Source organism: Nonomuraea sp. NPDC003707, from assembly GCF_053587055.1.
Genome location: NZ_JBSFNK010000003.1, coordinates 1 through 227,802 on the forward strand (window position 1 = coordinate 1; position 227,802 = coordinate 227,802).

Annotated in this window: 200 protein-coding genes and 1 pseudogene (1 of these 201 only partly in view); 90 read left to right on the forward strand and 111 right to left on the reverse strand. The window is 71.6% G+C overall.

The window, feature by feature from the left end:
• Both vanY-N and ACWDRB_RS07715 read left to right on the forward strand, forming a co-directional pair.
• On the forward strand, positions 1–545 hold a 545-nt coding region (gene vanY-N, locus ACWDRB_RS07710; protein ID WP_449892315.1), incomplete at its 5' end, for a D,D-peptidase/D,D-carboxypeptidase VanY-N.
• A gap of 92 nt (positions 546–637) precedes the next feature.
• A complete protein-coding gene (locus ACWDRB_RS07715; protein WP_449892317.1) occupies positions 638–2,572 on the forward strand; it encodes an ATP-binding protein in 1,935 nt (644 codons plus the stop codon).
• Positions 2,573–2,635: 63 nt separating this feature from the next.
• Here the strand turns inward: ACWDRB_RS07715 and ACWDRB_RS07720 are convergent, their stop codons facing one another.
• From ACWDRB_RS07720 to ACWDRB_RS07730, 3 genes are read right to left on the reverse strand one after another with little or no spacing between them, the layout of a single operon-like run.
• Positions 2,636–3,328 (reverse strand): aspartate/glutamate racemase family protein, encoded by a 693-nt coding sequence (locus ACWDRB_RS07720; protein WP_449892318.1) that lies wholly within the window; start codon positions 3,326–3,328, stop codon positions 2,636–2,638.
• Positions 3,329–3,357: 29 nt separating this feature from the next.
• Entirely contained in the window at positions 3,358–4,734 is a 1,377-nt protein-coding gene (locus tag ACWDRB_RS07725) for a UDP-N-acetylmuramoyl-tripeptide--D-alanyl-D-alanine ligase (protein ID WP_449892853.1), read from the reverse strand.
• Between the two features lie 5 nt (positions 4,735–4,739).
• Entirely contained in the window at positions 4,740–5,696 is a 957-nt protein-coding gene (locus ACWDRB_RS07730) for a D-alanine--D-alanine ligase family protein (protein WP_449892319.1), read from the reverse strand.
• Positions 5,697–5,982: 286 nt separating this feature from the next.
• Between ACWDRB_RS07730 and ACWDRB_RS07735 the strand changes: the two genes are divergently transcribed.
• The 4 genes from ACWDRB_RS07735 to ACWDRB_RS07750 all read left to right on the forward strand — a co-directional run bounded on the left by ACWDRB_RS07735 (position 5,983) and on the right by ACWDRB_RS07750 (position 10,065).
• Positions 5,983–6,900 (forward strand): CPBP family intramembrane glutamic endopeptidase, encoded by a 918-nt coding sequence (locus ACWDRB_RS07735; protein WP_449892320.1) that lies wholly within the window; start codon positions 5,983–5,985, stop codon positions 6,898–6,900.
• Between the two features lie 92 nt (positions 6,901–6,992).
• A complete protein-coding gene (locus tag ACWDRB_RS07740) occupies positions 6,993–7,403 on the forward strand; it encodes a cupin domain-containing protein (protein ID WP_350742691.1) in 411 nt (136 codons plus the stop codon).
• A gap of 161 nt (positions 7,404–7,564) precedes the next feature.
• Positions 7,565–8,479: an alpha/beta hydrolase gene (locus ACWDRB_RS07745; protein ID WP_449892321.1), complete on the forward strand. Its 915-nt coding sequence runs from the start codon at positions 7,565–7,567 to the stop codon at positions 8,477–8,479.
• Entirely contained in the window at positions 8,476–10,065 is a 1,590-nt protein-coding gene (locus tag ACWDRB_RS07750) for a flavin-containing monooxygenase (protein WP_449892322.1), read from the forward strand. Before ACWDRB_RS07745 ends, ACWDRB_RS07750 begins: the two co-directional genes overlap by 4 nt.
• A gap of 20 nt (positions 10,066–10,085) precedes the next feature.
• Here the strand turns inward: ACWDRB_RS07750 and ACWDRB_RS07755 are convergent, their stop codons facing one another.
• Genes ACWDRB_RS07755 through ACWDRB_RS07775 form a run of 5 tightly spaced genes read right to left on the reverse strand, consistent with a single transcriptional unit; the run spans position 10,086 to position 15,810 of the window.
• Positions 10,086–10,997, reverse strand: coding sequence for a LysR family transcriptional regulator (locus ACWDRB_RS07755; protein WP_449892323.1), 912 nt, complete (start codon positions 10,995–10,997; stop codon positions 10,086–10,088).
• Positions 10,998–11,048: 51 nt separating this feature from the next.
• A complete protein-coding gene (locus ACWDRB_RS07760) occupies positions 11,049–11,429 on the reverse strand; it encodes a Zn-ribbon domain-containing OB-fold protein (RefSeq protein WP_449892324.1) in 381 nt (126 codons plus the stop codon).
• A gap of 10 nt (positions 11,430–11,439) precedes the next feature.
• The gene (locus tag ACWDRB_RS07765; protein WP_449892326.1) at positions 11,440–12,615 is read right to left on the reverse strand and encodes a thiolase family protein; all 1,176 of its coding nucleotides are present in this window, start codon (positions 12,613–12,615) and stop codon (positions 11,440–11,442) included.
• Positions 12,612–13,400: a crotonase/enoyl-CoA hydratase family protein gene (locus ACWDRB_RS07770; protein WP_449892327.1), complete on the reverse strand. Its 789-nt coding sequence runs from the start codon at positions 13,398–13,400 to the stop codon at positions 12,612–12,614. The genes ACWDRB_RS07765 and ACWDRB_RS07770 overlap by 4 nt, the downstream gene beginning before the upstream one ends.
• Positions 13,393–15,810: a CaiB/BaiF CoA transferase family protein gene (locus ACWDRB_RS07775; RefSeq protein ID WP_449892328.1), complete on the reverse strand. Its 2,418-nt coding sequence runs from the start codon at positions 15,808–15,810 to the stop codon at positions 13,393–13,395. Before ACWDRB_RS07775 ends, ACWDRB_RS07770 begins: the two co-directional genes overlap by 8 nt.
• Positions 15,811–16,015: 205 nt before the next feature.
• Between ACWDRB_RS07775 and ACWDRB_RS07780 the strand changes: the two genes are divergently transcribed.
• Positions 16,016–16,927, forward strand: a complete 912-nt coding sequence (locus ACWDRB_RS07780; RefSeq protein WP_449892330.1) for a LysR family transcriptional regulator — start codon at positions 16,016–16,018, stop codon at positions 16,925–16,927.
• Between the two features lie 169 nt (positions 16,928–17,096).
• Positions 17,097–18,473, forward strand: coding sequence for an MFS transporter (locus ACWDRB_RS07785; RefSeq protein WP_449892331.1), 1,377 nt, complete (start codon positions 17,097–17,099; stop codon positions 18,471–18,473).
• 138 nt (positions 18,474–18,611) lie between these two features.
• Here the strand turns inward: ACWDRB_RS07785 and ACWDRB_RS07790 are convergent, their stop codons facing one another.
• Complete coding sequence (locus tag ACWDRB_RS07790; RefSeq protein WP_449892332.1) at positions 18,612–18,821, reverse strand: heavy-metal-associated domain-containing protein; 210 nt, start codon at positions 18,819–18,821, stop codon at positions 18,612–18,614.
• 153 nt (positions 18,822–18,974) lie between these two features.
• Here ACWDRB_RS07790 and ACWDRB_RS07795 point away from each other — a divergent pair, with 153 nt between their 5' ends.
• The gene (locus ACWDRB_RS07795) at positions 18,975–20,126 is read left to right on the forward strand and encodes an NAD(P)/FAD-dependent oxidoreductase (RefSeq protein ID WP_449892334.1); all 1,152 of its coding nucleotides are present in this window, start codon (positions 18,975–18,977) and stop codon (positions 20,124–20,126) included.
• On the opposite strand, the gene ACWDRB_RS07800 is transcribed toward ACWDRB_RS07795, so the two are convergent.
• Positions 20,118–20,924, reverse strand: a complete 807-nt coding sequence (locus ACWDRB_RS07800) for a methyltransferase domain-containing protein (RefSeq protein WP_449892335.1) — start codon at positions 20,922–20,924, stop codon at positions 20,118–20,120. The two genes, ACWDRB_RS07795 and ACWDRB_RS07800, sit on opposite strands and share 9 nt — an antisense overlap.
• On the opposite strand from ACWDRB_RS07800, the gene ACWDRB_RS07805 reads away from it, so the two are divergent.
• Positions 20,923–21,315 carry a MerR family transcriptional regulator gene (locus tag ACWDRB_RS07805; protein ID WP_449892336.1) on the forward strand — a complete coding sequence of 131 codons (393 nt, stop codon included), beginning with the start codon at positions 20,923–20,925 and terminating at the stop codon, positions 21,313–21,315. The genes ACWDRB_RS07800 and ACWDRB_RS07805 overlap by 2 nt on opposite strands.
• An 84-nt stretch (positions 21,316–21,399) precedes the next feature.
• Positions 21,400–23,766 carry a heavy metal translocating P-type ATPase gene (locus ACWDRB_RS07810; protein ID WP_449892338.1) on the forward strand — a complete coding sequence of 789 codons (2,367 nt, stop codon included), beginning with the start codon at positions 21,400–21,402 and terminating at the stop codon, positions 23,764–23,766.
• Here the strand turns inward: ACWDRB_RS07810 and ACWDRB_RS07815 are convergent.
• Positions 23,723–24,238, reverse strand: coding sequence for a MerR family transcriptional regulator (locus ACWDRB_RS07815; RefSeq protein ID WP_449892339.1), 516 nt, complete (start codon positions 24,236–24,238; stop codon positions 23,723–23,725). The two genes, ACWDRB_RS07810 and ACWDRB_RS07815, sit on opposite strands and share 44 nt — an antisense overlap.
• A gap of 45 nt (positions 24,239–24,283) precedes the next feature.
• Between ACWDRB_RS07815 and ACWDRB_RS07820 the strand changes: the two genes are divergently transcribed.
• Entirely contained in the window at positions 24,284–24,898 is a 615-nt protein-coding gene (locus ACWDRB_RS07820) for a class I SAM-dependent methyltransferase (protein ID WP_449892340.1), read from the forward strand.
• A 40-nt stretch (positions 24,899–24,938) separates the two neighbouring features.
• On the opposite strand, the gene ACWDRB_RS07825 is transcribed toward ACWDRB_RS07820, so the two are convergent.
• A complete protein-coding gene (locus tag ACWDRB_RS07825) occupies positions 24,939–25,169 on the reverse strand; it encodes a hypothetical protein (protein ID WP_449892341.1) in 231 nt (76 codons plus the stop codon).
• A 77-nt stretch (positions 25,170–25,246) separates the two neighbouring features.
• Here ACWDRB_RS07825 and ACWDRB_RS07830 point away from each other — a divergent pair, with 77 nt between their 5' ends.
• Complete coding sequence (locus ACWDRB_RS07830) at positions 25,247–25,516, forward strand: hypothetical protein (protein ID WP_449892342.1); 270 nt, start codon at positions 25,247–25,249, stop codon at positions 25,514–25,516.
• 96 nt (positions 25,517–25,612) lie between these two features.
• On the opposite strand, the gene ACWDRB_RS07835 is transcribed toward ACWDRB_RS07830, so the two are convergent.
• Genes ACWDRB_RS07835 through ACWDRB_RS07850 form a run of 4 tightly spaced genes read right to left on the reverse strand, consistent with a single transcriptional unit; the run spans position 25,613 to position 29,323 of the window.
• Complete coding sequence (locus ACWDRB_RS07835) at positions 25,613–27,826, reverse strand: heavy metal translocating P-type ATPase (protein ID WP_449892343.1); 2,214 nt, start codon at positions 27,824–27,826, stop codon at positions 25,613–25,615.
• A gap of 27 nt (positions 27,827–27,853) precedes the next feature.
• Complete coding sequence (locus tag ACWDRB_RS07840; RefSeq protein ID WP_449892344.1) at positions 27,854–28,804, reverse strand: hypothetical protein; 951 nt, start codon at positions 28,802–28,804, stop codon at positions 27,854–27,856.
• Entirely contained in the window at positions 28,801–29,013 is a 213-nt protein-coding gene (locus tag ACWDRB_RS07845; RefSeq protein WP_449892345.1) for a heavy-metal-associated domain-containing protein, read from the reverse strand. The genes ACWDRB_RS07840 and ACWDRB_RS07845 overlap by 4 nt, the downstream gene beginning before the upstream one ends.
• A 28-nt stretch (positions 29,014–29,041) precedes the next feature.
• Entirely contained in the window at positions 29,042–29,323 is a 282-nt protein-coding gene (locus ACWDRB_RS07850) for a metal-sensitive transcriptional regulator (protein ID WP_449892347.1), read from the reverse strand.
• Positions 29,324–29,632: 309 nt separating this feature from the next.
• On the opposite strand from ACWDRB_RS07850, the gene ACWDRB_RS07855 reads away from it, so the two are divergent.
• From ACWDRB_RS07855 to ACWDRB_RS07875, 5 genes are all read left to right on the forward strand, one after another.
• Positions 29,633–31,243, forward strand: coding sequence for an ABC transporter substrate-binding protein (locus ACWDRB_RS07855; protein WP_449892348.1), 1,611 nt, complete (start codon positions 29,633–29,635; stop codon positions 31,241–31,243).
• Positions 31,240–32,238 carry an ABC transporter permease gene (locus ACWDRB_RS07860; protein WP_449892349.1) on the forward strand — a complete coding sequence of 333 codons (999 nt, stop codon included), beginning with the start codon at positions 31,240–31,242 and terminating at the stop codon, positions 32,236–32,238. Before ACWDRB_RS07855 ends, ACWDRB_RS07860 begins: the two co-directional genes overlap by 4 nt.
• Positions 32,235–33,086 carry an ABC transporter permease gene (locus tag ACWDRB_RS07865; RefSeq protein WP_350727960.1) on the forward strand — a complete coding sequence of 284 codons (852 nt, stop codon included), beginning with the start codon at positions 32,235–32,237 and terminating at the stop codon, positions 33,084–33,086. The genes ACWDRB_RS07860 and ACWDRB_RS07865 overlap by 4 nt, the downstream gene beginning before the upstream one ends.
• Entirely contained in the window at positions 33,083–34,780 is a 1,698-nt protein-coding gene (locus tag ACWDRB_RS07870; protein ID WP_449892350.1) for an ABC transporter ATP-binding protein, read from the forward strand. Before ACWDRB_RS07865 ends, ACWDRB_RS07870 begins: the two co-directional genes overlap by 4 nt.
• A gap of 124 nt (positions 34,781–34,904) precedes the next feature.
• Complete coding sequence (locus ACWDRB_RS07875) at positions 34,905–35,657, forward strand: (2Fe-2S)-binding protein (RefSeq protein ID WP_449892351.1); 753 nt, start codon at positions 34,905–34,907, stop codon at positions 35,655–35,657.
• 106 nt (positions 35,658–35,763) lie between these two features.
• Here ACWDRB_RS07875 and ACWDRB_RS07880 read toward each other — a convergent pair whose 3' ends face one another.
• From ACWDRB_RS07880 to ACWDRB_RS07895, 4 genes are all read right to left on the reverse strand, one after another.
• The gene (locus ACWDRB_RS07880) at positions 35,764–36,222 is read right to left on the reverse strand and encodes an N-acetyltransferase family protein (RefSeq protein ID WP_449892352.1); all 459 of its coding nucleotides are present in this window, start codon (positions 36,220–36,222) and stop codon (positions 35,764–35,766) included.
• 14 nt (positions 36,223–36,236) lie between these two features.
• Complete coding sequence (locus ACWDRB_RS07885; protein WP_449892353.1) at positions 36,237–37,766, reverse strand: MFS transporter; 1,530 nt, start codon at positions 37,764–37,766, stop codon at positions 36,237–36,239.
• A 183-nt stretch (positions 37,767–37,949) separates the two neighbouring features.
• Positions 37,950–40,682, reverse strand: a complete 2,733-nt coding sequence (locus ACWDRB_RS07890) for an ATP-binding protein (protein WP_449892354.1) — start codon at positions 40,680–40,682, stop codon at positions 37,950–37,952.
• Positions 40,683–40,750: 68 nt separating this feature from the next.
• Positions 40,751–41,776, reverse strand: coding sequence for an alcohol dehydrogenase catalytic domain-containing protein (locus ACWDRB_RS07895; RefSeq protein WP_449892355.1), 1,026 nt, complete (start codon positions 41,774–41,776; stop codon positions 40,751–40,753).
• 357 nt (positions 41,777–42,133) lie between these two features.
• On the opposite strand from ACWDRB_RS07895, the gene ACWDRB_RS07900 reads away from it, so the two are divergent.
• The gene (locus ACWDRB_RS07900; protein WP_350727953.1) at positions 42,134–42,478 is read left to right on the forward strand and encodes a hypothetical protein; all 345 of its coding nucleotides are present in this window, start codon (positions 42,134–42,136) and stop codon (positions 42,476–42,478) included.
• Between the two features lie 4 nt (positions 42,479–42,482).
• Here ACWDRB_RS07900 and ACWDRB_RS07905 read toward each other — a convergent pair whose 3' ends face one another.
• Positions 42,483–43,136: an Lrp/AsnC family transcriptional regulator gene (locus ACWDRB_RS07905; RefSeq protein WP_449892357.1), complete on the reverse strand. Its 654-nt coding sequence runs from the start codon at positions 43,134–43,136 to the stop codon at positions 42,483–42,485.
• A 109-nt stretch (positions 43,137–43,245) separates the two neighbouring features.
• Here ACWDRB_RS07905 and ACWDRB_RS07910 point away from each other — a divergent pair, with 109 nt between their 5' ends.
• The 6 genes from ACWDRB_RS07910 to ACWDRB_RS07935 all read left to right on the forward strand — a co-directional run bounded on the left by ACWDRB_RS07910 (position 43,246) and on the right by ACWDRB_RS07935 (position 49,532).
• Complete coding sequence (locus ACWDRB_RS07910; RefSeq protein WP_449892360.1) at positions 43,246–44,826, forward strand: ABC transporter substrate-binding protein; 1,581 nt, start codon at positions 43,246–43,248, stop codon at positions 44,824–44,826.
• Between the two features lie 13 nt (positions 44,827–44,839).
• Positions 44,840–45,910, forward strand: a complete 1,071-nt coding sequence (locus ACWDRB_RS07915) for an ABC transporter permease (protein ID WP_350727951.1) — start codon at positions 44,840–44,842, stop codon at positions 45,908–45,910.
• A complete protein-coding gene (locus ACWDRB_RS07920) occupies positions 45,907–46,785 on the forward strand; it encodes an ABC transporter permease (protein WP_449892362.1) in 879 nt (292 codons plus the stop codon). The genes ACWDRB_RS07915 and ACWDRB_RS07920 overlap by 4 nt, the downstream gene beginning before the upstream one ends.
• 64 nt (positions 46,786–46,849) lie before the next feature.
• A complete protein-coding gene (locus tag ACWDRB_RS07925) occupies positions 46,850–47,626 on the forward strand; it encodes an ABC transporter ATP-binding protein (RefSeq protein ID WP_449892365.1) in 777 nt (258 codons plus the stop codon).
• Positions 47,623–48,531 (forward strand): ABC transporter ATP-binding protein, encoded by a 909-nt coding sequence (locus ACWDRB_RS07930; protein ID WP_350727948.1) that lies wholly within the window; start codon positions 47,623–47,625, stop codon positions 48,529–48,531. The genes ACWDRB_RS07925 and ACWDRB_RS07930 overlap by 4 nt, the downstream gene beginning before the upstream one ends.
• Complete coding sequence (locus tag ACWDRB_RS07935; RefSeq protein ID WP_449892366.1) at positions 48,528–49,532, forward strand: M24 family metallopeptidase; 1,005 nt, start codon at positions 48,528–48,530, stop codon at positions 49,530–49,532. The genes ACWDRB_RS07930 and ACWDRB_RS07935 overlap by 4 nt, the downstream gene beginning before the upstream one ends.
• Here ACWDRB_RS07935 and ACWDRB_RS07940 read toward each other — a convergent pair.
• The gene (locus ACWDRB_RS07940) at positions 49,529–50,599 is read right to left on the reverse strand and encodes a hypothetical protein (RefSeq protein ID WP_449892368.1); all 1,071 of its coding nucleotides are present in this window, start codon (positions 50,597–50,599) and stop codon (positions 49,529–49,531) included. The two genes, ACWDRB_RS07935 and ACWDRB_RS07940, sit on opposite strands and share 4 nt — an antisense overlap.
• A 60-nt stretch (positions 50,600–50,659) precedes the next feature.
• Between ACWDRB_RS07940 and ACWDRB_RS07945 the strand changes: the two genes are divergently transcribed.
• The 4 genes from ACWDRB_RS07945 (at position 50,660) to ACWDRB_RS07960 (ending at position 53,864) form a co-directional block, all read left to right on the forward strand.
• A complete protein-coding gene (locus ACWDRB_RS07945) occupies positions 50,660–51,166 on the forward strand; it encodes an acyclic terpene utilization AtuA family protein (protein ID WP_449892369.1) in 507 nt (168 codons plus the stop codon).
• Between the two features lie 106 nt (positions 51,167–51,272).
• On the forward strand, positions 51,273–52,046 hold the full coding sequence (locus tag ACWDRB_RS07950) for a GNAT family N-acetyltransferase (RefSeq protein WP_449892370.1): 774 nt from the start codon (positions 51,273–51,275) through the stop codon (positions 52,044–52,046).
• Positions 52,043–53,143 carry an o-succinylbenzoate synthase gene (menC, locus tag ACWDRB_RS07955; RefSeq protein WP_350727943.1) on the forward strand — a complete coding sequence of 367 codons (1,101 nt, stop codon included), beginning with the start codon at positions 52,043–52,045 and terminating at the stop codon, positions 53,141–53,143. The genes ACWDRB_RS07950 and menC overlap by 4 nt, the downstream gene beginning before the upstream one ends.
• 127 nt (positions 53,144–53,270) lie before the next feature.
• On the forward strand, positions 53,271–53,864 hold the full coding sequence (locus ACWDRB_RS07960) for a hypothetical protein (RefSeq protein ID WP_449892371.1): 594 nt from the start codon (positions 53,271–53,273) through the stop codon (positions 53,862–53,864).
• Between the two features lie 130 nt (positions 53,865–53,994).
• On the opposite strand, the gene ACWDRB_RS07965 is transcribed toward ACWDRB_RS07960, so the two are convergent.
• Together ACWDRB_RS07965 and ACWDRB_RS07970 are read right to left on the reverse strand one after the other, a co-directional pair.
• A complete protein-coding gene (locus ACWDRB_RS07965; protein WP_449892372.1) occupies positions 53,995–54,384 on the reverse strand; it encodes a VOC family protein in 390 nt (129 codons plus the stop codon).
• A gap of 55 nt (positions 54,385–54,439) precedes the next feature.
• Positions 54,440–54,643: a hypothetical protein gene (locus tag ACWDRB_RS07970; protein ID WP_449892373.1), complete on the reverse strand. Its 204-nt coding sequence runs from the start codon at positions 54,641–54,643 to the stop codon at positions 54,440–54,442.
• A gap of 118 nt (positions 54,644–54,761) precedes the next feature.
• Here ACWDRB_RS07970 and ACWDRB_RS07975 point away from each other — a divergent pair, with 118 nt between their 5' ends.
• On the forward strand, positions 54,762–55,436 hold the full coding sequence (locus ACWDRB_RS07975; RefSeq protein ID WP_449892374.1) for a TetR/AcrR family transcriptional regulator: 675 nt from the start codon (positions 54,762–54,764) through the stop codon (positions 55,434–55,436).
• 21 nt (positions 55,437–55,457) lie between these two features.
• On the opposite strand, the gene ACWDRB_RS07980 is transcribed toward ACWDRB_RS07975, so the two are convergent.
• Together ACWDRB_RS07980 and ACWDRB_RS07985 are read right to left on the reverse strand one after the other, a co-directional pair.
• Positions 55,458–56,363, reverse strand: coding sequence for an alpha/beta fold hydrolase (locus ACWDRB_RS07980; protein ID WP_449892375.1), 906 nt, complete (start codon positions 56,361–56,363; stop codon positions 55,458–55,460).
• 89 nt (positions 56,364–56,452) lie between these two features.
• Complete coding sequence (locus tag ACWDRB_RS07985; protein WP_449892376.1) at positions 56,453–57,283, reverse strand: NAD(P)H-binding protein; 831 nt, start codon at positions 57,281–57,283, stop codon at positions 56,453–56,455.
• 74 nt (positions 57,284–57,357) lie between these two features.
• Here ACWDRB_RS07985 and ACWDRB_RS07990 point away from each other — a divergent pair, with 74 nt between their 5' ends.
• From ACWDRB_RS07990 to ACWDRB_RS08000, 3 genes are all read left to right on the forward strand, one after another.
• Positions 57,358–58,299 carry an AraC family transcriptional regulator gene (locus ACWDRB_RS07990; protein ID WP_449892377.1) on the forward strand — a complete coding sequence of 314 codons (942 nt, stop codon included), beginning with the start codon at positions 57,358–57,360 and terminating at the stop codon, positions 58,297–58,299.
• Positions 58,300–58,825: 526 nt separating this feature from the next.
• Positions 58,826–60,037, forward strand: a complete 1,212-nt coding sequence (locus ACWDRB_RS07995; protein WP_449892378.1) for a cytochrome P450 family protein — start codon at positions 58,826–58,828, stop codon at positions 60,035–60,037.
• A gap of 223 nt (positions 60,038–60,260) precedes the next feature.
• Entirely contained in the window at positions 60,261–60,602 is a 342-nt protein-coding gene (locus ACWDRB_RS08000; protein ID WP_355196072.1) for a VOC family protein, read from the forward strand.
• 47 nt (positions 60,603–60,649) lie between these two features.
• Here the strand turns inward: ACWDRB_RS08000 and ACWDRB_RS08005 are convergent, their stop codons facing one another.
• The 4 genes from ACWDRB_RS08005 to ACWDRB_RS08020 form a co-directional block, all read right to left on the reverse strand.
• Positions 60,650–60,802 (reverse strand): hypothetical protein, encoded by a 153-nt coding sequence (locus ACWDRB_RS08005; protein ID WP_449892379.1) that lies wholly within the window; start codon positions 60,800–60,802, stop codon positions 60,650–60,652.
• Positions 60,803–60,881: 79 nt separating this feature from the next.
• Positions 60,882–61,328: a hypothetical protein gene (locus tag ACWDRB_RS08010; RefSeq protein ID WP_449892380.1), complete on the reverse strand. Its 447-nt coding sequence runs from the start codon at positions 61,326–61,328 to the stop codon at positions 60,882–60,884.
• 293 nt (positions 61,329–61,621) lie between these two features.
• Complete coding sequence (locus ACWDRB_RS08015) at positions 61,622–62,128, reverse strand: DUF2690 domain-containing protein (RefSeq protein WP_449892381.1); 507 nt, start codon at positions 62,126–62,128, stop codon at positions 61,622–61,624.
• 474 nt (positions 62,129–62,602) lie between these two features.
• Positions 62,603–63,157 (reverse strand): SUKH-4 family immunity protein, encoded by a 555-nt coding sequence (locus ACWDRB_RS08020; RefSeq protein WP_449892382.1) that lies wholly within the window; start codon positions 63,155–63,157, stop codon positions 62,603–62,605.
• Positions 63,158–63,800: 643 nt separating this feature from the next.
• Here ACWDRB_RS08020 and ACWDRB_RS08025 point away from each other — a divergent pair.
• The 7 genes from ACWDRB_RS08025 (at position 63,801) to ACWDRB_RS08055 (ending at position 69,613) form a co-directional block, all read left to right on the forward strand.
• Positions 63,801–65,003: an MFS transporter gene (locus tag ACWDRB_RS08025; RefSeq protein WP_449892383.1), complete on the forward strand. Its 1,203-nt coding sequence runs from the start codon at positions 63,801–63,803 to the stop codon at positions 65,001–65,003.
• On the forward strand, positions 64,990–65,961 hold the full coding sequence (locus tag ACWDRB_RS08030; protein WP_449892384.1) for a serine hydrolase domain-containing protein: 972 nt from the start codon (positions 64,990–64,992) through the stop codon (positions 65,959–65,961). Before ACWDRB_RS08025 ends, ACWDRB_RS08030 begins: the two co-directional genes overlap by 14 nt.
• Before the next feature lie 61 nt (positions 65,962–66,022).
• Positions 66,023–66,508, forward strand: coding sequence for an N-acetyltransferase family protein (locus ACWDRB_RS08035; protein ID WP_449892385.1), 486 nt, complete (start codon positions 66,023–66,025; stop codon positions 66,506–66,508).
• 96 nt (positions 66,509–66,604) lie between these two features.
• Complete coding sequence (locus ACWDRB_RS08040; RefSeq protein WP_364249821.1) at positions 66,605–66,937, forward strand: YciI family protein; 333 nt, start codon at positions 66,605–66,607, stop codon at positions 66,935–66,937.
• Positions 66,930–68,165 carry an RNA polymerase sigma factor gene (locus ACWDRB_RS08045; protein ID WP_449892386.1) on the forward strand — a complete coding sequence of 412 codons (1,236 nt, stop codon included), beginning with the start codon at positions 66,930–66,932 and terminating at the stop codon, positions 68,163–68,165. Before ACWDRB_RS08040 ends, ACWDRB_RS08045 begins: the two co-directional genes overlap by 8 nt.
• 93 nt (positions 68,166–68,258) lie before the next feature.
• A complete protein-coding gene (locus tag ACWDRB_RS08050; RefSeq protein WP_449892387.1) occupies positions 68,259–68,912 on the forward strand; it encodes a DUF998 domain-containing protein in 654 nt (217 codons plus the stop codon).
• A gap of 137 nt (positions 68,913–69,049) precedes the next feature.
• Entirely contained in the window at positions 69,050–69,613 is a 564-nt protein-coding gene (locus ACWDRB_RS08055; RefSeq protein WP_449892388.1) for a GNAT family N-acetyltransferase, read from the forward strand.
• An 11-nt stretch (positions 69,614–69,624) separates the two neighbouring features.
• On the opposite strand, the pseudogene ACWDRB_RS08060 reads toward ACWDRB_RS08055, so the two are convergent.
• Positions 69,625–70,473: pseudogene (locus ACWDRB_RS08060) on the reverse strand (helix-turn-helix domain-containing protein); the annotation flags it as partial.
• Positions 70,474–70,669: 196 nt separating this feature from the next.
• Here ACWDRB_RS08060 and ACWDRB_RS08065 point away from each other — a divergent pair.
• Positions 70,670–71,050: a hypothetical protein gene (locus ACWDRB_RS08065; RefSeq protein ID WP_449892389.1), complete on the forward strand. Its 381-nt coding sequence runs from the start codon at positions 70,670–70,672 to the stop codon at positions 71,048–71,050.
• A 167-nt stretch (positions 71,051–71,217) separates the two neighbouring features.
• Here the strand turns inward: ACWDRB_RS08065 and ACWDRB_RS08070 are convergent, their stop codons facing one another.
• A complete protein-coding gene (locus ACWDRB_RS08070; protein WP_449892390.1) occupies positions 71,218–71,694 on the reverse strand; it encodes an NUDIX domain-containing protein in 477 nt (158 codons plus the stop codon).
• A gap of 30 nt (positions 71,695–71,724) precedes the next feature.
• Entirely contained in the window at positions 71,725–72,939 is a 1,215-nt protein-coding gene (locus tag ACWDRB_RS08075; RefSeq protein WP_449892391.1) for a helix-turn-helix domain-containing protein, read from the reverse strand.
• A gap of 124 nt (positions 72,940–73,063) precedes the next feature.
• On the opposite strand from ACWDRB_RS08075, the gene ACWDRB_RS08080 reads away from it, so the two are divergent.
• Entirely contained in the window at positions 73,064–73,411 is a 348-nt protein-coding gene (locus ACWDRB_RS08080; protein WP_449892392.1) for a hypothetical protein, read from the forward strand.
• Between the two features lie 995 nt (positions 73,412–74,406).
• Positions 74,407–75,582 carry an elongation factor Tu gene (gene tuf, locus ACWDRB_RS08085; RefSeq protein WP_449892393.1) on the forward strand — a complete coding sequence of 392 codons (1,176 nt, stop codon included), beginning with the start codon at positions 74,407–74,409 and terminating at the stop codon, positions 75,580–75,582.
• Between the two features lie 66 nt (positions 75,583–75,648).
• On the opposite strand, the gene ACWDRB_RS08090 is transcribed toward tuf, so the two are convergent.
• From ACWDRB_RS08090 to ACWDRB_RS08100, 3 genes are all read right to left on the reverse strand, one after another.
• On the reverse strand, positions 75,649–76,458 hold the full coding sequence (locus tag ACWDRB_RS08090) for a class I SAM-dependent methyltransferase (RefSeq protein ID WP_449892394.1): 810 nt from the start codon (positions 76,456–76,458) through the stop codon (positions 75,649–75,651).
• A gap of 87 nt (positions 76,459–76,545) precedes the next feature.
• Positions 76,546–79,350, reverse strand: a complete 2,805-nt coding sequence (locus tag ACWDRB_RS08095) for a glycoside hydrolase family 2 TIM barrel-domain containing protein (protein ID WP_449892395.1) — start codon at positions 79,348–79,350, stop codon at positions 76,546–76,548.
• Positions 79,351–79,430: 80 nt separating this feature from the next.
• Entirely contained in the window at positions 79,431–80,579 is a 1,149-nt protein-coding gene (locus tag ACWDRB_RS08100) for an amidohydrolase family protein (protein ID WP_449892397.1), read from the reverse strand.
• A gap of 176 nt (positions 80,580–80,755) precedes the next feature.
• On the opposite strand from ACWDRB_RS08100, the gene ACWDRB_RS08105 reads away from it, so the two are divergent.
• Genes ACWDRB_RS08105 through ACWDRB_RS08120 form a run of 4 tightly spaced genes read left to right on the forward strand, consistent with a single transcriptional unit; the run spans position 80,756 to position 85,257 of the window.
• Positions 80,756–81,760: an NAD-dependent epimerase/dehydratase family protein gene (locus ACWDRB_RS08105; RefSeq protein WP_449892399.1), complete on the forward strand. Its 1,005-nt coding sequence runs from the start codon at positions 80,756–80,758 to the stop codon at positions 81,758–81,760.
• Positions 81,747–82,436 carry a PIG-L deacetylase family protein gene (locus ACWDRB_RS08110; RefSeq protein WP_449892400.1) on the forward strand — a complete coding sequence of 230 codons (690 nt, stop codon included), beginning with the start codon at positions 81,747–81,749 and terminating at the stop codon, positions 82,434–82,436. Before ACWDRB_RS08105 ends, ACWDRB_RS08110 begins: the two co-directional genes overlap by 14 nt.
• Positions 82,433–83,380, forward strand: a complete 948-nt coding sequence (locus ACWDRB_RS08115; RefSeq protein WP_449892401.1) for a methionyl-tRNA formyltransferase — start codon at positions 82,433–82,435, stop codon at positions 83,378–83,380. Before ACWDRB_RS08110 ends, ACWDRB_RS08115 begins: the two co-directional genes overlap by 4 nt.
• Complete coding sequence (locus tag ACWDRB_RS08120; protein WP_449892402.1) at positions 83,365–85,257, forward strand: NAD-dependent epimerase/dehydratase family protein; 1,893 nt, start codon at positions 83,365–83,367, stop codon at positions 85,255–85,257. The genes ACWDRB_RS08115 and ACWDRB_RS08120 overlap by 16 nt, the downstream gene beginning before the upstream one ends.
• A gap of 138 nt (positions 85,258–85,395) precedes the next feature.
• Here the strand turns inward: ACWDRB_RS08120 and ACWDRB_RS08125 are convergent, their stop codons facing one another.
• A complete protein-coding gene (locus tag ACWDRB_RS08125) occupies positions 85,396–85,998 on the reverse strand; it encodes a TetR/AcrR family transcriptional regulator (RefSeq protein WP_449892403.1) in 603 nt (200 codons plus the stop codon).
• A gap of 60 nt (positions 85,999–86,058) precedes the next feature.
• Here ACWDRB_RS08125 and ACWDRB_RS08130 point away from each other — a divergent pair, with 60 nt between their 5' ends.
• Both ACWDRB_RS08130 and ACWDRB_RS08135 read left to right on the forward strand, forming a co-directional pair.
• Positions 86,059–86,619 carry an RBBP9/YdeN family alpha/beta hydrolase gene (locus ACWDRB_RS08130; protein ID WP_449892404.1) on the forward strand — a complete coding sequence of 187 codons (561 nt, stop codon included), beginning with the start codon at positions 86,059–86,061 and terminating at the stop codon, positions 86,617–86,619.
• Complete coding sequence (locus tag ACWDRB_RS08135) at positions 86,616–87,137, forward strand: antibiotic biosynthesis monooxygenase (protein WP_449892405.1); 522 nt, start codon at positions 86,616–86,618, stop codon at positions 87,135–87,137. The genes ACWDRB_RS08130 and ACWDRB_RS08135 overlap by 4 nt, the downstream gene beginning before the upstream one ends.
• A 168-nt stretch (positions 87,138–87,305) precedes the next feature.
• Here the strand turns inward: ACWDRB_RS08135 and ACWDRB_RS08140 are convergent, their stop codons facing one another.
• From ACWDRB_RS08140 to ACWDRB_RS08150, 3 genes are read right to left on the reverse strand one after another with little or no spacing between them, the layout of a single operon-like run.
• Positions 87,306–89,369 carry a N,N-dimethylformamidase beta subunit family domain-containing protein gene (locus ACWDRB_RS08140; protein WP_449892407.1) on the reverse strand — a complete coding sequence of 688 codons (2,064 nt, stop codon included), beginning with the start codon at positions 89,367–89,369 and terminating at the stop codon, positions 87,306–87,308.
• Entirely contained in the window at positions 89,366–90,712 is a 1,347-nt protein-coding gene (locus ACWDRB_RS08145; protein ID WP_449892408.1) for a hypothetical protein, read from the reverse strand. The genes ACWDRB_RS08140 and ACWDRB_RS08145 overlap by 4 nt, the downstream gene beginning before the upstream one ends.
• Positions 90,705–90,938 (reverse strand): acyl carrier protein, encoded by a 234-nt coding sequence (locus tag ACWDRB_RS08150; protein ID WP_355196023.1) that lies wholly within the window; start codon positions 90,936–90,938, stop codon positions 90,705–90,707. The genes ACWDRB_RS08145 and ACWDRB_RS08150 overlap by 8 nt, the downstream gene beginning before the upstream one ends.
• Positions 90,939–91,106: 168 nt before the next feature.
• On the opposite strand from ACWDRB_RS08150, the gene ACWDRB_RS08155 reads away from it, so the two are divergent.
• From ACWDRB_RS08155 to ACWDRB_RS08170, 4 genes are read left to right on the forward strand one after another with little or no spacing between them, the layout of a single operon-like run.
• Positions 91,107–92,558, forward strand: coding sequence for a class I adenylate-forming enzyme family protein (locus tag ACWDRB_RS08155; RefSeq protein WP_449892409.1), 1,452 nt, complete (start codon positions 91,107–91,109; stop codon positions 92,556–92,558).
• 2 nt (positions 92,559–92,560) lie between these two features.
• Positions 92,561–94,042, forward strand: coding sequence for a condensation domain-containing protein (locus ACWDRB_RS08160; protein ID WP_449892410.1), 1,482 nt, complete (start codon positions 92,561–92,563; stop codon positions 94,040–94,042).
• Entirely contained in the window at positions 94,039–100,068 is a 6,030-nt protein-coding gene (locus ACWDRB_RS08165) for an amino acid adenylation domain-containing protein (RefSeq protein WP_449892411.1), read from the forward strand. Before ACWDRB_RS08160 ends, ACWDRB_RS08165 begins: the two co-directional genes overlap by 4 nt.
• Entirely contained in the window at positions 100,065–105,440 is a 5,376-nt protein-coding gene (locus tag ACWDRB_RS08170) for a non-ribosomal peptide synthetase/MFS transporter (RefSeq protein ID WP_449892412.1), read from the forward strand. The genes ACWDRB_RS08165 and ACWDRB_RS08170 overlap by 4 nt, the downstream gene beginning before the upstream one ends.
• Here the strand turns inward: ACWDRB_RS08170 and ACWDRB_RS08175 are convergent.
• The 4 genes from ACWDRB_RS08175 to ACWDRB_RS08190 form a co-directional block, all read right to left on the reverse strand.
• The gene (locus tag ACWDRB_RS08175) at positions 105,411–106,793 is read right to left on the reverse strand and encodes a 2-oxo acid dehydrogenase subunit E2 (RefSeq protein ID WP_449892413.1); all 1,383 of its coding nucleotides are present in this window, start codon (positions 106,791–106,793) and stop codon (positions 105,411–105,413) included. The two genes, ACWDRB_RS08170 and ACWDRB_RS08175, sit on opposite strands and share 30 nt — an antisense overlap.
• Positions 106,786–107,838, reverse strand: coding sequence for an alpha-ketoacid dehydrogenase subunit beta (locus ACWDRB_RS08180; RefSeq protein ID WP_449892414.1), 1,053 nt, complete (start codon positions 107,836–107,838; stop codon positions 106,786–106,788). The genes ACWDRB_RS08175 and ACWDRB_RS08180 overlap by 8 nt, the downstream gene beginning before the upstream one ends.
• Entirely contained in the window at positions 107,835–108,716 is an 882-nt protein-coding gene (locus tag ACWDRB_RS08185; RefSeq protein WP_449892415.1) for a thiamine pyrophosphate-dependent dehydrogenase E1 component subunit alpha, read from the reverse strand. The genes ACWDRB_RS08180 and ACWDRB_RS08185 overlap by 4 nt, the downstream gene beginning before the upstream one ends.
• Positions 108,717–108,833: 117 nt before the next feature.
• Positions 108,834–110,063 (reverse strand): RNA-guided endonuclease InsQ/TnpB family protein, encoded by a 1,230-nt coding sequence (locus ACWDRB_RS08190; protein WP_449892417.1) that lies wholly within the window; start codon positions 110,061–110,063, stop codon positions 108,834–108,836.
• A gap of 51 nt (positions 110,064–110,114) precedes the next feature.
• Between ACWDRB_RS08190 and ACWDRB_RS08195 the strand changes: the two genes are divergently transcribed.
• The gene (locus ACWDRB_RS08195) at positions 110,115–110,915 is read left to right on the forward strand and encodes an SHOCT domain-containing protein (RefSeq protein WP_449892418.1); all 801 of its coding nucleotides are present in this window, start codon (positions 110,115–110,117) and stop codon (positions 110,913–110,915) included.
• Positions 110,916–110,921: 6 nt separating this feature from the next.
• On the opposite strand, the gene ACWDRB_RS08200 is transcribed toward ACWDRB_RS08195, so the two are convergent.
• The 4 genes from ACWDRB_RS08200 to ACWDRB_RS08215 form a co-directional block, all read right to left on the reverse strand.
• Positions 110,922–111,404, reverse strand: a complete 483-nt coding sequence (locus ACWDRB_RS08200; protein ID WP_449892419.1) for a hypothetical protein — start codon at positions 111,402–111,404, stop codon at positions 110,922–110,924.
• Between the two features lie 82 nt (positions 111,405–111,486).
• Positions 111,487–111,918, reverse strand: a complete 432-nt coding sequence (locus ACWDRB_RS08205) for a cupin domain-containing protein (protein WP_350727965.1) — start codon at positions 111,916–111,918, stop codon at positions 111,487–111,489.
• A 51-nt stretch (positions 111,919–111,969) separates the two neighbouring features.
• Positions 111,970–113,469, reverse strand: coding sequence for an FAD-dependent monooxygenase (locus ACWDRB_RS08210; protein ID WP_449892420.1), 1,500 nt, complete (start codon positions 113,467–113,469; stop codon positions 111,970–111,972).
• Between the two features lie 148 nt (positions 113,470–113,617).
• Positions 113,618–117,010 (reverse strand): phosphodiester glycosidase family protein, encoded by a 3,393-nt coding sequence (locus ACWDRB_RS08215; protein WP_449892422.1) that lies wholly within the window; start codon positions 117,008–117,010, stop codon positions 113,618–113,620.
• Between the two features lie 106 nt (positions 117,011–117,116).
• Here ACWDRB_RS08215 and ACWDRB_RS08220 point away from each other — a divergent pair, with 106 nt between their 5' ends.
• The gene (locus ACWDRB_RS08220) at positions 117,117–118,307 is read left to right on the forward strand and encodes a cytochrome P450 (protein ID WP_449892424.1); all 1,191 of its coding nucleotides are present in this window, start codon (positions 117,117–117,119) and stop codon (positions 118,305–118,307) included.
• Here the strand turns inward: ACWDRB_RS08220 and ACWDRB_RS08225 are convergent.
• The 5 genes from ACWDRB_RS08225 to pulA form a co-directional block, all read right to left on the reverse strand.
• Positions 118,227–120,410 carry a hypothetical protein gene (locus ACWDRB_RS08225; RefSeq protein WP_449892425.1) on the reverse strand — a complete coding sequence of 728 codons (2,184 nt, stop codon included), beginning with the start codon at positions 120,408–120,410 and terminating at the stop codon, positions 118,227–118,229. The genes ACWDRB_RS08220 and ACWDRB_RS08225 overlap by 81 nt on opposite strands.
• Before the next feature lie 46 nt (positions 120,411–120,456).
• Positions 120,457–122,697 (reverse strand): hypothetical protein, encoded by a 2,241-nt coding sequence (locus tag ACWDRB_RS08230; protein ID WP_449892426.1) that lies wholly within the window; start codon positions 122,695–122,697, stop codon positions 120,457–120,459.
• Positions 122,698–122,765: 68 nt separating this feature from the next.
• Positions 122,766–123,488, reverse strand: a complete 723-nt coding sequence (locus ACWDRB_RS08235) for a VIT1/CCC1 transporter family protein (protein ID WP_350727894.1) — start codon at positions 123,486–123,488, stop codon at positions 122,766–122,768.
• Positions 123,489–123,629: 141 nt separating this feature from the next.
• Positions 123,630–124,211, reverse strand: a complete 582-nt coding sequence (locus ACWDRB_RS08240) for a hypothetical protein (RefSeq protein ID WP_449892427.1) — start codon at positions 124,209–124,211, stop codon at positions 123,630–123,632.
• Between the two features lie 192 nt (positions 124,212–124,403).
• A complete protein-coding gene (pulA, locus tag ACWDRB_RS08245) occupies positions 124,404–126,953 on the reverse strand; it encodes a pullulanase-type alpha-1,6-glucosidase (RefSeq protein ID WP_449892428.1) in 2,550 nt (849 codons plus the stop codon).
• 263 nt (positions 126,954–127,216) lie between these two features.
• Here pulA and ACWDRB_RS08250 point away from each other — a divergent pair, with 263 nt between their 5' ends.
• The 4 genes from ACWDRB_RS08250 to ACWDRB_RS08265 all read left to right on the forward strand — a co-directional run bounded on the left by ACWDRB_RS08250 (position 127,217) and on the right by ACWDRB_RS08265 (position 131,722).
• Entirely contained in the window at positions 127,217–128,500 is a 1,284-nt protein-coding gene (locus ACWDRB_RS08250) for an extracellular solute-binding protein (protein WP_449892429.1), read from the forward strand.
• A gap of 3 nt (positions 128,501–128,503) precedes the next feature.
• A complete protein-coding gene (locus ACWDRB_RS08255; protein WP_449892431.1) occupies positions 128,504–129,490 on the forward strand; it encodes a carbohydrate ABC transporter permease in 987 nt (328 codons plus the stop codon).
• The gene (locus tag ACWDRB_RS08260) at positions 129,487–130,368 is read left to right on the forward strand and encodes a sugar ABC transporter permease (protein WP_449892433.1); all 882 of its coding nucleotides are present in this window, start codon (positions 129,487–129,489) and stop codon (positions 130,366–130,368) included. The genes ACWDRB_RS08255 and ACWDRB_RS08260 overlap by 4 nt, the downstream gene beginning before the upstream one ends.
• 115 nt (positions 130,369–130,483) lie before the next feature.
• Complete coding sequence (locus ACWDRB_RS08265) at positions 130,484–131,722, forward strand: MFS transporter (RefSeq protein WP_449892434.1); 1,239 nt, start codon at positions 130,484–130,486, stop codon at positions 131,720–131,722.
• A 140-nt stretch (positions 131,723–131,862) separates the two neighbouring features.
• Here ACWDRB_RS08265 and ACWDRB_RS08270 read toward each other — a convergent pair whose 3' ends face one another.
• From ACWDRB_RS08270 to ACWDRB_RS08290, 5 genes are all read right to left on the reverse strand, one after another.
• Positions 131,863–132,399 carry a hypothetical protein gene (locus ACWDRB_RS08270; protein ID WP_449892435.1) on the reverse strand — a complete coding sequence of 179 codons (537 nt, stop codon included), beginning with the start codon at positions 132,397–132,399 and terminating at the stop codon, positions 131,863–131,865.
• A gap of 1 nt (position 132,400) precedes the next feature.
• A complete protein-coding gene (locus tag ACWDRB_RS08275; protein WP_350727886.1) occupies positions 132,401–132,751 on the reverse strand; it encodes a spore germination protein GerW family protein in 351 nt (116 codons plus the stop codon).
• Between the two features lie 53 nt (positions 132,752–132,804).
• Positions 132,805–134,208 carry a glucose-6-phosphate dehydrogenase gene (gene zwf / locus ACWDRB_RS08280; RefSeq protein WP_449892436.1) on the reverse strand — a complete coding sequence of 468 codons (1,404 nt, stop codon included), beginning with the start codon at positions 134,206–134,208 and terminating at the stop codon, positions 132,805–132,807.
• Position 134,209: 1 nt separating this feature from the next.
• A complete protein-coding gene (gene pgi, locus ACWDRB_RS08285) occupies positions 134,210–135,841 on the reverse strand; it encodes a glucose-6-phosphate isomerase (protein WP_449892437.1) in 1,632 nt (543 codons plus the stop codon).
• Positions 135,842–136,028: 187 nt separating this feature from the next.
• A complete protein-coding gene (locus tag ACWDRB_RS08290; RefSeq protein WP_449892438.1) occupies positions 136,029–137,735 on the reverse strand; it encodes an IlvD/Edd family dehydratase in 1,707 nt (568 codons plus the stop codon).
• 61 nt (positions 137,736–137,796) lie between these two features.
• On the opposite strand from ACWDRB_RS08290, the gene ACWDRB_RS08295 reads away from it, so the two are divergent.
• Both ACWDRB_RS08295 and ACWDRB_RS08300 read left to right on the forward strand, forming a co-directional pair.
• The gene (locus ACWDRB_RS08295) at positions 137,797–140,100 is read left to right on the forward strand and encodes a phosphoketolase family protein (RefSeq protein WP_449892439.1); all 2,304 of its coding nucleotides are present in this window, start codon (positions 137,797–137,799) and stop codon (positions 140,098–140,100) included.
• Positions 140,076–141,260: an acetate/propionate family kinase gene (locus ACWDRB_RS08300; RefSeq protein WP_449892440.1), complete on the forward strand. Its 1,185-nt coding sequence runs from the start codon at positions 140,076–140,078 to the stop codon at positions 141,258–141,260. The genes ACWDRB_RS08295 and ACWDRB_RS08300 overlap by 25 nt, the downstream gene beginning before the upstream one ends.
• Here ACWDRB_RS08300 and ACWDRB_RS08305 read toward each other — a convergent pair.
• The 4 genes from ACWDRB_RS08305 to ACWDRB_RS08320 all read right to left on the reverse strand — a co-directional run bounded on the left by ACWDRB_RS08305 (position 141,255) and on the right by ACWDRB_RS08320 (position 144,338).
• Complete coding sequence (locus ACWDRB_RS08305) at positions 141,255–142,253, reverse strand: PAS domain-containing sensor histidine kinase (protein WP_449892441.1); 999 nt, start codon at positions 142,251–142,253, stop codon at positions 141,255–141,257. The genes ACWDRB_RS08300 and ACWDRB_RS08305 overlap by 6 nt on opposite strands.
• A gap of 80 nt (positions 142,254–142,333) precedes the next feature.
• Positions 142,334–142,762: an ATP-binding protein gene (locus ACWDRB_RS08310; protein WP_364249568.1), complete on the reverse strand. Its 429-nt coding sequence runs from the start codon at positions 142,760–142,762 to the stop codon at positions 142,334–142,336.
• A gap of 93 nt (positions 142,763–142,855) precedes the next feature.
• Positions 142,856–143,500 carry a response regulator transcription factor gene (locus ACWDRB_RS08315; protein ID WP_449892442.1) on the reverse strand — a complete coding sequence of 215 codons (645 nt, stop codon included), beginning with the start codon at positions 143,498–143,500 and terminating at the stop codon, positions 142,856–142,858.
• A gap of 112 nt (positions 143,501–143,612) precedes the next feature.
• Entirely contained in the window at positions 143,613–144,338 is a 726-nt protein-coding gene (locus tag ACWDRB_RS08320; RefSeq protein WP_449892443.1) for a hypothetical protein, read from the reverse strand.
• Positions 144,339–144,786: 448 nt separating this feature from the next.
• On the opposite strand from ACWDRB_RS08320, the gene ACWDRB_RS08325 reads away from it, so the two are divergent.
• The 3 genes from ACWDRB_RS08325 to ACWDRB_RS08335 all read left to right on the forward strand — a co-directional run bounded on the left by ACWDRB_RS08325 (position 144,787) and on the right by ACWDRB_RS08335 (position 146,990).
• Positions 144,787–145,323 (forward strand): hypothetical protein, encoded by a 537-nt coding sequence (locus ACWDRB_RS08325; protein WP_449892445.1) that lies wholly within the window; start codon positions 144,787–144,789, stop codon positions 145,321–145,323.
• A 97-nt stretch (positions 145,324–145,420) separates the two neighbouring features.
• Complete coding sequence (locus ACWDRB_RS08330; RefSeq protein WP_449892446.1) at positions 145,421–146,011, forward strand: copper resistance CopC family protein; 591 nt, start codon at positions 145,421–145,423, stop codon at positions 146,009–146,011.
• A complete protein-coding gene (locus ACWDRB_RS08335; protein ID WP_449892447.1) occupies positions 146,001–146,990 on the forward strand; it encodes a hypothetical protein in 990 nt (329 codons plus the stop codon). The genes ACWDRB_RS08330 and ACWDRB_RS08335 overlap by 11 nt, the downstream gene beginning before the upstream one ends.
• A gap of 4 nt (positions 146,991–146,994) precedes the next feature.
• Here the strand turns inward: ACWDRB_RS08335 and ACWDRB_RS08340 are convergent, their stop codons facing one another.
• Positions 146,995–147,579 (reverse strand): NADPH-dependent FMN reductase, encoded by a 585-nt coding sequence (locus tag ACWDRB_RS08340; protein ID WP_449892448.1) that lies wholly within the window; start codon positions 147,577–147,579, stop codon positions 146,995–146,997.
• Between the two features lie 113 nt (positions 147,580–147,692).
• On the opposite strand from ACWDRB_RS08340, the gene ACWDRB_RS08345 reads away from it, so the two are divergent.
• Positions 147,693–148,547 (forward strand): helix-turn-helix domain-containing protein, encoded by an 855-nt coding sequence (locus ACWDRB_RS08345; RefSeq protein WP_449892449.1) that lies wholly within the window; start codon positions 147,693–147,695, stop codon positions 148,545–148,547.
• Positions 148,548–148,553: 6 nt separating this feature from the next.
• On the opposite strand, the gene ACWDRB_RS08350 is transcribed toward ACWDRB_RS08345, so the two are convergent.
• The 10 genes from ACWDRB_RS08350 to ACWDRB_RS08395 form a co-directional block, all read right to left on the reverse strand.
• Positions 148,554–150,413 carry a hypothetical protein gene (locus ACWDRB_RS08350; RefSeq protein WP_449892450.1) on the reverse strand — a complete coding sequence of 620 codons (1,860 nt, stop codon included), beginning with the start codon at positions 150,411–150,413 and terminating at the stop codon, positions 148,554–148,556.
• A 52-nt stretch (positions 150,414–150,465) separates the two neighbouring features.
• The gene (locus ACWDRB_RS08355; protein ID WP_449892451.1) at positions 150,466–151,059 is read right to left on the reverse strand and encodes a pentapeptide repeat-containing protein; all 594 of its coding nucleotides are present in this window, start codon (positions 151,057–151,059) and stop codon (positions 150,466–150,468) included.
• Between the two features lie 17 nt (positions 151,060–151,076).
• The gene (locus ACWDRB_RS08360) at positions 151,077–152,237 is read right to left on the reverse strand and encodes a cation:proton antiporter (RefSeq protein WP_350727869.1); all 1,161 of its coding nucleotides are present in this window, start codon (positions 152,235–152,237) and stop codon (positions 151,077–151,079) included.
• 8 nt (positions 152,238–152,245) lie between these two features.
• The gene (locus ACWDRB_RS08365) at positions 152,246–152,728 is read right to left on the reverse strand and encodes a cation:proton antiporter regulatory subunit (RefSeq protein ID WP_319713832.1); all 483 of its coding nucleotides are present in this window, start codon (positions 152,726–152,728) and stop codon (positions 152,246–152,248) included.
• 169 nt (positions 152,729–152,897) lie between these two features.
• Complete coding sequence (locus ACWDRB_RS08370; RefSeq protein WP_449892452.1) at positions 152,898–153,959, reverse strand: fatty acid desaturase family protein; 1,062 nt, start codon at positions 153,957–153,959, stop codon at positions 152,898–152,900.
• A gap of 228 nt (positions 153,960–154,187) precedes the next feature.
• Entirely contained in the window at positions 154,188–155,309 is a 1,122-nt protein-coding gene (locus ACWDRB_RS08375; RefSeq protein ID WP_449892453.1) for an FAD-dependent monooxygenase, read from the reverse strand.
• 26 nt (positions 155,310–155,335) lie between these two features.
• Entirely contained in the window at positions 155,336–156,904 is a 1,569-nt protein-coding gene (locus tag ACWDRB_RS08380; RefSeq protein WP_350727866.1) for an MFS transporter, read from the reverse strand.
• Between the two features lie 79 nt (positions 156,905–156,983).
• On the reverse strand, positions 156,984–158,384 hold the full coding sequence (locus tag ACWDRB_RS08385) for an FAD-binding oxidoreductase (protein ID WP_449892454.1): 1,401 nt from the start codon (positions 158,382–158,384) through the stop codon (positions 156,984–156,986).
• 17 nt (positions 158,385–158,401) lie between these two features.
• Positions 158,402–158,647 carry a hypothetical protein gene (locus tag ACWDRB_RS08390; RefSeq protein WP_350727864.1) on the reverse strand — a complete coding sequence of 82 codons (246 nt, stop codon included), beginning with the start codon at positions 158,645–158,647 and terminating at the stop codon, positions 158,402–158,404.
• A 69-nt stretch (positions 158,648–158,716) separates the two neighbouring features.
• Entirely contained in the window at positions 158,717–159,499 is a 783-nt protein-coding gene (locus tag ACWDRB_RS08395) for a hypothetical protein (protein ID WP_350727863.1), read from the reverse strand.
• A 363-nt stretch (positions 159,500–159,862) separates the two neighbouring features.
• Here ACWDRB_RS08395 and ACWDRB_RS08400 point away from each other — a divergent pair, with 363 nt between their 5' ends.
• Positions 159,863–161,563 carry an exo-alpha-sialidase gene (locus tag ACWDRB_RS08400; RefSeq protein WP_350727862.1) on the forward strand — a complete coding sequence of 567 codons (1,701 nt, stop codon included), beginning with the start codon at positions 159,863–159,865 and terminating at the stop codon, positions 161,561–161,563.
• Here ACWDRB_RS08400 and ACWDRB_RS08405 read toward each other — a convergent pair.
• On the reverse strand, positions 161,551–162,174 hold the full coding sequence (locus ACWDRB_RS08405) for a DUF4142 domain-containing protein (protein ID WP_449892455.1): 624 nt from the start codon (positions 162,172–162,174) through the stop codon (positions 161,551–161,553). The genes ACWDRB_RS08400 and ACWDRB_RS08405 overlap by 13 nt on opposite strands.
• A gap of 148 nt (positions 162,175–162,322) precedes the next feature.
• Here ACWDRB_RS08405 and ACWDRB_RS08410 point away from each other — a divergent pair, with 148 nt between their 5' ends.
• The gene (locus ACWDRB_RS08410) at positions 162,323–162,781 is read left to right on the forward strand and encodes a pyridoxamine 5'-phosphate oxidase family protein (protein ID WP_449892456.1); all 459 of its coding nucleotides are present in this window, start codon (positions 162,323–162,325) and stop codon (positions 162,779–162,781) included.
• Here the strand turns inward: ACWDRB_RS08410 and fxlM are convergent.
• On the reverse strand, positions 162,774–163,943 hold the full coding sequence (gene fxlM, locus ACWDRB_RS08415; protein ID WP_449892457.1) for a methyltransferase, FxLD system: 1,170 nt from the start codon (positions 163,941–163,943) through the stop codon (positions 162,774–162,776). The genes ACWDRB_RS08410 and fxlM overlap by 8 nt on opposite strands.
• A gap of 123 nt (positions 163,944–164,066) precedes the next feature.
• Between fxlM and ACWDRB_RS08420 the strand changes: the two genes are divergently transcribed.
• The gene (locus ACWDRB_RS08420; protein ID WP_364249511.1) at positions 164,067–164,354 is read left to right on the forward strand and encodes a HesB/IscA family protein; all 288 of its coding nucleotides are present in this window, start codon (positions 164,067–164,069) and stop codon (positions 164,352–164,354) included.
• Positions 164,355–164,397: 43 nt separating this feature from the next.
• Here ACWDRB_RS08420 and ACWDRB_RS08425 read toward each other — a convergent pair whose 3' ends face one another.
• A complete protein-coding gene (locus ACWDRB_RS08425; RefSeq protein WP_449892458.1) occupies positions 164,398–165,378 on the reverse strand; it encodes an acetylxylan esterase in 981 nt (326 codons plus the stop codon).
• Positions 165,379–165,503: 125 nt separating this feature from the next.
• Between ACWDRB_RS08425 and ACWDRB_RS08430 the strand changes: the two genes are divergently transcribed.
• Positions 165,504–166,739 carry an alpha/beta hydrolase gene (locus ACWDRB_RS08430; RefSeq protein ID WP_449892459.1) on the forward strand — a complete coding sequence of 412 codons (1,236 nt, stop codon included), beginning with the start codon at positions 165,504–165,506 and terminating at the stop codon, positions 166,737–166,739.
• A 58-nt stretch (positions 166,740–166,797) separates the two neighbouring features.
• On the opposite strand, the gene ACWDRB_RS08435 is transcribed toward ACWDRB_RS08430, so the two are convergent.
• Positions 166,798–170,802 (reverse strand): hypothetical protein, encoded by a 4,005-nt coding sequence (locus tag ACWDRB_RS08435; RefSeq protein WP_449892460.1) that lies wholly within the window; start codon positions 170,800–170,802, stop codon positions 166,798–166,800.
• A gap of 168 nt (positions 170,803–170,970) precedes the next feature.
• On the opposite strand from ACWDRB_RS08435, the gene ACWDRB_RS08440 reads away from it, so the two are divergent.
• Positions 170,971–171,894: a MerR family transcriptional regulator gene (locus tag ACWDRB_RS08440; protein WP_449892461.1), complete on the forward strand. Its 924-nt coding sequence runs from the start codon at positions 170,971–170,973 to the stop codon at positions 171,892–171,894.
• A gap of 169 nt (positions 171,895–172,063) precedes the next feature.
• Here ACWDRB_RS08440 and ACWDRB_RS08445 read toward each other — a convergent pair whose 3' ends face one another.
• The 3 genes from ACWDRB_RS08445 to ACWDRB_RS08455 all read right to left on the reverse strand — a co-directional run bounded on the left by ACWDRB_RS08445 (position 172,064) and on the right by ACWDRB_RS08455 (position 174,081).
• Entirely contained in the window at positions 172,064–172,255 is a 192-nt protein-coding gene (locus tag ACWDRB_RS08445) for a DUF1918 domain-containing protein (RefSeq protein ID WP_350727853.1), read from the reverse strand.
• A gap of 152 nt (positions 172,256–172,407) precedes the next feature.
• A complete protein-coding gene (locus ACWDRB_RS08450) occupies positions 172,408–173,247 on the reverse strand; it encodes an aldo/keto reductase (protein WP_449892462.1) in 840 nt (279 codons plus the stop codon).
• 9 nt (positions 173,248–173,256) lie between these two features.
• On the reverse strand, positions 173,257–174,081 hold the full coding sequence (locus tag ACWDRB_RS08455) for a MurR/RpiR family transcriptional regulator (protein ID WP_449892463.1): 825 nt from the start codon (positions 174,079–174,081) through the stop codon (positions 173,257–173,259).
• Between the two features lie 49 nt (positions 174,082–174,130).
• On the opposite strand from ACWDRB_RS08455, the gene ACWDRB_RS08460 reads away from it, so the two are divergent.
• Genes ACWDRB_RS08460 through ACWDRB_RS08470 form a run of 3 tightly spaced genes read left to right on the forward strand, consistent with a single transcriptional unit; the run spans position 174,131 to position 176,315 of the window.
• Complete coding sequence (locus ACWDRB_RS08460) at positions 174,131–174,961, forward strand: SDR family NAD(P)-dependent oxidoreductase (protein WP_449892464.1); 831 nt, start codon at positions 174,131–174,133, stop codon at positions 174,959–174,961.
• Between the two features lie 9 nt (positions 174,962–174,970).
• Complete coding sequence (locus ACWDRB_RS08465) at positions 174,971–175,507, forward strand: GNAT family N-acetyltransferase (protein ID WP_449892465.1); 537 nt, start codon at positions 174,971–174,973, stop codon at positions 175,505–175,507.
• Between the two features lie 46 nt (positions 175,508–175,553).
• A complete protein-coding gene (locus ACWDRB_RS08470; protein ID WP_350727847.1) occupies positions 175,554–176,315 on the forward strand; it encodes an SDR family NAD(P)-dependent oxidoreductase in 762 nt (253 codons plus the stop codon).
• Between the two features lie 48 nt (positions 176,316–176,363).
• Here the strand turns inward: ACWDRB_RS08470 and ACWDRB_RS08475 are convergent, their stop codons facing one another.
• Genes ACWDRB_RS08475 through ACWDRB_RS08510 form a run of 8 tightly spaced genes read right to left on the reverse strand, consistent with a single transcriptional unit; the run spans position 176,364 to position 185,006 of the window.
• Positions 176,364–177,794, reverse strand: coding sequence for an aldehyde dehydrogenase family protein (locus ACWDRB_RS08475; protein WP_449892466.1), 1,431 nt, complete (start codon positions 177,792–177,794; stop codon positions 176,364–176,366).
• Positions 177,791–178,906, reverse strand: coding sequence for a P1 family peptidase (locus ACWDRB_RS08480; RefSeq protein WP_449892467.1), 1,116 nt, complete (start codon positions 178,904–178,906; stop codon positions 177,791–177,793). The genes ACWDRB_RS08475 and ACWDRB_RS08480 overlap by 4 nt, the downstream gene beginning before the upstream one ends.
• Complete coding sequence (locus tag ACWDRB_RS08485) at positions 178,906–180,078, reverse strand: M20 family metallopeptidase (protein WP_449892468.1); 1,173 nt, start codon at positions 180,076–180,078, stop codon at positions 178,906–178,908. The genes ACWDRB_RS08480 and ACWDRB_RS08485 overlap by 1 nt, the downstream gene beginning before the upstream one ends.
• Positions 180,075–180,875, reverse strand: a complete 801-nt coding sequence (locus ACWDRB_RS08490) for an ATP-binding cassette domain-containing protein (protein WP_449892469.1) — start codon at positions 180,873–180,875, stop codon at positions 180,075–180,077. The genes ACWDRB_RS08485 and ACWDRB_RS08490 overlap by 4 nt, the downstream gene beginning before the upstream one ends.
• Positions 180,844–181,758 carry an ABC transporter ATP-binding protein gene (locus ACWDRB_RS08495; RefSeq protein ID WP_449892470.1) on the reverse strand — a complete coding sequence of 305 codons (915 nt, stop codon included), beginning with the start codon at positions 181,756–181,758 and terminating at the stop codon, positions 180,844–180,846. Before ACWDRB_RS08495 ends, ACWDRB_RS08490 begins: the two co-directional genes overlap by 32 nt.
• On the reverse strand, positions 181,745–182,566 hold the full coding sequence (locus tag ACWDRB_RS08500; protein ID WP_364249474.1) for an ABC transporter permease: 822 nt from the start codon (positions 182,564–182,566) through the stop codon (positions 181,745–181,747). Before ACWDRB_RS08500 ends, ACWDRB_RS08495 begins: the two co-directional genes overlap by 14 nt.
• Before the next feature lie 8 nt (positions 182,567–182,574).
• A complete protein-coding gene (locus tag ACWDRB_RS08505) occupies positions 182,575–183,513 on the reverse strand; it encodes an ABC transporter permease (RefSeq protein WP_449892471.1) in 939 nt (312 codons plus the stop codon).
• The gene (locus ACWDRB_RS08510) at positions 183,510–185,006 is read right to left on the reverse strand and encodes an ABC transporter substrate-binding protein (RefSeq protein WP_449892472.1); all 1,497 of its coding nucleotides are present in this window, start codon (positions 185,004–185,006) and stop codon (positions 183,510–183,512) included. The genes ACWDRB_RS08505 and ACWDRB_RS08510 overlap by 4 nt, the downstream gene beginning before the upstream one ends.
• Before the next feature lie 88 nt (positions 185,007–185,094).
• Between ACWDRB_RS08510 and ACWDRB_RS08515 the strand changes: the two genes are divergently transcribed.
• The 3 genes from ACWDRB_RS08515 to ACWDRB_RS08525 all read left to right on the forward strand — a co-directional run bounded on the left by ACWDRB_RS08515 (position 185,095) and on the right by ACWDRB_RS08525 (position 190,714).
• Positions 185,095–185,847 carry a FadR/GntR family transcriptional regulator gene (locus ACWDRB_RS08515; protein WP_449892473.1) on the forward strand — a complete coding sequence of 251 codons (753 nt, stop codon included), beginning with the start codon at positions 185,095–185,097 and terminating at the stop codon, positions 185,845–185,847.
• 372 nt (positions 185,848–186,219) lie between these two features.
• Positions 186,220–187,392 carry a hypothetical protein gene (locus ACWDRB_RS08520; RefSeq protein ID WP_449892474.1) on the forward strand — a complete coding sequence of 391 codons (1,173 nt, stop codon included), beginning with the start codon at positions 186,220–186,222 and terminating at the stop codon, positions 187,390–187,392.
• Positions 187,393–187,918: 526 nt separating this feature from the next.
• A complete protein-coding gene (locus ACWDRB_RS08525) occupies positions 187,919–190,714 on the forward strand; it encodes a hypothetical protein (protein ID WP_449892475.1) in 2,796 nt (931 codons plus the stop codon).
• 95 nt (positions 190,715–190,809) lie between these two features.
• Here ACWDRB_RS08525 and ACWDRB_RS08530 read toward each other — a convergent pair whose 3' ends face one another.
• A complete protein-coding gene (locus ACWDRB_RS08530; RefSeq protein ID WP_449892476.1) occupies positions 190,810–192,117 on the reverse strand; it encodes a tetratricopeptide repeat protein in 1,308 nt (435 codons plus the stop codon).
• Positions 192,118–192,462: 345 nt separating this feature from the next.
• On the reverse strand, positions 192,463–192,945 hold the full coding sequence (locus ACWDRB_RS08535; RefSeq protein WP_449892477.1) for a cupin domain-containing protein: 483 nt from the start codon (positions 192,943–192,945) through the stop codon (positions 192,463–192,465).
• Between the two features lie 437 nt (positions 192,946–193,382).
• Between ACWDRB_RS08535 and ACWDRB_RS08540 the strand changes: the two genes are divergently transcribed.
• The gene (locus tag ACWDRB_RS08540) at positions 193,383–194,948 is read left to right on the forward strand and encodes a benzoate-CoA ligase family protein (protein WP_449892478.1); all 1,566 of its coding nucleotides are present in this window, start codon (positions 193,383–193,385) and stop codon (positions 194,946–194,948) included.
• On the opposite strand, the gene ACWDRB_RS08545 is transcribed toward ACWDRB_RS08540, so the two are convergent.
• The 9 genes from ACWDRB_RS08545 to ACWDRB_RS08585 form a co-directional block, all read right to left on the reverse strand.
• Positions 194,945–195,598 carry a class I SAM-dependent methyltransferase gene (locus ACWDRB_RS08545; protein ID WP_449892479.1) on the reverse strand — a complete coding sequence of 218 codons (654 nt, stop codon included), beginning with the start codon at positions 195,596–195,598 and terminating at the stop codon, positions 194,945–194,947. The genes ACWDRB_RS08540 and ACWDRB_RS08545 overlap by 4 nt on opposite strands.
• A 103-nt stretch (positions 195,599–195,701) precedes the next feature.
• Positions 195,702–197,219 (reverse strand): acyl-CoA synthetase, encoded by a 1,518-nt coding sequence (locus ACWDRB_RS08550; RefSeq protein WP_449892480.1) that lies wholly within the window; start codon positions 197,217–197,219, stop codon positions 195,702–195,704.
• A 56-nt stretch (positions 197,220–197,275) separates the two neighbouring features.
• The gene (locus ACWDRB_RS08555; protein ID WP_449892481.1) at positions 197,276–198,034 is read right to left on the reverse strand and encodes an aminotransferase class IV; all 759 of its coding nucleotides are present in this window, start codon (positions 198,032–198,034) and stop codon (positions 197,276–197,278) included.
• A 5-nt stretch (positions 198,035–198,039) separates the two neighbouring features.
• Positions 198,040–199,065 carry a hypothetical protein gene (locus ACWDRB_RS08560; protein WP_449892482.1) on the reverse strand — a complete coding sequence of 342 codons (1,026 nt, stop codon included), beginning with the start codon at positions 199,063–199,065 and terminating at the stop codon, positions 198,040–198,042.
• Complete coding sequence (locus tag ACWDRB_RS08565) at positions 199,062–199,541, reverse strand: SigE family RNA polymerase sigma factor (RefSeq protein ID WP_355195879.1); 480 nt, start codon at positions 199,539–199,541, stop codon at positions 199,062–199,064. Before ACWDRB_RS08565 ends, ACWDRB_RS08560 begins: the two co-directional genes overlap by 4 nt.
• A 216-nt stretch (positions 199,542–199,757) precedes the next feature.
• Complete coding sequence (locus ACWDRB_RS08570; RefSeq protein ID WP_350727830.1) at positions 199,758–200,723, reverse strand: adenylate/guanylate cyclase domain-containing protein; 966 nt, start codon at positions 200,721–200,723, stop codon at positions 199,758–199,760.
• Positions 200,724–200,793: 70 nt separating this feature from the next.
• Positions 200,794–202,203: a benzoyl-CoA 2,3-epoxidase subunit BoxB gene (gene boxB, locus ACWDRB_RS08575; RefSeq protein ID WP_449892484.1), complete on the reverse strand. Its 1,410-nt coding sequence runs from the start codon at positions 202,201–202,203 to the stop codon at positions 200,794–200,796.
• 145 nt (positions 202,204–202,348) lie between these two features.
• Positions 202,349–203,137, reverse strand: coding sequence for an NUDIX hydrolase (locus tag ACWDRB_RS08580; RefSeq protein WP_449892485.1), 789 nt, complete (start codon positions 203,135–203,137; stop codon positions 202,349–202,351).
• Between the two features lie 20 nt (positions 203,138–203,157).
• Positions 203,158–204,114 carry a LysR substrate-binding domain-containing protein gene (locus ACWDRB_RS08585; protein ID WP_449892486.1) on the reverse strand — a complete coding sequence of 319 codons (957 nt, stop codon included), beginning with the start codon at positions 204,112–204,114 and terminating at the stop codon, positions 203,158–203,160.
• A gap of 63 nt (positions 204,115–204,177) precedes the next feature.
• Between ACWDRB_RS08585 and ACWDRB_RS08590 the strand changes: the two genes are divergently transcribed.
• Positions 204,178–205,434, forward strand: coding sequence for an MFS transporter (locus ACWDRB_RS08590; protein WP_449892487.1), 1,257 nt, complete (start codon positions 204,178–204,180; stop codon positions 205,432–205,434).
• Between the two features lie 3 nt (positions 205,435–205,437).
• Here the strand turns inward: ACWDRB_RS08590 and ACWDRB_RS08595 are convergent, their stop codons facing one another.
• Positions 205,438–205,686, reverse strand: a complete 249-nt coding sequence (locus ACWDRB_RS08595; RefSeq protein WP_449892488.1) for a hypothetical protein — start codon at positions 205,684–205,686, stop codon at positions 205,438–205,440.
• Positions 205,687–205,848: 162 nt separating this feature from the next.
• Here ACWDRB_RS08595 and ACWDRB_RS08600 point away from each other — a divergent pair, with 162 nt between their 5' ends.
• Positions 205,849–206,172, forward strand: coding sequence for a hemerythrin domain-containing protein (locus tag ACWDRB_RS08600; protein ID WP_449892489.1), 324 nt, complete (start codon positions 205,849–205,851; stop codon positions 206,170–206,172).
• A gap of 227 nt (positions 206,173–206,399) precedes the next feature.
• Here ACWDRB_RS08600 and ACWDRB_RS08605 read toward each other — a convergent pair whose 3' ends face one another.
• On the reverse strand, positions 206,400–207,782 hold the full coding sequence (locus ACWDRB_RS08605) for an FAD-dependent monooxygenase (RefSeq protein ID WP_449892490.1): 1,383 nt from the start codon (positions 207,780–207,782) through the stop codon (positions 206,400–206,402).
• Between the two features lie 157 nt (positions 207,783–207,939).
• Between ACWDRB_RS08605 and ACWDRB_RS08610 the strand changes: the two genes are divergently transcribed.
• Together ACWDRB_RS08610 and ACWDRB_RS08615 are read left to right on the forward strand one after the other, a co-directional pair.
• Entirely contained in the window at positions 207,940–208,320 is a 381-nt protein-coding gene (locus tag ACWDRB_RS08610; RefSeq protein WP_449892491.1) for a nuclear transport factor 2 family protein, read from the forward strand.
• A 54-nt stretch (positions 208,321–208,374) separates the two neighbouring features.
• Positions 208,375–208,602 carry an XF1762 family protein gene (locus ACWDRB_RS08615; RefSeq protein ID WP_449892492.1) on the forward strand — a complete coding sequence of 76 codons (228 nt, stop codon included), beginning with the start codon at positions 208,375–208,377 and terminating at the stop codon, positions 208,600–208,602.
• Here ACWDRB_RS08615 and ACWDRB_RS08620 read toward each other — a convergent pair.
• A complete protein-coding gene (locus tag ACWDRB_RS08620) occupies positions 208,508–209,842 on the reverse strand; it encodes a hypothetical protein (RefSeq protein ID WP_449892493.1) in 1,335 nt (444 codons plus the stop codon). The two genes, ACWDRB_RS08615 and ACWDRB_RS08620, sit on opposite strands and share 95 nt — an antisense overlap.
• An 814-nt stretch (positions 209,843–210,656) precedes the next feature.
• Between ACWDRB_RS08620 and ACWDRB_RS08625 the strand changes: the two genes are divergently transcribed.
• Complete coding sequence (locus ACWDRB_RS08625; protein ID WP_449892854.1) at positions 210,657–211,316, forward strand: sulfotransferase family protein; 660 nt, start codon at positions 210,657–210,659, stop codon at positions 211,314–211,316.
• 22 nt (positions 211,317–211,338) lie between these two features.
• Here the strand turns inward: ACWDRB_RS08625 and ACWDRB_RS08630 are convergent, their stop codons facing one another.
• The 4 genes from ACWDRB_RS08630 to ACWDRB_RS08645 form a co-directional block, all read right to left on the reverse strand.
• Complete coding sequence (locus ACWDRB_RS08630; protein WP_449892494.1) at positions 211,339–211,983, reverse strand: response regulator transcription factor; 645 nt, start codon at positions 211,981–211,983, stop codon at positions 211,339–211,341.
• A complete protein-coding gene (locus ACWDRB_RS08635) occupies positions 211,974–213,284 on the reverse strand; it encodes a sensor histidine kinase (protein WP_449892495.1) in 1,311 nt (436 codons plus the stop codon). Before ACWDRB_RS08635 ends, ACWDRB_RS08630 begins: the two co-directional genes overlap by 10 nt.
• A 105-nt stretch (positions 213,285–213,389) precedes the next feature.
• Entirely contained in the window at positions 213,390–214,181 is a 792-nt protein-coding gene (locus tag ACWDRB_RS08640) for an ABC transporter permease (RefSeq protein ID WP_449892496.1), read from the reverse strand.
• Complete coding sequence (locus ACWDRB_RS08645) at positions 214,178–215,083, reverse strand: ATP-binding cassette domain-containing protein (RefSeq protein ID WP_363974459.1); 906 nt, start codon at positions 215,081–215,083, stop codon at positions 214,178–214,180. Before ACWDRB_RS08645 ends, ACWDRB_RS08640 begins: the two co-directional genes overlap by 4 nt.
• 222 nt (positions 215,084–215,305) lie before the next feature.
• On the opposite strand from ACWDRB_RS08645, the gene ACWDRB_RS08650 reads away from it, so the two are divergent.
• Positions 215,306–215,479, forward strand: a complete 174-nt coding sequence (locus ACWDRB_RS08650) for a hypothetical protein (RefSeq protein WP_449892497.1) — start codon at positions 215,306–215,308, stop codon at positions 215,477–215,479.
• Here the strand turns inward: ACWDRB_RS08650 and ACWDRB_RS08655 are convergent.
• The 4 genes from ACWDRB_RS08655 to ACWDRB_RS08670 are packed head-to-tail and all read right to left on the reverse strand — an operon-like array spanning position 215,457 to position 220,178.
• Positions 215,457–218,495: a BTAD domain-containing putative transcriptional regulator gene (locus tag ACWDRB_RS08655; RefSeq protein WP_449892856.1), complete on the reverse strand. Its 3,039-nt coding sequence runs from the start codon at positions 218,493–218,495 to the stop codon at positions 215,457–215,459. The two genes, ACWDRB_RS08650 and ACWDRB_RS08655, sit on opposite strands and share 23 nt — an antisense overlap.
• 56 nt (positions 218,496–218,551) lie before the next feature.
• The gene (locus ACWDRB_RS08660) at positions 218,552–218,860 is read right to left on the reverse strand and encodes a YbaB/EbfC family nucleoid-associated protein (protein ID WP_185074069.1); all 309 of its coding nucleotides are present in this window, start codon (positions 218,858–218,860) and stop codon (positions 218,552–218,554) included.
• Between the two features lie 17 nt (positions 218,861–218,877).
• Positions 218,878–219,756: a WXG100-like domain-containing protein gene (locus tag ACWDRB_RS08665; protein WP_449892498.1), complete on the reverse strand. Its 879-nt coding sequence runs from the start codon at positions 219,754–219,756 to the stop codon at positions 218,878–218,880.
• Positions 219,756–220,178 carry a hypothetical protein gene (locus tag ACWDRB_RS08670; protein WP_449892499.1) on the reverse strand — a complete coding sequence of 141 codons (423 nt, stop codon included), beginning with the start codon at positions 220,176–220,178 and terminating at the stop codon, positions 219,756–219,758. Before ACWDRB_RS08670 ends, ACWDRB_RS08665 begins: the two co-directional genes overlap by 1 nt.
• 7 nt (positions 220,179–220,185) lie before the next feature.
• On the opposite strand from ACWDRB_RS08670, the gene ACWDRB_RS08675 reads away from it, so the two are divergent.
• Positions 220,186–220,527 carry a hypothetical protein gene (locus ACWDRB_RS08675; RefSeq protein WP_449892500.1) on the forward strand — a complete coding sequence of 114 codons (342 nt, stop codon included), beginning with the start codon at positions 220,186–220,188 and terminating at the stop codon, positions 220,525–220,527.
• 49 nt (positions 220,528–220,576) lie between these two features.
• On the opposite strand, the gene ACWDRB_RS08680 is transcribed toward ACWDRB_RS08675, so the two are convergent.
• Positions 220,577–223,396, reverse strand: a complete 2,820-nt coding sequence (locus ACWDRB_RS08680) for a response regulator (RefSeq protein ID WP_449892501.1) — start codon at positions 223,394–223,396, stop codon at positions 220,577–220,579.
• 162 nt (positions 223,397–223,558) lie between these two features.
• On the opposite strand from ACWDRB_RS08680, the gene ACWDRB_RS08685 reads away from it, so the two are divergent.
• The 6 genes from ACWDRB_RS08685 to ACWDRB_RS08710 form a co-directional block, all read left to right on the forward strand.
• On the forward strand, positions 223,559–224,245 hold the full coding sequence (locus ACWDRB_RS08685) for a response regulator (protein WP_350727812.1): 687 nt from the start codon (positions 223,559–223,561) through the stop codon (positions 224,243–224,245).
• On the forward strand, positions 224,242–225,075 hold the full coding sequence (locus ACWDRB_RS08690; protein ID WP_449892502.1) for a glutamate ABC transporter substrate-binding protein: 834 nt from the start codon (positions 224,242–224,244) through the stop codon (positions 225,073–225,075). The genes ACWDRB_RS08685 and ACWDRB_RS08690 overlap by 4 nt, the downstream gene beginning before the upstream one ends.
• A gap of 107 nt (positions 225,076–225,182) precedes the next feature.
• On the forward strand, positions 225,183–225,926 hold the full coding sequence (locus tag ACWDRB_RS08695) for an amino acid ABC transporter ATP-binding protein (RefSeq protein WP_350727810.1): 744 nt from the start codon (positions 225,183–225,185) through the stop codon (positions 225,924–225,926).
• A gap of 11 nt (positions 225,927–225,937) precedes the next feature.
• Positions 225,938–226,774: a glutamate ABC transporter substrate-binding protein gene (locus tag ACWDRB_RS08700; protein ID WP_449892503.1), complete on the forward strand. Its 837-nt coding sequence runs from the start codon at positions 225,938–225,940 to the stop codon at positions 226,772–226,774.
• Between the two features lie 3 nt (positions 226,775–226,777).
• A complete protein-coding gene (locus ACWDRB_RS08705) occupies positions 226,778–227,446 on the forward strand; it encodes an amino acid ABC transporter permease (protein ID WP_363974477.1) in 669 nt (222 codons plus the stop codon).
• Positions 227,443–227,802: the start of an amino acid ABC transporter permease gene (locus tag ACWDRB_RS08710; protein WP_449892504.1), read on the forward strand. The gene runs 450 nt beyond the window's last position; 360 of the gene's 810 nt are visible here — the first part of the coding sequence; the start codon lies at positions 227,443–227,445; its stop codon lies beyond the right edge, outside the window. Before ACWDRB_RS08705 ends, ACWDRB_RS08710 begins: the two co-directional genes overlap by 4 nt.

Here is a 227,802-nt window from a genome sequence, read left to right on the forward strand (position 1 = left end):
TTCGGCCCCGAGACCGGCTGTATGCCGTGCTCACGCTGGTGCTGGCCGTGCTCCTGCTACCCGCGGCGTTCCTGCGCCGCCCCGGCCAGGCCCGCCAACAGGCCTGCCACTGGGCGCTACGGATGCGATTCCCCGCCGAAGACCTCACCGGGCTCACCGACGGCGCCAGGACCGCGTTCACCGCGGCCCGCACCGAGGCGCTATGGCGACACGGCCAGCTCCTCGGCCTCACCTCGGGCTACCGCGACCCCCTCGTCCAGCAACAGATGTTCGAGGACGAGGTACGCCGCCGCGGCTCCGCGACCTTGGCACGCATGCTCGTACTCCCACCGGCGGAATCCTCCCACGTCAAGGGCATCGCGCTGGACGTACGCCCCCACGAAGGCGCGCGCTGGCTCGAGGACCACGGCGCCCGCTACGACCTGTACCGCATGTACGACAACGAGTGGTGGCACTTCGAACACCGCCCCGACCGCCGCGGCAGGCCACCACGACGACGACCCCACCCCGGCGTGGGCTACGACATCGAGAACGGGAGCTCATGATCGACCGGGCGTTCGGAGAGGGCCAGGGTATGTCATCGGGGAGTGACAACAAGTCCGGCTTGCTGGGACGGCGTCTGCAAGCAGCGCGCGAGATGGCGTTCGTGGGGCGGGAGGAAGAGCTCGCGGTCTTCAACGCGGCGTTGTACGGCGGCGGCTGCAGCGTTCTGTACGTGCACGGTCCCGGCGGCATCGGCAAGTCGGCCCTGTTGCGGCGGTTCGCTCACGAGGCCGAGGTGGCGGGGCGGCCGGTGTCCATGGTGGACGGGCGCATGTTGGCCCCGGCGGCGTCCGAGGCCGGGCCGGTGCTTCGCGATGCGGACGCGGTGCTGCTGGTCGACGACTTCGAACGCATTCAGGGGTTGGAGGGATGGCTGCGCGAGCGGTTCCTGCCGCGGGTGCCCATGGGGGCGCTGGTGGTGATCGCAGGGCGGAACCCGCCGGACATGCGGTGGCAGGCGGATCCGGGATGGGCGGGGGCGCTGGAGGTGCTGCCGCTGCGCGACCTGCGGGCCGGGGACGCGCAGGCCCTGATGGACTCCTCCGGGGTGCCGGCCGAGTTGCGCGAGCCGCTGCTGGCCTTCGCCGGCGGTCATCCGCTGGCGCTGCTGCTGGGGGCGGCCGTGGCGGTGAAGGACGGCGGGGCCGGCCGGCGGTGGATGCCGCATCAGGACGTGGTGGCCACGTTGCTGGATCAGCTGGTGGGCGAGCTGCCTTCGGCGGCGCACCGGCATGCTCTGGAGATCTGCGCGCATGCTTACACGACGACGGAGGACCTGCTGCGGGCGGCCTTGCCGGACGACGCCGGGAGGTTGTTCCGGTGGTTGCGGCGGTTGCCGTTCGTGGAGTCGAGCCGCCGCGGGCTGTTTCCGCAGGACGTGGTGCGGGAGCTGCTGGAGGCGGACCTGCGGTGGCGGGATCCCGAGGGGTACGCGGCGATGCACGACCGCATCCACGCGCAGCTGGCGGAGCGGGTGCGCACGGCGAACGACGTGGACGTGCCCGGCGCGGTGGCGGCGCTGCTCTACCTGCATCGCGACAACGGGGCGCCGGCCGATTTCCGTGGCCGCCACGACGAGTTCCAGGAAGAGGTGTTGCGGGAGGAGGACTTCGGCACGTTGCTCCGGGTGGCGGCGGAGGGTGCGGGCCGTGCCGCCTTCTGGGCGGAACGTCAGCCGGAGGCGTTCCGGCTGTATCGGCGGACCGAAACCGGCGAGCCCGTGGCTTTCTCCGCGTGGTTGCGGTTGGCGGAACCGGATGAGGAGGAGCTTGCGGCCGATCCCATCGTGGCCAGGGCGTGGGCGCATGCGCGTGCCACCACGCCGTTGCGCGCCGGTGAACATCTGGCGGTCAGCCGGCTGTGGGCGCTGCCGCCGTATCGGGGGAACTCGCCGGTGATGGATCTGATCCAGTGGCGGGTGATCGGCAATTGTCTGCGGTCCGAGCGGATGGCATGGTCATATATCGAGATACGGCATCCGAAGCATTTACGGCGGCAGTACGGGATGCGTGACATCGCCGAGCAGCCACAACCGGGGGACGACGCGTACGGCCTGTTCGGTCATGACTGGCGCGCGGTGCCGCCGCAGGCGTGGCTGGAGCGGATGAACCGACCGCTCCACGCGGGCCCTGCCGCGACGTCGGAGCTGGCGGTGCTGTCCCAGGCGGAGTTCGCCGAAGCCGTTCGCAAGGCGTTGCGCCAGTTGTCTCGGCTGGACGCGCTGGCCGCTTCCCCGCTGACGCGCACCAGGCTGATCGCCGAGCAGGCCGGGCAGAGCCCGGCCACGGCACTGGGTGACCTGCTCCGCCAGGCGATCGACGACCTGCGCGAGGATCCGCGCTCGGTCAAGTCCCACCGGGCGCTGTCCGTCACGTTCCTGCGCGGCACGCCCACCCAGGAGCTGGCCGCAGAACGACTCGGCCTCCCTTTCACCACCTACCGCCGCCACCTGACGGCCGGCATCGAACGCGTCTGCGCCGACCTGTGGCACCTGGAGCTGTATGGCGCCGACGCACCGGCGTACACCTGAGCCGGTGCGCGGGCCTGCCACCGTGAACGAACGCGACCGTGAACGAACGCGACCGGGGGCGTGTCAGCCGGCAAGCGCGAGGCCGGCCGCCGCCTCCGCGTGCAGCCGAGCGCTCGGCAGCACCGGGATGGCGCTGTCCTTCTCGCTGATCAGCAGCTCGATCTCCGTGCAGCCGAGGATGACGCCTTCAGCGCCGTCGTCCGCGAAATCATCGATGATCCGGGCGTACGCGTCCCTGGACGATTCCCGGAGCGCCCCGCGCACCAGTTCATCAAATATCACGTCATGGACCAGTTCCCGCTGCTCACGCCGCGGGACGACCACGTCGAAGCCGTGGGAGGCCAGCCGGTCCCGGTAGAAGGGCTGCTCCATGGTGAAGCGAGTGCCCAGCAGACCGACCTTGCGCATGCCCCTGGCGCGGATCTCGGCGCCCACGACGTCGGCGATGTGCAGCACGGGCACGCTCACGGCCCGTTCCACGTCGTCGCTCACCCGGCTGAAGGTGTTGCTGCAGACGAGCAGGAGGCCGGCGCCGCTATCCTCCAGTTTCCTGCCCGCCTCGGTCAGCAACGTACTCACCTCGTCCCAGCGGTCGGCGAAGATGAGGTCTTCGACGGTCGTGTAGTCGACCGACCAGATGAGGCTGTTGGCGGAATGGCTGCCGCCGAGTCGCTCGCGTACCCGCTGGTTGATGATCTGGTAGTAGATCACCGTCGATTCCCAGCTCAACCCGCCGATGAGACCGATGGTGCGCATGGAACTCCGTTCATTCAGCAAAGGAGCGGTCAACAGGTCGGCGCTGCCAGCGCACGGGCGCAGGCACCGAGGCCGATCTCGCTGGACGCCTTGACGAACACCACGTCTCCCGGTTCGAGAAGCGCGGTGGCCAGCCTGAGGGCCCCGGCCACGTCCTCGGCGGTGTGGACGGCCACGCCCTGGTTCGAGGACTGCGCTGCCTCCGCCATCGCGAGCGGATCCCCTGCTCCGACCGCGATCAGCACGTCGAAGCGGAGGTCGGCGACGAGCCGGCCCATCTCCGCGTGCCGGGCGCGGGAGGCGTCCGCCTGCTGCCCCATCGCGCCGAGCACGGCGACGGTACGACGGGTGCCGGCCAGGGCCTTGGCCGCCCGCAGCCCGGCCCGCATGGATTCGGGGTTGGCGTTGTAGGCGTCGTCGACGACGGTGATGCCGTCGGGTCGTTCGACGATCTCCAGCCGGCCCGCGGAGCGCCGCCGTGCGCCGTTCAGCCCGTCGGCGATCTCGGCGACGCCCAGGCCGAGTGCGGTGGCGACGGCGGCTGCGGCCAGGGCGTTGCTCACCTGGTGCTCGCCTATGAGGTCGAGCTCGACCGGGGCGCGACCGGAGGGCGTCACCAGCTCGAACGCGGTTCGCGCGCGGTCGGTCATCCGCACGTCCTCGGCTCGCACCTGCGCCCGCGCCGACCTGCCGTACAACAGGATCCGGGCCCTGGTACGGCCGGCCATGCCCATGACGTACGGGTCGTCGGCGTTGAGCAGGGCGAACCCGTCCGCCGCAAGCGCCTCGACCAGCTCGCCCTTGGCCTCGGCCACGTCGGCCGGCCCGCCTCCCATGCGCTCCGCATGTGCGGTGCCGACATTGAGCACCAGCCCGATCTGGGGCGGTGCGAGCCCGGTCAGGTACCTCAGGTCGCCCTTCCGGCTCGCACCCATTTCCAGCACCAGGTATCGGGTGGTGGCATCGGCACGCAGCACGGTGAGCGGCAGCCCGAGCTCGTTGTTGAACGACCTGTCGGTGGCGACCGTCGCGGCGTGCCGTTCGAGGACCTGGGCCAGCAGGTCCTTGGTCGTCGTCTTGCCCACGGAGCCGGTCAGGCCGATCACGATCGGGCCGATGTGTTCGAGCACGTGCCTGGCCAGCAGGCCGAGCGCGAGCTGGACGTCCTCGACCACGAGGGCGGGCACGCCGACGGGCCTTGCGGCCAGCACGGCGACGGCGCCGCCCGCGACGGCGACGGCCGCGTAGTCGTGACCGTCGACGCGGGCGCCGACCGTCGCGGCGAACAGGCCGCCGGGCACCACCTCGCGGGAGTCGACCGCCGAGGGAGCCGTCACCAGCGCCTGCGGGTCGCGCACGTCATGCAGGCTCGCGCCGACGACCTGCGCGATCTCGTTCAGCGTCATGGGGATCACGAGCCGCTCCTGGCGAACGCGAGGTCGATGAGGCGGCGCAGCAGGTCCGGGTACGGAACACCGCTCGCGGCCCAGGCCCTGGCGTAGACGGAACGGGAGGTGAAGCCGGGCATGGTGTTGATCTCCAGCACGTACAGGCGTCCCGTGTCCTCCTCATAGAGGAAGTCGACACGGGACAGGCCATAGCCGCCGATCGCCCGGAAGGCGCGCAGGGACAGCTCGCGCACGTCCTCGGCCACCCGTTCCGGCAGCACGGTGGGAATGGCGGCTATCTCGGCCCGGCTGAGGTACTTGGCCTCGTAGTCGAGCCAGTCGCCGGGCACGATGAGCTCGCCGGGCACCGAGGCATCCGGGGTGTCATAGCCGCCGAGCACGCCGCAGATGACCTCGCGCGCGGTCACCCCCTGCTCGACGATGACCACCCGGTCGTAGGCCAGCGCCAGCTCCACGCCGGCGCGCAACTCCTCCATGGAGGTGACACGGGAGATGCCGATGGAGGAGCCCATGCTGGCCGGTTTGACGTACATCGGCCAGTCGAGCGACTTCACCAGCCCCCAGGGGTCGGTGGTGGTGCGCCATTCGTGCTCGGTGAACCACACATGTGGGGTGACCGGAATGTCCTCCGCCAGGAACATGCGCCGCATCGTGACCTTGTTCATGGCCACGGCGGAGGCCATGACGCCGCAGCCCACGTACGGGATGCCCAGCGTCTCCAGGTGACCCTGGAGGACGCCGTCCTCGCCGAACGGCCCGTGCAGCACGGGGAAGACCACGTCCGCCAGGTCGCGTCGCAGCTCGACCGGCCACCTGCCCTGCCGGTCGATGATGACGGCGACGGGCTCGTACAGATCCCTCGGCAGAGCGTCGAGCACGGCCTGCGCCGACTGCAGCGACACCTCATGCTCGGCGGACGGCCCACCCGCCAGCACAGCCACGCGTACGCGTTCAGTCACGATCGATCAGCCTTCCTCAGTGGCACGGTGTTCGTTGTCGCAGGACCAGCCCGCCGAGTGTCGGCCTTTGGCCTGACCGGTTCACAGGCCATTCGCTGTCCACTTCCTGACCGAAGCGCACTCCCGGTGTGCCGCGACCGGTCCGGCCACGCCGCCCCGGCCCCGACCGACTCCATCGCGTACCCCTGGCTATACCTCCATTGGGGCGTAGGCGGGAACGACCGGAGGGGCCTGCGGCTGATGTGCTGATCGCCGTCGGTCAAGCGCTCCTCTAAGGAAAATCGAAATGGCAGTCGACAGTCGGCCGGGGGCCGAGCAGCATCCGGGTCGGAGCGGACTTCGAGGCTTCATCCGCCGCCGTCCGCTGATCAGCTTCTTCGTCCTGGCCAACCTGATGAGCTGGCTCGCCTGGACGCCCTACATCCTCTCGGCGAACGGTCTGGGGATCTGGGATTTCAGCTTCCCCTCGCTGCTCGGGACCACGCAGTTCACCGGCGTCCTCCCCGGCGCCTACCTCGGCCCCATCTTCGGCGCGTTCATCGTGACCGCGGTCGCGGACGGCAGGGAAGGGGTCCGCCGGTGGATCGGGCGGATGACCAAGTGGCGGGTCAACTGGGTCTGGTACGTCGTCACCTCCCTCGGCGTTCCCGCCGCCATCATCGTCGCCGGAGTCGCGGTGTCCGACGAGGACATCCACCTGCCGCCGGTCGCCGTGCTGGCCGCCTACGTGCCCGGGCTGCTGCTCCAGATGGTCACCACGGGTCTGGCGGAAGAGCCCGGCTGGCGCGACTTCGCCCTCCCCCGCCTGCAGCGCAGGTTCGGCCCGCTGGGCGGCACCCTCGTCCTCGGCCCGCTGTGGGGCGTCTGGCACCTGCCGCTGTTCCTGAGTGAGTGGGGCGGGTGGCCGGACGTCACCTGGCTGAGAGTCGGCGAGTTCATCGCCTTCGCCTGCGTCTTCAGCGTGGTCGTCACCTGGGTGTTCAACCGGACCGGCCAGAGCCTGCCCCTGATCATGCTGCTGCACGTCAGCGTCAACAACTTCATGTCACTCGCCTACTCGGACATGTTCCCGTCGATCGCCACCGCCGAGCAGGCGAGTAAGGTCACCCTGCTCGCGGGCGCCACGGCAGCGATCCTGGTCCTCATCGCGACCCGCGGCCGCCTCGGTTACCGCCCGGCCGAGGAACCCGCACAGCAGAACTGAACGACCGCGGACACCGGCTGCGTGGGGCTGTCACAAACGGGGCGGCCGTCTTGTCCTCACTCTGAACAGTCCCCGTTCGGATGGAGGAAGACATGAGTGCTGAGCACGCCCACCTGCCCCCAGGCGTCGAGGTGATCACGACCCTGCCGGAGGCGGCGGCCCGGATCCCGGCCGGCGCCGAGGCCAGGACCGTCAGGGTCACCCTGCCGCCCGGTGACCCCGGCGCGCCGCCGCACCGCCACCCCGGGCCGCTCTTCGGCTACGTGACCCAGGGCGAGATCCTCTTCGAGCTGGAGGGGCAGCCGCCCCGGGTGCTCAAGGCCGGTGACGCCCTGTTCGAGCCCGGCGGCGACGTGATCCACCTCCAGGGCGGCAACAACCTTCCGGACGCGCAGTCGCAGCTGGTGGTGACCATGTTCGCGCCGCCCGGTGCCCCGATCCTGACCCTGGTCAGCGCGGAGGAGCTGGCCGAACGACGACACCTGCGGGTTGCCCGGCCGTGACGTGACGGCGGACAGGTCCACCGGCTCGACGCCCATGGTCCCGCCGGCCTCGTTCGGCTCGCGGCCACGCTGATCGGTGGCCGCGTGTGGACCTGGTGGCGTTGCGGTGCTTGAGTCGAAGTGATGCCGATCACTCCATGGCCCCGGTGAGGTGACCTTCCATGTCCCTTGACGACGCGACGGCCCAGTTCCTCAGGCAGATGAGCGAAGCAGGCGGCAAGCCGCTGCACGAGATGACACCCGAGGAGGCGCGCGCCATGGGCGGCGCGCTCGGCGACCTGTACGGCAAGGGCCCGGAGATGGCCCGTGTGGAGGAAGCGGTGATCCAGGCGGCGGACGGCGGATCGTTCGGCGCACGCGTGCTGGTCCCGGTGGAGGACCCGAGAGCGGTGATCGTGTACTACCACGGTGGCGGCTGGGTCATCGGCGCGCTCGACGAGTTCGACACCTTGGGACGGACGCTGGCGCACCGGACGGGCTGCGCCGTCGTCCTGGTCGACTACCGGCTCGCCCCCGAGCACCGGTATCCCGTGGCGGCCCGCGACGCCTACGACGCGCTGTGCTGGGCCGCCGCGAAGGAGCCGGACCTGCCGATCATCGTGGCCGGGGACAGCGCGGGCGGCAACCTGTCGGCCGTCGTGGCCCAGCGCAGCCGCGACGAGGGCGGCCCCGCCATCGCGCTGCAGGTCCTCGTCTACCCGGTGACCGACCACGACCTGGACAACGCCTCCTACACCGACCCGGCCAACCAGCTCATGCTGAGCCGCGACAGCATGATCTGGTTCTGGGACCACTACGCGCCCGACCCGGCCACGCGGGCGAACCCGGACGCCTCCCCGCTGCGGGCCCGGGACCTGTCGGGCCTGCCGCCGGCCGTCGTGCTGACCGCCGAGCACGACGTGCTGCGGGACGAGGGCGAGGCGTACGCGCGGCGGCTGCGCGAGGCCGGCGTCCCGGTGCTGTTCAAGCGGTTCGAGGGCCAGATGCATGTCTTCTTCACGATGGTGAACGTGCTGCCGGGCAGCGCCGCGGCGATCACCATGGTCGTCGAGGCGATCGACGGGAGCCTGCGATGAGGTACGACGCCGTCGTCGTGGGCGCGGGCTTCGCCGGCATGTACATGCTGCACAAGCTGCGCGGCCTGGGCCTGACCGTCCGCGTCTTCGAGACCGGCGACGGCGTCGGCGGCACCTGGTACTGGAACCGCTACCCGGGCGCCCGCTGCGACGTCGAGAGCATGCAGTACTCCTACTCCTTCGACGAGGAGCTCCAGCAGGAGTGGGAGTGGAGCGAGCGCTACCCGTCCCAGCCGGAGATCCTGCTCTACGCCAATCACGTCGCCGACCGCTTCGACCTGCGCAGGGACATCCGGTTCGAGACCCGGGTGACCCGCGCCGGCTACGACGAGAGCGCGAACCTGTGGCGCGTGGAGACCGACCGCGGCGAGCACGTGTCGGCGACGTACCTCATCACCGCCGTGGGCTGCCTGTCGGCGGCCCGGATACCCGACTTCCCCGGTGCCGGCTCCTTCCTGGGGCCCAGCCACCACACCGGGCGGTGGCCGCACGAGGGCGTGGACTTCACCGGGCAGCGGGTCGCCGTCATCGGCACCGGCTCCTCCGGCATCCAGGCCATCCCGGTGATCGCCGAGCCGGCGGAGCACGTGACGGTGTTCCAGCGCACCGCCAACTACAGCCTGCCGGCCTGGAACCGGCCCATGGAGCCGGAGTACGCGCAGTGGGTGAAGGCCAACTACGCCGACCTCCGCGCCGGCATGCGCACCTCCGCCTCCGGCGTCATGGGCACCTCCAACACCGCGTCGGCGCTGGAGGCGACGGAGGAGGATCGGCTGCGGGAGTTCGAGACCCGCTGGGCCAAGGGTGGCGTGGGCTTCCTCGGCGCCTACGGCGACACCGCGATCGATCCGGCGGCCAACGAGATCAGCGCCGAGTTCGTCCGTGAGAAGATCCGCGAGATCGTCACGGATCCGCGGGTGGCCGAGCTGCTGGCGCCCAAGGACCATCCCATCGGCACCAAGCGGATCTGCATCGACACCGGCTACTACGCCACCTACAACCGCCCCGACGTGACCCTGGTCGACGTGCGTGCCGCGCCGATCGAGGAGATCACCCCGACCGGCGTGCGCACCGCCGACGCCGAGTACGCCGCCGACATGATCGTGTACGCCACCGGCTACGACGCCATGACCGGTCCGCTGCTCGGCATCGACATCACCGGCAGGGGCGGCCTGTCGCTGCGGCGCAAGTGGGAGGCCGGGCCGCGTACGTACCTGGGGCTGATGACGGCGGGCTTCCCCAACATGTTCACCATCACCGGGCCCGGCAGCCCGTCCGTGCTCAGCAACATGATGGTCTCCATCGAGCAGCACGTCGACTGGATCGCCGACTGCGTGGAGCGGCTGCGGGCCGGCGGCATCGCCACCATCGACGCCGACCCGCCGGCCGAGGACGCCTGGGTCGACCACGTGAACGAGGTCGCCGCCCGCACGCTCTACATGCGGGCCAACTCCTGGTATCTGGGCGCCAACATCCCGGGCAAGCCCCGGGTGTTCATGCCGTACGTCGGCGGCGTCGGCGCGTACCGGCAGAAATGCGACCAGGTCACGGCGGACGGCTATCCGGGGTTCGTGCTCTCCGTCTGACCGGCGGGCGAGAGGCGTCCTCAGAGGATGACGAGGGGGTCGCCGTGACGCGCGCGCAGAGCGTCGAGGACTTTCGCGATCGGGCCGCCGCGCGCTTCCGCGTTCGCGGGCCAGACGACGCCGAGCCGGAAGTGGAGATCCGGATCGTGCAGCGGGACGAGGACGAGGCCCGCCTCGCCGAAGATGCGGCCCGAGAGGGTGCTGAGCGTGGTCAGCGACAGGGCTCTGGAATGAGTGACGTGTGCGGCGACCTGGACCGCGTCGTTGTGCGGCAGCTCACGGATCTGGGTGACGCCGCCCGCGCGCAGGTGGTCGCGGAGCCCGTTCATCACCAGCGGGTGCACCTTGTGCGAGGTGAGCAGCATCTGCCGGTCGGTGAGGTCGGCGAGGGTGAGCCTGGGACGGCCGGCGAGGGGGTCGTCGGCGCGCATGGCGACGGCGAAGCGGTACTCCGCGAGCGCGAGGCTGCCGAGGCCGCCGGCGTCCACGGGCAGGTGGACGACGGCGATGTCCAGCTTGCGCGCCGCCAGCAGGCCGAGCAGCCCCGCGGACGGCTCCAGGGTCACCGGGAGCTCGGTCCCCGGGCTGACCTCCGCGAACGTCTCCAGGACCAGGTCCAGGACCTGGGTGGGGGCGAGCGGCGTGGCCCCCACGCGCACGACCGCTGGCGGTGGGGCGGCCCCGGCGGCCAGCTCGGTCAGCGCGTCGAAGCGGGCCAGGACGTCGCGGGCGGGATCGAGGAACGTCCGCCCGAAGGAGGTCAGCTCGACCTGGTGGTAGCGCCGGTCGAACAGGTCGTGGCCGAGCTCCTTCTCCAGCTCGCGGATGCGCCGGCTGAGCGGGGAGGACGTCACGTGCAGCCGCTCGGCGGCGCGGCCGAAGTGGAGCTCTTCTGCCACGACCATGAAGTAGCGGAGCTGCTGGATGTCCACCCGGCCAGGGTATCGGCCCCGCGCGGGCCCCCGACGAGCCCCCGCGCAGGCTCACGCCGGGTGGAACACGGGGACCGCCTCTCCCCCTTCGGGGCGCTCGAAGGCGACGCGTACGCGCAGGCCGGCGTACACGTCCTCAGGGGCGACCTCGACGATCTGGCCCTGGATCCACGGCTCCTCGTCCAGCTCGACGATCCCGACCACGAACGGCGGCCCGCCCTTGGGGTGCACCACGGACCAGCTCACCACCACGCCCGTTCCGGCCGCGGCCGTCCAGGACGGCTCGGGTGAGGCGCACTGCGGGCACGTGCGCGCCTGCGGCGCGGAGTGGGCGCCGCAGGCGCCGCAGCGCCGGATCAGCAGTTCGCCACGGGCGGTGCCGTCGAAGAACGCGGCGGTGGCCGCGTCGCGGTGGACGATTCCCACAGGCATCGGCGTGCTCCTATCGGGCGTGCGGGCTGAGGATCAGGGTGGAGTGATGGTCGAGGATGCCGCCGTTGCCGCTGACCAGCACCATGTCGTTGCGCGGCGCCTGGCGGTCGCCGCCCTGGCCGCGGGCCTGGATGACGGCTTCGGACAGCGGGGTCATGCCCCACATGTAGGAGGAGGAGAGCTGGCCGCCGCCGGTGTTCACGGCCAGGCTCCCCTCCGGTCCGAGCACGCCGCTCGCCACGAAGGGCCCGCCCTCGCCCTTGGCGCAGAAGCCGTAGTCCTCCAGCGAGATGAGCGCGGTGTAGGTGTAGCAGTCGTACAGCTCGGCCACGTCGATGTCGGCGATCGTGATCCCGGCCATCTTCAGCGCCGTGGGACCCGACAGGGCCGCGCCGCTGACCAGGCCGAACTCGCTGTCCCTGCCCATGACGTACCCCGGGTGCGCCTGGCCCCAGCCGCGGAGGTGGACGGCGGGCTGCGCGAGCCCGGCGGCCCGGTCGGCGGAGGTGACGAGGACCGCCACGCCGCCGTTGCTGACCAGGCAGCAGTCGAGCAGGTGGAACGGCTCGGCGATCCACCTGGAGCTCTGGTGGTCCTCGATGGTGATCGGGTCGCGCAGCTGGGCCAGGGGGTTCCCGGCCGCCCAGGCGCGCTGGGCGACGGCGATGTGGCCGAGTTGCTCGCTGGTGGTGCCGTACGTCCGCATGTGCCTGCGGGCGGCCAGCGCGTACATGGTGTTGGCGCTGTAGATGCCCGAGGCGGCGGTCAGGCCCTGCCAGCCGGTCGGCCGCCGGCCCGCGGCTGCGTAGGCGGCGCCGCCCCCTGCCGACTTGTCCTTCAGCGGGGCGTCGGCGAAGACGCAGGCCACGATGTCGGCCATGCCGGACATCACGGCCATGGCGGCGTACTGGACCATGGCTCCGGCGGACGAGCCGTACGCCTGCACCTCCGACAGCAGGCGCAGGTGGCGCAGCCCGAGGTCGCGCTGAAGGCCCAGGCCGACGTCGCCGGTGATGCCGGTGTTGGTCAGCAGCCCGTCCACCTCGTGCAGGTCGATCCCGGCGTCGGCGGCGGCGAGCCGGACGGCCTCGGCGGCGAACTCGGGGGCGGTCCTGCCGTAGACCTTGCCCATCTCGGTGATGCCGAGACCGGCGATGACGGGCGCCCTGTTGATCGTCATGGTCATCGGCCCTCCCAGACGGGGGCGCGCTTCTCGGCGAAAGCGCGCGGCCCCTCCTGCGCGTCCGCCGAGCGCATGATCGCGGCGCCTTCGGCGGCGGTCCGCTCCCAGGCGGCCTGTTCCGAGGCGACCGTGCCGTCCGCGATGCCCCGCGCGATCCGCTTGCTGGCCTGTACGGCGAGCGGCGCGTTGGCGCTGATCATCTCGGCCAGGGCGAGCGCGGCGGGCACCACCTGGTCCTGCGGCACGACCCGGTTGACCAGGCCGAGCCGCAGGGCCTCGGCGGCGGTCACGGGCTCGCCGGTCAGCAGGATCTCCATGGCCACCTTGGCCGGCAGCTGCGCGGCCAGCCGGAACGCGCCGCCCGCGCCGGCGATGATGCCGCGCTTGACCTCGGGAAGACCGAACCGGGCGCTCTCCGCGGCCACCACCAGGTCGGCCCACAGGGCGATCTCGGTGCCGCCGCCGAGCGCGAACCCGTTGACGGCGGCGATGACGGGCTTGGCGATCGGATGCGTCACGCACCCGGCGAAGCCCCAGTGCGGTTTGAACCCTTCGGTGGAGAACTCTCCTCGAGCCACCTCCTTGAGGTCGGCACCGGCGCAGAACGCCTTGTCCCCGGCCCCGGTCAGCACCACGGCCCGGATCCCGGTGTCGGCGTCGGCCTCGTCCAGGGCCTCGCCGACGGCGCGGGTCAGGGCCCCGTTCACCGCGTTGCGCGCCTCGGGCCGGTTGAATGTGATCAACATCGTGTGGTCGCGGCGCTCGACGAGCGCGGCGGGCTCACCCATGGTCAACTCCTTCAGCTGGTTCTTCCAGTACGCCCGCCTCGATGAGCGCCTGGATCTCCGGTTCGGCCAGGCCGAGCAGCTTCGCGGCCACCGTCCGGGTGTGCTCCCCCGCCAGCGGCGCCGGGCGCGGCTCGGGGTCGGCCACCCCGCCGAAGGTCGCCGGGCCGTTCTCGGTCCGCATGGCGTGCCCGATGTGCGGGTGGCGCATCTCGCGCAGGAAGCCGCGGGCGGCGAGCTGGGGATCGTCGAGGTACTCGATCACCCGCTGCATCGCCCCGGCCGGCACGCCCGCCGCCTGCAGCCGTTCCATGACCTCGCGGGGCGGGGTGTCCGACGTCCACGCGGTCACGGCGGCGTCGACGAGCCCGCGGTGCGCGCGGCGGCCCGCGGCGGTGGCGAGCCGCGCGTCGGCGAGCAGGTCGGCGCGGCCGATGACGCCGCACAGGCTCCGCCACTGCTCGTCGCCCTCGACGCTCACCACGCACCACTCGTCGTCGCCCGCGCACGGGTAGAGGCCCTGGGGCGCGTCCCACTCGCCGCTGTTGCCGTGGGCGGTGAAGGAGCCGGGCTCCAGCGACTCGCGCAGCAGGCTCGTGGACAGCTGGGTGAGGATGGTCTCGGCCTGGGAGACGCTGACCGTGCCGCCCTTCCCGGTACGCCGCCGCCGGATCAGCATGGCCAGCACGGCGACGGCGCCGACCCGTGCGGCGAGATGGTCCGGATAAATGGTGATGCCGTCGCAGAACCCCGCCTCGACGCCGGTGTCACGCCAGAGCCCGGTCAGCCCGGTGGAGGCGCGTACGAGGGGGCCGTACCCCATGCGGCGGCTCCACGGCCCGGTCGGGCCGAGGGCGCTGCTGTCGGCCATGACGATCCGGGAGTTGAGCTCGCTGATGACGTCGTAGCCGAGCCCCAGCGACTCCAGCGTGCCGGGCTTGAAGTTGGACAGGATCACGTCGGAGGCGGCGGCGAGCCGTTTGAAGAGCTCCAGCCCTTCGGGCGAGCGGAGGTTGATCCCCGCGCTGAGCTTGTTGCGGTGGCCCCAGGCGAAGCCGGCGCTGATGGCCTCGCCGGTCAGCGACTGCCGGCTGCCGTCGGGGTAGGCCCGGCTCTCGATCTTGATGACTTCGGCGCCCTGGTCGGCGAGCAGCCGGCCGAGCTCCGCGCCGACCACGATGACGCCCAGGTCCAGCACGCGGAGCCCGTCGAGTGGCCGCCGCCGGGACATGCCCTCGGCCGGGGCCGGAGGAGTGGCCGGCGGCGTCTCGGCGAAGACCTCGTCGTCGTGCTCCCCGGCTTCGGGGGCTCGGCCGCGGAATCCGGCCCGTACGCCGTCCAGCTCGACGTACCCGGACGGCAGCCGGCCGGTCAGGCCGGGCGCGATCTCGGCGTCGACCAGTCCTCCTCGTGCGCGGAAGTGCGGGCCGGCGAGCACCTCCCCGGGGGCCAGCAGCGACGCGATCGGCACGCCGCGCTCCTGGCCCTGGGCGACGAGCTCGTCCCTGGTCCTGTCCTTGAACAGGTCGGCGATCAACGCGTGCAGCCGCTCGGTCGCGCCGTAGCGGCCCGCGAGGGTGTCGTACTTGGGGTCGGCGAACTCCTCGGGCTCCCCCAGCCAGCCGAACATCCCCCGCCACTGCCGCTTGGCCAGCACGCAGATCCGTACATATCCATCCGCGCACGGGAAGATCGGGTAGAGGCTGCCCGCGTCGGGGCGGCCACGCGGCAGTGCCGTGGCCGGCACGCCGCCGGTGGCCGAGCCGCCGATGCCGAAGCCCGGGTCCAGGATCTGCGCGGTCATCTCGTACACCGAGCAGTCGACGTGGTCGCCGCGTCCGGTCTCGAGCCTGTTCGTGTACGCCAGCAGGCCCGCCCACGCGGCCTGGACGGCGGCCGACTCGTACGCCAGCGGGCCCGGTGGCACGACCGGCTCGCGACCGGGGATGCCGGATCGCGACAGCACACCGCCGAGCGCCAGGTGCGTCCAGTCGGTGCCGGCCCAGTCCCGGTACGGGCCGCTCTGCCCGAAGTCGGTGATCGAGATGACAACGAGCGCGGGGTTGCGCGCGAGCAGCGCGTCCGCGCCGAGGCCGAGCCCGTCGAGGGTGCCGGGCCGTTCGGTCTCGATGAGGAAGCCGGCCCCGGCGGCCAGGCCGAGCAGCCGGTCGCGGCCGGCGGGGTCGTGCAGGTCCAGGGTGATGCCGCGTTTGCCGGCGTTGTGCGTGGCGAAGTAGAGGCTCACGCCGTCGTGGAGCGGCTCCCGCCGGCGGGTCGGCGCGCCTCCCGGAGGCTCGACGCGGATGACGTCGGCTCCGAGGTCGGCCAGGAACCGGCCGCACATCTCGGCCTTGCCGTCGGCCAGGTCGATAACACGGAGACCGGCGAGGGGAAGATCCCCGGTTGCGGGCATGGTGAATCACCCCACTGTGTGTGGCGGGCGGGTGCGGAGTACGCCGGACATGACCTGTCCCGCGGATCGTCGGGGACAGGTTCCTGAGGTGAGACTGCCACGGCGGTTCCGGGCTGAAAACGTCCGAATCGGCAACGTGGCACGCGTCCCAATCGGCAACGTGCGCGGTTGACGTGCGGCACCGACCATCACGAAACTCCAGGTCATGGACGTACAGCAGCTTCGGTGCTTCCTCGCGGTCGCCGAGGAGCTCCATTTCGGTCGCGCCGCGGAGCGGCTGCACCTGACGCCCTCGCCGGTCAGCCGCTCCGTCAAGGAGCTCGAACGGGAGCTGGGCGTCGACCTGTTCGTCCGCCGCTACCACCAGGTCGAGCTCACCGCCGACGGCGCGCTCCTGGCGGGCCGGGTACGCGACATCCTGGAGCAGCTGGACGGCCTGAAGGACGTGATCAAGGAGGCTGCCAGGAGACAGGTGGTGCGCGTGGGCGGCACCCACCTGTGCCCGCCGGCGGTGATGGATCGCTTCCTGGCCCTGGCCGGGCAGGCGCTCCCCTCCCACACGGTCGAAGCGACGATAGGGCCGTCCGCCGAGCTGCTGCCGGCCCTGGAGCGCGGTGAGCTCGACGCGGCCCTCGTCCACCTGCCGCTGGACCGGCCCCGGCTCGACAGCCTGGTGGTGGCCCGCTACCTGTTCTCCGTGGCGATGCGGGCCGACGACCCGCTGGCCACCGCCTCCGAGCTGACCTTGAAGGACCTCGCGCACCGCACCTTGACCGTCGGCCCGCCCACTCCTCAGCCGGTGGCGGTCAACCTGTTCCACGAGCGGTTGAAGAACGCCGGCATCACCTCGTTCCACCGGATGCCGGACAACGACGCGGTCATGCTGGCCAGCCGCATCCGCCGCGACGGCGGGATCACGCTGACGATCGACCCGCGCAACGGCGGCAGCGCCCGGGTCTACGACGACCCGGCCTTCGCGGTCGTCCCCCTCCGCGACGACCTGGACTTCCTGCTCGGCGTGGCCTGGAACCGGTCCCGGGCGCGGCAGGACGACGCCGTCCGGGAGCTCGTCCAGGTGGCACGCCAGGAGTGGGCCGGGCGCCGCCTCACCCTCTGACGGCGGGGCACGTTGCGGATTCGCGTACGTGCACGTGCGCGAAAGCGCAATGGTCACCGGTGGTGCGGCCTGCTTACGGTTCCACGCACACCGCTACGTGAGGCCTTTGTGAGGCGTTCGCCGCCCGTGGCCGCAGCGGTGCCTTCGCGCTATCCCCTAGGAGGCCACGATGTCTCAGACACCCCCCTCGCCCGTGTCCGTGTCGGCCGGCGACATCGACGCCCGCATCGACGCCATGGCGAAGGTCGGGCTCAGCCGCGCCGCATGGTTCGCGCTCATGCTCTGCTTCTTCTTCGCCAACTACGACATCTCCGTCCTCACCATCACGCTGCCCTCCATGCGGGACGAGCTCGGGCTGGCGGGAGCCGAGCTGGGGTACCCCGTCACGTGGAACCTCGTCGGCTACTGCGTCGGCGCGTACGCCTTCGGACACGTCGCCGACCGGCACGGCCGGCAGAAGGGCCTCGCGCTGACCATCGCCGCGCTCGGCCTCGGCGGATTCCTCACGGCGTTCTCGTGGGACGTGTGGTCGCTGACGTTCTTCCGGTTCCTGACCGGGTGCGGCATGGGTGCGGTGCTCGCGCTCTGCTCGGCCTACATCGGCGAGCTGGCGCCCAAGCACCAGCGCGGCGGCTACCTCTCACGCCTCTACATGGTGGGGACCGTGCTGCTCCTGGTGATCGGGTTCGCGTCGCTGCCGGTGCTGGCCGCCTCCTCCAGCGGGTGGCGGTACCTGCTGGCCTTCGGCGGCCTGGTGCTCCTGGTGCTGCCGCTGATCAACGACAAGGCGCTGGTGGAGTCGCCGCGCTGGCTGGTCGCTATGGGCCGTTCCGCCGAGGCCGACCGCATCGTCCGCCGGATGGAATCCCGCGTCGGCCTGCCCCCGGGCGGCACCGTCTCCGTCCCCGACGCCGCCGAGAACGCCGCCGCCGCTGACGACAGGCTGCCGGTCCGGGCCCTGTTCCGGCCCCCGTACCAGAGCCGGATGCTCATCGTGCTCGGCTTCTGGTTCGCCTTCTACGTCGCCATGTACGGCTACGCCAGCTACCTGCCGCTCATCCTCGAGGGCATCGGCATCTCGACCTCCGACGCGGTCCTGGTCAGCGTGCTCACCCGCGCCATGCCGCTGGTGTCCGGCCTGGCCGCCGTGCTGCTGGTGGAGCGGATGGAACGCCGCACCATGGTCATCATCGGCACGCTGGTGTTCGCGGCCTCGCTGCTGCTCATCACCCTCGACCTGGGCGAGACGGTCGCCACCGTCGGGGCGCTGTTCAGCTCGTTCGGCATCGCCTTCATGGCCACCCCCGCCTACACCTACACGGCGGAGGTGTTCCCCACCCGGGCCCGGGGCACGGCGTCGGCCATCGCGGACGGGGTCGGCCACCTGGGCGGCGCGGTCGCGCCCCTCGTGGTGCTGCCCGTCCTGACCACCTTCGGGGCCCGGCCGGCGTCGTTCGTGATGGTGGGCCTGCTCGTGATCGCGGCCGGCATCATCCGTCTCGGCGTCCGCACCCGGGACCGTTCGCTGACGGAGATCGCCGCCTGACGTCCGCCCGAGAGCGCCGACGGCGCCCGTGAGACGCTGACATTGATCGACCGCGCCCGAGCGGCGTCCATGCTCATCGATCCGCCTGGCGCCGCCGGGCGGGCTGCGCGACCCGCTCACCCGGCAGCACCTCGGCGTTCAGCCGGCGACCACTTCGTAACCGATCTCTTCGACGGCGTTCCTGATCTCCGCGTCGTCGAGCGGAGCGTCCGAGGCGACGGTGACCTGCCCGGTCGCCAGCTCGACATCCACCGAGGAGACCCCGGCAATCTTGCTGATCTCGGTCTTCACCTTGCCGGCACAACCGCCACACGTCATTCCCGACACCTTGTACGTGTTCGTGCTCATTGCGGCATCCCCTTCCATCCATACCCCTACCAGGTATATTTCACAGGAGACCGTACGCCGCGATCACCTTCGAGAACAAGCCATACGGGCTAGGGGTATGTGAGATCTATGTCACGTTGCGACCCATATACCCCCCATAGGTATGGTCATCGCATGAGCAGGCTTAACAAGATCACCGTTGTCGGTGCTTCGCTGGCAGGGCTGCGGGCCGTGCAGACCCTGCGCCAGGAGGGCTTCGCGGGCGAGGTCACGCTGGTCGGCGCCGAGACGCATGTGCCGTACAACCGCCCGCCCCTGTCGAAGAGCGTGCTGCACGGCGACGACGACATCACACTCCCGGGCGCGGAAGAGCTCGACGACCGGTGGCTGCGCGGGCGCACGGCCGTACACCTCGACACCCGGAACCGGACGGTCACCCTCGACGACGGCACCGAGCTCGGCCACGACGGGCTCGTCATCGCCAGCGGCGCGCGCCCGCGGCGGCTCGACGGGGTGCACACCCTGCGCACCATCGACGACGCGCTGGCGCTGCGCGCGAAGCTCGACTCGGGACACGAGCACGTGCTGGTCATCGGCGGCGGGTTCATCGGCGGCGAGGTGGCCTCGACGGCACGGCAGCTCGGCCGGAAGGTCACCCTGATCGACTCCGCGCCGTACCCCATGCACGCCGGGCTGGGCGAGGAGGCAGCGCGCTGGCTGGCCGCGCACCACGAGCGCAACGGCGTCGAGCTCATCACGAACGTCCGGGTCACCGCCGTGGACGGTGGCCGAGTCCGGCTCAGCGACGGCCGCACCGTCGCCGCGGACCTGGTCGTCGGCGGCATGGGCGTGCTGCCGAACACCGAATGGCTGGACGGCAGCGGCCTGGCCGTGGACGACGGCGTGCTGTGCGAGCCGACGCTGTTCGCGACCGGCTCGACAGACATCGTGGCCGCGGGGGATGTCGCACGCTGGCCGCACACCCACTTCGGCGGGGAGACGGTACGCATCGAGCACTGGTCCAACGCCAACGAGCAAGGCGCGGTCGCCGCCCGCAACCTGCTGGCCGGGGCGGAGAACGCTCAACCCTTCGTGGACGTGCCGAACTTCGCCACCCATGTGCATGGCGCCCGCATCCAGACCGCCGGACTGCCGCACCTCGCCGACTCGGCGAGCATCGCCACCGGCTCCCCAGAAGAAGACCGCTTCGCCGTGGCCTTCACGCGGGACGGCGTGCCGGTCGGCGCCGTCGCCGTCAACTCCCCCAGGGACCTGATCAAGCTCAAGCGGGCGATCACGGCACGCGAGATGCCTCCATCACCGTGATCGCGAAGCTGACGCCACGAAGATGGGCAGCGCCAGGAACATGCGTCCCACCTGGGCGCGCGTCCTCTGATCGCTCACCCACGCCGCTTCCTGCTCGCGGGTGACGGCTCCGGCGGCGCGCGCTCCCTCCGCGATGCCGGTGAGCATGGGCAGCATGGCCGTGTCGGTGAAGACGCCCAGGTGCGCCTCCACCTGGACGTCCTGGAAGCCCGCGTCGAGCAACAGGTTGCGGTAGCGGCGAGCCGCACGGGGATTCGGGACCAGGTCGGCACGCGCGTGCACGATGGCCCGGGTGAGCACCGGGTCATCGGAGTCGATGATGAAGGCGTCCCAGTCCTGCCCGACGAGCACGATACGCCCGCCCGGAGCCAGCACCCGCTTCGCCTCCTCCAGCGCCTTGGCCGCGTCGGCAAGCTCGTGAAAGACCTTGTCGGCTCGGTACCCGGCGACCTGCCCGTCGTCGAGCGGCAGGTCGAAAGCGTCGCCGATCCGGAAGTCCGCATACGGCCGGCGGTGGCGGGCCACCGCGATCATCTCCTCGCTGACGTCCACGCCGATCGAGCTCATCCCGCGCTCCGCGAGTTCCTCGACCGCGCGGCCCGCGCCGCAGCCGACATCCACCACGACCGCGCCGTCGGGGAGGGTGAGCAGATCGTACGAGCGCGTGCGCAATGCGACGGCCCCGGGCAACGCGTCAGCGACGTCGAGCAGCTTGATGAGTGATTCCATCGAGTTGTTGTCTTTGGACATGTGGGCCAGCATGCGACTTAATGTCGACATGAAGTCAAGTGTGACCATGAGCATCGGTGAAATCGCGGAGCGGTTCGGCCTGGCGACGCATGTCCTGCGGCACTGGGAGGCGATGGGCCTGATCACGCCGGCCCGTATCGAAGGAGCGCGCCGCCGCTACGGGCCTGACGACCTCTACCGGGTGGCCGTGATCCTGCGCGGCAAGGAAGCCGGGTTCAGCCTGGAAGAGATCCACGAGATGATGGCCACCTCGGACGCGGCAGCACGGCGCGCCGTCCTGCTGCGCCGCCGGGAGGAGCTGGCCCGGCGGATCGCCGAGGCGCAGGCGTCGCTCGAGCTCATCGACTGCGCGCTGGACTGCGATCACGAGGACTTGGCCGGTTGCCCCCATTTCCGGTCCGCGGTCGAGGAGCGGGTCCCCGCGGCCGTCACGCCTTGAGGCCGGCACATGGCGCCCGAGGAGCCGACGTCTACTATGGCTAATGGTAGATCGAGCGCTACCGGGCGGATGTGGAGGAGAACCATGACGACCGGGGACATCAAGGATCGCAGCACGGCGGTTCTCGACGTGAGCGGGTTGCAGTGGGCCTCGGAGCAGAACGTGGTGCGTGCCGTCCTGAGCCGCCGCCCCGGAGTGATCGAGGTCGAGGTGAACCCGGTCGGGCAGACCGCCGTCGTGGTGTTCGACCCGAGGGCCACGTCCTTGGCCGAGCTGCGCCGCTGGGTACAGGAATGCGGCTATCACTGCGCAGGGCAGTCCGTACCGTCGCATGTCTGCGATCCCCTGGCAGAACCCGACCCGCCGGGCGTCGCCGAAGCCGTCCGTGAGGCCCCTGCCGAGCATGGAGAGCACGCAGGTCCGTCGCCGCACGAGGCGATGGGGCACGGGGGCCATGGCGCCATGTCGATGGAGGCCATGGTCTCCGACATGCGCAACCGGTTCCTCGTGGCGGCCGTGCTGTCCGTCCCGATCCTGATCTGGTCGCCGATCGGGCGCGAGGTGCTGGGGCTGGACGTGCCGGTGCCGTTCGGGCTGCGCGAGGACGTGTGGGCGCTGCTGCTCAGCCTGCCGGTGATCTTCTACTCCTCGTGGATCTTCTTCGACGGCGCCGTACGGGCGCTGCGGGCCCGCACGCTGGACATGATGGTGCTGGTCGCCGTGGCGATCGGGGCGGGCTGGCTGTACTCGCTGTACATCACGCTGACCGGCGGCGGCGAGGTGTTCTACGAGGCGGCGACCGTGCTGGCGGCGTTCGTCCTGCTGGGGCACTGGTTCGAGATGCGGGCCAGGGGCGGCGCCAACGACGCGATCCGCGCGCTGCTCGACCTGGCCCCGCCCAAGGCCGTGGTGATCCGCGACGGCGAGCAGGTGGAGATCCCCACCGCCGAGGTCGTGGCCGGGGACGTGCTGCTCATCCGTCCCGGCACGAAGATCGCCGTCGACGGCGAGGTCATGGAGGGCGAGAGCGAGGTCGACGAGTCGATGGTCACCGGCGAGAGCCTGCCGGTGCACAAGGCCCCCGGTTCGGCGGTGGTCGGCGCGACCATCAACAAGAACGGCACCCTGCGCGTACGGGCCACCAAGGTCGGCGCCGACACCGCCCTCGCCCAGATCGTCAAGCTCGTCCAGCAGGCCCAGAACTCCAAGGCTCCCGGGCAGCGCCTGGCCGACCGGGCGGCGTTCTGGCTCGTCCTCGTGGCGCTCATCGGCGGCGGGCTGACGCTGGTGGCGTGGCTGCTGGTGGGTGCGGCGGCCGGCACGGCGATGCTGTTCGCCATCACCGTCGTCGTGATCACCTGCCCCGACGCGCTGGGCCTGGCCACCCCCACCGCGATCATGGTGGGCGCCGGCCTCGGCGCCAAGCGCGGCGTGCTGTTCAAGAACGCCATGGCGCTGGAGACCTCGGCCCGCATCCAGACCGTGGTCATGGACAAGACCGGCACCCTGACCAGGGGCGAACCGGAGGTCACCGATGTGATCACCGACGGGATGGAGGAGGCCGAACTGCTGCGGCTGGCCGCCGCCGTCGAGCGCGAGTCCGAGCACCCGCTGGCCGAGGCCGTGGTCCGCCACGCCGACGCGCATGCTCCCGGGGTCCTGCGGGTCGCCGGGTTCGAGAACGTCCCGGGTCATGGCGCCACGGCTCAGGTGGACGGACGCCGGGTCCTGGTGGGCAACACGAAGCTGATGCGGGTCGAAGGCGTCGAGCTGGGCCCGCTGGCCTCCCGGCGCGGGGAGCTGGCCGCGGGCGGGCGTACCGCGGTCGTCGTCGCGGTGGACGGCCGCGCGGCCGGGCTGATCGGCATCGCCGACGCGCCCCGCGACAGCTCCGCGGCCGCGGTGGCGGCGCTGCACGAGGCCGGCGTCGAGGTCGTCATGCTGACCGGCGACAACGAGGCCACCGCCCGGCGGATCGCCGACCAGCTCGGCATCGACACCGTGATCGCCGAAGTGTTGCCGGGCGACAAGGCCGCCAAGATCGTCGAGCTGCAGCGCGACGGGCGCAAGGTCGCGATGGTCGGCGACGGCGTCAACGACGCCCCCGCGCTCGCCCAGGCCGACCTCGGCATCGCGATCGGCGCGGGCACCGACGTCGCCGTCGAGACCGCCGACGTGGTGCTCATGCGCTCCGACCCGCTCGACGTGCCGACGGCGCTGGTCATCGGCCGCGGCACGCTCCGCAAGATGCGCCAGAACCTGGGCTGGGCGATCGGCTACAACACGATCGCGCTGCCGATCGCGGCCGGCGTCTTCGAACCCGCCTTCGGCCTGGTGCTGCGACCGGAGATCGCCGCCCTGTCCATGTCCGGATCGAGCGTCATCGTCGCGGTCAACGCACTCGCCCTCAAGGGGCTCCGCCTGCCGCGCCCCGTCGCTGCCGGAGACTGAGCACCGGCCGACGGCTGTCCCGTGGCGACCATGCGCCGGCCGTCACCTGATCTGAGTGCACTTCCGCGAGTTCTTCGACGGTTCCGCCGGTGGACAGCCGGTCCAGGACGCCGACCAGGTGCGGGCACTCGCTCGTGGGATGGTCAGCGGGGCAGGTCAGCGCCGCTGAGAGGAACCGGCGGGCGCCCTGGGCTCGCTCGATCAGGGCGTCCAGTTCGTCGATCTGGTCCCGCACCGCTGATCGCCATTGCTCGCCGGACTCGTCCATGACGGCGGCGGCGGTGTCGAGCCGGACTCCGAGCCGTTGCATCAGGGCGATCAGTGCGAGGCGGCGCAGCTCGGTCCGGCCGTACATCCGCCTTCCGGCATGGCGAGCCGCCGGCCGTACCAGGCCTCGTTCCTCGTAGTACCGCAGAGCCGAGGTGTTGAGGCGGAGGCGACGGGCGGCCTCACCGATGGATATGAGCTCCATGCGTCCATTTGACTTCAACCCGCCTTGAACCGCGAACCTGGGGGCATGGCCACCAAGGAGATCCAGTCCTGGGCGTACGACGAGCCGATCCGCTCTCCGTTCGCCCTTCCGCAGGGAATCCTCGGGCGTTTGGCGGGGCGGCTCATGCTGTGGCTCAACGATCCGGGCGAACTCGTGACGCTCATCGGGAAGCAGGGCAGCGTGCTGGAGGCCGGATGCGGGCCTGGCGGCCTGCTGCGGCACATCGAGGCCGAGCGGGTCTGCGGCATCGACCCGTCGCCCGAGATGCTGCGTCAGGCGGCCCGGCACAACCGCGGGCGCGACGTCGAGCTGCGGCTCGGCACCGCGGCGGACACGGGCTGTCCCGACGACAGCTTCGACGTCGTGGTCTCGGTGAACAACGTGGCGATGTGGCCGGACCTGGAGGCAGGCATCCACGAGTTGCGTCGGGTGACCCGGCCTCGTGGCAGGCTGCTCATCGCCTGGCACAGCGCCACCGGCCGCTCAGCGATCGCCAGGAAGAATGCTCTCCCCGAGGAGAAGCTGGGGCGTATCGCTCACGCCCTGGGCGAGCCGACGCGGCGCCATGAGCTCACGAATCTGACCGTTCTCGAAAGGCGCTGCCCAGGCTCGGCGTTGCCGGAGTACAGGCGGACGTAGGCCCCTGGCTGGGTTCCGTTGATGACGGGCGAGGGGGTCCTCAGGGGAGGATGAAGGTGCCTCCGGCTGCGGCCGCGAGGTCGGGGCCGAGGGCGGCCGCGGGTGTGTAGGCGCCGGGCTTGCCTTCGCCACGGGCGAGGCGTGCGGCGATTTCGGCGGCGGCGCCGGCGGTGTAGTCCATGCCGTCATCGGCGCGTAGCCATCCTTCTCGGCTGGTGCCGTCCGGCCAGGTGATGACGGCGTGTCCCCAGGAGTGCCGCCGAGGCCTCATCGCCGCTGTCCACCGTCCTCGACGCCCTCGGTGCTCAGCTTGCCGAACAGGTCAAGAACGTCGCCGAGCGCCGCGCCGTGATCGACGCCAGCGTGGAACTCCAGGAACGCGAGCGCACCAAATTCGCTGCCGTCACCGCCGCGATCCGCACCGCACTCGAACAGCGCGGCACCGAAACCGGCACGGCACACCTGGTGGCCCAGATCGCCATGGTCGTCTTCCAGAGCGCCTTCGACCAATGGGTCAACGCGAACGGGCAGACGGACTTCGTCACCTGCCTGCGGGTCACCGCCGCATCGCTCCGGGACACCGTGACCGCGGACTCGACGAACAGGACCCCCGGTTGACTGCTTCGCGTGTCTCCGTCGGCTGCGGCCAGATCTTTGGCGGCACGTCCTGTGGCCCGAAGGCGGTGATCGCCTTCGGGCCACAGGACACGGTTCCTATTTGAAGCGGCGCAGCCGCAGGCTGTTGCTCACCACGAACACGCTGGAGAACGCCATCGCCGCACCCGCGATCATCGGGTTGAGCAGCCCCAAGGCGGCCAGCGGAAGGGCGGCCACGTTGTAGGCGAACGCCCAGAACAGGTTCCCCTTGATCGTCTTCAGCGTGCTGCGGGACAACCGGATCGCCTCCGGCGCCACCCGCAGATCACCCCGCACCAGCGTCAGATCCGCGGCCTCGATGGCGGCGTCCGTGCCGGTGCCCATCGCCAGCCCCAGATCGGCCTGGGCCAGCGCGGCGGCGTCGTTGACCCCGTCGCCCACCATGGCCACGACCCTGCCCTCGGCCTGCAGCTTCTTGACCACCTCGACCTTGTCGGCGGGCAGCACCTCGGCGATCACCTCATCGATGCCCACCTCCGCCGCCACCGTCCGCGCCACCGCCTCGTTGTCCCCGGTCAACAGCACCGGGGTCAGGCCGAGCGCCCGCAACTCCGAGATCGCCTGCTTGCTGGTCGGCTTGACCACATCGGCCACCACCAGCACCGCACGCGCCTGACCATCCCAGCCGACCGCCACCGCGGTGCGGCCCTTGGCCTGCTCGGTTTCCAGCGCGCTTTGCAGGCTGTCGGACAGGTGCTGGGACCATTCCGCCAGCAGCCGGGGGCGGCCGACCAGCACCGCGTGACCGTCCACGATCCCCTGCACGCCCAGGCCTTCGACGTTGGCGAAGTCCTCGACGGTCGCGTCGGAGTTGGCTTCACGGGCGATGGCCTGGGCGATCGGGTGCTCGGAGGCGTGCTCCAGCGCACCGGCCAGCCTGAGCACCTCTTCGCGGTTCTCCCCTTCGGCCAGGTGCACCGCGACCAGGGTCATCTTGCCCTCGGTGACCGTGCCGGTCTTGTCCAGCACGACGGTGTCGACCTTGCGGGTGGACTCCAGCACCTCCGGACCCTTGATCAGAATGCCCAGCTGGGCGCCTCGGCCGGTCCCGACCAGCAGCGCGGTCGGCGTGGCCAGGCCCAGCGCGCACGGGCACGCGATGATCAGCACCGCCACCGCCGCGGTGAACGCCGCCGCCACCCCGTTCCCGGTGCCGAGCCAGAACCCCAGCGTCCCGACCGCCAACGCGATCACGATCGGCACGAAGATCCCCGAGATCCGGTCGGCCAGCCGCTGCACGGCGGCCTTGCCGGTCTGCGCCTCCTCCACCAGCTTGGCCATCTGCGCCAGCTGCGTGTCCGCGCCTACTCGGGTGGCCCGGACGATCAGGCGGCCGCCCGCGTTCACCGTGGCACCCGTGACCGCGTCCCCCGGCCGCACCTCCACCGGCACCGACTCGCCGGTCAGCATCGAGGCGTCCACCGCCGAGGAGCCTTCGAGGATGACGCCGTCGGTGGCGATCTTCTCGCCGGGCCGCACCACGAACGTGTCGCCGGCCTTGAGCTGGTCGGTGGGGATGCGCCGGCCGTCGGCCAGCTCCACCTCCTTGGCACCCAGCTCCAGCAACGCCCGCAACGCCGCCCCCGCCCGCCGCTTGGAACGGGACTCGAAGTAGCGGCCGGCCAGGATGAACGCGGTCACCGCCGCCGCGGTTTCCAGATAGATGTTGCCCGAGCCGTCGGTGCGCTCGATCGTGAAGGAGAACGGATGCGTCATGCCCGGCGTGCCCGCGCTGCCGAAGAACAGCGCCCACAGCGACCAGCCGAACGCGGCCAGCGTGCCGACCGAGATCAGCGTGTCCATCGTCGCCGCGCCGTGCCGCAGGTTCGTCCAGGCCGCCTTGTGGAACGGCCAGCCCGCGTACACCACCACCGGCGCCGCCAGCACCAGCGACAACCACTGCCAGTTCGTGAACTGCAACGCCGGGATCATCGCCATCGCGACCACCGGCACACTCAGCACCACCGCGGTGATCAACCGCTGCCGGAGCGGCCGCAGCTCATCGGCAGGCTCCTGCTCGGCCCCGGTGCCGGACTCGGCGGGCGGGGCGGGCAGTGCGGCGGTATAGCCGGCCTTCTCCACCTCGGCGATCAGCTGCTGCGGGTCCACGCCATCCGGGAAGGTGACCTTCGCCTTCTCCGTCGCGTAGTTCACCATCGCGCTCACACCCTCGAGCTTGTTCAGCTTGCGCTCGATCCGGTTCGCGCAGGACGCGCAGGTCATGCCACCGATCGACAGCTCGACAGCCCTGCCTTCAGTCAGGGAAGACATCACATCTCCTTTCCTCGTGTCCTGCGATCAATGCGAGTCGTTGCCGTGAGAAGGGCTCGCGCTCGGCTCAGCCGTGGTTTTGGGCTGTCCGGTACCGGCCTGAGCGGTGAAGTCCGCGGTACGGACCTTGCCCTCATGCTGGAAATCCAGGAACAACCGGTAGTCGCCGCCGCTGGGCACCTCCGCGTAGAAGGTGATCTCCGGCCCCGCCTTCACGCTCTCCTCCGGATGCACGTGCAGGTAGGCCAGATCACCGGCCCGCAACGCCACCAGATGCCCGTACGCCCCCAGATACGGCTGCAGGTCCGTCACCGGCTTGCCGTCCTTGCTCACGCTCAGCGTCAGCTTGCTGGCCTGGCCGGGCACAAGATCCCCCGCAAGGGAAACCGTGTAACCGTCCACCTCGGCCGTACGAGCCACCGGGGCAAGAGGCTGCGGCTTGTAGTCACCCGCGACCAGCAGATCCGCACCGAGGGTCAAGCCACTCCCACCCGTCGGGGCGAAGTCGGCGAAAGCCCGGTACGCGCCCGGGTCATCCAGCGTCAGCTTCACCGACCACACGCCGTCGGCGGCCATGTCCGGGTGCACGTGCTGGAAGCTCGCCAGATCCCGCGACACCACGATGAAATGCAGCTTCTTGTCATGCTCGACCTGATAGTCAGTCACCGGCCTGCCGTCCGGACCCGTCACGGTGAAACGGAAATCCGTGGGCTCGCCGGGCTTGACGGCGGTCAACGGGTTGAGGGTGTATCCATTCTCGGACACTTGGAGCCCCCCAGGGGTATCGCCCTTCGCTGTTGCGGTGGCCTCCGCATGACCGCCATGACTCTCAGCGGCGGGAGTCGAATGGGTCGCCCCGTGTTCCGGCTTCGCCGGGGCGGGGCCGACCTCCCCCACCGCGTTCCCGACGCCCAGGGCCCCGCCGAAGACGACGGCCAGCCCCACGACGTAGGCACTCAGCTTCGTTGCCGCGTTCATGACCGACCCGCCACCTCGTAGCCCGCTTCCTCGACCGCGGCCACGATGTCCGCCGCGTCCACGGGGCTGTCGCTCTCCACGGTCAGCAGGCCGCTGGCCAGGTCGACCTCCACCGAAGTGACCCCGGACACCTCACCGACCTCCTCCTTCACCGAACTCACGCAGTGCCCGCAGGTCATGCCCGTGACGGTGTAGGTAGCGGTAGCCATATCGATCAACCCTCTCCAGTGATTTCTGTCAGGAACGAACGAGCCGCGCGATGGCTTCGGAAGCCTCTTTGACCTTGGCCTGAGCCTCCGGTCCGCCCTGAGCGGCGGCCTCGGCGACACAGTGCGCCAGGTGATCCTCCAGCAGGGAGATCGCGACCGACTGCAGAGCACTGGTGGCCGCCGACACCTGCGTCAGGACGTCGATGCAGTACTTGTCGTCCTCGACCATCCGCTGCAACCCCCGCACCTGACCCTCGATCCGGCGCAGCCGCCGCAGCTGGTCCTGCTTGCTGCCGCTGTATCCGACCATGTCTCCCCCTTCCGACTCCTCGAACGTACCATACCCCCCTACCGTATTCCAAACGGAGTCTGGGCCCAGGTGGGAGATCAGGGCCAACCGCCGACACGACTATTAGTCGGCATAGTAGGTTGCCAACCCACTCCACGCACGAGCTCTGACCGAAGAAGCCCAGGCAGGAACGTCATCGCAGCTCAATGCGAATTACGGTGTTTACACAATGGACTCTTGCATCTACGTAGCGGACCTATAGAGTCACGTGCAACGCACACCCTCCCCGATGGGGTCACTCTGCACCTCATATACCCCCCGGAGGTTTTGTTGTACCACCGAACCACGGCTGCGCTGCTCTCCCTCGCGCTCCTCACGGCATGCGGATCCAGCACCGGCACGACACCCAGCGCCCCCGGCACCCGGCAGGCCAAGAGCATCACCATCGCCATCTCCTCTGACGAGGGCACGCTCACGCCGTTCACCAACCAGACCGGCTACCCGGGCAACAACCTGGTGAAGCTGCTCTTCGACACGCTGGTGATCGTGCGGGGCGACGGCGTCGCGCCGCTCCTGGCAAAAGAGATCAAGACCTCCGACAACAAGACGTTCACCCTGCCGCTCCGGCCAGGCGTCACCTGGCACGACGGCAAGCCGCTCACCTCCGACGACGTGGTGTTCAGCGTCGACTTCTACCGCAAGAACATGGAGGGCGACTCGTCGGTCGACGTCCGCCCGATCGCGAAGGTCGGCGCCAGCGGCGACGTCGTGACCATGACGCTCAAGGCGCCCGACCCCGAGTTTCCGCGCCGGATCCTGGCCGACATGGCGATCCTTCCCAAGCACCTGTGGGAGTCGGTGCGGAAGGTGAGCACGGCAGGGGTGGACAAAGCCGTCGGCAGCGGGCCGTACAAGCTGACCCAGCACGACAATGCCCGCGGCTACACCCTCACCGCCAACCCCGCCTATGCCCTGGGCAAGCCCAAGGTGGATTCGATCAAGGTGGCCGTGATCCCGGAGGAGTCCACCCAGTTCGCCGCCCTGCGCACCGGAGAGGTGCACATGTCCACGCGCATCGTGCCCCCGCAGCAGCTCGCGACGTTGGAAAGGCAGCCGGGCATCGGCGTGGTCAAGGGCACCGAGTTCGCCTCCACGCTGCTGGCGTTCAACACGACCAGACCGCCGTTCGACCGCCCCGAGGTACGCCGGGCTCTGGCCAAGGCCATCGACACGGGGGATCTGGTCAAGACGGCGCTGCTCGGCCAGGGCACCCCGGGCAACCCCGGCTTCATCCACGCGGAGTCGCCCATCAAGGGAGACCGGCTCCCGCCGATCTTCGACGCCGAGGCCGCCAAGCGGGAGCTCGACGCTCTCGGCGCCAAACCGGGACCGGACGGGATCCGGGTGCTGGACGGCAAGCCCATGTCGTACGAGCTGCTGGTGCAGAGCGCCTCCACGGACCGGCTGCGCAGCGCCGAGCTGATCCGCGACATGCTCAGGAACGCGGGCGTCGCGGTGAAGGTCACCTCGCTCGACTCCGACTCCCTCGACGCCAAGGTCTGGCCCGACTACGACGTCCGTAAGGGCCGCAACTACGACATGTCCATGTGGGGCTGGTCCGCTCCCGTCATGCTCAGCAGCGGCACCATCGCCCAGCTCCTGGCCTCCGACCCGGACGACGGCAGCCTCAATGTCGTCGGCTTCAAGAGCCCGGCCGTCGACGAGACGATCGCCACCATGACCGCCGCGCCCACCATGGAGGCCAGAACGGAGGCCGCCAAGAAGCTCCAGGCCCAGATAGCGGAGCAGCTGCCGTTCCTCACCCTGTACTACCGCAACGGCGCCTACGCCTTCCGTAAGGACATCTACAGCAACTGGACCTGGCAGAACGGCTCCGGCGCGCTGAACAAGTTCTCCCTCGTCGACTACCGGCTCGGATGACGGCCGTCCAGGCCGTCCGCCGCGGCTACCCCCGCTACATCGCCGGCAGGCTGGCCGAATACCTCTCGGTGCTGCTGGTCGCGCTCACGCTCAACTTCGCGCTCCCCCGGGCGCTCCCGGGTGGCCCGCTCAAGCTGTTCGGCAGCCCGGAGGCGCTGGCCAGGCTGACCGCCGACGAGCGCGCGCAGATCGCCACGCAGTACGGCTTCGGCCGGCCGCTCCCCCAGCAGTTCCTCGACTACCTGACCGGCGTGTTCACCCTGGACCTCGGCACCTCGCTGTCGGACGGCCGTCCCGTCGTCCAGGCGCTGGCGGACGCGCTGCCGTGGACGCTGCTCCTGGTGGGCACCAGCACTGCGGTGACCGCCGTCCTGGGGGTGACGCTGGGCGTCGCGGGCGCCCTGCGTCGCCGCCGGGGCAAGGGCTCCGGGCTGCTCGGCGCGGCCGTGGTCGCCGACTCGGTCCCGCAGTTCTGGCTGGGCATGCTGCTGATCGTCCTGTTCGGGGTGAAGCTCCAGCTGCTGCCCACTTACGGCGTGTCCGGGCCGGAAGGGGTGACGGTCGGCGGGGTTCTGCAGCACCTGGTCCTTCCGGTGACGACGCTGACCGTCACCGGCATGGGATATCTGTTCCTCTACACCCGCTCGTCCCTGCTCACCGTCCTGACCAGCGAGCCGGTGCAGCACGCCCACGCCCGCGGAGTGCCGTACGGCAGGCTCGTGCGCAGGCACGCCCTGCGCCCGGCGCTGCTGCCCGTGCACACGATCCTCATGCTGGAGATCGGCTTCCTGGCCGCCGGGGCCATCGTGGTCGAGACCGTCTTCGCCTATCCCGGGCTCGGGCGGCTCACCTTCGACGCGATCACCGCCCGCGACTACCCGCTCATGCAGGGGGCGTTCCTGGTGCTCACCGTCATGGTGGTGCTCATGAACGCGCTGGCCGACGCGACGTACCCGCTGCTGGATCCCCGTGCCAGAACCGGAGACCGGAGATGATGTTCCTCAAGGCGCCGCGCCGGAACCTGCTCGGCGCGCAAGGAGTGATCGGCGTCGGCGTCCTCGTCGCGATCGTCGCCATCGCGGCGTACGGAGTCGCCCTGCCCGACGGTGCGGGGCGCGAGCGGGTGGCCGAGCCGTACGCACCGCCGCGGGCAGGATTGCCGCTGGGTTCCGACGATCTCGGCCGGGACCTGCTCGACCAGCTCATCGTGGGCGCCGGCACGTCCCTGGGGCTGGCGTTCATCGTCGCCGTCTGCACCACGCTGCTGGCCGCGATCATCGGCGGCGCCGCCGGGATCGGCCCGCGCTGGTTGTCGGTCTCGCTGATGCGCGGCGCGGACGTCCTGCTGATCCTGCCCGAGCTGATCCTCTACATCCTGGCGGCCGCCTTCCTCGGCCAGTCCTTCGGTATCCGGGCGGCGATCCTGGCGCTCATCCTGTGGCCGGTCCCCGCCCGCGTGCTCCGAGCCGGGGTGCTCACCGCCTGGTCCCGCGGCCATCTGGAGGTGTCGCGGGCCATGGGCGCACCGGCCTGGTGGTTGCTGGCCCGGCACGGCACGTACCTCATCGGGCCGCTGCTCATCCCGGTCTTCGTCCGCACCGCGAAGGTCGCCATCATCTACGACGCCACCCTGTCCTTCCTCGGCCTCGGCGACCCGACCTCGCCGAGCTGGGGCACCACGCTCTACTGGGTGCAGACCAACGGCGTCTTCCTGTCCGACGCCTGGCTGTGGTGGGCGCTGCCGCCCGGCGCCGCCATCACGCTCACAGTGCTCTCCCTCGCCCTGATCGGCGTCGCGGTGGAGGAACGGCTCAACCCTGCCCTGCGGGAGGCTGCCCGATGACCTTGAAAGTACGTGACCTGACCGTCCGGTACGGCGGCCTGGCCGCGGTCTCGCACGTCAACCTCGACATCGCCGACGGCGAGATCCTGGCGCTGGTCGGCGAGAGCGGCTGCGGCAAGACCTCGCTGGCCCGTACCCTGCTCGGCCTGCTCCCCTCCACGTCACAGGCCGGCGGGTCCGCGTTGCTGGGCGAACACGAACTGGTCGGACGGACCGACTGGACAGGTGTGCGCGGCACCCGCGTCGCCACCGTGCCGCAGGGCGCGATGACCGGACTCAGCCCCGTGCATCGCATCGGTGCCCAGCTCGCCGAGATGCTCACCCTGCACGGCGGCACGGCCCAGCCCGCCGACCTGCTCGACCGCGTCGGGCTCCAGCGGACGATGCTCAGGTCATATCCGCACGAGCTGTCCGGCGGGCAACGCCAGCGGGTGGCCATCGCGCTCGCCCTGGCCGGCGAGCCGGACCTGCTGGTCGCGGACGAACCCACCACCGGGCTGGACGCCATCACCCAGCGGCAGGTCCTCGCCCTCCTGGCCGGGCTCCGCACCAGCATGCTGATCGTCTCGCACGACCTGGCCGGGCTGCTGCCGTACGCCGACCGCGTCGCCATCATGTACGCGGGCCGCCTCGCCGAAGTCCGCCCAGCTCGCGCGCTGTCCCCGGCCTCCGCCCACCCCTACACGGCAGGGCTGCTCAGCGCGACCCCCGTCGCCGACCGCGAGGTCGCCTGGGGCAGCATCCCCGGATCCGCGCCCGCCCTCGGGCACGTCGCGGCCGGCTGCGCGTTCGCGGCCCGCTGCCCGCTCGCCGTCGACCGTTGCCGCGAGGAGACGCCGCCCTTGGTCGCACGCGGAGAGGCGCAGGTCGCCTGCCACCGTCACGACGAGCCGGACCACCCCTCCTACCCGAACGTGCCCCGCGTCGACAGCCCGTCGGGGAGCATCGTGGTCAGCGCGTCAGGCATTCGGCACACCTACCGGGCCCGCTCACGTGTCGTGGACGCGCTGCGCGACGTCGACCTCGAGATCAGCGCGGGCGAGATCGTCGGCCTCGTGGGCGAGAGCGGATCGGGCAAGAGCACGCTCGCCCGGATTCTGCTCGGTCTCATCAAACCGACCGCCGGTCGCGTGACGCTCGAAGGCCGGGAGCTGACGGCCGGCCGTGCACTGCGCCGCCTGCGACGACGGATCGGCTTCGTCCACCAGGACCCCTACGATTCGCTCCACCCCGGCATGCGGGTGGCGGCGCTGGTGGCCGAGCCGCTGGCGGTGGCCGGAGTGCCCCGGGGCGAGCGGCTCGGCCACGTCCGGGAATCGCTGACCGCCGCCGGGCTGCCGGACGATTCCGAGTTCCTCGCCCGTTTCCCCGGCCAGCTGTCCGGCGGCCAGCGCCAGCGGGTGTCCATCGCCCGAGCTCTCGCCGGCAGCCCCGCGCTGCTCATCGCGGACGAGGCCACTTCCATGCTGGACGTCTCCACCCGCGCGGGGATCGCCACCACGCTGCGATCCCTGGCCGTCGAACGCGGCCTGGCCGTCCTGCTCGTCACCCACGACCTGGGCGAGGCCGTCCAGTCGTGCGATCGCATCCTGGTCCTCCAGGCAGGCCGGGTCGTCGAGCACGGCCCGGCCGACGACCTGGCCCGATCCCCATCCCACGCCTATACGACCCAGCTCCTCCAGGCTTCCACATGAGTTCACCGTGCAGTTCCCCGGGGCCGGCGACCAGGGCCAGGAGCGGTCGTCCGGCCCTGGAAACCGTATACCCGTTACGGGTATCATCCTCTACTATGGCGATACGTAGTGCGGTTGTGCAGTGATGGATGTCTTTTCGCGGCTGGAGTCGTTCGGGGACCGCTTCCGGCTTGAACGTGGCCTGAGGCCGCACGACGGCTGGATCGCATGCGACCGGCTGCTCGACTCCTCATCGGACGAACTCTCCCGTGTACTCGAAGCCGAGCGGGTGGCCAGCGGCCAGAAGTCGGATCACGCCACCGCACTGACCGTCATGGCCGTGTACGCGGGCACCGTGACCGCGTCCGCGCTGCTGGCATGGGCGCTCGACCGGGTGGTCGTGGACATGCGACCGCGCAACGTCGCCATCCGGCTCTCCGAGCACCACGGGTTCGAGGCGGTCGCGCTCCGCGAGCCGAACGCCGTGGAGGCGCCCGTCGACACGCTTGTCTCCTGGGTGCTCGACGAGCATCTCCTCCCGCTCGCTCACGCCATGCGTACGCGCACCCGGGCGGGCTTGCGCCAGCTCCATGGCGGAGTGGCGCACGGGTGCGCGGCGGCATTCTGCATCGCCAGCCGACTCGGCGGCGACGTCGATCGGCTGCACCGGGCCTACGAGGAGTTCCTCGCCGCCTCCACCGGCGGCCTGGAAAAGCTCGGCGAAGTGATCAGACTGCGAGAAGGCGATCGCGAAGGGCTGTTCTACCTACGCAACACGTGCTGCCTCTACTACACCTCCGACGAAGCGGTGAAATGCTCCAGCTGCTGCCTGGACAGTGCCGAGGACCGCGTGACCGCCTACCGCCAGGTCCTCGCGAACGGAGTGGTCCCCCACTGAGCCGCACCGCTCGCCGCACAGCGCGCGACCCGAACGACTCCGGGGTCCGGCCACCGCCCCACTCCCCCGCCTCATCGGCCAAGCGTCTGCTTGGCCCGCGGACCCATCATGGCTCCCCGGCGGCGCGGGACTCCACCTCCTGCCATCGGCAGATCTTCTTGGAGACCAGGCCGGCCCCGATGCGCTGGTAGAACCGCTGTGCCGCCACGTTGGTCTCGGCTACCTCCCAGCGGATCACCTTGCCGTCCGAAGCTGCGGAGACCGCCCGCATCAGCCGTTCACCGACCCCGTGGCCGCGTTCTCCGGCGCGCACGTAGAGGTCGTCGAGCGCGAGATAGTCGCCGCCCGACCACAGGCTGACCCTCTCGAACCAGGACACGTACCCGATCGCCCGTCCATCCCTCTCCGCGATCAAATAGGTGATCTCGGGACGCCGGAGCAGCTCTTCCATGCGAGCTACGCTCACGGTGATCGCGGTCCCCTGATTCTGGTGTTCGGCGAGCTCACGCAGCAAGCCGTGAACGGTCGCCGCGTCGTCGGCCGTCGCGCGACGGATCGACACCATGGTGAATTCCCTTCTCAGCCGGTGGGCGGGATGTGGCGCAGCCGGAGGAGCGCGAGGATCGCCGCGCCGCCCGCGATGACCGCCGCGACGACGGCCGCCACGTTGAGCCCGCCCGCGAAGGCCTCACGGGCGGGGGCGAGGACCTGCGCGGCGAGCTCGCCCGGCAACCCCCGTGCCGCCGAGACCGCGCCGTCGAGGCTGTCGCTGCCGGCCGCGACGGCTTCCGGCGGCAGGCCGCCGGGCAGTTCGCCACTGATCCGGCTACGGTAGACGGCGGCGCCGATGCTGCCGATGATGGCGATGCCGAGCGAGATGCCCAGGTCGCTGCAGGTCGTCGCGAGCCCGGAGGCCGCGCCCGCCTTCTGCGGCGGCACAGAGCCCACGACGAGGTTGGTGGTCAGCGCCATGGACGGCGCGACCGCCGGATAGAGCACCATGAAGCCCGCGACCAGCAGCGGCAGTCCGCCGACGGCGCCGACCTGGGTGAGCATCAGGTAGCCGATCACTTGTACGACCAGTCCGGCCGCGATGAGATACCCCGGGCGGACCCGCCGTACCAGGATCGGGGAGACCGTCGAGACCAGCACCAGCAGGGCCGCCCCCGGCAGCACCCACAGCCCCGCCTGCAGCGGGGAGAGCCCCTCCACCAGCTGCAGGTACTGCGTGACCAGCAGGTACACGCCGCCGAGCGCGATCGCGGCCAGCAGGAAGACGCCCAGCGCACCGCTGACCGCGCGGTGGGCGAACAGCCGCACATCCAGCAGCGGCTCCGGCAGCCGCAGCTGCCGCAGCACGAACCACCCTCCGAACGCCAGCCCGACCACGATGCTCACCAGCGCCGTCGCGAGAGTGCCCGCCTTGCCCAGCTCCTTGACGCCGTAGACGACGGGCAGCAGAGTCGCCAGCGACAGCGCCACGCTGAACAGATCGGGCCGGCCCGCCGCCGGGTTGCGGTTGTCGGGCAGCAACAGGAGGGCGCCGATCGCCACCACCACCATGACCGGCACGGCCACCAGGAACGCCGCACGCCAGGAGTACGTCTCCAGCAGCGCCCCGCCGAGCACGGGGCCGAGGCCGGTGCCCACCGAGATGCCGCCCGACCACACGCCGACGGCGACTCCCCGCTGCCGCGCGTCGGCGAACGTGGCGAAGATCAGGCCCAGGGTGGCGGGCATCTGGGTGGCGGCCGCGACGCCCAGGACGGCTCGCCACAGGATCAGCAGGGCGGGGTCGGAGGTGTTCGCGGCGGCCAGCGAGACCAGGGCGAAGACGACCGCGCCGGCGATCAGCAATCGGCGATGACCGATCCTGTCTCCCAGCGTGCCCATGGTGACCAGCAGCCCGGCCATCAGGAACCCGTATATGTCGATGATCCACAATGACTGGGTGCTGGTCGGCCGGAGCTCCGCGGCCAGCTGGGGAATGGCCAGGAACAGGATGGTGAGCATCATGAACAGCAACATGGCGGGCAGGACCAGCACCACCAGGCCGAGCCACTGCTTGAGACCGGCGCGCCGGCCGTCGTCGATATCCGCGGAAGACATGAGCGTGTTCCTTCGGTGAATGTTCTGGGAGCGAGCCCTCCGGCACGCTCCAGGGCCGACGATGGGCTTGCGGGCGTGGCACTCGTGTGCCGCACCGGCCGACATCGTCATGACCCGCGAGGGAATTGACGCCCCTACGTTAGGAAGGCCCAGGTGGCCGCCGAATCAGTGAAATCGCCGGTCTCAGGCGGATCGCTCGGCGAGGACCAGCCGCATGAGCTCGGCCCGCGAGGTTATGCCGGCCTTCTGGAAGACCTTGCGCAGGTGGTAGTCCACGGTGCGCGGGCTGAGGAACAGCTGCCCGGCGATCTCCCGGTTGGTCAGCCCCTCCCCGACGGCCAGCGTGATGCGCAGCTCCTGTGGGGTGAGCGTGCTCAGCGTGTCCGCCTCGGGCGCGCGGGTCCGGGCCGACTCCCCGGTGGCGCGCAGCTCGCCCAGCGCGCGCTCGGCCCAGGTGAGGGCACCGATGCGGCGGAAGGTCTCCGCCGCGGCGCGCAGGTGTTCCTGAGCCTCGGAACGCCGCCGCTCGCGCCGCAGTTGCTCGCCGAACAGCAGTTCCGTCCGGGCGTGCTCCAGCGGAGCGTCCGACCTGGCATGCAGCCGCAGGCTCTCCGCGTAGTGGGCCTCGGCGCCGCCGTCGGTGCTGACCAGCGCCTGGCAGCGGGCCGTGAGCGCGCCCAGGTCCGGCGAGGCGATGCGTTCGGTCCACTGCGCGTAGCGGGCCGCGGCCGCGGCGGCCCGATCCCGCTCGCCGGCGCGGACCAGGGCCTCGACCAGGTCGGGGACGATGGCCATGACGAGATCCGGGGGCGCGTCGGCGTCCCAGGCGCCGACCGCCCCGAAGTGCCGTACGGCCTCGCGATGCCTGCCCGCGACCAGCTCGATGAGCCCGAGCGCCCGCCTGGCGTAGAACATGGCGTCAGCCAGGTCTCGGTCGCTCGCCTCGGCCAGCACGCCGGAGGCCAGCTCGCCGGCGTCAGCCCGGCCCCGGATGGCCGCGGACAGCGCGAGCAGCCCTCGGTTGCGGCATGCCGTGTTCGGCTGGCCGACCTCGGCGGCGAACTGGCAGCCCTCCTCGGCGTGGGCCTCGGCGAGCCCCAGCCTGCCGCGCGAGATCTCGTCAGCCGCCTGGTACTCGAGGTTCCACGCGAGCGCGCCGAGGGCGCCGCTGTTGCGTGCCAGTTGCCCGGCGTTGCGGAACAGGCGCCCGCTCAGCTCATGCTCGCCGAGCGCGCGGGTGATCGACCCGGCCAGGGTCATCGTGATCGGATCGGTGAGCGACTCGATCACCGCGCGGTCGCGTACGGCCAGTCCTGGATCGCGGCCTGTTCGTGCCCGGCCGGCGTTCCGAAGGAGCAGGAGCACCGCGTCCTCCGGGCCGTCCGAGTCGTCCGGGGCCGGCCCGATCTCGTCGAGCCAGCCGGCGAGGTCGGCCCAGGCCTGTGACCGGTTGGCGCGGACACCGAGGTTGCCGTACATCGCGACGGTCGGGGCGAAGCGGCGCCGGTCGATCCGCAGGACGCGTGGGATCCAGGGCTTGATGAGGTCCATCGCGTCATCGGGCGAGCCGGCGAACTCGGCCACGATGGCTCGCATGACGGCCACGGAGATCCGGTCCGTCTCCTCCAGGGAGGGCTCGCGTTCGGCCTGATCGAGCAGCTCGGCAGCCGCGGCGGTGAACCCGCCCTGGGCGGCGGCGTGCGCGGCGGTCCACAGCCGCCGTCCCCTGCGCGGGCCGTCGACCGTGAGCTCGGCCGCCCGCGACAACGAGGCCATGGCCGCGGCCGGGCCCCCGCGCAGGGCCGCCTGTTCGGCCGAGTGCTCGAGCTGGTCGGCGGCGTGCTCGTCGTGCCCGACGGCGGCCTGCCCGAGGTGCCAGGCATGGCGGTGCTGGTCGGCCGGGGTGTCGAAGGCCGCGGCGAAGGCACGATGGATCGCGACGCGCCGGTTGCCCGTGGCGCTGTGGTAGACCGCTGATCGGATCAGCGGATGCCGGAACGCCAGCCGCGGCCCGTCGTAGGTCAGCAGCTCGTCGAGCTCGGCGCGGTGCAGCAGGTCGGCGGCGATCCCCATGGAGGTGGCCGCCTTCTCGATGGTCTCGACGCTGCCCGAGCCGTCGGCGGCGATCAGTTGGAGCAGCGGCAGTGATTCGACGTGCCGCGCCCGGATCCTGGCCAGGAACGACCGCTGCAGCCGGTCGGTCATGGCCGGCGGCTCCGGTGTCCCCTCCGGCGGGATCCTCCTTCCGGCAAGCTCGAGCAGGGCCAGGGGATTTCCCCCGGTGATCGCCAGCAGACGGTCCTGCTCACCCTCGCTGAGGCGCCGCCCGCCCGCGCGCCCGGCGAGCAGCGCCCTGCCCGCTTCGGGTTCGAGGCCCGCGAGCGGGATGCGGCGCAGGTCGGGCAGCTCGGTGCCGTGGCCCTCGTCGGCACGCGCGGCCAGCGCCACCGCGATGGGCTCGTCGTCCAGCCGGCGGGCGACGAACGCCAGGGTCTTCAGCGTCGGACGATCGGCCCAGTGCGCGTCGTCGACGACGCACAACACCGGCTTCTCCCCGGCCGCCAGGGACAGCAGGGACAGGGTCGACAGACCCACCAGGAACGGATCGGGTGGCGTGCCGTGCGCGCGCCCGAACAGGACGCGCAGGGCCTGCGCCTGCGGGTCCGGCAGCTCGTGGGCCCGCCCGAGCAGGGGGAGCAGGAGCTGGTGCAGCGTCGCGTACGCGAGATCGGCCTCCGGCTCGACGCCCACCGCGCGGAGCACCCGGAACCCCGCGGCCCGCTCCGTGGCGTGTGACAGCAGCGCGGTCTTCCCGATCCCCGGCTCGCCGTGGAGGATCGCTCCGCCGCCGCGTCCCTCGGCGGCGTGCCGCAGCAACGACTCAAGCAGTTCGCTCTCGTCGTCTCTCCCCAGCACACGCCGAGCATAGAAAGCACCGGCACCTGTGACAAAGCGAGCCCGCCGCTCAAGCCCGGCCACCGTGATCAGTTACCCGTGGTCAACACCATGCGGAAGCGGGCCCGGCCGGAGAGCATCTTCTGGAACGCCGCACCGGCCTCCTCCAGCGGGACCTCCTCGGTCCACGCCCGGACGCCGTTCCGGGCGGCGAACCTCATGGTGTCCTGGGTGTCGACCGCGATGCCGGAAGCGTGTCCGTGCACCCGTCTGGCCGCGTTCACGAGTTGCAGGGGCGTGATGTCCAGCCGCTCCATGTCGACGCCGACGATGATGAGCTCGCCGCGGCGGCCAAGCCCGTCGATCGTCCGGGACATCGCCGCGGCGTTGGTCACCGTCGCCAGCACCACCTTGGCTCCCCCCTGGGCCCGCAGCGCGTCGGCCATGTTCTCGGCGGCGGTGTCGATGTAGTGGGCCGCGCCGAGCTTGTGAGCCAGCGACGCCTTCTCGGGGCCGCGGGCCATCGCGACGGTGTCGAAGCCCATCTTCGCGGCGAACTGGACACCCAGGTGCCCCAGGCCGCCCAGGCCGAGGATCGCCACGGTGTCGCCGGAACGCGCGGAACTGCGCCGCAGCGCGTTGTACACGGTCACGCCGGCGCAGGCCAGGGGCGCGGCCTCCACCGCCGTGAGCTCGTCCGGGACCGCGGCCAGGGCGACGGCCGGCACCACGACGGAGTCGGCGAACCCGCCGGCGTACGCGACACCCGGCACCTGGAGTTCAGGACAGAGGATGCCGTCGCCCTCCCTGCAGGCGTCGCAGTGGCCGCAGCTGCCGCCGTACCAGCCGACCGCCACGCGATCACCGACGGCCCAGCCGGCGACGTCGGCGCCGATCGTGTCGATGCGTCCCGCGATCTCGTGACCCGGCGTGACGGGGTACGTGGTGCCCGGGATGTGTCCGGCGATGATCAGCGCGTCGGAGTGGCACACCCCGCACGCCTCGACGGTGACCCGTACCTGGCCCGGGCCCGGCTCCTGGGTGTCCACCCGGACCAGAGACATGTCCCCGCCGGGCTCGGCGACCTGTACGGCACGGTGCGTGGCAGAAGACATGCCGTCTCCTCTTCTTACGGAAGCAGCGGCCCCACGGCGAGGCCCTCTCCCGCGCCCCCTTTCCTGTCCACCGGCCGTCGAACCTGGTCAGAGCGGGTTTGCCAGGCTTTGAGGACGAGGAGGGGGCCGTCGTGTACGGTGAAGGCCCAGCGGCCCGGAGCGGCCGTGACGCGCTGGTAGACGTTCTGGCGAGACTGCGCAGGTCCCGCCTGGTCCGCGGTGGCGGGCCTCCTCCCTGGAAGGGTTCGCGTACGGGCCCCCAGGGTGACGATTCTGGCTGGACGGATTGTCGATCATTGACCGCTCCCCTCACGATCCGTCCAGACGAATGCTGATATTTCGGGAATGTGGGCCACCATGACGGGCGTGAATCTCAACGGCCGCAAATTCGTGATGGTGAGCTCGACCGCGAGCGCAGTCGACCCGGACAGCCCGACGGAGTTCCTGTACCAGGAGTCCGACGGGGTGGTGTGGGGCAGCTACTCCGGCGACACCGTGACCCACGGGCGTTTCGTGGGCATGCGTGACGACGCCCAGGTGGCGATCTCGTACGCGCACGCGCTGAAGGCCGGCGGGAAGGCGGGCGGCCAGAGCAGCAGCCGCATCGAGAAGGGGGACGACGGGCTGCTGCGCCTGGTGGAGGAGTTCAGCTTCGACGGGGACGACACGGTGCACGTGAGCGTGTGCAGGGAGGTCGGCTGATCACTCAGTCGTCCTTGCGGAGGGCGGCGCGGCCCTCGGCGGCGCCGACGAAGCGCATCTTGCCGAGCGGCACGCCGCCCTGCGCCCCCTCCTGGGCGGGCCGCCGCGCCGGACGGGTCCGGTCGCGATCACGGTCGCGGTCGCTGGGCAGCACGTACGGCCGCTTCAGCACCTCGTCCAGGATGAACACGGTCTCCGTCGCCTTGACCGCCGGGATGTTGGCCAGCCGGTCGGTCACCATGGTGTGCACGGCGGCCACGTCGGACACGCGCACCTGGATCATGGCGTCGTGCTGCCCGGTGGTGATCGCGCAGTACTCCACCTCCGGCATCCGGGCCAGCTCGGCCCTGAACTGCTTCCACATCTGCTGGCGTACGGTCACGAAGATCAGGGCGGTGATGCCGAGCCCGGCCCGCACGTGGTCGATCTCGGCGGTGAAACGCTTGATCGCGCCGTCGGCGCGCAGCGCCTCGAAGCGCGTGTAGGCGTTCGCGCGGGAGATGCCCACCCGTTCGGCCAGCGCGGCCACCGAGATCCTGCCGTTCTCGCGCAGGACCTCGAGGATCTTCATGTGGATGTCGTCAAGCTCGAGACCGATGCCGATCCGTCCAGGCTGACCGCCGCCGCCGACACCATTTCTGGAAATTTCACTCATCATTACCTCACTGACCTTTATATACGTCTCACCGACCGCACAGTGCCTGGACGTTCTGCCGCACAATCCTCGACATCTTCCTGCCGAACGTCCAAATCTTGGAGGACCCATCATGGCGACCCGCTCGCAGACGGCGGCTGTGCTGCTCGCCGGTGCACTCGCCCTGGCCGCCTGCGGTAGCGGCGGCGGCTCCCAGACTCCCGCCGCGTCCGGCGGTGGGGGCAAGACCCTCGTCATCGACACGTCCTTCGACCTCAAGACGGCCGACCCGGGCCGCACGTACGAGCCGACGGGCCTGATCGTCGGCAAGGCCGTCTATGAGACGCTGCTGACGTTCGACGGCGCCGACGTGACCAAGCCGGTGCCCGCGCTCGCGGAGTCGTACGAGCTGAGCAAGGACGGCAAGATCCTGACGCTCAAGCTGAAGAAGGGCGCCACGTTCGCGGACGGGTCGCCGTTGACCGCGGACGACGTGGTGTTCTCGCTGACTCGCGTGCGGGACATGAAGGGCACCCCGTCGTTCCTGCTGGACGGCGTCGAGGTCGCCAAGACCGACGACTCGACGATCACGCTGACGTCGAAGGCGGCCAACCCGGCGCTGCCGTACATCCTGCCGAACCCGGCCCTCGGCATCCTCAACAGCAAGGTCGCCAAGGAGCACGGCGCCACCACGGACGCCCAGGACAAGGCCGAGCAGTACCTGAACTCGGCCTCGGCGGGCTCCGGCCCGTACCAGATCGAGTCGTTCAACGTGAGCAGCCAGGTCACGCTCAAGGCGAACCCCAAGTACTACGGCACCAAGCCCGCCTACGACAAGGTCGTCATCCGCAACGTCGAAGGCGCCACGCAGAAGCTGAACGTCCAGCGCGGCGACAGCCAGATCGCCCTCAACCTGTCGGGCGACCAGGTCACCGGCATGCCCGCGACCCTGCAGGTCAAGAAGACCGCCTCGGCGAACGTCATCTTCCTGCTGGCCAACCAGGACTCCGCGATCAGCAAGACGACGACGAACCCCAAGTTCGTGGAGGCGGTCCGCAAGGGCGTCGACTACGCGGGGCTGCTGGAGCTGGCCGGCGAGGGCTCGGCGCAGGCGCCGGGCGTCATCCCGTCGCAGCTGCTCGGCGCGCTGCCCGCCGACCAGGCGGCCAAGCGGGACGTCGAGGGCGCCAAGGCGGCGCTGGCCGCCAGCGGCGTGTCGAACCCGACCGTCAAGCTGGAGTACCCGAGCGAGCTGACCGTCAACGGCCTGTCCTTCCAGCCGCTGGCCGAGCGCATCCAGGCCAACCTCAAGGAGGTCGGCATCACGGTCGACCTGCAGCCCGCGCCGGTCACCACGGCCCTGGACAACTACCGCAACGGCAAGGAGGAGATGGGCCTGTGGTACTGGGGCCCGGACTACCCCGACCCGAGCGACTACCTGGCGTTCCTGCCGGGCAAGACGGTGGGTCTGCGGGCCGGCTGGAAGGCGGGGGCGGCCAAGGAGATCGAGGCCGCCGGTGACAAGGCCGCCACGGCGATCGGCGACGACGCCCGCAAGGCCGCCTACGTGGACGTGCAGACCAAGCTGAACGCCTCCGGCCCGTTCGTCCCGCTGATCCAGCCCAGCCAGAACATCGTGACGGCGGCGTCGGTGACCGGCCTCGAGTACCACCCGGTGTGGACGGTGGACGTGGCCGACCTCGGCGTGAAGTAAGGGAGCCTCGCAGGTGTCCGACATCCCGGGCGAACCCCGCCGGAGCCGGGCGAGACGGGCCCATCCGCTCGTCCGCTTCCTGATCCGGCGCATCCTGCTCGCGGTCCTGATGGCCTGGGGCATCACGCTCGTCACGTTCGTCCTGACGAACCTGGTGCCCGGCGACCCTGTGGCCGCGAACCTCGGCCAGCGGGCGCTGGGCGATCCGGCGATCGTGGCCCAGTGGCGGGCCGAGCACGGCCTGGACAAGCCGCTCTGGGAGCAGTACGTGCTCCACCTCCAGGGCCTGGTCCACGGCGACCTCGGCACCAGCCAGCAGAGTCACCGGCCGGTCAGCCAGGACCTGGCCGAGTTCGTCCCGGCGACGCTGGAGCTGGCCGGGGCGGCGATCCTGGTGTCGCTGGTGCTGGGCGTGGCGTTCGGCGTGATCGCCGCGCTGCGCCGGGACCGGCTGTCGGACCACGCGCTGCGCGTGCTGAGCCTCATCGGCATCTCGGTCCCGACGTTCTGGCTGGCGCTGGTGGCGTTCTACGTGTTCTTCTACCGGCTGCAGCTCACCCCGGGCAGCGGCCGGGTGGACGCGGCGCTCAACGGCGCGGTCCCGGCCGTGACCGGGCTGCAGACCGTGGACGCGCTGGTGGCGGGCCGGTGGGACGTGTTCTCCTCCGCGGTCGGGCACCTCGTGACGCCCGCGCTGGTGCTGGCGCTCTACACGATCGGCCTGCTCACCCGCTTCACGCGCTCGGCGGTGCTGGAGGTGCTGGGGCAGGACTACGTGCGCGCCGCCAGGGCCAAGGGCCTGCCCGGCCGGGTGATCCTCTTCCGGTACGTGCTGCGTTCGGCCCTGGTGCCCATCATCACCGTGGCGGGCCTGGCGTTCGGCAGCCTGCTGTCCGGCACCGTGCTGGTCGAGGCGATCTTCGCCTGGCCCGGCGTCGGGCAGTACGCGTACAAGAGCGCCACCACCCTCGACCTGCCCGCCGTCATGGGCGTCGGCCTGGTCGTCGGCGTCGTCTACCTGGTCATCAACCTGATCGTGGACGTCCTGTACGGCGTCATCGATCCCCGAGTGAGGCTGCAATGAGACGGCGGGACCCTCTGGCCCGCAGGGGCCTGCTTGCCCGGCTGCCCGAGGCGTGGCGGCAGCCGCTGGCCGTGGTCGGCGCCGTGCTGGCAGTGGCCTGGCTGGTCATCGCGCTGGCCGCCCCCTTGCTGGCGCCGCACGACCCCCTCGCCCAGGACCTGCCGCGGCTCGCGCCGCCGGGGCCCGGGCACTGGTTCGGCACCGACCAGCTCGGCCGCGACATCCTGAGCCGCGTCATGTACGGGGCCCGGGTGTCGATCCCGCTGACGTTGCTGCTGGTCGTGCTGTCGGTGCTGATCGGCGGGCTGCTCGGCGCCTGCGCCGGGTACTTCGGCCGGTGGGTCGACGAGACGATCATGCGGCTGGCGGACCTGGTGTTCGCGTTCCCGACCGTGATCCTGGCCATGGTGGTGGCCGCCGCGCTGGGCGCCAGCCTGACGAACGCGGTGCTGGCCGTGCTGGTGGTGGCCTGGCCCGCGTACGCCCGCGTCACCCGGGGGCTGGTGCTCGGGGTGCGCGAGCGGGAGTTCGTGCTGAGCGGACGGCTGCTGGGCTTCTCCGTGTGGCGGTCGCTGCGCGTGGACGTGCTGCCGAACGTGACCGGCCCCATCCTCGTGCTCGCGACGCTGGACATCGGCACCGCGCTGCTGCTGCTGTCCGGGCTGTCGTTCCTGGGCCTCGGGGCCAAGCCGCCGTCCCCCGAGTGGGGGGCGATGGTGGCCTCGGGCGTGGAGGTGTTCGACAGCTGGTGGGTGGCGACCTTCCCGGGGCTGGCGATCCTTACGGTGGTGCTGGCGTTCAACTTCCTCGGCGACACCCTGCGGGACGCGCTCGACCCCCGTACGGCCCGCGCGATCAAGGAGCGTGCACTGTGACCGAGCGAAGCGAGGGAACCAGACAGCACAGCGACCCGGTCGCAGGTCCGACGAAGGAGGACCTGTGACGACGTTGGACATCACCGACTTGAAGATGTCGATCGGCGGCAAGGAGATCCTGCGCGGCGTCGATCTCGCGCTGGAGCCCGGCCGGGTGCACGGGCTGGCCGGAGAGAGCGGCTCGGGCAAGACGATGACGGGCTTGGCCGTGCTCGGGCTGCTGCCGCACGGCGCCCGCGTGACGGGCGCGATCCGGCTCGGCGAGCGCGACCTGCTCACCCTGCCGCCCAAGGAGCTGAACCGGGTGCGCGGCGGCGAGGTCGCCATGGTGTTCCAGGATCCGGCGACCAGCCTGCACCCCATGCTGACCATCGGCAAGCAGCTCACCGAGCACATGCGCCACCACCTGCGGCTGGACAAGCGTGCGGCGCGGGCCCGGGCGGTGGAGCTGCTGGGCAAGGTACGCATCCCGGGCGCCGAGGAGGCGTACGGGCGCTATCCGCACCAGTTCTCCGGCGGGATGCGCCAGCGCATCGCCATCGCCATCGCGCTGGCCTGTTCCCCCAAGGTGCTGATCGCCGACGAGCCGACCACCGCGCTCGACGTGACCGTGCAGGCCGGCGTGCTGCGGCTGCTGCGCGGGCTCTGCGACGAGCTGGGGCTGGCGGTGCTGCTGGTCACCCACGACCTCGGGGTGATGTCCGCGGTGGCGGACGAGGTGAGCGTGATGAAGGGCGGCCTCGTCGTGGAGTCGGGGCCGCGCGGGCGGGTGCTGCGGGAGCCCGAGCACGCCTACACGCGTTCCCTGCTGGAGTCCCTACCCGACGCGGAGGCGCAATGACTCTGTTGGCCATCGACGACCTGGTCGTCGAGCACCGCTCCCCCGGGCGTCCCGCCGTGCGGGCCGTGGCGGGGGCCAGCCTGGCGGTCAACCCCGGCGAGGTCGTCGGGCTCGTCGGCGAGTCCGGGTGCGGCAAGTCGACGCTGGCCCGCGCCGTCTGCGGGCTGAACCCGATCACCGCGGGCTCGATCGCGTTCGACGGGCAGCCGGTCACGCCGCTCGGCCTGCGGCGCAGGAAGCTGACCGGGATCCAGATGGTCTTCCAGGACCCCTACGCCTCACTCAACCCCCGGCGGCGGGTCGGCGACCAGATTGCCGACGGGCTGCGCACCTCGCAGGACACCGCCACCTCCCCCGCCGACCTGCTGGAACGCGTCGGCCTGCCGCGGGACTTCGCCGGCCGGCACCCGCACGAGTTCTCCGGCGGGCAGCGGCAGCGCATCGCCATCGCCAGGGCGCTCGCGGCCCGGCCGCGGCTGCTGATCGGCGACGAGCCCATCTCGGCGCTGGACGCCTCGGCGCAGTCGCAGGTGGCCAGGCTGATGCGGGACCTGGCGGTGGACTCGGGCGCGGGGCTGCTGTTCATCAGCCACGACCTGTCCGTGGTGCGGCTGATCGCCGACCGGATCGCCGTCATGTACCTCGGCAAGATCGTCGAGGTGGGCGACACGGCCGAGGTGTGGGCGGACCCGAAGCACCCGTACACGAAGGCGCTGCTCCAGGCCATCCCCAAGCCCGACGGGATGGGGGTGCTGCCCGCCGAGCTGGCCGGTGACGTGCCCGACCCGGCGAACCCGCCGGGAGGGTGCCGGTTCAACCCGCGGTGCCCGTCCGTGATGGACGTGTGCCGCGTGAAGGAACCGGAGTTCGGGCCGGTCGCCTGCTGGCTGCACGAGCCGAAGTGACCCCCGTCCCCGGGCCGCGGGCCGCCGCGGCGCGGCTGGCGGCGGTGCGGGCGGCCATGGACGAGGCCGGGGTGGAGGCCCTCGTGCTGCGGCCCTCGCCGGACGCCCGCTTCCTCGGGAGCCTTCTCGGGGACCGTCAGGGCGCGTACCTGGTGGTCACGCAGGACGTGGTGGCCGAGACCGGCGATCCGGCCGGGGTGGTGCCCGCGGGGGCGCGCCGGGTCGGGGTGGATCCGGAGATGCGGGTGCGGGAGCTGTTCGGGCTGGCGATCGAGGCCGAGCTCGTGCCCGCCTCCTCGGTGCTGTGGCCGCTGCGGCTGCGCAAGGAGCCGTACGAGGTCGAGGCCGTCGGGCGCGCGGTGGCGGCGGCGGAAGGGGTGCTGGGGCAGGCGCTGGAGCTGGCCTGGTTCGGGGCGACCGAGCGGGCGATGGCCTACCGGCTGCGGGTGCTGCTGGCCGAGTCGGGGTGCGAGGAGCTGCTGTCGCTGCGGGTGGCGGCCGGGGAGCACACGGCCCTCCCCGCGCACGTGCCCGGGGAGCGCGTGATCAACCCCGGGGACGCGCTGGCCGTGGCGGTGTGCGGGCGGTGGGGCGGCTACTGCGCCGAGGTGTCCAGGGTGTTCGCCGTGGCGGAGCCGCCGGACGACTTCGAGGCGATGTACTCGGTGGTGCTGGCCGCCCATCGGGCCGGGCTCGCGGCCGTGCGGCCCGGCGTGCCGGTGGACGAGGTGGCCAGGGCCGTGGGCGAGGTGATCGACGGCAGCGGGTACGGGCGCTTCGCGGCGGCGCACGTGGGCCGGGGCGTCGGGCTGGGGCACGACGAAGGGCCGTGGCCGGGTGAGGACGCCGTGTTCGAGCCGGGGATGGTGTTCTGCCTGGAGCCCGCCATCTACGTGCCCGAACTGTTCGGGGCCCGGGTCGCGGACGTGGTGGTGTGCGCGGAAGACGGGCCGGTGCCGCTGGGCGCGTACCCGCACACCCTGCACGTCCTCGACCGCTAAGGCAGCCTGACGGCCTCGGCCAGCCTGCGGGCCTCGTCGGCCCATCCCGCCAGGAATATCAGCGCCTCGCCCCGCTCCCTGAACCGGCGGGCCGCGTCCACGGGCGTGGCGCCGCCGTAGTCGAGCTGCGTCTCCCCTGCCCGGGCCAGCATCAGCGGGGTCAGGAAGTCGTACTTGACCGCCGACGCGCACACCGCCAGCCGCACCAGCCGCTCGTCACCGCGCCAGCCGGAATCCCGCAGCCCCCGCACGTACGCCCCGTGGACGGCCGCGTCGAGCGCGGGCAGCAGAGCGGCCGGCAGGAACAGGTCGAACACGCTGTCCGGGATGTGGTTGCCGACGTCCTCGCCCAGCGCGCCGTCGCCCGCGAACGTCCAGTCCACCAGCACGCTCTCCCCGTCGCGGTCGATCACGTTGCTCGGCCACACGTCGAGGTGGCACAGCGCCCTCGGCAGCGACTCCAGGACGGCCAGGAACTCCTCCCGGTCCCGGTGCAGCCGCACCAGCTCCCCGCGCAGCCCGGGCGGGAAGTTCTCGGCGACCAGGGGGTGCCGCCAGGCCGCGTCGTCCTCCAGCAGCTCGTACGGGACCGGTTTCGAGCCCAGGTAGTCGCGCAGGAACGACCGGCTCGACCAGGGCCGCTCCACCTGGCCCGCCGCCCCCTGGGCCAGGCCGAGCTGGTGCCCGAAGAGCGTGTGGCGCCCGAGGTCCCAGGTGGTGCCGGGCCGCCCGGCCACGTCCTCGGTCCACAGCGCGAGGTCGCCGTCATCGCGTTCGACCAGCTCCAGCAGCTTCGGCGCGGCCACCCCCGAGCCCGCCCACAGCCCCGGCAGGCCGTCGGCGTAGACGTCGGCCTCCCTGCGCCAGTAGTTCCAGTGGCGCGGATCGTCGGAGTGCCCCCACCCCGCGCCGCCTTCCTTGCGGCGGGTCAGCACCTTGAGCACCGCCGACCTCGACCCCCTGCGCACCCGCCAGATGCCGCCGGTCACCGCGTTCAGCGGGTTGTGCGTGAGCGGCTCGACGACGGCGTCGGCGCCGCCGAGCACCCGCGCGATCTCATCTTCCACTCGCGTCACCCTATCCCGTGACGGTGTGTGATGATCCACGGTCAAGGGTAGTCCAGAATCATGCTGCGCATCGGCACGTGGAGATCTGCCGGGTCGCTCGACATGGTGATCTGCGGCTGGCACGACGGCGGCCCCGGACCCCTCGAAACGGGCATCAAGCTCATCTACGGAGCAGGCGGTCCGATGCCCGGCTTTCCCGGGCTGCGCGTGGGCACCCTCGTGGCGACGTGCGCGGAGGAGATCGCCGAGGCCCTGTCCCAGGGGATCGACGTGGTGGCCACCGCGCCGGACTGCTGCCCCGCGGCGCCCGTCGTGGCTGCGGGCATGTGGCACTACGGCTGGACCGGGAGCGATCCGGGCGCGCTGGCCGGGGCGACCGCCGCGGGCCTCGTCATGGCCGCGCAGCCCGGGCCGTGCGCGGTGGAGATCCACCGCGACGGCCGCAGCTCGCTCGCCGGTGACGTGCGGGCGGAGACCGTACGCGCCTGCCTGGCCGGGGCCGTCCCCCTGGAGTCGGTACGCCTCAGCCAGGAGGCCCCCAGCAGGCTCCTCATCACACCCTGTTAGCCGCTTCCACCAAAGCCCGGCCCCGGCTTGGTGAACCCGGACGAATCGCGGCGGCCCCGCCATCGAATACCGTCGCCTGGGAACGTCCGAGACGAGGAGCGGCAGGTTGGTCGAGGTCAGGGAGCTCCATGAGATGGCGGAGTTCGAGCAGGTGGATGCGTTGTTCGACGACATCTGGCACTTCGGGACCGGCGCCCCGCCCATCACGATCGAGCTGATGCGGGCCCTGGCGCACGCGGGCGGCTACGTGGCGGGCGCCTTCGAGGGCGGCCGCCTGGTGGGCGGCTCGGTCGGGTTCCTGGCCAGCGGGAACGCCCTGCACTCCCATGTCACGGGGGCGGCGGCCGGGCGCGGCATCGGGTTCGCGCTCAAGCTGCACCAGCGCCGGTGGGCCCTGGAGCGCGGGCTGGAGCGGATCACCTGGACGTACGATCCGCTCATGCGCCGCAACGCCCACTTCAACCTGGCCAAGCTGGGCGCCCGGCCCCGCGAGTACCTGCCCTGCTTCTACGGGGTCATGGACGACGCGATCAACCAGGGCGACGAGTCCGACCGGCTCCTGGCCGTCTGGACGCTGTCCGACCCGCGCGTGGAGGCTGTGGCGCGGCTGGATGCTTTGGCACGACCGTCGGACGGCCCGCCGCCGGACGCCGTGGTGGCGCTCGCCGACGTGGGCGGGCGGCCGGTGGCCGGTCCGGTGGACGCCGGCACGGTGCTGGTGGCCGTGCCTGCGGACATCGCGGGATTGCGCGGCGCCGACCCGGGAACGGCCAAGGCGTGGCGGCACGCCGTACGCGACGTGCTGGGCGGCCTGATGGCCGAGGGCCGCGCGGTCACGGGGTTCTCCGGGAAGTCCTACTACGTAGTGGAGAAAAAGTGAAGATCACTGGAGTTGAGCTGCGGCGGATCGCCATGCCGCTGGTCGCGCCGTTCCGCACGTCGTTCGGCACGGAGACGGCCCGCGACGTCCTGCTGGTCAGGGTGGTGACGCCGGACGCCGAGGGGTGGGGCGAGTGCGTGGCCATGGACGAGCCGCTCTACTCCTCCGAGTACACCGACGGCGCGGCCGAGGTGATCCGGCGCTTCCTGCTGCCCGCGCTGCCGAAGACGCTGGACGTGCACGACGTCGGCCGCGCGCTGGAGCCCATCAAGGGCCACCGGATGGCTAAGGCCGCGCTGGAGACGGCGGTGCTGGACGCACAGCTCAGGACGGCGGGCGAGTCGTTCGCCCGCTTCCTCGGCGCCTCCCGCACGCGGGTGCCGTGCGGAGTGTCGGTCGGCATCATGGACTCCATCCCGCAGCTGCTCGACGCCGTGGGCGGTTACCTCGACGAGGGGTACGTCCGCATCAAGCTCAAGATCGAGCCCGGCTGGGACCTGGAGCCGGTCCGGGCCGTGCGCGAGCGGTTCGGCGACGACGTGCTCCTCCAGGTCGACGCGAACGCCGCCTACTCGCTGAGCGACGCCCGCCGCCTGGCCCGGCTCGACGCGTTCGACCTGCTGCTGATCGAGCAGCCGCTGGCCAACGACGACCTCGTGCAGCACGCCAGGCTGGCCAAGCAGCTCAAGACGCCGATCTGCCTGGACGAGTCGATCGAGTCGGCCGAGCACGCGGCCGCCGCCATCGCGCTCGGCTCCTGCTCGATCGTCAACATCAAGCCCGGCCGGATCGGCGGCTACCTGGAGGCGCGGCGCATCCACGACCTGTGCCGGGCGAACGGCATCGCGGTGTGGTGCGGCGGCATGCTGGAGACCGGCCTCGGCCGGGCGGCGAACGTGGCCCTGGCCGCCCTGCCGGGCTTCACGCTGCCCGGCGACACCTCGGGCTCGCGGCGCTACTACTCCACCGACATCACCCAGCCGTTCGAGCTGTCCGACGGCCACCTGGAGGTGCCCGCGGGGCCGGGCCTGGGCGTGGACCCGATCCCGGAGGTGCTCGACGCGGTGACCACGAGCACGGAGTGGATCACGCTCTGACCCTGGGCGGCACGGCCTGGCAGGTGGTTAATACGAGTCCCCCACGTGGGGGATGTTCACGGACGCTGCGGCGGCGAGCATCGGAACGCGCCACGCGAACACCACCTGCCTGACCGGAGGCCCCCGCATGACCACCACCCTCGGCGGAACACCACGGACCGGACGGCTTCCGGCCATCCTGGCCAAGCTGCACGGCCGGACGGCGGTGGGCGTGCCCCGCTGGGCCGTGTGGGCCGCCTACGCCACCACCTTGACCCCGCTGCCCTCCGGCATCTGGCGGATCGCGGCCTTCATCTTCGGCGCGCCGCTGCTGGAGTTCGGCGGGGCTCCCCCGCCCGGCCACGGGCCGGTGCTGATCGACGGCGAGTGGTGGTACATCGTCACGCTCAGCGTGGTCAGCGAGGCGGCGGCGTTCCTCACCGTCGGACTGATCGCCCGGTGGGGTGAGGTGTGGCCGCGCTGGATCCCCGGGCTGGGCGGCCGCCGGGTGCCGGTCCTGGCGGCCGTCGTCCCCGCCGGCCTGGGTGCGACGGTGCTGCTGGTCTTCCCGTACGCGCTGATCATGTTCGCCTTCGGCCGGATGATCAACGGGAGCCCTTCCGGTCTGATCGTGCACGGCTGGCAGGCGGTCGCCTTCTGGGTCACGTACGCGCCGCTGGCCGCCTGGGGCCCGCTGCTCGCCATCCTGACCGTGCACTACTTCCGGCGACGATCATCCTAGGTGCCTGGCTGGTCGCTCGCGGACTCCTGGGCGGCTCCGGTCGAGCCCGTGCAGCGCGATCTCGTAGCCGCCCCGCGCGACGAAGCCCGGGCCGGTCGAGCAGGAGGCGCGCCGCCTGGCGACGGCGTCCTCAGGCGTTGTCGGGCGTGGCCCATTCGACGAACTGGATGATCACGCCGTTGGGGTCGGTGACCTGGAACAGGCGTTCGCCCCAGGGCTCTTCGCGCAGCGGCATCGTGATCTCGACCCCGGCGTCACGCAGCCGCTTCTCCTGGTCCTGCAGGCCGGTGGCGAGGGTGAGCGCCAGGATCAGGCCCGCCGCGTGCTGATCGCGCTGCTCAGGCGGCAGGACCTGGGTGCCGCGGGCGAGCAGGACGATGTCCACCGCATCGGTACGGGTGAGGGAGACGAAGCCCTCGGCGGCGGCCTGAACGGAGTAGCCCAGGTGAGTGGTGAAGAACGCCTGGGAGGCGGCGATGTCGTCGATCGTGAGCGAGACGGTGGACGCGATGATCTGCAAGAAGGTCTCCCTGTCGGGTCGGAGCCGGGACGGAGGTGTGAGGTGCCGACGCGGGTCAGTAGCCGCGGCGGCGGGGGATGTTGCGGGCGACACGGGGCTCGCGTCGCCCGCGGACGGCACGGTCGGAGGGCAGGTGGCGGAGGTCGCCACCGCGCTTGAGGGGCTGCTCCGGCCGGTGGTGGCCCAGTTGCCCGGTCAGCACATCGGTGCGGTGGATCGCGGGGACGGCCTGCTCGGCGGTGGGGTCAAGGTGGCGCATGGGCACTCTCCTTCGTTCCGGTCGGCGTTCCATGGTCGCAAACTTACGACGGGCGTAAATTTAGCCCAGACAGCTCAGGGGTGTCAACATAAAAATGCTACGGGGGTAATATTCCCCCATGGCTACCCAGACTCCGGCCCAGACCGCCGGCGACCCCACACAGCTCGAGTCGCCCATCGGCCTGCGGGAGGCCAAGAAGCAGGAGACCCGGCAGCTCATCTCCGACCACGCCACCCGGCTGTTCATCGCCCAAGGCTTCGAACAGACCACCATCGCGGAGATCGCCGCCGCCGCCCGCGTCGCCAAGAAGACCGTCACCAACTACTTCGCCCGCAAGGAAGACCTGGCCCTGGACCACCAGGAGGAGTTCACCGCCGCCCTGGCCCAGGCCGTCTCCACCCGGCAGCCCGGGCAATCCGCCCTGACCGCGCTGCGCCGCGCCTTGCAGGACGCCGTCGCCGCCCAGGACGCGGTCGCCGGCTTCTCCGGCGCGGCCTTCGCCCGCATGATCGCCGACAGCCCCACCCTGACCATCTGCCTGCGCGGCCTGCACGACCAGCGCGAACACCGCCTCACCCAAGCCCTCGCCGAGGCCACCGGCACCACTCCCGACGACATCACCGTCCGGACCGCCGCCGGGCTCCTGGGCACCGTTCACCGCATCCTGTTCCAACGCATCCAGGACCTGACCCTGGCCGGACGCTCCAACGACGAGATCGCCCGCACCATCGGCGCGGAAGCCACCCAGGCGTTCGATCTGCTGGAGCCCGCTCTGGCCGACTTCGCCACCTGAACCCGCGGACGCCGGTGAACGTCAGGGTCGCCCACCGGTGTGGGTGGTGATCGTCGCCGCGAGGGACGGCACGACCGCGTGGGGCAGCGCGTGGCCGAGACCGGCCACTGTGACGAGAGTGGCGCCGGGGATGGCGCGCGCCAGCCGGTCGGCGTGCGGCGGCGGGGCGACGGGATCCTCCGGCGCGTCGATCACCAGGGTGGGCACCGAGACGTTCGCGAGCTCGGCCCCGCGTTCCATGCCCGACTGGTCGGCCAGGGCATGGGCGGCGGAGTTGCGCCAAGTGCCGCTGTGGGCGGCGATCCGGCGTTCGAGATCGGCGAACTCCTCGGCGTCGAAGGGCAGGACGCCGCCGTTGAGGACCCTCCAGTGCTCGACGCGCCAGCGCAGCTCCGCCTCCGGGTCGCGCTCCTGTCCGAGCTCCTCCCACAGAGCGAGCAGCCGGGGGTCGGGCCCGGGCAGGTCGTCGTCGGAGATGCCGGGGTCGGGGGCCGCCCCGCCGATCAGCGCGGAGCCGAAGATCGTGACGCTCATCAGCCGGTCCGCATGGTCGAGGAGGAGCAACTGGACCAGGGTGCCGCCCATCGACATCCCGACCACGTGAGCACGTGCGATCCGCAGCGCGTCGAGCACCGCGATCGGGTCGTCGGCCAGCGCCCGGATCGGGTAGGGACGCTCGTGGAAGGCATGGGTGGAGCGTCCGGCGTCACGGTGGTCGTAGCGGACGACGAAGTGGTCGCGGGACAGCAGCTCGACCAACTCGTCGGGCCAGGTCAGCCCGCTCGCGTTGGCTCCCATCACCAGCAGCAGGGCGGGACGCTCCGGATCGCCGGTCGTCTCCACCCAGAGCCGATAACCGTCCGCGACCTCGACGAAGGCCTCAGCGTGGCGAAGTCCGCCGGTCCACGGGTCGGTCGCTCGGGCCATGACTCACTCCTCATGGGTGGGGTTCGAAGCGACGATAGCACGAGACGAAACGTCTCGTCTTGTGTTGTCGAGGCACGCCGGGCCTCGGCTCAGTTGCCCCAGGTTCCCGCGGCGGCGGCCGTCTTGACATAGTCGGCGAAGGAGCGCGGGTCGCGGCCGAGCGCTCGCCGTACACCGTCGCTGACGCGCTCACCGGCGCCGTCGCGGATCCGGCCCAGGAGCTCGGCCGCCAGGTCGGCCGCCTCCGGGGGCACTCCCTGAGCCGTCAGCGCGGCCGTGAACCGGGAGGTCTCCAGCGCCGTGTAGCGGACGGGCCGCCCGGTGACCTCGGAGATCATCTCGGCCGCGGTGCGGAACGACACCGGTTCGGGGCCGGACAGCTCGTAGATCTCGCCCGCGTGGCCATCCTGGACGAGCGCGGCGGTCGCGACGTCGGCGATGTCCTCGGCATCGACGAACGCCTCCCGACCCTCCCCGGCCGGCAGCGCCAGCTCCCCGGACAGGATCGGCTCCAGGAACAGGTCCTCGCCGAAGTTCTGCGCGAACCAGGCCGCGCGCAGGATCGTCCACTCCAGGCCCGTCGCACGCAGGGCCAGCTCGACCGGCTCCTGGTACGGGTCCGCCGCGCCGCCCGCGCCGCGTGCCGACAGCAGCACCACCCGGCGGACGCCGGCCCGGGTCACGGCCGCGAGGAACTCTTCCACGGTGGCGGCCGGCACGGCTTCGCTCATCGGGACGAGGTAGACCGCCCCCGCGCCGTCCAGGGCCGGCCCCCAGGTGTCACGGTCGGCGAAGTCGAATCTGGTGCCGCCGGAGCGGGAGGCCGCGCGGAAGGGATGGCCGAGGCGGTCGAGCCGGGCGACGACGCGGCGGCCGGTCTTACCCCGGGCGCCAAGTACGAGAACAGGTGAATCGGACATGAGGCCAGTACATCGGGTGCCGAGCGAGACACTCCATGGCCATCTATCTCGTACACATGTGAGATCGTCTCATCATGGACCTCTTGGAGGACTATCTCGCGGGTGTACGGGCGGACGGCGCGATCTTCTGCCAGTCGGTCGCCGAGCCGCCGTGGGCGGTGCGGTTCAACGATCCCGCCCCGCTGGCGCTGGGCGCGATGCTGCGGGGCGAGTCCTGGATCGTGCGCGACTGCGCGGCTCCCGTCCGGGTCGGGGAGCGCGGCGTCGTCCTGGTCCGCGGCCTGCGGCCGTTCACCGTGGCCGACCGCCCGGGGACGGAGCCCCAGGTGGTGGTCGACGACGCGGAGACGTGCTGGACGACGGCCGACGGCCCCGCGACGGCCGCGCCCAACCTCGTGCTGGGGCCGCGCACGTACGGGTTCAGCGCCGAAGGCTCCGACCTGTTCGTCACCGCCGAGTATCCGCTGCGTGGCGACGTGTCCGAGCGCCTGCTCAAGGCCCTGCCCGAGGTGGCCGTCATCCCGCCGGAGCCCGAGTTCACGCCGCTGCTGGACCTGCTGGCGGTCGAGATCGGCCGGGAGGAGCCGGGCCAGCAGGTCGTGCTCGACCGGCTCCTGGACCTGCTGCTGGTACGGGCCCTGCGGTCGTGGTTCGCGCGACCCGACGTCGAGGCCCCGCCCGGCTACCGGGCCCTCGCCGACCCGCGGATCGGGCGGGCGCTGCGCCTGATGCACGAACGCCCGGCCCACCCGTGGACGGTCGCGGGCCTGGGCGCGGAGGTGGGGATGTCGCGGGCGGTGTTCGCGCGGCGCTTCGCCGAGCTGGTCGGGCAGCCGCCCCTGCTCTATCTCACGGAGTGGCGGATGACCATCGCCGCCGACCTCCTTCGCACGCCCGGCGCGACTGTCGCCGCCGTGGCCAGGAGGGTCGGGTACGCCGACGGCTTCGCCTTCAGCAACGCCTTCAAACGGGTCCGCGGCATGCCGCCCAGCGACCTGGCCCGTTCCCCGCGATAACCGCCCACGGCAGGGCGTCGCCGTCGGACAGGAACGCTGTCAGGGCCACCGCCACCAGCGGCAACGAGGTCCACGGCAGCACGCCCCTGCTCGCCGACGGCACCGCGGCCCCCTTCGGACAGGCGGCCCAGCGGGATGACGGCACCGCGGTCCACTTCAGACAGGCAGCCCAGCGGGATGACGACCACCGTGCCGTCCTCGACGGTCCAGGCCGCGCCGCCCCGGCCGTCGACCAGGACCACGTGGGCGCCGGGGAGCGTGAACATGCGCCACGCCGCCCATTCCGGACCCACCGCCCTCCACTCCGATGATCCCGGGAAACACCTGGGACCGGATGAGCGAGCTGAGGACCCTCATCCGCTCGGACGACCGGAGCTCCGCCACGGCCTTCCGAGCAGACCTTCACGTTCCGCAATGGCGGAAGCGGCAGAGGTTGAGGGCTCCACAGTGACAACGTTCACGACTTGGCCCGGTCGAACCCAACGCGGAAAGTGAGGGAGACATTCATCCCACAGTGGGGAAATCCATGGCTATTCCTCTCCAGATCCCCGTGCCGTCGGAACGGACGTCCGCGACCCTCCGCCGTTACCTCGACCAGGGCGGGCCGATCTTACGCGTCGAGCTGCCAGGCCAGGTGCCCGCCTGGCTCGTGACCTCGTACGAACTGGTCAATGAGGTCCTGACGAACGACGACACGCTGTTCAGCAAGAACCCGGCGAACTTCACGGCACTGAACGACGGCACCATCCCGGCCGACTGGCCGCTGCGCCAGCTCATCGAGGGAGAGCACCTGCTGACCCAGGACGGCGCGGACCACCGGAGACTGCGGGGACTCATCAACCGGGCCTTCACCCCCGCCCGCGTACAGGGACTGGCCCCGCGCATCCAGCGGATCACCGACGAACTGCTGGACCGGATGGCCGGCCAGAGCGGCGCGGTGGACCTCGTGCGCTTGTTCACCGAGCCGCTGCCGGTCATGGTGATCTGCGAGCTGTTCGGGGTGCCGCAGGGTGAGCAGCAGCAGATCCGCGACTGGAGCCACACTCTGCTGCAGCACACCACCTCGCCGGAGGCGATGCTCGCCGCCAACGCCGGGTTGCTCGGATATCTGGCCGCCTTCATCGAGCGCAAGCGCGACGACCCGGGCGACGATCTCACCACGGGGTTGATACGTGCGCAGGAGGACGACGGCGACCGCCTGTCCGACAGCGAGATGATGTGGATCCTGTGGCTGGTGCTCATCGCCGGTCACGAGACCACGGTTCACCTGCTGGCCAACACGGTCGTCGCGCTGTGCTCGGACCCGGAGCAGTTGGTCTTCGCGCGTGCGAAGAACGTCTGGGAGCAGGTGGTGGAGGAGGCGCTGCGCAGCAGGAACTCGGTGACCAGCGTCATGTTCCGGTATCCGCTGCGGGACGTGCGGCTCGGCGGGGTGACAGTCGGGGCGGGCCAGCCCATCATGGTCGGCATCTCCAGCACCGGGACGGACAGGGCCAGATTCGGCGGGGAGGCGCCGCGGTTCGACGCGGTACGGGAGCCGGACGCGCACCTCGGATTCGGCCGTGGTCCGCACTTCTGCCTGGGGGCGCCGCTGGCCAGGCTCGAGGCACGTATCGCGCTGGCGTCGTTGTTCGGCCGGTTCCCCGATCTCCGGTTGGCGGTCGAGCCCGGCGAGATCCCGTACACCTCGTCACTCATCACCGAGGGTCCCACGACGCTGCCGGTGCTCCTCCGCTAGATGGAGCCACGCCGGCCTCCCCGCACTCTCCAGGGCCCGATCCGCCTCTTCGTGGGAGATGCCCGGCATGGCACCATCGACGTGGAATGGGGGTCCCTGGTCTCGCACCGCGGCCGGGGAACCGGGCGGCTTTGAGTCAGATCATCGCGAGGCGGACGACGATGAGTTTCCGACGCTGCCGAAGTCAGTACCGGCGACCCATCGACGACGTAGGGATGACCACATGACGCTCGATCTGTTCGCAGGCGTACCCGTCACCGACTATGCCGCGGCACTGCCGTGGTACGAGCAGTTCTTCGGTGGGCCGCCATCGTTCCTGCCGAACGACATCGAGGCGGTGTGGGAGGTGGCCGAACACCGGTACGTCTACATCGTGCAAGATCCACAACGGGCAGGGAACGCGCTGGTGCTGTCGTTCGTCGACGACCTCGACGGACGGGTAGCCGAGATCGCCCGGCGAGGCATCGAGCCCGCGAAGCGCGAGAGGTACGACGGTGGCGCGACCAAGGTGACCTACCGGGACACGGACGGCAATGAGATCAGCTTCGGCGGCGGCCCGAGCTGACGCCACCCTCTGAGGACATCGATGGCGGTCGCGCGGGTGCGAGCGACTCACGCGGCGCCGGCACTGGTCCCGGTACAGCTGCAGGGGTTGAGCGACTGCTCGCTCAGCAACTGGGAGATCCGCTCCTGCCTCGTCGCATGGACGTCGTCGAACTCCGAGACAGGAGTGGCGTCGACGCTCACCCGGATCCTGGCGATCATGGCGCGGTATTCGAACCTGACGCGCCCCTTGCGCGGTGCGGCTGACCGCGCAAGGGGCGCGTCGAGGAGGGCGACTGGACTATCGCACCTTGCAGTACCTGTTCTTGTGGCCGCGAAGGACCTTCCAGACGGTGTAGCCGCTGTTGGAGAACTTCTTGTTCCCCTTGGTCCGGCCATTGGTGTCCAGCGGTCTGCACCAGTACTGCCAGTGGTCGACGCGGTAATTGCGGCTCACCACCGCCGCAGTGATCTTCTTACCCTTCTTGCAGTGGTTGTTGAAGTAGATCTTGGTGGTCGCGTTGCCCTTCTCCCAGCTGAAGTTCACCTTCCTCTTGCCACCCAGGCCCTTGCCGCACCTGATGCTGGCCTCCGCCAGGATCATCGCGGTGTTGTCGGCCGTGGCGGCGGAGGCGGACCGGGCCGCGGCGGTGGCAGGCGCGGGAGCGGCCTGGGCCGCCGGACCGGCCAGCATGGTCGCTCCGAAAACGGCAGCGACGGTAGTGCCAATGAGCTGGAACGTGCGCATGGATTTCCTCCTTGCTGTCTGAGGGTTGATACGGGGTTTCCGGGTCGGCGAAAGCCGGCAGTTGCGCGGAGGCCCTTCATGGGCGACCTGCAGGCGCAGCCGCGCGCCCCAACCACGTGCGGGGAGCTGCGCAACCCACGTCATCGTCGCGTCGGGCGAGGCGGTTGACGGGGGCGTCGTTGAACACAGCGCCGATCGTGGTGATCCTGTCCCCGCTGATCACGTCGGCGTGGGGCAGAGCCGGTCCGTCGGCCTCGCCGGGACCCGCGCGCCACGCGGAGCGCCCGCGTGTCTCAGTCGCAGGCCTTGGCTGTGATGCCGCTGCCCTTGTTGGCGCGGCCCACCCCGGCCGTCACCGTGCCCGTGGCCTTGGCGCAGATGCCGCTGGGGGCGTAGATCATGTTGCCCCAGTGGTGCCCGCCGTTCCCGGGCCGGTAGGTGAAGGATCTGCTCTTGGTGCCGGTGTAGACCGTGATGGTGCCGGAAGCGCCCGCGGCGACCGACACCTCGCCCCAGTTGGTGCCGCACTGGCGGGAGTAGAACAGCCGGATCGTGCCCAGGCGGTCTCCGACCTCGTTCCTGAGCGAGGCCTTCTTCCCGGTGTTGACCCTGGAGCGGGCGCACCCGCTGCTGTACGGATCCTTTCCGTCGTACGGGTGAGCGCTCGCCGACCCTGCGGTCCTCGCGGCAGGGAGGGAGGCGGCTTGGGCCGCACCGTTCATCAGACCGGTGGTCAGGAGACCACTGGCCAGGGCGGCGCTCGTGCCGAAGACGGCCATCGTCTTGGTGATCGACGTCATGGTGCCGTGACTCATAAAGCGACGGCGGGCCTGCTTGTCAGACTGCATCGCCCGGCCCGTTGTTCCGCCGTTTGGGCGTCTGGCCTTTCGAGATCCACCCTTGCAACAGTGCGGCTCGCCGGTCTGTGTCGAAGTGCACACTGGCGCAACTTCTTTGGACAGGCCGAAAACGGGCTGATGGCCGGCACTGGGGACGTCGGTACGCATCCATGGGGCGACCTTGCCGCAGCCGGAGTTCTCGGCCCTGCCAGTCCATGGCCCCGGTAGCGCGGGTCGGTGCGCGGAACGAGCCGGCCGACTGAGAGGTGATCCACCATCGGTGGTTCAACGGGCAGGCGGCAGCGAACGCCAGCAGGATTGGGCCTTTCCTGATGACGCGGGGTCAGTTGGCGGGTTCGACTGTGACGCTGTCGCCGAGGGTTTGGAGTCGGCGGATGTGGCGGCGTTTCTCGCGCTCGGCTTGCGCAACGCCTCTCAGAAACCCATGGATCGGAACGACCCCATCACTACGCTCCGCCAGAATGCTCGGGCCGGTTTCATGACCTCGCTGTCGATTTCACGAAACCGGCGCATGAGGTCATTCGATGCCTGCCGGGTCTCCGCTCCCCCGGTCGGCCAGGACTCTTCCTCCGCGCTGTTCAGCTTCTCCTGGATGAGGACCATGAACTCGACGAACTTGTCGAGCGCTGAACTTATCGTGCGGAGCGTGCCGTCGTTCCAGCTCGCCACCTCTCCGCTCTGTCCGTTCAGGACAAGGGTTCCGGCGCCGCTGCCCAAGAAGATGAAGTCTCCAACCTCCCGCCGCAGGCTTGAATTCGGATCCTGCACCTCGTCGGAGATGAGCGTCGGACCGTCACTGAAATCGGTGAAGGTGAGGTAACCACCGATCCGCTCGGGGATCCCGATCGCGCTGATCACCCGCCTGGCCGTTTCGTCCGTCACGCGCCCGGCGAGCGAACTGGGCGGCGATGTGGTCACCTCCAGCCCTAGCACATCGAACGTGGACACGAGCCTTTCGCGGTCAAGCATCGGGGAAACGACTCCTCAGGATTGATCGGTGACCGGGTATGGACTTCTGGCCGCGAATCCTGATCATCTCGCAGATGAGCCGGCTTACTGATCATGAGAGCAGTGGCGAAGCGCCGCGCCGGGAGTTGAGCGGATTGGGTCTGTCAGCGCCCGTGCCCAGTCGCTCGAGTGCCGTTTGCGCTGGCTCACCCGGTCATCTCAGCACACGTGCGCCTACCGACAGGTGGTAACGACGGTCTGTGGTCGCCGGCGAAGACGGCCGGCTGGATGCCGTTCTCCGGGCAGACCAGGAGGTCCAGCGCATCCAGTTCCCCAGCCGTGGACGCCATCCGCCTCGGCCACCTCGTGAACGAAATCGGCGATGTCGCAGGCAGCCACCGCTTCGCGCTGGGCCCGTCTGACGAGCCGGATCGCGATGGCGCAGACGCGATGCCAGTCGCCGTGATATCAGCAGCGCCCGCGACGGGGGACGAGCTGGCGCAATAGACGGAGCGGCCATTCGATTCCTGCGGGTATGCACGCATCGGCCCGGAACGGGAGAGGGCGAGGCACGGCATGGTGTGGTCTGAAACCTGCCGGTATCCGCTCCCCCATCACTGCTTGGCTGGTTCCCCAACCCCACGGTCCCAACCCGAACGGAACCATGTCCACGATCATCCAAGCCCGGCCACGCTCACCGCTCATCAGCTGGCTGGCGGTCACCTCGCTCACGCTGGGCATCTTCGCCATCGTCACCAGCGAGATCCTGCCCATCGGCCTGCTGACCGACATCGGCGCCGACTTCGGCATCTCCGATGGCATCACCGGGCTGACCATGACCCTGCCCGGCATCGTCGCCGCCGTCGCCGCACCCGCCGTCACGCTGGCCACCGCCCGCCTGGATCGCCGGGTGATGCTGTGCGCGCTCATGGCGGTGCTCGCGGTCGCCGACGTCCTGGCGGCGGTGGCGACCTCGTACTGGATCATGCTGGTGTCCAGGGTGCTGGTCGGCCTCACCATCGGCGGCTTCTGGTCGATCGGGGCCGGGCTGTCCGCCCGCCTCGTACCGCCGCGCTCGGTCGGCACCGCCACCGCGCTGATCTTCTCCGCCGTCCCCCTGGGCTCGGTGCTCGGCGTGCCGGCCGGCACCTTCATCGGCCAGCTCGCCGGCTGGCGAACCGCCTTCCTCGTCCTGGCCGCGCTGTCGGTCGTCGTACTGATCGCCCTGCTGATGCTGTTGCCGCCGCTCCCCGCCCACGAGGTCACCAGCGGCCGCGTCCTGCTCGGCCTCCTGCGCGAACGGGGCACCAGGATCGCCCTGCTGGCCACGTTCCTCATCGTCCTGGCGCACTTCGGCACCTACACGTACGTCACCCCCTTCCTCCAGAACGTCACCCAACTGGACCCGGCCGCCATCAGCGCCACGCTCCTGGCGTACGGCATCGCCGGGACGGCCGGGAACTTCCTGGCGAGCAAGGCGGTCGCGACCGCCCCCCGAGCCGCCTTCCTGACCTGCGGCGGCCTGATCGCCCTGGCCACGCTGCTGCTGCCCGTGGCCGGCACCTCCACCGCCGGGGCCGTCGCGCTGGTGGTCTTGTGGGGGCTGGCCTACGGGGGCGTCCCGGTCTGCTCCCAGGCCTGGTTCATGAACGCCGCGCCGGGGACGCCGGAGGCCGCCACGGTCGTCTTCACCTCCTCCTTCCAGGCGACGTTCGCCCTCGGAGCGCTGGCCGGCGGTCAGGTCGTGGACGCCTTCTCGGTCTCCACGGCGATGATCTGCGGCGGTCTGACCGCCCTCCTCATGGCCGCATCCCTGTGGTCGCTCACCAGACCCCTCCGCAGGGATTACTTCCGTGCCGCATCCTGAGAAGCGAATAGAAGCCATGATCGCCGAAGCCGGATACCGAAAGGACGAGCCGATCGTGGTCGGGCTACAGCGACGCGACAATGCGCCGGCTTTTCACGCGCAAGGGCTGACAGCAAGGCGCGAGACGCTGTCCGACACCACGACGATCTACGCAGCCTCCCTCTCCAAACAAATCACCGCCGCATGCGTGGCGTTGCTCGTCCAAGAGGGTGCGCTGGACCTCGAGTCCGCTCTATCGCGCTGGCTGCCCCAGCTGCCTTCATGGGCCGATGACATCCGCCTCCGGCAGCTTCTCCATCACACCGCGGCTTTACCCGCCGATCGTGACATCGACGCCAAAATGGCCGGCGATGCCAACCGGACCAGCCAAGGAGTCATTCAGGCTCTCACCCGATTTCCCGCCCTCCCCGGCAGACCGGGCGGCGATTACGCCTATTCGAACGCGGGATATGTCTGCCTCGCCGCTGCCGCGGCACGAGCGGCCGGTCAACCGATTCCGGACTTCGCGCGGGACCGGCTTTTCGCCCCGCTGTCGATGAGCGACACGCTTTTCTGGGCCGGACCTGCTCCCGCGCCTCCCAATGCGGCCCCGCTGACCCCTGAGCATCCGGCGCCGCTGTCCCTGGGTGACGGTGGCGTGTGGACCACCGCCGGCGATCTGCTGCGATGGAGCCAGGCGCTCAATGCCGATGAGCTCGGCCTCTCCGCCCTCATGCACACCCCGGGCCGCCTCGATGACGGGACACCGATCGACTACGCCTGGGGCATCGGCGTCCGCTCGCACGCCGGGCACCGCGTCTACCGGCATGGGGGCGGCTGGCCGGGACTGCGGGCCATGCAGGCCCGGCTGCCCGACCTGGGCTGGAGCATCGTGTTCCTCGCGATCGCCGACGACACCGAACGTCGGACGGTGCTGCTCAATCTGCTTCTCGACGCGGTGGTGACAGAAGGCGAATAGCCGGATCCGGCTGTCCATCAGGGCTTTTTTCGGAGGGCTTCCGCCTGGCATGCTGCCGTTCATGAACGAGGTCCGGATTCGGCCCGCATGCGATGACGATCTTGAAGGCGTCCTGGCGCTGGCTCCCCGGATCGCCGAGGGTGTGGCGGCGTGGCGTGACCTCGAGGGTGCCGCCCGGGCGGCGCGGGAGTGGCTTGCCGGGTCCCTCGCCGCGGCCGAGGCGCAGCGGGCAGTGGTGTTCGTCGCCGTGGACAGCGAGGACGCACAGGTCCTCGGCGTGGTGTCCGTCCAGCGCCAGCGGCACTTCACCGGTGCGATGGACGCCTACGTCGGCGAGTTGGCCGTCCATTCGCGAGCCGTACGTACGGGAGTGGGCCGGCGGTTGATGGCCGCCGCCGAGGACTGGGCCCAGCAGCAGGGCCTGCGTCACCTGACCCTGGAGACGGGGGCGGCGAACACGACCGCCCGGCGGTTCTACGCCGCGCTGGGGTATCTCGAAGAAGGAGTGCGGCTGACCCGCTCTCTGGAGCCCGCAACCTCTCTATGAGAAGTTGTCCATTTGGCGGAGGGCCGTTCGTGGTGATGGTGTACGGCGAGCCTGCCGTACGCCGAACTCACCCATGAAGGGGACACCGTGAAGTACATGATGCTGATCAACGCCGCCACCACCGACCAGGACGAGCAGTGCACCTTCGAGGACTGGATGGCCTACGACAAGGCCGTACACGAGGCGGGGATCTGGGTGTCCGGCGAGTCGCTGGCCGATCTGGTCACCGCCACGACCGTACGTGTGGACCGGGACGGGGTGCGGACCGTGATCGACGGGCCGTATGCCGAGACGCGGGAGGTTCTGGGCGGTTTCTATGTGATCGACGTACCGGACCTCGACGTGGCGCTCGACTGGGCCGCCCGTTGCCCGGGCGCGCGTGGCGGCGGGTCGGTGGTCGTGCGCCCGGTCGCCGACTTCAATGAATGAGGTCGAGGCGGTCTTCCGGGAGGAGCGCGGCAGGCTGCTGGCCGCGCTCGTGCGCCGCTTCGGTGACCTCGACCTCGCCGAGGAGGTGACCTCGGACGCCATCGAGGCGGCGTTGAAGCACTGGCCGGTCGAGGGTGTGCCGCCCAAGCCGGGCGCGTGGCTGATGACGACGGCGCGGCGCAAGGCGGTCGACCGGCTCAGGCGCGACCAGGCCTTCGCCGCGCGGCTGGCCATCCTGCAGGTGGAGGCGGAGCGGGCGGCGCACGCCCCTCCGGCCGACGCGGACGGCGGCGAGCTGCCGGACGAGCGGCTGCAGCTGTTCTTCACCTGCGCCCACCCCGCGCTGCCCGCCGAGGACCGCGGGGCGCTGACGTTGCGCTGCCTGGCGGGGCTGACCACGCCGGAGGTGGCGCGGGCGTACCTGGTGCCGGTGCAGACGATGGCCAAGCGGATCGTCCGGGCGAAGAAGAAGATCCGCGAGGCCCGCATCCCGTTCCGCGTGCCCGGCGCGGACGAGCTGCCGGAGCGGCTGCCCGGGGTGCTGCAGGTGATCTATTCGATCTTCACCGAGGGGTACGCCGCCAGCTCCGGCCCCGACCTGCAGCGCCTGGACCTGGCCGAGGAGGCGATCCGGCTGGCGCGCATCCTGCGCCGGCTGCTGCCCGCCGAGCGGGAGGTCGCCGGGCTGCTGGCGTTGACGCTGCTGGTCCACGCGCGCCGCGAGGCCCGTACCGGTCCCGACGGTGAGCCGGTGCTGCTGGACGAGCAGGACCGCGGCCGCTGGGACCGGGACCTGATCGAGGAGGGCTCGGCGCTGGTGGTGACCGCGCTGAGCGGCGGCCCGCCCGGCGTGTACGGCGTGCAGGCCGCGATCGCCGCCCTCCACGACGAGGCGGCGGACCTGGCCACGACCGACTGGCCGCAGGTCGTGGCCCTGTACGACGTGCTTCTCGCGCTCGACCCGTCCCCGGTGGTCGCGCTGAACCGGGCGGCGGCCGTGGCCATGCGCGACGGGCCGGAGGCGGGCCTGGCCCTGCTGGACGAGCTGGCCGGCGAGCCGCGGCTGCGCGCCTACCACCCGTACCTGCTGGCGCGCGCCGACCTGCTGCACCGGCTCGGCCGCCGTCCCGAGGCCGCCGCGGCCTATCGCGCAGCCCTGGAGGCGGCCGGGAGCGAGCCGGAGCGCGTCCACCTGCGGCGCCGCCTGGCCGCCGTCGAGGAGTCCTGAGGAATTGCGCGGGCGGCTGTCCATCCGGCCGCATCCCGTTCGTGGTCATGCCGTGCGACGAAGCGATGACCACCGACCGCGAAAGGATCCACGATGAGCACCGTTACCGAGCCCACGACCTCCCCTGCGACAGGGACCGCGCTGCTGCTGGGCTGCGGCGCGGTCGCCGGGATCCTGTTCCCCGCCGTGTCGTTCACGCAGGCCTTCACCCGGACCGGATTCGACCTGCGGCGGCACGCGCTGAGCGCTCTCACGCTCGGCGACCTGGGCTGGCTGCAGACCGCGAATTTCGCGCTCACGGGCCTGCTGGCGTGCGCCTTCGCGCTCGGCGTACGGCGGGCCGCCCGTCCCGGTGTGGCGGGAGCGGCCGCTTCGCTCATCGGGCCGATCCTGATCGGCGCGTACGGCGTGGCGATGGTCGGCGGCGGGGTCTTCGCGCCCGATCCCGCACTGGGCTGGCCGGCCGGCGCCCCCGCCGGGCTGCCGGAGCGCCTCAGCACCGGCAGTATGTTGCACACGGTCTTCGGGGCGACGGCGTTCCTGTCGCTGATCGTGGCCGGGCTCGTCTTCGCGCGGCGGTTCGCGAGCCGTGGCTGGATGGCCTACAGCGTCGTCAGCAGCCTGGCCACGTTCGTCCTCACGGTGCCGCCGTGGGGCGAGGACAGCGCCAGCCTGCGCTTCGCCGCCGGCGCCGTACTCATCTCCGCCTGGCTCGCCGCCCTGTCCGTTCGGCTCAGACAACGCTGATCGACGAAATTCGGCATGTGACAGAACGACATGACTCGCGTGGACGGCGGCGGACGGCTTCTGTGTTTCTGGGTGGCGGTGTCACGCGGAAGAAAAAGTGATTGCCTCGGGGCCAGAGCTCATGTTGGCTGGCCAGCATGGCTGAACTGCGTACCGATCGCCTCATCTTGCGCCGATGGCGTGACTCCGACCTTGAACCGTGGGCGGCGATGAATGCCGATCCCGAAGTCCGGGAGCACTTGGGCGACCTGCTTACCCGCGAACAGAGCGATGCCTCCGTGGCTCGATTCCAGGCCGAGTTCGACCAGCGAGGCTACGGGTGGTGGGCGGTTGAGGTGGAGGCCACAGGTGAGTTCATCGGCTTCGCAGGCTTGGATGAAGTGGACGACCACATGCCGTTCACAGGAGTGGAGATCGGCTGGCGGCTCGCCCGCTCGGCCTGGGGCCAGGGCTACGCTACCGAGGCTGCGCTGACAGTTCTGGCCCACGGCTTTGACGCTCTTGAGCTTCCTGAGATCCTCGCTGTCACAACGGCCACCAACCTTCGTTCCCAGGCGGTGATGCGCCGGATCGGCATGACTCGGGACCCGGCCGACGACTTCGACGACCCGACCGAGCCCGAAGGGCCACTGCGTCCGAACGTGCTGTACCGCATCGCCCGTAGTGCGAGGGTCCTGACGTTCTCCGCTGGGGTCGTTTGAGCAGGCTGCGGCGGCAACGGGCGTCCACCCCAGCGGATGCCTTTCTCGCTGCGAATACGGGCGCGTTCCCTGCGTTGGGCGGCGAGCACGTCAGGGCGGCGGGCGTGGGCGTTGCGCCGGCGCAGATAAGCGTGCAGGGCCCGGGTCTGCGCGGGACGGCTGCGATGGTTGGAGTCGGCCAGGGTGAACCGGCGCAGCGGACCGAAGTGGGCCTCGATCGGGTTGGCTCAGGAAGCGTAGGTCGGGGTGAAGCACAGCTCGACCTTGTCCCAGCAGGAGCCCGCGGTGGGCCGGATCCCTAGCGGCCCGAACTCGTCGAAGGCCAAGACGCGGTCGGGGAAGCGGTCCAGCACTTGCTCGATGCGGTCGAGCTTGGCGTCGCGATCCGGGTCGGGCGATTCCTTCCAGGCCTTGGTGCGCTGGGAGGTGATGCCGCGGCGCAATTGTTGGCAGCGAAACGTTTCCCGGCCGACGCGGATGATGCGTCCGTGTACCTTCCGCAGGTAAGCGGCGAGTTTGCGGATCGACCAGCGGGTGAAGGGCTGGCCGAGCTTGGTGGGGCGGGTGGCGGCCGTCCTGACGACGAAGTCCTCGTCGTCAGGGCTGAGCAGGCGGGGACGGCCTCCCGCCCACCGAGGGTCCAGACAGGCCAGACCGATCTCGTTGAACCGGTGGATCACATCCCCCGCACTGTGTCCTCGTCAGCCTGCACCAGCTGGGCGATCATCGGAACACGGTTCCTGCCGACGGAGGCCGGCAGCATCATCGCGCGCCGAACTCGTGCTGCCCCGCCGCACGATCTGCTGCAGCTTCTGCCCCTCCTGGTCGGTCAGTCTGCGCGCACGGACAGGCTCAGCCACCGCGCCTCCAGCAGTCGAATGGACGTCACCGCACATCCAACCGCCATGACCGCCACCACGGCGAACCTACGCGGTCAGAGCACTGGCCTGGTCGGCGCAGTTCGTCCTCTGTGGCCGTATCGTAGTGCCCGCTCCGCCTGCGCGGCAGCGGCCTGACCAGGTCGGTGGCTTCGACCTTGCAGCCGGCCAGCTGAGCATGGTGGGCAGCCTGTGCCCGGGTGTGCGGGTTCGTGCCCTGCGCGGCACCGCCGCCCGCATGGCCGCCAGCGTCCCGATCAACGACGACGTCACCCTGAACGTCGACACCAGCGACCCCGCCGATCCCCTCCGCCAGCCGTTCCAGACGGGGAATCGCCCTGCATGGGTGTCCGATGGAGGAGAACGACGCGCCAGCCTCCGAGGGCCGACGATAGACCAACTCACTGTCGGCCTTCACGGTCTCTTCGCCCCCTCCTTCCAGGCGACGTTCGCTCCCGGCGCGCTCGGCGGCGGCCAGCTCATCGACGCCTTCTGTGTTTCTGCGGTGATGTCTGCGGTGGGCCCGCCTCCCTTCCAAAGGCACATCAGGTCCAGCTGATCGCGCGCCGTGCTCGGAAGCGATGTGTGCCTCAACGAAGATTTGGGCGGCCGCTCGGGATGTGTCCTCCGTCAAAACGACGGTGCCGCCGCCGCCCTTCACTGTCATCGGGCGAGCGCCACGTGGTCTGTTCCCGCCCCTCCCGGATCGTGGTCTTCCAGAGTTGGTTACTCAGTGGGGACAGCCCGGCCATGCTCCAGATAAACCGTCTCTCCCCGCTCACGGGCAGTGGCGGCAGCATTGATGCGGCGGGCAAGACGCTCGATCAGGAGGTCGTCCGACTCATCAACGCGGTGGAACTCGTACGCGCTCAGCTCCTTGTCGGCGAACCTGATCTGTTTGATCACGTCGCTCTCGAGGGTGCCGCCGTCGAACACGAAAAGGACCTTGTCCCCCTCCTGGGGATGAGGAGCCCAGTCGACCACGAGGAGACGGCCGATGGCCGGCTGAATGCCCAGCTCCTCGCGAACCTCACGAACGCACGCCTGATGCGGCGTCTCCCCCGGCTCAACATATCCGCCGGGGATGTCCATGTAGGACTTGTACGTTGGCCGGACAAGCAGCACGTGGCCGGCCTCGTCAAAGAACAGCGCACCTGCGGCGGCGCGCGCCTGGGCGAACGGCACGGTCCCCTGATCGCTCACGACCTCGACTTTACGCGACCGCGGCCGCTCTCATACGATGTGCAGCCGCCGGGCAAGAGCAGCAAGTTGGAAGCTGGGCTTGCCCTTCTGACGTCTGATCCACGACATCGTGAGATGGCGACTGAGGTAGTGATGACGCACCTGCTCGGGCGCGATCGTCTCAGCCTCCAGCAACGCCGCCATGGCGGCGTCGGTACGGTTCCACAGGCTCAGTGCGTGGGCGACGGCAAGCCCGTGGCGGGCTCTGCGCTCAATCGGCAGCCCCCTGGTATCCAGCCGCGGCCCGAGCTCCACGGCAACCTGAATGTCTCCCAACTCGATCGCCGTCGCCACCTCGTGGATACGGACGTTCGTCGGCCCGAACGCTGTCCAAACGTGGTTGGCGTCCCTGCCAAGCCGCGTAGCCGAACCCCGGGCCTCTGCGAGGAAGGCCCGCGTCGTATTCCGATCGTCATCCCGTGCCGCAGCCATGGAGCCGGCGAGATACAGGGTGCCGTACACCGACAGCAGCTCAGGCGTGGCGTGCGGAAGATCAGAAGACAGAAGCTCGGCGGCGTCCTCGGTGAGTTGCTTGGCCGCCTCGTAGCGGCCGTTGGACAGCAAGGCGTGCGTCACAGAGCGAAGCAACGAAGCTGTGACGAGCTGATCGCCGGACTCCCGGGCAAAGGTCAATCCTCGCTCAGCGGCGATCCACGCCAGATCAGCCTCGCCTACCTTGGTCAGAATGCTGGCGGCAGCGTGATAAACCTGCCCGAGCACCCCCAGCGATGCCAGGCGGGCGTCACCCCCGCCGGCACGCACAGCGTGATGCGCTTCGCCCAGGAGTCCCGGAAGCGTCCGTATGACGTAGCTGTACCTGGCTCCCTGGTACGCCCGCCATACCTCACCAAGCATCCGCTCCAGCTCCGCCGGACATGGCGGTTCTACGGCCTGGATCAGCTCGGCCATCGGCGAAAGCTGCCGATAGTCGGTAATCGCCGCCCGCAATGCGGGGATCGTCTGATCACCACTCTCATCGGTCCACTCGAACAGCTGTGGCTCGGCCAGTAGATCGCCAAGAGAGACATCCAGCGCGTTGGCCAGAGACCTGATGACGGACAACCGATCCAGAGTGATGCGGTCGTTCTCGACCTTGCTCAACCAATCGGTGGTCCGCCCCACCAACCCGGCCAGTACGTCCTGAGCCATCCCTCGCCGTCGCCGATACCAGGCCACGCGCTGGCCGATGGACAGCTTGCTGGTCATTCCCCGCATGTCCTCATCCTCATCGGGCGCTCACCGCATACCCCGGAATTTCTTTCCGGGGTCGCGGCTCAGCCGACACATACCGTCACGCTACGTCACCGCCGATGGAAGGGGAGGGCCGCTCATGAAACCACCAAACCGCTATCTCTCACCGCAGAAACTGGCTGCCGACGAGCTGGCCGAAGCCCTCAGGGCCCTGGGCATCCCCACAGACGTGCACGACGGCTACGGCCTGACCTTGGTATCCGTCTGGATCGGGCTGGTCGTCTGGTGCGACGGTGAATTGTTCTGGTGGCGCTCAGGCTGGGACGAGCGCCGCAAGCGCGTCATCTACGCCCGCCACGCCACCATCGACCCAGCCCGGGCGGCTCAACGCGTCGCCTTCCGGTACGCCGACCTCCGGAGGAACCCGCCGGAGCCAGAAGCAGTCAAAGATCTGCTCCCCGCCGACGCAAAGGAAACCCAACTGTGAAACTGGCACTGCGAACAGCTGGTTGCCGAGCCGAGGTCGTCGAACTGCTTCACAGCCCCATCAACACACGAAACGCCGGCATTTGGCTTATCGGCGAACACGGAAGAGTGGTCGCCACACTCCGCAACGGCACCCTCGCCCTTCTCGAACTGGATGGCAGCCCGAACGACGTGCTCGGCAGGGTTCGAAGGTGGTCCTTCCATTGGGATGATCTGCTTGTTCATCCCGGCGAGTCCAAGGCGGATGAGAACGCCATCTGCTTGCGCTTGGGGCTCTCAGGCTACGATCGAGAGGCCGTTCGACATGCCGTCCCATCGGACGCGGAGCGAGCCCTGTGCGGACAGAATGCATACCCCCTTCCGGTCTGCGGTTGGTCATTGCCATTTCGAGTAACGAGCCCACGTGCCTGCGCCAGTTGCGCTCAATTGGCGCAGTAGATTTGCTCGCCAAGCTTTGAATCCCTCGATCTCGTACGTACAGGATCGGGCCATCTCCGGGCGAGGGCTGTCCTGGGTTCCGTTTCGGCCTCCAGAGGGCCCGAAAGGCATGCCGGTCCGGGGTGGGTGTCAGTCGGCCCACCGCCTCGTCGGTCAACGGGTGGGCCCGCGATGGCGCCGGAGGCGCGGGGGGTGCGCCGTCAGGCGCCTTGGTAGGGACGCCTGAGCCCTTTGGCGCGAAGCGCCGCCTTGGCGAAGACCTTTGGCACCGGGGCGGGCTCCAGCAGGCCGGCCATCCAGATGGGCAACGGGAGGGTGGCACCGGCCCACCTACCCCCTGGGGAATATTCGGTTGCGGGCGCGTGCTGTGGATCGCACTATGTTCCTCATGTTCCTGCACGCTCTCCTTGTAACGCCCGCGGTGCCGGGCGTGCTTGAGCGTGCCTGCGACGGCCTGGAGCGTTGACCTCTTCCCGTGAGTCCTGAGGTGACCCGGCGGGGGGAGGTTGTCGGCCCCGAGTACGGGTCACACGGAAACCAGGTCTCAAGGAAGGAACCATGGCCAAGCAGGCCTACGTACGGAACAAGCCGCATCTCAACATCGGCACGATGGGGCACGTCGACCACGGCAAGACCACGCTGACCGCCGCCATCACGAAGGTGCTGGCGCAGCGCGGGCAGGCCACGTACACGCCGTTCGAGCGGATCGACCGCACGCCCGAGGAGGCGCGGCGCGGGATCACGATCAACATCTCGCACGTCGAGTACGAGACCGCCACCCGCCACTACGCGCACGTGGACATGCCCGGGCACGCCGACTACGTGAAGAACATGATCACGGGGGCGGCGCAGCTGGACGGCGCGATCCTCGTCGTGTCCGCGCACGACGGGATCATGCCGCAGACCAGGGAGCACGTGCTGCTCGCCAAGCGGGTCGGCGTCGAGCACCTGGTCGTGGCCGTCAACAAGGCCGACGGCGCGGACCCGGAGCTGACCGACCTGGTCGAGCTGGAGCTGCAGGAGCTGCTGGCCGAGCACGGCTACGACGGCGTCCCGATGGTGCGGGTGTCCGGGCTGCGGGCGCTGGAAGGCGACCCGGTCTGGATCGCGTCGATCGAGGCGCTGCTCCAGGCGGTGGACGAGCACATCCCCGTGCCGGTGCGGTACGTGGACGCGCCGTTCCTCATGCCGGTCGAGAACGTGCTCACGGTCACCGGCCGGGGCACGGTCGTCACCGGGGCCATCGAGCGCGGCACCGTCCGGGTCGGTGACTCGGTGGAGGCGGTCGGGTTCGGTGAGGCGTTCGGCGCCGTCGTCACGGGCGTGGAGACGTTCGGCAAGACGATGGAGCGGGGCGAGGCCGGTGACAACGCGGCGGTGCTGCTGCGCGGGATCCGCCGCGAGCAGGTACGGCGCGGCATGGTGCTGGCAGCGCCCGGCAGCCAGCGCGCCCACCGGTCCTTCACCGCCCGCGTGTACCTCCTGACCGCGGAGGAGGGCGGGCGGCGCAAGCCGATCGCGTCCGGCTACCGGCCGCAGTTCTACCTGCGGACGACGGACGTGCCCGGGGAGCTGACGCTCAGCGGCGCCGTCGCCGCCCGGCCGGGTGACACGGTGGACGTGGCGGTCGAGCTGGGCAAGGCGGTCGCGCTGGAGCCCGGGCTGGGCTTCGCCATCCGCGAGGGCGGGCTGACGGTCGGCGCGGGCACGATCCTCACCGTGCCCGACGCCTGACCGGCCGCGCCACGCCCGGCCCCAGGAGCGCCCGGCCCCGGAAGCAGAAGGGCCGGGCGCGTCCGGTCAGGGGCGGACGCCCGTCGCGAAGCGGACGGTGCGGGGAAGCACGAAGCGGTCCTGGGGGAGCGCCGCCTCCAGGGCCGCCCGGGCCTCCTCGCGCAGATGCTCCGGGATCGCCTCCAGCGGGGCCCTGCGGGCGGCCGACCAGAGCCAGTCCCACACCTGCCCCGCCTCGACGGCCACCTCGAACACCACGTCCTCGTGCCGCACCCCGCCCAGCCCGCCCGCCTCGAACAGCCCGGTCAGCTCTTCGGCCGAGCCCAGCGTGTGGCTGAACGGTGCGCCGCCCGCCCCCGACGTGTACGGCTCCAGCGCCCGCCCGACCAGGCCGAGCAGCTCGACCTCGACCGGGCTCGACCGCACCAGCAGGCTGGCCGACAACCGGCCCCCGGACCGCAGCAGCCCGGTCATGGAGCGTCCGGCGGCCAGCGGGTCGGGCAGGAAGTACAGCATCATCCCGGCCAGCACGACGTCGAACCGCTCGCCGGGCAGCAGTTCCTCGGCCCGCTCCGCGTCGCCCAGCAGGACGGTCGCGTGGCTCAGGCCGTACCGCTCGATCTCGGCCGTGGCGGCGGCGACCATGCCGGGCGCGAGGTCCAGCCCGACCACCCGCCCCGTGGGGCCGACGGCCTGGGCCGCGGGCACGAGCGAGGCGCCCGTCCCGCAGCCGGCGTCCAGGACGCGGTCGCCCGGCCCGGGCGCGGCCTGGCGTACCAGCTCGGCGGCCACGGGCGCGAAGAACGGCACCCCCACCTGCTCGTACGTCCCGGACGCGCGGTCGAACACACCGGCCAGGTACTCCTTGGCATCCATCACATTCCTCCCGTTGAACGTCAGTGAACGGTCAGCACGAAGGCTGCGCGGCCCCGGGGAGGGGCCGCGCATGATCAGATCCGTCGGTCAGCTGGGCTCGAAGCGGAGCCTGAACGTCGTCCGCCCGGCCCTGAGGTCGTGGACGGGAAGGGCGCCGGGCCCGCAGGTGGCGGTGCCGATGCCCTGCTGGGCCAGGTCGAGGCCGAGGTGCACGCGCTCTCCCGGCACCAGGTCCGGCCGGTGCCGTGCCCGGTCCAGATCGAAGGCGCTCCACGGCCGCGCGGTCAGCCCGAACACCGGGAACCCGCGCACCGTGAAGGCGCCGAAGTCGGCCCAGCGCACGTCCGCCCGGTGGCCGTTCTCCTGCGGGAACACGTACGGCGTCTGGAACTCGTCCAGGGTCGCCCGCCAGCGGCCGACCCTGGCGGCCATCCCGGTGTCCGGGTAGGCCTCGCCCGGCCCCCTGCCGAACCAGGTGATGTGCTCGACCGCACCTGCGGGCAGCGACATGTCCAGCCCGAGGCGTGGGATGGGGTCCGCCCAGTCACCCTCCGGCTCCACGTCCACTCGCAGCTCCAGGCCGCCGTCCGAGGCCGTCCAGGTGTAGGTGGCGCGCATGCCGGCGTCGGTCGCGGCCGGCGCCACCCGCGTGCGCACGGTCAGCGCGTCACCGATCTCGACCTCGTCCACGCGGTGGGTGAGGCGGTGCAGGCCGAGCCCGCGCCACTTGCCGGCCAGCCCGCCGTAGGTGTCGTTGTCGGTCGGAGCCCGCCACAGGCCGAGCCGCGGCCCCTCCACCTCCACGCCGAACAGCCTGACCAGGCGCCCGGTCTCCAGGTCGAAGGCCGAGTCCCCCGCGGAACCCACGGAGATCTCGCCGCCGTCGCGGACCAGCCCGGCGCTCCACGTCGCGGGCGCGCCCTCGACGGCCTCGCCGATGAGCGGCGACAGGAGCGCCTGGCCCCAGGCCACCTCGTGGCCCGCTCCGGCCCACGGCTGGTCGGCAGCCAGCACCGCGCGTACGGTGAGCCACACCTCGGAGCCCGAGTCCAGGCCGGGTGCGGCGGGCAGCTTGACCTCGCCGCCCTCGGCGGGCACGGTCAGCCGGTGCTCGGCGACCGTCTCCCCGTCCGCCTCCACCGTGGCCAGGAACTCCAGGTGCGACAGGTCCGCGAAGCCGTGACCGTTGACGACGCGCACCACGCCGTCCCCGAACTCGAACCGGACCGGCTCGAACACCTTCTTCAGGTCGATCAGCCCGGGCGACGGCTTGCGGTCGGGGAAGACGAGGCCGTCGATGACGAAGTTCGAGTCGTGCACGGGCTCGCCGTAGTCGCCGCCGTACGCGTACTCGTACTCCGGATGCGCGAGCCCGTGGTCGATCCACTCCCAGATGAACCCGCCGGCCAGCCGCGGATACTTCTCGAACAGCTCCTGGTACTCGGCCAGCCCGCCGGGCCCGTTGCCCATGGCGTGGGCGTACTCGCACTGCATGAACGGCATGCCGCGGCGCCGCGCGTCCAGTTCGGGGTCGTCCAGCGGCGCCTCCTCCTGCCGCCCGATGAGCTCGACCTCGGCGTGCGAGGCGTACATGCGGGAGTAGACGTCCGTGTGCGCGCAGGACCGGTCGCCCTCGTAGTGGATCGGGCGGGACGGGTCGCGCTCGCGGGTCCAGTCGGACATGACGGCCAGGTTCCTGCCGACGCCCGCCTCGTTGCCGAGCGACCACATGATGATGCTGGGGTGGTTCTTGTCGCGTTCGACCATGCGGCGCATGCGGTCGAGCAGCGCGTCGGCGTAGCGGGGGTCGTCGGTGGGGTTGCCGCGCCAGCCGATCATGCCGAAGCCGTGGGTCTCGAGGTCGCACTCGTCGATGACCCACAGGCCCAGCTCGTCGCACAGGTCGAGGAAGTCGGGGTGGGGCGGGTAGTGGCTGGTCCGGACGGCGTTGACGTTGTGCCGCTTCATCAGCAGCACGTCCTCGCGCATCGTCTCGTACGTCAGCGTACGGCCGCTCTCCGGATGGAACTCGTGCCGGTTCACGCCCTTGAACAGCAGCGGGCGGCCGTTGGCCAGGAGCACGCCGTCCACGATGGAGATCGTGCGGAAGCCGACGCGCAGCCGTACCGTCTCCTCGGGGAGGGTGAGGACGGCGTCGTACAGGCGGGGCGTCTCGGCCGTCCACGGCTCCACCTCCAGCGTCACCTCCGCCCCGGGCGCGAGGTCGGCGACGCCGAGCTCGGGGACGCTCAGCGTGCCCGAGCCCTCGAAGCCGAGCGTGCCGCGCCCGTCCGCGTAGGAGGCGCGCACGAAGACGTCGGCGGTGGAGCGGGTGAGGGTGACGTCCCGGAAGATGCCCGGCAGCCACCACATGTCCTGGTCCTCGAGGTAGCTGGCGGCCGACCACTGGTGCACGCGGACGGCCAGCACGTTGCGTCCCGGCCGCAGGTACGGCCCCGCGTCGAACTCGGCGGGCAGTCTGCTGCCGGTCCAGAAGCCCAGCTCGTGGCCGTTGAGCCAGACCCTGGCGAAGGAGTCGGCGCCCTCGAACCGCAGCCGGCCGCCCGTCCACCCCTCCGGCAGGTCGAACACGCGGCGGTAGTCGCCCGTCGGGTTCTCGTCCGGGACCCGGGGCGGGTCGACGGGGATCGGGAAGTCGACGTTGGTGTACGCGGGGGCGCCGTGCCCGTGCAGGTTCCAGTGGGACGGGACCGGGAGCTCGTCCCAGCCGGCGTCGTCGAAGGCCGGCTGGGCGAAGTCGTCAGGGACGTTCGCGGTGGGTGAGAGGCGGAAGCGCCACGTGCCGTTGAGGTCGAGGGCGGGCGCGTCAGAGCGGAGTGCTGCCCGGGGTTCGAGCAGTCCCGAACCGGGGGAGAAAGTTTCGAGATCCATCGCGGTCGAGCCTAGAGGTTAGAGATGGTTTCGTCATCGATGAGTTTTCTGTCCACACATGGGCGGAACATCGTTCGCCTTCACCCTCCGAGGTCATAGACGCGGTGGGCGTTCTCCGCACCCACCATCCAGGCCACCCGCATCGCCTGCTCCACCGACCACTCCCCCTCGGCCACGAACCCGCCGACCACCCGCGCCATCGCGCGCCGCCACAGCAGCGCCCCGAGATAGTGCAGCTCGGCCGGGCCGAAGCCGTCGGAGGAGAAGAGCAGCTTCGCGAACGGCGCCACCTCCAGGCTCTCGGCCACCAGCGCCACGCTGCGCGCGCCGGTGTAGCTCACGCCCAGCCCCACGTCGAAGAACACGTTCGGGTACGCGTGCGCCAGCAGCCCCGCGTGCCGCTGGTACGGGTAGCAGTGCAGCAACAGCAGCGGCACCCCGGTCGGCTCGGCCAGCTCGATGAGCCCGCGCAGCAGCAGCGGGTCCGACCGGCGCAGGTCCACGTCCGGGTCCCCGAACCCGATGTGGAACTGCAGCGGCAGGCCCCGCTCCAGCCCCGTCCAGATGAGATGGCGCAGCAGCACGGGATCGGACAGCCGCCCGCCCCCGGCGGACAACCAGCGCCCGGCGGCCTCCGTGACCTCCTCGCGCGTGGGCGGCGCGGGGTCAAAGTCGAGCCCGCAGCGGTAGGCGGCGATGCTCTTGAGCCCGCGCGCCGTACGCGTGCGCTCCCACAGCGCCTCGGCGAACCGGTCGGCGAACGCGCCCGCCCCGCACCCGCCGGCGGCCACCTGCTCGGCCACGGCCTCCAGCCGCACCACCTCGTCGGCCGGCACGCCGGTGACCTCCGCCATGCCGGAGGGCCCGAGCAGCTCCTCACCCCGGTAGCCGGTCTCGACCAGGAAGTGCCCGATGCCGCTCGCGCCCAGCAGCAGCCGGTTGGTCTCGTCGGCGCCGAGCCGGGCGCGCCTGGCCAGGTACTCCTCCGGCGTGCAGTACGGGTCCAGGCCGAGCACCGGCGCGCAGTGCCGCAGGATGGCGTGGCCGACCTGGGAGTCGAACGGGGTCATCCACGACGGCACCGGCCGGTCGGACTCGGTGATCAGCTCCTCGAACGCCCGGCGCGACAGGTCGTGGGACGTGACGCCGTGCACGTGGTGGTCCACCAGCGCCATCTCCTCGATGGCACGCACGAAGCCGGCGGGCATGAGGTCGAGCTCACTGGACATCGGCGGTGTCTCCCCAGGTCTCCCTACCCGGTCAGGATAGGGAGCTACCCGCGTCAGGAGGGGTTCACGCGCCGCGGTGAAAAGTTGTGGCCATGGGTGACAAGACAGACGAAAACTGTTTTAATCCCGCCTAGGTCCCAGTATGACCGTTTTCCTCGAGCGGGAAAGGCGGGTCCGTGCGAGCACCAGGTGGCGAAGTAGTCATCACCGGCGGTCTCGGATTCATCGGCTCACATCTGGTGGACGCCTACCTCGCGGCGGGCCACCGCGTACGGATCATCGACTCGAACGCCGGAGCGGTCGTGGACGGCGAGGACTACGACACCGACCCGCGCTGCACGGTCATCAGGCAGCGCGTGGAGGACCACCTGGCCTCCGGCGGCGACTTCGCGGGCGTGGACCGCGTCATCCACGCGGCCTCCTACGTGGGCCCGGCCAGCATCCTGTCGCGGTCGGGGCGGCTCGGGCACGACATCATCGGCAGCACCGCGCCGGTCATCGAGGCGTGCGCCGCCGCCGGGGTGCCGCTGTGCATGTTCAGCTCGGCCGAGGTGTACGGGCGCAGCGGCGTGCTCGACGAGAAGGACGACATCGTCGTGCCGACCCAGTACAACACGCGCATCGAGTACGCCGTCGCCAAGACGCTGGCCGAGGCCATGGTCTGCAACAGCCGGCAGCACGGGTTACGCGGCATCGTCATCCGGCCCTTCAACGTGGCGGGCGCGCGGCAGTCGCGGGCGGGCGGGTTCGTGATGCCCACGTTCGTGCAGCAGGCCCTGGCCGGGCGGCCGATCACGGTGTTCGCGGGCGGGGAGCAGGTCAGGGCGTTCATCGCGGCCAGTGACCTGACGGCGTTCCTCATCGGCTTCATGGACGCGGCGCTGGACGGCGACGACGTCATCATCAACGTCGGCAACCCGGCCAACGCCGTCACCGTCATGGAGCTCGCCGAACGCGTCAAGGCCCTGCTCGGCAGCCCCTCCCCCATCGTCGGCGTGGACGGCCGGACCGTGCACGGGCCGCACTACGCCGAGGCGGAGTCCTTCCACAAGATCCCGGCGCTCAGGACGGCCACCGACCTGGGCTGGCGGCCCCGCGTCACCCTCGACGAGCTCATCATGGCCACCGCCGACTACTACCGCGCCCGCGAGGACCGAAGGGCAGTGAATGCGCCGCTTTGACCGCGTCCTGGTGATCTCCCCCCACGCCGACGACGAGGTCCTGGGCTGTGCCGGCCTGATGGCCGCGCAGGCCGAGCTCGGTGCCGAGGTGCACGTCCTGTATCTGGCGGTGGACGGCATGCGCCACTACGGGCTGGCCGGCTCCACCACGTACCGGCAGCGGCTGGACGAGATCGAGGCCGTGCGGGGCCTGCTCGGCTTCACCTTCGAGATCGCGTACGGGGACCGCGGGCTGACCGAGCGGCTCGACACGCTGCCGCGCCGGGAGCTGGTGGACCTGTTCGAGCACACCCTGAACGAGCGGCGGCCCGACCTGCTGCTCCTGCCCAGTTTCGCCGACTACGACCAGGACCACTGCGCGGTCTTCGACGCCGGGTTCGCCGCCGCCCGGCCGATCGCGCGGCAGTTCGGCAAGTGGCTGGTGCCGAACGTCTTCATGTACGAGATGTCGAAGATCCAGTGGGCGTCCGAGCCGATGCCCCGCTCGACGGCTTACTGCGATATATCCGCTTATATGGGCGCGAAGCTTGCGGCATTGCGGGCGTACGAGAGCCAGCACCGGCCCTCACCGCACATCAGGAGCGAGGATTCGGTGACGGCGCTGGCCACGTTACGCGGAGCGGAGATCGGCGTCACCCGCGCTGAGGCGTTCGGGGTGCTGAGGGAGGTCCTGTGAAGACGTTCGCGTTCGCCACCGGGATGGAGTTCGCCGCGCCGGCGGTGGACGTGCTGGTGGCGCAGGGCACCCCGCCGTCGCTGCTGATCGGCTACCCGCCCACGCTGCAGCACCGCTCCGGGTTCGCGCCGCTGAGGGAGGCGTCCGAGAAGCACGGCATCCCGCTGCTGGAGACGTCCGACATCAACGACGGGCAGGCGTACGAGCTGGTCAAGGACATGGACCTGTTCGTGATCGCGGGATGGTCGCAGCTGGTGCGCGAGCCCCTGCTGTCGGCGTGCCCCCTGGGGTCCATCGGGCTGCATCCCACGCGGCTGCCCGAAGGACGGGGGCGGGCCGCGCTGCCGTGGACGATCATCAAGCGGCTGGAGACGAGCGCCGTCAGCCTGTTCTTCCTGGACGAGGGGGCCGACACCGGGGACCTGATCGCGCAGCGGGAGTTCACGGTCAGCCGGCGCGACGACGTCGGCGCCGTCTACCGCAAGGTCACCGAGATCAACGTGGACCTGCTGGCGACGTACATCCCGCTGCTGCTGGAGGGCCGCGTGGTGGCGCGCCCGCAGGGGCCCGGCGGGTCGTGGTGGGAGAAGCGGCGGCCCGAGGACGGGCTGATCGACTGGTCCCGGCCCGCCTCCGACCTCTACGACTGGGTACGCGCGCTGGCCCCGCCCTATCCGGGCGCGTTCACGTCCGTCTCCGGGCGGCGGCTGTACGTCCACAGCGCAGATCTCATTGGGGCAGATCTCATCGAGCTCAGCGGCACGGAACCGGCCGGGACCGTGCTCGCCCCCGTGTGGTCGACCGGGACCGGCGGCGTGCTGGTGGCCTGCGGGTCGGGGCTGCTGGTGGTACGTGACGTGCGGTGGGAGGACGGGGACCGGCGCGACGCCCTGGACCTCGTCGAGTCGGGCGAGCTCACGGTAGGCGCATGCCTGGGGACGTGAATCGGGGAGTGCGGCTGAGCGGGGCCGTGATGGCGCATCCCCAGCGCAGGGAGGCGGCGGCGCGGCTGGCCGGGGGCGTGCTCGACGTCGTCACCGACCCCGATCCGGGCGGCCGGCCCTCGGCGTTCCGCACCTCGCTGCTGGCGTGGTCGAGCATCCCCGGCGACTCCACCCACCACTTCCTCCTGCACGACGACATGGTGCTCTCCAGCACGTTCTTCCAACGGGCCGAGCGCGCCGCCCGCGCCATGCCGCACGCCGCGCTCGCCCTGTTCGCGTTCTGGAACTCACGCAACGGCGCCGCCGTACGCCAGGGGGCGCTGGCCGGGGCGCGGTGGGTGGCGGGGGCGGGCGAGTACACGCCGGTGGCTGCGCTGCTGCTGCCCAAGGAGGTCGCCGAGGGGTACGTGGAGTGGGCCGCGGGCCGGGGCGACACATGGCCCGACGATGTGCTCATGGGGCGGTACCTGCGGCAGGCCGGGGTGCCGGTGTTCGTGGCGGTGCCCAGCCTGGCCGAGCACGAGGACCTGGCGAGCCTGGTGGACAACGACTTCCAGGGGGTGCGCCGCTCGCCGTGCTTCTTCACCGACGACCCGCTGGCGGGGCTGGGCGAGGGCGCAGTGCTGGACGATCTGCCGGTGATCCCGTTCTTCAAACGGGGCGTCGCGCAGTGCGCCGTACGGGTGCCGGGGTCGGGGCGGTGGCGGGACCTGCGGTGCGAGGACTATCTGGCCGGCCTGGGGATCGACGCGGGCGCGCTGGTGGCGCGGGCGGGCGCGGGAGCGCATGGGGCGCTGTGGCTGACGGCGTACACGATGGGGGTCGTGCATCGGGGCCGTCGTGAGCCGGGAGACGCTCGGGTCGTGGACGGGGGTCGCGGGCTGGGGGACGCTCGGGTCGTGGACGAGGCGCTGGCCACGATGGGGCCGGGCGGGTTGTGCCACGAGCTCTCGGGGCGGGAGCTGGGGCGGCTGTCGGCGGAGCTGCACGAGGTGGCGCGGCGGGGTCTTGAGGAGGGCCTGCACGACGCGGCGCGGCCGGCCCCGGAGGCGAGCCTGGGAACGGGCCCGGCGGACCGCCCGCCGCACGCCGTACCCTCACCGTCCCCGGTTTCCTTGATCGCGGCGTTGGGACCGTCCGCGACGGTGGCCGTGAGCGGTGCCGAGACGTTCGTCCGGGAGCACCTGGCGCACGCGCTCGCCGACCGGGGCCTCCGTCTCGCCGCCGGTGACTCCGGCGTGCCGGTGGTGCACGTGTGCGCCCTCGGCTGGTCCCCGGACGCCGACCCGGAGGAGGAGCTGCGGCTCGCGCGGGCGGCCTTCGCGGGCGGGCGGAGCGGGGTGCTGCTCAGCTCGGTCCACGTCTACCCGCAGCGGAAGTGGGTGGACGAGGAGACACCCGTGTCGCCCGCCGCCACGCCGTTGTCGCGGGCCCTGCTGGAGGTGGAGGCGGCCGCGCCGGGAGCGGTGGTGCTGCGGCTGGGCGCGCCGTACGGGCCCGGCATGCCGCAGGGCGGGCCGGTGGCGGACCTGGTGCTACGGTCGTCGCTCAACCGTCCCGCGCCTGTCTCCGGGCGTCCGGTGCAGCTGGTGCACGTACAGGACGTCGCCGGGGCGGTGCTGGCCGCGCTGGAACGGGGGGTTGCGGGGCGCGTGTACAACATCGCCGGCCGGAAGCGGCTGCGCATGGGTGAGCTGGCCGAGGCGGTGTCCAAGGCGGTGCGACCGATGGACGTCGAGACGTCCGACGAGCCGCCCGGGCCGCTGGTGAACGTCGAGCGGGCGGAGGTCGAGCTGGGATGGCGGGAGGCTGTGACCCTGGACTACGGGCTGCACACGTTCGCGCAGTGGCTGGCCTACGAAAGCGACCGCCCTTAGGCGGGGATCGCTAGGCCGGGCAAGTGGCCCGCCGCCGAGCGAATCACGGCGCCCTCGATCACCGAAGACGAACTCTGCGCCGTGGCGAGGCGGCCTGCCGTTGATCCCCGGCACCCGCGCTGGAGCAAGCTGACCGTGTCATTTGACCGCTGACCCTTGTGTTCGTCCGAGTCCCTTGATCAGTCGGGTCACGTGGGCCGCCACGTCGGTGGGGTCGAGTGGTTCGTGTTCCACGAGCAGCCGGTACCAGAACGGTCCGAAGATCAGGTCCGTCGCGTGGCCGATGTCCAGGCCGGGGTCGAGTTCGCCGCGTTCGATGCCTCGTTCCAGGAGGTGGGCCACGATCGCGCGGCGGCTGTTCACCCAGGCGCGGAACGGTTCGCGGAAGTCCTCGTCGAGTTGGGCTTCGGCCATCAGCCCGCGCAGCGTGCGGACGCGCAGTGGATGCTTCACCACCCGATAGAGCTCGGTGACGAAAACGGTGAGATCGCTCTGCACCGATCCGGTGTCGGGCTCGGGCATCCGCCGGTCGACGGTCTGGGTGTAGGCCTCCATCACCAGCTCGGGCCGGGAGCGCCACCACCGGTAGATGGTGCTTTTGGCGACCCCGGAACGCGCGGCGATCTTCTCGATGGTCAGGGTCTGGTAGCCGTGCTCCTCCAGCAGTTCGGCGGCGGCGGTCAGTACCGCCTGGTGGGCCTCGGGGCTGCGGGTGCGCCCGCCCCTGCGCTCGGTTGACATGTAGATCACCGTAGCCTACCTTTCAATCGAAACGAAACGTAGCGATTCGATTGGAACCCCATGAGCCGTGTCGTCATCTCGCACGAATACGCCAGCTCCCCCGACCAGGCGTGGTACGACCACCTGGCCGCCGAACTGAGCCCCCACGACGTGCGGGTCCCGCAGATGCCCGACCCTGGGGCGCCACAGCCCGAACCCTGGCTCAAGGCCGTGACCGCCGAGGTGAACGACCCCCGCGACACCGTCCTGGTCGGGCACAGCTTGGGCGGTGTCAACCTGCTCCGCCTGCTACAGCAGCACGACGTCGGCCGCGAGGGCCCCTACGCCGGCGTCGTGCTGGTCGCCTCCATGGCCCACGAGGTCGGCTACGACCAGCTCGCCCCGTTCTTCCAGGATGGCTTCGACTGGGACCGCATCCGGCGCGCCGCCGGGCAGTTCAGGGTGCTGGTCGCCATCGACGACCCGGTGCTCACGCCCGACCCCCTCGAGCATGTGCGGCTGTTCGCCGAACACCTGGGCGCCAAGGCCCTGGTCACCCCCGATGGCGTCCACTTCAGCCGCTACCAGGATCGGCGCGAGCTGCACGAGGCCGTCACCCTGGTCACCGACCTGCTGCCATGATCGTCCTGGTCACCCGACGTGTGCGGGCGGGCAGAGAGCAGGAGTTCGAGGCCTTCCTCGAACGCGTCCGCTCCTTGGCCGCCGCGCACGGCAGCCAGGGCATGACGGTCATCCCCCCGTCCGAGGGAGGCGGCGAGTACGCGATCGTCTACCGCTTCGCCGATGCCGAGCAACTGGCCGCCTGGAGATCCTCACCCGACCGCGCCGCCCTGATTGCCGAGTCGGCCGACCTGGTCGACTCGCCGCCCCTCGAACGCGACCTGACCGGTCTCGACGGCTGGTTCGCACCCACCGACGGCCAGGTCGTACGCCCGCCCGCCCGCTGGAAGACCTGGCTCATCACCCTCACGGCCCTCTACATCCTGCTGCTCGCCATCACCACCATCGCCGAACCGCTCCTGTCCCCGCTCCCACCACCGCTGCGGTTCGCGCTGCTCCTGCCCGTCCTCACCGCGCTCATGACCTGGATCGTCATGCCAAGACTCAGCCGTCTCCTGGCCTCCTGGCTGTACGACTGAGCTTGGCGGACTCCTCCTCGCTCCAGCCGGCCCCGGAGACGATGTCGAGGATGGCGGCCACGTTGGCCGGCACGACCGGGTACCGGTAGTGAACCCCGGTGACCAGGGTGCCCGTTCCGCAGAGCGGCCGCTCGTTGACAGGCTTGGCGACGGTGGTCGGCGCCTGCTCTACGACAGTGACCGCCAGCGGAGGACGCCGTCTGGTGCGGCGCCGATGAGTCGTCCTGCGGCGGCGGCCAGGGCGATGTGCCCTTCGGCGGGGCCCAGGTCGCTCCAACCGGCCTCATGCCGCTCGGCCGTCCTCACGAGGATCCGGTCGGCCGAGACGGCGAACAGCCGGCCGTTCATCGCGGTCAGGCTCACCGCACCGGCGGCCGGGCCGACGCTCCTCCAGTCGTGAACGCCGAGCCGTCTGATGGGCAGGTGCCACAGCTCGTCCCCGGAGGTGACGGCGAACAGCCCTTCGTCCACGACGGCCAGGGCGATGGTGCCCTCTGGCGCCCGGCTGACGTTCCGCCACGGCATCGGGGCCGGCACGGGGTCGCGGTAACGGATGGTGCCGTCCGGGGCGACCCCGTACAGCCCGGCGGGCGGGCCGCCGTGCGCCTCCCGGGGTGCGGCGAGCGCGATCGCGTCGGTCTCGTCGATCGTCTGCCACGGGAGGTTCTGGCCGCATACGTCCCTGACGGCGAGCGTTCCGTCCGGGCACGCGGCGTAGAGGCGGTTCTCACAGCAAACGAGCGCCCGCACGACTGCGGCACCGCCCGGCTCGACCGCCGCGCTGGACGGTGGCACGGCTGCGGCACCGCCCGGCTCGACGGCCGCCGACAGGGCGACCTCATCGGACGGCGACGCGCCGACGTCGGAGGCCGACGGCGCGGCTTTGACCGCCGCGAGAGGCGACAGGGCCCCGGCCGCCCGCGACGCGAGGGCCGACGCCCGCTCCGGCGGCGCGTCGGCGAGGGCCGCAGGTGGAGCAGGAGCCGAGGGTGGCGAAGCGGCCGCGATGGCCACCGGCGGGGTGGTGCCGATGGGGTCCCAGGTGGGGGTGGTGGGTGGGTGGGAGAGGCGGTTGAGGATGTTGCGGGTGATGGTGGCCAGGGCCGGGTCGTCGAGGGTGTTGCCCCAGTTGATGGTGCCGGCGTTGAAGACGGTGCCCGCCCCGAGGCGGTGGAGGCCCATCGTGGCGGCCCCGCCCTTGCCGTAGCGGCGCCAGTGGGACAGGTCGGCCGTGGCGAGGACGACGAAGGACGGGGGCGTGCCGTCACGACCGGTCGCCCGGGGGACGCCGGCCACCCATTCCAGGTCGGCCGCGTCCGTCTCGTAGCCGATCGCGCCTCTCCCGAACGTGTCACCGTCCGCGAGCCCCGTTCCCTCGAAGACCCAGTGGCCGGCGAATCTGGCGGTGTAGGACTCCTCGGACATGACGCGCGAGTCCACCCAGCAGCCGGCGCCGTTCCTGAAGGAGAGGCCGGTGAGGGTGTTCTCGGGCCGGTTGACGGGGTCGCTCGGCCACTCGACCGTGACCCTGCCGGGGTCGGTGGCGGCCATGGGGTCGGCGGTGGCGTCGCGGTAGCAGACCATGGTACGGAGGTCGTCCTCGAAGCGGACCTGCCACCAGCAGGTATTGCCGGAGAATATGGCGATATTTCCGCCACGGCGGGCAAATGCCTCCGCCGCGTCCCGCATCTCCCACGACCAGTACTCGTCATGGCCGTTGATGACCAGGAGCCGGTAGCGGGAGAGGAGGTCGAGGCCGCCGTGCAGGTCCAGGCCCGAGCAGTAGTCGACGGTGTAGCCCGCCGGGCCGAGCCAGCGGAGCAGGCCGAGCTCCCACTCCTCGATCTGCGGCCCCGCGCCCGGCCGGTCGAAGGTGACCTTGACGGCGCGGTCGGGCTGCTCCGACTGGTAGAGGCCCTCGCCGGGGACGCCGGGCCGGTTGTACGCCTCCCAGGTGGGGAACGGGATCGACACGAGGATGGGCGAAGCGGGCACAGAGCTACGTACGACGAAATATGCGCTGGTGTCGTGGTAAATGGCTCGGTAAAGGGAGCTGGGCCAGTCGTCGCCTACCTTCAGGGTCCAGGAGGGACCGCCGGCGGAGATGTCCTCCATGACGACCCGGCCCGACGGCACGTCCTCCACCACGATCGCGCCGCCGCCCGCGTCGAGGAGCCGGAAGCGGAGCTCCTCCCCCTGCGCGCACGACGTCGCCTCCGCGTACAGGCTCATGTACGGGCCGCCTCCACGATCAGGGCTTCCAGGTCCAGCAGGTACTGTTCGATGCCCGGCGGGGGCAGCAGGGCGGTGTCGGCGTAGCAGGAGACCTCCATGCGGCCCGGCTCGCCGCCGACGTGCAGGCGGAAGTCGCAGATGTTACGGTCCATCGCGTCCGTCCTGACCACCTCGGTCTTGCCCTCCAGGGCGGCCACCTGGCCGTCCTCCTGGACGAGCCGCTGGTCGTTGAAGCAGCCGAACGACCGGATCCCCGGCCCCACCCGGGTGACCGCCTCCTCCATCGCGTACGGGTCGTACTGCGCCTGCCGGTACGCCCGCAGCGCCGTCCCCCACGCCTGGCGCACCAGCGCGTCGAAGGACTCCGTACGCAGGTCCAGCACCACCAGCGCCTCCTGCGAGACCGTGGACACCACGTCGCGCCGCCCGGCCGCGAAGCGGTTGTTCACGATCACCCGCATCCCGCAGAACCGCTGCCCGGTCAGCCCTCCGGCCACCCGCATCGCGCCCGCGAGCAGCACCGTCGAGGAGCTGACCCGGTTGCGGGCGGCGACCTCCTGCGCGGCGGCGTGCAGCGCGGGCGAGCGCATCGTGGCCTCCACGAAACGCGGCTCCCCCGGTATGTGCGGGGACGGCGGCACGGGGTCCATCCGGGCGTACTCCTCCAGCCAGAACCCGATCGCCTCCCCCGACACCCGCTTCCCCTCGGGCGAGTGCTGCCAGGCGGCGAGCTCCCCGGGTGTGGCGCTGCGCAGGGGTGGCAGGGAGTCCCGGAGCAGGAGCAGGCGGAAGTCCTTGACCACGAGTTCGGCCGCGTGGCCGTCGGCGGCGAGATGGCAGAGGACCAGGACGATGTGCCGGACATATCCCCCGGCCACCACGAACGCCACCCGCAGCGGCCACTCCTCCCAGTACGCGAACGGCTCGGCCGCCAGCCGCTCACCCACCTCCTCGGCCAGAACCGAGCTCGCTTCCTCGACAGGAACCGGGCTCACTTCCTCGGCCCGAACCGACCCGACCGGCCCCGACCCGAACGGCCCTGGCTCGGTCGGCCCCGTCTCGACCACCTCGTACAGGGGACACGCGGACGGCCAGACCCGCTGGAGCGGTGCGTCGCGCGGCCCCGTGAGCCGGGTGCGGAGCGACTCGTGCCGGGCGACCAGCCGTTCGAGAGCCAGCGCGGCGCGCTCCACGCTCACCGGACGCTTGGGCGCCGCGAAGACCCGGGCGATGTTGAGGTAGCGCTCCTGCGGCGCGGCGGCGACGACCGCCCGCCAGATGTCCTGTTGCCCCCAGGTGAGCGGCCCGTCCCTGGCCGGCACCTCACCGGGGTCAGCCATGGAGCCGGACGTAGTCCACCAGCGCGTCCAGGCTGTCGATGGCCGTGGGGTCGAGCTCCACCCCGAACTCGGCCTCCACCGCGTCGATCAGTCGTAAGTAGGCCAGAGAAGTGACGCCGAGATCGCTCAGCCGGGTCTGCCCGGACAGCACCTCGGCCGGATCGACCGCCCCGTCGGCGGCCTTGGCGATCATGTCGGCGAGCCGTTCGCGAAGCTCCCCATCCATCAGCACCTGGTGAACCCTCCCTCGTCGGGGAATCCGGGGCGAGTGTGTCACGCGGTGCCAGACGTCGGCAAGCGCCTATAGGTAAGGGCTTGACGCGTGTGTGCATTTTTTCTAGCGTCAAGCGGCACGACGAAAAAAATTCTGGGGGTGGTTCCGTCGGCCCTTCCAGTGCCCGATCTCCTGACGTCCCGAGCCGCCACCGATCCCGACCACACCGCGCTGATCGTCGCCGGCCAGGGCAGCCTGACCCTGGCGGAGTGGGACGCGCGCTCCACCGCCGCCGCCCGCGCGCTCCCAGGACCGCTCAAGGGCGATCGGGTCGCGCTGGTCTTCGGCGCCCGCGAGTGGCTGGACTACGCGGTGAGCTGGATGGCCGTGCTGAAGGCGGGCGGCGTGGCGGTGCCGCTCTCGGACCGGCTCGCCCCGCCGGAGCTGGCGTACATGATCGAGGACTGCGGGGCGACGACGGTCGTCCACGGCGGCGGGGACCCGGCGCTCCCCCCGGGGCCGGCCCAAATCCCGTTGGCAGAGCTCCTGTCGGGACCGGCTGTCCTCGAGGAGCCGGAGGCCCCGGATCCGCTCTCGCTCGCCCAGATCCTCTACACCTCCGGCACGACGGGCAGGCCCAAGGGTGTCGCCGCCACCCACGCGAACCTGACCTCCCCGCCCGTCCACCCCAAACGCCGCCCGTTCGCCCATTCCCGGCATCTGGTGCACGCCTTCCCCATCGGCACGAACGCCGGCCAGGTGATGCTGCTCCACGCCCTCACCGCCGCCCCTGCGGTGGTGACGCTCCCGCTCTTCACCCCGGCCCGCTTCGCCGCCCTGATCGAGGAGTACGCGGCCGGCACCGTCTTCGTCGTCCCCGCGATGGCCGCCGAGCTTCTCAACGCCCGCGTGCAGGACCGCCACGACCTGTCCAGCGTGCTGCTGCTCGGCTCGGCCGCCGCCGCGCTGCCCCCGTCGATCGCCGCCGGCCTGACCGCCGCGTTCCCGAACGCGACCGTCGCGAACTACTACACCTCCACCGAGGCCGCCCCGGCGCAGACCATCATGATCTACGACGCGGACCGGCCCGGCTCGCTCGGCCGCGCGGCGGGCGGCTCCAAGCTCAGGATCGCGAACGCGGACGGCACCCCCGTGGCGCCCGGCGAGACGGGCGAGGTGTGGCTGCGCGCCGCCGCCCATCCCCGCGCCTACTACGGCCCCGACCGGAAAAGCACCGGCGAGGACAGCGCGTTCCAGGACGGCTGGGTGCGCATGGGCGACCTCGGCCGCCTCGACGACGAGGGCTACCTGTACCTCGTCGACCGGGAGAGCGACGTGATCAAGTCGGGCGCGTTCAAGGTCTCGACGATCCAGGTCGAGTCGGCGCTGCACGAGCACCCGGCCGTGGCGGACGCGTCGGTGTTCGGGGTGCCGCACCCGGTGATGGGCACGGCGGTGGCCGCCGCGGTGGTGGCCACCGGACCGCTGGCGCTCAGCGACGTGCGGGCCTTCCTGAGCACCCGGCTGGCCGGGCACGAGTTGCCCACGGTGCTGCTCATCCTGGACGCCCTGCCCAGGAACGCCGCAGGCAAGGTCATCAAGCGGGAACTGCGCCGTATGGCAGAGGAGTGACGATGGTCCTGGCATCGCAGGCCCAGCACGGCATGTGGATCACCGAGATGATGCACGGCGGCGGCACGGCGTACCACATGCCGTTCGCCCTGTGGTTCGACGGCCCGCTGGACCGGGGGGCGATGCTGAAGGCGTGCGAGTCGGTGCTCGCCCGCCACCCAGTGCTGGGGTGCGCGTTCGAGGACCGCGACGGCGAGCTGCACCTGGTGCCCGCCGCCGACCGGCCGCCGGTCGCGTTCGCCGGGGCGGCGGACGCGGACGACCTGCTGCGCGAGGAGATCGCGCGGCCGTTCGACCTGGGGCGGGGGCCGCTGGCGCGGTTCACGCTGGCGGAGGTGGGGCCGTCGCGGCATCTGCTGCTGTTCGTGGGGCACCACCTGGTGTTCGACGGCATGTCGAAGGACCTGCTGGTGCGTGACCTGGCGGCGGCGTACTCGGGCGGGCCCCTGCCGCCGCTGCCCATGCCGTACGGGGCCGCCGCCACGATCCCGCCCGAGGCCACGGTGTACTGGCACGAGCACTGGCGCGACCGGCCGACGGTGGTCATCGACGGGATGGCCGGGACCGCGCGGACGGCCGGCCGCGGCGAGACGGTCCTGCTCGACCTGACGGGCGAGATGTCCGGATGGGAGGGGGTCGGGGTCACGCGGTTCGAGCTGTTCCTGGCGGCCGTGCACGCCCTGCTCTTCCGGTACGGCAACGCCGAACCGGCGGTCGCGGTCGCCATGTCCACCCGGCGACCGGAGACCAGGGAGCACATCGGCCTGTTCGCCACCGAGTTACCCCTCTACTCCGCACCCACGCCGGACACCACCCTCGCGGAGCTGGCCCACGACCTGCGGGCGCGGCTGCGCGAGCTGAACCGCTTCCGCGACATCCCCGCGGCCAGGGCGGCGGGCGGCATCCGGCCGCGCCCCGCGCTGGCGCCGGTGTCGATCAGCTTCCGGCGGCGCGCGGCCGACGTGGTCTTCCCGGGGCTTGGCGTGGTGGCCGAGTGGAAGATGTCCAACCACATGGTCAGGAACGTCCTGCACCTGCAGGCCGTGGACGGCGACGACGGGCTCCGGCTCACCCTGCACCACAGCCCCGACGTCATCGGGCGCGAGCACGTCGAGCGGGCCGGGGAGCACCTGCGGGCCGTGCTCGCCGCCGACCCCGGCCTCCGGCTCGCCGACCTGCCCCTGCCCGCCGCTGCGCCGGTGCCGGCTCCCGGGCCGGTCGAGGCCCCCGTACCGGGCGCCGCGGCGGGGTCGGTGGACGGCGAGCTGGTCGAGCAGGTACGCCAGATCTGGATGGAGGTCCTGCGGATCGAGGAGCTCGCCCCCGACGAGGACCTGTACGACCTCGGCGGCCACTCGCTGACCATCACCCAGATCGGCGCCCGGATCAGGAAACGGCTCGGCGTCGAGGTGCCGTTCGACGTGTTCCTCGACGATCCGACGGTCGCCGGGGTGGCGGCGGCGGTCAGCGAGCTGCGCGCATGATCTCCCTCGGCCAGGAACGGCTCTGGTTCCTGCACCGGCTCGACCCGGCCGACCCGGCCTACCGGGTGGCCGTCGTGCGGCGGATCTCCGGCCCGCTCGACGCCGACGCCCTGACCGGCGCGTTCGGCGACGTGGTGGCGCGGCACGAGTCGCTGCGCACCCGCTTCCCCGACCACGACGGACAGCCGGTCGCGATCGTGGAGCCGCCGGGCCCCGTACCGGTCGAGCGCGTCGACCTCGACACGCCCGAGCAGGCCGCGCGGCTGCTCGAAGAGCGCGCGAACACCCCCTTCGAGCTGGGCTCCGCGCCGCCCCTGCGCGTCACGCTGGTCCGGCTCTCCCCCGGCGACCACGTGCTGTGCGTCGTGCTGCACCACATCATCGGCGACGGCTGGTCGCTGAACGTGCTCATGGACGACCTGGCCAGGTGCTACGCGGCCCGCCTGGACGGCACCCCGGCCGGGCTGCCGGAGCTGGCCACGACCTACGCCGAGTACGCCGACGCGCAGCGCGAGGCCGACGCGGACGTGGACCACTGGACGGCCAGGCTCGACGGGGCCGCGCCGCTGGACCTGCCGGCGGACCGGCCGCGCCCGGCCCGGCGGGGCAGCGCGGGCGGGGAGGCCTGGTTCGACCTCGACCCCGCGCTGGTGGCGGCGCTGGCGCGGCTGGCCCGGACGGAGCGGTGCACGCTGTTCATGGTGCTGCTGGCCGCGTACCAGGCGCTGCTGGCCCGCCACACCGGGCAGGACGACATCGTGGTCGGCACGCCCACGGCCGGACGGAGCCGGCCGGAGCTGGAGCCGATGGTCGGGCTGTTCGCCTCGACGCTGGTGCTGCGGGGCGACCTGTCGGGCGATCCGGCGTTCACGGAGCTGCTGCGGCGCACCCGCCGGACCGTGCTGGAGGCGATGGCGCACGGCGAGACGCCCGTCGAGCGGGTGCTGTCGGCGCTCGACATCGAACGCGACCTCAGCCGCACGCCGCTGTTCCAGACCATGTTCGGGCTGCACAACGCGGCGGTCGGGTACGGCGAGGCCGCCACGTTCGCCGGGCTGACGAGCGAACCGTTCCCGCACGGGACGCCGCCCGCGATGGTGGACCTGCGCGTGGACCTGTGGCCGGACGGCGGCGGGCTGCGCGGCGCGTTCGTCTACAGCGCCGAGCTGTTCTCGCGGGGCACGGTGGAGCGGCTGGCGGCGCGGTTCCTCGCGCTGCTGGGCTCGGTCGTCCGCGGTCCCGGCGCGCGGGTGTCCGAGCTGGAGGTGCTGCCGCCCGAGGAACGCCGGCTGCTGGACTCCTGGAACGACACCGCGGCCGATGTCCCGTCCGGCACGGTCGTGGACCTGTTCCTGCGGCAGGCGGAGCTGCGGCCGGACGCCGTGGCGGTGGAGTGCTCCGGGGAGGCGCGCACCTACGCCGAGGTGGCCGCCCGGGCCCGGCTGGTCGCGGCGGGGCTGCGTGCGCGCGGGGCGGGGCCGGGGTCCGTGGTGGCGGTGTGCCTGCCGCGCTCGGCCGAGCTGCCGGGCACGCTGCTGGGCGTCATGATGGCGGGGGCCGCGTACCTGCCGGTGGACCCGGCGCTGCCCGCCGGGCGCGTCGCGGCCATGCTCGCCCAGGCGGGCGTGCGGGTCGCGCTGGCCGGCCCGTCGGCGCCCCTGCCCGGGCACGTCGAACGGATCGAGCCCGCCCCCGAGGCGTCCTGCGCCGCATCACAGGCGGCGGCCGGTGCCCCCGCGTACGTGCTGCACACCTCGGGCTCCACCGGCACGCCCAAGGGGGTGGCGGTGCCGCACTCCGCGCTGGTCAACCTGCTGGCCGGGATGGAGCGGCTGCTCGGCTCCCGCCCGGAGAACGTGTGGCTGGGCAGCACGGCGCTGTCGTTCGACATCGCCGGGCTGGAGCTGTACCTGCCGCTGGTGACGGGCGGGCGGCTGGTGCTGGCCGGCGACGACGCCGTGCGCGACGGGGTGGCGCTGGCCCGGCTGATCAGCATGTCCGGGGTCACCCACGTGCAGGCCACGCCGTCGGGGTGGAGCATGCTGCTGTCCGCCGGGCTGGACCCGTCGGGGCTGGTGGCGCTGGCCGGGGGCGAGGCGTTGCCGCTCGCGCTGGCCAGGCGGCTGCGCAGGCGGGTGGGGCGGCTGCTCAACATGTACGGGCCGACCGAGACCACGATCTGGTCCACCGCCTGGGAGGTGCCGCCCTCCCCCGACCGCGTGAGCATCGGGCGGCCACTGGCGAACACCACGGTACGGGTACTCGACCGCTACGGCTCGCCCACCCCCATCGGCGTCCCCGGGGAGCTGGTCATCGGCGGCAACGGGGTGGCCCTCGGCTACCTGCGCTCGCCGGGCGAGCCGCCGGAGGCGTTCCCGGACGGGTGGTACCGGACGGGCGACCGGGTGCGGTGGCTGGCCGACGGCACGCTGGAGTTCCTGGGACGCGGGGACGGCCAGGTCAAGCTGCGGGGGCACCGGGTCGAGCCGGGCGAGATCGAGGCCACCCTGGAGCGGCACCCGGGGGTGCGCCGGGCCGCTGTGGTGGTGCGGGGCGGCGACCTGGTGGCCTACGTGGTGCCCGCCGTCCCGGACGATCTGCTGGAGCGGGCGGCCGAGTGGCTGCCCCCGTACATGCTGCCCTCGATCGTCGTGCCCGTGGAGGCCCTGCCGCTAACCCCCAACGGGAAGGTGGACCGGCGGGCGCTGCCCGAGCCCGCGCGGCCGGCGGCGGGCCGGGGCGGCGCGCCGGTCACCGCCAGGGAGCGGCAGGTGGCGCGGATCTTCGCCGAGGTGCTGGGCACCGGCGACCTCGGCGCGGACGACGACTTCTTCGCGCTCGGCGGCCACTCGCTGCTGGCCACCCGGGTCATCGCCCGGCTGGCGGCGGCGGGCACGGCGGCGCCACTGCGGGAGCTGTTCACGCATCCCACGGTCGCCGGGTTCGCCGCGACGCTGGACGAGCTCGCGGGCGAGCCGGGCAGCCCGCTCGTGCCGCGCCCGGCCGGCACGCTGCCGCCGCTCTCCCCCGCCCAGGAACGCCTGTGGTTCCTGCACCGCCTGGATCCCTCCGACGCCTCCTACAACATGTACATCGTGCGCAGGCTCCAGGGCCCGCTCGACGAGGCGGCGCTGGAGCGGGCCCTGACCGGCCTGATCGCCAGGCACGAGTCGTTGCGGACCCGCTTCCCCGAGGTGGACGGGCGGCCGGTGGCCGTGGTCGAGCGGCCCGCGCCCGCCAGGATCGAGCGGCTGGAAGCCCGCGACGAGGCCGAGGCCCGCGCGCTCGTCGCCGCCCGCACGAACGCCCCGCTCGACCTGGGCGCCGCGCCGCCGCTGCGCGTCACGCTCATCCGGATCAGCCCGGACGATCACGTGCTCTGCGTCGTCCTGCACCACATCGTGGCCGACGGCTGGTCGATCACCGTCTTCCTGGACGACCTGGCCGCCCTGTACGCCACCGCCGAGCTCGCACCGCTGGCCGTGCAGCACGGGGACGTCGCCGGGTGGCGGCGGGAGCAGGACCGCGGCGCGGCCCTCGACTACTGGCGCGCGCGGCTTGCCGACCCGCCCACCCTGGACCTGCGCACGGACCGGCCGCACCGCCCCGGGGCGACGCGCGGCGACTTCCACCTGCTGGAGGTGCCGGGCGAGCTGCTCGCCCAGCTGGAGTCGACGGCTCGGCGGCATCGGGTGACGCTCTTCATGGTGCTGCTGGCGGCGTACCAGGTCCTGCTGTCGCGGCACACGGGGCAGGACGACGTGCTGGTCGGGTCGCCGACGGCGGGGCGGGACCGGGTGGAGCTGGAGCCTCTCATCGGCTACCTCAGCACCACGCTCGTCCTGCGCGGCGACCTGTCGGGGGACCCGGCGCTGGAGGAGCTGCTGGCCAGGACGCGCAGGACCGTCCTGGACGCGATGGCCCATCACGACGTGCCGTTCGAGCAGCTGCTGGCCGAGCTGGACGTGGAACGGGACCTCGCCAGGAAGCCGATGTTCCAGACCCTGTTCACCCTGAACAGCCAGACCGCCGACGGCGAACGCGACCGCCTCAGACCGGTGCGGATGTCGTACTTCGACGACGGGTACCGGCAGGCCAAGTTCGACCTGACCGTGGAGGCGTGGCGGTCGCCCGGGCGGCTGCGGGTGGCGTTCGGGTACGACGCGGGGTTGTTCGACGCGGAGACGGTGGCGGAGCTGGCGGAGCGGTTCGCGGTGGTGCTGCGGGGGGTGGCCGACCCGGGCAACCGGCGGGTGCCCCTGTCGCGCCTGCCCGTGCTGACGCCGTCCGACGAGGCCCTGCTCGCGTCGCTGGACCGCCCTCCGGCGGGCCCTCTTATGGGCAGCGTGGGGACCGTCGGAGGGCTCATCGCCGAGTCGGGGTCGGCGCACCCCGGCGAGGTGGCCGTGAGCTGCGGCGCCGAGGCCGTGACGTACGCCGAGCTGGAGCGGCGGGTGGCGCGGCTGGCCGGGGAGCTGGCCGGGCGGGGCGCGGGCGACGGGGACCTGATCGGGCTCCGGACGGGCCGCTCGGTCGAGGCGGTGGTGGCCATGCTGGCGATCTGGCGGGTGGGCGCCGCCTACGTGCCCCTGGACCCCGAGTACCCGCCGGAGCGCCTGCGCGCCATGGCCGCGGGGACGTCCCTCGTCGTCACGGTGGGGATCGAGCCGGGGGTGGGCGCCGCGGAACCCAGGCCCGGCCTGGCGTACGTGATCTACACCTCGGGCTCCACCGGCACCCCCAAGGGTGTCGCCGTCGAGCACGCCGGGCTGGCCGAGCGGGTCCGGTGGATGCGCTCCGCGTACGGGCTGCGTCCCGGCGACCGCGTCGTCCAGCTCGCCTCGCTGAGCTTCGACACCCACGCCGAGGAGATCTTCCCCGCGCTGGCCGCGGGCGCCACGGTCGAGCTGCTGCCCGGCGGCGGCGCCACCCTGCCCGACCTGCTCGCCCGGCGGCCCGACGTCACCGTGCTCGACCTGCCCACCGCCTACTTCCACCACCTGGTGGACCTGATCGACGAGATCCCCTGGCCGGACGGGCTCCGCCTGGTGATCCTCGGCGGCGAGCAGGTGCGCGCGCAGGCCGTGGCCCGCTGGCGCGAACGCTTCGGCGACCGGGTGCGGCTGGTCAACACGTACGGCCCCACGGAGGCGACGATCATCGCCACGTACGCGGAACTGGAGGGCGGGGACCCGCACCCGCCGATCGGCCACCCCGTGGAGGCGACCCCCGTCCAGGTCCTCGACCGCCACGGGGCGCCCACCCCGCCGGGCGCGCCCGGCGAGCTGTACGTCGGCGGCCCGGGCGTGGCCCGCGGCTACCTCAACGCCCCCGATACGCCGTTCGTGACCCTGCCGGAGGGCCGCTACTTCCGGACGGGCGACCGGGTGCGGCTGAGGCGCGACGGCCGGTTGGAGTTCCTCGGGCGCCTGGACGCCCAGGTGAAGGTGCGCGGGTTCCGCGTCGAGCCGGGCGAGGTCGAGCACTGCCTGCTCACCCATCCCGACGTCCGGCAAGCGGCCGTGCTCGCGCGAGAGGGCGACCTGGTGGCGTACGTGGTGCCGCGTGGGGAGACCAGCGCCGGGGGCCTGGCCGAGCATGTCGCGCGGGCGCTGCCGCCGTACCTCGTGCCCGCGCACTGGGTGCTGCTCGACGCGCTGCCCCTCACCCGCAACGGCAAGCTCGACCGGGCCGCGCTCCCCGAGCCGGACGCCCCCGTCGGGAGCGACGACACGCCGCCCAGGACGGATGCCGAGGAGCTGGTGGCCGACGTCTGGGCGGAGGTGCTGGGCGCGGACAAGATCGGCGCGTTCGACGACTTCTTCGCCCTCGGCGGCCACTCGCTGCTCGCCATCCGGGTGGCCGCCCGGTTGCGCGCCCTGGCGGGGGTGGATCTGCCGATCCGTACGCTGTTCGACCGCCGTACCGTGGCGGCGCTGGCGCAGGCCGTCGAGGAGGCGCTGGTGGCCGAGGTGGCGGGGCTGTCCGACGAGCAGGTCATGAGACTGACGGAGGAAGGCCCATGACCGAGTTGACCCAGGCGCAGCGGGCGCTGCTCACCCAGCGGCTGCGCAGGCGCGGCGGATCGCGGCCGGCCATCCCCGCGCTGCCCGCCGACCGGCCTCCGCCCCTGTCGTACGCGCAGGAGCGGCTGTGGTTCATGGAGCAGTACGCTCCCGGGAACGCCGCCTACACGATCCCGCTGGTGCGACGGGTACGCGGGCCTCTCCAGCCCGACGTCCTGGCGGCGGCGCTGCGCAGGGTCTGCGAACGCCACCAGCCGCTGCGTACCCGCTTCCCCGCCGGCGCGGACGGGCAGCCGGACGTGCTGGTGTCGGACGAGACCGAGGTCCCGCTGACCGTCGCCGAGGCCGGGTCGGCGCAGGCGGCCAGGGAGCTGGTGGGGCCGTTCCTGGCGGAGCCGTTCGACCTGGTGGCGGGCCCGGTCATGAGAGCGCTGCTGGTACGGCTGGCGCCCGACGACCACGTGCTGGCGCTGGCCGTGCACCACATCGCGGCCGACGGCTGGTCGGCGAACCTCCTGCTGCGCGAGATCCTGGCGTTCTGCACCGGCGGGACCGCGCCCGAGCTGCCCGTCACGTACGGGGACTTCGCCGCCTGGCAGCGCGAACGCGCGGACGGCGACGTCGGCTACTGGCGCGACCGGCTGGCCGGGCTGGAACCCCTGGAGCTGCCGGCCGACGCGCCGCGGCCGCCCGAGCTGACCTACGCCGGGGCCGCGCACCACTTCGCGATCGCCCCCGAGCTGGCCGAGCGGCTGGACCGGCTGGGCAGGGAGCATGGCGCGACGCCGTACATGGTGCTGCTGGCGGCCTTCGCGGTGCTGCTCGGGCGGTACGCGGGGCAGGACGACGTGGCGATCGGCTCGCCGGTGGCCGGGCGGGCGCTGCCCGAGCTGGACAACCTGGTCGGGTGCTTCGTCAACATGCTGGCGATGCGGGTGGACCTGTCCGGGGATCCGTCGTTCGCGGAACTGCTGGGACGGGTGCGTGAGCTGGCCACGGACGCGTACTCGCACCAGGAGGTGCCGTTCGAGCGGCTGGTGTCGGAGCTGAACGTGGCGCGGGAGCCGTCCAGGTCGCCGGTGTTCCAGGTCATCCTCGCCATGCAGAACTACGGCGGCGAGCCGGAGCCGGGGCCGCTGACGCTGGAGGGGTTCGAGCCGGGGGTGTGGGCGACCCGGTTCGACCTGGAGCTCTACACCGGGGGCGGCGGGGCGTTCCTGTTCGTCTACAACACCGCGCTGTTCTCCGCCGGGCGGATCGAGCGCATGGCCGGGCATCTGGCCACGCTGCTGGAGGGGATGGCGGCCGATCCGGCGGCGCCGGTGTCGGAGCTGGAGCTGCTGACGCCGCAGGAGCTGGAGGAGCGGCGGCGCTGGAACGACACCGCCGTCGACCTCGGCCCGCCTGGCCTGCTGCACGAGCCGGTCATGGCCGGCGCGGAGAGCGGGGCCGTGGCGGTGCGGCATCCCGGGGGCGAGATCACGTACGGGGAGCTGCGCCGCCGGGTGCGGGCGCTGGCCGCCGAGCTCAGGACGGCCGGGGCCGGGCCGGGCCAATTGGTGGCCGTCGTGATGGAGCGGGGCTGGGAGCAGGTCGTCGCGGTGCTGGCGATCAACGCGGCCGGGGCGGCGTACCTGCCGATCGACGCCGACCTGCCCGACCAGCGGCGCTTCGAGCTGATCGAGCGCGGCGGATGCGCGATCGCCGTCACCCAGCCCTGGCTGGACCTGTCCTGGCCGGACGGGGTGACCCGGCTCGCGGTGCTCCCGGACGCGGACGCCCCGCCCTTCGACTGCCCGGCCTCCCCCGCCGACCTCGCGTACGTGATCTTCACCTCCGGCTCCACCGGCGCCCCCAAGGGGGTGATGATCGAGCACCGGGCCGCCCTGAACACCGTCCGCGACCTCAACCAGCGCTTCCGCGTCGGCCCCGCCGACCGCTTCCTCGCGCTCTCGGCCCTGAGCTTCGACCTGTCCGTGTACGACGTCTACGGCGCGGCGGCCGTCGGCGCGACCCTGGTCATGGGCGACCCGGCCGCCGACAAGGACCCCGCCGCCTGGGCCCGCCTCGTGGAGCGGGAACGCGTCACCGTCTGGAACTCCGTGCCCGCCCTCATGGAGCTCCTGGTGGACCACGCCGAGCACGAGGGCACCGACCTCGGCTCCCTGCGCCTGGTCCTGCTGTCGGGTGACTGGATCCCGCTGACGCTCCCCGACCGCATCCGCGCCCTTGCCCCGGACGCCGAGGTCATCAGCCTGGGCGGCGCCACCGAGGGGTCGATCTGGTCCATCTCGTACCCGATCGGCCGGGTGGACCCGTCCTGGACCTCCATCCCGTACGGCCGCCCCCTCGCCAACCAGACGTTCCACATCCTCGGCCCCGGGCTGCGGGACACCCCCGTCGGCGTGCCCGGCGACCTGTACATCGGCGGCGCGGGCGTGGCCACCGGCTACTGGCGCGACCCCGAGCGGACGGCCGCCTCCTTCCGCACCCACCCCCGCACCGGCGAGCGCCTCTACCGCACGGGCGACCTCGGCCGGTACGCCGCCGACGGCGTCATCGAGTTCCTCGGCCGGGCCGACGCGCAGGTCAAGATCCGCGGCTACCGGATCGAACTCGGCGAGATCGAGACCCATCTCGCCCGCCACCCCGACGTGACCGAGTGCGTGGTCACGACCGACGGGCGGGGCACGGGGGCGCAGCTCGTCGCGTACGTGGTCACGCCGCACCCGGACCCGGTGCGCCTGCGCGCCCACCTCGCCGAGACGCTGCCCGCGTACATGATCCCCGCCCGTTTCGTCACCCTCCCGAGCCTCCCCCTCACGGCCAACGGCAAGGTGGACCGCCGCCGCCTGCCCGCCCCCTCGGCCGCTCCGGCCGGAACGCGCACCGCGCCGGAGACGGACACCGAGCGCCTGGTGAGCGCCGTCTGGGCGGAGGTGCTCGACGGGGCGGACTTCGGCATCGACGACGACTTCTTCGACGTCGGCGGGCACTCGCTGCTGGCCATCAAGGTCGTGGCGCGCCTGCGCAGGCAGCTCCCGTCGCCAGTTGCGGTGGTGGACCTGTTCAAGCATCCGACGGTGCGCGAGCTGGCCGCGTTCGCCGACGGCGGCGCCGCCGGGCCGCGCAGGCTGCTGCACGAGCTGACGCCGCGCCGCGTCCATGCCGAGCTCACGTACGTGTGCGTCCCGTACGGCGGGGGCGCCGCGGTGGCCTACCAGCCGCTGGCCGACGCGCTGCCCGCCACGCACGCGCTGTGGGCGGTCGCGATCCCCGGGCATGACGTGGGGCTGGACGAGGACCGGCTGCCCCTGGAGGAGGTGGCCGACCGGTGCGTGCGGGAGATCCTGGAGAAGGTACGGGGGCCGCTCGCGCTGTACGGGCACTGCGGGGTCGGGTCGGCTTTGACGGTCGCGATCGCGCGGCGGCTGGAGGCGGCCGGGCGGCGGCTCGAAGCGGTCTACATCGGGGCGATCTTCCCGTTCGCCCGGCCGGGGAACCGGGTGCTGGCGGCGCTGTCCCGGCTGGCGCGGCGGGAGTACCTGCGCAGCGACCGCAGCTACGCCAACTGGCTGACCTCGATGGGGCTCGACATGAGCGAGCTCGATCCGGGGCAGGCGCGGCACATCATCAGGAACATGCGCGAGGACACCGAGGCGGCGGAGGAGTATTTCACCGGGCTGTTCGAGAGCGCGGTGGAGCCGTTGCGGGCGCCGGTGATCAGTGTGGCGGGCGAGCGGGATCCGGCTACCGAGTATTTCGAGGAGCGGTATCGCGAGTGGCACTTCCTGAGTCCGACGGCCGCGGTGGTGGAGCTGGATGAGGCCGGACACTTTTTCCTGAAATATCGGGCGCAGGAGCTGGCCGAGATCGTCACCCGCACCCACCTCGCCCTGGACACGGGCGAGCCGCTCTCGGGCCCGAACTGGCGCCTGCACGACACCTCCCACCTCACCTCATCGCCCCCAGCCCCATCCGCTCGCTCGGTCCCCACCACTCCCCCTGACCCCGCCTCGGCCCCGGCTCGGGTCCCGCTCGCGGGGCCGCAACCCAGCATGCGGCGGTTCCTGGTCGTGGCCGGGGGACAGCTGGTGTCGATCATGGGCTCGGCTTTGACCGAGTTCGCCATTCCCCTCTGGATCTACCTCACCACCGGCTCCCTGGCACAGTTCGCCCTGCTCGCCGTCCTCGGCCTGGTGCCGGGCATGGTGGTGGCCCCGCTGGCGGGCGCCATCGTGGACCGCAGCGACCGCCGTACCGTGATGCTCGGCGGCGACTTCGCCGCCTTCGGGACGCAGCTCCTGCTCGGCGTGCTGCTGTGGACCGGCAACCTGCAGACCTGGCACATCTACCCGCTGCTCGCGCTGCTGTCGGTGGCGCTCACGTTCCAGCGCCTCGCCTACAGCTCGGCGGTGCCGCAGCTCGTGCCCAAGCGGCACCTCGGCCACGCGAACGGCATCGTGCAGATGGCCGGGGGGATGACGCAGCTCATCGTGCCGCTGGCGGCCGCCGGGCTGATGGCGGTCGTCGGGCTCGGGGGCATCCTGGTCCTTGACGTGATCAGCTACGTGTTCGCGATCGCCGTGACGCTGCTGGTGCGCTTCCCTCGGACGATGGCCTGGCGGCGCAAGGAGCCGGTCATGACGGAACTGGTGGCCGGGTTCCGGTATTCGTGGGGGCAGCTCGGGTTCCGGCGGATGCTGCTGTTCTTCGCGATCCTGAACGTGTTCCTGTCACCGCTCTTCCTGATGATCTCGCCGCTGGTGCTGTCGTTCGCGGGGCTGCAGGACGTGGGGCGGATCTCGTTCCTGTCGGGGCTCGGGGTGCTGCTCGGCGGCCTGGCGATGACGGTGTGGGGCGGGCCCGGTCACGGGCGGATGCGGGCGGTGCTCTGGTGCACGCTCGCGCTGGCCGCGTTCTGCCTGGTCACGGGGTTGCGGGCGGATCTGGTGACGATCGGGATCGGGGCGTTCGGGATGTCGTTGTGGGTGACGCTGCTCAACGGGGTCTACGCCACGATCGTGCAGGTGAAGGTGCCGCAGCGCTTCCACGGGCGGGTGTTCGCGCTGAACACGCTGATCGCCTGGTCGACGCTGCCGCTGGGGTTCGGGCTCGTGGCACCGTACGGGGCGGCGGTGTTCGACCCGCTGCTCGCCCCGGACGGGCCGCTCGCCTCGACCGTCGGCGCGCTGATCGGGACGGGGGCGGGGCGGGGTGTGGGGTTGATGTACGTCCTGTTCGCGGTCGCGATGGCGGTGCTGGCGGTCGTGGCGCTCCGGTCCCGGCTGCCGTCCCTGGTGGACGACGCCGCCGACGCCGCCCCCGACGACCTGGTCGGCCTACAGTCCCTCGAACGACGCCGCCTCTAGCGCTTCCTTGAGCGCCTGGAGGAACAGGACGGCGTCCCTGCCGTTGACCAGCCGATGGTCGTAGGCCAGCCCGATCACCGCCACCGTGCGCTCGCCTTCCCGCTGCGGCGAGGTGAGCGCGAGGGCGCACGCCTGGCCCGGGAAGACGATGGGGATGGCCATGACGATGTCGCGGTCGTGGTGCAGGGTGACGACGATGTTGCCGCCGTCGAAGTGCTCCTGCCTGAACCCGCCACGCTGGGCCAGCCGCCGGAACCCGGCCAGCTCCCCGGCGATCTCCTCGATCCCCTTGCCGTGGGCGTCCCGGATGACCGGCACGTACAGGCCGGTGCCGAGATCGATCGTGACACCCACGTTGGGGGCGTCGGGGACGGCGGCCGTGCCCTCGTCCATGAGGGTGGCGAAGCACAGCGGGAAGTCCTGGTGCAGGCGGGCGACGGCGGCGATGAGGAGGTCGGGCAGGCCGACGAGCTTGCGCAGGCGCTTGGTGAGGTCGCGGGCGGTTGTGGTGGCCTTGCCCACGTCCACTTTTATGGCGGTGTAGGCGGCGGGGATCGTCTGATGCGAAAGGCTCACCGTCCTTCCGACGGCCTGCTGATTCCCGCTCAACCCCTGCACACTCCCCCCGACCGGCGCGCCTCCAGGTGACGCGGCGGCGGCCGTCGTAGCGGAGGCGGGCGCAACCGTGGGCGCAACGGCGGGCGGGACGGCTGCGGGCGGCACCGCGGTGGGCGAGGCGGCGGGCGGGACGGCTGCGGGCGAGGGCGGTGGGGGTGTCTCCGCGGACGGCGAGGGTCCTTCGGTGGCAGGCGGCGTCGGCGGGCGGGGCGGGGGTGAGCCCGCTGCGGCCAGGCGCTCGACGTCGGCGCGCCGCACCACCTTCACGGGCAGGTCGCGCACGCGGGCAGGGTCGATGCCCAGCTCGTCGATGAGCGCCTGCGCGGGCGCCGTGATCAGCGGCGCCCCGGAGGGCAGGGCCTCACTGGAGACCGCCGCAAGCGCGCCCGAGGCGGGCGAGGGCACGGCCGAGGGAAGCGCGAACGAAGGCGGGGCGGACGCGGGGGTGGGCGCAGGCGTGGGCGAAAGCGGGGCGGGTGGAGGTGGGGTGGGGGGTGGTGCGGGGTGGGGGGTGATGTGGGCGATGGGCTGGCCCGGGGTGCAGTCGGCGCCCGCCGGGATCAGCTGGACCAGGATCCCGTCGTGCCCGCTGACCAGCTCCTCCACCGTCTTGGACGTCTCCACCGACGCCACCACGTCATCCCCCCGCACCGGCGCGCCATCCGCCACCAGCCATTCCAGCAGCACGTACGCCGAGTCGTTGGTGTTCAACTTCGGCACCCGGATCTCAGCCATCCAGCCCCTCCAGCCCTTCCAGCACGGCACGACGGATCGTGGAGTCCTGGACGAGCACCTCGCGCTCCAGATGGGCGGCCGTGGGGATCACGCTGTCCGCCGAGCTCACCAGCCGGACCGGGCGCCGCAGGCGGCCCCAGAGGCGGGTGTGCAGGTCGGCGGCCACGTGGTCGCCCCAGGTGCCGCCCGCGCTGCCGTCCTCGGCCACGCACACCAGCGGCGCCCGCCCGAGCAGCGGCAGCAGCTCCGACGGGTCGAAGGGGTACAGGCGCGAGGGGACCATCAGGACGCCGGTCAGGTCGTGGTCGAGCAGCAGGGTTCGCATGGCGGCCAGCGCGCGGTGGGCGACCCCGCCGGGGGTGATCAGCACGTAGTCGAGATCGCCGGAGGGGATGTCGAGGCCGCCGGGTCCCCCGGTGTCGAGGCGGACCACCGCCACGTCGCCCACCAGCTCCCACGTGAACAGCTCGTCCACCTCGTACATCCGCCGCGTGTAGAGCACCTTGTCCTCGAACAGCAGGCACGGCTCGCCCAGCGCCAGCATGCGGTCGAGCACGGCCCGGTTGTCGTGGAAGGGCGACATCTCGAACAGCGACAGCCCGGGGATCCCGATGAAGTGCTTCTGCGGGCTCTGGCTGTGGGTGGGGCCGTAGCCGCGGTGGCCGCCGGACGGGCACCGGATCACCAGCGGGAGGGGTACGCGGGTCCCGTACATGGTGACGGATTTGCCGGCGAAGTTGAGGATCTGGTCGAAGGCGAGTGCCACGAAGTCGGCGAACATGATCTCCACGACCGCCTTGCCGCCCGCCAGCGCCAGCCCCGAGGCCGCGCCGACGATGGCGCCCTCGCTGAGCGGGGTGGTGAGCACGCGGCCGGGGAAGCGGGTGGACAGGCCCTTGGTGATCTTGAAGGCGCCGCCGTAGGGGTCGAGGAGGTCCTCGCCCAGGACGTACACGGAGGGGTCGTCCTCGAGGAGCCCGTGCAGCGCGCGGTTGAGGTTCTCACCGACCCGCACCCTGCCCGCGGGCACCCCGCCGACCGTCACGCCGGCGTCCAGACGGACGGCGGCCGGGCGGCGACCTCGGCCGCGATCCGGTCGATCCGGGTACGGGCCTCCGCCTCGATCCCGGCGGACTGTACGGGGTGCGCGGCCTGGTAGGCGGCGTACCAGTCGAAGCGGGGAAAGTCCGGCGGCCGGGTGTCGTCGCCCTTGCTGTGAGGGCCGAGGCGATGGGTGGCGAACTCCACGACCAGCGGGAGCGACTCCGTCCGTACCCGGTCGACGAGCGGCGCCAACTGGGCGCGGATTTCGTGAATTTCCGCGATATCCACCCGGTGGTGCGCCACGCCGAACGCCCGCGCCCGCCCCTCCACCGTGCCCGCCATCTGCAGCCCCGTCGGCGTGGACTGGGCGATGCCGTTGTGCTCGACCACGACCAGGAGCGGGAGCCGCCAGAGCTGGGCCAGGTTGAGCGCCTCGTACACGGCTCCCTCGCCCCAGGTGCCGTCGCCGATGTAGACGCACGCCAGCGCGCCCGGCTCGTGCCGCTTCAGCCGCAACGCGACCCCGGCCGCCACGGGCAGGCTCTGGCCCTGCACGCCGGTGGACAGGTAGCGGTCGCGCTTGAGGTGCTGGCTGCCGCCGACGCCGTCGCAGATCGCCCCCTTCCTGCCCATGATCTCGGCCAGCAGCCCCTCCGGGTCCTCGAATCTGGCCAGATAGTGGCCATGGCCCCGGTGGTTGCTGAAGATCCAGTCGCTCTCGCGCAGGAGCGTCCGCAGGGCGACGGGGACGTACTCCTGGCCGAGGCAGGTGTGGGTGGTGCCGTTGAGCTCGCCGCGCTCGAAGAGCGAGAGCAGCTTCAGCTCGAAGAATCGGATCAGCAGTAACAGTGCCAGGTCGTCGTCAGAGAGTTTGTCCATTTAGTCTCTCGAGCACCAGGAGAACCTCCTGAAAGGCTAACAATCCGCATATTTCCCGTCCAGAGCCGCATCCAAGCCTCGGTGACTCCTCCGCTCCCCGAAGGGAGCGGCTTCTCGCTAAGCCGCTTGCGCAGCGTCACGAAGGGCAAGCCCTGCCCTCAAGATGTTGATCGCCGCGTTCACGTCGGCGTGCGCGGAAAACCCGCACGCCGTACATCGGAAGACGGCTTGGGTGACGCGGTTCTCCTTCGCGCAGTGCCCGCAGCGCGAGCAGGTACGGGAGGTGTTGGCGGGGTTCACTGCGATCAGCTCTCGACCGGCGCTTTCAGCCTTGTGCGACAGGATCGTCAGGAACGCGGACCAGCCCGCGTCGAGAATGGTCTTGTTCAGCCCGGATTTAGCCGATTGGCCGTTAGCCAGGTAGCCGCCTTCGCCGTCCGGTTTCGGCGCGGCACGCCGGGTCATGCCCGCGACGTTCAGCGCTTCGTGCACGATCACGTCGTAGCCGCGGACCAGCGCGAGCGCGGCTTTGTGCGCCGAGTCGAGGCGTTGCCGCCGCACCTTGGCGTGCAGGACCGCCACCCGTGCGACGGCCTTACGGCGCCGCTTGGATCCTCGTTTCTTACGGGCGAGCTCTCGCTGGGCCGCTGCCAGACGGCTCGCGGAGGTGGCAAGGTGCCGCTGGTTGTCGAGGTGGTCGCCGTCGCTGGTCGTGGCCGGCGAGGCGACACCCATGTCGACACCCGCGACCGCGCCCGTAGCGGGAAGGGTTTGTGCGGGCACCTCATCGCACGACAGCACGACGAACCAGCGGGCGCCTTCCCGCTTGACGCTGATCGTCTTGACGATGCCCAGCACACGGCGGTGCTGGTGGACCCGGACATGCCCGACGCCCTGCAACCGCACGTAGGTCGCGCTCGGGTGGCAGGGCTGGGAGTCCCACCGGCAGCCGTCACCGTCCTTGGGCCACTCGACCGTGTCGAACCGGCCCCGCCCCTTGAAACGCGGGAACCCTGGCGTGCGGCCTGCTTTCACGCGGTCGAAGAACGCGCGGAACGCCTTGCCCAGCCTGCGGAGCGTGGCCTGCTGGGAGGAGAACGACCACCGGCCCTGACCGTCGGGGTCGTCGGCGCGGATGTGCTTCAGCTCCGCGGACTGGTCACCGTAGCGCACCGTCACCCCGGCTTTGCGGTAGGCCGTACGGCGGTGCTCGAGAGCGGCGTTGTACAGCTCCCGGTGGTCTTGCAGGCACTGCGCGAGCGCGGCGGCCTGCTTGCTGGTGGGGCGCAGCAGGAACTTGATGGAACGGTCCGATTCTTCCTCAAACGGATCCCTGGCCGAGATCACCGCTCGTTACTCTGGCACCCGATCCACCGCCCCACCGACGGGAGCAGGCCGATGTTCGGGCGTTATCTGAGGTCACAACTGGTCGTCCTGCTCTGCGGAGGGCTGGTCGGCCCGATCTTCGTGATCGTCTACCTCGCGCTCGGCCCGGCCGAGCGCGCGGAGATCCAGTGGATGTTCTACGTCGGCCTGGTGCTCACGGTGTCCGACGTGGTGGTCGCGGTGGCCCTGGCTCGCCGCGGCGCGAAGGCGGCCGCCAGGACCGCCGCCCTGGAGCGGACCGGGGTGCTGACGCTCGCGCAGATCACCGGCATGTCGGAGACCGGCACCAGGATCAACGACCAGCCGCTGATCAGGCTCGGCCTGCGCATCGAGGGCCCGGGGTTCGCGTTCGACACCCAGGACCGCGTGCTGGCCAGTGTGACGCGGACGGGCAACTTCAACGCGCGCAGGCTCGTCGTACTCGTCGATCCGGCCACGCAGGAGCACCAGATCGACTGGGAGCGCAGCGCTCTGGTGAACGGGCTGATGCCGGCGAAGTTCAGCCTGGCCGAGGAGAACAGGACCTACGACCTGAGCGGCCAGGCCGGACCGCTCATGGAGATCCTGCAGCTCCTCAAGGCCAACGGCATCCCGCTGAACGGCATGTTGGACGTGCGTTCCAAGCCGGAGCTGCGTCAGCAGATCCAGGCCGTGGTGCGCCGGGCCGCCGCCCAACCGGCAGCGGGTGCGGCGTCGCCGTCCGAGCGGTCCGCCGCCCAGCGCCTGGAGGAGCTGGAGGCGCTCCGCACGACGGGGGCGATCACGGACGACGAGTACGCCGCCAAACGCCGGCAGATCATCTCCGAGATCTGAGGGCGCCTACTTCGACAGGTAGAGGGTCTTCCAGGTGCCCGCGTACTGGCAGACGAGGGACGGTTTGGCGGACTTGGACTCCGAGCAGACCTTGAGCTCGACCTGGTAGACGTCCCGGTAGGAGAACGAGAACCGCTTCGGGGTGCGGTACGAGCAGTCGCGCACCGCGTGCTGCCGGAACGGCAGGTTGCTCCCGGAGCGGTACGTGATGCGGAAGACCGCCCAGCCGCAGGTGGCGGCGGGCCGCGTGTGGTCGTACACCTTGCCCGAGACCCGGACGACGTCGGCCGTCGGCAGGTCGGCGTGGTCCTCCCCCGTGGCCGTCAGCGTGCCCACGGCGTGGGCGGCGCGCCCCGGCGCGTAGTACGGGCCCCACGCGGCCGAGTCCGTCGCGGTCGCGGCCTGTGCGGCGGGGGCGATGGTCGTGACAGCGGCCATGGTGGCGGTGGCGGCGATGGCCAGACCGGCGAGGGTACGGGGGATCGTCATCAGGGGCCGTCCTTTCGTGCGAGATGACGACAATGTGCGATACGCCGATTTCAGCTGACTTGCCGCCGACCGACGTACGCTTTCAAGAGCCTTGCGGGCTCTGCCCAGCGGTGGGGCGCGGGGCACGCAGGTGGGCCCGCTGCGCCAGCTCCGCCTCGTCGACGTACGTCAGCATCGGCTGACCGGGCGCGCACAGCATGAACACGACGAACTTGGTCGGCGCGTCCGGCAAGGCGTTGCCGTCCTGGTAGTGGATCACGTCGCCGCCCGGCTCCCAGAACGTCTCGCCGGCCTCGACCACCCGCTCCGGCTCGCCTTCGAGCTCGAACCGTATCGCGCCCTCGATCACGTAGCCGAAGGCCGGCCCCGCGTGGCGGTGCGGAGCGAGGCCGGGGTGGCCGGGAGACCACTCGACGAGGATGGTCATCCCCGAAGCACCCTCGGGGATGAAGGGCGGCTTGATGTCCGCCAGCATCTTGAATCCGGGCTCCGCCGCCGAGTCCTTGTTCGACATGGTCACCACACCTCCATGGGCCTGTTACCCACATAAGCGCAGGTCAGGCCATCAGCCGGGCAGCCTCGTCCCGACCGGGCCGGTCACGGGCGACTTCGGCGGCAAGCCGCACCATTCCGTCAGGGCGGAACGCAGGCCGAGGACACGGGTGGCGGGATCCGCGGCGGCGCTCGCCCAGGCGATGTAACCGTCCGGACGGACCAGCATGGAGGGCAGGCGGGCGCTTCTCGGCGTGGCGTGCCCGACCCGCGCCGGCGGGAGCACGGCGGGCTCGTCGGCGGGGGCCAGGAGCACGAAGCGCCCGTCGCGCAGCGCCTCGTACAGCCGGCTCGCGTCGCCGGTCAGGAGGACGTCGGGGACCCGCCGCCCGACCAGCGGGTGCGCTCCCCGGGGCGCGGAGTAGGAGATCGCGAGGCCGGAGATGGCCTCCCGCAGCCGGCGGGCGGCCGGCGGGAACCGGTTCATGATGATCGGGAGCGTCGCCCGCAGGACCCTGTCACGCCGTGTACGGGCCAGGGCCGTGGTGAGCAGGCGGCCGCTGAGCCGTACGATCATGCCGCCCACCGGATGCCGTTCGGCGTGGTAGGTGTCGAGCAGGCCCTCCGGTGCCCAGCCCTGGACCGCCGCGGCGAGCTTCCAGCCGAGGTTGGCCGCGTCCTGCATGCCGGTGTTCATCCCCTGCCCGCCCGCGGGGGAATGCACGTGCGCGGCGTCGCCCGCCAGGAACACCCGCCCCACGCGGTAGCTGGGAACCTGCCGCTCGTCGCTGTGGAACCGCGTCAGCCAGCGCACGTCGTGCAGGCCGAGGTCGCCGCCCATGACGCTGCGGGTGATGTCACTCACCTCCTGGAGCGTGACCGGCGCGCTGCTGGGAAGCTGCCGCCGCCGGTCCCAGGCGATGATCCGGTAGCGCCCGTCCCCGAAGGGGGCGACGAAGCAGAAGCCCTCGGCGCCGGTGTTGAGGCCCAGTTCCTGCGTCGGGGGCCGGCTGAGGCGCACGTCGGCCAGCATCACCGAGTCCACCGCGGAACGCCCGAGGAACGGAACGCCGAGCGCGTCCCGTACGACGCTGCGCACGCCGTCGGCGCCCACCACGAACTTCGCGCGCCGGCTGTGGATGGTGCCGTCGATGCGCATGCTCACGTCCACGCCGTCGGCGTCCTGGCGGAGACCGACGACCTCGACCCCGCGCATGACCTCCACGCCGAGCCTGGAGGCACGGTTCTCCAGCACGTGTTCGGTGTTGTACTGCGGGGTGCACAGCAGGAACGGGAACCGCGACCGCAACCGGGACAGGTCGATCTCCAGGTTGCCGAACATCGACATCGTCCCGAAGATCGCGCCCGTCTCGATCAGCTCGTCGGCCACGCCCCGGGCGTCGAGCTGTTCCAGCGTCCTGGCGTGCACGACGAACGCCCGCGACAGCTTCGACCCTCGAAGCTCCCGATCCACGATCATGCACGCGACGCCTCTCGCGGCGAGGTCGCCCGCGAGCAGCAGGCCCGTCGGGCCGGCTCCGACGATCATCACGTCGGTGTCAAAGAGCGCCATCAGCGTCTCCCGTCTCCTCTGAGCGCCTTGCGGCGCGATCGCCCGGGAGGAGACGGCGACTCGCTGTTATGAATGCATTCCCTTCATGGTACGACCGGGCTGTTCAGGAGCCCGGGCGGGCCGCCGCGGCGGCCCGCCCGGAGGGAGGTCAGGCGGCGGCCTTGGCGGCCAGCGCCACGGTGGCCTGGCGGGTGACGCCGCTCACCGTGACGGCGACCGTCACCTGTCCCCGCCGCAGCGCCGTCAGCGTCCCCGTCGCGGGGTCGAAGTAGGCCACGTGCCACGGCTTGACGCCGTCACGGCCGCCGACGTACAGGTTGGGCGAGCCGGACCACGCCGCCGAGACCGGGTAGGCCGCGGGGACCGTACGGCTCCCCTGCTTGACCGCCGCCGTCACCGCGCCGGGCGCGCCGATCGCGACGGTCGCGGGGGCGGTGAGCACGAGGTCGTCCAGGTGCGGCCGGACCTGGGTGCCGATCCAGTCGGGCGCGTCGGCGAACCAGTTCCGCCGCACGTGCTCGGCCTCGGCCGGCGACACCGGGTCGACGCCCCACAGCGACCACCCGGTGAACCCGCCGTCGTCGGCCGCGGTGGCCGGGTTCTTGCCGGAGTTGCCGTTGATGAAGTACGGCACCGCGTCCACGTGCGAGGCGTGGAACGTCCCCACGTGCGCCCCGATGTACGCGGCCCCCTTGCCGGTGGTGCGCTGGAAGTCCGCCAGCCAGCCCTCCACCAGCGCCGCCTCCTTGCGGTCGCCGAGCTGGCTGCCCTTGCCGGGCGTCGGGTCGCGCGGCGGCACGTGGAACAGCACCGCGACCGAGCCCACCGACGCGTCGTCGGCGGCCTTGTCCAGCTCGGACCGGAGCATGGCCACCTGGTCGTAGCCGCCGCCGCGCAGGTTCAGGCGCGAGGTGTCCAGGGTGACGAAGCGCGTGCCCTTGTGGTCGAAGGTGCTGTACGTGTCGCCGAAGACGGCCTTGAAGTTGTCGATCTTGCCGCCCATGACCTCGTGGTTACCGGGAATGTAGTGATATTCCAGGGTTCCGCCGAGCTCCTCGTCGAGGATCTTCTTCGCCAGCGCGAAGTCCTCGGGCGACGCCTCGTCCACCAGGTCACCGTTGATCAGCAGGAAGTCCGGCTTGGCCGCCTTGATCTCCCGCAGCGTGCGGCGCGCGTTCTTGACGATGTCGCTGTCCGGGTCCCGGGCCACGAACTGCGCGTCCGACATGACCGCGAACCGCCACGGCATCCGGCCCACGTCGGCCTTGACCACCGGATCGGCGACCTTCGGCGCGGCGGGCGCGGAGATCGACGGCGGCACCTTGGCCACCAGGCCGTCGATGAGGATCTCGTTGGTGTACTTCGCGTCCGCCTTGGTCTCGGCCACGTAGAAGCGCCGCAGCTTGAGCGGGTAGTTCACGCCCGGAGGCACGGCGAACTCGACGTACTTCCAGCCGGTCCAGGTCATGTACGGCCCGCGCAGGATCTGCGACTGGCCGAGCGCGTCGTAGAACTCCAGGCTCGGCCACTCGCCCTTGCCGGTGGAGTTGATCCAGAGCCCGAACGCCTGCGGCTGGCCGTCCACCACGATCTGCTGCGGCGGGCTGGCGTACGCGGCCCGGGTCGCGGTCGAGGTGGTGAAGTCGTACGAGAGCTTGAGCCCGCCCCCGCTCTGGCCGGGCGCGGCCGACAGCGAGCCGGTGGCGCGGGCGGCGGCGAACGTCCACTTCGCCGCGTCCTCGAAGTCGGCGACCGGCTTCTCCTCGAACCCGACGGTCACCGGCACCGCCGTGCTGATCTTGCCGACCTTGGCGGTGATCAGGCCGGACCCGACGGCCTTCTTGGCCTTGACGGTGAAGTAGCCGTGCTCGGCCGCGGTGACCTCGAACAGGCTCTTGTCGTAGTCGAGCGTGAGGTCGGAGGGCTCGACGGGCGCGGAGTTGCCGTTGCGGTCGTAGCCGACCACGCCGAACGTCGCCACGCCGTCCGCCCCCGCGAGACCGAGCCGGTCGGCGGTGGCGCCGAGCCGCTGGAGCGGCTGCAGGACGGTCAGGTCGATGGTGCCCTTGGCGCCGCCGCGGGAGGCGGTGACGGTGGTCTGGCCGGGCACCAGCGCGTGGAACTTCCCGTCGCGGATCACGCCGTGCACGGCCGGGTTGGCCCGCCACGACGGCGTGCCGGCGGCCGGGCCGTACGTCTCGTCGTATCCGGCGGCGGTCAGCCGCCGGGTGAGGCCGGGGAAGACGCGCTCGGGGCGGCCACCCGCGACCGGGCCGACGCCGGGCGCCTTGGCGGGGTCGCTCGCGGTCTCCAGCCAGAAGCCCTTGAGCTTGCCGCTGCCCTCGGGCGCGTAGAGCGCGAGGCCGTTGGGCACGTGGCGCTCGCCGCCGTCGGAGGGGCTGTTCTCCACCTGGACGTCGGCGGCGCCGGGCTCGCGGGCGAGCATGGTGGAGGAGCCGCCGCCGTCGAGGTTGAGGGCGTTGGCGGCGCCGAGGTCGACCATCATGGCGGCGAGCTCGTTGAGCGTGACGCCGCGGCTGTCGACCTGGCGGCCGTCCACGGTCAGCAGGTACATCTTCCTGCCGTCGGCCGAGAACCCGACGGCGGTGCGGGGGTGCGCGGCGGGGTCGGTGGAGTTCTGCACGACCCCGTCCTTGACCAGCACCCAGTTGCCGCCCACGGCCGCCTTGACCTGGCTGCCGTCCGACGACTTCGGCTGGTACTTCACGTCCACGCGGTCGCCGGCCTTCAGCGCGGACAGGGCGGTGGCCCCGGCGTCGCGGCCCAGCAGGATCGTGGTCCCGGCGGGGATGGGGCCGGTGCCGGCGGACGTGCGTACCTCGGAGACCACCCCGTCCACCAGGACGACCTCGGCGACGGACGTGGCGCCCTCGACGGCGCGGGCCCGGTTGAACGAGCCCCACAGCGGCGTGAACAGCCCGACGCCGCCGCTCTTCACGATCTGGTTGAACTGGGTGAGCGCGATGGGCGTGCCGCCGGCCGGGGTGGCGGTGCCCTCGAAGTACATCTTGAGCACGCGGCCGAGGCCGTCGCCGGTGATCGCGACCGCGTTCTCGTGGCCCGTGACGGGCGACTGCACCAGCGAGCCGTCCTGCACGCCGATGCCCTGGGCGGCGCCGGAGTTGTTGATGTCGAAGAAGTCGCCGTTGACGGCCGCGACGGCGTGCGCGCGCTTGGCGGGCCCGGACAGCGGCTCGGTCTTGGACACCTCGCCGGAGTACAGGTAGTCGGCCTTCGCGCCGCCGAGGTCGGCGGTGACCGCGTCCGCGCGCAGCCAGCCGAGCGCGTCGTAGGTGTCGAACGAGGTGAGCGAGATGCCCGGCGCGACCGGCCGGGTCCTCTTGGCCGTCTCCAGCCGCTGCCCGGCATCCTGGACGAGCAGCGTGGACGGCGGCGGGTAGGACGACGCCTTGAGCGCGTCCTCTACGGGGGGCGCGGGATCGGCCTGCGCCGGCGCCGTGGCCAGGGCGAGGGGGCCTAACGCCAGCACCGAAGCTGTGAGGATTCTGAGGGACTGCACGACCGAACTCAATCGCTCGTGGATATAACTTTCAAGGCTTAAGAGTGAACTAAAAGAAAATTTCAGATCTTGTCGATCCTCCACCAGGGCTTGCAGGATGGTACGCGTGGATCGAGAGGCGCTCTACCGCGACCCATATCCCGTCTACGCCCGGGCCCGCGCCGCGCCGGGGCTGACCTTCGTCGAGGAGCTGGACGCCTGGCTGGTGGCCCGGCACGCCGACGTGCGCGAGGTGCTGGGGCGCCCGGACGACTTCTCCTCCAAGGGCGCGCTGCGGCCCGACGTGCTCCCGGGCCCGCGGGCGTTCGCGGAGCTGGCGGGCGCGCCCGGCGGCGCCCCGGTGGTGCTGAGCACGGACGGCGAGGCGCACGCGCGCTACCGCCGGCCGCTCACCCGCGGCCTGTCCCCGGCCAAGGTGGCGGCGGCGCTGCCGTTCGTCCGGGCGACGGCGGGCGACTTGGTCGCGTCGTTCGCCAAGGCGGGGCACGTGGAGTGGATGTCCGGGTACGCCAGGCCGCTCCCGGCCGCCGTGATCGGCCACCTGCTCGGCCTCGACCCGGCCGACGTGCCCGCCGCGATCCGGGCCGGCAACCGGGCCGAGGACCTGCTGTTCACCCCGATGTCGGAGGACGACCAGGTCGCCGCGGCCCGCGAGGTGGCCGCGCTGCGGCACCTCTTCGCGGCGCACGCGGCCAGGTCGAGGACCGCCGAGAGCCTGACCGGCGAGCTGTCGCGCGGCCTGGCCCCGGGTCCCGGCGAGCCGACGCCCGAGCAGCACGACGAGATCGTGGCCAACACCCAGAACGTCATGCTGGCCGGCCACCTGACCACGACCGCCCTGCTCGGCACCATCGTGCACCGCCTGCTGCGCGAGCGCGGCCAGTGGGAGCTGCTGTGCGAGCGGCCGGAGCTGGCGGGCGCGGCGATCGAGGAGGCGGCCCGGTACGAGGCGCCCGTGCAGGGCTTCCGCCGCACCGTCACCAGGCCGCTGGAGCTCGCGGGGACCGCGCTCGGCGAGGGCGAGACGGTGTTCGTGTCGTTCGGCTCGGCCGGGCGGGACGAGGCGGTGTTCGAGCGGCCGGACGAGTTCGACATCGCGCGGGAGCCGGTACGGCACCTGTCGTTCGGGCACGGCGTGCACGGCTGCCCGGGCGCGCTGCTGGCCCGCGAGCAGCTCAAGGTCACCCTCGAGCTGCTCGTACGCGAGCTGCCCGGTCTACGTCTCGCCGGCGAGGACGTCGTCATGGCGGCCACGTTCATCCACCGGGCCCCCGAGGAGCTCCACCTCGCCTGGTGAGCCCTGCTCGCCCGCCGAAGCCGGCGAGTCCGGCTCCTCCGCCGAACGCACGCCCGCGTGCAGCACCAGCGGCACGGCCAGCGCGACCGCCATGGACAGCACGGCCGTGCCCGAGTCGTTGACCAGCATGCCGACCACGCCGCTGACCAGCGCCCCGACGAGCCCGGCCCGCAACATCGGCGCCCGCGCGAACGCCTTCGGCACGATGCCGGCGCTGATCTGCCCGGGCCGCAGCACCGCGAAGATCAGGAACGCCAGGCCGGCCAGCACGATCGGCATGAGGTTAGGGGAGAGCATGGTGTTCAGCATGGCGCCCAGCTTGCGCCCGATCATGGGCAGGAACGTCCCGTCGATCACCTGCCCCACGAACCGCCCCAGATGGGTCTGCGAGGCGGGCGGGCGCAGGTGGTCGAGCACCGCGATGATCGACACCGCCACCCCGCCCAGCACACAGAACGCGGCCAGCTTCAGCACCGACACCCGCTTGCCCGCGACGAGCAGCGCGGTCACCGCGATGCCCGGCACGAACGCGATCACGCCGCCGAAGTCGCTGCCCACGCCGGGCCAGCCGGCCAGCAGCATCGCCGCCACGCCGAGCCCCGTCACCCCGGCCACGGCCAGCCGCTTGCGGCCGACGCGGACGAAGTGCTCGGCGGCCACGGCGGTGACCATCAGCACGGCCGTGGCCAGCAGCGCGAACGGGATGTTCGCCAGCCCGTAGTAACGGCCGCCGACCACGGCGGTGTAGCCCATCAGGCTGTTGAACTGCAGCGTCGTCCCGGTCAGCAGGTCGCCCACGAGCACGGCGGCGGTGGTGGCCGCGACGGCCGCGGGCGGGCCCAGCGGGTGGCGCCGCCACGGGCCGCCCAGCGCGACGGCCGCGATGATCGCCGTGCTCGCCAGCACCCCGCCGATCAGCGTCGGCACGGGGTACGGGCTGCGCTCCCACGGCACCAGGTTGACCGCGTACGTGGAGACGGGGATGGAGGCCAGCACGATGGCGGCCACGCCGACCGCGCCCAACCGCCTGCGCCTGGACAGCAGGAAGTAGGCGACGGCGTAGAAGGCGACCTGGACGATGGCGAAGGCGGTGAAGAAGACGCCGGTCGTGCCGCGTACGGCGGTGCCCTTGAGGTCGGCCCTGCGCAGGTCGTCGATCGTGGTGCGCTCGCCGAGCTGCCACGGCAGCCCGATCACGGTGGAGGGCGGAGCGATGCCCGCCGCGGTGAGGAGCGTGGGCGTGATGTCGGGCAGCACGACGATGTCCGCGCGCCGGGTGGAGTTGGCCCCCACCGACGGCCCGGCGACCTCACCGCCCGGCGCGGCCACCATGCCCGCGCGCTTCCACATCGCCACCCGCAGGTGCGGCACCGAGCCGTGGTCGCCGATCCCGGCCAGCACGATCTCGGTGTCCGGGGGCAGCTTGTCGAGCGCCGCGCCGACCTTGGCGTCGGCCTCGCGGACCAGGGCGCGCCGCCGCTCCGGCGCGAGCAGCTCGGGCTCCAGCGGCAGCTTGCCGTCCACGATGTACGGCTTCACCAGCACGTCGACGTCCACGGCCAGCATCCGGCAGCGCGACCAGTCGGCCAGCCCGGCGGGCTCGGCGGCGTACAGGTCGACCTTGCCCGTCCGGTCGGCGAGGGCCAGCGCCGCACCGGGCCCGACGGCGGCCGTGCACTGCCCGGCGGCGTGCACGGCGGTCCCGAGCGTGCCCGCGAAGGTCCCGTCGCGCAGCTGCAGCAGCCCGGGGACCTCGGAGACCACGGCCCCGGACCCCTGCACGACCGGTTCGGGCGACATCCCGCACCGGCGCCCGACCGCCGACCGCACGCCCGACGCCACGGTCAGCCATCCGTCGTACGCGCAGGTCACGGTGCCCACGGCCTTGACCGACAGGGACCCGATCCCGCTCTGCCCGGCCAGCCGCCACAGGCGGGGCGTGTCCGCCGGGTCGAGATCGTCCCACATCAGGCCCGGCACCCCGATGAACGCCACCCGCCCCCCGGCGTCCTCCTGCCCCGCCGTCCGCCCTACCGGCTGCACTGCCGCCTGGGCGGGCGGGGCGGCCCACCACAGGGCGGACGACACCAGGAGCAACAGCACCCACCTCACCGACCGACCCCCGCTCTTGTTGGAAACGCCCGAAACCCTACCGGGCCGAGGGCTCAGGCGAAGGGCTTCGCGACGATCCGACGATCAATCGGCTCAGCGCCTCGTCGTACTCCGGGTCGAGCCAGTAGTCGGAGTGCCAGCGGGCCTCGGGAAGGGGCTCGCCGGGGGCGGGCCGGTGCGGGTCCCAGCAGAAGACGTCCACGCCGTTCGGGGCGCCTGGGGCCAGGGGGTCGACGCGGCCGAAGACGGGCCCGCCGATGGGGTCGCTCAGCCGGTAGAGGTTGTACCAGGGGACGGCGTCGCGTACGGCCGACAGCCCGGCGGTGCCGAAGTAGGCGGGGAAGAAGGCGGCGTACAGGCGGCGCAGCGGCGAGCCGTGGGTGAGCATCCTGACCCGGGCCCGCGCCTCGGGGCCGAGCTGCAGCACCAGGGCGGCGGTGATGACGCTCCCCTGGCTGTGCCCGGACAGGACCACCTCGTCCCGCTCCTCCTTGGCCAGCCGGCCCACGCGGTCGATCAGCTCGGGGATGACGCGTTCGGTGTAGCACGGCGGGGCCAGCGGGTGGATGGCGCGGGGCCAGAAGGTGGAGATGTCCCAGAGGATCCCGATCGTCCGGCGCAGCCCGGAGTCGCTGTACGTGCGGCGGCCGAGGAAGACCAGGCCCACGATGACCGCCGCCATGGCCCAGCTGCCGAGGGTGGCGAGCAGCCCCACGATCCCGCCGTTCGGGGTGAACAGGTGGAACTGGTAGATCACGGTTACCACGGCGAACCCGGCGACGCCGATCCCGGTGAGCACGGCCAGCACGAGCCCGGCGCGGTCGGTCAGGGCGGCGAGCGCCCACTTCCCGGCCACCGCGCCGCCGTCGCGCTCGCCGTAGAGGGGTGTCACCTCGGGGGTCAGCCGGGTGGCGTCGGACCCGCGGATCGCGTACAGGGTGACGGCCAGGCCTGCGAAACCGACGGCCAGCAGCGGCACCAGCGCGGCCGTCCACCACACCGGGTCGTCGAGGAAGAGCTTCTTGCCGACCGGCTCCGGGGAGGCGGAGGTGCCCGGGACGCCGAAGAACGTGGCGGTCCAGAACAGCAGGCCGAGCGCCAGCACGTTCGCGCTGCCCGCGGCCACCATCAGCACGAACCACGCGGCGATCCCGCCCATCGCCCGGGGCTCGCCGGAAGCGCGGTCCATCCAGGCCAGCACGCAGGTGGCGACCAGGATGAACGCCCCGATCCCGACCGTGAGCGCGAACTGGAACGTCCCCACCCCCACGCCGGGCAGCTGCCGTCCGGGCGCGCCCGGCGCCATCCCGGCCAGCGCCGCCCCGAGGGTGGCCAGGCACACCAGCGGCGCGAGCACGCGCAGCGCCCGGCACGCGAACGTGAGCCAGCCGGGGATCCGCTCGTCCGAGCCGGGGTCCAGCCGCCGGGCGATCCCCGGCAGCACGACCAGCACCACGGCGGCCAGTTCCACGGCCGCGTTCGCGACGGTCAGGGCCAGCCCCAGCGGCGTGCCCGCGAACGGCGCGGCCACGGCGACCCCGATCGAGGCGATCGCGAAGCAGACGTGCACGACCCGCAGCCGCCACACCGGCTCGTCGCCGTGCCACAGGCGCGGCCGGGCCAGCGGCAGCTCGGTGCCGCCGGCGCCGCCGGGCGGCACGGCCGTGCGCTCGTCCCGCTGCCAAGTGCGCCGGGCGATCCACCACAGCAGCGCCACGACCAGCAGCGGGACGAGCGCGGTGACCGCCAGCCGCCGGGACGGCTCGTTGCCCCACAGCGCGCCGAGCCAGTGCACCCACACGGGCGCGGTGTCGTAGGTGCAGGCCCGCCCGGCCGCGGTGCACTGCCAGCCGACGAGGTCCACGCTGGCCCGCGTGACGGCCCCGACGAGGGTGCCGGTCAGCAGCAGGGCGAACAGCCGCTGCGCCGCCTCGGTCACGTGCCGCAGGCCCGTGCCGCGCGCGGGTCTGGGGAGCATGAAGTACGACAGGTTCGCCAGCGCGAACGGCAGCAGGAGCAGCCACAGGGCGATCGTCTTACCGCCGGAGGTGAGTCCGCCCCACGCGTACGCCTCGCGATGGCGGGAGTCCGGCACGTCCGCGTGCTCGCCGTCCGGCGGCCCGTCGGTCCACCAGCGCCGGTAGAACCCGGTGGTGCCGTCGCCCGCGACGATCCAGGGGTGGGGGTGGTTCAGCATGCCCTCGGGGGGTGTGCCGGAGACGCCGTGGACGCGCAGCTCGGTCACTCCCGAGCGGGTCTCGTCGAGGAATCCGTCCATGCCGACATGATCCGCCCAGGGAGCCATCACGTACAGTCACGAGAATGTCACACGTTCCGGGCGGGGTCTCACGAGACGGTGACGCCCAGAAGATGCCCCAGCCCGAACGTCACGGCGGCGGCCCCCGCGCCCAGCGCGAGCTGGCGCAGCCCGCCCAGCCACCACGGCCGCGCGGTCATGCGCGCCACCGCCGCCCCGAACCCGAACAGCGCCAGCACGCTCACGATCATGGCGACCACCAGCCCGGACGCCCCGAACAGGAACGGCACCAGCGGCACCAGCGCCCCGGCCGCGAACGCTCCGAACGACGACGCGGCGGCCACGTACGGCGAGGGCAGGTCGTCGACGTCCACGCCCAGCTCTTCCCGCACGTGCACCCGCAGGGCCTGCTCGGGATCGGCCGACAGCCCCTCGGCCACCCTGCGCGCGAGGTCCGCGTCGAGCCCCTTCGCCCGGTACATCGCCGCCAGCTCCGCCTGCTCGCCCTCGGGATTGCGGGCCAGCTCCCGCCGCTCGACGGCGATCTCCGCCCGCATCAGCTCGGTCTGGGACTTCACCGAGGTGTACTCGCCGGCCGCCATGGAGCAGGCACCCGCGATCAGCCCCGCGACCCCGGCCACCACCGCGCCGCGCCCGGCGCCGGCCGCACCCACGACTCCGGCGATCAGCGCGAGGTTGGACACCAGCCCGTCCATCGCCCCGAAGACGGCGGGCCGCAACCACCCACCGGTGACGTCACGGTGGCTGTGGTGCTTCTCCGGCGAATAAGGATGAGTCAGCTCAATAGTCACGAAAGTGCCTCCATTCCCAATATTTCATCTGGAAATGTAGGCACAGGTGCCCAAGATCCGCAACGAAGGAGAGGCTTCCCTGAGCTGCGAAGAAGCCCGATCACGGACGGCGCCCGGCACCCGGGCGCCGTCGTGAACCGTTCAGGCGTGGGCCGGAGCCGGGGCCGTGCGCTCCGGGGTGCGGGTGAGGGTCACGCAGTCGTCGATCGCCTCTTCCAGCAGGCGGCGCAGCAGCGCGTCCGGGTCGGCGATGCAGGCCTGGACGATGCCCACCACCGACAGCTGCACCGCGTTCGGCGCCGCGTACCGGCGGAAGCCCTTCTCCGTGATCCGGGCCGCGCGGCTGAAGCGCCGGGCCTGCTCGGCCGCGTGCGGCACCTCCTCCATAGCCCGGCGGCTCCGCTCGCTGAGCTGACCCGACGGGGCTCCTTCGAGCCTGGCGAGCATCTCCTCGGCCGCCAGCACCGACACCGCCAGCGCGAGCTGGCGCTCGGCCGCCGCCACCGGCAGGGCCGTCGTGGCGCAGCGCAGCGCGATGCGGGCGTCCAGCCTCAGGTCGTCGCTGGTCAGGCCGATGATGGTCGGGACGAGGTGGACGAGCTGGGCGCGGCTTTCGTCGCTGGTGTTGTCGTTGACCAGGCGGGCGAGTGCGGCCAGCAACGGGTGGGTGCAGGCCGGGTGGTCGCTCCACCGCTCTCCGGCCAGGTAGGAGGCCAGTTCCATGAAACAGGCACCGCGTTTCGGATTGCGATGTCTGCCGCGGGACAGGACCGGCATGTGATCAAGGTGATTGTCCACGGGTGCTCCACTGCTCCACGCGATCGCCGTCCATCCAGTTTGCGCTGTCGCGATCGCCAACGCCAGTGATGTATGTTCTTCGTCCTGAATGTTCCCCCTACCCGAGCCGTCCCACCTCTATCCCGGGTGGGTTTTGGCGACGAACACCGCCACCGTGCGGGCCGGGACCGTGAGCGTGCCGGTGTCCGGGTCGAAGGCGGACTCCCGGACGACCGGATCGCCGGAGGCGGCCTGCACGGGGTGCAGCGCCACTGATCCCTTGGACCGCCCCGCCAATTGCTCCATCGGCTGGGCCTGCGTGGCCGGGGTGGCGTTGAAGACCACGCTGACCGACGACCAGCGCGGGTCCAGCCCGGACGTGTCCACATGCATCGCGATCACCCCGTCCGCCGCGTCGGCGAACGTCAGCCGCTCGCACACCTCGGATCCCAGCGCGAACGCCGGCGACGAGGCCCGGATCCGCAGCAGCTCCCCGAACCGGGCCCGGCACTCGCCGATCGCCGCGCAGCCAGGGAGCAGGGCCGGGTCCGCCAGCAGCGGCCCGGCGTAGGGCCACCTGGGCTCGTTGTCGGCCCTGGGCGGCAGCCCGCCGCCGAACCCGTTGCCCAGCGAGCAGTCCCACAGCAGCCGGTTGAACCAGTCGCCGGAGTCGAAGGAGTTGCGGTCGAGGGACTTCGAGCGCAGCCGCTCGCTGCCCGCGTGCACGAACGCCGTCCCCTGCGCCAGCAGCACGGTGGCCAGCGACAGCACCTGCATCCGCACCCGGTCGGCCATCGGCGTCGGCTGCGGCAGCTTGTACGCCAGCGCGTCGAACAGCGTCTCGTTGTCGTGCGCGTCCACGTACGACACCGTCTCGCCCGGCTCGGCCGCGTACCCGGCGGGTGCGCCGTTGTAGTCGATCTCCGAGCCCTTCTTCCCGGAGGGCAGCACGTAGTCGCGCAGGTTCCCGGCCAGCCCGAGCTTGATCAGGTCGGTGTAGCCGGCCAGCCGGGCCCGCTGCTGCTCGGCCGTGCCGTTGACCGGGGCGCCGTTCGGCGCGCCCGCCAGGCCCGAGCCGAACCCCTGCACGCGCGGGTCGGCCTCGAACGGGGTGCCGCCGCGCACCGCGTCACGCAGCCGGTCGGTGAACGTGCCGATGCCGGTCCCTGCCAGATTGGCCTGCGTGGCCTGCTCGAACCTGGCCCCGTCGGCCACCTCGCCGAAGTTCCAGCCCTCGCCGTAAAGGATGATCGACCTGCCGTCCACACCGTCCCCGTCCACGGTGAGCTCGTCGAGGGCGCGGCGGACGGCGAGGAGGTTGGCCTTCGGATGGTGGCCCATGAGGTCGAAGCGGAAGCCGTCGATCTTGTACTGGCGGGCCCAGGTGACGACCGAGTCGACCACCAGCCGGCCCATCATCGTGTGCTCGGGCGCGGTGTTGGGGCAGCACGTGGAGTCGGCGACGGCGCCGTCCGCCAGCAGGCGGTGGTAGTAGCCGGGCACGATCGGGTCGAGCACGCCGGTGGAGTGGGTGTGGTTGTAGACCACGTCCATCACCACGCGCAGCCCGGCCCCGTTGAGCGCGGCGACCATGGCGCGGAACTCCTTGATCCGCTCGTCGGGGTCCGTCGCGTACGAGCCCTCGGGCACGGTGTAGTGCAGCGGGTCGTACCCCCAGTTGAAGGAGTCGGTCGCGGCCGTGCGCGCCACGCACTCCTGCTGCCGCCGCGAGTCGGGCGGCAGCGCGGCGAAGTCACAGTCTGGGTCGCAGTCGGGCTCGGTCCTGTCGGCCCTGCGCTCGGGCACCGTGGCGAAGTCGAACACCGGCAGCAGGTGCACGTGCGTCAGCCCGTCCTCCGCCAGCGCCCGCAGCTCCCGCATCCCGGCGGAGTCGAGGCCAAAGGCCGCGTACGTGCCGCGCAGCCCGGCCGGGACGGTGGCGTCGGAGGCCGAGAAGTCGCGCACGTGCAGCTCGTAGATCGTCGCCCGGTGCTGGGGGACGGCCGGGGGCTTGGCGAGCCGGTCCCAGCCGGGCGGCTTGAGTGCGGGGCCGTCGAGGTCGACGAGCCTGCTGCGCCCGCCGTCCGGGGTCACGGCCAGGCCGTACGGATCCGTGACCTCGTTCGTCCCCGAGTGGTGCGTGACCAGGAACGTGTACTCGCGGCCCCACCAGGCCGGCAGCCCGCGGATCGACCAGACGCCGGTCTCGTCGTCGCGCCGCATCGGGTGCACGCTCCGGCCGCGCCCATCAGTGGGCCCGTGAGTGGGGCCGTACAAGGCCAGCTCGACCTTGCGGGCGGTCGGCGCCCACAGCGACAGCCTCGGGGTCACCCGTCCCCTGGGGCCGAGCGGCGCGGTGGCGGCCCCGGCGTAGAGGTCGTCGAGCACGCCGGGGAGCTGCACGCCCGTCGCCGCCGCGAGCTCGCCCGAGCCGTCCCGCGCCACGGCCAGGACCCGCTCGCGCAGCGCCTCACGGACGAGACCGGCGTCGCGCGGGTCCACCTTCAGCGCGGTGTACGACGCCAGGTGCGGCCACGCGCTCCGCTGATCGTCGCTCAGCGTCCCGGGCGACAGCCGGATGACCCGTTCGGCGCCGCACGCCAGGCTGTGCTCGAACGACGGGTCGACCTGCCACGCCACCGTGTCGCGGTCGATCCAGTGGGCCCTCGCCTCGCCCTCGCGGATCACGACGCTTTGCAACCCTTTCTGGAAATTTCTGAAACCGCTGGGACCGCTCCCTGACCGGAGGGCCGGCGGACGCGCGGCGGGCAGGGCTCCACCATAGGAGATCACCTGCGAAAACGTCGGGGAACACGCGGTCCGGCGGCCGATCCGCCAGATCCGTGGATCAAGGTAACAACTTGCAAAACCTTACGTACCCATCTTTCAAGGAGCGTCACCTCGGCGTAACGTCCGGCGTGTTCCCCCCTCGGAAAGATGAGGAGAAGGACATGCGACGACTCTTACCCGCCGCAGCGGTCGTTGCGGCACTCGCCTTGGCGGTCTCCGCCTGCGGCGGTGGGACCGCGGCACCCCCGGCCGCGACCGTCTCCGATCCCTCGAAGGTCAGCGGCGAGATCACGTGGTGGGACACGACGCGGCCGGACAGCGAGGGGCCGACGTTCCAGGCGTTGATCAAGGCGTTCGAGGCGAAATATCCGCAGGTCAAGGTCAAGTACGTGAACGTGCCCTCCGACCAGGCCCAGGGGCAGTTCCAGACCGCCGCGCAGGCGGGGGCGGGGGCGCCGGACGTGATCCGCTCGGAGGTGGCCTGGACCTCGCAGTTCGCGTCGCTGGGCTACCTGCAGCCGCTGGACGGCACGCGGGCGGTCGACAACGAGGCCGACTTCCTGCCGGGGCCGCTGAGCAGCACCAAGTACAACGGCAAGACCTACGCCGTGCCGCAGGTCACCGACACCCTCGCGCTGCTCTACAACAAGCGGCTGCTGAAGGAGGCGGGGCACGAGGAGGCGCCGAAGACGATCGCCGAACTGAAGCAGACCGCGCTCGACGTCAAGGCCAAGACCGGCACCGAGGGGCTGGCGCTCAACGTCGACTCCTACTTCCTGCTGCCGTTCATCTACGGCGAGGGCGGCGACCTCCTCGACGTGGCCAACAAGAAGATCGTGGTGAACTCGCCGGCGAACGTGCGGGCGATCCAGACCGTGGCCGACCTGATCAGATCGGGCGCCGCGCCCAAGCCCGCCACCACGGAGAGCTACGCCAACGCGATGACCGCCCTCAAGGAGGGCAAGGCGGCGATGATCTACAACGGGCCGTGGTCGTTGTCGGAGATCTACCAGGGCAAGGAGTTCAAGGACAAGAAGAACCTGGGCATCGCGCCGGTCCCGGCCGGCTCGGTCAAGGCCGGGGCGCCGACGGGCGGGTGGAACCTGGCGATCTACGCGGGCTCGAAGAACATCCCGGCCGCCTACGAGTTCGTCCGCTTCATGACCACGGTGGAGGCCCAGGCGAAGATCGCCAAGGAGATCAGCCTGCTGCCGACCCGTACCTCCGCCTATGCCAACCCCGACGTGCAGGGCAACTCCGACGTCGTGGTCTTCAAGCCGATCATGGACACCGCCGTGCCGCGGCCCTGGATCCCCGAGGGCGGGCAGCTGTTCCAGCCGCTGCTGGAGGGCTACCAGGCGCTCGTCGGCGGCAAGTCCGCGCCCGCGGACCTGCTCAAGAAGGTCGACGAGCAGTACCGCGGGATCATGAAGGACTGGAGCTGACCGGTGGCGGTCTCGACCGGACGGGTGGCGGCCGCGGGCGAGGGGGCTCGCGGCCGCCACGACAGGCCAGGGCGGTTACGGCGCGCGCTGTCGGCCCACTGGTACGCGTGGGCGATGATCGCGCCGGTGGTGGTCGTGATGGCGGTGCTGATCGGCTGGCCGCTGGCGCGCGGGGTGTACCTGTCGCTGACGGACGCCACCGAGGCGAACATCGGCCGGACCATCGGGGTGAACGTCATCCCGGCCACCTATGAGTTCGTCGGCCTGGACAACTACCTGCGGATCCTGACCTCCGGCCTGTTCTGGGACAAGCTCGCCTGGACCGTCGTGTGGACGGTGGTCTGCGTGGGCCTGCACTACGGCATCGGCCTCGGTCTGGCCGTGATGCTCAACCGCCGGCTGCGCTTCCGCTCCGTCTACCGCGTGCTGCTGATCCTGCCCTGGGCGGTCCCCGCCTTCGTGGCCGCCTTCGTCTGGCGCTACCTGTACAACAGCGACTACGGCGTGATCAACGGCTTGCTGAAGGCGGCCGGGCTGCCCGCGGTGGGCTGGCTGGACGACCCGACCACGGCCAAGATCGCGGTGATCGCGGTGAACGTGTGGATCGGGGTGCCGTTCATGATGGTCGCCATGCTCGGCGGCCTGCAGTCGATCCCGGCCGAGCTGTACGAGGCGGCCGAGGTGGACGGGGCGAACGCGTGGCAGCGGTTCCGGGCGATCACGCTCCCGGGGCTGCGCCAGGTGTCGTCCACGGTGATCCTGCTCGGCACGATCTGGACGTTCAACATGTTCCCGATCATCTTCCTGGTGACGCGGGGCGGCCCCGGCAGCGAGACCGAGATCCTGGTCACCTACGCCTTCCGCGAGGCCTTCACCGGCGTGCGCGACTACGCGGGCTCGGCCGCCTGGGGCGTGATCATCCTCCTCATGCTGGTGGTGCTGGCGGTCGGCTACCGCCGCACGTTGCGTAGTCAAGGAGATCCCTGGTGAGCACGACGACGCGCGGGCACGGTCGAGGGCGCGGGCGCGGTCGGGGGCGCGGCGAGCGCGGCCCGCTGGCCTCGATCGGCCTGCACGCGGGCCTGCTGCTCGCCGTGGCCGTCTCGCTGTTCCCGGTCGTGTGGCTGGTGCTGACCTCGCTCAAGCCGCGCGACAGCTGGCTGTCGGCGGAGCTGCGGCTCTTCGACCACTCCTCGCTCGACAACTACGTCCGCGTGCTGACCGCGACCGAGTTCCCGCGGTGGCTGCTCAACAGCGTGCTCACCGCCGGTCTGACCATGCTGGCCGGGGTGTTCCTGGCGGCGACCACCGGGTACGCCGTCAGCCGGTTCCGCTTCCCCGGGCACCGCTCGGTCATGTGGCTGCTGCTGATCACCCAGATGTTCCCGGTCGCCATCCTCATCGTGCCGCTCTACAACCTGATGGCCGGGCTCGGGCTGCTCAACCAGATCCCCGGGCTGGTGATCGCGTACATGACGATCTCGGTGCCGTTCTGCGCCTGGATGATGAAGAGCTACTTCGACACCGTGCCGGTGGAGATCGACCAGGCGGCGATGGTGGACGGGCTGACCCCGTTCGGCACGTTCTGGCGGGTGGTGCTGCCGCTGGCGCGGCCGGGGATCGCGGTGACCGCGTTCTACTGCTTCATGACCGCCTGGGGCGAGGTCGGCTACGCCACCGTGTTCATGTCCCAGGAGGACAAGCGCACCCTGGGGGTCGGGTTGCAGCAGTTCGTCGGCCAGCACTGGTCCGACTGGGGGCTGATGACCGCCTCGGCCGTGCTCATCGCCATCCCGGCCGGCGCCGTCTTCCTCCTCGTCCAGCGCCACCTCATCACCGGCCTCACGGCCGGCGCGACGAAGTCCTGAGGGTGGCCTGATTCTTTCGCATAGTGGCTCACCGGCCGCTGGCGAAGATCAGGCAGCGCTGGCAATAATTGCAGACGCCGCATAAAGGCGGACGCACTGCAATGGAGGATTTGACATGCCTGTCGGGCTTCTCGCCCTGGCACTCGGGGGCTTCGGCATCGGGCTCACCGAGTTCGGGATCATCGGTCTGCTACCAGAGGTCGCGGCGGACTTCGGCGTCAGCGAGCCGGTCGCCGGATATCTGGTCTCGGGTTACGCGCTGAGCGTGGCGGTCGGCGCCATCGCGCTCACCGCGGCCATCGCCCGGTTCGACCGCAAGAAGGTGCTGCTGGCGCTGATGGTGCTGTTCGTCGCGGGCAACCTGATCTCCGCGATCGCGCCGGTCTACCCGGTGCTGATGGCGGGCCGGGTCGTGGCGGCGCTGTGCCACGGCGCGTTCTTCGGCGTCGGCTCGGTGGTCGCCGCCGACATGGTCGCGCCGAACCGGCGGGCGGGCGCCATCGCGCTGATGTTCGGCGGGCTGACCGCGGCCAACGTGCTCGGGGTCCCGCTGGGTACGCTGCTCGGCCAGCAGCTCGGCTGGCGTTCGACGTTCTGGGCGATCACGGTCATCGGCGTGGTCGCGCTGGCCGGGATCCGGCTGCTGGTGCCGCGAACGCCGGCGCCGGCCGGGACGAGCCTGCGCGCCGAGCTGGGCGCGTTCCGCCGGCCGCAGGTCTGGGTCTCCGCCGCGGTCACGGTGCTCGCCTTCGGCGGCATGTTCGGCGCGTTCACCTACATCGCGTTCACGCTCACCGAGGTCAGCGGGTTCGCCGGCGCCACGGTGCCCTGGCTGCTGGTGCTGTTCGGGGCCGGCACGTTCGCGGGCAACTTCCTCGGCGGCAAATTCGCCGACCGGGCGCTGAACACGTCGCTGGCCGCGATCCTGGCGCTGCTCACCGCGGTGCTCGCGGTGTTCGCGCTGACCGCGCAGAGCAAGGCCATGACGGTCGTCTCGCTGCTGCTGATGGGCGCGGTCGGCCTGGCCACCGCGCCCGGGCTGCAACTGCGGATCATGCGGTACGCCCAGGACGCGCCCACGATGGCCTCCGGCGCCAACATCGCGGCCTTCAACGTCGGCAACGCGCTGGGCGCCTGGCTGAGCGGGCTGGCCCTGGGGTCCGGCTTCGGGTTCGTCTCACCGCTCTGGGTCGGCGCCGCGATCACCCTCGCCGGCCTTGCCGTCCTGGCCGCCGGCTCGGCCCTCCCGAACCGCCGGACGCCGGCTCCCGCCGAACCGATCCTCCCGGACCACCGGACGCCGGCTCCCGCCGAACCGGCCCTCCCGGACCAAGGGACGCCAAGCACCGCCTGACCGCCGGACGCCAAGCGCCGCCGTGCCGTGCAGACGCCCGGAGACGGCGGAGCGGCGGACGACGACCGCGAAGTCGGGACCGGGCGACCTCGCCCCGAGCAGCACGACTCTCCCGAAGGCCACGGACTGCGTCGCAGAGGTCATGACGGCCACCTTACGAGGACCCGGCCCTCGGGGATCAGGGCCGACCGCTCCCACGTCCAGGTCGGCACGGTGATCATCTCGGCGGGGCCGCCGAGGGCGACGGGCGTGTCCAGCAGGACGGAGTGCGGGGTGAGCCGCAGGCCGCCCTCGGGGATGACGACGCTCTCCAGGGGCGTGCGCAGGCTCGGGCCGTCCGGCTCGTCCAGGTCGCTGGGCACCCAGGCGTCCTCACCGGCGAAGGCCGTGAACGCCAGCGCGCCGCCGGGGGCCGCGCCGGAGTGGCGCAGCGTCCCGGCGGGCAGCCAGCCGTGCTGCCCGGCCGCGTACGTGATGCCGGAGACGGACAGCTCGCCCTCCAGCAGCACGAACTCCTCCCCCGCCAGGTAGTGGCCGCGCTGGGGCCGGGCCCAGCCGGGCGGGAAGCGGACGAGCGAGGACATGCCGTCCAGCCGGGCCTGGCGCACCGGCAGGTTGGAGCCCGGGAACAGGAAGTCCCGGGCGGGCAGCTCGGCGTCGAGCAGGTCGATCAGCACGTCAGCGCCCGCGCCGCCGCTTCTTGAGGATGGAGCGGACGGTCAGCGCCGCCACGATCAGCACGATCTGGCCGCCGAGCACGATGCGGTTGACGTCGACGGCGGGCCGCCAGCTGACCTCGCCGTCCTTCAGCACGTAGACGCCCGCGGGCGTGGCGCTGAAGCCGAAGCCGCCGCCGCTGCCCCCGCCCTCGCCGCTCTCCCCCTTGCCCCGGCCGTCCCCGCCGCCGCCCCCTTGGACGACCCGGGCTACCGGGATGACGACGACGTCGCCCTGCTGGACGGGCTCACCGAAGACGCGTTTGACGGTCGCGGCGTCCTTCGCCTGCTCGACCACCTTCATGATGTCCATCCCACCATGGTCAACCACAGCTCGCCCCTCTCGCCACCGGCGTCGCTCCCGCGTCAGTCGAACGTCGTGGAGATCTCGTGCCAGCCGCCCGGCGCGATCTTCGCGGCCGCCTCGGGCCCCCAGGAGCCCCGCTCGTACGGCAGCGGCCGGTCCGGCAGGTCGAGCACCCGCCGGACGATCCGCCACGACTCCTCCACCAGGTCGAACCTGGCGAACCGCCGCGGGTCGCCGCTGACGGCGTCGGCCAGGACGCGCTCGTAGGCGGCCTCCATCGGCCCGAGCACCTTGGTGAAGTCGACGCTGACCGGCACCGGCCTGGTGTGCTGCTTGCCCGGCTCCTTGGCCAGCAGGTCGAAGGTGACCCCCGCGTCCGGCTGCAGCCGGAACCTGATGAGGTTGGGGCCGGGGGGCGCGTCGCCGCCGTGGAACATCGTCACCGGCGGCTTGCGCAGCTCGGCGACGATCTCCAGGTCGGTGGTCGGCAGCCCTTTGCCGGAGCGGATGCACCACGGCACGCCGGCCCAGCGCCAGTTGTCGATGTAGGCGCGCAGGGCGACGAACGTCTCGGTGGTGGAATCGGGCCGGACGCCGTGGGTGTCGAGGTAGCCGGAGTATTGGCCGCGTACGACGTCGGCGGGGTCGATGGCCTGCACGGCGCGCAGCACCCGCCACTTCTCGTCGAGCTGGGCGCGGGCGTCGGTGGACGGCGGCGGGTCCATGGCGAGGATGGCCAGCAGCTGGAGCAGGTGATTCTGCACCACGTCGCGGATCGTGCCGTTGGCGTCGTAGAAGGCGCCGCGGTCGCGCACGTCGAAGTCCTCGGCCATGGTGATCTGGACGCTGCGGATGTGGCTGCGGTTCCAGATGGGCTCCAGCAGCGTGTTGGCGAACCGGAACACCATGAGGTCCTCGACCGGCTCCTTGGCCAGGAAGTGGTCGACCCGCCGCACGTGGTCCTCGTCGAAGTGCTTGAGCAGCTCCTCGTTGAGCTCGCGGGCCGAGGCGAGGTCGTGGCCGAACGGCTTCTCCACGACGAGCCTGGCGTCGTGGTTGAGCCCGGCCCCGGCCAGGCCCTCGGCGACCGTGGCGAACAGCGACGGCGGCACCGCGAGGTAGTGGACGAGGAAACCCTTGCCCGCCGCCTCCTCGCGGAGCCTGGCGAACGTGTCGGGGTCACGGTAGTCGCCCGCGACCAGCCGCAGGTTTCCGGCGAGCTTGTCGAAGGCCGCGTCGCGCACGCCGCCGACGGCCTGGCGGACGTGCTCGCGCAGCCCGTCGAGGCCGAGGTCGGTCTTGGCCACGCAGATGACGGGCAGGTCGAGCCTGCTGTCGGCGGTCAGGCGGTAGAGGGCGGGCAGGATCATCTTGCGCGCGAGGTCGCCGGTGACGCCGAACAGCACCAGCGCCCCCGCCCGCTCCGCGCCCCTCCTGTGCTCGGTCCCGGACGCGTGGCGCATGTCAGACACGCCTTCCGCGCAGCTCGCGGTATTTCCGCACGAGCTGTTCGGTGGAGGCGTCGGGGAGCCCGGTGGGCGGATCCTCGGAGGTGAGCGCGGGCGCCAGGTCGAGCGCCATCTTCTTGCCCAGCTCGACGCCCCACTGGTCGAAGGAGTCGACCCCCCAGATCGTGCCCTCGACGAACACGATGTGCTCGTAGAGCGCGACGAGCTGGCCCAGCGTCGAGGGGGTCAGCTTGGGCGCGAGGATCGTGGAGGTGGGCCGGTTGCCGGGCATCACCTTGTGCGGCACGATCTCGGGCGGCGTGCCCTCGGCGGCGATCTCCTCGGCCGTCTTGCCGAACGCCAGCGCCGAGGTCTGGGCCAGGAGGTTGGCGGTGAGCTGGTCGTGCATGCCCTCGCGGTCCTCGAACGGCTCGGCGAAGCCGATGAAGTCGGCGGGCACGAGCCGGGTGCCCTGGTGGAGGAGCTGGTAGAAGGCGTGCTGCCCGTTGGTGCCCGGCTCGCCCCAGAAGATCTCGCCGGTGGCGACCGGGACGGGGGTGCCGTCGGCGCGTACGGACTTGCCGTTGGACTCCATCGTGAGCTGCTGCAGGTAGGCGGGGAAGCGGTGCAGCCGCTGGCTGTAGGGCAGCACGGCGCGGGTCTCGGCGCCGAAGAAGTCGGTATACCAGATCCCGAGCAGGCCCATCAGCACCGGCATGTTGGCCTCGAACGGGGCGCTGCGGAAGTGCTCGTCGATGAGGTGGAAGCCGGCCAGCATCTCGCGGAACCGCTCGGGGCCGATCGCGATCATCAGGGACAGGCCGATGGCGCCGTCGTAGGAGTAGCGGCCGCCGACCCAGTCCCAGAAGCCGAACATGTTGTCGGTGTCGATGCCGAACTCGGCGACCTTGGCGGCGTTGGTGGAGACGGCCACGAAGTGCTTGGACACCGCGTCCTCGCCCAGCGCCTCGACCAGCCAGCGGCGGGCGACGCGGGCGTTGGTGAGCGTCTCGAGCGTGGTGAACGTCTTGGAGCTGACCACGAACAGCGTGGTCGCGGGGTCGAGGCCGGCGAGGTTGCCGGTGATGTCGGCCGGGTCGATGTTGGAGACGAACCTGGCCGCCACGCCGGCGTCGGCGTAGTCGCGCAGCGCCTCGTAGGCCATGGCGGGGCCGAGGTCGGAGCCGCCGATGCCGATGTTGACCACGGTCTCGATGGGCTTGCCGGTGGCGCCCCTCCACTCCTTGGACCTGACCCGGTCGGCGAAGGCGCTCATCTTCCCGAGCACGGCGTGCACGTCGGCGACCACGTCCTGCCCGTCCACGACCAGCTCGGCGGCGCGCGGCAGGCGGAGGGCGACGTGCAGGACGGCGCGGTCCTCGCTGACGTTGATGTGCTCGCCGCCGAACATCGCGGTGATCCGCTCGCGCAGCCCCGCCCGCTCGGCCAGGGCCACCAGCAGGTCGATCGTCTCGCCGGTGGCGCGCTGCTTGGCGTAGTCGAGGAAGAGGTCGCCGGCGGTCACGGTCATGCGCCCGGCGCGGCCCGGGTCCTCCGCGAACAGCTCCCGCAGCCGCCTGCCCGCCAGCTCCTCATGGTGCTTGCCGAGAGCCGCCCACTCCTGGCTCTGGGTGATGTCGCCGTTCACGCTTCCTCCTCGTGTCGCCAAACCGGATCACCATTGTCCCTGCCAATGGGAAACCTGCTCGTCTGACCGCCGCACCTTTGTCGTGCTCCGTTAAGACCGTGGCGTCAGCCAGCTTCGCAGATCTCCCACTGGAACCGCTTACCCACGGGGCCTCATTCCGCGCACGGCGGAGCGGAGTTTTTGGGGCTCAGTGGGATTCGCGGCCCACGTGGTCGCCGCTGGAGCCGATGAGGAAGTCGAGGTCGGCGCCGCGGTCGGCCTGGGTGACGTGCTCGACGTAGAGGCGTTCCCAGCCGCGTACGGGCCGGGCGTACCCGATCTTCACGGGCTCCCTGGCGGCCAGCTCCGCGTCGGGGATGTCCACGTCGAGCCGCCGGGCGGCCACGTCGAGCACGATCGGGTCGCCGGTGCGCACCTTCGCCAGCGGGCCGCCGGCCGCCGCCTCGGGCGCGGTGTGCAGGACGACCGTGCCGTACGCGGTGCCGCTCATGCGGGCGTCGCTGATGCGCACCATGTCGCGCACGCCCTTCTCCAGCAGCTTGGCGGGCAGCGGCAGGTTGCCCACCTCGGGCATGCCGGGGTAGCCCTTGGGGCCGCAGCCGCGCAGCACGAGCACCGAGGTCTCGTCGATGTCGAGGTCGGGCGAGTCGAGGCGGGCGTACACGTCCTCGATGCTGTCGAAGACGACGGCCCGGCCGCGGTGGCGCAGCAGCTCGGGCGAGGCGGCGGCGGGCTTGATCACCGCGCCGCCGGGGGCGAGGTTGCCGCGCAGGACGGCGATGCCGGCGTCGGGCAGCAGCGGGTCGGAGCGGCGCCTGATGACGCTCTCGTCCCAGATCTCGGCCTCGGCGAGGTGCTCGACGAGCGGGCGGCCCGTGACGGTGATCGCCTCCGGGTCGAGCAGGTCCTCGACCTCCTTGAGCACGGCCGTGAGGCCGCCCGCCCGGAACAGGTCGTCCATCAGGTGGCGTCCGGCGGGCTGGAGGTCCACGAGCAGCGGCACCCCGGCTCCGGTGCGATCGAAGTCGTCCAGGCTGAGGTCCACGCCGAGCCGGCCCGCGACGGCCAGCAGGTGGACGACGGCGTTGGTGGAGCCGCCGACGGCGGCCAGGGTCACGATGGCGTTGAGGAACGCGGCCCTGGTCATGACCTGGCTGGGGCGGCGGCCCTCCCGGACGAGGTCCACGGCCAGGCGGCCGGTCTCGTGGGAGCGTTCGAGCAGGCGGCTGTCGGGGGCGGGGGTGCCCGCGGTGCCGGGGATCGTCATGCCGAGGGCCTCGGCCATGCAGGCCATGGTGGAGGCGGTGCCCATCGTGTTGCAGTGGCCGCGGCTGCGGATCATGGACGACTCGGACCGCAGGAACGCCTCGCGCGACAGCGTGCCCGCGCGTACCTCCTCGCTGAGGCGCCACACGTCGGTGCCGCAGCCGAGCGGCGCGCCGCGGAAGTGCCCCGTCAGCATGGGGCCGCCGGGCATCACGACGGCGGGCAGGTCCACGGAGGAGGCGGCCATGAGCAGCGACGGGATGGTCTTGTCGCACCCGCCGAGCAGCACCACGCCGTCGATGGGGTTGGCGCGCAGCATCTCCTCGGTGGCCATGGCGGCCAGGTTGCGCCAGAGCATGGCGGTGGGGCGGACGTTCGTCTCGCCCAGGGAGACGACCGGCAGGTTGAGCGGCACGCCGCCGGCCTCCCAGACGCCGTTGGCGACGCTCTCGGCGACCTCGTTCAGGTGGGAGTTGCAGGGGGTGAGGTCGGAGGCGGTGTTGGCGATCGCGATGTGCGGCTTGCCGCCCTCGAACGCCTCGCGGGGCAGGCCGCGCCGCATCCATGCCCGATGGATGTAGGAGTTGCGGTCGTTCCCTGAGTACCAGCGCGAACTCCTGAATGCCATATTCGGCACCTTATCCGGCGTTTGGTGGATTCAGCATGTTCTGTGGAGGAAGCAGCAGAGGATGGACCATATCGACGCGTACTGGCGGGCGGCGAACTACCTGTCCGTCGGGCAGATCTACCTGCTGGACAATCCGCTGCTGAGCGAGCCGCTGCGGCCCGAGCACATCAAGCCGCGCCTGCTCGGCCACTGGGGCACCACGCCTGGGCTGACCTTCTGCTTCGCCCACCTCAACCGGGTGATCAGGGAGCGGGACCAGGACATGATCTACATCGCCGGTCCCGGGCACGGCGGCCCCGCCGCGGTGGCGCACGCGTGGCTGGAGGGCACCTACTCGGAGCGTTATCCGGACGTCTCGCAGGACGTGGAGGGCATGCGGCGGCTGTTCCGCCAGTTCTCCTTCCCCGGCGGGATCCCGAGCCACGTGGCGCCCGAGACGCCGGGGTCGATCCACGAGGGCGGGGAGCTGGGCTATTCGCTCGCGCACGCGTACGGAGCCGCCTTCGACAACCCGGACCTGGTCGTGGCCTGCGTCATCGGCGACGGCGAGGCCGAGACGGGCCCGCTCGCGGCGAGCTGGCACTCCAACAAGTTCACCGATCGCGACCGCGACGGCATCGTGCTGCCCATCCTGCACCTGAACGGCTACAAGATCGCCAACCCCACCGTGCTCGCCCGCATCCCCGAACCCGAGCTGCTCAAGCTCATGGAGGGCTATGGCTACCGCCCCCACGTGGTGGGGCCGGACCACGAGGAGATGGCGCGCGCCCTGGACACCGCCTTCGACCAGATGGCCGCGTACAAGCAGGGCAGGGCCGACCGGCTGCCGATGATCGTCCTGCGGACGCCGAAGGGCTGGACGGGGCCGCGCGAGGTGGACGGCAAGCAGGTCGAGGGCACCTGGCGGGCGCACCAGGTGCCGCTGGCCAACGTCCGCGAGAACGCCGCCCACCTCGGCATGCTCGAGCAGTGGATGCGCTCGTACCGGCCGGAGGAGCTGTTCGACGCCGGCGGCGGGCCCGTGCGGGAGGTCCTGGAGACCGTGCCGCGCGGCACGCGCCGGATGAGCGCCAACCCGCACGCCAACGGCGGGGAGCTGCTGGAGCCGCTGCGGCTGCCGGACTTCCGCCGGCTCGCGGTCGAGGTCAAGGCGCCCGCCGGGCAGTCGAGCGAGCCGACGCGGGTGCTGGGCGGGTTCCTGCGTGACGTGATCATCGCCAACCCGCGGACGTTCCGGCTGATGGGGCCGGACGAGACCGCGTCGAACCGGCTGTCGGCGGTGTTCGAGGCCACCGACCGGGCGTGGAACGCCGAGATGCTGCCGACGGACGAGCACCTGGCCCCCGGCGGCCGGGTGATGGAGGTGCTGAGCGAACACCTGTGCCAGGGCTGGCTGGAGGGCTACCTGCTGACCGGCAGGCACGGGCTGTTCAACTGCTACGAGGCTTTCATCCACATCGTGGACGCCATGTTCAACCAGCACGCGAAATGGCTGGAGTCATCGCAGAAGATCCCCTGGCGGCGGCCCGTCGCCTCGCTCAACTACCTGCTGTCCTCGCACGTGTGGCGCCAGGACCACAACGGCTTCAGCCACCAGGACCCCGGCTTCCTCGACGTGGTGATCAACAAGAAGGCGTCCGTGGTGCGGGTCTACCTGCCGCCGGACGCCAACACGCTACTGTCGGTCGCCGACCACTGCCTGCGCTCGCGCGACTACGTCAACGTGATCGTGGCGGGCAAGCAGCCGGTGCTGGACCTGTTCACGATGGAGGAGGCCGTCGCGCACAACACGCGCGGCCTGGGCATCCTGCCGTGGGCCTCCACCGACGAGGGCGCCGAGCCGGACGTGGTGCTGGCCTGCGCGGGCGACGTGCCCACCCAGGAGACGCTCGCCGCCGCCGCGATCCTGCGCGAGCACCTGCCCGAGCTGAAGGTACGGGTCGTCAACGTGGTCGACCTCATGCGCCTCCAGCCGCCCACGGAGCACCCGCACGGCATGTCGGACGCCGAGTTCGACGCCCTCTTCACCGCCGACAGGCCGGTCGTGTTCGACTTCCACGGCTACCCGTCGCTGATCCACCAGCTCACCTACCGCCGCCACGGCCACGCCAACATCCACGTGCGCGGCTACAAGGAGGAGGGCACCACGACGACGCCGTTCGACATGGCCATGATGAACGACATCGACCGCTTCCACCTGGTCATGGACGTCATCGACCGGGTGCCCGGGCTCGGCACCACGGCGGCGCACCTGCGCCAGCGCATGAGCGACGAGCGGCTGCGGGCCCGCGCCCACACGCGCGAGACCGGCGAGGACACCCCCGAGATCAGGTCGTGGACGTGGCCGGGCGCATCCTCGTACTGAACACGGGCTCGTCGTCCATCAAGTACGAGCTCGTCGACGTCCGCACCCGCGAGCGCCCGGCCAGGGGGCTGGTGGAGCGCATCGGCGAGGAGCGCGGGCGGCTGACGCACCACGCCGGGGACCGGCCTCCTTACGTGTCGGAGGAGCCGTTCCCCGGGCACGAGGCGGGGCTGGCCGCGGTCATGAAGGCGTTCGAGGCGGCGGGGCCTGAGCTGGACCCGGTCGCGGTCGGGCACCGCGTCGTGCACGGCGGTACCCGGTTCACCGAGGCGGTGCTCGTCGACGACGGCGTCATCGGGGCGATCGAGGAGCTCGCGCCGCTCGCGCCCCTGCACAATCCGGTCAACCTCGCCGGGATCCGGGTGGCGCGCGACGCCTTTCCTGGGGTGCCGCAGGTGGCGGTGTTCGACACCGCGTTCCAGCTGGCGCTGCCGCCCGAGGCGTACACGTACGCGGTGCCGCGCGACTGGCGCGAGCGGCTCGGCGTGCGGCGCTTCGGCTTCCACGGCACCTCCTGCGCGTACGTCTCCCGCCGCGCCGCCGCCTTCCTCGGCCGCGATCCGGCCACCCTCGACCTCATCGTGCTGCACCTGGGCAACGGCGCCAGCGCGACCGCGATCTCCGGCGGGCGCAGCGTCGACACCTCCATGGGCCTGACGCCCCTGGAGGGACTGGTCATGGGCACCCGCTCGGGCGACGTCGACCCCGCGCTCGCCGGCTACCTGGCACGCGTGAACGGGATGGACGCGCGGCAGGTGGAGAGCGGGCTCGACCGCCACGGCGGCCTGCTGGCGCTCGCCGGGACGGGCGACATGCGCGAGGTGCGCGCCCGCGACGACGCCGAGGCCCGGCTGGCCCTGGCGGTCTACACGCGGCGCATCCGCAAGTACGTCGGCGCCTACTACGCGCTGCTCGGGCGGCTGGACGCGATCGTGTTCACCGGCGGGGTCGGGGAGCACGACGCGGCCACCCGCGCCGAGTCCCTGGCCGGGCTCGACCGGCTCGGCGTCACCGTGGACCCCGCGCTCAATCAGGCCGGGTCGGCGCGGGAGCGGGCGGTCTCGCCGCCGGGCGCGGAGGTGGCCGTGCTCGTCATCCCGACGGACGAGGAATGGGAGATCGCCCGCCAGACCCTCGCGCTGATCACGCCGGGATCATGACAGGCGGCGCGCGACGGCCGGCACCCAGAAGTCCACCGTCGTGCCCGCGCCGGGTGCGCCGCGGATGCTCCACCAGCCGCCGGCCGTCTCGGCCCGCTCGCGCATCTCGATCAGCCCGAAGTGGCCGTCCTGGCCGTCCTGGCGGGTGATCCCGACCCCGTCGTCGCGCACGCGGACGTGGACACCCTTGTCGAGCGAGGCCAGCTCCACGGCGACGGCGGCGGCCCCGGCGTGCTTGCGGACGTTCGTGAGCGCCTCCTGGCAGATGCGGAAGACGGTGATCGCGGCCTCGGCGGGCGGCTCGCCGTCCAGGCGGTTCACCAGCTCGTACGCCACCCCCGCCATCTCCCGCTCCAGGTACGAGGCGAGCCCTTCCGCCAGCCCCTCACCGGGCAGGCGTAACCGGAAGGCCAGGTCGCGCAGGCGCCCCACGGCGGCCTCGACGGCGTCGCCGAGCGCGCGCACGTCGGCCGCATGCTCCTCGGGCAGGCCCTCCTCCATCGCCCGCAGCCGCATCCCGACGGCGACCATGGACTGGATGGTGTCGTCGTGCACGTCGGAGGCGATGCGGCGGCGCTCCCGCTCCTGGGCCTGGACCAGGTGGCCGAGCAGCAGGCCGCGCTCGTCCAGCGCCCTGGCCATGCTGCGCCGCTCGGTCAGGTCACGCGTCACCTTGCCGAACCCGCGCAGCTCGCCGCGCCCGTCGCGCAGGGCGGTGATGACCACGCTGGCCCAGAACCTGGTGCCGTCCTTGCGGACCCGCCACCCCTCCTCCTCCCAGCGGCCGTCGGCGGCGGCCGCCTCCAGCCCCCGGAACGGCTTGCCGGCCGCGACGTCCTCGGGCGGGTAGAAGACGGAGAAGTGGGTGCCGATGATCTCCTCGGCCGTGTAGCCCTTGATGCGCTCGGCCCCGGCGTTCCAGCTCACGATCCTGCCGCGGGGATCGAGCATGAAGATGGCGTAATCGCGGATGCTCTGGACGAGCAACTCCATATCCGCTTGTGGAGGATTATCCACGGCCATACCGCAGCTTTTCACGACGTGGCCCGATGACCCAAACCCTCCCGGCAGGTTCAGGAGTCGTAAGCGCGGGCCTGGAGGGGGGCGAGGCGGGGCGCCAGCTCGCACCACACCACCTTTCCGCCCTTCTCCCCGTCGACGGGCGTGGTCCCCCAGCCGGTGGACAGGAGCCGGACGACGTGCAGGCCCCAGCCGTTCGACGGGCCGGGTTCGCGGGGCTCGGGCAGCCGCTCCCCGGCATCGCCCACCTCGACCCGCACCTGCGCCGCGCTGCCCCGCATCCTCAGGGACGGCGGGCCGTCGCCGTGCACGAGCGCGTTGGTCACCAGCTCGGACACCACGAGGAGGACGTCCTCGTGGTAGCCCTGGTAGCCGCACTCCGCCAGGGCCCGACGGACGATCCGGCGCGCCGCCGTGATGCTGTCCATCTCCTTCGGCAGGGGCGTGTCCACCTGGTACTGCCCGGCCTTCTCGCTGACCACCCCTCTACTTTCGGGTAGCCATTATCCGATCACGAGACGCATCCGCGCCAGGCGGCCTGGTACACCTGTGGGACGCGAGATGGTGCACATGCGTCAGTCGAGCAGCCCTTCCCTGCGGGCCAGCGCGACCGCCTCCAGCTTGGTCCGGGCGCCCAGTTTCTCCAGCACGTGCTGCACGTGGTTGCGCGCCGTGTTGCGGGTCACGCCGAGCCGTTCGCCGATCTCGCGCGCGCCCATGCCGTCGGCCAGGAGCAGCAGCGTCTCCCGCTCGCGAGCCGTCAGCGCGGACCCCAGGAGCCCCGCGCGCCCGGTCAGCCGGTCGAGCACTCCGGGCAGCAGCCCGGGCGCGAACACCACCCCGCCGGCCGCCACCTCCCGCACCGCCGATTCCAGCTCCCCCAGCCGGGACGACTTCACCACCAGCCCGGCGCCCCCGGCCGCCACCGCGCGGGCCGCCACGGAGACGGTCGCCTCGCCGGTCAGCACCAGCACCCGCGCCTTGGGCGCCGCCGCCACCAGTCGCCCGATGGCCGCGATCCCGTCGCCGTCGGGCAGGCGCCGGTCGAGCACGACGACGTCCGGCTGGCACCTGCCGGCCTCGGCCACCGCCCCGGCGACGCTGCCGGTCTGGGCCACCACCTCGATGTCGGGCACCCGCGCCAGCGCCAGCCCGATGGCCTCGGCGACCATGGCGTGATCCTCCACGAGAACCACCCGGATCGAAGGGGGAGTCGCCATGTCTGCCGCTGCCTCTGTCCGCGGTTTCCGCGCCCGCGCGGGGCGCACGCCGGCCCGGCGCCACGAGCAGTCTCCCACGGCCCGCGCGCCCGTGGCCAACGGCGCCGTACGCTCACGGCTTCCAGGGCAGACGGCGGTGCTTGAAGGTCGGATACTTGGTCTCCCAGTACCGCCAGCCCTCGACCCTGGCGGGGATGTTGGCGAATCCGCTGGAGACCCTGACGTCGCGGCACGTGCCCATCACCTGCCAGGCCGACCAGCCGATGCGGTAGCCGAAGACGCGGTACCACAGATGGCCGTACATCCCCTTGGTGATCTCCCGGCTGTATTCGTGGCCGGTGAAGACCATGTGACGCTCTTCGAGGTGCGGAAGCCCCATCCTGCGCATCTCGTTTACCACTTCGCGGGTGGTGATCGGTTCCACGAGGGTGAGCGGTTCAGTCGTGGAGACGGCTTTCCGCCTCTCGTTCTCGGTCTCCAGGAACGCGCGGACCTCGTGCTCCCGGGTGACCGACGCCGTGACCGTGCCGCCGGGGCCGTCGACGAAGTTGGTGCGGGGCAGGAAGAAGTTCCGCGGAGAGAGCGAGTGCACCTTGAAGAAGAGGTGCGGGCTGCATCTGTCGCCGTGGATGAGGGGGAAGTGACGGTGACGGTGACGGTGACGGCGGCGGCGGTCGGTGGTGTCGGCGGTGCCGGTGGTGTCAGCGGTGCCGGTGTCGGCGGTGTCGGTGTCAGCGGCCTCGACGGTGCGGTCGGTGCGGTCGGTGTCGTCGTCGTCGTCCGCTCTCGCCGCCGGCACCAGGGCGGCGACCAGGACCATCGAAAGAGAGCCGCTCACTGCCCATCTCATCGCGTGACGCGCCTTGGGCCAAGCGGAATTGACTAGGGCAATTGTCCGTGAATTGGGAGTGGACATGTACCGTACCTTTCGGGATGCGTCAGGCCAGGGTCCGGGCCGTGCCGCCCGTCGAGCGGGCCGACAAGATCGGTACGATGGTTACAGTTGCGGCGAGGTGCTCTTCAACGCCACGCCGCAGGCGAATATCCCATGCTGGGAAAGCGCCGGTGAAAAAGTGTCAATAGCGGGTCGTCCCTTTCACAAACGCACATCGCGGCGTTCCGGCGTCGCCGAGCCTGTGTCCGGAGAGCCGGATATGGGCCGGATGACCTGCTACGACGCCGATTGCGGGGCCGTCCGGGCCGGCCAAAAGGGTAATTCCCCGTGGAAATCTGAGAATTTCTCCCGACCTTCCAGGAGAATGTCGGCTGTGTCCTGCGCGTCGTCAGTGCTGCGTCTTGTGCGGGCCGTCGTGTTCGCGACGGTCTGCGGCGCGGTGTCGGCGGGCGGGCACGCGCTGGCGGGCGGTGGCCTGGTGCCGTTCGAGGTCTACCTGGCAGGGGTGCTGGCCGCGCTCGGGCTGGCGTACCTGATCGACGGGCGCGAACGCGGCCCCGTGGCGGTGCTGGTGGCGACCGTGGGCACCCAGATGCTGCTGCACCAGCTCTTCGAGCGGCTCACGCCCGCGGCCGAGGCCGGTCCGGCGCACGGGCATCCCGCGCCCGGCATGGCGCTGGTCCATCTGACGATGGCGGGGCTGACGGCCTGGTGGCTGCACCGGGGCGAGCGCGCGCTGTGGCTCATGATCCGCCTGTACGGCGCGCCGCGGCTGATCGTCCCGCTGCCCGCCGCCGCCGTCCCGGTCGGGGCCGTGCGGCCCTCGTGGCGGCCGGTCACCCCCTACCTGACCGCGTACGCGGGAAGGACCGTTTCCGGCGCGATCCTCAGGCGAGGCCCACCCCAGGGGCCGAGGCACTTCGGCTGACGCACAAGTTTCTTGGCGCGCCCGGCGGGGCGCGTACCCTTGCCTGTGTCCGGACGGCGCCACGCGCGCGTCCGGGAGATCGTTCTGGAGACCCATCATGGCGTTCCTGCCACGACACATCATCGGGGCGGCACTCGCGTGCGCCCTCGTCCTGACATTCCCCGCGTCACCGGCGTTCGCGCACGACGCGCTCAAGAGCAGCTCGCCTGCCAAGAACTCCCAGGTCGGCTCGGTCGACGAGATCGAGCTCGAATACAGCGCGAGCGTGAAGTTCCCGTTCGTCGTGCTGCACGACGCGGCGGGCAAGGAGGTCCCGCTCGGCAAGCCGGTGCTCGAGGGGCCGAAGGTGCTCACCGACGTCCCGCAGCCGCTCCCCCCGGGCCCGTACGTCATCGCCTGGCGGGTGGTTTCGTCCGACGGGCATCCCATTGAGGGCGAAATCCCCTTCAGCGTGAAAGGATCACCTTCTTCATCGGCTTCGCCCTCGTCCATCGGCGGGGGGCCGACGGCGAGCACGCCGCCCCGGGCGGTCGGGTCCGCCGCGGCGGCCGGCGAGCGGCCCGCGGCCTCCGCGGGGGTTCCCGGCTGGATCTGGGGCGGGCTGGTGGTGCTTGTCGTGCTGGGCGCGTTCGTTCTGATCCGGACCGCGCGCCGCGGCCCAGATCGGGAGGAAGTGGATGCGGATTGAGGAAGCCAGACAGATCGCTCGGCAGTGGGTGCTGGAGGAAGGCGCCGCGCTGCCGGGCTTCGACGGGGCCTTCCTGACCGGGTCGGCCCTGTGGGCCGACCCGGCCGCCGAGCTGGCCGCGACCTCGGACGTGGACGTCATCGTGGTCGCGGACCAGCCCGTCCGCCTGGGCAAGTTCGCCTACCGCGGGGTCCTGCTGGAGGTCTCCTCCATCTCCGAGCTGGGCTCCACGCACGAGGTGCTGAGCGACTACCACCTGGCCGGCAGCTTCCACCTGCCCTGCGTGCTGGCCGACCCGTCCGGGCGGCTGACCGAGATCCAGCGGGTGGTCTCGCGCGACTTCGCCGAGCGGCCGTGGATCCTGGCCCGGTGCACCAACGCCATGGACCGGGTGCGCGGGTTCATCAACGGCATCGACGAGCGGGCTCCCCTGCCCGACCAGGTCAACTCGTGGCTGTTCGGCACCGGGGTCACCACCCACGTGCTGCTGGTGGCGGCGCTGCGCAACCCCACGATCCGGCGCCGCTACGTGGACGTCGGCGAGCTGCTCGCCGAGCACGGGCGGCTGGACTTCCACGAGAGCCTGCTCGAACTCCTGGGCGCCGCGCACCTGAGCGCGGCCCGGGTCGAGCGGCACCTGGCCGTGCTGGAGAAGGTGTTCGACGCCGCGGCGGCCGTCCGCGTCCCCTCCTACCCGTTCGACTCGGACATCACCCCGGCCGCGCGGCCCATCGCCATCGACGGCACCCGCGAGCTCATCGGGCGCGGCCTGCACCGGGAGGCGGTCTTCTGGCTGGTGGCCACCTACGCGCGCTGCCTGGCCAAGCGGGCCCTGGCGGGTGAGCACGGATACGAGGACGGTTTCCGCGAGCTGCTGGCCGACCTGGGGGCGGAGACACGCCGGGACCGGCGCCGCAAGGGAGACCTGGTCCTGGCGGCGCTGCCCGGCGTGTGGCAGACGGCGATGGCCCTGTGTTAGGGCCTCAGGCCACGTAGGGGGTGCTCCGGCGGGCGTCCCGCAGCACCCCGCTCCACCAGCCGAGCTGGTCGAGCAGCGCCTTGGCGGCGACGTCGGGCCCCTCCGGGTCCAGCAGCTCGCCGTCGGGGCCGAACCGGCTCCAGTGCTGGTCGAAGCTGATCGTGTTGCGGATCGTCACGGCGTGCACCTCGGCGAAGACCGGCCGCAGGTGCTCGGCCGCCCGCACCCCGCCGCCGTACCCGCCGTAGGAGACGAGCGCGACCGGCTTGGCCATCCACGCCGTGAAGTGCCAGTCGATGGCGCTCTTGAGCGAGGCCGGGAAACTGTGGTTGTACTCCGGCGTCACCACGGCGAACGCGTCCGCCGCCGCCAGCCGCGCGGCCAGCCGCCTGAGGTCCTCCGGGCGGGACTCCACGTCGGCCAGCTCCTCGGGGGTGGCGGGCATCACCGCGGGCAGCGGCGTCTGCGCCAGGTCGATCACGTCGAGGTCGAAGAGCCCGTGCGTGCGCGCCCGCTCCGTGAGCCACTCCGTGATCCTGGGGCCGAACCGCCCTTCGCGAACGCTGCCGGTGATCACTGCCAATGTCATGTTCTCCATGCGTCCCAGGCTCGTGGACACCGGGCGGGCTAGGGAGACCGCGCTGAGACTGGCCCTCGCGGGGCCACGCTACGGGCCGGTCGCCGCGCCTACACTCGTGGCCCGTGGATGACAACGAACTGGGGGCGTTCCTGCGCTCCCGCAGGGAGGCCGTCAAGCCCGAGGACGTCGGGCTGCCCGGCGGCCCGCGGCGGCGCACGCCGGGGCTGCGCAGGTCCGAGCTGGCCACCCTGGCGGGGGTGAGCGTCGAATACCTGACCAGGCTGGAGCAGGGCCGCGACCGCAACCCGTCCACGCAGGTGCTCATCACGCTGGCCGACGCGCTGCGGCTGACCCACGAGGAGCGTGTCCACGTGCGTCAGCTGGCCAAGGTGGCCAGCGGCGACGTGCGGCTGTGCCCGGCCGCGGCCGAGGCCCCGGCCCGCACGGTGCGCCCGACGGTGCGGGCGGTGCTCGACCGGCTGGAGCCCGCGCCCGCCGTGCTGCTCAACCGGGTGGGCGAGGTGCTCGCCCGCACGACGGGGTTCGAGCGGCTGTACGGCCCGGTCGGACTGCTCGACGGCGATCCGCCCAACATGGTCAGGTACGTCTTCGCCGACGCGCGGGCCAGGTCCGCCTACCCCGACTGGGACCGCGTGGCCGACGAGCACGCGGCCGCGCTCAAGCTGGCGGCGACCAAGGCCGACCCGTTCGCGCAGGAGCTGGTCGCGGAGCTGTCGTTCGCGGCGGGCGAGGCGTTCAGCGGGCGGCCGGCCCGGCCCGCCCCGCCGCTGCCGGCCCCGGTGGAGCGGCTGGCGCATCCGCTGGCCGGGGAGCTGCGGCTCAAGCGCGAGCAGCTCGAGCTCTCCTACGACGACCAGCGGGTGGTCGTCTACCTGCCGGCGGACGCCGCCACCTCGGCCGCGCTCGACCGCCTGACCGGCCGCCTTCCGGGCGCCCTGCGCGCCGTCAGCGGCTGACCGCTCCTACGCGCGGCGCAGAGACCTGGTCAGGCCCGCGGCTATCGTGGTGGCCAGCACCCAGCCGGCGGCGATCAGCCCGTACGCGAGCCACTGCGTCCCGCCGAGCGGGTTGAACGCCTTCTCCTGCCCGAAGTCGATGAGCGGCAGCAGCAGGTCCAGCGTGTAGACGAGCGCGTGGAACGGCGGCGCCTCCCCCGGCTTCAGCGGCGGCGGCTCGGCCAGGCCGAACACGATCGTGCCCACGGCCAGGAGCGCCAGCAGCCAGGCGGCCGCGCGTAAGGGGCGGAAGCCGTACCCGACGGTGACGTCCTGCAGGTGGCCCCAGAGCCCGGCGTACCACGGGAGGGTGGCGCGCCGCCGCCGCTGGCCGGCCAGGAGCGTGTCGCGGGCGTCGGCGTCGCTGCCCAGCCGCCGGTACATCGCGGCGAGCTGCTCGTACGCGTTCGGCAGGTAGCCCTCGGGATCCCTGCGCAGCCAGCCGAGCCGTCCGGCGGCGGGCAGCATGGGGTCGAGCACCTCGTACGCGAGCCCGTCCATGCGCATCGCGTCCGGCCAGACGCCGGGGTCGTCGCGCAGGACGCCGATGCGCGCGTGGCGCAGCTCCACCGTGCCCCGGACGGGTGCGGCGGTGCGCAGGGCCAGCTCGCGCGCCTCCACCCGCCAGCATTTGAGCGCCACCTCGCCGGGTGCCTCCAGCGTGGCGTCGTCGAAGCACAGGCGGCTGCCGACCTGGGCGTTGGTCAGGCGGACCCGGCCCTGGGCCGAGAAGCCGCTGCAGAGGTTGAGCACCTTGCCGACCGTGATGCCGTTGGCGGTCAGGGCCGAGCCGCCGGGGTTGGCCAGCCTGGCGCCCTCGAAGTGGGCGGGGCCGGTGACGGAGGCGTCGAGCAGGCTGATCTCGCCCTCCACGGTCATCCCGTCGCGGGCGTGCAGGGCGCCGTCCACCGTGAGGCCGTCGCCGGCCAGGGCCACGCCGCCCGGGTTGCGCAGGGTGGCGCCGTCGAGGTTGAGCGAGCGGGCGACGGCGGCGCTCTCCAGGCGTACCTGGCCCTCGGTCTCGACCAGCGACAGGAACAGGCCGCCCTCGGCGTTGAGCCCGCCGCCGCGCACGGCGATGCCGCCGGGGTTGCGCACGCGCGAGCCGCGCAGCGTGAGCGGCCCTCCGACGCGGGCGGAGCGCACGGAGATCTCCCCGTCGACGGTCATCCTCCGGGCGAGCAGGCCCACCTGGGCGGTCAGGTTGGACGCCTCGAGGGCCATGCCGCCGGGCGCGTGCAGGCGGGCGTCGTCGAGGTTGACGGCGGCGCCGATCCGCGCGGCCGTGAGGAAGATCTCGCCGTGGCTGCTGAAGCCGTCCTGGGCCCGCAGGTTGCCCCCGACATCGAGGTGCTCGCCGTTGACGACGACCCCGCCCGGGTTGTCCAGGTGGGCGCGGTTGAGGTTGAGGTTGCCGCTGACGCGCGCGCCGGACAGGCGCAGCTCGCCGGTGACGTGGCAGGCGGCCAGGCGCAGGTTGCCGTCCACCTGGATGTTCGAGGCGATCAGGCCGGGCAGCGTGGAGCCGCTCAGGCTGAGGAAGCGGGTGCGCGCCTGGTACAGGTCGGGCGCCTCGTCGAACGCGCACTGCTCAAGGGTGATCGGGAAGCCGATCTCGGCGAAGGCCAGGTGGAGCAGGCCGGTGATCCGGGCGCCGATGAGGCGCAGCGCGGGCTTGGGCCCGTCGTGCTCGCCAAGGAGCAGCTCGGCCAGGGCCTGAGCGCGAACGGCCGGGTCGAGGTCGCCCGAGCGCAGGTCGACTTCCCTGCCGTGGGGCACGGCTTCGGCCACGGCCCGCTCGGCCGGGAGGAGATCGGTGATTTTCACACGGCCATACTGCGGTGCCCGCCCGGTATCCGCAGCCGATCTCGGTGGCCGCCTACTCGCGTACGTCGAGCCCCAGCGCGCCGGCCACGACCGTCGCCTGGAACGGGTCGATGATCGCGTTCTTGAGCGTGACGGTGAGCGGGTCGAGCGTGCTCAGGTCGCTGCCGCGCAGGTCGCACCGCGTCAGGTCGGCGCCGCGCAGCGACGCCCCCGACAGGTCGGCCCGCCGCAGCTCGGCGCCCTCCAGCCGGACGCCCGACAGGTCGGCCTCCCGCAGCCGGGTGCCGCGGAAGACGCTGCCCCGCAGGTCGGCGCCGGCGAGGCCGACGTACGACCAGTCACCGCCCTCGACCTTGAGCAGCCCGTACGTGCACCCGTCGAACACGCTGCCGGTCAGCTTGCACCCGTCGAACGTCGCGTCGAAGAACGAGCACCGCGTGAACGTGCAGTTGACGAAGCGGGCGTCGTCGTGGGCCGACACGTTGAAGCGCACGTTGCTGAAGTGGCACTCCTCGAAGGAGGAGCCGTGATCGACCAGCTCGGTCATGTCCACGTCCTGGAACAGCACCCGGCGATGGCTCTCGCCGGAGATCTCCAGGCTGTCCCAGTCGGTGGACCAGATCGTCTTCTCGGTGGGCTGGGTCATGCGAACAAACTAGCGGATCAGGACCGCTTGGCGATGGAGGTGATGAGAGGTTGCACGAGCTTGGCCGCCAGGGGCCCGAAGGCCGCCAGGATGAGGACGTACGCCGCCGCCAGGGCACCCAGGTCGGGGTGGGCGCCCGCGCCCACCGCCAGGCCCGCGATGACGATGTTGAACTCGCCGCGCGGGATGAGCGCGATGCCCGCCCGCGCCTGGCCCGCCTTGCCGATGCCCGCCCGCCTGGCCGCGTACGCGCCGGTCAGCAGCTTGGTGATCATGCTGACCACCGCGAGCAGCGCGGCGAGCCCCGCCACGGGAAGGATCTTCGCCGGATCGGTCTGGAGGCCGAAGAAGACGAAGAACACCGCCGCGAACAGGTCGCGCAGCGGCGCCAGCAGCGCCTGCGCGTCCTCGGCGAGCTCGCCGGACAGCGCGATGCCGACCAGGAACGCGCCGACCGCCGCCGACACGTTCAGCTGCTGGGCGAGCCCGGCCACGAGCAGGGCGAGCCCGACCACCTTGAGCAGCAGCACCTCGTTGTTGGGGCTGGCCACGAACGCCTCGATGAAGCGCCCGAACTTGAGCGCCACCACCAGCACCGCGCTCACGGTCAGCAACGCGACGCCCACCGCGACCGCCCCGCTGGCCAGGCTCAGCCCGGCCAGGATGGTCGTCAGGATCGGCAGGTAGACGGCCATCGTCAGGTCTTCGAAGACCAGCAGCGACAGCACCGTCGGCGTCTCCCGGTTACCGATCCATCCCAGATCGGACAGCACCTTGGCGGTGATGCCGGAGGAGGTGGCGTACGTGACGCCCGCCATGGCCACGGCCGCGACCGGGCCCCAGCCCAGCAGTAATGCGCAGATCGCGCCGGGGGCGGCGTTCAGCACCAGGTCGACGATGCCCGCGCGGACGTTGCCGGTCAGGCTGGTGACCAGCTCGTCGGCGTTGTACTCCAGGCCGAGCGTCAGCAGCAGCAGGACGACGCCCAGCTCCGCGCCGACGGAGACGAAGTCGTCGCTGGTCGCCAGCGGCAGCACCCCGCCGGTCCCGAACGCCAGGCCGGCGATCAGGTAGAGCGGGATGGGCGAGATGCCCACACGCAGCGCGAGGGCGCCCAGGATTCCCAGGGCGAGGACAATGGCACCGAACTCGAGAAAGAGGACCGCGGTGTGGTGCACCCGCGGCCCTACCCGTCCGCCAGGATGCCGGCCACCTCGGCGGTGGTGTCCTCGCTGCCCACGACGACCACGACGTCGCCCGCGGCGAACACGAAGTCGGGGCCGGGGCTGGCGAAGACCCGCCCGCTGCGCACGACGGCCACGATGGAGGCGCTGGTACGGGTCCGCACCCGGGCGTCACCCATGGGACGCCCGGCGTAGGGGGAGCCGTCCGGGACGGGCAGCTGCACGCTGACCAGGCCCTCGACCTGCTCGTGCAGCTGGTTGAGCCGCTGCACGATGCGGGGGGCGCCGAGGAGCTCGGCCAGGGCGTCGGCCTCCTCGTCGTTGAGCTTGACCACGTGGCAGACGGCGTCGGGATCGTCCGCGTCGTAGATCACCAGGTCCCGGCGACCGGTGCGATGGGACACGACGCCGACCCGCTGTCCTTTGCGGGTGGTGAAGTCGTGTCGTAGCCCGATTCCCGGCAGCGCTGTCTGTTCGACCTCCACCTATCCCCACCCGCTCAGATCCGCCTATTTGCGACTAAACCCTACCAACACCTGCTTATGGCCTCTGCTCCGCAGAGGCGGGCTCGGTCACCCTCGATGCCGCCGCCTTCCCCCGCTCTGGTCGCTACGCTCCCGCCGCTCCTCCAGGCGACGGCGCTCCCTCACCTGCTTATGGCCTCTGCTCCGCAGAGCCGGGCCCGGTCGCCCTCGATGCCTCGCGTAGCGGGCGTCCGACCTCGTGCAGGTGCCGCAGGGCCTGGCCCCACGACGCGAACAGGCCGCATTCGAGGTAGTCGACGCCGAGCCGCTCGCAGTACTCGCGGACGATGGGCTGCGCCTTGCGCAGGTTCGCGGTCGGCATGCTGGGGAACAGGTGGTGCTCGATCTGGTAGTTCAGGCCGCCGAGCGCGGTGTTGACCAGGCGCCCGCCACGTACGTTCCGGGAGGTCAGGACCTGGCGGCGGAGGAAGTCCAGCTCGTCCTCGGCGGTCAGGACCGGCATGCCCTTGTGGTTGGGCGCGAACGTGCAGCCGAGGTAGACGCCGTAGCAGGCCTGGTGCACGATCACGAACACCAGCGCCGTGCCGAAGGGCAGCACCAGGAAGACCGCCCCCAGGTAGGCGAGCACGTGCGCGCTCAGCAGCAGCCCTTCGAGCCCTCTGTTCTTGAGCGAGGGGCGGCGCAGCGCGCGGAAGCTCGACACCTTCAGGTTCACGCCTTCGAGGGTGAGCAGCGGGAAGAACAGGAACGCCTGCCAGCGCCCGATGAACCGGGGTATCCCGCGCGCCTCCTCGGCCTGCTTCTGCGACCAGATCAGGCTGTCAGGCGCGACGTCGGGGTCGTGCTCCTCATGGTTGGGGTTGGCGTGGTGGCGCGTGTGCTTGTCCATCCACCAGCCGTAGCTGAGCCCGACGGCCAGGTTGCCCACCAGCAGCCCGGCGATCCTGCTGATGCGCCGCGACCGGGAGATCTGCCCGTGCGCCAGGTCGTGGGCCAGGAGCGTCACCTGCGCGAAGGCCACGGCCAGCAGCACCGCGACCGGGATCTGCCACCAGGAGTCCCCGACCATGGCGAACAGCGCCCAGCTCCCCGCGAAAAGCCCGGACACCATGCCGATCCTGGCCGCGTAATAGCCTGGCCGCTTGTCCAGCAGCCCCGCCTCGGCGATGCGGCGTGACAGTCTCGCGAAGTCGCTGCCGCGCCGAACGGCGGCGGTCCCCACAGTCCCCACGTTTCTCTCCGATGCTGACGAGTCGTATGTGATCACTCATCAGCATCGCGAGAGACGGGGGGCCGGCGGACCCCCGCTGTCACCCGTTCTCTTGGTAGTGCCCGCCCTACCATGGGGGCGCCCGGTGGGCGCCCCCGCCGCCTGGGGACAGGGCCGGTCCATCGCACTCAGCGTGGCACTGGACGACCTCACCTCTGGTGGGGAATGGCGGGCGGCGGGGACACCGGCTCAGATCGGCTGCAGGGCCGCGGCGTCGCCGTAGATGTGCAGGTCCGGGCGGAAGGCCGCGAGGTAGGCGGCCCGGTCGTGGAAGGTCGCGGCCAGGGCGTCCCCGTAGTCGATCAGCTGCCTGTGGGCGTCCCTGCGGGGCTCGTAGCGGGCGGACAGCAGCCGATCGAGCAGGTCGGCGTCGCCGCCGGCCGCGCAGATGACGTCGGCCAGGAGCTCGGCGTCGTGCAGCGTGTAGCTCATGCCCATCCCGGTCATGGGGTGGCAGGCGAACGCGGCCGAGCCCAGCAGCGCCGCGTTGCCCCTGTGGTACTCCGCCACCCGCATCGAGGAGACCTTGATCCGCTGCCAGGTCGCGGGCTGGAGGACGTTGAAGGCGTCCGAGCTGTCGGTGACGAACTTCTTCAGCGCGTCGAGCAGCGCGGGGATGCCGTCCTGGAAGATCTCCTTGTCGTCCTCGGGGGGCAGGCCGACGAACACCCTGGCCTGGTCCCTGTTGATCGGGTAGAGGTAGGCGAACCAGCCTTCCGAGCTGAAGTACAGCCGGTTGAGCTGGGCGACGCTGGCGGTCAGCGGGACGGTGGCCACCCGCATCAGCAGCCGCTCGTACGGCAGCGTGCGCTGCTCGATGTCGAGCGCCTGCCGTACGGCCGACCTGGTGCCGTCGGCGCCGATCACGACGCCGGCCCGCAGCCTGCGCCCGTTCGAGAGCGTCAGCTCCTCCACGCGGCCGTCGCCGATCGCGATGTCGTCGATGCTGGCGTCGAACCAGAACTCGACGCCCTCCATGACGCAGCTCGTGTAGATGAGCTCGACCAGCTCCCGGTAGGGGCGGACGAGGAAGCCTCCCTCCGGGAAGCGGCACTCCTGGATGGGGTCGCCGTCGTGGTAGTAGCGGATGGTGTCGCGCCTGAGGCCATGGCGTCCGACCAAGTCGGCCAGCCCGTGCCGGGCCAGCACCCGGAGCCCGGGGGGCTTGAGGAAGTCCGCGCCCGCGCTGGGGACCGATGGTCCCTGTTCGATGACGACGACGCGCTGTCCGCGGCGACGCAGCAGCAAGGCGAGGAAGCAGCCGCCGAGCCCGGCGCCGACGATCGCTACGTCGCACGATGTGGTTGCCATGACGAGAGCCCTTTCGAATGGTTGAACTAGTTCGGGTTCCCGCGGGAACCGGCGAGCGGGCCTGGCTCGGCCGCCCGCGGCCGCGGGATGTGGTCCGTGGGGGGTGTGCGGGTCTCGGCAGGCAGCAACGCGTCGGCCTCCGCCGCCACGGTGGCGAGAGTCATGCGCAGTTCCAGCAGCATCCGGCGCGGCACTTTGATCATGACGTCGCCCGGGTCGGTCCGCAGCCGGGTGATCTTGGTGAGGGCCAGCGCGCCGATCAGCACGGAGATGGCCACGCACATCGCGAGCGCGCCGGCCAGCCCCGCGAAGGGGCCGGTCATGAACGGGTGGTCGATGACGACCGACACGACGGCGACGCCGACGGCCCCGCCGACCATGCGCGCCATGGTGGCCGCGCCGACGGCGGAGGCGTACTGGTGGGGGCGGGCGGCCAGGGTGGTGGCGACGGAGGTGCCCGGCGCGAGCGCGCCGACGCCGATGCCGACCACGACGCTGGCGATCAGGCCCCACACGGTGGGCCCGGCCTGTGTCAGCACGAGCACGCAGGCGCCGCCGCACAGCAGCGAGCCCGCGTAGATCAGCCCGTACGCGCCGACCCGCTTGACGATCCGCCCGGCCAGGAAGCTCGTCACGACGACCGCCACCGACGTGGGTGTCAGCCACATGGCCACCTCGAGCATGGGGTAGCCCAGGTGGAGCAGGTACAGCGGCTGCACGGTCAGCAGCCCGTACGACAGGGCGCCGAAGCCCCAGGTCGCGAGCCAGCCCCAGACGAATCTGGGACGCCGCCACAGGGCCAGGTCGATCGCGGGCAGGCGGTGGTGCTTGGCCTGCGCGAACGCGCCGCCCAGCAGGGCCAGCGCGGCCAGCGCCAGCCACACCACGTCCATGCCCCAGGCCATCGCCTTGGAGATGGCCAGCACGATGACCGCGATGCCCGCGGCGAGCAGCCACGCGCCGAGGACGTCCGGCAGGCCCCTGGCGCCGGCGCGCTTACCCGGCGGAAGCGCGGCGCAGGCGATCAGGAGCGCGACGCCGATGACGACGTCAGGGACGAACAGGGCCCGCCAGCCGACGGAGACGACCAGCCAGCCGCCGCCCGCCTGCATGAGCAGGCAGCCCAGCCCGGAGGCGGAGCTCCAGAGAGCGATCGCGCCGCGCCGCTGCGACTCCGGCAGCTCTCCGAGCAGCAGCCCGAGGCTGGCCGGGATCATCGCCGCGGCACCGGCGCCCTGGACGGCACGTGCCGCCAGGACGTACGACCAGGAGTCCACCAGGACGGTGGCGACACCGCCCAGGACGAACACCACGAGCCCGACGGCCAGGACCCGTCGGCGGCCGAACAGGTCCGCCCAGCGGCCCGCGGTGGCCAGCAGCGCCGCGATCGGGATGAACGCCGCGCTGGTCAGCCAGACCAGGTCGCCCAGCGGCATGCCGGCCCCGGCGGGTGTGTACCGCAGGACTCCGACTGCCAGGGTGGTGGCCGTGGTGTCGGCCATCACCGTCAACATGACACCCGCACCGACCAGCCGCAGCATCACGGCGTGACGACGGTCGATGGTGCTCGTCCCCCGCGCTGGTGACGAACGCACGTGGTCACCTCCAAGCTATGAGTGGTCTCCGCCGACCGGCACACTCCGGATGTGCGACCGGCGGAGGTGGGTCGTTCGGTTATGCGCCGTAGCGGCCGGGCGAGAGCAGGCCGTCCGGGTCGAGGGCGGTCTTGAGCCGGTGCAGCATGCCCAGGCTGGCGGTGCTGGTCTCCGACCACACGTCGGCGGCGGCGTGGTCGATGTCGGAGCGGTAGATGGCGCACCCGTGGCTGCGCAGCAGGCAGTTGCCGTCGTTGCGGAGCTGGTGGGCGCGGTAGGGGGCGTCCGGCGCGCCCCGTTCGAAGAAGATCTGGATGACGCCGTTGGCCATGTGCCGGCTGACGAGGTTCCACTCGACCATGAGCGCGGTGGTGTGCGCGTCCACGGCCGTCTGGAGGGCGGCCAGGATGTGTTCGGTCCTGCGGGCGTGCGTCGGCATCAGCGGCATCAACGCCAGGAAGCCGGTCTGGCCCTCGTCGATCTGGTCGCAGGAGGTGACGCGGAGGGCGTTGCGCACGCCCAGGCAGGTGGGGATGCCCTGGGACATGAGCGCCCTCGGGTAGAGCGGGTCGTCGGGGCCCACCTCGGCCGCGTCGACCACGCGCAGCGACTCGGCGCCCTCGACCTCGATGAGCGCCTTGCGCAGCAGCTCCTCGGCCAGTTCGACGGCGGCGTCGCTGCCGAGCAGCGGCCCCATGACGGTGAACAGGTCGGGGTCGACTCCCCTGGGCAGGAACCAGTCGCCGTGGCTCGGAACGAGCGCCAGCTCGCGCACGCGCAACATCCCGTCGGCGGGGTTGCCGCGGCGCAGGAATCCGGCCATCGCGTCGAGCGCGACGCCGACCTGGGCACGCGGCATGCGGCCGTAGACGAGGCCGACGGTCTGCGGGCGCGGCACGAGGGCGACGGCCATGGCGGTGACGATGCCCAGGTTGTGCTGGACGAAGGCGGGCGTCAGGTCGGGCCCGGCGACCCGGCCGTGGTAGCGCCCCGCCGGGTCCAGCCCGCCGGTGGTGACCACGCTGCCGTCTGCCAGCACGGCCTCCAGCCCGGCCACGTCGTGCACCCGGGAGCGGAAGGTGCCGTCGCCGCGGTCCAGGGCGTTGCCGACGACGGAGGTGTCGGCGCAGGAGTTGGTGACGTTCAGCATCCAGGGGGTGTCGTGCAGCGCCTCGGCGAGCTGTGCCTGGGTCACCCCGGGTTCGATGACCGCGAAGCCGGCTTCCAGGTCGAGGCCGCGGATGCGGTTCATGCCGCTCAGGTCGACGACCAGGTTGTCGTCGGTGACCGGCACGGCCGAGCCCATGCCCCAGTTCTTGCCGGTGCTGATCGGGTAGAGGCGGCGGCCGGTCCTCATGGACTGCCGTACGAGCGCGCGTACCTCGTCGAGGCTGCGCGGAGCGTCGATGCCCGCCAAGGAACGCGGTTGGTGACCCCCGACGTCGTGCGACTTCAGCTCCAGTCGCTCTAGGTCCTGCATGACTCTCCTCTTTCGGCTCACGCGGTGTGCTGGAGCAGGTCGTCGATGGAGCCGATGGCCTGGTTGGACATCTCCCTGATGCCGAGCAGCCGCTGCTCGACGTACTCGTCGGGCTCGGTGGTGGTGTCGGGGAGGTCGAGGGTTCCGAGCGGCGCCGACTGCACGGGGACCTCGTGCAGGCCGTAGGGGTGCCGGCGGGGCCGGATGTCGGTGTCCCGGGTGTCGCGGATGGTTCTGGCGGGCAGGTGCGGGGGGGTTCGCATGACGGGAGCTCTCCTACCGGACTCGATGGGGTTTTTCCGGGCGACCGCTCGCCGTTGAGCGGATCTGGGTCAGCGTGCGCCCTCCCTGTGGTCGAGGTGGTCGACCACCGGAGTGACGGCCGCGGGGGTCGCCCGCGGCACGCCGTGGTTGATGACGCTCGCGGCGATGCGGCGCTCCGCCAGCCCCATGTGGGGACGGCCGGCGGTGCCACCGGTGCTCGGCCGGGCGCCGGCCGAGCCTCGGATCATGGAGCTGGCGTGCACCCATCGGCGCGACTCCAGCAGCACGTCGCGCTGGGCGCGCGACAGGTCTGAGTGGCGGGCGTACTGCTCGCAGACGGCCCGCGCCAGCACCCGCGCCATGACGAGGTGCTCCGCGCAGGCGGCCGAGACCTTCGCCTCCAATCCGATGACCTGGGCGAGGAGCAGTTGCAGGTGGGACAGCCCAGAGCTGCGCTCGAACCCGTCGAGCTCGGCCAGCCGCTCGGGCCAGCGCAGCCGCCGTTCGACCGAGGCGTTCACGGCGGCGACGATCTCCGTGGCGGGCTCGTCCGGACGCCGCCCTTCGAGCTGTACGGCCCGCTGCGCGGTCGACTCGAAGTCGGTCAGCCGGCGCAGCCCGCTCTGGAGCAGGCGTACGCGGTTGTGCAGGCAGGCGGCGCTCCAGCCGAGGACCAGCAGCCGGTCGGCGTCGGCCTCGCAGTGCCAGCCGACCAGCGCGACCTCGCGCGCCATGCGGTGGTAGAGCACCCAGGACTCCTGCGCGGGGACCGGCACCGGGGTGTCGATCCACACCTGCAGGCCGCCCGGGGGTACTTCGTCGACGCCGACGTCCACGCCGGCGGGCGCCACTCTGGCGCAGATTCGCTGAACCACCCGTTGCTGGGCGGCTGTCTCCGGCGCCAGAGGCACCGGGCCTGGCAGCACTCGCTCTGGGGCCACTCTCGCCCTCGGCTCGATGCTCATCTGGGGCCACCTCCCGACCCACGGCCTACGTAAATTGACACTTAATAGTGCCGTCCCGATCGTCGTCAGAGAGGGGTTTTCTGTCAACTGGTACTTAACAAAACCAGCATGGGTCCCCCGCCGCCCGATCGGCGGCAGCCGTGAACCCGCGACTTCCCGCAGGTGAATCCGGTGTTACGGAGCGTGGATCATCTAGAGTCCGAACGGTTCGGTCAGTTCGGGAGAGATGCGGGGAGCGAGCCGGTGTGGGTGCCAAGATCCGTGGTCGTGGCCTTGTCGGTGGCCGCGGGACTGCCCGCGCCGCCCGACGCGACGCAGGCGGCGGCCGGTTACTGCCAGCTACCGGATCACTCCCAGCCGTCCATCCCGGGCGAGGCTTACCTGATCGATACTGCTTCCTCACCCGACTGGATTCATCCCAATCCGCCGCCCGTCGACCGTGAGCCGACGGAGTCCGAACGGCTCGACTTCGCGGGCTTCCCGAACGTCTCGGTCCTCGACGTCGTGGGCCCCGGCGGGGCTCCCCGGCAGAAGGTGATCAGCACCTTCACCACGAACGTGGACCAGATCGTCACCCTCACCAACTCGGTCGCGGTCTCCGACGACGGCGGGCTCGCGTTCGGCCCGGCGAACCTGACGCCGCTCCGCGAGGCCCCCATCCAGCTGCTCGACGGCCGCTACTTCGCCACCGAGTACTACCTGCAGGTCACCGGCCCGCACACCGGCACGCTGGGTGTGCTCACCACCTCGTCGCTGGAGGACGGGGAGAGCTGGGTGCGCTCGGAGGCGGCGCTGACCACGCCCGGCGAGTTGCTGCCCGGCGGGGCCACGCACGGGCTGCCGGTGCAGCTCGCCGACGGCACGATCCTGATCACGATGTACGCCCAGTACCGCGACACCGGGATGTACCAGGCCGAGCTGTACGCCAGCCGGGACGGCGGCCGGACGTTCGAGCGGCGCGGCGTGATCGGGCCGCCGTCCGACGGGCTGGTCTACAACGAGGCGAGCATCGCGCAGACGATGGACGGCAGCCTGCTGGCGGTGCTGCGCCGCGACGGCGGCCGGTTCTCCACGCTGCACCAGAGCCGCTCCACCGACGGCGGGCGCACCTGGTCGCCGGTCGGCGAGCTGCGCTTCGCGGGGCAGGACTGCGTGGTCCGCGGCGTGGCGCCCCGGCTGCTGCTGATGCCGGACGGCGTTCTCGTGCTCAGCGCCGGGCGCCCGGACAACTGGCTGGCCGTCTCCCCCGACGGGCTCGGCGAGGAGTGGCTGGAGCCGCGGGTGACGTACCACAACCGCGACGGGATCTGGCCGGTCCACGGCTCGTCCGGTTACACCGGGATCGCGGCGCTCGGCCCGCACCGGCTGATCCAGGTGTTCGACAACTGCAAGCTGCCGGGCGTGCGCCGCGACGGCCTGCTGGACGAGACCGCCTGCCCGGCGCACGGGCGCTTCGAGAACCACGGCTGGTACGCGATCAAGCGGCAGCTGTTCACGATCGATCCCCCCGGCCCCGGCCTGCTGGACCTGGCCGCGATGCGCCGGAGCGGCCGGTTGAGCGTCGAGACCACCATGCGCTGGACCGGCCGGCCCAGGAGCCGTCCCGGTGGGGCCTTCGACGGCAGCACCGGCTACTGGTCGAGCGCCGTCGCCCGGGGCCGCGGCCGGTACGTGCTGCACCTGGACCGCCCGTACGCGCTGACCCGGATCGGCCTCAGCCTGCGCCCGGGCCATCCGGCCGGGGCCCGCGTGTACGTCTCCGAGGACGGCCGCTCCTGGGGCGAGCCCGTCGTCACGATCACGGACCGGACGGACTACGCGATGCGGTACGAGGAGATCGACCGCACCGGCCGGCACATCAAGATCGTCACTGAGCCGACCTCCGGCTGCGAGCCGGAGCTCGGCCGGACGTGCAGCATGCTCAACGAGATCGAGCTCTACTCGCCGTGAGGCGTCTCCGGCCCCGGGGTCGTCTCCGTGGGCGTGCCGATGGACGATTCGGTGGACGATTCGGTGGGCATCTGCGTGGGCTGGCCACCCCCCGACTGCCGCAACGCGGTCAGGTGCGCCACCAGCGCCGGCTCGGCCGTCCTGGCCAGCGCCACCACCGTCGGCGAGGTCCCGTGGGAGATCTCGACCTTCGTGGCCGCCAGCGTCTGCTGGTGCGCGTTGATCATGGCGGCCGTGAAGTCCTGGTCGAACTCGTCGCGCGGCGAGTCCTGCAGCTCGGCCAGCATCGCGCGCTGGTCGGCGCTCGGGGACATGGGCAGCGGGATGCGGAGCCGCGTGGCCGCGTTGGTCACCTGCGTGTCCAGCTTGGTGTGGTCCACGACGAGCATCTTGCCGATCGCCTTGATCCGCGCCGTGCTCCCCTTGCCCACCCCGAGCTGCCCCGCCTGGACCTCGGCCAGATTGGCCTCGTGGATGCCCCGCATCCAGGCCTTGTCCTGCTCGGACGGCTGGGTGTCGGTACGCGACACCAGGCCCGCGGTGTCCGTCGGCACGTCGGCACAGCCCCCGAGAGCGGCGAGGGCCACGGCGGCCAGCAACAGTGTGCGCATGAGCATTTCCTATAACATTGTGATACGACTCAAATACAGTGCGTAATCACCCCTTCCCCCAAAACCCGACATCCCACCCCCGGGGCGCGCGGAGCCGGGCGCGAACGATAATGACGACGACCATGAGGCCGATGTGACCGGAGCCCGGATGACCCAGCCAGATCCCCGCACGCCCCACCAGCGCAAGCGGGACACCCTCGACCGGCTCGAGAACGACGTGGACGCCTGGGTGGCCACGGCGGACGAGGGCGGGGTGCCGTACCTGGTGCCGTTGTCGTTCCTGTGGGACGGCGCGACCCTGCTGATCTCCACCGTCAGCGCCAGCCGGACCGCTCGCAACCTGCTGGCCTCCGGGCGGCTGCGCGTGGGCGTGGGGCTGGTGCGCGACGTCGTCCTCGTCGAGGGCACGGCCGAGGCCATCCCCGAAGCCGAGATCCCGGCCGAGGTCGGCGACGCGTTCGCGGCGAAGACGGGCTTCGACCCGCGCAAGGAGCCCGAGTCGTACCACTACTTCCGCATCACGCCGGTGCGCCTGCAGGCCTGGCGCGAGGCGAACGAGCTGCGCGGCCGCGACCTCATCCGCGACGGCGGGTGGACTGTCAGTTGAAGGTGACCACCAGGGTTGTGTGGCGCTTCGGGATGACCGCCCCCTCACCGTCGTCGCCGGCGCGCCCGGGATAGGCGTGGATGCGCAGGTCGCCCGTCTCCGGGCGGCCCGCCTCGTTCCACGCCCGCACGTGCCCGGCCAGGTCGGCCGCCAGCGCGGCGCCGCCCGGCCCGTGGCCCTGGGCCGCCAGACCGGGGCCGGTGGGCCCCCGGCCGCGGGCCACGTGCGCGCCCCGCCCTCCGAGCAGCGCGATGGCGTCACCGTCCACGAGGCCGATGCTCATGCCGTACCCCTGCCCCAGCCTGCCGGTCAGGACGCAGCACCGGGAGTCGCGCAGGGCCAGCCACAGCGTGACACCCGGCCCGTACACCACCTCCTCGCCCCCGGCGACGGCGACCTCGTCCGGCTCGGCGTCGAGCGCGGCCAGCACGTCGCCGATCTCGCGCCACTCGGGCAGGCCCAGCATGAGCTCGGGGTCCTGGCGCAGCACCACGATCGCCTCGGGTCCGGCGAACGCCCCGCGCATCCGCATGAACCCGCACGGCGCCGCCGACCGGCTGGCCCAGTGGTCGCCGGCGCGTTCGAGGGCCACCGACACCTGCACGCCCCGCAGGTCGAGCGGCGCCACCAGCCGCCCGCCCGCGCCCAGCTGCTCCAGCCACGCCGGGGCCAGGTCCCACACGCCGACCGTGGCGATCACGCGGTCGTACGGGGCCCGCTCCGCGTACCCCTGGACGCCGTCCGCGCACACCACCTCCACCCGCTCCGCCCCGGCGGCGGACAGGTGCCGTCCGGCCCGCGCGACGATGTCCTCGTCGATGTCGACGCTCACCACGTGCCCGGCGGGCCCGGCGAGGCGGGCCAGCAGCGCCGCGTTGTAGCCGGTGCCCGCGCCGATCTCCAGCACCCGGTGCCCCGGCTCCACGCCGAGCTGGTCGAGCATCGTGGCCATGATCGCGGGCTGCGAGGACGAGCTGATCGGCCGGCCCGCGTCGTCACGTTTGGTGACGATGGGCTCGTCACGGTAGGCGTCCTCGGGGTCGACGCCGGGCACGAAGAGGTGGCGCGGCACCGCCAGCAGCGCGGCGGCCACGGGATCGCTGATGTCCTGGCGTTTCCGCAGGTGCGCCACCATGGCCTGCCTCTGCTCCGCGAAGTCCATGGCCCCCATTCTCCACAGGGAGCTCCAGGAAATCTGAGTAAAGAAACAGCCAAGAAGGGTTGAGCTGGAAAGTTGGGGGAAGGGCAGGCAACTCCTGAACGTCGACCGTGAGGAGGAGCCGTAGTGCTCACCCTGACAGCCAACGCTGCCCAGGCGATCCGCGATCTCACCGCGTCCGCGCCCGAGCCTGCCCAGAGCGGGATCCGCATCTCGTCTCAGGGAGAAGGCGCGAGTTCGCTCACCCTTACGCTGGCCACCGCTCCGGAGCCGGCGGACGAGGTCGTCGAGGCCGAGGGGGCGCGCGTCTACCTCGACCCCGTGGCCGCCACCGTATTGGAGGACAAGTCACTGGACGCCGGAGCCGACGACCAGGGAAGCGTGTCGTTCCTGGTCAAGGATCAGATGGCGTGACATGGGCGCCCGCCGTGCCGCACCGGCACGGCGGGCGCGCCCGTCAGCCGTCGCTGAGGAGCTTGTGGAGGTAGCGCAGCTGCTCCTCCGTCTGGAAGCCGCCGCCGCCCTCGTGGCCGTTCCAGGGCCACACGGAGATCTCCTTCGGGCCCTGCCAGTGGTTGTATCCGGCGAACACGGTCGACGGCGGGCAGACGTCGTCCATCAGCGCCACCGAGTAGAGCGCGGGCACCTGGCCGCGGGCGGCGAAGTTGAGCCCGTCGAAGTACGACAGCGTGCGGAAGACCTGCTCGGCGGTGTCCCTGCGGGTGGAGAGGAAACGCACCAGCTCCTGGTACGGGTCCTTCCCGGTGATCTCGACCGCCCGCCGGAAGTGGGTCAGGAACGGCACGTCGATCAGCGCCGCCTTGACCGCCGGGTGCAGCGCGGCCGTGGCCTGCGCGATGCCGCCGCCCTGGCTGCCGCCCGAGACGACGACCCGGCTCGCGTCCACCGCCGGGTGCTCGAGGGCCGCGTCCACGGCCCTGACGGCGTCGGTGAAGACGCGCCGGTAGTAGTAGTCGTCCGGGTCGAGGATGCCCCGGGTCATCATGCCGGGCGCCTGCGGCGAGGCGCTGCCGTGCGGGTCCCCGGTCGCGCCGGGGCTGCCGGCGTTCGCGCCGCCGTGGCCGCGCGTCTCCATCACGAACACCGCGTACCCGGCCGACGGCCAGAACAGGTGGTCCTTGGCGAACCCGCGACCGCCGCTGTAGCCGATGTAGTGCATCACGCACGGCACCCGGCCCTCGACGCCGCGCGGCACCAGGAACCACCCGTTGATCCGGTGCCCGCCCCAGCCCGAGAAGGACACGTCGAACACGTCGACGGTGGCGAGGGGCAGGTCGTACGGGACGTACTCGGCGCTCAGGTCGAACTCCCTGGCCTCGGCCAGGGTGCGTGACCAGAACGCGTCGAAGTCCGCGGGCTCGTCGCGTTCGGGGAGGTAGCTGCGGAGTTGCTCAAGCGGCAGGTCGAACAGTGGCACGGAATCTCCAGCGTTGTAGAGGGACGCTGATATTTCACCTCATCCCGCCGGTAAGCGCTATCCCACTCCGCGTCCGGAATCCCATCCACCTGACCGAAACCCGTGGGGTGCACTAACGTCCCCTTGTGGCTTCTTTCGCCAGGCTGGCCGGACGGGCGGTGGCGGGCGCCGGAGTGCTGGCCCTGTCGCCGGTCCTCGGGCTGGCCACTTTGGCCGGGATGGCGATGGTGGGCGCGGAGGCGACCACCTTCACGGTGACGGGGCTGGCGGTCTTCGCGTCGGTGTTCTTCCTGGGGCTGCTGCTGTGCGTGCCCAGGCCGAGGGCCGTGTGGGGGCGCTGGTTGCGGGCGTTGGTGATCCTCGGGGTGGAGGCGGCCGTCGTGTGGCCGGTCGGCGTCGCCACGCTGCGCCCGCCGCAGCCCTCCGCTCCCCCGGCGCCGGTGGCGGGGCAGCGCGAGTGGCGGCTGGCGACGGGCTCGGAGCTGGCGTACGTACGGCTCGCGCCGAAGCGGGTCACGCGCCCCGACCCCGTGGTGTTCCTGCACGGCGGGCCCGGCGTGGCCGACCTGGCGGCCTCCTCGGCCTTCTTCAGGAAGCTGACGGCGGACGGCTACCAGGTGTACGTCTACGACCAGCTCGGGGCCGGGCGCTCGGCCCGGCTGCGGGACCCGCGCGAGTACGGCCTGACGCGCGACGTGGAGGACCTGGAGGCCATCAGGCAGACCGTGGGCGCGGACCGGCTGAACCTCATCGCCCACGACTACGGCGCGCAGCTCGCCACCGCCTACCTGGCCGCGCACCCCGACCGGGTGGCGAAGGCCGTCCTGGCCTCCCCCACCGGACTGCCGCCGGAGCGGAAACCGGACGGCGAGGTCGAGCTGGCGGCGATGTTCGGGCCGGGCGGTTCGCCGGATCCGCGCCTGCTCGCCGTCTCCACGCTGCTGCAGGTGGACCCGCAGGCCGCGCACGCCTTCGCGGGTGACCGCGAGCTGGACGCCTACCTCGGCCTCGTCCGTCAGGGGGAGCCGCATCCGTGCCCGGCCGCCGCCACGACCGGATCCGGGGGGTACGTCGGCCTGACCGGGCGGACGGCGCCTTCCTCGCTCCCGTTGAGCCTGTCCGAGGCGAAGTCCCCCGTGCTGATCGTCAAGAGCCGATGTGACGAGGAGGGCTGGACGTCGGCCATGGCCTACCGGCGGGCGCTGCCGTCGGCCACGCTCGCCTACCTCGACGACCAGGCCTCCACGGACGCCTATGCGAGCGAGCCGTACCTCGGGGTCCTGCGGGCGTTCCTGTCCGGGCGCCCGGTGGAGGCGTACGAGGGCGAGCGCCCGCCGCCCGGCTACCGCGGCCCGAGCTGACCGCCGCGCCGGGCGCGGCGGTCAGCCGGGTGAGCAGGGCCGTGCCAGCAGGGCCGGGTCAGCGGGAGGCCGGGCGGCGCTCGGGGTCGCAGCCGCCCGCCTTGGTGCCCGCGACCTTCCACTCCGCCCCGGGGAACGGGCTCATGAAGTGGGTCAGCAGGTCCACCGCGTAGTCCGGCACCTGGCCCCCCGGATCCAGCAGCGACACCATCTGGGGCCCGTCGGCGCCACGCAGCGTGATGGAGCTGGACCCGTTCCCGGCCGCGAAGCCGGGCTTGGCGTCCACCGTCACGCACGCCAGGCTGATCCCCGCCGCCTTGATCTCCTGCTTGGCGCCGATCCGCCGCATCCGCTGGTCGTAGCGGCGCAGCGCGAGCGAGTCGGTGGGGGCCAGCCGCACCGAGTCGCGGAAGACGTCGCTGCCGACCTCCCTGCTCAGCCGCACGTCCAGGGAGACCTCGGGCCGCAGGTCCACCCCCTTGGCGGCCAGCTTGAGCTGCCCGTAGTCGCCCTCGAAGCCGGGCGCGACGTACCCGAGGGCCGGGGGCGCCTTCAGCCCGAACGGGACCTTGCCGGGCCGGATGCGCAGCCACGACACGCGCTGCGCGTCCAGCGACAGGTCCTTGACCGCGCTCGCCTGCAGCCCGAACTTCCCGCCGACGTTGTAGGTGAGGAAGCCCGTCGTGTACGGGACCTCCTTGCTCACGGAGATCTGCTGCGGCGCGACCGCGTCCATCCGCAGCCCCGCGTGCAGTGACAGGCGGCCCGTGGGGACGGGACGGGAGACGAGGTCGAGCGACTGGTCGGGGTTCATGCGGATCGTGGTGTCGGCGGCCAGGTCCTTGACCGCGAACGACACGTCCCCGAGCCTGCCCTGCGGGTCCACGAGGCCGCCCTCCACGCCGAGGTAGCCGTCGAGGGTGCTGACGTTCGACTTGTAGGTGAGCGCCGGCACGCTCAGCCCGGCGGCCGAGGCGTCGGCGTCCACCCCGAACGAGGCCGGCACGTCCGCGAAGCGCAGCTCGCCGGTGCCCTTCCCGGCCAGGGTGACCTTGGCGTCCAGGCGCTTGACGGCCGCGGAGTTGTTGACGCGGATGCGGGTCTGGGCGCCGTACGTGCCCTGGACGGACACCGAGGCCGGCACGGGGTCGATCGACACGTGCCCGCGCAGGTCACCGGCCTCGGCCTGCACGTCGAGCGCGCCGAGCGTGGCGGCGGGCTCGATGCGGTACGCGGCCTGCACGGCGTTGCCCTGCGCCACGCCGAACGGCCCCAGCGACATGCTGGTGATCTGGGAGGGCAGCCCGGTCAGGGTGGCCCTGGCCTTGACGGGCACGGGTGACAGGACGCTGCTGGCGAGATAGACGCCGAGGCTCTTGCGCCGCGGGCTGAACCCCGAGAACGCGAACGTCTTACCCGTCATGTCCACGGTCACCTGGTCCGGCAGCCCGCTCACGTCCAGGTATCCCTGCAGGCCGAAGCAGCCCCGATCCGGCGTGCAGAACGGCCCCTGGGAGCAGCCCGCGGATCCGGCCGCACAGCCGCCGTCCACCAGGGACACGCCGCCGGGCACGGCGGGCGCGGCCCGCATGCGGTCGAGCGCCCCGGCCTTGCCGAGCCAGGCGCGAGCGCGCACGTCCAGGCGCGAGCCGGCGTAGGTGAGCTTGCCCCCGTCGGAGGTGACCGACAGGCGGCCGGGCACGGGCCCGAGCGTGCCGATCAGGCCGAAGCGGGCGTCACCCTGCGTGACGTCGGCGTCCACGGCCAGCCTCTGCCGGGCCGAGCGGAAGTCCGCGCTGAACCCCTGCGCCGCCGGGGTGAACCCGACCTGCTTGAGCCCCTTGACCAGCACGCTGGCGTCCAGGTCACCGGTGGCCTGGCTGTAGTGCGCCGACAGGTGCGGCCCGGTGGGGGCCTTGGCGCCGTCGTGGTTGGTGAACGCCACCTCCGCCGACCCGACCGGCCCGGACAGGCCGCGGAAGCGGTACGACGCCGGGTCCCACGAGGCGTCGAAGCGGGCCGGCACGCCGCTGACCTCGGCGGCGGCCCTGGCGTACCGGTCGCCGATCTTGACCCTGGCCAGGGCCGAGACCTTGGCCACCGGCGCGTCCGCGGTCCAGGTGAGGGTCCGGGCGCCCGTGTCGGCGACCAGCTCGACGCTCTTGCGCACGCCCTCGACGGTCGCCTCCAGGTCCTCCCCGGACGGCGAGGTCACGTGCGCTTTATTGGCATAAATCTTGATCTGGTCAATCTTGGCGGACGTGGCGACCTTGACGGTCGAGCGCTCGCCCAGCTCCCACGAGGCCTTGACGTCGTCGCGCACGCCCAGGACGGTGCCGTCGACGGTGGGGCCCGTCTCGAGATTCGTGTAGGCGGCGCGGATGCTGCGGATCACGCCGCTGGCCTGGTATTCGGCCTTCCGGCTCGCGGGGTCGAGGGTGACGTCCACGGTGGCGGGCGTGTTGGAGATCTCCAGGCGGGCCACGTGGGTGCCGTCGATGCTGGCCGCGCCCACGAACGAGCGCCCGCTGGAGCCCACCTCCAGGTGGGCGTGCGGCACGGCCCCGTACGTGACGTCGAACCCGGACAGCCCCGACAGCAGCCCCGACACCCCCACCGCGTCACCCTTCTTGATCATGGTGACGTGGCCGCCGCGCGGGCTGGAGATGGCGCCCTCGTTGCGCTGGAGCACCACGGCGAACCGGCCGATGGGTGAGCTGGTCGTGTGCGTGACGCGGTGCTCGGCCAGGTCGTTGACCAGGCGCACCTTGGCCGGCAGGTCGCTCAGCTCGGTCCTCAGCACGGTCTTGTCCGCGGCCCGGTCGAAGAAGAGCAGAGAGGCCGCCCCGGCCCGGCCCTTGGCGGACTCGACGGTCAGGGTCTGCTTGCCGTCCGCGGCCGCGTACTTGGCGGTCAGGGTCGGCGGCACCTTCCTGACCTGGGCGCTCAGCACCCTGGCCAGCTTGCCGTCACGGTAGGTGAAGCTGTGCAGCCGGGCGCGGGCGATCGAGGACGGGCTGGTGAAGCGGACCTCGCCGTCCGACAGCCGCACCGAGGCGCGGGCGGGCATGCGGTCGAGCACGGCCTGGGTGAACTGGCGGCCGTTCACCGCCAGCGCCTCCAGCTTGGCGGGCGCGGAGGCGTGGACGTCCAGGGAGGGCGAGTCGAGCGCGGCGGTCACGCTGAGCTTCTCGGTGGCGGGCGTCTGGCGCAGGCTCACCACGCTGCGGCCGGTCAGCCCCGCGACCAGGGCCGCGGACTTCCCGGGATCGGTACGCTTCACGCTGGCCTTGACCTGTTTGCCCGTCAGGTCGACGCCGAACGTCCCCCAGTCGAAGGCCGACAGCGACGCGCCGTGCCGCAGGCCGTCGAACCCGACCGACACCTTGCCGTCGTACTCGGCCCAGACCAGCGCCTTGACCTGCCCCTGCGACAGCCGCTTGACCGCGAACCCCAGCCCGGCCGCCCCCTCCAGGGGGTTGGCCGTGGGCACGAGGTCGGCGGCCAGGTCGGGCCTGCCGTCGCCGGTGACGTCGGCGACGGCCGGTGTGGCGACCGGCTGCGAGATGGAGCAGGAGACCGGCACGGCCTCGCTCTGGACGCAGAGCCGGTACGTCAGCCCCGGCACCACCTTGCCCAGCCCACCCAGCCCGTCGAAGGCCTTGAGGATCGGCGCCAGCGGCTTGATCAGCGTCAGCGGCTCGGCGTCCGCCGTGTCGGGCAGCACACTCCGGACGTCGGGCGCCTGCCTGCCGAAGCCCTGTTCCTCCTGGACGGAGGCGGCCTCGGAGGTGACCTCGTCGATGAGCCGCGGCCCGGCGGGCGTGGTCACCTCGGGCTCGTCGGGCCCCACCCGCCCGGTGCCCGCCGGCCTGACGGCGAGCGAGGGCCGGGTGGGAACGCTGACCGCGGCGGCCGGCGGCTCCTGCACGGCGGGCACGGGCTGGACCCTCACCTGGGTGTGGCCCAGCGTCTGGGCCTGGGCACTCGGTGGCAGGGCCACCAGGACTGTGGCGCTTGCGATGGACGTCGAAGCGAGCACGCGCAGAAGGGCGTGCGGCATGAAACGTTCTCCCCCGGACCGGTCTAATTCATCCCATCAGAAACATAGGTCACGATGCGACCACATCTCCTCACAGGTAGTCAAACCCGCCTGCACATGGGACCCCAATTTTCAGGATCGCTGTCAAGCGGTTGAGTCTCCATCTAGGGGAGGCGGGAAGGTGGAGACATGGCGCTCTACTCCATCGGTGACCTGGCCCGGCGCACCGGGCTGACGGTCAAGACCATCCGGTTCTACTCCGATCGGGGGATCGTGCCGCCTACCGACCGCAGCCCCACCGGGTACCGCCTTTACGACCTCGACGCCGTCGCACGCCTGGAGCTCGTACGGACGCTGCGCGACCTGGGAGTGGACCTGCCCACGATCCGGCGGGTCGTGGCACGCGAGGTCTCGCTCCCCGAGGTCGCCGCGGCGCACGCCGAAGCGCTGGCCGTGCAGATCCGCACACTCCGGCTGCGGCGCGCGGTGCTCACGGCGGTGGCCAGGCGCGGCTCCAGCCCCGAGGAAATGGATCTCATGCACAAACTGGCAAGACTCTCCGAGGACGAACGCCGCCGCCTCGTCGACGACTTCCTGGAGGCCGCCTTCGACGGCCTGGACACCGTTCCGGGGTTCGCCGGGATCATGCGCTCGATGACGCCCGAGCTGCCCGACGACCCCTCGCCCGAGCAGGTGGAGGCCTGGGTGGAGCTGGCCGAGCTCGCGCAGGACCCGGACTTCCGGGCCGCCGTCCGGCGCATCCTCGCCCGGCACGCGGCCGAACGAGGCGAGGCCGACGCGCCCCCGCGCCCCGGCCCCGCCGCACTGGCCCGCGACCACGCCCGCCCGGCCCTCGCGGCAGGTCTCGCCCCCGAGGCCCCCGAGGCGGACTCCGTGGTGGCGGCGGTCGCGGCCGCGTACGCCCGCGACCTCGGCCTCCCGGACGACCCCGCCCTCCGGCGGCGGCTGCTGGACCGGCTGGAGGAGGCGGACGACCCGCGCAGGGACCACTACCTCGAACTGCTGGCGGTGATCAACGGCTGGCCTTCGCCGGAGCCGCTGAGCCCCGCCCTCGGCTGGTTCACCGAGGCCCTGCGCGCCCGCCTGAGCTGACGTTCCCGGCGGGTCCAGTACGGTTTCGCCGTGATCTCTGAGCTCGGTCGAGTGTGTGGAGATGGGCGGTGGCCAAGCGTCTGGGCTTGCGGGTCGTGGGGCGGCTGTGGGTCGGCCGGGGCCGGATTCGTGTGGTGTGGGTCGGCACGGCTCAACTCGAGGACGGCGGTCAGACGGCCTCGGCGGGCTCGACCACCGCGTCCGGTCCCGGGAAGACGAGTTGCTCGTGTCCGTCCTTGAATCGCACCAGGAACGGTGGCGTGCCGTTCTCGCCCCGGGTCTCGATGATCTCGCCTATCCGGTCTCCGTGGCCGACAACGTTGCCGTGGACGATCAGGTGGTCACCGACGTTCGCGCGCATGATGAGTTCCTCTCAGCTGGTCTTGGGCAACTTTGAGGTTCCTTCCCACATTGCACCCGAAGGGCCGCCCCGCAAAGGGCATGCCTTTCTCATGCCGCGTCTTATAGAAATCTGCAAGCCCGACCCGGCGCCCTACGAGCTGGTCGCCGCCGCTAGGGCAGGAAGGCGTCCAGGGCGGCCAGGTCGTCGGGGGTGAGCTCGACGGCTGCCGCGTCCAGGTTCTCCTCCAGGTGGGCGAGCGACCCGGTGCCCGGCGTGGGCAGGATGACGGGCGAGTGGTGCAGCAGCCACGCCAGCGCCACCTGACCGGCGCTCGCCCCGTGCCGCCGCGCCGCCTCCGGCAGGCCGTCGCGGACCAGCGAGCCGTTGCCCAGGGGGAACCACGGCAGGAACGCCAGCCCGCGCTCCTCGCACGCCCGCAGCACCGGCGCGGACTCGCGGTCCAGCAGGTTGAAGCGGTTCTGCACCGAGGCGATCTCCGTGATCTCCAGCGCCCGCTCCAGCTCCTCCACGGTGACCGTGTCGAGGCCGATGTGCCGGATCTTGCCCTCCTGCCGCAGCTCGGCCAGCGTGCCGAGCTGGTCGGCCAGCGGCACGTCCGGGTCGATCCGGTGGAGCTGGTAGAGGTCGACGGTGTCGGTCTTGAGCCGGCGCAGGCTCGCCTCGCACATGGCGCGCAGCCGCTCGGGCCGCCCGGAGACGTGCCAGACGTTGGGGCCCGTACGGACGACGCCGCCCTTGGTCGCCACCACCAGATCGTCCGGGTACGGGTGCAGCGCCCGCGCCACCAGCTCTTCGGCCAGGTCGGGCCCGTAGTTGTCGGCCGTGTCGACGAGCGTCACCCCGCGTTCCACGGCGCGGCGCAGGATGGCGACGGCCTCGTCCGGGTCGAGGCGCGGCCCCCAGTAGCCGGGCCCGGTGAGCATGCCGGTGCCGTACCCGAGCCGGTTGACCCGCAGCTCACCGGCGATGTCGAAAGTCTGACTGGTCACTGTGCCCTCTCAGTAGCTGTGGTCCGCCGTGACGTCGGCGGAGGCCGACACCGCCCGCTCGGCCGCGCCGCCGCGCAGTGCGAGCACGATCATGGACAGCGTGTCGACGATGGTGAGGTGGGCCAGGCGGCTGGCGACCGCCTCCATCCCGAAGACGAGGTCCTGCCCGCCGCCGACGAGCACCCAGGTGCTCTCCTCGGCCAGCGGCGAGCTGGCGTAGCTGGTGATCGCCACGACCCGCGCCCCGGCGGCGCGGGCGCGGCGGGCGGTGTCGACGGTGGAGCGGGTGGCCCCGCTGTGGCTGATCGCCAGGCAGACCGACGGCTCCGGCAGCAGCTCGGCGGCCAGGTGCGCGGTGAGCGGGTCGGGCGGCAGGTCCACCGGCAGGCCGAGGGCCCGCAGCCGGTAGGCGGCGTCGACGGCGACCGCTCCCGACAGGCCGGTGGCGGCGAACAGCACCCGGGCGGCCCCGCTGAGCGCCCCGGCGGCGGCGTTCAGGTCGTCGCGCGACAGTGTGGCGCCCAGCCCGCCGAGCGCCTCCTGCGCCGCCCGTACGGTCGCGGCCAGCGGGTCGCGGTCGTCCTGGGGCTCAGGCACTCGCGGCGTCTCGCGGGCGGAGGCGATCTTCAGCTCCTGGTAGCCGCCGAACCCGAGCCGCCGGCACGCCCGTACGACGGTGGACGCCGACGTGCCGGCCAGCCGCGCCACGTCGCTCACGCTCAGGCGGACGAGCCCGGCGCCCTGGTCGAGCACCACCTGCGCGACCCGCGCCTCGGCGTCGTGCAGTCCGGAGAGCCTGGCCCGCACGGTAGCCGTGAGGGAATTGCGTTCCATTGCGGCAGAGTACCAGAGAACGAAATTCCGTCTTGATACCGTGGTGGGCATGCGTCCCATGGAGCAGCGGACGATCCTCGTCACCGGCGCGACCGACGGGCTCGGCCGGGCGCTGGCCGCCGACCTGGCCGCACGCGGCGCGACCGTCCTCGTGCACGGCCGCGACGACCGGCGCGGCCACGACACGCTGGCGGAGATCCGGGCCGCCGTCCCCGCCGCGCGGCTGCACTGGTGCCGCGCCGACCTGGCCTCGCTCGACGAGGTACGCGAGCTCGCGCAGGCCGTCTCGGCCGACCACAAGGACCTCGACACGCTGGTGAACAACGCGGGGATCGGCACGACCGTGCCGGGCGGCGGGGCGCGGCAGGAGAGCGCGGACGGCCACGAGCTGCGCTTCGCGGTCAACTACCTGGCCGGCTACCTGCTCACCCGGCTCCTGCTGCCGGTGCTGCGCGAGTCGGCCCCGTCCAGGATCGTCAACGTCAGCAGCCTCGGCCAGGCCCCGATCGACTTCGGCGACGTCATGCAGGCCGCCGGCTACAGCGGGGTGCGCGCGTACTGCCAGAGCAAGCTCGCGCAGGTGATGTTCACCGTGGACCTGGCCGAGGAGCTGGCGGGCACCGGGGTCACCGCCAACGCCCTGCACCCGGCCACGTACATGCCGACCAAAATGGTCGCCACACCGGTCAGCGAGCTGCGGGAGGGCGTGGAGGCCACGTCGCGGCTGATCACCGACCCCGAGCTCGACGAGGTGTCCGGGCGCTTCTTCGACGGCCTGCGGCCCTCGCAGGCGCTGGAGCAGGCGTACGACGCCGGGGCGCGGGCCCGGCTGCGCGAGCTGTCGGAAAACCTGTCGAAGGCGCGGCCACCGGCTCACTAGCGTTTGCCGGTGCACATCTATCTGGAGACCGGGCGGCTGATCCTGCGCCGCTTCACCGAGTCCGACGCCGGCCACCTCTTCACCCTCCACAACGACCCCGAGGTCATGGAGTTCCTCAACGGCGGCAAGCCCACGCCGCGCGAGGTGATCGTCCGGGAGACGCTGCCCAGGTTCATCGATTCGGGTTTCTTCGCGGCCGTCGAGAAGCCGTCCGGGGCGTTTCTCGGGTGGTTCCACCTGCGCGCACCCAAGGGCTCGCCGGACGACGAGCCGGAGCTGGGCTACCGGCTGCACAAGTCGGCCTGGGGCAGGGGGTACGCGACCGAGGGCTCGCTCGCGCTGATCGACAAGGCGTTCCGGGACCTGGGCGCGCGCCGGGTCTACGCCCAGACCATGGCCGTCAACGTGCGCTCGCGGCGGGTCATGGAGAAGTGCGGGCTGCGGCACGCCCGTACGTTCCACCTGGAGTGGGAGGACCCGCTCCCGGGGGCCGAGCACGGCGAGGTGGAGTACGAGCTGACGCGCGCCGAATGGGAGACGCGCTGACCCCCAACCTGGTGCACTGGTCGGACCAGTCGCTAGGGTGCCTCGTATGGGATATGACGCGCTGTTCCGCCTGGATGGGCGGCGGGCCGTGGTGATCGGGGCGGGGAGCGGGATCGGCCGGGAGGCGGCGCTGGCGCTGGCCGCCCATGGGGCTTCCGTGGTGTGCGCCGACCGCGACCTGGCCTCGGCCGAGGAGACCGCCGCCGCGTGCGGCGGCGACGCCCGGCTGCTCGACGTGCTGGACGCCGCCGAGGTGCAGAGGGCCGCCGGGGAGGAGCCCGCCGACGTGCTGGTGTTCACGGCCGCCACGAACGTCCGCAAGCGGCTGCTCGACTACTCCGGTGAGGAGTTCGACCGGGTGGTGGGGCTGAACCTGCGGGCCTCGTTCGACGTGGTGCGGGCCTTCGGGGCGGGCATGGTCGAGCGCGGGCGCGGGTCGATCATCGGGTTCGCCTCGATCCGCGCGTCCGTGACCGAGCCGGGGCAGAGCGTCTACTCGGCCACGAAGGCGGGCCTGGTGCAGCTGCTGCGGACGGCGGCGGCCGAGTTCGGGCCGCACGGGGTGCGGGTGAACGCCATCGCGCCCGGCGTGGTGGAGACGCCGCTGACCAGGCAGATCAAGGACAACCCCGACTGGTACGCCGCGTACGCGAACAAGAGCGCGCTCGGCCGGTGGGCGACGGCGCGGGAGATGGCCGGCGCGGTGGTCTACCTGGCCGGCGACGCGGCCAGCTTCGTGACCGGCTCGGTCCTGTACGTGGACGGCGGCTGGACCGCCGTGGACGGCCGCTTCGACCCGCCCAACTAGAAAGGCGCCGGCGACCGGGTCCCGCGACCCGGTCGCCATGACCACCCGCTAGGCGGGCCGGATAATCGCCATCCGGGTCACCGTCAGCTCCTCGATGGCGAAGCGGGGCCCCTCGCGCCCGATCCCGGAGTCCTTCACGCCGCCGTACGGCATGTTGTCCGCCCGGAACCCCGGCACCTCGTTGACCACCACTCCCCCGGCCTCGATCCGCTCGATGGCCGCGAACGCCGTGGCCAGCGACCGGGTGAACACCGAGGCGTGCAGGCCGTACCGCGACTCGTTGACGGCGGCGAAGGCGGCGTCGAGGTCGGGCACCGGGCGCACGCACACCACCGGCCCGAAGATCTCCTCGTCCCAGGCGGCGGCCCCGTCGCCGACGCCCGCGAGCACGGTCGGCGCGATGGCCCGGCCGTCGCGGTGCCCGCCCGTGACCACTTCGCCCCCCGACTCCGCGATCCACTCCAGCACGCGGTCCGTGGCGGCCTCGTCGATGAGCGGGGCGACGCGGGTCTCCGCCAGGCGGGGGTCGCCGACCGTGACGTTCTTGACGCGGTCGGCCAGCAAGGACACGAACCGCTCCCGTACGGGCTCCTCGACCAGCACCCGCTGGACGGAGATGCACGCCTGGCCGGAGGCGTAGTAACCGCCGCGCACGACGGCGTCGGCGGCGGCCTCCAGGTCGGCGTCGGCCGCCACGACGAGCGCCGCGTTCGACCCCAGTTCCAGCAGGACCTTGGTGGGGGCGGCGTTGCGGGCGATGGCGTGCCCGGCGGCGGCCGAGCCGGTGAACGAGACCGCGCCGATCCGGCGGTCCTCCACCAGCGTCCTGCCGACCTCGACGTCCCCGGTGACGAGCTGCACGGCGGCCGGGGGGAGCGCGTCCGCCGACCGGATGAGGTGCACCAGCCAGAGCGTGGCCAGCGGGGTCGCGGGCGCGGGCTTGACGATCACGGGGCAGCCCGCGGCCACGGCCGGGGCGATCTTGTGGGCGGCGAGGAGCAGCGGGTAGTTGAAGCCGGTGATCCCGACGACCACGCCGATCGGGCGGCGCGTCCAGAACCCGACCAGCCCCTCCCCCGAGGGCAGCAGGTCGAGCGGCACGGTCTCGCCGTGCAGCCTGGCGACCTCCTCGGCGGCCGTGGCCAGCGTGACGAGCGTCCTGGCGACCTCGACCCTGCAGTCGACCAGCGGTTTGCCGGTCTCGAGGACGAGCAGCCGCTCGAACTCCTCCCGGTTGGCCGCGAGCGCGTCGTGGGCCTTCATGAGGGCGGCGCGGCGGGCGTGCGACGGGAGCGCCGCCATGGCGGGCGCGACGGCCAGGGCCGCGTCCACGGCCCGCCGGGCGAGACCGGCGTCGCCCCTCGGGGCCGTGGCCACGAGGGAGCCGTCGTACGGGAAGGTGACGTCGTCGGTTTCCGCCGTCTCCACCCACCCGTCGCCGATGGGCAGGCCGGACGGCCATGCGGTGTCGATGCTCATGCTCGCTTCCGTTGGGCGCTGGGGAACACGTCGAGGTAGGCGGGCGCGTCCTCGTGGCCGGTGGCGGCGAGGACGGCGTGCGCGATGGCGCGGCTGAACACGTCGGCCCCCGCCGCCAGGACCTCCTGCAGGGTGTCGTGGTCGGGCTCGGGGCCGGCGCAGGTGGCCAGGCCGAAGATCGTATCGCCGTCGGTCATGGTGTGGGCCGGCCTGATCGCCCTGGCCAGGCCGTCGTGGGCGACCGCGGCGAGCTTGCCGCACTGGGCCTTGGTGAGGGTGAGGTCGGTGGCCACCACGCCGATGGTGGTGTTGAAGGAGGGGGCGTTCTGCGGGCGCCAGGCGTCGATCTCCGCCTGGAGCGGGGGCTGGAGGTGGTCGAACTCGCCTGGCAGGCCGTACCTCGCGCCGGCGAGCGTGCCGTCGCGGGGGTCGAGGACCGAGCCTACGGGGTTGGCGACGACCAGGGCCGCCACGGTGGCGCCGCCGGGCAGGACGACGCTCGCCGTCCCCACCCCTCCGGCCAGCCCACCGGCCCTGGCCCCGGTCCCGGCCCCGACCGACCCATTCCCCACCCCGCCGTCGAGGGTGACGGTCCCTCGGACGGGGACGACGCCGTCCGGCGAGCCCGTCCCGCTCCTCCCCCGAGGGACCCCCGCCACGGACGGCGGGAGAGCGGCCGACCCACCGTCCGGGGTGGCGGCGTCGTGGGCGGCGGTGCCGAAGGTGGCGTCCGGGACGGCGCGGAACGTGCCACCGCGCCCCAGGTCGAAGATGACCGCCGCCGGCACGATGGGCACCACCCCGCCGGCCACCGGATACCCGATGCCCGCGTCCGCCAGCCGCTCCACCACCCCGCAGGCCGCCGACAGCCCGTACGCGCTCCCGCCCGTCAGCACCACGGCGTGCACGCGCGACACCAGGTTCCGCGGATCCAGCAGCTCGGTCTCGCGGGTCCCGGGAGCGGCGCCCCGCACGTCCACCCCCGCCACGGCCCCCGAAGGAGGGGCCAGGACGACGGTGGTGCCCGTGCGGTAGCCGCCGCCGACCTGCTGCGCGTGGCCGACCCGGAGCCCGGCCACGTCCGTCAGCGAGTTGGAAGGCCCAGCGCGCATCAGAAGTCCCCGTTGAGGAAGCGCCGGGCCGCCTCGGCGAAGACGCGGGTGCACTGGACGATCTCGGCCACCTCCACGAACTCGTCCGCCTGGTGCGCGATCCACTTCCCGCCGGGCCCGTACACCACGGACGGGATCCCGCCCCAGTGCGTCAGCACGGTCCCGTCCGTGGACCCGGGCACCCCGCCGTAGACGGGCTCCGCGCCGGTGACGGTACGGTGGGCGGCGGCCAGCGCGGCCACCACCGGGTCGGACACGGGCACGTCCACCGGCGGCCGGTCCACCAGCACCGACACCTCGGCGGCGATCCCGTCGTAGGAGGCGAGCGCGGCCACCCGGTCGGCGATCAGCTTGTGCTCGACCCCGGGGATCGTCCGCACGTCCACGAAGACCGAGGCGGCCGCCGGGATCACGTTCACCTGTTCCTCGGAGCCGGCCCGCAGCACGGTCGGCGTCACGTACACCTCGCCGAGATGCTCGTGCGCCGGGTGCCGTCCCTGCAGCTCCTCCTGCAGCGACCCCAGCCCCACCAGCAGCGAGCCCACGGCGGGGAGGGGGTTGCGGCCGTGCTGCGGCATGGCGCCGTGCGCCATCTTGCCGGCGAAGTCGACGCGCAGCCGCAGCGCGCCCTTGGCCACCGCGCAGATCTCGCCCGCCTCGGGCTCGGCGACGATCGCGCCGTCCACGTCGGCGGTCAGCCCCTCGGAGACGAAGTGGTGCGCGCCGATCATGAGGCCTTCCTCGTCGGCCAGCGCGCACACCTTGATCCGCCCGGGGAACGGTCCAGCCAGCTGCAACGCGCGGGTGGCGTAGAGGGTCGCGGCCAGGCCGGACTTCATGTCGGCGCTGCCCCGCCCCCACAACCTCCCGTCGCGGATCTCCCCGCCGAACGGGTCGACGGTCCAGGTGGACAGGTCGCCCTCGGTCACCACGTCCGTGTGGCCCTCGAACATCAGGGTCGGCCCGGCACCGCCGCCGCCCTCGACCACGGCCACCACGTTCGGCCGGTCCGGCTCCACCTCGTACACGGTGGGCTCCCAGCCCCACTCCCGCATCTTGGCGGCCACCAGCTCGGCGGCGGCCCGCTCACGCCGCCCGGGGTCGTTGGTGCTGGGGATCCGCACCAGCTCCTGGGTGAACCCCACCACTCCGTCGGCATCGACGTCGATCAAAACAATCCCTCCAGAGTCGGTACGGCCTGCAGCAACGTACGTGTGTAGGCGTGGGCGGGCGCGGCCCAGACCTCGTCCACCGGCCCGCTCTCCACGATCTCCCCCTGGCTCATGACCGCGACCGTCTCGCACACGTGCCGCACCACGGACAGGTCGTGCGAGACGAACACGAGCGTGAGCCCCAGCTCGTCCACGAGATCGGCCAGCAGGTTGAGTATCTGCCCGCGCACGGACACGTCCAGCGCGCTCACCGGCTCGTCGGCCACCAGCACCTTCGGCCGGGGCGCGAGCGCGCGGGCGATGGCGATGCGCTGGCGCTGCCCGCCGGAGAACTGGTGCGGGTAGCGTTCGGCGGCCGAGGCGGGCAGCCCGACCCCCTCCAGCAGCTCGGTCACCCGGTCGCCGACCGGCAGGCCGAGCGCGACGAGCGGCTCGGCGACCAGGTCCCGGACGCGCATGCGGGGGTCGAGCGAGCTCATCGGGTCCTGGAAGACGATCTGCAGGTTCTCCCGCAGGAAGCGCAGCCGACGTTCCGGCTTGCCGGCGATCTCCTGCCCGTCGAAGAGGATGGACCCGCCGGTCGGCTGATCGAGCCCGCACAGCAGGCGCAGCAGCGTCGACTTGCCGGAGCCGGACTCGCCGACGATGCCGTACCGCTCGCCCCGGCCCACCGTGAGCGACACGTCCTTGAGCGCGTGCACGGCGGCGCCCGCCTTGGTGAGCGAGGTGCGGGGCCGGTGGTAGACGCGGCTGAGGTCGCGGGCCTCAATCAGCGGGGTGCCAGCATGCGTGGGCATGGCCGTCTCCTGTCAGCGCGGGTACGGTCTCGCACTCGGCGGTGGCGTGCGGGCAGCGGTTGCGGAAGACGCAGCCGCCGGGGAACTGCCCGGCCGGCGGCACGCTGCCCTTGATGGTGGGCAGCCGGGTGCCGCGCGGGGTGAGCCTGGAGGCGGCCAGCAGGCCCTCGGTGTAGCGGTGGCGGGGCCGGGTGAAGACCTCGCGGATGGGGCCGCTCTCGACGACGCGGCCCCCGTACATGACCAGGACCCGCTCGCACACCGACGCCACGACGGCGAGGTCGTGGGTGATGAACAGCAGCGCGGGCGCGACCTCGGCGATCAGCCCCAGCATCTGCTTCTGCACGGTGACGTCGAGCGCCGTGGTGGGCTCGTCGCAGATGAGCAGGCTCGGCTCGTTGGCCAGGGCGATGGCGAGCATGACGCGCTGGCGCTGGCCGCCGGAGAGCTGGTGCGGGTACGCGCGGGCGATCTGCGCCGGTTCGGGCAGGCGTACGCGTTCCAGCAGGTCGAGTGCCTTCTCCCGGGCCCGCGCGCGCGGCGTGCCGTGCAGGGTCATGACCTCGGCGACCTGGGCGCCGATGCGCATGAGCGGGTTGAGCGCGGTCATGGGCTCCTGGAAGACCATGGAGACGTCCTGGCCGCGCAGCCGCTTCAGCCGGCTCTCGGGCACGCCGACCAGGTCGTTCCCGCCCATCGTGGCCGTGCCCGAGGCGGTGACGCCCTCGGGGAGCAGGCCCATGAGCGACAGCGCGGTCAGCGACTTGCCGGACCCGGACTCGCCGATCAGCCCGACCCGCTCGCCGGGCCCGATGGAGAACGACACCTCGTGCACCAATTCGAGGGAATCGGCCCGTACGGTCAGCCCCTCAACTCTCAGCACGGACCCTCCTCAGCTTCGGGTCGAGGTAGTCGCGCAGGCCGTCCCCGAGGAGGTTGAAGCCGAGCACCGCGAGCGCGATCGCCAGGCCGGGCCACAGCGCCAGGCGCGGGGTCGAGAACAGCAGCTCCTGCGACTCCTGCAGCATCCGCCCCCACGACGGGGTGGGCGGGCGGGTGCCGAAGCCGAGGAACGACAGCGCCGCCTCGGCCAGGATCGCGATCGCGAACGACACCGACGCCTGCACGATGAGCACGGAGCCGATGTTCGGCAGCACGTGGCGCATCGCGATGGCCGGGCGGCGGCGCCCGGCGGCCCTGGCGGCCAGGATGTAGTCGGTCACCATGACCTGGAGCGTGGCGGCGCGGGCCACCCGGGCGAACGCGGGCACGGTGGCCACGCCGATCGCGATCATCGCGGTGAGCGTGCCCGGCCCGTAGACCGCACCGAGCATGACGGCCAGCAGCAGCGCCGGGAACGCGAACACCAGGTCGTTGACCCGCATGATCAGCTCGGAGAGCCAGCCGCGCGGCGTCATCCCGGCGATCATGCCGAGCGGCGTGCCGATGACGGCGGCGATGCCGACGGCCACGATGCCCACGTAGAGCGTGGTCCGGGCGCCGACCATGATCTGGCTGAAGGTGTCGCGGCCGAACTTGTCGGCCCCCAGCAGGTAGCCGCCGCCCGGCTGCCGCAGCTTGCGCGCCGCGTCCACGAGCGTCGGGTCGTGCGGCGTCCAGAAGAACGACACCGCCGCCGCCAGCACCACGAGCCCGACGAGCACGCCACCGACCAGCAGCCCGGCGTTCATCCGGCCCCTCATCGCAGCCTCGGATCGAGCACGCGGTAGGCCACGTCCACCACGAAGTTGATCAGCAGGACGGCCGCCACCAGCACCATCACCACACCTTGGACGAGCAGCAGGTCACGCCCGGCGACGCCGTTGAGCAGCAGGTCGCCGAGCCCGGGGATGACGAAGACCCGCTCGACCACGACCGCGCCGATCAGCAGCGTGGCCAGTTGCAGGCCGAGCACGGTGACGACGGGGATCGAGGCGTTGCGCAGGCCGTGCCGCCACAGGGCGCCGGTGCTGCCCCGGCCCTTGGCGCGGGCCGTGCGCAGGTAGTCCTCGCGCATCACGTCGAGCACGGCGCTGCGCACGTACCGGGTCAGGACCGCGCCCTGTACGAGGCCGAGCGACAACCACGGCAGCAGCAGGCTGAGCAGCCACTGCGCCGGGTTCTCGGCGATCGGCACGTAGCCGCCGGACGGCAGCGCCTGGGCCTGCACCGCGAACACGAACACCAGCAGGATGCCCGCCAGGAACGCCGGGATCGCGATGCCGACCTGGCTGAGCGCGCTGATGGCCGCCCCGAGCGGGTTGCGGTGGTGCACGGCCGCGAACGTGCCGAGCGGCACCGCGATGACCAGCGCCACCAGCATCCCGCCGAGCACCAGCACGGCCGTGACGCCGAGCCGGTCGCTGATCTGCGGGCCGATGGGCGAGCTGGTCACGTACGAGGTGCCGAAGTCGCCGTGCAGGAGCCCGCCGAACCAGTCGAAGAACTGCACGACGGGCGGCCGGTCGATGCCGAACTGCTTGCGCAGCGCCGCCACCGCGTCGGGCGTGGCGTTCACGCCGAGCGCGACCTCCGCCGGGTCGCCGGGCAGCAGCGCCATGAACGCGAACACCACCACGCCCGCCACGACGGTGCTCGCGACGAGCACCGCCAGGCGTTTGATCAGGTAAAGCGTCACTGCTGCTTGGAGAGCGCGGTGAAGTCGAAGGACTCCGCGATGGCGTTCTTCGGCAGCCCGGTGACGCCCTTCTTCGCCACGATCAGGTTGGGGAAGAGGAAGAGCCAGTCGGCGGCCGCGTCGTCGGACAGCAGCTTGGCGGCCTTCTTCAGGTCGTCGGTCTGCTGCTGCTCGGTGCCCTCGTCGGCGGAGGCGAGGAGCTTGCCGAACTCGGGGTTGTCGTAGCGGAAGTAGTACGACTTGTCGGCGAATATGCCCATGTCGCGGGGCTCGACGTGGTTGATGATGGACAGGTCGTAGTCGCCCTGCTTGAACACCACGTCCAGCCAGCGGGCCGGGAACTCCAGGGGCTCGATGTCGGCGGTGATGCCGACCTGCGCGAGCTGCGACTTGACGACCTGCGCGCTCGCCACCGCGTACGGCAGGTTGGGGATGCGCATCTTGACGTTGAGCGTCTTGCCGCCGAGCAGTTCCTTGGCCTTGGCCGGGTCGTACGGGTAGTCGCCGGTGCGGTCCTCGTACCAGGGGTCGGTGGGCGGCACCATCGAGCCGATCAGCTGGCCGCGCCCGGCCCAGGCGGTCTCCAGCAGCGCCTTGTGGTCGATCGCGTAGCGGACGGCCTGCCTGGCCTTCTTGTCGTTGAACGGCGGGCGGCTGTTGTTCATCGACAGCACGACCTCGCCGTTCGTGGTGCCCTCGACCGTCTGGAAGCGGTTGGGGTCGGCGAACTGCTGCAGCGACTCGGGCGCCTGCACGGCGGAGATGACGTCGATGCCGCCGGTCAGCAGCGCGTTGTTCATCGCCGTGGCGTCCTTGAAGTACTTCAGCGTGATCGACGACAGCGGCGGCTTGGTGCCCCAGTAGGAGGTGTTCGCGTTGAGCTGGATGGAGTCGCCGCGCCGCCACGAGCCGAGCGTGTACGGGCCGGTGCCGACGGGCTTGTTGGCCAGGTCGGCGATCCCGGTGCGGCTGAACATGGCGCCGAGCCTGGTGGCCATGGAGTAGAGGAAGCCGTTGCTCGGCTTCTTGAGCGTGACGACGGCGGTGGAGTCGTCCTTCTTCTCCACCTTGTCGACGACGTCGAGCTGCGCCTTGATCTTGAGCTTCCAGTCCGTCTTGACCCGGTCGAGCGAGAACGCCACGTCGTCGGCCGTGAACGGCGCGCCACTGCTGAACTTGACGTCCTTGCGCAGGCTGAACGTGTAGGTCTTGCGGTCGGGCGAGACGTCCCACTTCTCGGCGAGCAGCGGCACGATCTTGCCGTCCTGGTCGAGCTTGACCAGGCCCTCGTAGACGTTGACGAGCAGCGCCTGCGGAATGGCGGCGCCCTCCGTCGAGGTGAAGTCGAGGTTCGCGGGCTCGGCCACGAATCCCACGGAGAGGGTCTGGGTCTTGGGGGTGCCCGCACTGCCGCCGCCGCTGGAGGTGCCGCCGCAGGCGGCCGTGCCCAGCAGGAGACCGCCGGCGGCGATCCAGATGCCGATTCGCCTCATGTGTTACTGCCTCCTGGCTAGTGCACTGGTCGGACCAGTAGGCTACGCACATTGCCAGTCGGCGGCGGCTCGGGTCAAGGGGGCTTTCATGGGTGGTCCGCGGTTCGAGCCGGTGCGTACCGTACGCGCCTATGAGCGGGTGGTGGAGCAGGTCGAGGAGGCCATCGAGAGCGGCTCCCTCTCGCCGGGCGAGCGGCTGCCGAGCGAGCGGGAGCTCATGGTGCAGTTCTCGGTCAGCCGGTCCACCGTGCGTGAGGCGCTGCGGGTGCTGCAGGCGCGCGGCCTGGTGCGGTCACGGCCCGGCGACCCCAACGGGGCGGAGGTGCTGCCGTTCTCGCCCGCCACGCTGCACAAGTCGATGACCACGCTGGCCAGGGTGGAGGAGCTGTCGCTGGCCGAGCTGGTGCAGTTCAGGATGGTGCTCGACTCGTCGGCGATCCTGCTGGCGGCCCGGCTGCGCACCGACGCGCAGTTCGCCGAGATGGAGTCGGCCGTCGCGCACATGCGGACCGCCGTGGAGACGGGGCAGGACACGTTCGGTGAGGCCGACGTGGCCTTCCACGACGTGGTGGCGCGGGCGAGCGGCAACAAGCTCATCCAGATCTGCACGGACGTGGTCCGCTCGATCGTGCTCAAGCTGATCTCGGAGAAGATCGCCGACGCGCCCGACCGGGAGGCGCTGATGCGGCAGAGCATCCGGCACCACGAGGAGGTGCTGGCCGCCATGCGCGCCGGCGACGGCCCGCTGGCCGCCCGGCTGTCGAAAAAGGCGATGTACGACTATTACGCCGGCTACATCCCCGCCCCCGAACGCCTCGCCCTCAGCGCCCTCCTCGACTGATCCCCCGCCGCCGCCCGCACACCACCCCGTCGTCTGGCTGCACGATCTCGCGATCGCCACTGAACGGCCCTGACATCCCAGTCGGGCGTCTCCAGGCTCGCAGCGTGTGGAAGGGTCGCCGCGCGAGACCTGAGCCGCCGGAAGTTCCCCCTCTTCAGGTGGGCGCCGGCGGCCGTCCATCGTGGCGGCTGCCACCACACGTTGTCGCGGTGCGCCTGCCCGGGCACCCCATGACTTGTCAATAAGTGCATTTTTTTCGCACCCGCCAAAGTATTTCGATCAGCGCCGATAGAGCGTGTATCGGTTTGTGAGAGTTCGGCGATCCGGGCGAGCGATGGTACGTGCATCGAATCCATCAAAACGGGACGGACCATGACAACCAACGACGGCCGGCAGAACACACAGGCGCAGGACATGCACCAGGACGTGCCGATCCGGCGGCGGTGGCACCTGGAGAAGGTCGGCCAGCCGGACTCCAGGGCGATCGCCGAAATGCTCGGCGCGATCAGAATGCTCAATTCCACGTTCGCCCCCATCCCCTCGCCGGTCGCCGTCGTCAAGACCACCGACGGCCACCTGTGGATGGTCGCACCGCTCGGCCCCGGCGTGTGGAAGTGGACCCACGTGAAAGGCGCGGCCGACCAACCGGTGGGCGTCGTCGCCGTCGACGACGACAGCCGGGGCACCCGCCCCTATGTCTTCGTCCTGCTTGACAGGCAACTGCAGCTGTACTGGTGGGATGGCACCAAGTGGGTCCCCACGGCTCTGGGCACGCCACCTGGCACGACCCTCACAGAAGGCATCGGCGCGGTCTCCCTCGCACTGGTACCCGGCGCCAGCGCCCAGCCGTTCGTGGTCGTACGCGGCCAGGACACCAATCTGTGGGCCGGCTGGTGGAACGCCACTCAGCACCGCTGGCAGTGGGCCAACCTGCGCCACCCCGAGGGCGTCGGCCTCAGCGGGAAGATCGGCGTGGTGGCCGTCACCGACCGAACGACCGGTCACGGGCTCCTGCACGTCTACATGAACGGTGGCGACGGAAACCTGTGGCTGTGTGTCTCCGACACGGGCGAGACCCGATGGACCAACCTCGGAAAGCCGCCGGTTCCGAGCAGCGGCACCGCCGGCGTGACGGCCGTCCAGAACGCCGATGACAAGGCTCCACAGGTCTGCGCCTTCATCACCGCCAACGGGCAGCCGCTATACGCCCACGTCGCCGACGCCGACGGCACCGGCTGGCACGACGCCGGCGCCCCGCCCGAGGAGCAGGTGAACCTCGGCCTGGGGACCGCCCTCGTTCAGCCGCGCGCCGGCGGGGACTTCTTCCCGGCCGCCCTGGTGGGCGACACCACCGCCGCCGTGTGGGCTGATCAGGCGGACACGGAAGGCCGCTGGTCCTGGTCCAGAGTCGGCGACCTCGTCCGCGACGTCTTCGAGTCGCAGCTCAGCGAGGGCGTCATCATCGAAGACTCCCCCGAGATCACCTACACGCACGTCTTCCTGCTCAGCCGCGGCGGCGTCCTGTACGACGCCTGCTACGGCTAGAGAGCCATGACCATCGCCACCGGCGGGCTGCTTCACGGTCTCAGTCGCGAGTGCTGCCCGAGCTCCCTGGGTCACAGCCGATACCGTCCGCGCCGGGCATGGGGTACTGACCGGCGTTATCCATCGGACCGTGGTACGGCAGGTGGCGGCCCCGGGCCCGGCGCCTGGGCACGGGAGCCTTGCGGAACAGCAGTGACCACGCCGAACGGACAGCGATCGCCGCAACCGTGAGCAGCATCAGGGCGGCTACCGCCATCGAGACAGTCATCGGCCCCCTCCTCACCCTCTATTGATCAGGTTAGCCAACCGCGAGGGCCGTGCCAGGGGGTCGGGGACCACCGGCAAGAAGAAGGCTCCGCCGCCGTCCCTCAACCCCGGAGTTGCGCGATCAGCAGGAGAGCCTTGGTGGCTGGGGAGCGCGAGGTTTGAGTATGGGCTACTCATGCTGTACAGGCGCTGAAGCGCTGATAGTGGCGAAATGCCAAGTAGGTTATTGCACGCGGCCTTTGCCCTGCTTTTAAGCGTCTTGGGCCTGTCCATCGCCTCGACACCCGCGACAGCGGCGACAGCGGCGAGCACCCAGCCGCTCACCGTGCACATCTTCCGCGTGAGCTGCGTCGATCCCTGCCGCAACACCGGGCTGGAGAGCTCCACGGAAAGCGCCCCCGACTTCTACGCGATCATCGGTTTCGCCGGTTTCGACTCGTACACCACCTCCCGGGCACCGGACGATCAGGAGGCGGTGACTCCGGACTGGAAGCTGACCAAGCGCATCCCCACCGACGTGGTCGAGCAGGACATCTCCGTCCTGATCATGGACTACGACAACACCTCGCCCGATGATGTCGGGGACGCCTCGCCCCAACCGGGCAATGCGGCCACCAAGCTGACGGTCAACATGGTCCATGGGACTGTCAAAGGTGACATGACGTCCTCCATCGGGTGCGTGGCCGGCAACGGGGAACCGGGCGGTGGAATCTTCGGGGCCGATCCGCAGCCTGCCGTACAGGTATGTCTGGAGATCACCCCGAACGAGGCGAGCGACACCGACGGGGACGGCTTCAAGGACTACGAGGAGTACCGCGGCGTCGACTTCAACGGCGACAACGTGGTGGACCTGACGCTGCCCGACGCGGATGCCGAGCGGCGCGACCTCTATGTCGAGATCGACTGGATGCGCGGGGAGAAGCCGCAGGAAGGCGTGCTGGCCGCAGTGAGCAAGGTGTTCAACGAAGCCCCGGTGATCGACAGGGCGGTCGTGGGGTTGGGATTGCACCTGCTCGCGGACGAGGAGCTTCCGTACGCCGAGTCGATCGACTTCAGCGACGATCGACAACCCGGTGATGACGATGATTTCGACGACCTGAAGCTGGGCGTCCCTGCCAGGGCGTGCGGGCCGCACGCGACCGCCCACTTCGGCACCGCCGACGACCGGGGCGACCCGATGTGCGACAAGATCATGCTGTTCAAGCGCCTGCACTACCGGTACGGGATCTTCATCCACGGCCTCACCGGCGCCGGGAACACCTCGGGGCGGGCAGAGCTGGACGACCGCGGCGGTAACGACTTCGTGGTGTCCCTAGGCCGCTGGGACGACGCGCGGTTCAGCGGCGCTGGTGGCCGCGCGGCCGCGGAACAGGCGACGCTGCTGCACGAACTCGGCCACACCCTCGGTCTCGGCCACGGCGGCAGGTACACCAACGGAGTCGTCGACAGAATCAACTGCAAGCCCAACTACCGCAGCGTGATGAACTACATCTGGCAGTTCACCACCAACGATCCCGACCGCCCGCTCGACTACCAGGAGCGAGGCACCGAAACTCTGCTCGAGAACCACCTCGATGAGACCAAGGAGCCGGGACTCAAGCCCTTCTCCGGACAGGTCATCTACGGTGTGGGCGGCCACATCCGCACAGCGGACCCCAAGAAGGCGATCGACTGGACGGGGGACGGCACGCCCTACTCCACCGACGCCACCGCCAACATCAACCACATCCCCGACGTGGACCAGGACTGCAAGAGCGACAAGAGCGACGAGCGGCTGGTCAGCAACCCCGACTGGGACAACCTGATCTACGACTTCACCGGCAGCCCGTCCTTCTCCGACGGGGCCCACGGCCCGATCGTGCCCGAGCTCACCGGGGACGACGTGTTGCGGATGAGCTCGGCCGACCTGACCGCGGCCATGACCGTGGACAAAGTGGACGCCGGCGGCGGCGATACGGTGACCGCCACGGTGACCGCCGGCAACAAGGGCGGCCGTGCGTCCACTGCGACCTCACTCACGTTCACGCCCCCTGTCGGCGGCCCGGTCATCCGGCAACTGGCCGACCTGCAGCCTGGCCGGACGGCCACCGAGACCTTCACGTTCACGGTCCCCTGCACGGCTGGTGACGGCACGACGCTCACGAGCACCGCTAAGATCACCGGCGCCCCCGAGCCGGACGAGACGCTCACCGACAACTCGGCCACGGCCGCCACGAAGATCCACGCTCCTGCCCTGACGGTGAGCGCCACGGCGACCCCATCGGTGAACGCCGGCGAGATGATCACCTACACCGTCGCCTACCGCAACACCGGTAGCGCGCCCGCGACCGGCGCCGCGCTGACCACCACGCTGCCGTCCGGGGTGTACTACAGCCAGGCCCTCGACCAGGGAGCCGGTCCCCGCCCATCCGCCGTGACCAGGAACGACGACGACACCACGAGCCTCACCTGGAAGCCGGGCACGATCGCGGCAGGAGCGGGAGCCACCGTGACGTTCACCGCGCGGCCAACCCTGCTCATGGAGGCGGGCGCCACGGTGACCGGCACGGCGAGCCTGGCCTACGGCGGCACCAACGGCTGCGCGTTCGCCCCCGTGACAGCATCGGCGCAGACGATGACCACTGAGGTCGCGCCCAGCAGACAGCCGCTGCTGTCGACCGTGTGGGCGCTGCGGCACGACCTGCGCACGGCCGAAACGCTCGCTCGCGTCCAGGCCACCGACACGCGGTTCGACGGCACCGACGGCACCACGGCCGACGGTGCGCTCTCCCAGCAGGAGGCTGCGGCCGTCTTGTTCCTTCCGGTGACCCAGCCCCGCACCCTGCGCGCGGAACTACTGGCCACCACCCTCAACCTGGCCACCCGCCGGATCAACGCGGCCACCCAGGTGCACACGATCACCGCTGGCCGCCTGGGGCTTGACACGGTCGGTGACGCCGTCCGCTACGCCCAGGCCACCCTCGCCCAGCCGCCAGGCCTGTCCAACCTCATCCGCTACGCCGACACCACCCTTGCCCTCACCGAGATCAACTCGGGCATCGCGGAACACTATTAAAAGGAGGGTCACCGCCGCGGAATTGGTGATCCGCGAACTTTGAGCGCTGCCGCCTTTCCGCCGGCGGGTCCGACCCGAGCTGGTGCGGCACCGGATCAGGTGGCCTTGCCACGGGCGACGTAGAGGTTCATGTCGGTGAAGTCGAGGGTGATGTTGTTGGGCTTGTGGAAGCTGTGGAAGAAGGCGGCCGACACGTCGAACCCGTTGGGGGCGAGCGGCGAGTTCGGGTTCGTGTAGCAGTAGACCGCCTTGGCGACGGCGTCGCCGAGGCGGATCTCCTTCGGGTAGCAGGGGTAGGTGACAACTGGGTGGCTGTGGGCAAAAGTCTCGACCGGGCGGTCGTAGTCGATGCGGATCTGCAACTGCTTGGCCTTTTCCCCGTTCACGACCGCGGCGACCTCGCTGTGTCCGCCGCAGAGCACGCCCACCACCTGCGTGCCGGAGTCGGCGATGCCGGCGATGCTGCCCCTGCTGTGGCACCCGTGCTCACGGGCCAGCCACAGCGGCAGGGGCTTGGCGCCCGCCCGGGTGGCGGCGGCGCGTGCCCTGCCGGCCGTTTCGGGGGTTCGGCGGCGCAGGATCAGCGACCGGCCCGCGTAGTCGAAGGTGGTCAGCAAGTGGTAGAAGACCCACGTGCCGATGATGCCGTCGCTGTCAGTGTCGACATCTTCGCCCGACTCCGTCGCCGACCAGCCCACGGGGATGTTGCGCAGTTCGATGCCGCCCAGCCTGAACGAGTCCAGCACCCCGAAGTACTGCCATATGACGCCGTTCAGGAACTCGATCTTCTGACTGGCGACGGGGCTCAGCCCGGCCTCCTTGGCCACCGTCGAGGACAGGCCCAGCCATCCGGTGCCGGTGTAGAACGTGAAGCGCTTCGGCGGTCCGCCGTTGACCGAGGCCTCTACCAGCGGCATCGGGTCCGTCTGCTGCCATGGCACCCGCGCGATTTCGCCGTGGATCCGATACGGCTTGCCACGTACTGCCGCGAACCATTTGGCGTAGATTTCTTCGCCGGCTGCTTGCCAGTGCGGTATGGAGAGGGAGAGTTTGTCCTGCCGGAGGTAGCAGTCGGCCAGATAGTAGTTGGCGTCCTTGTCCTCGGGCGCCAGCTTGAGGGCCATCTTGAGGTATTTCTCGGCGTCGGGGAACTGGTTGGCCAGCAGCCCGACATAGCCGCGACGGCGGGCCGCGTGCAGGTTCGTGGGGTCTGTTCTCAGGATCTCCTCGTAGGCGCGGCCGGCCTCCTCGAACTTCCCGGCCTTGAACAGCGCGTCCGCGTCACCGCTGCCGGCCAGCGCCGTGGCCGCCCCGCCTGACAGCGGCGCCGTCGCGGCCGCACCGGCCAGCACCGCGGCGCCCCGTAACACCGAACGCCGGTCCCATTCTCCGTCATCAACCAACGCCTTCTCCTTTTCGTGATCACCTTCGCCGGAACTTTCCATCCAACGGACGGTCACAGCAGCCCCGGCCGGCTCATCTCGCCCTGCTCGATGAGGGCCCCAAGGCACTCCCGCACGGTCGGTCATCCTCGATCGACAGCACTCATGACACGCCGCCGGGTTTCGCCGCACGCCCGGTAACTCACCCGTAGCTCGCCCGCCGACCCCACCCACTGTCGGCCGGCCATGTCCCCGCCTCGTCCGCGCCGTGTCATGGTCGCGTCACGGCCGCAACCAACGGCGGCAGCCGTCGAGAACCCGCGGCATGCGGTCGTCCGCTTGGCCGGTGGTTGTGCCGCCGATGGACTACCCTGGCGGGTCATCGATCTTGATCTTGTCTCCTGTGTTGGAGATGAAGATGACCAGCAGCTTCGCCGGTTTCGTCTGGCTGGTGTTCTCCGTGAGCACATGGTGGGCACCCGGAGGCTCGACCCAGTGCTCGCCCTCATGGAAGGTTCGCACCGGCTCGCCACCGATCTGGCTACGAAAAGTTCCCGCAAGCACGTAGGCGTACACAAAACTGTTGCCGTGCCGATGCGGCACCGCACGTGAACCTGGCGGGAAGTCTGCAATCGCCGAGGTGAACGTCTTGCCCTTGGCATTGGGAAGCGCCTGCTCCGACAGAATCGAGAGCGTCTCCGTCGGCGGTTGCGTAACCGTGACGGCAGCCGGCGCCTCGGCCGCACCCTGCACCTTGCCGGTCGCATGCTCTGCTACGGGAGCACATGCGGCGGCCGCGGCCACCATGCCGGCAGCCAGAATGCCACCGGCGCACCGCCGTCGGATCATGACGTCTCTCCTATCCCGCTTGGACCTTGAGGCCGACGGGACGATCCCGAGGCCTCCCCGCCTCCGGCCCTGAGGGCTCGCTACACCACCGCAGCCAGCCGCTGACCTCGGTGTGCGTCCCGGCCAGGCGGGGTGGACGTGCTCGAGTACGCTGCCCAAGCGATTCGATGCCTATCGAGGGCGAAATCAAGCCTTGGCGATGGTCTGTTCAGGCGCAGGTCGAGCCGCCCGAGGACCGCGCCGCGACGAACTGCGCGGTCCCTGTCGCCGGCCCTGCCGGTGCCGATCACTCGGGCTCCCGCCTCGCACGCGAGCTGCACCGCGATAGACGAGCTCACCCCGGACGACCGGTTTCCCCGTACTACATGTCATTGACGTCACATCCCTCCTATGTAGAAGATTTCCCTACGTACACGCGCCTGCGGATGGGGACGCCCATGTCGTCCGAGTCGTTCAACGCCAGCGTCTTTCTCGTGGACCGCCAGGTCGAAGCGGGCCACGGCGATCGCATCGCCGTCACCGGCCCCGCGGGCACGCTGACCTACGCGCAGCTGGCCGACCACGTGGCCAGGTTCGCGGCCGGTTTACGCACGATGGGCGTCCGCCCCGAGGAGCGGGTCCTGCTCGTCATGTCCGACCGCCCGGAGACCGCGATCACCGTCCTGGCCGTCATGCGCATGGGCGCGGTCGCCGTGCCGGTCTCCACCATGTACAACCCCGCCGAGCTCGCCACCCTGGTCCGGGACTCGCGGGCGAGGGTCGTCGTGGCCACCCCCGAGTTCGCGCCGACCGTGCGCGAGGCCGTGCGGAGCACGCCCGACGTGGCGGTGCTCGTCCTCATCGATCCGCCGCCGGCGGAGGAGGAAACGCCGGTGTGCCTGTGGTCCGACGTCCTGGAGTCGGGCAGGGCGGCGGGCCTCCCGTACGACACCTGGCGCGACTCCCCCGCCCTCTGGCTCTACACCTCCGGCACCACCGGCGCCCCCAAGGCGGCCATGCACCGGCACGGCGCCGTCCAGGAGGTCTACGAGGGGTACGGGCGGCAGGTCCTCGGCATCCGCCCCGACGACCGGTGCTTCTCGGTCGCGCGGCTGTTCTTCGCGTACGGCATCGGCAACTCCATGTTCTTCCCCCTGGCCGCGGGCGCCACGGCGGTCCTCGACCCGGCGCGGCCCACCCCCGCGGGCGTGGTCGCCAGGGTGATCGAGGAGCGACCGACGCTGTTCTTCGCGGGCCCGACGTTCTTCGCGGCGCTGCTCGCCGCCGACATCCCCGCCGGCGCCTTCCAGTCCGTACGGCTGGCCGTCTCCGCAGGCGAGGCACTGCCCGCCGAGATCCACCGCCGCTTCACCGAGCGCTTCGGGGTGGACATCATCGACGGCCTCGGCTCGACGGAGGCACTGCACATCTTCATCTCCAACCACCCGGGCCGGGTACGCCCGGGCAGCTCGGGCACCGTCGTGCCGGGCTACGAGGCCAAGCTGCTCGACGACTCCGGCGCGCCCGTCAAGGACGGGGAGCCGGGCCACCTGTACGTCCGGGGCGACTCGGTGGCCACCGGCTACTGGTGCCGCACGGCGACCACCCGGCAGGTGTTCCAGGGCGAGTGGCTGCGTACCGGCGACACCTACATCAGAGGCGAGGACGGCTTCTACCAGTGCCTCGGCCGCTCCAACGACATGATCAAGGCGGGCGGCATCTGGGTGTCGCCGATGGAGGTCGAGGCCCGGCTGCTCCAGCACGAGTCGGTGGGCGAGTGCGCCGTCGTGGCGTACATCGACGAGGACGGGCTGGAGAAGCCGGTGGCCTGCGTGGTGTCCGCCCCGGGCCGCACGGTGGACGCCGGCGAGCTGATCGGCTTCTGCCGGGAGGGCCTGGCCTCCTTCAAGCGGCCGCGCGAGGTCCTGGTGCTGGACGAGCTGCCGAAGACGGCGACCGGCAAGATCCAGCGCGTGGTGATCCGCCAGATCGCCGCCGACCTCCTGGGCAAGACCGGCGGCTAGGAGCTCGGCGGCGCCGGTTTCGTCCCGTAGACGGTGATGGCGAACGGGCGCGACGTGGCCGTGTAGACCTGCTCGGTCAGCCGTGACAGCGCCGCGTGCGAGTCCAGGTAGTGGTGCAGCCGGCCGGCCTCGGGCCACGGGTGGACCGCCACGAGCACCCCGTCGGGCACCAGCAGCTCGCTGAGCTGCGCCGACGCCTGCCGCAGCCGCTCGTGGCGGCCCAGGTAGTAGAGGGTCTCGGAGCAGAACACCAGGTCGAAGCGCTGGTCGGGGCGGTGGGTGAGGATGTCCGCCCGGATGAAGCGCACCCGCCCGTCCTGCGGCACCCGCTCGCGCGCCCGCGCCAGGGCCCGCTCCGACACGTCCACCCCGATGATCTCCGCGTCCGGGTACGTCACCGCGAGGACGTGCGTGAACACGCCCTCGCTGCACCCGACGTCGATGATCCGCCGGTACGGCCGGGCGGGCAGGTGCTGGAGCGTGGTCCGGTACTTGTCCTGCTCGTAACTGTCCGTGGCGAGGCTCCACGGGTCAGGGGTCCGGTGCAGCCAGTCGAAGACGTAGCGCAGGAGCACCGCCTGCCCCGCCGGAGACAGCAGGGACAGGGTACGGAAGAACGTACGGTGCATGATCTCCGGCAAACTCGGCATGCGGTCTCTCTCGGTCGAGGCGGAGGAGCGCCCCAGGGTCTGAGGAGGAGTTCGTCACCGAGAGTGAATGCCCGCTAATCGCCGAGCTGACGCAAGCGCGCGATCAGAACGCGTCGCGCAGCTCCCGCTTGAGCACCTTGCCGGAGGCGTTCTTGGGCAGGGCGTCCACGAACACCACCCGCTTGGGCGTCTTGAACGCCGCCAGCCGCTCCCGCAGGAACGCGATCAGCTCCTGCTCCGTCGTCCCGCCCCCTTCGCGCAGCACCACCGCGGCCGTGACCGCCTCGATCCACGTGTCGTCCGGCACCCCGAACACGGCCGCCTCCGCCACCTCCGGATGCTGGTAGATGGCCTCCTCCACCTCGCGGCTCGCGACGTTCTCGCCGCCCGACTTGATCATGTCCTTCTTCCTGTCCACCACGGACAGGTAGCCGTCGGCGTCCATGACACCCAGGTCGCCGCTGTGGAACCAGCCGCCCCTGAACGCCTCGGCGGTCTTGTCCGGGTCGTTCCAGTAGCCGAGCATGGCGTGCGGGCTGCGGTGGACGATCTCGCCGACCACGCCGGGCGGCACGGGCCTGTCCTGGTCGTCGACGACCCTGGTCTCGACGTTGAGGGCGGCCCTGCCGGCCGAGCCGAGGCGGGTGAGCTGCTCCTCCGGGCCCAGGATGGTGGCGACCGGGGCCATCTCCGTCTGTCCGTAGAAGTTGAACAGGCGGACGTCCGGCAGGCGGGCGGCGATCTCCTTCAGCACCTCGACGGGCATGATCGAGGCGCCGTAGTAGCCCTTGCGCAGGGACGACAGGTCGCGGCGGTCGAAGTCGGGGTGGCGCAGCAGGCCGATCCAGACGGTCGGCGGGCAGAAGAGCTTGGTGGCGCGCTCGCCCTCGATGGTGGCCAGGATCGACGCCGGGGTGGCGCCGGGCAGGATGATGTTGGTGGCGCCGAGGTAGACGCCGGGCGTCAGGAAGCAGTGCAGCTGGGCGCAGTGGTAGAGCGGGAGGGCGTGGATCTCGACGTCGTGATGGCTCATCTCGCCGTCCACGACGCAGGTGACGTACTGGGCGATCAGGCTGCGGCTGGACAGCGTGGCGCCCTTGGGCCGCGACTCGGTGCCGCTGGTGTACATGAGCTGGATCGGGTCGTCGTCGGCGATCTCCACCTGCGGCTCCGACGCGTCGTCGAAGGCCGCCCACTCCTTGAACGACTCCCAGCCGTCGGCCGCACCGATCACGCCGCGCACCCGTACCTGCGGCCCGGCCGCCGCCGCGGCCACCGGCAGCAGCGCCTCCTCCACGAGGATCCCGGTCGCGCCGGAATGCTCCAGGATATACGCGACCTCCGCCGTGCCCAGCATGAAGTTGATCGGCACGGAGATCGCGCCCAGCCGCGCCAGCGCGAAGTACGCCACCACGAACGCGTGGTTGTTGTGGCTGAAGACGGCGAACCGGTCGCCCTTGCCGACGCCGCGCGCGGCCAGGGCGTTGGCCGTGCGGTTCACCGCCAGGTCGAGGTCGGCGTAGCTCTGCCGCAGGTCGCCGTAGACGACGGCGGTCTTGGCCGGGTGGCGGGCGGCGGAGCGACGGAGGAGATCACCAATGGCGTGCCGGCGAGTCGTCATGCGGACTTCCCTTGCGATCGCAGAACGATGATCGGCGATCGTACCTGACAAAGTGGTCAGTCCAGTGGATCCCACGCAATACGGTCGTAATGCTCGAGAACGCTCGCCATCAGCGTGTCGTCCTGGGGCAGCGGGATGCCGTCCACCCCGCCGACCGGCCAGACGCCCCAGGAGTTGCAGAGGAAGACCTGGTCGAGGCCCTGCAGGTCGGCGACCTTCAACGGCCGTCGCTCCTGCGGGACGTCCATCCGCTCCAGCAGCTGCATCGTGATCCCGCGCAGCATCGGCGCGTCCGGCCAGACCAGGCGCCGGCCGGCGAAGCCGCCCACGTTGGTGATCGAGCCCTCGCTGATCAGGCCGTCCTCGGCGGTGAGCAGCGCCTCGTCGAAGCCCTCGCGCTGGGCCTGCCGCCCGATGTGGGCCTGCATCATGCCGGACGCCTGCTTGATGTGCGGCAGGTAGCGCTGGCCGACGACCGACTTGACGCTCACCGGGCCGGTGGGCGGCTCGTGGGGCGGGGCGGCGACGGCGATGACGCGCGGGCCGTCGGCGAACTCCACCACGGACACGCGTACGCTCGCGTCCCGTACGTCGTCGCCGAGCACCGCCGCGACGGAGGCGAGCACGGCGGCGCGGTCGACCGGGACCCCGAACAGCTCTGCGTTGGCCGCCTCCAGCCGGGCGACGTGCAGGTCGAGCCCCCGCACCCGGCGATCCCTGACCTGCATGGCGGTGAAGTGGCCGTAGCGCGCCTGCCACATGAGGCGCGCGTCGGCGTCCACCAGCCTGCCCTCGAAGGCTGCCCGTTCCGTCACGCGATCTACTTTACGTACACGCCCACCGACCATCGCACCGGGCGGTTGGTGTACTCGCCCCAGAAGCCGATCTTTCCGGTGATCGTCACCTTCTTGCCCTTGGGGACGAAAAATTCTTGCAGGGCCATGGGGTACGGGCCTGATTTCCAGACGGCGCAGCTCGTGGCCATGGATTCCTCGGCGTCGACCTGATATTTGAACCACATCCGCGTGGCCAGCTCACCCGTGCAGAGCCGGTCGATGCTGATCTTGCCGCCCGGGCTCGTGACCACGAGGGTGAAGGACCGATTCCGATCCCACATGCCCGTCGCCGAACGGGCCAGCTTCCACCCCGCCAACCGGTCAGGGAAGTCCTTGACCGGCTCGGGCTCGACCGGCCGGGCAGGCGGCGTCCACTCGTAGACGGCCACGTGCCAGGTGGCCTCCTTCGGCTGGGGAGTCACGCACGGCCCGTCCTTCTTGAACTGGACGCAGCCCCGGGCCACGACGGTCGTGTCGAAGGTGACCGTGGCCTCCGTCGCGCCGCGCCGGACCACGGACAGCGGGCGCAGCTGCATCGACTTCCCGCACGGCACGGCCTGGGAACCGGTGTCGGCCCTGCCGTTCACGACGACGGCGGGCGAGTCGGCGCCGGTGTCGCCGTCGCACGTCATGGCCACGTCCAGCGGCTTGCCGGAGACCGGCACCGTGAACGAGACCTTCTTCGCGCCTTCCTTCCTGATCGTGCCGACGGCCAGGCGGCGGTACGCGGTGCCGTCCCCGGCGGTGAACTCCTCGGGCAGTCCGGCGGGCTTGTCCTGTTCGGTCCTTGCCGTGGCGGTCGTGCCGGGCCCCGGTGCCGTCACCGTACCGGGGAACAAGGAGACGCCCACTACGGCGCTCGCCGCCACGGCCGCCACGCCCGCCGTCGCCCGCCTGCGCAGGCGGGTCCTGCGGATGCGGGAGCTGACCTGCTCGTGCCGGTTCGGGTTGCCCGGCGAGGGGGCCTCGGCCCGCTCGCGCAGGACGTCACGCAGGTCTTGCACGGTCATCGGTGCAGCTCCTTCACGATCGACTCGTCCACTCGCAGCTTGGCCAGCGCCTTGGCGGTCTGGCTCTTGACCGTGCCCTCCTGGCAGCCCAGGATCGCGGCCACCTCGGCCACCGGCAGGTCCTCGTAGAAGCGCAACACGATCACCGCGCGCTGCCTGGCGGGCAGCCGCCCGACCGCCTGCCACAGCTCGTCGCCCCTGCCCGCGTCGTCGTACGCGGGCGCCTCCGGCAGGTCCCCGCTGGGCAGCTCCCTGCGCCACCTGCGGCGCCACCAGGAGGTGTACGTGGTCACCAGGACGCGGCGCACGTACGCCTCGGGCTCGTCGATGCCCGGCCAGGCGAACCACGCCTTGGCCAGCGCCTCCTGCAGCAGGTCCTCCGCGGTGGCCCAGTCGTGGGTCAGCAGGTACGCCGTGCGTAACAGCCGATCCGACCTCGCCACCACGAAGTCCTGAAATATCGCCCTATCCGCCAACTTGATTTGCCTCTCGTGAGAGCCCGTTGCCGGTAGTGACGCATCGACCGCAACCCCAGGTTGCCCGCCCCCGGCAACGGCCGGGGAGCACTCACCCGATCCCACCGCCCGGCCCCGGCCACCGTCCGGAACGCCCCAGCGCCTCGGCACTCCGCCGCGCCGGCCCCGTGCCGTGCGCAGCGGTTCAGCGGAAGTGGCGGGATCCGGGGTGGTGGGTCAGGAGCCGGCGCGGGTGACCGTGAACGGGGCCAGTTCGCCGAGCCCGCGGACCGACAGCCGGTTGACGGGCCGCAGCCGGAACGCCCGGTCCCCCTCCAGCTCCTCGGCGAACTGCGGATCCGCCAGGATCGTCCCCGGCAGCGACAACGCCGTGAGCCGGCTGGCGAGGTTGACCGTGGTGCCGAAGACGTCCCCCATGCGCCAGATCACCGGCCCCGCCGCCAGCCCCACCCGCAGCTCCGGCATGTCCTTGATCTTCGCGTGCGTCTCCACCAGCCGCAGCGCGATCTCGGCCACGACGTGCGACTGGTCGGCCACGAACAGCACCGAGTCGCCCAGCGTCTTGACCACCCGCCCACCGGTGGAGGTCACGATGTCGGCCGAGCGCCCCTCGAACCTGTCGATCAGCCTGGACAGCTCGCTCCCCGTGATCTGCCTGCTCAGCCGGGTGAACGCGACCAGGTCGGCGAAGCCGACGGCCAGGCGTACGGCGCTCATGTCCTGCTCGGCGATGCGCCCCGCGGCGGCGGCGAGCTGGCGCTGCCAGCCGTAGACCAGCAGGCGCGCCAGGTCGGGCACCACCCGCTCGGCCCGCCGGCGCCAGGCCCGCGGGCGTTCGGCCAGCGGCACCCCGGCCTGGTCGAGCGCCTCGACGCCCAGCTCGGCCTGCGACTCGGCCAGCCGGGTCGTCGCGCTGCCGATCGAGCGCGCGACCAGCAGCATGTGCTCCTCGTCGTAGACGCCCGAGCTGACCAGCTCGAGCATCGTCCTGAGCGCCTCCACGTCGGAGTCGGTGAACTCGACCGCGTCGTCGGCCACGTTCGCGAACCCCAGAGCACGCCAGTAACGCCGCGCGCGATAGACCGGCACCCCTGCCATGTAGGCCACCTGGTGGCTGGTATAGCGCCGCGGCTCGCGCAGAAAGGCCTCCGTCAGCCCGTCCTCCCCATCCACGCCCGCCACGCAGGCAAGATAACACCCTGTGGGCCAGGTCACGCCTCCACTCCCGCAAGATCCGCTCCCGAGTGGCCCGTCACAGGTGGACGTACTCGTAGTCGAACGGACGGCCGTTGATGCCGTTGCGGGGCGGCGCCACCCAGGCCGCGATCTTCCCCGGCTCGTAGACGGGGCGCATCAGCGCCTGGACGCGCGTCTTGTCCTCGGCCGTCGGCAGCCACCGGTCCCGGGACGCCTCCCAGGCCGGCTCATCCAGAAGGCGCCCGTGCGGCGAGATGTGGTGCCCGCCGAACATGCCCACCCGCCGGTTGAACCCCAGGTGCGGCAGGTAGAGGACGGCGCCGAGACCGCGGTCGGCGAGGATCCGGTTCCACCGGTTGACGCCGGTGGCACAGTCGGCGACGTACTCGCCGCGCAGGTCGGCGTTGAGCGCGGTGAGCGCGGGCAGCTCGACGTCGGCCAGCCGCCCCGCCTCGACCCGCTGCACGACGGCGACCGCCTCGGTGAGCAGGTGGTCGTCCTTGCGCCGCTCCTCCTGCCACCGCCCCTTGAGCCCGGCGGTGAAGTAGTTGGCCACGTTGGTGGAGGTCTCGCCGCCGAAGAGGTCGAGGCTGACGCTGTAGTGGAAGTTGATGTACTTCTGGAGGACGTCGAGCGGGATGCCGCCGTACTCCCAGATGTCGTCGGTGTCGTGTTCGCGCATCAACTGCGCCGTACGCTCCACCACCCGGTCCACACCCGTGGTCCCCACGAACATGTGGTGGGCCTCCTCTTTGAGCATGAACTCACAGGTACGGCTCAGCGGGTCGAACGCCGACTCCTTCAGCGTGCCGAGCTGGTATTTCCCGTCCCGGTCGGTGAAGTACGTGAACATGTAGAACGACAGCCAGTCCGGCGTCTCCTCGTTGAAGGCGCCCAGGATGCGCGGAGAGTCCTCGCTGCCCGAGTTGCGCAGCAGGAGCGCTTCGGCCTCCTCCCGCCCGGACCGGCCGAAATAGGCGTGCAGCAGGTAGACCATGGCCCACAGGTGCCGCCCTTCCTCCACGTTCACCTGAAAGAGGTTGCGCAGGTCGTAGAGGGAGGGGGCGGTGAGACCGAGCCGCCGCTGCTGCTCGACGCTGGCCGGCTCGGTGTCGCCCTGGATGACGATGAGCCGCTGCAGGTCCGCCCGGTGCTCGCCGGGCACCTGCTGCCAGACGGGCCGCCCCTTGTTCTGCCCGAACGCGATGCGCCGGTCGGTGTCGCGTTCGGCGAGGAAGATGCCCCAGCGGTAGTCCGGCAGCGCCACGTGATCGAAATGCGCCCACCCCTCCCGGCCGACCGCGACGGCCGTGCGGAGATAGACGTCCTGGGTGGGCAGCGCGGGGCCCATCTCCGACCACCACTGCAGGAAGCGCGGCTGCCACGACTCCAGCGCCCGCCGCAGCCGGCGGTCTTCCGCGAGGTCGACGTTGTTGGGTATGCGCTCGGAGTAGTCGATGGACATCCCGGACCTCCGCCTCCCGCTCGACACCTCCGAGTTCAACAGCAGGCCTTTAGTTGCGTCAAGGCTGTGTAGTGCTTTCCGAGTCACGTCGCAGGATTAGCAGGCCGTCGCGGTCAGCAATCTGCCTTCTGTTACGTACGGCGCATCATCGAGGTGTAGACCATTCGTGCAGGGCGTAGGGCACGCTGTTCACGACGTTGGCGATGGCCGCCGCCGGATAGCCGACCATGTCGCGGGGCAGGCCGTCCAAGGGCCACCAGGCGATCTCAGAGCATTTGTCCGGTTCTGCGTTGTACGGCTCGCCGGTCCACGTGTCGGCGGCGAAGAAGAGGCCGACGCGTTCCGGGGCCCGGTGCATGACGTGGACGAACCTGAGGTCGTCCGGATCGATCGTCACGCCGACCTCCTCACCCGCCTCCCTGACGGCCGCCTCGGTCGCCGATTCGCCCGCTTCGAGGTGGCCTGAGGGCAGATGCCACAGCCCGTCGCCGTACCCGGTGCCGGTCCGCCTGCCGAGCAGCACCGTGGAGTCGCGGAGGAGGAGCACGTGCACGTCGACGATCGCCCGGAAGCGTTCCCTCGGCAGCCCTCGATCGGGGGTGAGGGGTGCGCGGCGGTCGAGGGCCTGGGCCCATTTGACGGCGACGGCGGCCACCTGGACCAGCTCGGCGCGCAACCGCTCCGGGTCCGACTCCGCGAACGCCTCCAGCACCTCCTCCGCCAGCACGTGCCGCCACGTCAGCGTCCCGGCCTCGGCCGCCGCCTCGGTCTCGGACCTGGCCCGGCCGGACTCGGCCAACGTCCCCTCGTGCCCGGTGCCGTCGGGCAGGAGCTGCATGCCCCACCGCACGTCCTGGGCCACCCGCTCGGCGGTCACGTCCGCGAGCACCCTCGCCAACGAACCCGACACGCCGGCATCGCCATCGTGATTCATGGCCACCAGTCTGACGGGGTTCATGGGGTGGCGGGGCGGAAGCCCGGGCCCAGGGCGGTGGTGCCGGCGCGGGCGTGATCCCGGAAGGCCCGTACGGCCGGCGGAAGGCGCGCGTCCTGGAGCCAGCTCACCCCGATGGTCCGGTACAGCGGCGGGGACAGCGGGATCTCCACCACGCCGCCCGCGGTCGCGTCCGCTGCGGGGTGGGTGGAGCGGGGCAGGACGGCGACGCCGAGCCCGGCCGCCACCAGTCCGCGTACGGTCTCCGTCTCCTGACCCTCGAACGCGATCCTCGGCTCGAACCCCGCCGCCGCGCACAGGTCGTCGGTGATCTGGCGCAGGCCGTACCCCGGCTCCAGCGTCACCAGCTCCTCCCTCGCCAACTCCGCCGCCCGCACCCGCGCCCGCGCCGCGAGCCGGTGGGACGGCGGCACGGACAGCACCAGCTCCTGGTCGGCGAGGCGAGCACCGGCGAGGTCGGGGGCGTCCACGGGCATGGGGGCGACGAACACCAGGTCGATGCGACCCTCGCGGAGCTCCTCGATCATGTCGTGGCGCGAGCCCTGCAGCAGGCTGAAGCGGATGCCGGGATGGTGCTCGCGGAAACCGCCGATGAGGGACGGCACGAGGGTGCGGCCCAGGAGGTGGAGGAAGCCCAGGACGATGCGGCCCGAGGCCGGGTCGATCTCCTCGCGGACCTCGCGGGCGGCGGCGGCCATCGTGGTGAGGGCGCGGGCGGAGGCGCCGGCCAGGGTGCGGCCCGCCCGGGTGAGGCGGATGCCGCGGCCGGAGGGTACGACGAGCGGGGCGCCGACCAGGTCCGCGAGCGCGGCGAGGCGGCGGCTGGCCGTGGGCTGCGGGATGCCGAGCAGCTCGGCGGCGCGCGTCACGTGACCCGTCTCACCCACGGCGGCCAGCAGGGCCAGCACGGGCGCCAGGCGGGCCGCCAGCCGCTCGTCGGCCGATTCATCCATCATGGTATGAATTATCGCCCATTCCTGCATTAGACGTATTTATTAGCCTTGCTTAGCGTTGCAGGCGTGGTGGTTCTCGAGGCTCCTCCGGTTCGTGACACGCGGCGGGTCAGTGCGGCTGTGGCCGCCGCCGGGGTGTCGTCGTTCGCCCTCCTGTACGCGCCGCAGCCCGTGCTGCCGCAGCTCGCCGCCGGGTTCCGGCTGGATCCGGGCAGCGCCTCACTGACCATCGGCGTGGCCACCGGGGCGCTGGCCGTGGCCGTGCTGCCGGTGGCGTGGCTCGCCGGGCGGGTGGGGCGGCGCAGGGTGATCGTCTGGTCGGTGCTGGCCTCGGTGATCATCGGGCTGCTTCTGCCGCTGGCCCCGTCCTTCCCCGTGCTGCTGGTGATGCGGGCGGTGCAGGGGGTGGCGGTCGCGGGGTTCGCCGGGGTCGCGGCGGCGTACCTGGCCGACGCGGTCGGTACGGCACGGCTGCCCGCCGCGGTGGGGGCGATGATCGCCGGGAACTCGGTCGGCGGGATGCTGGGCCGGCTCGGCGCCGGGTTCGCCGCCGGGCCGATGGGGTGGCACGGCGCGCTGCTGGTGGTGGCGGTGCTGTCCCTGCTGTGCGCGCTCTTCGCGGCCCTCACACTCCCGCGCGACCATGCCCCGGAGCCCGGATCGCAGACTTCTGGGCCCGGATCGGAGACCCCGGGGCGCGGGTCAGGGGCCCCGGAGCCCGGATCGCAGACCTCGGGGCTCGGGTCGCCGGGTGCCAGGCCCGTCCAGAGGGCTCGGATCGGGGCCGGGCTGGTCGGGCCGTTCGCCGTGGGGACGCTGGCCACGGGGGCGTTCGTGGCGCTCTACAACGCCGCCGGGTTCCGCCTGGCCGCCCCTCCCCTGTCGCTCGCCCCCGCCGCCGCCTCCCTCGTCTTCCTCTCCTACGCCATGGGCACCGCCTCCTCGGCCGCCGCCGGACGCCTGGCAGCCCGGCTGGGCTGGACGAAGGCGCTGGTCACGGCCCTGGCCGTGACGGTGGCGGGTTCCGTGCTCACCGCGCACCCGTCGCTGCCGCTCATCGTGACCGGGTTCGCCGTACTGACCGCCGGGTTCTTCGCCGCGCACGCCATCGCCAACGCCTGGGTCGCCGCCGAGGCGCCCCCGAGCGCCCGGGGCCGCGCGGCCGGCGTCTACACCCTCTGCTACTACCTGGGCAGCGGCCTCGGCGGCACGGCGGGCGGCGTCGTGTACGGGCACGCGGGCTGGGCCTGGCTGATCGGGCTCACGTCGGCCTGGCTGGCGCTGGCGGTCCTCGCCGTCCTCATGACCCGCCGCTCAAAGTGACCGTCACCGCGGGCGGTCAGCTCCTCCCATCGCCCGGCCGCCGATCTCGCCCATCGTGTAGTGCCAGATGATCCGGTACACGTCCACGACCCATGGGCACCCGGACACCGCCTCGTGCATCGCCATGGCCGCGGCCACCACGCGCTCGCGCGGCTCCTCCGGCAGTTCGGGCCGGGGGATCCCGGCCGCGTAGTCGTCGAGCAGCAGCAGGAGCAGTTCCTCCTTGTCACGCACGTGGTGGTAGATCGCCATCGCCGTGCTGCCGACCTCCCCGGCCAGCCTGCGCGCCCGCCAAGACCGCGGCGGCCGGCGGGGTGAACGCGCTGGTCAGGGTCGTGGGCAGCAGTGTGGCCGGGGCGGTGGGGGCGGCGGTGCTGTCGAGCGGGGGCGCCGGGTGGACCTTCGGCGTCGCGGATGGACGCGGCGGACCTGCGTTCGCACTGCCTGACGTTCTGCGACGCCCTCCACGCCCACCATGAGGGCGAGGACAACACGCTTTTCCCCCATCTGGGGACCGAGACCCTGGAACTGGCCGAGACCCTGACCCGGCTCCAGGCGGAGCACCGGGTGGTGGCCCGGCTCCTGGAGCGGATCAGGCGGCTCCTCGACCACGGCGGCACGGGGATCGGTGAGGAACTCGACCAGCGCGCCACCGACCTGGAGGCCCACCTGGATTACGAGGAGGAGCAGCTGGTCCCGATCCTCAACAGGATGCTCACTCTCCCTGAGGAGGTCTAGGGTCGACGCAGGACGTCGGCAGGAGGTGGCCGGCGACCATGGGTTTCACCTCGGCCTCGGGAACCGCGCTCCGATAAAGGCGATCGACCGCAGCATGGGCGTTTCCGGCTGATCGCGGCGGGTCCCAGGTCCGGCGGCGGGTGAGCTCCCCATGAGCGGTGGCCCGGGACCGACCGGCCCCCTCGTTCACCGCGTTGTGCCGAAGCACCCGATCATCCCCTGTGGGATCAGACCATGGCCAGGTAGGCGCGGAGTTCATCGGCCGAGGCGGTGGAGATCCCGACGTACCCGTCCGGTCGGATGAGTGTGTGCGGTTCGCCGCCGTAGGGCGCGGCCGGGCTGTAGGCGCGTATCTCCGGACCATGCGCGACGCGAGGGACGGGGTCGGGTGACAGCAGAGTGAAGTGCGGGCCCCGCAGCAGGTCGAACACGCGTGCCCGCGTCCCGTCGGCCAGCCGGATCGGGCCGTCGGGCACCCGCTCGCCGCCGCTCCGGGCCAGCGAGGCGCCCCGGTAGCTCAGTGAGAGCTGGTAGGTCTCCTCGTCACGCTTGTAGGACTTCTTGTCGTGCAGGTCAGTGCTGAGGCCGAGGACCCGGGCGGCGATGGGCCTGCGCTCCTCCTCGTACGTCTCCAGCAACGCCTCAGGCGCGCCTGCGAGCACCCGCGCGAGCTTCCAGCCCAGGTTGTAGGCGTCCTGCACGCCGGTGTTGAGCCCCTGCCCGCCCTCTGGTGGGTGCACATGGACGGCGTCCCCGGCCAGGAAGACACGGCCGGAGCGGTAGCGGTCGGCGAGGCGGATGTTGACCCGGTGGAGCGAGGACCACAGCAGTTCGGTCAGGCGCACCCCGCGCACCATCGACCGTTCTGCGAAGATCCGCTGATACCAGGACAACGTCTGCTCCAACACAACTCCAGGCTTCAACGAGGCGAGCATCTGGAAGGTGTCGGTGCCGGCCATGGGATACAGCGCCACCATCCGTTTGCCCGGCCGCACCCAGACGTGGATGTGGTTCCGGCCGAGCCCTTCGACCCGCACGTCGCCCAGGGCCATCCGCTCCTCCTCGCGCGTCTCGCCGGTGAAGCCGATGCCGAGCGCCTTGCGTACCGGGCTCCTGCCGCCGTCCGCCGCGACCAGGTAACGCACCCGCAGGATCTCCCCCGTGCCCAGCCTGGCGGTCACGCCGTGCGCGTCCTGCTCGAAACCGGTCAGCGCGGTACCCTGCTCCACCTTCCCGCCCAGTTCTGCCAGACGCTCGCGCAGCACCGCTTCGGTGCGCCACTGCGGGTGCATCATCACGGTCGGGTACGGCACCGCGTCCGTGGCCGGGACGCGCTTGTGCATGCGGGCCTGCCACACGGGCACCCTGCCCATCCTGACCCGCAGCGGCGGGTAGGGCGTCGAGCCCACCAGGACCTGGCCGATCACCCCAAGGTCGTCGAAGACCTCCTGCGTACGGGGCTGCAGCCCCTTGCCCTTGGAGCCGCCGACAGGCTCGGGCGCCTGGTCCACGACGCGGCAGGCGACACCCCGGCGGGCCAGATCCACGGCGAGGGTGAGCCCGGTCGGACCGGCACCGACGATGAGGATGTCCGTCGTTTTCTCGTTCATGGCTCGACCGTGCCAGGCGGCTCTGCCGGATCGCTGTCAGCGTCTGTCGGGCACTGTCCATGGAGTCGGCCGGCCTCGCTGCTGGAATCAGGCCGGTTTCGGGCGGGCCGCGAGGAGCTGCCTTGATCTCTCGGGTGCCGGCGCTGAGACTCCAGACATGAATGCGGAGCAGGAGGTCATTGCGGCGGCCTTGGAGCGCGCGGACGCTCTGGCCGCGGGAGACCCTGATCGGCTACGCCGGTTGCTGCACCCGGATTTTCACTGGACGTCGTATCTGGGCGAGCAGTTCGATCGAGAGGACTATGTCCGGTCCAACACAGCGGGGGCCATCATGTGGAAGAAGCAGTCGCTGACCGACGCCGAGGTGGTGGTGGTCGGGCAGCAGGTCGCGGTGTTGCGCTGCGTGGCGGCCGACGACGTCGTCAGCGGCGAAAGCGTTCGTTCGACGTTCCGGATGCCGATGACCCAGACTTGGGTCAAGGAAGGGGACCGCTGGCTCTGTCTGGCCGGGCACGCCGGCCCGCGTCTCGAAGGATGATCACGGGTTGTTTCGGCGCCGTCGGCGGGACGGCATCTGGGCACGGATCGTGCGGTGGCCCACCTGTTCGACAACGGCCGGACGCTGGAAGTCACCCGGTGCGCGACGGACGGCACCCGCAACGCCTCCTCGGTCCCTCACTCGGTGGCCTGGCGGGCCGCACGACCGATGGGCTTCATGCGGGTGATCACCTGTACGCGGGCCGACGAGAACGGGGCGTCACTGAAGACTCGACATAGATCGTGGCCACATCTTGCCCATCGCTCACGCAACCTTTGTTGAAAGCCTTGCGCTCAAGTCGCCCGTGCAGGCTCTGGTCGCCCGCAATGCAAAGCTCGGCCCGCAGTGGAGGCGTGCCGTAGTACGGGCCATTGTCGCCGGGGCAGTCGAACGGCGGGGAGGTGCAGGGGGTCCCTGCGGGAGGGTCGTGCCTTTCTTCGGGATGGTCGTAATGCGCCATGTGCATCATCTCGTGAATGATGGTTTGGGCGATCTCCTCGTCTCCCAACGGGAACAGAAGTTGGAAGTTGACGCTCAACTCCCCGCGGTTCCGGTCCGCCCTGCCGAGATCGATTTCATCGACAAACGCCTTGTGGTGAATCGGGCGATCATAGGCTACGTCGATGAGACGACGCTTCTCCTCGGCCGACAGGCTGTTACACAGCATGACGCGCCGCAGCGCGAACTTGTGCCGCTCGATCAGCCGGTCCCGGAGTACTGCGGTAATGTCGTTCGCGAAAGTGAAGTGCATGAGGCGGAAGTTCATCGGGAAAGGCGGTCCGATGGTCTTGCCGATGACATTATGGCCCCAGACGTCGCCGTCTCCCCTGATGACGATGAGACGGTTGTCACTGGTGACCACGAATCTGTCCATGGCACCGTGGATCGCGACCTTCGCTCCGTCGAACTTGAAGGCCGGTCCGATGGTGTTGTTGATGACCCCGCCCGGATCGACCTCATGGCCCCAGACATCGCCGTCTTCCCTGATGACGATCATGCGACTGCCCATCGTGACCACGAATCTGTCCACCGGGCCGTTGATCGCGACCTTCGCCCCGCCGCACTTGATGCCCGGCCCGATGGAGTTGCTGGTGATCGCATGACTCCAGACGTCGCCGCTTTGCGTGATGACGAACATCCGGTCGTCATTCTTCAGGCCACTGGCGACCACGAACCTGTCGACGGGGCCGTTGATCGCGACCTTCGCTCCACCGTACTTGAAGCTCGGGTCGATTTTGCTGCCGTTGAACTTGTGGCCCCAGACGTCGCCGCTTTGCGTAATGACGAAGATACGGTCGTCCTTCGTGACCACGAACCTGTCCACGGGACCGTTGAACGCGACCCGCGCACCTTCGAACTTGAAGCCCTGCCCGACGGCGTTGGCGTTGCCTGCGAGATTATGCCCCCAGACGTCGCCGCTTTGCGTGATAACGATAATCTGGCCGCTTCCCAGGTTGCTCGTGACCACGAACCTGTCCACAGGGCCGTTGAACGCGACGGAGAAGGGTGCGGTTCTAGACATGATCGATGACTCCCTGTACGGCAACCAAAGGGCAGCGCCACCCAGGCGAAAACGTCACGTACTGATCATATGCATGAGGACCCGGCAGAAAACAAGAAAGACAACTCCTCAATTTCCGAAAAACGACGAGATTGATAGCTGGACAAATGATGGCTAAACCTCGATCCATCAAGATCTTCCTGTGGTCTGCCGAGTGGTTCGCCTGCGTGACCGGTCGGTCGAACGATCGACAGGGCTCAGGTCTGGCCACCAGCCCGAGACGTCTCCACCGCAACCCCCGTGAGGGCCCTCGGCCGACACCCGCCGGCAAAAGGGGCCAGGTGCCGGGTGGAACCTCCGGACGATGCGAACGCCCGCCCGCGCGCCGGCCCTGCCGACCTCCGCACGTCCCACCAGAAGGCGGCCGCACGTCGGCATGGCCGCCGGGCACCTGGGTGGTTTGTTTCTCTTCGTCTTGGTGCTGACCGCGTTCAGCGGACCCCATCGCGCCGTCGCCCCGGCCGGGCACGCGTATGGGGGCGGTTCGCCGGCCACGGTGGCCCCGGCCATCGGGCCGGCCCGGACCTGCGCCCGGCTCATCCGCGTCCTGCCCGAGCGGGGAGGGAATCGAAGGGTGGTCGTCCCTCGCGCCGGCACTGCTCCGCACCGATGTCGATACGGTCCGCTACCGCCCATCCATGGCCGCTGAGTTGGCCTTGGATGATTGCCGGTCCCATGACCACGGGTCAACATCGGGAGTAGCCGGCCAACACCCCATGGAGGCAATGTGCTCACGGTGATCGGCGCGGGATTCCCGCGGACAGGAACCAGCTCGATGAAGGCGGCACTCGAACGGCTCGGTTTTGGACCGTGCCACCACATGTTCACGATCATCAGCGACCCGTCCCGCGTCGACAGGTGGCTGCCCCTGGCCGACGGCGCGCAGGTGGACTGGGAGCACGTCTTCGACGGCTTCCGCTCCACGCAGGACTGGCCGGCGTCCTTCTTCTGGAGGGAGCAGGCGGAGGCGTATCCGGACGCGAAGGTCATCCTGACCGTACGCGACCCGCAGGCCTGGTACCGCAGCATGCAGACGCTCGTCTCCATCGGCCCGGGGCGCGAGCTCCCGGAGGACTTGCCCGAGACGGCGGCGGCCGTGTTCGGCGGGATGATGCGGCTCAGCCCGGTGATGGATCTGATCACCTCGTCGGTGTTCGAGGGCAGGAGGAGCCTCAGAGAGGGGCTGCCGGAGGAGGACGAGGCGGTGGCGGTGTTCGAGCGTCACCTGGCCACGGTCAAGGAGAGCCTGCCCGCCGAGCGGCTGCTGGTGTTCGACGTGCGCGAAGGGTGGGAGCCGCTCTGCCGGTTCCTGGGCGTGGACGTCCCGGCCGGGGAGCCGTTCCCGCACCTGAACGACGCGAAGACCATGCGTGAGACCCTGGACCGGCTGATCACCGAGGGCAGGCTGGGCTCGCCGTTCACCCAGCGGGAATGAGGGTGCCTTCGCCGCCCGGATCTCACGTGTCCAGGTAGCGGAGGATGGCCAGGACGCGGCGGCTGTAGTCGGGGTCGCGGGGCAGGTCGAGCTTCTCCACGATGGCGTTGACGTGCTTCTCGACCGTGCTGAGCGAGACGTGCAGGCGCTCGGCGATGGCCGCGTTCACGAAGCCCTGGGCGAGGTGCCGCAGCACCTCGCCCTCGCGCGGGCTCAGGCCGCTCAGCGGGTCTGCGTGGGTGGTGCGGGCCAGGAGCTGCCGCACCACCTCGGGGTCGAACGCGGCTCCGCCCACGCGTACGCGTTCGAGCGAGTCGAGGAAGTCGGCCACCTCCGAGACCCGGTCCTTGAGAAGGTAGCCGAGGCCCCGTGTGGAGCCGGCCATCAGCCTGGCGGCGTAGTGCTGCTCGACGTACTGCGACAGGACCAGCACGCCGACGCCGGGGTGGCGGTCGCGGATCTCCAGGGCCGCCCGGAGGCCGTCGTCCTTGTGGCCGGGCGGCATGCGGACGTCGATCACGGCCACGTCGGGGCGGTGGTGCTCGACGGCGGCGAGCAGGGCGGGGGCGTCGCCGACGGCGGCGACCACCTCGTGACCGGCGTCGTCGAGCAGCCGGGTGAGCCCCTCGCGCAGCAGCACGGAGTCGTCGGCCAGGATCACCCGCACGACGGGCCCGCCTCCACCCCGGACCCGCTGGACGACGCCATCCCAGGCCCGCTCGACCCCGTCCCGGACTCGCTCGACCCCGCTCGGGGCCCGCTGGGCGCCGCTCCGGAAACGCCCCCGGATGCCCCGGGGACGGCCTCCGACGCCTCGGGGGAGCCGCCGGGCGGTGTCTTCGGGAGGGTGGCGGCGATCTTGGTGGGCCCGCCCGGCGGGCTCTGGACCGTGAACTCCCCGTCCAGCGCCAGCACGCGCCGGGCCAGCCCCGACAGCCCGCCGCCCGTCGGATCGGCCCCGCCCGAGCCGTCGTCCGAGATCACCACGCTCACCGCCCGCTCGTCCTCCGTCAGCACGACCAGGATGTCACGCGCCCCGGCGTGCTTGATCGCGTTGGTGATCGCCTCGCGGGCCACGAAGTAGAGCGCGGTCTCCACCTCCGACACGGGCCGTCCGGCCAGCCCGTCGTGCACGGTCACCGGCACGCTCGACCGGTCGGCGACGCCCGCCAGCGCGGCGCGCAGCCCCAGCTCGTCGAGCGCGGTCGGGTAGATGCGCCAGGCCACGCTGCGCAGCTCGTCGAGGAGCTGGCGCGACTCGGTGTACGCCTGGGCGACCAGTTCGGTGGTCGCCCCGGGATCGGCGCTGTGCCGAGCGCGGCCCAGCAGCATGGCGAGCGCGACGCCGCGCTGCTGGACGCCGTCGTGGAGGTCGCGTTCGATCCTGCGCCGCTCGTCGTCCACGGCCCGGACGATGCCGGAGCGGGTGGCGGTCAGCTCGGCGATCCGCCGGCGCATCAGCTCGTGGCTGCCGGGGCCGAGGAAGTGGTCGGCCAGCCGCCGTTCGAGCGATCCGACGGCCAGGGTCATGAGGGCGACCAGGGCGAGCAGCACGGCGCCGCCGGTCAGGCCGAGCATGCCGCTGCTGGTGACGATTCTGACGCCGGGCAGGTTCACCGGCACCGGCTCGGCCCGCCCCCATGTGAGATCCCACAGGCCGCCGACCAGCAGGAGCCCGCCGAGGAAGAGGCCCGCCGCGCACAGGTACCCGCCCAGGACCCCCAGGGCGGCGCGGGCCGCGAGAAAGCCGTAGCCGCCGTCCCGCCGTGCCACCTCGTGCCCGAGCCAGCCGGACAGCCTGGCCCGTTCCAGCGCCATCAGCCGGTCCAGCCCTCGGACGACGGCGGGCCGGGCGGCCGGGACCAGGCACGCGGGCCACGCCACGCACAGGAAAACCAGCTCGACGAGGCCGAGGGCCATCCCGAGGACGACCCCGGCCAGCACCCGGGCTGCCCTGCTGCCTGACACGGGCGTGAATTCTAGGCGCAACCCCCTGACGACGCGCACCGCTCCACGCATCCTCCGCACCTCTTCACGCATCATCCGCGCCGCTCCAGGCATTGCGGGCCGCCGCTACGCGTCGCGGCGGCGCAGCACCGCGTGGCCCGCCGCCAGGGCCGCCGCCGTCCAGGCGAGGAGCCAGGCCAGCCCCTCCCCCGCCGAGTACGGCATCGGCCCGCCGGCCAGGTTGTCCGCGCTCCCCATGAACGCCAGCCCCGCGAACGTCGGCATCCGCAAGGAGGCGTCCAGCGCCGCCTGGCTCCCCGTCGTCAGCAACATCAGCGGCAGCCCCATGAGCAGCATGAACACCACGGTCAGCGTGCCCGCCGCGCTGCGCATCGCGGCGCCGACGCCGAGCGTCATCACCGACACCAGCGCGAAGAACGCCCCGACCCCGAGCAGGTCCGGCGCGACCTCGCCGATCGGCGACACGACGAGCCCGCCGAACAGAGCACCGGACAGCACGACCTGGACGACCACCGTCGCGACGGCCCCCGACAGCACGCCCGCCACGGCCATCACCGGCGCCACCACCAGCGCCTTGGCCGCCAGCACCACCCCTCGGACGGGCGTGGCCTGCAACGTGGCCCGGATGCTTCCGGACGAGTACTCCGAGGTGATCGCCAGCATCGCCAGCGCCACCAGCGCGAACTGGACGAACGACGTCGCCGACACCACCGGCTCGCTGGCCGTCACCCGCGCGCCGGTCCGGCCCTCGCGCAGGGCGTCGGTGGCGCTCGCGCCGCCCAGTGTGAGCGCGGTCACCACCATGAGCGCCGCCGCGCAGGCCAGGCACCACCACGTGGACCTGACCGACCACAGCTTCGCCCACTCGGACCCGATCGCCTGCCACAACGTCCTCATGATCCCGCCCCGTACTCGACGCTTCCCGCGGTCAGCTCCTGGTAGGCCTGTTCGAGCGAGGCCTCCCGGGTGCGCAGCTCGTGCAGCCGGATCCCGGCCTCGTAGGCCAGGTCGCCGACCGTTTCGAGGGTGGCGCCGGTGGCCTCCAACTCGTTCTCGCCGTACCGATCCACCGCGATCCCGGCGGCGCGCAGCCGTACCGCGAGATCGCCGGCGTGCGGGGTGCGGACGAGCACGGCCGTCAGGGAGCTGCCCGCGATGACGTCGGACAGCGGCGCGTCCGCGATGAGCCGGCCCTTGCCGATCACGACGAGGTGGTCGGCGGTGAGCTGCATCTCGGTCATGAGGTGGCTGGAGACGAACACCGTCCGGCCCTCGGCGGCCAGCGAGCGCATGAGCCCGCGCACCCAGCGCACTCCGTCAGGGTCGAGCCCGTTGACGGGTTCGTCGAACATCAGCACCTCCGGATCCCCCAGCAGCGCCGCCGCGATGCCGAGCCGCTGGCTCATGCCGAGCGACAGCGCCCCGGCCCGCTTGCGTGCCGCCGCGGCCATGCCGACCGTCTCCAGCACCTCGTCCACGCGCCGCCGGGGGATGCCGTTGGCGCGGGCCAGTGCCACCAGGTGCGCGTGGCCGCTGCGGCCCGGGTGCAGCGCGCGGGCGTCGAGGAGCGCGCCGACCGTGCGCAGCGGGTTGCCGATCCGGTGGTACGGCACGCCGCCGATGAGCGCGGTGCCGGCGGTGGGGCGGTCGAGGCCGAGGATCAGGCGCATCGTGGTGGATTTCCCGGCCCCGTTCGGGCCGAGGAACCCGGTCACCGTGCCCGGTCTCAGCTCCAGTGTCAGGTCGTCGACCGCCGGGCGGTCGCCGTACCTCTTGCTCAAACCCTTCAGACTGATCACGCCGCCTCACGCTAGGCGGCCTCGGGTCCGGCGGATATGGGGGCGAGCCGCCGACTTCGATGGCGGAAAGCCGTAAAAGACCAGGCCGGCGGCGAACGGGGACGTCTCCGGCCTGGTCGGCACAATGTACTGCCTCGCCTCGGGTGCGGACCACGGGGAAATACCGGGTTCGGCTGTGCCTCCGGGCATCGCGCCTCCAGAATCCGAATCCTGCGAGGTCGTATGTTCGGCATCATCCGTCCCTGTGGCGCACACGGGTGCCCGTCGCTGCGTGCGGCCTGGCGGGCGCACATGTGCGGGCTGTGCCTGACGTTGCGGGACGGGCAGGGCCAGGCGGCGCGGCCGGCCACCAACTACGACACGCTGAAGCCGCTCACGCCGGGCGGACGGCGCTGATCGCGGCGTCGCGGGTGAGCGCGGCCCCGCTCTCGTACGCCGCGGCGAAGGCCTCGTCCCCCAGCGCCGCCCGCGCCCGCTCCGCGGGCCGCAGCAGGTCGCCGAACCCGCTGCGGTCCTCCGTCCCGAGCAGCGCGGTCGCGGCCCCCAGCAGGTACGCCGCCCGCGCCGGCTCGTCGTCGGCCAGCGCGGCCGCCCGCACCTGCGCCGCGACGGCCAGGATCGGCAGGTCCCCCAGCTCCATCGCGATGTCGAGCGACGGCCCGGCACTCGGCCGGTCGCCGTCGAGCAGCGCGGCCATCGCGCGATAGCAGGCCCCCCAGGCCCGCACATCGGGAGGGCAGGACGGATCCTCGACCGCCGTCAGCTCCCGCCGCGCCTCCTCCAGGGCACCGCTCCGGAGCAGCACCTCGACCTGCGACAGCCGGACGTACTCGACGCCCTCCCTCCGCCGCAACCGCTCCACGCAGTCCCAGCACGCGTCCATGTACGACCGGGCGCGGTCATGCTCGCCCGACCGCGCGTACGAGAGCGCGATCTTGGCCAGGATGGCGGCCTGGTCCTCCACGACGCCCAGCTCACCGGCCAGGCGCAGCGCCCGCGACCTGGCCTCGATCCCGGCAGCGAGATCGCCCGCGCGGTCGTGGTGCTCGGCCAGCACGCGCAGCGCGGAGGACAGCCCCCACCGCTCGCCGAGGGCCTCCATCTCCCGCCGCGTCTCGTCGACGAGGGTGAACGCCCCGCTGACGTCCCCCTTGCTCTCGGCCGCCATGGACAGCGTCATCCGCGCGAACGCCCGCTCCCATCCGGTCAGGCCCGGCATCGACCGTTCGGCGGCCCGGGCGGCCGCCACCAGGTCTCCCAGCACCATCGGCGCGCAGAGCAGCAGCACGCCGGCGGGCCCGCCCAGCCGGTCGCCGAGGTCCAGCGCCTCCTGGACCGTCTCCTGTGCCGCCGGGTCGCCGAGCTGCTGGTGGACGAGCCCCTGGAGCGCCAGCCGTACGGGCCGCAGCTCCTCCGGGACCTCGCCCGGCAGGTCGAGCACGCCACGCATCCAGTGCACGCTCTCGATCCGCATGCCCTGCAGGAACCAGAACCACCACATGGCCGCCGACAGCCGCACGCCCAGCTCGGCGTCCCCCGCGTCGGCCGCGAACCGCAGCGCGGCCACGACGTTGTCGTGCTCGGCCCGCAGCCTGTCCAGCCAGTGGAGCTGGCCGGCGCCGCGCAGCCCGGGGTCGGCCGCCTCGGCGAGCCGCAGGAAGTGGCGCGCGTGCCCGTCCCGCACGGCCCGGTCCTGCCCGGACTCCGCCAGCCGGGCCATCCCGTACGACCTGACCGTCTCCTGCATGCGGTAGCGCTCGCCGGACAACTCGACCAGCGACTTGTCCACCAGCGCCGTGAGCGCGTCGAGCGGGTCGAGCCCGCTGACCGCCTCCAGCGCCTCCAGCGTGGCCCCGCCGGGGAAGGCCGCCAGCACCATGGCCAGCTCCCGCTCCTCGCCGGACAGCGGGTCCCAGCTCCAGTCGACCACCGCCTGCAGGGTGCGGTGCCGGGGCAGGGCCGTCCGGCTGCCGCTGCTGAGCAGGCGGAAGCGGTCGTCGAGCTTGGCCGCGATCTGCTCCACGCTCAGCGCGCGCGTCCTGGCGGCGGCCAGCTCGATGGCCAGCGGCATGCCGTCGAGCCGCCGGCAGATCTCGACGACCGCCCGGGTGGTGGTCTCGTCGAGGGTGAAGCCGGGGCGGACCGCCACGGCCCGTTCGGCGAAGAGGCGGACCGCAGAGTAGCCGCGGGCGTCCTCGGTCGTGCCGGCGGGCCACTCCAGGGGCGGGATGGGGTAGAGGCTCTCGCCCGCGACGGCCAGCGACTCCCGGCTGGTGGCCAGGACGCGCAGGTCGGGGCAGGCGCCCAGCAGCCGGTCCACCAGCTCGGCGACGGCCGACACGACATGCTCGCAGTTGTCGAGCACGAGCAGCACGCCCTGCTGGGCGAAGACCTCCGCGAGCCGCTCGGCGGCGCCGCCCTCCCCGGCCTCGAACCGGGCTCCGTCCCGGCCGCCGATCGCCGTGAGCACCGCGTTGGCGACGTCGTGGGGGTCGGTGACGGGCGCCAGTTCGGCCAGCCAGACGCCGTCCGGCGCCAGGTCGGCCGAGCGCTCGGCGACCTCGGCGGCGAGCCGGGTCTTGCCCGCGCCCCCTGGGCCGACGACGGTGACGAGCCGGCCGGTCTCCAGCGCCTTGGCGAGCTGGGCCAGCTCCTGCTCGCGGCCGATGAAGCTGGTCACCTGGGCGCGCAGGTTCGTCCTGCGGGTGCGGCGGCGGTCCTGGCGCTGCGGGTCGTGCCGGAGGATCGACAGGTGCAGCTCGGCCAGCTCGGCGGACGGGTCGACGCCCAGCTCCTCCGACAGCGTCCGCCGGGTCCGCTCGTAGGCGTCGAGCGCGTCGGCCTGCCGGCCGGCCGCGTACAGGGCCCGCATGAGCAGGCCCTGCAGGCGCTCGCGCAGCGGGTGCGCGGCCGCCAGCGGGCCCAGCTCCGCCAGCACGTCGTTGCCCGCGCACAGCTCCAGCTCCAGCCGGTCCTCGGCGGCGGACAGGCGCAGCTCGTCCAGCCGTACGGCGGCGTTGTCCGCGAACGGCAGCCCGGCCAGGTCCGCCAGCGCCGGCCCCCGCCACAGCCCCTCGGCCTGGCGCAGCGCGGCGATGCCCCCCGTGCCGGCCAGCCGCTCGAACCGGGAGACGTCCACGTCGTCGGCGTCGACGGCGAGCCGGTAGCCGGCCGGGTGCGACTCGATCGCGGCATGGCCGACCAGCCGCCGGGTGCGGGAGACCAGCGACTGCAGGGCGTTGGCACTGCCGGCCGGCGGGCGCTCGCCCCAGATGGCGGCGGTGAGCACGTCGAACGGCACAACCCGGCCCGGTTCCAGCGCGAGCCTGGCCACCAGAGCGCACAACCTGGCACCGGAGATCTCGACCCGGCGCCCCTCCCCGTCACGCACCTCGAACGGGCCGAGCAACATCACACGCACGGCACCAAGCTTGCCATTCACCCCATATCGCGCCAACCGCGCGGCGGTCAGGTGCCGAAGACGGTCTTCGCCAGGTCGTACGACTGTCCGGCCACGTCGTCCTCGGCGCGCCGGAACGCCTCCACGATGGCGTCCGCCAGCGCCTGCGAGCCCAGCCGCATCGCCCGCGGGTCGATGCGCAGCCCGGCCAGCGAGCCGGTGGGCTTGAGCTCCACGACGACCTGCCCGCCGGCGCTCTCGCCGCGCCCCCGGGTCTCCTCCAGCAGGCGGCTCACCTCTTCGAGCTCGGCCGTCCGCGCCGCCATCTCGGCCAGCGCGCGGTCGAGCTCCGGGTCTCCGGTACGGGGTGTCGTCATCGGTGTTCCTCACTCACTCAACGCTTGAAGATGAAGGCCCTGGGCGCGTGCGCCAGCGCCGAGCGGAGCGCGCCCTGCTCCGACATCGCCCCACCGGCGACCAGGGGGTAGATGGTGGCGGCCGAGAGCGTGCGGCGGAAGAACTTGCCCGCGGGGTCCGAGCCCAGCAGCGTCTCGGTGACCTTCGTGGCGGGGAAGAACCTGCGCACGTCGCTCAGCGCCTTGATGCCGCCGTTGTAGGCCATCTCGGCGGCGAAGTGCTTGCCCGCGTACTCCCAGAGGTTGCCCATCGGCTGCCCCGTGGCGGCCGAGCTGCCCGCGTGCACGCCGGTCTTGAGCGCGGTCCACAGCACGGAGTCGGCCAGCGCGTCGAGCCCTTCGCGGACGAAGTAGTTGCCGACGCGGCGCTTGCCCATCCGCGCCTCCAGGATCATCCTGGTGATCTTCTGGAAGAGCGTGCGCTCCAGCTTGGCCCTGGACACCAGCCATCTGAACGCCTTCTCGGCCGCGACCCTGGCCGCGGGGTAGACGAAGCCGAACATCATCGTGAAGGCCATGGCGGCGAGGTACGTGCCGATGATCCGGAGCTGTTCGCGGTGCTCCTCGACGGCGTCGGCGTACTCCTCGCAGCCCGCCGCCAGGTCCAGCAGCTCCTCCTGGAGCGCGGCGTAGCGGGGGGCGAGCTCCTTCGGCCACACGTCGGCGAAGCGGTCCACGATGCGGCTGTCGTTCGCCTTGCGCGCCTCGGCGACGCCGGCGTCGGTCTTGTGCGCGACCTTCCCGATGGACTCGGCCAGCGCGCGCAGCGCCTTGGCACGGTCCCGCAGGTTGCTCACGTCGGCCACCGGCACGTGCACGTCGGCGAACCAGGCCAGCGCCTGGAAGGGGTCGAACATCAGGCGCCTTCCTTGCGCGGCGGGGCCTGCGGGATCGGCGGCGCGGGAAGGTCGGGGATCTTGGGCAGCGTGCTGATGATCTGCTGCTCCAGGAAGTCCCAGAACTTCTCGAAGTCGCGGAAGTTCCCCGCCGAGCTGAAGTTCTTGTCGGCGATGCCCTGCATCGCCTCGGTGAGCGAGTCGTAGCCGTCGCCGTACCACTCGGCGAACGCGCGGCCGTCGTCGTCGCCGCCGACCAGGTCGGAGGTGGTGGCCAGCGAGGTGGAGCCGCGGTGCAGCGCCACGACGTCGTCGCCGGTCTTGTCGAAGAGCTTGGCCAGGCGGCGGATCGAGGTCCAGTGGATCTCCAGGCCACCGCTGGGGGCGTTCGGGGGCTGGACCGGCTCCTGGGTCGGGGCCGGGCGCGGGGAGGGCTCCTGCACCGGCGGGATGACCGACCAGGTGGGCGTCGGAACGGGCGACCAGGTGGGGGTGGGGGTCGGCCTGGGGGTGGGCGTGCCCGACGGAGTCGGGGTCGGCTTCGGGGTGCCCGTCGGGGACGGGGTCGGGCTCGGTGACCCCGTGGGCGTGGGAGTCGGGGTGCCGGACGGGGACGGGGTGCCCGTCGGAGATGGGGTGCCGGTTGGGGACGGGGTGCTGGTCGGGGATGGGGTGCCCGTCGGGGACGCGGTCGGCGTCGGGGAGGACGTCGGGCTGGGGGTGGTCGTTGGACTCGGCTCACCAGACGAATCAGCCATCAACCCTCCAATCACTACAAACAAACACGACTAGTAACAGTGAGACACTAACGTTGACAAATTTCTCAGGTGTTAACAGGCGGCTACGGATTGTTCATCCATGCCGGCGTCACCTTGAGCAGCTCGCCCAGCTCGTCGAGCGGCTCGCTGTCGACGGCGCCCGTACGCGCCCGATCCTCGACACGCCGGCACAGCTCGGCCTCTCGGGCCGCCCCGACGGTCGCGCAGCTGCCCTTGAGCCGGTGGGCGAGCGCAGCCACCTCCGCCACGTCGCCGGTCCGCGCCGCCAACCGCAGCTCCTCGTACGTCCGCGTCGCGGTGGCCAGGTACGCCTCCGCCACGTCGGCGAGCGCCTCCGGCGACAGCCCCATCAGCTCGGGCGGGAGCCCGGAGTAGGCGGCCCACTCCGGGATGCTGGCGAGCACGCGCGGCCAGTCCACCGGCTTGGCCAGGTGGTCGTCCATCCCGGCCGCCAGGCAGCGGATCCGGTCGTCCGGCATCGCCGCCGCGGTCATCGCGATGATCGGGGTGTGCGCGTCCTCGCGCCGCCTGATCTCCTCGGTCGCGGCCAGCCCGTCGAGCACGGGCAGCTGGCAGTCCATGAACACCAGGTCGTAGCCCCCGGCCAGCACGGCGCGTACGGCCTGCTCGCCGTCGTCCACCACCTCGACCTCGTGCCCGGCCTGGCGCAGCACGAGCATCGCGACCTGGCGGCTGACCTCGTCGTCCTCCGCCACCAGGATCCGCGCGCCGCCGTCCCTGCCCGCGAGCTCCACGCCTTCGCGCGGCTCGCCGGGGCACTCGGCGGTGACCAGGGCGTTCTCCACGGCGGCCAGCAGGCGGCGGCGGCTCAGCGGCCGGGTGATCGACTGGACGGCCCGCTCCCCCATGGCGCCGGGCCAGGCGAAGCCCGACCGCCCGGGGGTGACGACCACGACCACGCTGGTCGCCTGGAGCAGCGGGTCCGTGAGGATCACGTGCGCGGTCGACTCGGCGTCGGTGCCGAGGTCGAGGGCGACGACCGCGAGCTCGTACGGCCGCCCGGCCGACGCGGCGGCCCTCAGCAGCTCCAAAGCGGAGTCCGCGGTCTCCTCCACGTCGAGCCCGGCGCCCGCCAGGAACCGCACGGCCAGCGCGCGGTCCTCGGGCCGCGGGTCGGCGACGAGCGCGCGCCTGCCCTGCAGGGCCTCGACCGACGGCTCCGACCAGGTGAGCACGTCAACGGGCAGGCGCACCCAGAACCGGCTGCCCACGCCCTCCACGCTGTCGAGCCCGATCTCCCCGCCCATGAGCTCGGTGAGCTGCCGGCCGATGGCCAGCCCCAGGCCGCTGCCGCCGGTCCTGCGCGTGATCGGCGAGTCGACCTGCCGGAAGACGCCGAACACCCGCTCCCGGTCGTCGGGCCCCACCCCGATCCCGGTGTCGGCGACCGCGAACCTGAGCACCGCCCGCGCGTCGCCGGGCTCGCCCTCCTCGAGGGTGACGTGCAGGTCCACCCCGCCCTGGACGGTGAACTTCAGCGCGTTGCCCACCAGGTTCGTGAGGATCTGGCGCAGCCGCGCCGGATCGCCGGTCACCTGCCGGGGCACGCCGTCGTCGAGCCGCAGCGTGAGCCAGAGCCCCTGCTCGTACGCGTGCGGCGCGAACGGCGCGACCACCTCGTCGCACAACCGCGGCAGGTCGAACGGCACCGCGTCGACCTGGAGGTGGCCCGCCTCGATCCTGGACAGGTCGAGGAAGTCGTCGAGCAGGCGCAGCACGTTCTGGGCCGACTCCTGGGCCGTGGTCGAGTAGTGGCGCTGCTCGTCGTCCAGCCGGGTGCTCATGAGCAGGGAGTTCATGCCGAGCACGCCGTTGATCGGGGTGCGGATCTCGTGGCTGATCTTGGCCAGGAACTCGGACTTGGCGCTGGAGGCGCTGACCGCCTCGTCCCTGGCGGCGGCCAGCTCGGCCGCGTACCTGGCCAGCGTGGCCTGCGCGCGGCGGCGGCCGCGCGTGGTGTGGATCTGCAGGCCCAGGCCGATGAGGATGAGCAGGGCCAGCAGGGCCGCGACGGTCATGACGTTCGTCCTGAGCCGCTCGGCCGAGGCCAGCGCCTTGGTGGCGGACACCTCGGCGGTGACCGTCCAGCCGATGCCCGGGATCGGCTCGGACGCCGACAGCACCGTGCCGTCGACGCCGCTGAACAGGCCGTTCCAGGTGCGCCCGGCGAGCGCGGCGTCCACCCGGGGGTCCTCGCGCAGGGAGGTGAGCGCGAGGAGCTTCCGGCCGGGGTCGGCGACGAGCACGCCCGCCCGGTCGGTGATCAGCAGCCTGATGTCCTGCGCCTCGGCGGCCTCCTTGGCGAACTCCTGGATGGCGTCCAGGCTGTAGACGACGGCGAGGATGCCGAGCATGCGCTTGCCGTCGGTGCTCGGGATCGGCGCGGCCACCGCGACCGCCCTGGACACGTCGATCATCGTGGGCGTGTACGCCTGGGAGATGTGGGCCGCCCGCCGGTCGCGCACGGCGCGGTACCAGTCGGTGGCGGTGAGGTCCTGGGGCAGCACGGTCTTCGGCTCCGCGCCGAGCATGCGGCCCTCCGACGAGACCAGGATCAGCCCGCTGATGCCGTCGCGCAGCTCCTTGAGCTCTCCGAGGTACGTGCGCATGGCCTCGGGGGTCGCGTGCTCCACCGTGTCGCGCAGGCCGGGCCGCTGCGCGAACGTGGTGACGAGCTGCGCCAGGGAGCCCATCTGCTGCTCGACCACGACCCGGCTCACCGAGGCGGTGATCCTGACCCGGCCGTCGACCTCGTCGCGCACGGCGTTCTCCGACAGGGAGATACTGGAGGAGGTCAGCAGCGCCAGGGGCAGCAGGCCGAGCAGCGTCCACAGGGCAGTCACCGCGAGCACCCATCTCACCGGCGTCCGTCCTCCCCCCTGTCGGTTCGGCTACAGATTAAGAGGAAGAGGGCATGTGCGGCGGATCATGGTGAGCAGAACGCGCAAAACTTGAGCGTTTGTAACAAAACCTGCCTAAGCTCACTCTGATTTGTAAAAACTGCACCTGGACGAGGAGTGGCGGTGCCTGAGCCACGGGACATCACCGTTCTCATCGTGGACGACGACCCGGTCGTCACGGCGGCCCTGCACGCGCAGGTGAACAGAGTACTCGGGTTCAGGGTGGTCGGGATCGCGCACACCGGCCAGGCGGCGCTCGCCGCCGCCGGCCGTTTCGCGCCCCGGCTGGTGCTGCTGGACCTGCACCTGCCCGACCTGCCGGGGCTGGAGGTGGCGCACCGGCTGCGCCGGCCCGAGCAACCGCCCATCGACATCATCGTGATCTCCGGGCGCAAGGAGTCGGCCACGGTACGCGCCGCCATGCAGCGCGGCGCGCTCTACTACCTGGTCAAGCCGACCAGGGCGGGCACGCTCGAGCAGACGCTGCTGCGCTACGCGGCCACGGCCGAGCAACTGGAGTCGGGCGACCGGTTCGCCGAGCAGCAGGAGATCGACCGCATCTTCCGCACGCTCCACCTCGACCAGGGCGCCCGGCCGAAGAGCATCTCGGCGGCGACCGAGCAGGCCGTGCTGGACGCGCTGGCCGCCGTCCCTGAGGACGTGTCGGCGAACGAGCTGGCCGGGATGATCGGCGTCAGCCGCGCCACCGCCCGCCGCTACCTGGAGCATCTGGCCGATCGCGGGCTGCTCGAAGGCCGGCCGAAGTACGGGCCGACCGGGCGCCCCCAGCACCGTTATCGAGTGCGATGAGAGGGCTCAGGGCGCTGATCGCCGTCCTGCTCTGCCTCACCGCCGCCGGATGCGGGAGCGACAACCCCTTCCCCGAAGGCTCCACGATGGCCCGGATCAGGGAGCGGGGCGTCCTCGTCGTGGGCACCAAGTTCGACCAGCCGATGTTCGGCTACAAGGATCCCGCCAGCGGGCGGATCATCGGCTTCGACGCCGAGATCGCCAGGCTCATCGCGAAGGACCTCACCGGCAGCGAGCGCAACATCCGCTTCGTCGAGACCGTCTCGCGCGAGCGGGAGAACTTCATCTCGCAGAACGTGGTGGACCTCGTCATCGCCACGTACTCGATCACCCCGGCCCGCGCGCAGCTCGTCGCCTTCACCGACCCGTACTACTACGCCGGGCAGGACCTGCTGGTCAGGACGTCCGACACCACCATCAACGACGTGTCGGACCTGGACGGCAAGACCGTGTGCACCGCCACGGGGTCGACGTCCGTCGAGCGGCTGCGCTCCCTGGTGCCCGGTGCCACCCTGGAGATCGTCGACGCCTACAGCATCTGCGTGCCCGCGCTCACGAACGGGCGGGTCGACGCGATCAGCACCGACGACACGATCCTGCTCGGCCTGCTCGACCAGCATCCGGACCAGTTCCGGCTGGTGCTCAAGCCGTTCGGGCGCGAGCCGTACGGGATGGGTGTGCCCAAGCAGGACGTCGCCTTCCGCGACTACCTCAACGGCCTGATCGCCGGCTGGCTGCGCGACGCGCAGTGGGACCGCGCCTACAAGGACACCATCGGGGTCTCCGGCGCGACGTCCGACTCCTCCAGGCCCGGCGACCACCGGCCCTGATCGAACTCAGATCGATCAATCACTGAGCAGAACGCGCACAAGCCTTTCGGTGACACATACGGCTCCTACGGTTACGCCATCGCTGACCGAGACAAGGAGCGTGACGCATGACCGAGGCCGACCTGATCGTCCTGGACCAGGTCAACAAGCGCTACGGCGACCACCATGTGCTCAGGGACGTCAACCTGAACGTCAGGCAGGGCGAGGTCGTCGTGATCATCGGCCCGTCCGGCGCCGGGAAGTCGACTCTGTGCCGGGCGATCAACCGCCTGGAGACGATCGACTCCGGCACGATCACCCTGGACGGTACGCCGCTGCCCGCTGAGGGCAAAGCGCTGGCCAGACTCCGCGCCGAGGTGGGCATGGTGTTCCAGTCCTTCAACCTCTTCGCGCACAAGACCGTCCTGGACAACGTCGTCCTCGGCCAGGTCCACGTGCTGAAGCGGCCGAAGGCGGAGGCCGTGCGCAGGGCCCAGGAACTGCTCGACCGGGTCGGCATCGGCGGCCAGGCCGCCAAGTTCCCCGCCCAGCTCTCCGGCGGGCAGCAGCAGCGGGTGGCCATCGCCCGCGCGCTGGCCATGGACCCCAAGGCGATCCTCTTCGACGAGCCCACCTCGGCCCTCGACCCGGAGATGGTCAACGAGGTGCTCGACGTCATGACCTCGCTGGCCCGCGAGGGCATGACCATGGTGGTCGTCACCCACGAGATGGGCTTCGCCCGGCGCGCGGCCGACCGGGTCGTCTTCATGGCCGAGGGCGAGATCGTCGAGCAGAACACCCCCGACGCGTTCTTCGGAGCCCCGAACAGCGAGCGCGCCCAGTCCTTCCTCGCCAAGATCCTCACTCACTAAGGAGCCGTCATATGTTCGGCAGGTCCCTTTACGCGACCTTCGCGGTGGTCGCGCTCGCCGCCACCGCCACCGCCTGTGGCAGCGCCGAGGCCAGCAACGCCTCGATCGTCGACAAGGCCAAGAACGACAAGAAGCTGGTCGTCGGCGTGAAGGCCGACCAGCCGGGGCTGGGGTTGCGCACGCCCGACGGCAGCTTCGCCGGGTTCGACATCGAGGTCGCCAAGTACGTGGCCAAGCAGCTCGGTGTGGAGGCCAAGGACGTCACGTTCAAGGAGACCGTGTCGGCCAACCGCGAGGCGTTCATCGAGCAGGGCCAGGTGGACATGGTGGTGGCGACGTACTCGATCACCGACGCCAGGAAGCAGAAGGTGTCCTTCGCCGGGCCGTACTTCGTGGCCGGGCAGGCCCTGCTCGTCAGGGCCGACGACACGGCGCTGACCGGGCCCGAGACGCTGAACGGCAAGAAGCTCTGCTCGGTCGCCGGCTCGACCCCGGCGCAGAAGGTCAAGGCGGAGTACTCCAAGGAGGTGCAGCTGCAGGAGGAGCGGACGTACTCGGCGTGCGTGGACCGCGTCCTCGGCGGCCAGCTCGACGCGCTCACCACCGACAACGTCATCCTCGCCGGCTACGCCGCCCAGTACGGCGGCAAGCTCAAGGTGGTCGGCCAGCCGTTCAGCACCGAGAAGTACGGCATCGGGCTGAAGAAGGACGACACGGCCGGGCGCAAGGCGATCAACGACGCGCTGGAGAAGATGTTCTCCGACGGCAGCTGGACGAAGGCGCTGCAGGCCAGCGTCGGCGCCTCCGGCTTCGCCCTCCCGCAGGCCCCGCAGCTGGAGCGCTACTGATCCATGGAAGCGCTGCTGTTCGAACGCGACACGATCCTCGCCGCGTTCTGGATGACGATACGGCTGACGGCGGTCAGCGCGCTCGGCTCTCTCGTGCTGGGGACGCTCCTGACCGCCATGCGGGTGGCCCCGCTGGCCTCCCTGCGCGGCGCGGCCAACTTTTACGTGACCATGATGCGCAACACGCCGCTCACGCTGGTGCTGATGTTCACCGGCCTCGGCGTCGGAGCGCAGCTCGGCGTGGAGCTGTCGGACGACATCGCGACCAACAACTTCTGGCTCGCCGTCATCGGGCTGACCGCCTACACCTCGGCGTTCGTCTGCGAGGCCCTGCGGTCGGGGCTCAACACGGTGCCGGTCGGGCAGGCGGAGGCGGCCCGGTCGCTCGGGCTGGGCTTCACGAAGACGCTCGGGCTGATCACGCTGCCGCAGGCGTTCCGCGCCGTGGTGGCGCCGCTGGGCAGCATCATGATCGCGCTGACCAAGAACACCACGATCGCGCTCGTGGTCGGCGTGGGTGAGGCGTCCGTGCGGATGCGGGAGATGATCGAGACGTACGGAGACCAGGTCCTCGAGATCTTCCTCGGCTTCGCCGCCGGGTTCGTGCTGCTGTGCCTGCCGATGGGGCTGCTGTTCGGCTGGCTGTCGCGGCGGATGGCGGTGGCCCGATGAGCTACGCGAACCTTTACGAGCGGCCCGGGCCGCGCGGGATCCGGCGCAACCGGCTGCTGGCGGCGGTCGTCGCGCTCGTGCTGCTGGGGCTGGCGTACGTGGTCTACGTGCGCTTCGACGCCAAGGACCAGTGGGCGGCCGACAAGTGGACGCCGCTGCTGCGCGGGGACGTCTGGGCCACGTTCATCCTGCCGGGGCTGGCCGGGACCATCGGCGCGGCCGTGGTGGGGGTGGTGCTGGCGGGCCTGTTCGGCCTCGTCTTCGCCACCGCCCGGATGTCGGACCACCGGTGGATCCGGGTGCCCGCGGCCGCGGTGGTGGAGTTCTTCAGGTCCGTGCCGCTGCTGCTGCTGATC

Coding starts and splice junctions, on each gene's coding strand:
- ACWDRB_RS07715 (WP_449892317.1), top strand. CDS start 638: ATGGCGTTCGTGGGGCGGGAGGAAGAGCTCGCGGTCTTCAACGCGGCG.
- ACWDRB_RS07720 (WP_449892318.1), bottom strand. CDS start 3,328: ATGCGCACCATCGGTCTCATCGGCGGGTTGAGCTGGGAATCGACGGTG.
- ACWDRB_RS07725 (WP_449892853.1), bottom strand. CDS start 4,734: ATGACGCTGAACGAGATCGCGCAGGTCGTCGGCGCGAGCCTGCATGAC.
- ACWDRB_RS07735 (WP_449892320.1), top strand. CDS start 5,983: ATGGCAGTCGACAGTCGGCCGGGGGCCGAGCAGCATCCGGGTCGGAGC.
- ACWDRB_RS07740 (WP_350742691.1), top strand. CDS start 6,993: ATGAGTGCTGAGCACGCCCACCTGCCCCCAGGCGTCGAGGTGATCACG.
- ACWDRB_RS07745 (WP_449892321.1), top strand. CDS start 7,565: ATGTCCCTTGACGACGCGACGGCCCAGTTCCTCAGGCAGATGAGCGAA.
- ACWDRB_RS07750 (WP_449892322.1), top strand. CDS start 8,476: ATGAGGTACGACGCCGTCGTCGTGGGCGCGGGCTTCGCCGGCATGTAC.
- ACWDRB_RS07760 (WP_449892324.1), bottom strand. CDS start 11,429: ATGCCTGTGGGAATCGTCCACCGCGACGCGGCCACCGCCGCGTTCTTC.
- ACWDRB_RS07765 (WP_449892326.1), bottom strand. CDS start 12,615: ATGACCATGACGATCAACAGGGCGCCCGTCATCGCCGGTCTCGGCATC.
- ACWDRB_RS07770 (WP_449892327.1), bottom strand. CDS start 13,400: ATGGGTGAGCCCGCCGCGCTCGTCGAGCGCCGCGACCACACGATGTTG.
- ACWDRB_RS07775 (WP_449892328.1), bottom strand. CDS start 15,810: ATGCCCGCAACCGGGGATCTTCCCCTCGCCGGTCTCCGTGTTATCGAC.
- ACWDRB_RS07780 (WP_449892330.1), top strand. CDS start 16,016: ATGGACGTACAGCAGCTTCGGTGCTTCCTCGCGGTCGCCGAGGAGCTC.
- ACWDRB_RS07785 (WP_449892331.1), top strand. CDS start 17,097: ATGTCTCAGACACCCCCCTCGCCCGTGTCCGTGTCGGCCGGCGACATC.
- ACWDRB_RS07790 (WP_449892332.1), bottom strand. CDS start 18,821: ATGAGCACGAACACGTACAAGGTGTCGGGAATGACGTGTGGCGGTTGT.
- ACWDRB_RS07795 (WP_449892334.1), top strand. CDS start 18,975: ATGAGCAGGCTTAACAAGATCACCGTTGTCGGTGCTTCGCTGGCAGGG.
- ACWDRB_RS07805 (WP_449892336.1), top strand. CDS start 20,923: ATGAGCATCGGTGAAATCGCGGAGCGGTTCGGCCTGGCGACGCATGTC.
- ACWDRB_RS07800 (WP_449892335.1), bottom strand. CDS start 20,924: ATGGTCACACTTGACTTCATGTCGACATTAAGTCGCATGCTGGCCCAC.
- ACWDRB_RS07810 (WP_449892338.1), top strand. CDS start 21,400: ATGACGACCGGGGACATCAAGGATCGCAGCACGGCGGTTCTCGACGTG.
- ACWDRB_RS07815 (WP_449892339.1), bottom strand. CDS start 24,238: ATGGAGCTCATATCCATCGGTGAGGCCGCCCGTCGCCTCCGCCTCAAC.
- ACWDRB_RS07820 (WP_449892340.1), top strand. CDS start 24,284: ATGGCCACCAAGGAGATCCAGTCCTGGGCGTACGACGAGCCGATCCGC.
- ACWDRB_RS07825 (WP_449892341.1), bottom strand. CDS start 25,169: ATGAGGCCTCGGCGGCACTCCTGGGGACACGCCGTCATCACCTGGCCG.
- ACWDRB_RS07835 (WP_449892343.1), bottom strand. CDS start 27,826: ATGTCTTCCCTGACTGAAGGCAGGGCTGTCGAGCTGTCGATCGGTGGC.
- ACWDRB_RS07840 (WP_449892344.1), bottom strand. CDS start 28,804: ATGAACGCGGCAACGAAGCTGAGTGCCTACGTCGTGGGGCTGGCCGTC.
- ACWDRB_RS07845 (WP_449892345.1), bottom strand. CDS start 29,013: ATGGCTACCGCTACCTACACCGTCACGGGCATGACCTGCGGGCACTGC.
- ACWDRB_RS07850 (WP_449892347.1), bottom strand. CDS start 29,323: ATGGTCGGATACAGCGGCAGCAAGCAGGACCAGCTGCGGCGGCTGCGC.
- ACWDRB_RS07860 (WP_449892349.1), top strand. CDS start 31,240: ATGACGGCCGTCCAGGCCGTCCGCCGCGGCTACCCCCGCTACATCGCC.
- ACWDRB_RS07865 (WP_350727960.1), top strand. CDS start 32,235: ATGATGTTCCTCAAGGCGCCGCGCCGGAACCTGCTCGGCGCGCAAGGA.
- ACWDRB_RS07870 (WP_449892350.1), top strand. CDS start 33,083: ATGACCTTGAAAGTACGTGACCTGACCGTCCGGTACGGCGGCCTGGCC.
- ACWDRB_RS07875 (WP_449892351.1), top strand. CDS start 34,905: ATGGATGTCTTTTCGCGGCTGGAGTCGTTCGGGGACCGCTTCCGGCTT.
- ACWDRB_RS07880 (WP_449892352.1), bottom strand. CDS start 36,222: ATGGTGTCGATCCGTCGCGCGACGGCCGACGACGCGGCGACCGTTCAC.
- ACWDRB_RS07885 (WP_449892353.1), bottom strand. CDS start 37,766: ATGTCTTCCGCGGATATCGACGACGGCCGGCGCGCCGGTCTCAAGCAG.
- ACWDRB_RS07895 (WP_449892355.1), bottom strand. CDS start 41,776: ATGTCTTCTGCCACGCACCGTGCCGTACAGGTCGCCGAGCCCGGCGGG.
- ACWDRB_RS07900 (WP_350727953.1), top strand. CDS start 42,134: ATGACGGGCGTGAATCTCAACGGCCGCAAATTCGTGATGGTGAGCTCG.
- ACWDRB_RS07905 (WP_449892357.1), bottom strand. CDS start 43,136: ATGATGAGTGAAATTTCCAGAAATGGTGTCGGCGGCGGCGGTCAGCCT.
- ACWDRB_RS07910 (WP_449892360.1), top strand. CDS start 43,246: ATGGCGACCCGCTCGCAGACGGCGGCTGTGCTGCTCGCCGGTGCACTC.
- ACWDRB_RS07920 (WP_449892362.1), top strand. CDS start 45,907: ATGAGACGGCGGGACCCTCTGGCCCGCAGGGGCCTGCTTGCCCGGCTG.
- ACWDRB_RS07930 (WP_350727948.1), top strand. CDS start 47,623: ATGACTCTGTTGGCCATCGACGACCTGGTCGTCGAGCACCGCTCCCCC.
- ACWDRB_RS07945 (WP_449892369.1), top strand. CDS start 50,660: ATGCTGCGCATCGGCACGTGGAGATCTGCCGGGTCGCTCGACATGGTG.
- ACWDRB_RS07960 (WP_449892371.1), top strand. CDS start 53,271: ATGACCACCACCCTCGGCGGAACACCACGGACCGGACGGCTTCCGGCC.
- ACWDRB_RS07970 (WP_449892373.1), bottom strand. CDS start 54,643: ATGCGCCACCTTGACCCCACCGCCGAGCAGGCCGTCCCCGCGATCCAC.
- ACWDRB_RS07975 (WP_449892374.1), top strand. CDS start 54,762: ATGGCTACCCAGACTCCGGCCCAGACCGCCGGCGACCCCACACAGCTC.
- ACWDRB_RS07980 (WP_449892375.1), bottom strand. CDS start 56,363: ATGGCCCGAGCGACCGACCCGTGGACCGGCGGACTTCGCCACGCTGAG.
- ACWDRB_RS07985 (WP_449892376.1), bottom strand. CDS start 57,283: ATGTCCGATTCACCTGTTCTCGTACTTGGCGCCCGGGGTAAGACCGGC.
- ACWDRB_RS07990 (WP_449892377.1), top strand. CDS start 57,358: ATGGACCTCTTGGAGGACTATCTCGCGGGTGTACGGGCGGACGGCGCG.
- ACWDRB_RS07995 (WP_449892378.1), top strand. CDS start 58,826: ATGGCTATTCCTCTCCAGATCCCCGTGCCGTCGGAACGGACGTCCGCG.
- ACWDRB_RS08000 (WP_355196072.1), top strand. CDS start 60,261: ATGACGCTCGATCTGTTCGCAGGCGTACCCGTCACCGACTATGCCGCG.
- ACWDRB_RS08005 (WP_449892379.1), bottom strand. CDS start 60,802: ATGATCGCCAGGATCCGGGTGAGCGTCGACGCCACTCCTGTCTCGGAG.
- ACWDRB_RS08010 (WP_449892380.1), bottom strand. CDS start 61,328: ATGCGCACGTTCCAGCTCATTGGCACTACCGTCGCTGCCGTTTTCGGA.
- ACWDRB_RS08015 (WP_449892381.1), bottom strand. CDS start 62,128: ATGACGTCGATCACCAAGACGATGGCCGTCTTCGGCACGAGCGCCGCC.
- ACWDRB_RS08020 (WP_449892382.1), bottom strand. CDS start 63,157: ATGCTTGACCGCGAAAGGCTCGTGTCCACGTTCGATGTGCTAGGGCTG.
- ACWDRB_RS08025 (WP_449892383.1), top strand. CDS start 63,801: ATGTCCACGATCATCCAAGCCCGGCCACGCTCACCGCTCATCAGCTGG.
- ACWDRB_RS08035 (WP_449892385.1), top strand. CDS start 66,023: ATGAACGAGGTCCGGATTCGGCCCGCATGCGATGACGATCTTGAAGGC.
- ACWDRB_RS08040 (WP_364249821.1), top strand. CDS start 66,605: ATGATGCTGATCAACGCCGCCACCACCGACCAGGACGAGCAGTGCACC.
- ACWDRB_RS08045 (WP_449892386.1), top strand. CDS start 66,930: ATGAATGAGGTCGAGGCGGTCTTCCGGGAGGAGCGCGGCAGGCTGCTG.
- ACWDRB_RS08050 (WP_449892387.1), top strand. CDS start 68,259: ATGAGCACCGTTACCGAGCCCACGACCTCCCCTGCGACAGGGACCGCG.
- ACWDRB_RS08055 (WP_449892388.1), top strand. CDS start 69,050: ATGGCTGAACTGCGTACCGATCGCCTCATCTTGCGCCGATGGCGTGAC.
- ACWDRB_RS08065 (WP_449892389.1), top strand. CDS start 70,670: ATGGTGGGCAGCCTGTGCCCGGGTGTGCGGGTTCGTGCCCTGCGCGGC.
- ACWDRB_RS08075 (WP_449892391.1), bottom strand. CDS start 72,939: ATGACCAGCAAGCTGTCCATCGGCCAGCGCGTGGCCTGGTATCGGCGA.
- ACWDRB_RS08080 (WP_449892392.1), top strand. CDS start 73,064: ATGAAACCACCAAACCGCTATCTCTCACCGCAGAAACTGGCTGCCGAC.
- tuf (WP_449892393.1), top strand. CDS start 74,407: ATGGCCAAGCAGGCCTACGTACGGAACAAGCCGCATCTCAACATCGGC.
- ACWDRB_RS08090 (WP_449892394.1), bottom strand. CDS start 76,458: ATGGATGCCAAGGAGTACCTGGCCGGTGTGTTCGACCGCGCGTCCGGG.
- ACWDRB_RS08095 (WP_449892395.1), bottom strand. CDS start 79,350: ATGGATCTCGAAACTTTCTCCCCCGGTTCGGGACTGCTCGAACCCCGG.
- ACWDRB_RS08100 (WP_449892397.1), bottom strand. CDS start 80,579: ATGTCCAGTGAGCTCGACCTCATGCCCGCCGGCTTCGTGCGTGCCATC.
- ACWDRB_RS08110 (WP_449892400.1), top strand. CDS start 81,747: ATGCGCCGCTTTGACCGCGTCCTGGTGATCTCCCCCCACGCCGACGAC.
- ACWDRB_RS08120 (WP_449892402.1), top strand. CDS start 83,365: ATGCCTGGGGACGTGAATCGGGGAGTGCGGCTGAGCGGGGCCGTGATG.
- ACWDRB_RS08125 (WP_449892403.1), bottom strand. CDS start 85,998: ATGTCAACCGAGCGCAGGGGCGGGCGCACCCGCAGCCCCGAGGCCCAC.
- ACWDRB_RS08130 (WP_449892404.1), top strand. CDS start 86,059: ATGAGCCGTGTCGTCATCTCGCACGAATACGCCAGCTCCCCCGACCAG.
- ACWDRB_RS08135 (WP_449892405.1), top strand. CDS start 86,616: ATGATCGTCCTGGTCACCCGACGTGTGCGGGCGGGCAGAGAGCAGGAG.
- ACWDRB_RS08140 (WP_449892407.1), bottom strand. CDS start 89,369: ATGAGCCTGTACGCGGAGGCGACGTCGTGCGCGCAGGGGGAGGAGCTC.
- ACWDRB_RS08145 (WP_449892408.1), bottom strand. CDS start 90,712: ATGGCTGACCCCGGTGAGGTGCCGGCCAGGGACGGGCCGCTCACCTGG.
- ACWDRB_RS08150 (WP_355196023.1), bottom strand. CDS start 90,938: ATGGATGGGGAGCTTCGCGAACGGCTCGCCGACATGATCGCCAAGGCC.
- ACWDRB_RS08160 (WP_449892410.1), top strand. CDS start 92,561: ATGGTCCTGGCATCGCAGGCCCAGCACGGCATGTGGATCACCGAGATG.
- ACWDRB_RS08165 (WP_449892411.1), top strand. CDS start 94,039: ATGATCTCCCTCGGCCAGGAACGGCTCTGGTTCCTGCACCGGCTCGAC.
- ACWDRB_RS08170 (WP_449892412.1), top strand. CDS start 100,065: ATGACCGAGTTGACCCAGGCGCAGCGGGCGCTGCTCACCCAGCGGCTG.
- ACWDRB_RS08175 (WP_449892413.1), bottom strand. CDS start 106,793: ATGGCTGAGATCCGGGTGCCGAAGTTGAACACCAACGACTCGGCGTAC.
- ACWDRB_RS08185 (WP_449892415.1), bottom strand. CDS start 108,716: ATGGACAAACTCTCTGACGACGACCTGGCACTGTTACTGCTGATCCGA.
- ACWDRB_RS08195 (WP_449892418.1), top strand. CDS start 110,115: ATGTTCGGGCGTTATCTGAGGTCACAACTGGTCGTCCTGCTCTGCGGA.
- ACWDRB_RS08200 (WP_449892419.1), bottom strand. CDS start 111,404: ATGACGATCCCCCGTACCCTCGCCGGTCTGGCCATCGCCGCCACCGCC.
- ACWDRB_RS08205 (WP_350727965.1), bottom strand. CDS start 111,918: ATGTCGAACAAGGACTCGGCGGCGGAGCCCGGATTCAAGATGCTGGCG.
- ACWDRB_RS08210 (WP_449892420.1), bottom strand. CDS start 113,469: ATGGCGCTCTTTGACACCGACGTGATGATCGTCGGAGCCGGCCCGACG.
- ACWDRB_RS08230 (WP_449892426.1), bottom strand. CDS start 122,697: ATGGACGGATTCCTCGACGAGACCCGCTCGGGAGTGACCGAGCTGCGC.
- ACWDRB_RS08240 (WP_449892427.1), bottom strand. CDS start 124,211: ATGGAACTGGCCTCCTACCTGGCCGGAGAGCGGTGGAGCGACCACCCG.
- ACWDRB_RS08250 (WP_449892429.1), top strand. CDS start 127,217: ATGCGACGACTCTTACCCGCCGCAGCGGTCGTTGCGGCACTCGCCTTG.
- ACWDRB_RS08265 (WP_449892434.1), top strand. CDS start 130,484: ATGCCTGTCGGGCTTCTCGCCCTGGCACTCGGGGGCTTCGGCATCGGG.
- ACWDRB_RS08275 (WP_350727886.1), bottom strand. CDS start 132,751: ATGGACATCATGAAGGTGGTCGAGCAGGCGAAGGACGCCGCGACCGTC.
- zwf (WP_449892436.1), bottom strand. CDS start 134,208: ATGCGCCACGCGTCCGGGACCGAGCACAGGAGGGGCGCGGAGCGGGCG.
- ACWDRB_RS08290 (WP_449892438.1), bottom strand. CDS start 137,735: ATGGCATTCAGGAGTTCGCGCTGGTACTCAGGGAACGACCGCAACTCC.
- ACWDRB_RS08295 (WP_449892439.1), top strand. CDS start 137,797: ATGGACCATATCGACGCGTACTGGCGGGCGGCGAACTACCTGTCCGTC.
- ACWDRB_RS08305 (WP_449892441.1), bottom strand. CDS start 142,253: ATGGAGTTGCTCGTCCAGAGCATCCGCGATTACGCCATCTTCATGCTC.
- ACWDRB_RS08315 (WP_449892442.1), bottom strand. CDS start 143,500: ATGGCGACTCCCCCTTCGATCCGGGTGGTTCTCGTGGAGGATCACGCC.
- ACWDRB_RS08330 (WP_449892446.1), top strand. CDS start 145,421: ATGGCGTTCCTGCCACGACACATCATCGGGGCGGCACTCGCGTGCGCC.
- ACWDRB_RS08335 (WP_449892447.1), top strand. CDS start 146,001: ATGCGGATTGAGGAAGCCAGACAGATCGCTCGGCAGTGGGTGCTGGAG.
- ACWDRB_RS08340 (WP_449892448.1), bottom strand. CDS start 147,579: ATGACATTGGCAGTGATCACCGGCAGCGTTCGCGAAGGGCGGTTCGGC.
- ACWDRB_RS08355 (WP_449892451.1), bottom strand. CDS start 151,059: ATGACCCAGCCCACCGAGAAGACGATCTGGTCCACCGACTGGGACAGC.
- ACWDRB_RS08375 (WP_449892453.1), bottom strand. CDS start 155,309: ATGGCAACCACATCGTGCGACGTAGCGATCGTCGGCGCCGGGCTCGGC.
- ACWDRB_RS08385 (WP_449892454.1), bottom strand. CDS start 158,384: ATGCAGGACCTAGAGCGACTGGAGCTGAAGTCGCACGACGTCGGGGGT.
- ACWDRB_RS08390 (WP_350727864.1), bottom strand. CDS start 158,647: ATGCGAACCCCCCCGCACCTGCCCGCCAGAACCATCCGCGACACCCGG.
- ACWDRB_RS08405 (WP_449892455.1), bottom strand. CDS start 162,174: ATGCGCACACTGTTGCTGGCCGCCGTGGCCCTCGCCGCTCTCGGGGGC.
- ACWDRB_RS08410 (WP_449892456.1), top strand. CDS start 162,323: ATGACCCAGCCAGATCCCCGCACGCCCCACCAGCGCAAGCGGGACACC.
- fxlM (WP_449892457.1), bottom strand. CDS start 163,943: ATGGACTTCGCGGAGCAGAGGCAGGCCATGGTGGCGCACCTGCGGAAA.
- ACWDRB_RS08435 (WP_449892460.1), bottom strand. CDS start 170,802: ATGCCGCACGCCCTTCTGCGCGTGCTCGCTTCGACGTCCATCGCAAGC.
- ACWDRB_RS08440 (WP_449892461.1), top strand. CDS start 170,971: ATGGCGCTCTACTCCATCGGTGACCTGGCCCGGCGCACCGGGCTGACG.
- ACWDRB_RS08445 (WP_350727853.1), bottom strand. CDS start 172,255: ATGCGCGCGAACGTCGGTGACCACCTGATCGTCCACGGCAACGTTGTC.
- ACWDRB_RS08455 (WP_449892463.1), bottom strand. CDS start 174,081: ATGGAACGCAATTCCCTCACGGCTACCGTGCGGGCCAGGCTCTCCGGA.
- ACWDRB_RS08460 (WP_449892464.1), top strand. CDS start 174,131: ATGCGTCCCATGGAGCAGCGGACGATCCTCGTCACCGGCGCGACCGAC.
- ACWDRB_RS08470 (WP_350727847.1), top strand. CDS start 175,554: ATGGGATATGACGCGCTGTTCCGCCTGGATGGGCGGCGGGCCGTGGTG.
- ACWDRB_RS08475 (WP_449892466.1), bottom strand. CDS start 177,794: ATGAGCATCGACACCGCATGGCCGTCCGGCCTGCCCATCGGCGACGGG.
- ACWDRB_RS08480 (WP_449892467.1), bottom strand. CDS start 178,906: ATGCGCGCTGGGCCTTCCAACTCGCTGACGGACGTGGCCGGGCTCCGG.
- ACWDRB_RS08490 (WP_449892469.1), bottom strand. CDS start 180,875: ATGCCCACGCATGCTGGCACCCCGCTGATTGAGGCCCGCGACCTCAGC.
- ACWDRB_RS08500 (WP_364249474.1), bottom strand. CDS start 182,566: ATGAACGCCGGGCTGCTGGTCGGTGGCGTGCTCGTCGGGCTCGTGGTG.
- ACWDRB_RS08510 (WP_449892472.1), bottom strand. CDS start 185,006: ATGAGGCGAATCGGCATCTGGATCGCCGCCGGCGGTCTCCTGCTGGGC.
- ACWDRB_RS08515 (WP_449892473.1), top strand. CDS start 185,095: ATGGGTGGTCCGCGGTTCGAGCCGGTGCGTACCGTACGCGCCTATGAG.
- ACWDRB_RS08520 (WP_449892474.1), top strand. CDS start 186,220: ATGACAACCAACGACGGCCGGCAGAACACACAGGCGCAGGACATGCAC.
- ACWDRB_RS08535 (WP_449892477.1), bottom strand. CDS start 192,945: ATGATCCGACGGCGGTGCGCCGGTGGCATTCTGGCTGCCGGCATGGTG.
- ACWDRB_RS08540 (WP_449892478.1), top strand. CDS start 193,383: ATGTCGTCCGAGTCGTTCAACGCCAGCGTCTTTCTCGTGGACCGCCAG.
- ACWDRB_RS08545 (WP_449892479.1), bottom strand. CDS start 195,598: ATGCCGAGTTTGCCGGAGATCATGCACCGTACGTTCTTCCGTACCCTG.
- ACWDRB_RS08550 (WP_449892480.1), bottom strand. CDS start 197,219: ATGACGACTCGCCGGCACGCCATTGGTGATCTCCTCCGTCGCTCCGCC.
- ACWDRB_RS08560 (WP_449892482.1), bottom strand. CDS start 199,065: ATGACCGTGCAAGACCTGCGTGACGTCCTGCGCGAGCGGGCCGAGGCC.
- boxB (WP_449892484.1), bottom strand. CDS start 202,203: ATGTCCATCGACTACTCCGAGCGCATACCCAACAACGTCGACCTCGCG.
- ACWDRB_RS08580 (WP_449892485.1), bottom strand. CDS start 203,137: ATGAATCACGATGGCGATGCCGGCGTGTCGGGTTCGTTGGCGAGGGTG.
- ACWDRB_RS08585 (WP_449892486.1), bottom strand. CDS start 204,114: ATGATGGATGAATCGGCCGACGAGCGGCTGGCGGCCCGCCTGGCGCCC.
- ACWDRB_RS08595 (WP_449892488.1), bottom strand. CDS start 205,686: ATGGCGATCTACCACCACGTGCGTGACAAGGAGGAACTGCTCCTGCTG.
- ACWDRB_RS08600 (WP_449892489.1), top strand. CDS start 205,849: ATGGACGCGGCGGACCTGCGTTCGCACTGCCTGACGTTCTGCGACGCC.
- ACWDRB_RS08605 (WP_449892490.1), bottom strand. CDS start 207,782: ATGAACGAGAAAACGACGGACATCCTCATCGTCGGTGCCGGTCCGACC.
- ACWDRB_RS08610 (WP_449892491.1), top strand. CDS start 207,940: ATGAATGCGGAGCAGGAGGTCATTGCGGCGGCCTTGGAGCGCGCGGAC.
- ACWDRB_RS08620 (WP_449892493.1), bottom strand. CDS start 209,842: ATGTCTAGAACCGCACCCTTCTCCGTCGCGTTCAACGGCCCTGTGGAC.
- ACWDRB_RS08625 (WP_449892854.1), top strand. CDS start 210,657: ATGAAGGCGGCACTCGAACGGCTCGGTTTTGGACCGTGCCACCACATG.
- ACWDRB_RS08640 (WP_449892496.1), bottom strand. CDS start 214,181: ATGAGGACGTTGTGGCAGGCGATCGGGTCCGAGTGGGCGAAGCTGTGG.
- ACWDRB_RS08650 (WP_449892497.1), top strand. CDS start 215,306: ATGTTCGGCATCATCCGTCCCTGTGGCGCACACGGGTGCCCGTCGCTG.
- ACWDRB_RS08655 (WP_449892856.1), bottom strand. CDS start 218,495: ATGTTGCTCGGCCCGTTCGAGGTGCGTGACGGGGAGGGGCGCCGGGTC.
- ACWDRB_RS08660 (WP_185074069.1), bottom strand. CDS start 218,860: ATGACGACACCCCGTACCGGAGACCCGGAGCTCGACCGCGCGCTGGCC.
- ACWDRB_RS08665 (WP_449892498.1), bottom strand. CDS start 219,756: ATGTTCGACCCCTTCCAGGCGCTGGCCTGGTTCGCCGACGTGCACGTG.
- ACWDRB_RS08675 (WP_449892500.1), top strand. CDS start 220,186: ATGACCGACCAGGTGGGCGTCGGAACGGGCGACCAGGTGGGGGTGGGG.
- ACWDRB_RS08690 (WP_449892502.1), top strand. CDS start 224,242: ATGAGAGGGCTCAGGGCGCTGATCGCCGTCCTGCTCTGCCTCACCGCC.
- ACWDRB_RS08695 (WP_350727810.1), top strand. CDS start 225,183: ATGACCGAGGCCGACCTGATCGTCCTGGACCAGGTCAACAAGCGCTAC.
- ACWDRB_RS08700 (WP_449892503.1), top strand. CDS start 225,938: ATGTTCGGCAGGTCCCTTTACGCGACCTTCGCGGTGGTCGCGCTCGCC.
- ACWDRB_RS08705 (WP_363974477.1), top strand. CDS start 226,778: ATGGAAGCGCTGCTGTTCGAACGCGACACGATCCTCGCCGCGTTCTGG.